General features: G+C 37.0%; 229 protein-coding genes, 1 tRNA gene, 1 pseudogene and 1 riboswitch (2 of these 232 running past the window's edge). Of the genes and pseudogenes, 139 read left to right on the top strand and 92 right to left on the bottom strand.

The window, feature by feature from the left end:
* The 5 genes from J4771_RS08335 to J4771_RS08315 form a co-directional block, all read left to right on the top strand.
* Positions 1-282 carry the 3' end of a heavy metal translocating P-type ATPase gene (locus tag J4771_RS08335; protein WP_224134510.1) on the top strand. The gene continues 1677 nt to the left of window position 1, outside the view, so 282 of the gene's 1959 nt are visible here — the last part of the coding sequence; its start codon lies beyond the left edge, outside the window; it ends in the stop codon at positions 280-282.
* Positions 283-1178: 896 nt separating this feature from the next.
* Complete coding sequence (locus J4771_RS08330) at positions 1179-1520, top strand: hypothetical protein (protein ID WP_123854600.1); 342 nt, start codon at positions 1179-1181, stop codon at positions 1518-1520.
* A 33-nt stretch (positions 1521-1553) separates the two neighbouring features.
* Positions 1554-2705, top strand: a complete 1152-nt coding sequence (locus J4771_RS08325; RefSeq protein WP_224134509.1) for a hypothetical protein — start codon at positions 1554-1556, stop codon at positions 2703-2705.
* A 149-nt stretch (positions 2706-2854) separates the two neighbouring features.
* Positions 2855-3466, top strand: coding sequence for a DUF6088 family protein (locus J4771_RS08320; protein ID WP_055042185.1), 612 nt, complete (start codon positions 2855-2857; stop codon positions 3464-3466).
* Positions 3456-4469, top strand: coding sequence for a nucleotidyl transferase AbiEii/AbiGii toxin family protein (locus J4771_RS08315; protein ID WP_224134508.1), 1014 nt, complete (start codon positions 3456-3458; stop codon positions 4467-4469). The genes J4771_RS08320 and J4771_RS08315 overlap by 11 nt, the downstream gene beginning before the upstream one ends.
* Positions 4470-4505: 36 nt before the next feature.
* On the opposite strand, the gene J4771_RS08310 is transcribed toward J4771_RS08315, so the two are convergent.
* Together J4771_RS08310 and pepT are read right to left on the bottom strand one after the other, a co-directional pair.
* A complete protein-coding gene (locus J4771_RS08310; RefSeq protein ID WP_224134507.1) occupies positions 4506-5717 on the bottom strand; it encodes a site-specific integrase in 1212 nt (403 codons plus the stop codon).
* A 363-nt stretch (positions 5718-6080) separates the two neighbouring features.
* The gene (gene pepT / locus J4771_RS08305; protein WP_224134506.1) at positions 6081-7340 is read right to left on the bottom strand and encodes a peptidase T; all 1260 of its coding nucleotides are present in this window, start codon (positions 7338-7340) and stop codon (positions 6081-6083) included.
* Between the two features lie 192 nt (positions 7341-7532).
* Here pepT and J4771_RS08300 point away from each other — a divergent pair, with 192 nt between their 5' ends.
* Positions 7533-8381, top strand: a complete 849-nt coding sequence (locus J4771_RS08300) for a hydroxymethylglutaryl-CoA lyase (RefSeq protein WP_224134505.1) — start codon at positions 7533-7535, stop codon at positions 8379-8381.
* A 235-nt stretch (positions 8382-8616) separates the two neighbouring features.
* The gene (locus tag J4771_RS08295; protein ID WP_224134504.1) at positions 8617-9021 is read left to right on the top strand and encodes an OsmC family protein; all 405 of its coding nucleotides are present in this window, start codon (positions 8617-8619) and stop codon (positions 9019-9021) included.
* A 45-nt stretch (positions 9022-9066) separates the two neighbouring features.
* On the opposite strand, the gene J4771_RS08290 is transcribed toward J4771_RS08295, so the two are convergent.
* From J4771_RS08290 to J4771_RS08275, 4 genes are all read right to left on the bottom strand, one after another.
* Positions 9067-9393: an SUF system Fe-S cluster assembly protein gene (locus J4771_RS08290; protein ID WP_224134503.1), complete on the bottom strand. Its 327-nt coding sequence runs from the start codon at positions 9391-9393 to the stop codon at positions 9067-9069.
* A gap of 73 nt (positions 9394-9466) precedes the next feature.
* Positions 9467-10165, bottom strand: a complete 699-nt coding sequence (locus tag J4771_RS08285) for a 3'-5' exonuclease (protein ID WP_224134502.1) — start codon at positions 10163-10165, stop codon at positions 9467-9469.
* Between the two features lie 330 nt (positions 10166-10495).
* Positions 10496-10840 carry a tRNA-binding protein gene (locus J4771_RS08280; RefSeq protein WP_224134501.1) on the bottom strand — a complete coding sequence of 115 codons (345 nt, stop codon included), beginning with the start codon at positions 10838-10840 and terminating at the stop codon, positions 10496-10498.
* Entirely contained in the window at positions 10841-11125 is a 285-nt protein-coding gene (locus J4771_RS08275) for a c-type cytochrome (protein ID WP_224134500.1), read from the bottom strand.
* A gap of 79 nt (positions 11126-11204) precedes the next feature.
* On the opposite strand from J4771_RS08275, the gene J4771_RS08270 reads away from it, so the two are divergent.
* The gene (locus J4771_RS08270; RefSeq protein ID WP_224134499.1) at positions 11205-12197 is read left to right on the top strand and encodes an enolase C-terminal domain-like protein; all 993 of its coding nucleotides are present in this window, start codon (positions 11205-11207) and stop codon (positions 12195-12197) included.
* A 19-nt stretch (positions 12198-12216) separates the two neighbouring features.
* The gene (gene meaB, locus J4771_RS08265; protein ID WP_224134498.1) at positions 12217-13200 is read left to right on the top strand and encodes a methylmalonyl Co-A mutase-associated GTPase MeaB; all 984 of its coding nucleotides are present in this window, start codon (positions 12217-12219) and stop codon (positions 13198-13200) included.
* A gap of 1 nt (position 13201) precedes the next feature.
* Here meaB and J4771_RS08260 read toward each other — a convergent pair whose 3' ends face one another.
* Positions 13202-13735, bottom strand: coding sequence for a DUF4251 domain-containing protein (locus J4771_RS08260; protein ID WP_224134497.1), 534 nt, complete (start codon positions 13733-13735; stop codon positions 13202-13204).
* A gap of 103 nt (positions 13736-13838) precedes the next feature.
* Between J4771_RS08260 and J4771_RS08255 the strand changes: the two genes are divergently transcribed.
* Together J4771_RS08255 and J4771_RS08250 are read left to right on the top strand one after the other, a co-directional pair.
* On the top strand, positions 13839-14648 hold the full coding sequence (locus J4771_RS08255; RefSeq protein WP_224134496.1) for a M48 family metallopeptidase: 810 nt from the start codon (positions 13839-13841) through the stop codon (positions 14646-14648).
* 74 nt (positions 14649-14722) lie between these two features.
* The gene (locus J4771_RS08250; RefSeq protein WP_224134495.1) at positions 14723-15049 is read left to right on the top strand and encodes a hypothetical protein; all 327 of its coding nucleotides are present in this window, start codon (positions 14723-14725) and stop codon (positions 15047-15049) included.
* Between the two features lie 32 nt (positions 15050-15081).
* Here the strand turns inward: J4771_RS08250 and J4771_RS08245 are convergent, their stop codons facing one another.
* From J4771_RS08245 to pgi, 7 genes are all read right to left on the bottom strand, one after another.
* Positions 15082-15699 (bottom strand): outer membrane beta-barrel protein, encoded by a 618-nt coding sequence (locus tag J4771_RS08245; protein ID WP_224134494.1) that lies wholly within the window; start codon positions 15697-15699, stop codon positions 15082-15084.
* Complete coding sequence (locus tag J4771_RS08240; protein ID WP_224134493.1) at positions 15683-16501, bottom strand: ABC transporter ATP-binding protein; 819 nt, start codon at positions 16499-16501, stop codon at positions 15683-15685. The genes J4771_RS08245 and J4771_RS08240 overlap by 17 nt, the downstream gene beginning before the upstream one ends.
* Entirely contained in the window at positions 16501-17253 is a 753-nt protein-coding gene (locus tag J4771_RS08235) for an MlaE family ABC transporter permease (protein WP_224134492.1), read from the bottom strand. Before J4771_RS08235 ends, J4771_RS08240 begins: the two co-directional genes overlap by 1 nt.
* A 37-nt stretch (positions 17254-17290) precedes the next feature.
* Entirely contained in the window at positions 17291-18667 is a 1377-nt protein-coding gene (locus J4771_RS08230) for an exopolysaccharide biosynthesis polyprenyl glycosylphosphotransferase (protein WP_224134491.1), read from the bottom strand.
* 36 nt (positions 18668-18703) lie between these two features.
* Positions 18704-19336 carry a 7-carboxy-7-deazaguanine synthase QueE gene (locus J4771_RS08225; protein WP_224134490.1) on the bottom strand — a complete coding sequence of 211 codons (633 nt, stop codon included), beginning with the start codon at positions 19334-19336 and terminating at the stop codon, positions 18704-18706.
* Positions 19337-19406: 70 nt separating this feature from the next.
* On the bottom strand, positions 19407-20291 hold the full coding sequence (locus J4771_RS08220; RefSeq protein WP_224134489.1) for a bifunctional 5,10-methylenetetrahydrofolate dehydrogenase/5,10-methenyltetrahydrofolate cyclohydrolase: 885 nt from the start codon (positions 20289-20291) through the stop codon (positions 19407-19409).
* A gap of 28 nt (positions 20292-20319) precedes the next feature.
* Entirely contained in the window at positions 20320-21960 is a 1641-nt protein-coding gene (pgi, locus tag J4771_RS08215; protein ID WP_224134488.1) for a glucose-6-phosphate isomerase, read from the bottom strand.
* A gap of 169 nt (positions 21961-22129) precedes the next feature.
* Between pgi and J4771_RS08210 the strand changes: the two genes are divergently transcribed.
* Complete coding sequence (locus tag J4771_RS08210; RefSeq protein ID WP_224134487.1) at positions 22130-23956, top strand: DUF3857 domain-containing protein; 1827 nt, start codon at positions 22130-22132, stop codon at positions 23954-23956.
* A gap of 90 nt (positions 23957-24046) precedes the next feature.
* Here J4771_RS08210 and J4771_RS08205 read toward each other — a convergent pair whose 3' ends face one another.
* Together J4771_RS08205 and lon are read right to left on the bottom strand one after the other, a co-directional pair.
* A complete protein-coding gene (locus J4771_RS08205) occupies positions 24047-24961 on the bottom strand; it encodes a DUF4349 domain-containing protein (RefSeq protein WP_224134486.1) in 915 nt (304 codons plus the stop codon).
* 265 nt (positions 24962-25226) lie between these two features.
* Entirely contained in the window at positions 25227-27632 is a 2406-nt protein-coding gene (lon, locus tag J4771_RS08200) for an endopeptidase La (protein WP_224134485.1), read from the bottom strand.
* 235 nt (positions 27633-27867) lie between these two features.
* Between lon and J4771_RS08195 the strand changes: the two genes are divergently transcribed.
* The 10 genes from J4771_RS08195 to serS all read left to right on the top strand — a co-directional run bounded on the left by J4771_RS08195 (position 27868) and on the right by serS (position 39969).
* Positions 27868-30018 (top strand): peptidylprolyl isomerase, encoded by a 2151-nt coding sequence (locus J4771_RS08195; RefSeq protein ID WP_224134484.1) that lies wholly within the window; start codon positions 27868-27870, stop codon positions 30016-30018.
* A 122-nt stretch (positions 30019-30140) separates the two neighbouring features.
* Complete coding sequence (locus J4771_RS08190; protein WP_224134483.1) at positions 30141-31091, top strand: MlaD family protein; 951 nt, start codon at positions 30141-30143, stop codon at positions 31089-31091.
* 19 nt (positions 31092-31110) lie between these two features.
* Positions 31111-32454: a 4Fe-4S dicluster domain-containing protein gene (locus J4771_RS08185; protein ID WP_224134482.1), complete on the top strand. Its 1344-nt coding sequence runs from the start codon at positions 31111-31113 to the stop codon at positions 32452-32454.
* Between the two features lie 68 nt (positions 32455-32522).
* Positions 32523-33308: a (Fe-S)-binding protein gene (locus J4771_RS08180; RefSeq protein WP_224134481.1), complete on the top strand. Its 786-nt coding sequence runs from the start codon at positions 32523-32525 to the stop codon at positions 33306-33308.
* 70 nt (positions 33309-33378) lie between these two features.
* Positions 33379-33870, top strand: coding sequence for a hypothetical protein (locus J4771_RS08175; RefSeq protein WP_224134480.1), 492 nt, complete (start codon positions 33379-33381; stop codon positions 33868-33870).
* Positions 33871-33972: 102 nt separating this feature from the next.
* On the top strand, positions 33973-35094 hold the full coding sequence (locus tag J4771_RS08170; protein WP_224134479.1) for a glycosyltransferase: 1122 nt from the start codon (positions 33973-33975) through the stop codon (positions 35092-35094).
* Between the two features lie 44 nt (positions 35095-35138).
* Positions 35139-36785 carry an asparagine synthase-related protein gene (locus tag J4771_RS08165; protein ID WP_224134478.1) on the top strand — a complete coding sequence of 549 codons (1647 nt, stop codon included), beginning with the start codon at positions 35139-35141 and terminating at the stop codon, positions 36783-36785.
* 1 nt (position 36786) lies between these two features.
* On the top strand, positions 36787-38034 hold the full coding sequence (locus J4771_RS08160; RefSeq protein ID WP_224134477.1) for an oligosaccharide flippase family protein: 1248 nt from the start codon (positions 36787-36789) through the stop codon (positions 38032-38034).
* Between the two features lie 15 nt (positions 38035-38049).
* The gene (locus tag J4771_RS08155; protein WP_224134476.1) at positions 38050-38544 is read left to right on the top strand and encodes a hypothetical protein; all 495 of its coding nucleotides are present in this window, start codon (positions 38050-38052) and stop codon (positions 38542-38544) included.
* 156 nt (positions 38545-38700) lie between these two features.
* Positions 38701-39969: a serine--tRNA ligase gene (serS, locus tag J4771_RS08150; protein ID WP_224134475.1), complete on the top strand. Its 1269-nt coding sequence runs from the start codon at positions 38701-38703 to the stop codon at positions 39967-39969.
* Between the two features lie 48 nt (positions 39970-40017).
* Here the strand turns inward: serS and J4771_RS08145 are convergent, their stop codons facing one another.
* The 9 genes from J4771_RS08145 to J4771_RS08105 form a co-directional block, all read right to left on the bottom strand.
* Positions 40018-40812, bottom strand: a complete 795-nt coding sequence (locus J4771_RS08145) for a hypothetical protein (RefSeq protein WP_224134474.1) — start codon at positions 40810-40812, stop codon at positions 40018-40020.
* Between the two features lie 107 nt (positions 40813-40919).
* Positions 40920-41663, bottom strand: coding sequence for a sulfite exporter TauE/SafE family protein (locus J4771_RS08140; protein ID WP_224134473.1), 744 nt, complete (start codon positions 41661-41663; stop codon positions 40920-40922).
* Positions 41654-42109 (bottom strand): FixH family protein, encoded by a 456-nt coding sequence (locus J4771_RS08135; protein WP_224134472.1) that lies wholly within the window; start codon positions 42107-42109, stop codon positions 41654-41656. The genes J4771_RS08140 and J4771_RS08135 overlap by 10 nt, the downstream gene beginning before the upstream one ends.
* Positions 42110-42118: 9 nt before the next feature.
* On the bottom strand, positions 42119-43582 hold the full coding sequence (ccoG, locus tag J4771_RS08130) for a cytochrome c oxidase accessory protein CcoG (RefSeq protein ID WP_224134471.1): 1464 nt from the start codon (positions 43580-43582) through the stop codon (positions 42119-42121).
* Between the two features lie 88 nt (positions 43583-43670).
* The gene (locus J4771_RS08125) at positions 43671-44549 is read right to left on the bottom strand and encodes a c-type cytochrome (RefSeq protein WP_224134470.1); all 879 of its coding nucleotides are present in this window, start codon (positions 44547-44549) and stop codon (positions 43671-43673) included.
* Between the two features lie 19 nt (positions 44550-44568).
* Positions 44569-44760 (bottom strand): cbb3-type cytochrome oxidase subunit 3, encoded by a 192-nt coding sequence (locus J4771_RS08120; RefSeq protein WP_224134469.1) that lies wholly within the window; start codon positions 44758-44760, stop codon positions 44569-44571.
* Positions 44761-44783: 23 nt separating this feature from the next.
* Positions 44784-47063, bottom strand: a complete 2280-nt coding sequence (gene ccoN / locus J4771_RS08115; RefSeq protein ID WP_224134468.1) for a cytochrome-c oxidase, cbb3-type subunit I — start codon at positions 47061-47063, stop codon at positions 44784-44786.
* Positions 47064-47085: 22 nt separating this feature from the next.
* The gene (gene ccoS, locus J4771_RS08110) at positions 47086-47280 is read right to left on the bottom strand and encodes a cbb3-type cytochrome oxidase assembly protein CcoS (RefSeq protein ID WP_224134467.1); all 195 of its coding nucleotides are present in this window, start codon (positions 47278-47280) and stop codon (positions 47086-47088) included.
* Between the two features lie 113 nt (positions 47281-47393).
* Positions 47394-49784 (bottom strand): heavy metal translocating P-type ATPase, encoded by a 2391-nt coding sequence (locus J4771_RS08105; RefSeq protein WP_224134466.1) that lies wholly within the window; start codon positions 49782-49784, stop codon positions 47394-47396.
* Positions 49785-49875: 91 nt separating this feature from the next.
* On the opposite strand from J4771_RS08105, the gene J4771_RS08100 reads away from it, so the two are divergent.
* From J4771_RS08100 to J4771_RS08085, 4 genes are all read left to right on the top strand, one after another.
* A complete protein-coding gene (locus tag J4771_RS08100; RefSeq protein WP_224134465.1) occupies positions 49876-50589 on the top strand; it encodes a Crp/Fnr family transcriptional regulator in 714 nt (237 codons plus the stop codon).
* Positions 50590-50692: 103 nt separating this feature from the next.
* Positions 50693-51508: a 3-methyl-2-oxobutanoate hydroxymethyltransferase gene (panB, locus tag J4771_RS08095; protein ID WP_224134464.1), complete on the top strand. Its 816-nt coding sequence runs from the start codon at positions 50693-50695 to the stop codon at positions 51506-51508.
* Positions 51509-51602: 94 nt separating this feature from the next.
* Positions 51603-51932, top strand: coding sequence for a hypothetical protein (locus J4771_RS08090; protein WP_224134463.1), 330 nt, complete (start codon positions 51603-51605; stop codon positions 51930-51932).
* A gap of 12 nt (positions 51933-51944) precedes the next feature.
* A complete protein-coding gene (locus J4771_RS08085; RefSeq protein WP_224134462.1) occupies positions 51945-52718 on the top strand; it encodes a sulfite exporter TauE/SafE family protein in 774 nt (257 codons plus the stop codon).
* Positions 52719-52761: 43 nt separating this feature from the next.
* Here J4771_RS08085 and J4771_RS08080 read toward each other — a convergent pair whose 3' ends face one another.
* The 3 genes from J4771_RS08080 to J4771_RS08070 form a co-directional block, all read right to left on the bottom strand.
* A complete protein-coding gene (locus tag J4771_RS08080; protein WP_224134461.1) occupies positions 52762-54600 on the bottom strand; it encodes an ABC transporter ATP-binding protein in 1839 nt (612 codons plus the stop codon).
* 134 nt (positions 54601-54734) lie between these two features.
* Entirely contained in the window at positions 54735-55661 is a 927-nt protein-coding gene (locus tag J4771_RS08075) for a M28 family metallopeptidase (RefSeq protein WP_224134460.1), read from the bottom strand.
* A 91-nt stretch (positions 55662-55752) separates the two neighbouring features.
* Positions 55753-56142, bottom strand: a complete 390-nt coding sequence (locus J4771_RS08070; RefSeq protein WP_224134459.1) for a DUF4293 family protein — start codon at positions 56140-56142, stop codon at positions 55753-55755.
* Between the two features lie 156 nt (positions 56143-56298).
* Here J4771_RS08070 and rho point away from each other — a divergent pair, with 156 nt between their 5' ends.
* Positions 56299-58116, top strand: a complete 1818-nt coding sequence (gene rho, locus J4771_RS08065) for a transcription termination factor Rho (protein ID WP_224134458.1) — start codon at positions 56299-56301, stop codon at positions 58114-58116.
* 311 nt (positions 58117-58427) lie between these two features.
* Complete coding sequence (locus J4771_RS08060) at positions 58428-59024, top strand: superoxide dismutase (protein WP_224134457.1); 597 nt, start codon at positions 58428-58430, stop codon at positions 59022-59024.
* Positions 59025-59082: 58 nt separating this feature from the next.
* Here the strand turns inward: J4771_RS08060 and J4771_RS08055 are convergent, their stop codons facing one another.
* Both J4771_RS08055 and J4771_RS08050 read right to left on the bottom strand, forming a co-directional pair.
* Positions 59083-59499 carry a DUF6146 family protein gene (locus J4771_RS08055; protein ID WP_224134456.1) on the bottom strand — a complete coding sequence of 139 codons (417 nt, stop codon included), beginning with the start codon at positions 59497-59499 and terminating at the stop codon, positions 59083-59085.
* 107 nt (positions 59500-59606) lie between these two features.
* Positions 59607-60806: an endonuclease/exonuclease/phosphatase family protein gene (locus J4771_RS08050; protein ID WP_224134455.1), complete on the bottom strand. Its 1200-nt coding sequence runs from the start codon at positions 60804-60806 to the stop codon at positions 59607-59609.
* A 208-nt stretch (positions 60807-61014) separates the two neighbouring features.
* Here J4771_RS08050 and J4771_RS08045 point away from each other — a divergent pair, with 208 nt between their 5' ends.
* Both J4771_RS08045 and J4771_RS08040 read left to right on the top strand, forming a co-directional pair.
* Complete coding sequence (locus tag J4771_RS08045; protein ID WP_224134454.1) at positions 61015-63891, top strand: carboxypeptidase-like regulatory domain-containing protein; 2877 nt, start codon at positions 61015-61017, stop codon at positions 63889-63891.
* Positions 63892-63922: 31 nt separating this feature from the next.
* Positions 63923-65329: a DUF5689 domain-containing protein gene (locus J4771_RS08040; protein ID WP_224134453.1), complete on the top strand. Its 1407-nt coding sequence runs from the start codon at positions 63923-63925 to the stop codon at positions 65327-65329.
* Positions 65330-65824: 495 nt separating this feature from the next.
* On the opposite strand, the gene J4771_RS08035 is transcribed toward J4771_RS08040, so the two are convergent.
* The 5 genes from J4771_RS08035 to J4771_RS08015 all read right to left on the bottom strand — a co-directional run bounded on the left by J4771_RS08035 (position 65825) and on the right by J4771_RS08015 (position 69471).
* Entirely contained in the window at positions 65825-66295 is a 471-nt protein-coding gene (locus tag J4771_RS08035; protein WP_224134452.1) for a DUF6702 family protein, read from the bottom strand.
* Between the two features lie 41 nt (positions 66296-66336).
* Positions 66337-67095, bottom strand: coding sequence for an LOG family protein (locus tag J4771_RS08030; RefSeq protein ID WP_224134451.1), 759 nt, complete (start codon positions 67093-67095; stop codon positions 66337-66339).
* Positions 67096-67809, bottom strand: a complete 714-nt coding sequence (locus J4771_RS08025; protein ID WP_224134450.1) for a nucleotidyltransferase family protein — start codon at positions 67807-67809, stop codon at positions 67096-67098.
* Between the two features lie 68 nt (positions 67810-67877).
* Positions 67878-68288: a RapZ C-terminal domain-containing protein gene (locus J4771_RS08020; protein WP_224134449.1), complete on the bottom strand. Its 411-nt coding sequence runs from the start codon at positions 68286-68288 to the stop codon at positions 67878-67880.
* A gap of 160 nt (positions 68289-68448) precedes the next feature.
* Complete coding sequence (locus J4771_RS08015; protein ID WP_224134448.1) at positions 68449-69471, bottom strand: aminoglycoside phosphotransferase family protein; 1023 nt, start codon at positions 69469-69471, stop codon at positions 68449-68451.
* A 52-nt stretch (positions 69472-69523) separates the two neighbouring features.
* Here J4771_RS08015 and xrtF point away from each other — a divergent pair, with 52 nt between their 5' ends.
* Both xrtF and J4771_RS08005 read left to right on the top strand, forming a co-directional pair.
* The gene (gene xrtF, locus J4771_RS08010) at positions 69524-70066 is read left to right on the top strand and encodes an exosortase family protein XrtF (RefSeq protein WP_224134447.1); all 543 of its coding nucleotides are present in this window, start codon (positions 69524-69526) and stop codon (positions 70064-70066) included.
* On the top strand, positions 70053-70484 hold the full coding sequence (locus J4771_RS08005; RefSeq protein ID WP_224134446.1) for an exosortase F system-associated membrane protein: 432 nt from the start codon (positions 70053-70055) through the stop codon (positions 70482-70484). Before xrtF ends, J4771_RS08005 begins: the two co-directional genes overlap by 14 nt.
* Here J4771_RS08005 and J4771_RS08000 read toward each other — a convergent pair.
* The 10 genes from J4771_RS08000 to dnaB all read right to left on the bottom strand — a co-directional run bounded on the left by J4771_RS08000 (position 70471) and on the right by dnaB (position 83086).
* Positions 70471-71487, bottom strand: a complete 1017-nt coding sequence (locus tag J4771_RS08000; protein ID WP_224134445.1) for a cation diffusion facilitator family transporter — start codon at positions 71485-71487, stop codon at positions 70471-70473. The genes J4771_RS08005 and J4771_RS08000 overlap by 14 nt on opposite strands.
* Before the next feature lie 74 nt (positions 71488-71561).
* Positions 71562-72554 carry an aspartate-semialdehyde dehydrogenase gene (locus tag J4771_RS07995; protein WP_224134444.1) on the bottom strand — a complete coding sequence of 331 codons (993 nt, stop codon included), beginning with the start codon at positions 72552-72554 and terminating at the stop codon, positions 71562-71564.
* A 30-nt stretch (positions 72555-72584) separates the two neighbouring features.
* On the bottom strand, positions 72585-73028 hold the full coding sequence (locus J4771_RS07990) for a hypothetical protein (protein ID WP_224134443.1): 444 nt from the start codon (positions 73026-73028) through the stop codon (positions 72585-72587).
* Positions 73029-73112: 84 nt separating this feature from the next.
* Positions 73113-76448, bottom strand: a complete 3336-nt coding sequence (locus J4771_RS07985) for a TonB-dependent receptor (RefSeq protein WP_224134442.1) — start codon at positions 76446-76448, stop codon at positions 73113-73115.
* A 217-nt stretch (positions 76449-76665) separates the two neighbouring features.
* Entirely contained in the window at positions 76666-77526 is an 861-nt protein-coding gene (gene nadC, locus J4771_RS07980) for a carboxylating nicotinate-nucleotide diphosphorylase (RefSeq protein WP_224134441.1), read from the bottom strand.
* Positions 77527-77536: 10 nt separating this feature from the next.
* On the bottom strand, positions 77537-78379 hold the full coding sequence (locus J4771_RS07975) for a sulfurtransferase (RefSeq protein WP_224134440.1): 843 nt from the start codon (positions 78377-78379) through the stop codon (positions 77537-77539).
* A 5-nt stretch (positions 78380-78384) separates the two neighbouring features.
* Positions 78385-79986, bottom strand: a complete 1602-nt coding sequence (nadB, locus tag J4771_RS07970; protein WP_224134439.1) for an L-aspartate oxidase — start codon at positions 79984-79986, stop codon at positions 78385-78387.
* Positions 79987-80093: 107 nt separating this feature from the next.
* Positions 80094-80723 (bottom strand): NAD(P)H-dependent oxidoreductase, encoded by a 630-nt coding sequence (locus J4771_RS07965; protein WP_224134438.1) that lies wholly within the window; start codon positions 80721-80723, stop codon positions 80094-80096.
* Between the two features lie 221 nt (positions 80724-80944).
* Complete coding sequence (gene rnhA / locus J4771_RS07960) at positions 80945-81421, bottom strand: ribonuclease HI (protein ID WP_224137797.1); 477 nt, start codon at positions 81419-81421, stop codon at positions 80945-80947.
* 75 nt (positions 81422-81496) lie between these two features.
* Entirely contained in the window at positions 81497-83086 is a 1590-nt protein-coding gene (dnaB, locus tag J4771_RS07955; protein ID WP_224134437.1) for a replicative DNA helicase, read from the bottom strand.
* Positions 83087-83284: 198 nt separating this feature from the next.
* Between dnaB and J4771_RS07950 the strand changes: the two genes are divergently transcribed.
* Positions 83285-84523, top strand: coding sequence for an MFS transporter (locus tag J4771_RS07950; RefSeq protein ID WP_224134436.1), 1239 nt, complete (start codon positions 83285-83287; stop codon positions 84521-84523).
* Between the two features lie 126 nt (positions 84524-84649).
* Complete coding sequence (locus J4771_RS07945; RefSeq protein ID WP_224134435.1) at positions 84650-84988, top strand: DMT family transporter; 339 nt, start codon at positions 84650-84652, stop codon at positions 84986-84988.
* Here J4771_RS07945 and J4771_RS07940 read toward each other — a convergent pair.
* The 5 genes from J4771_RS07940 to J4771_RS07920 all read right to left on the bottom strand — a co-directional run bounded on the left by J4771_RS07940 (position 84985) and on the right by J4771_RS07920 (position 88262).
* Positions 84985-85359: a hypothetical protein gene (locus J4771_RS07940; protein WP_224134434.1), complete on the bottom strand. Its 375-nt coding sequence runs from the start codon at positions 85357-85359 to the stop codon at positions 84985-84987. The genes J4771_RS07945 and J4771_RS07940 overlap by 4 nt on opposite strands.
* Positions 85360-85369: 10 nt before the next feature.
* The gene (locus J4771_RS07935) at positions 85370-86869 is read right to left on the bottom strand and encodes a GH3 auxin-responsive promoter family protein (RefSeq protein WP_224134433.1); all 1500 of its coding nucleotides are present in this window, start codon (positions 86867-86869) and stop codon (positions 85370-85372) included.
* Positions 86870-86928: 59 nt separating this feature from the next.
* Positions 86929-87546 (bottom strand): hypothetical protein, encoded by a 618-nt coding sequence (locus tag J4771_RS07930; RefSeq protein ID WP_224134432.1) that lies wholly within the window; start codon positions 87544-87546, stop codon positions 86929-86931.
* Positions 87543-87914, bottom strand: a complete 372-nt coding sequence (locus J4771_RS07925) for a hypothetical protein (RefSeq protein ID WP_224134431.1) — start codon at positions 87912-87914, stop codon at positions 87543-87545. Before J4771_RS07925 ends, J4771_RS07930 begins: the two co-directional genes overlap by 4 nt.
* A gap of 78 nt (positions 87915-87992) precedes the next feature.
* Positions 87993-88262, bottom strand: coding sequence for a hypothetical protein (locus J4771_RS07920; protein WP_224134430.1), 270 nt, complete (start codon positions 88260-88262; stop codon positions 87993-87995).
* Between the two features lie 263 nt (positions 88263-88525).
* Between J4771_RS07920 and mfd the strand changes: the two genes are divergently transcribed.
* The 3 genes from mfd to pth are packed head-to-tail and all read left to right on the top strand — an operon-like array spanning position 88526 to position 93400.
* Positions 88526-91903 carry a transcription-repair coupling factor gene (gene mfd / locus J4771_RS07915; protein WP_224134429.1) on the top strand — a complete coding sequence of 1126 codons (3378 nt, stop codon included), beginning with the start codon at positions 88526-88528 and terminating at the stop codon, positions 91901-91903.
* A gap of 53 nt (positions 91904-91956) precedes the next feature.
* Positions 91957-92835: a hypothetical protein gene (locus tag J4771_RS07910; RefSeq protein WP_224134428.1), complete on the top strand. Its 879-nt coding sequence runs from the start codon at positions 91957-91959 to the stop codon at positions 92833-92835.
* A gap of 1 nt (position 92836) precedes the next feature.
* Complete coding sequence (gene pth / locus J4771_RS07905) at positions 92837-93400, top strand: aminoacyl-tRNA hydrolase (protein ID WP_224134427.1); 564 nt, start codon at positions 92837-92839, stop codon at positions 93398-93400.
* 54 nt (positions 93401-93454) lie between these two features.
* Here pth and J4771_RS07900 read toward each other — a convergent pair whose 3' ends face one another.
* The 8 genes from J4771_RS07900 to J4771_RS07865 all read right to left on the bottom strand — a co-directional run bounded on the left by J4771_RS07900 (position 93455) and on the right by J4771_RS07865 (position 101091).
* Positions 93455-94090, bottom strand: a complete 636-nt coding sequence (locus tag J4771_RS07900) for a carbonic anhydrase (protein ID WP_224134426.1) — start codon at positions 94088-94090, stop codon at positions 93455-93457.
* Positions 94091-94257: 167 nt separating this feature from the next.
* Entirely contained in the window at positions 94258-95865 is a 1608-nt protein-coding gene (locus J4771_RS07895) for a SulP family inorganic anion transporter (RefSeq protein ID WP_224134425.1), read from the bottom strand.
* Between the two features lie 246 nt (positions 95866-96111).
* Positions 96112-96411, bottom strand: coding sequence for a hypothetical protein (locus J4771_RS07890; protein WP_224134424.1), 300 nt, complete (start codon positions 96409-96411; stop codon positions 96112-96114).
* Between the two features lie 108 nt (positions 96412-96519).
* Positions 96520-97200, bottom strand: coding sequence for a carbonic anhydrase (locus tag J4771_RS07885; protein ID WP_224134423.1), 681 nt, complete (start codon positions 97198-97200; stop codon positions 96520-96522).
* A gap of 158 nt (positions 97201-97358) precedes the next feature.
* Positions 97359-97913 (bottom strand): serine acetyltransferase, encoded by a 555-nt coding sequence (locus tag J4771_RS07880; protein WP_224134422.1) that lies wholly within the window; start codon positions 97911-97913, stop codon positions 97359-97361.
* 52 nt (positions 97914-97965) lie between these two features.
* On the bottom strand, positions 97966-99120 hold the full coding sequence (locus J4771_RS07875) for a glycosyltransferase (protein ID WP_394369787.1): 1155 nt from the start codon (positions 99118-99120) through the stop codon (positions 97966-97968).
* Positions 99116-99958, bottom strand: coding sequence for a glycosyltransferase family 2 protein (locus tag J4771_RS07870; protein ID WP_224134420.1), 843 nt, complete (start codon positions 99956-99958; stop codon positions 99116-99118). The genes J4771_RS07875 and J4771_RS07870 overlap by 5 nt, the downstream gene beginning before the upstream one ends.
* A complete protein-coding gene (locus tag J4771_RS07865) occupies positions 99958-101091 on the bottom strand; it encodes a glycosyltransferase (RefSeq protein WP_224134419.1) in 1134 nt (377 codons plus the stop codon). The genes J4771_RS07870 and J4771_RS07865 overlap by 1 nt, the downstream gene beginning before the upstream one ends.
* Before the next feature lie 186 nt (positions 101092-101277).
* Here J4771_RS07865 and J4771_RS07860 point away from each other — a divergent pair, with 186 nt between their 5' ends.
* The 4 genes from J4771_RS07860 to J4771_RS07845 are packed head-to-tail and all read left to right on the top strand — an operon-like array spanning position 101278 to position 104190.
* Positions 101278-101574, top strand: a complete 297-nt coding sequence (locus J4771_RS07860) for a hypothetical protein (protein ID WP_224134418.1) — start codon at positions 101278-101280, stop codon at positions 101572-101574.
* Positions 101561-102259 carry an SDR family NAD(P)-dependent oxidoreductase gene (locus J4771_RS07855; RefSeq protein WP_224134417.1) on the top strand — a complete coding sequence of 233 codons (699 nt, stop codon included), beginning with the start codon at positions 101561-101563 and terminating at the stop codon, positions 102257-102259. The genes J4771_RS07860 and J4771_RS07855 overlap by 14 nt, the downstream gene beginning before the upstream one ends.
* Complete coding sequence (locus tag J4771_RS07850; protein WP_224134416.1) at positions 102256-103593, top strand: ANL family adenylate-forming protein; 1338 nt, start codon at positions 102256-102258, stop codon at positions 103591-103593. The genes J4771_RS07855 and J4771_RS07850 overlap by 4 nt, the downstream gene beginning before the upstream one ends.
* 3 nt (positions 103594-103596) lie before the next feature.
* Positions 103597-104190, top strand: coding sequence for a DapH/DapD/GlmU-related protein (locus tag J4771_RS07845; protein WP_224134415.1), 594 nt, complete (start codon positions 103597-103599; stop codon positions 104188-104190).
* On the opposite strand, the gene J4771_RS07840 is transcribed toward J4771_RS07845, so the two are convergent.
* On the bottom strand, positions 104174-105334 hold the full coding sequence (locus J4771_RS07840) for a glycosyltransferase (RefSeq protein WP_224134414.1): 1161 nt from the start codon (positions 105332-105334) through the stop codon (positions 104174-104176). The genes J4771_RS07845 and J4771_RS07840 overlap by 17 nt on opposite strands.
* A 1-nt stretch (position 105335) precedes the next feature.
* The gene (locus tag J4771_RS07835) at positions 105336-106172 is read right to left on the bottom strand and encodes a glycosyltransferase family 2 protein (protein WP_224134413.1); all 837 of its coding nucleotides are present in this window, start codon (positions 106170-106172) and stop codon (positions 105336-105338) included.
* Between the two features lie 133 nt (positions 106173-106305).
* Between J4771_RS07835 and J4771_RS07830 the strand changes: the two genes are divergently transcribed.
* The 4 genes from J4771_RS07830 (at position 106306) to J4771_RS07815 (ending at position 110344) form a co-directional block, all read left to right on the top strand.
* Positions 106306-107127 carry a carbohydrate deacetylase gene (locus J4771_RS07830; protein ID WP_224134412.1) on the top strand — a complete coding sequence of 274 codons (822 nt, stop codon included), beginning with the start codon at positions 106306-106308 and terminating at the stop codon, positions 107125-107127.
* Positions 107128-107209: 82 nt separating this feature from the next.
* The gene (locus J4771_RS07825) at positions 107210-107986 is read left to right on the top strand and encodes a class I SAM-dependent methyltransferase (protein WP_224134411.1); all 777 of its coding nucleotides are present in this window, start codon (positions 107210-107212) and stop codon (positions 107984-107986) included.
* Positions 107987-107993: 7 nt separating this feature from the next.
* Positions 107994-109427: an MBOAT family O-acyltransferase gene (locus tag J4771_RS07820; RefSeq protein ID WP_224134410.1), complete on the top strand. Its 1434-nt coding sequence runs from the start codon at positions 107994-107996 to the stop codon at positions 109425-109427.
* 23 nt (positions 109428-109450) lie between these two features.
* On the top strand, positions 109451-110344 hold the full coding sequence (locus J4771_RS07815; RefSeq protein ID WP_224134409.1) for a hypothetical protein: 894 nt from the start codon (positions 109451-109453) through the stop codon (positions 110342-110344).
* A 1166-nt stretch (positions 110345-111510) separates the two neighbouring features.
* Here J4771_RS07815 and J4771_RS07810 read toward each other — a convergent pair.
* The 7 genes from J4771_RS07810 to J4771_RS07780 form a co-directional block, all read right to left on the bottom strand.
* The gene (locus J4771_RS07810; protein ID WP_224134408.1) at positions 111511-112452 is read right to left on the bottom strand and encodes a glycosyltransferase family 2 protein; all 942 of its coding nucleotides are present in this window, start codon (positions 112450-112452) and stop codon (positions 111511-111513) included.
* A 12-nt stretch (positions 112453-112464) separates the two neighbouring features.
* Positions 112465-113112 (bottom strand): lipoprotein signal peptidase, encoded by a 648-nt coding sequence (locus J4771_RS07805; RefSeq protein WP_224134407.1) that lies wholly within the window; start codon positions 113110-113112, stop codon positions 112465-112467.
* A 79-nt stretch (positions 113113-113191) separates the two neighbouring features.
* Positions 113192-113350, bottom strand: coding sequence for a DUF2683 family protein (locus tag J4771_RS07800; protein WP_224134406.1), 159 nt, complete (start codon positions 113348-113350; stop codon positions 113192-113194).
* Between the two features lie 65 nt (positions 113351-113415).
* Entirely contained in the window at positions 113416-113658 is a 243-nt protein-coding gene (locus J4771_RS07795; RefSeq protein ID WP_224134405.1) for a DUF6576 domain-containing protein, read from the bottom strand.
* 94 nt (positions 113659-113752) lie between these two features.
* On the bottom strand, positions 113753-114133 hold the full coding sequence (locus tag J4771_RS07790; protein WP_224134404.1) for a TraR/DksA family transcriptional regulator: 381 nt from the start codon (positions 114131-114133) through the stop codon (positions 113753-113755).
* A gap of 118 nt (positions 114134-114251) precedes the next feature.
* Positions 114252-117737, bottom strand: coding sequence for an isoleucine--tRNA ligase (ileS, locus tag J4771_RS07785; RefSeq protein ID WP_224134403.1), 3486 nt, complete (start codon positions 117735-117737; stop codon positions 114252-114254).
* A 114-nt stretch (positions 117738-117851) separates the two neighbouring features.
* On the bottom strand, positions 117852-118334 hold the full coding sequence (locus tag J4771_RS07780; RefSeq protein WP_224134402.1) for a DUF2062 domain-containing protein: 483 nt from the start codon (positions 118332-118334) through the stop codon (positions 117852-117854).
* Positions 118335-118599: 265 nt separating this feature from the next.
* On the opposite strand from J4771_RS07780, the gene topA reads away from it, so the two are divergent.
* The 19 genes from topA (at position 118600) to J4771_RS13305 (ending at position 139700) form a co-directional block, all read left to right on the top strand.
* The gene (gene topA / locus J4771_RS07775; protein WP_224134401.1) at positions 118600-121152 is read left to right on the top strand and encodes a type I DNA topoisomerase; all 2553 of its coding nucleotides are present in this window, start codon (positions 118600-118602) and stop codon (positions 121150-121152) included.
* Positions 121153-121294: 142 nt separating this feature from the next.
* Positions 121295-122371: a formimidoylglutamase gene (locus tag J4771_RS07770; protein WP_224134400.1), complete on the top strand. Its 1077-nt coding sequence runs from the start codon at positions 121295-121297 to the stop codon at positions 122369-122371.
* Positions 122372-122535: 164 nt separating this feature from the next.
* Positions 122536-124059, top strand: a complete 1524-nt coding sequence (locus J4771_RS07765; protein WP_224134399.1) for a hypothetical protein — start codon at positions 122536-122538, stop codon at positions 124057-124059.
* Positions 124059-125048, top strand: a complete 990-nt coding sequence (locus tag J4771_RS07760; protein WP_224134398.1) for a glycosyltransferase — start codon at positions 124059-124061, stop codon at positions 125046-125048. The genes J4771_RS07765 and J4771_RS07760 overlap by 1 nt, the downstream gene beginning before the upstream one ends.
* Before the next feature lie 88 nt (positions 125049-125136).
* On the top strand, positions 125137-126192 hold the full coding sequence (locus J4771_RS07755; RefSeq protein WP_224134397.1) for an EpsG family protein: 1056 nt from the start codon (positions 125137-125139) through the stop codon (positions 126190-126192).
* Positions 126193-127305 carry a glycosyltransferase family 4 protein gene (locus tag J4771_RS07750; RefSeq protein ID WP_224134396.1) on the top strand — a complete coding sequence of 371 codons (1113 nt, stop codon included), beginning with the start codon at positions 126193-126195 and terminating at the stop codon, positions 127303-127305.
* A gap of 39 nt (positions 127306-127344) precedes the next feature.
* Positions 127345-128208 (top strand): polysaccharide biosynthesis/export family protein, encoded by an 864-nt coding sequence (locus J4771_RS07745; protein WP_224134395.1) that lies wholly within the window; start codon positions 127345-127347, stop codon positions 128206-128208.
* A 1-nt stretch (position 128209) separates the two neighbouring features.
* The gene (locus J4771_RS07740) at positions 128210-130705 is read left to right on the top strand and encodes an exopolysaccharide transport family protein (RefSeq protein WP_224134394.1); all 2496 of its coding nucleotides are present in this window, start codon (positions 128210-128212) and stop codon (positions 130703-130705) included.
* A gap of 181 nt (positions 130706-130886) precedes the next feature.
* On the top strand, positions 130887-131783 hold the full coding sequence (porG, locus tag J4771_RS07735; RefSeq protein WP_224137796.1) for a type IX secretion system protein PorG: 897 nt from the start codon (positions 130887-130889) through the stop codon (positions 131781-131783).
* A gap of 1 nt (position 131784) precedes the next feature.
* Positions 131785-132528 (top strand): isoprenyl transferase, encoded by a 744-nt coding sequence (locus J4771_RS07730; protein WP_224134393.1) that lies wholly within the window; start codon positions 131785-131787, stop codon positions 132526-132528.
* A gap of 32 nt (positions 132529-132560) precedes the next feature.
* A complete protein-coding gene (locus J4771_RS07725; RefSeq protein WP_224134392.1) occupies positions 132561-135101 on the top strand; it encodes a BamA/OMP85 family outer membrane protein in 2541 nt (846 codons plus the stop codon).
* Positions 135102-135112: 11 nt separating this feature from the next.
* Positions 135113-135760: an OmpH family outer membrane protein gene (locus J4771_RS07720; RefSeq protein ID WP_224134391.1), complete on the top strand. Its 648-nt coding sequence runs from the start codon at positions 135113-135115 to the stop codon at positions 135758-135760.
* A gap of 33 nt (positions 135761-135793) precedes the next feature.
* The gene (locus J4771_RS07715) at positions 135794-136288 is read left to right on the top strand and encodes an OmpH family outer membrane protein (RefSeq protein WP_224134390.1); all 495 of its coding nucleotides are present in this window, start codon (positions 135794-135796) and stop codon (positions 136286-136288) included.
* A gap of 61 nt (positions 136289-136349) precedes the next feature.
* Positions 136350-136835, top strand: coding sequence for an acyl-CoA thioesterase (locus J4771_RS07710; RefSeq protein ID WP_224134389.1), 486 nt, complete (start codon positions 136350-136352; stop codon positions 136833-136835).
* 67 nt (positions 136836-136902) lie between these two features.
* Complete coding sequence (gene rfbD, locus J4771_RS07705) at positions 136903-137769, top strand: dTDP-4-dehydrorhamnose reductase (protein WP_224134388.1); 867 nt, start codon at positions 136903-136905, stop codon at positions 137767-137769.
* Between the two features lie 84 nt (positions 137770-137853).
* Positions 137854-138528 carry a hypothetical protein gene (locus J4771_RS07700; RefSeq protein ID WP_224134387.1) on the top strand — a complete coding sequence of 225 codons (675 nt, stop codon included), beginning with the start codon at positions 137854-137856 and terminating at the stop codon, positions 138526-138528.
* Between the two features lie 54 nt (positions 138529-138582).
* Entirely contained in the window at positions 138583-139302 is a 720-nt protein-coding gene (bshB1, locus tag J4771_RS07695; RefSeq protein ID WP_224134386.1) for a bacillithiol biosynthesis deacetylase BshB1, read from the top strand.
* A 34-nt stretch (positions 139303-139336) separates the two neighbouring features.
* Positions 139337-139412: transfer RNA gene (locus J4771_RS07690), tRNA-His, on the top strand.
* 147 nt (positions 139413-139559) lie between these two features.
* The gene (locus J4771_RS13305; RefSeq protein ID WP_224134385.1) at positions 139560-139700 is read left to right on the top strand and encodes a DUF4160 domain-containing protein; all 141 of its coding nucleotides are present in this window, start codon (positions 139560-139562) and stop codon (positions 139698-139700) included.
* A 140-nt stretch (positions 139701-139840) separates the two neighbouring features.
* Here the strand turns inward: J4771_RS13305 and J4771_RS07675 are convergent, their stop codons facing one another.
* Together J4771_RS07675 and J4771_RS07670 are read right to left on the bottom strand one after the other, a co-directional pair.
* On the bottom strand, positions 139841-140179 hold the full coding sequence (locus tag J4771_RS07675) for a DUF3276 family protein (RefSeq protein WP_224134384.1): 339 nt from the start codon (positions 140177-140179) through the stop codon (positions 139841-139843).
* Between the two features lie 115 nt (positions 140180-140294).
* On the bottom strand, positions 140295-141956 hold the full coding sequence (locus tag J4771_RS07670; protein ID WP_224134383.1) for an ABC transporter ATP-binding protein: 1662 nt from the start codon (positions 141954-141956) through the stop codon (positions 140295-140297).
* 318 nt (positions 141957-142274) lie between these two features.
* On the opposite strand from J4771_RS07670, the gene nusB reads away from it, so the two are divergent.
* The 3 genes from nusB to yajC all read left to right on the top strand — a co-directional run bounded on the left by nusB (position 142275) and on the right by yajC (position 144062).
* Entirely contained in the window at positions 142275-143180 is a 906-nt protein-coding gene (gene nusB, locus J4771_RS07665) for a transcription antitermination factor NusB (protein WP_224134382.1), read from the top strand.
* 1 nt (position 143181) lies between these two features.
* A complete protein-coding gene (locus J4771_RS07660) occupies positions 143182-143661 on the top strand; it encodes a DUF1573 domain-containing protein (protein WP_224134381.1) in 480 nt (159 codons plus the stop codon).
* Positions 143662-143735: 74 nt separating this feature from the next.
* Positions 143736-144062 (top strand): preprotein translocase subunit YajC, encoded by a 327-nt coding sequence (yajC, locus tag J4771_RS07655; RefSeq protein WP_224134380.1) that lies wholly within the window; start codon positions 143736-143738, stop codon positions 144060-144062.
* A 69-nt stretch (positions 144063-144131) separates the two neighbouring features.
* Here the strand turns inward: yajC and J4771_RS07650 are convergent, their stop codons facing one another.
* Entirely contained in the window at positions 144132-146741 is a 2610-nt protein-coding gene (locus J4771_RS07650) for an MGH1-like glycoside hydrolase domain-containing protein (protein WP_224137794.1), read from the bottom strand.
* A 111-nt stretch (positions 146742-146852) separates the two neighbouring features.
* Positions 146853-146957, top strand: a riboswitch (SAM riboswitch).
* Positions 146958-147011: 54 nt separating this feature from the next.
* On the opposite strand from J4771_RS07650, the gene J4771_RS07645 reads away from it, so the two are divergent.
* From J4771_RS07645 to metF, 6 genes are all read left to right on the top strand, one after another.
* Entirely contained in the window at positions 147012-147956 is a 945-nt protein-coding gene (locus tag J4771_RS07645) for an alpha/beta fold hydrolase (RefSeq protein WP_224134379.1), read from the top strand.
* A 2-nt stretch (positions 147957-147958) separates the two neighbouring features.
* The gene (locus tag J4771_RS07640) at positions 147959-149497 is read left to right on the top strand and encodes an ACT domain-containing protein (RefSeq protein WP_224134378.1); all 1539 of its coding nucleotides are present in this window, start codon (positions 147959-147961) and stop codon (positions 149495-149497) included.
* 72 nt (positions 149498-149569) lie between these two features.
* Positions 149570-150736: a trans-sulfuration enzyme family protein gene (locus J4771_RS07635; protein ID WP_224134377.1), complete on the top strand. Its 1167-nt coding sequence runs from the start codon at positions 149570-149572 to the stop codon at positions 150734-150736.
* Positions 150737-150798: 62 nt separating this feature from the next.
* A complete protein-coding gene (locus J4771_RS07630; RefSeq protein WP_224134376.1) occupies positions 150799-151821 on the top strand; it encodes a homocysteine S-methyltransferase family protein in 1023 nt (340 codons plus the stop codon).
* Between the two features lie 60 nt (positions 151822-151881).
* Positions 151882-154542 (top strand): methionine synthase, encoded by a 2661-nt coding sequence (metH, locus tag J4771_RS07625; protein ID WP_224134375.1) that lies wholly within the window; start codon positions 151882-151884, stop codon positions 154540-154542.
* A gap of 90 nt (positions 154543-154632) precedes the next feature.
* Entirely contained in the window at positions 154633-155589 is a 957-nt protein-coding gene (gene metF, locus J4771_RS07620) for a methylenetetrahydrofolate reductase [NAD(P)H] (protein WP_224134374.1), read from the top strand.
* Positions 155590-155650: 61 nt separating this feature from the next.
* On the opposite strand, the gene J4771_RS07615 is transcribed toward metF, so the two are convergent.
* From J4771_RS07615 to J4771_RS07590, 6 genes are all read right to left on the bottom strand, one after another.
* The gene (locus tag J4771_RS07615) at positions 155651-156325 is read right to left on the bottom strand and encodes a hypothetical protein (RefSeq protein WP_224134373.1); all 675 of its coding nucleotides are present in this window, start codon (positions 156323-156325) and stop codon (positions 155651-155653) included.
* Positions 156326-156407: 82 nt separating this feature from the next.
* Complete coding sequence (locus J4771_RS07610) at positions 156408-157214, bottom strand: SDR family oxidoreductase (protein WP_224134372.1); 807 nt, start codon at positions 157212-157214, stop codon at positions 156408-156410.
* The gene (locus J4771_RS07605) at positions 157211-158440 is read right to left on the bottom strand and encodes a 3-phosphoshikimate 1-carboxyvinyltransferase (protein ID WP_224134371.1); all 1230 of its coding nucleotides are present in this window, start codon (positions 158438-158440) and stop codon (positions 157211-157213) included. Before J4771_RS07605 ends, J4771_RS07610 begins: the two co-directional genes overlap by 4 nt.
* Positions 158441-158501: 61 nt before the next feature.
* Positions 158502-158828, bottom strand: coding sequence for a nucleotide pyrophosphohydrolase (locus J4771_RS07600; RefSeq protein ID WP_224134370.1), 327 nt, complete (start codon positions 158826-158828; stop codon positions 158502-158504).
* Between the two features lie 67 nt (positions 158829-158895).
* The gene (locus J4771_RS07595) at positions 158896-159714 is read right to left on the bottom strand and encodes an alpha/beta hydrolase (protein ID WP_224134369.1); all 819 of its coding nucleotides are present in this window, start codon (positions 159712-159714) and stop codon (positions 158896-158898) included.
* 28 nt (positions 159715-159742) lie between these two features.
* A complete protein-coding gene (locus J4771_RS07590) occupies positions 159743-161128 on the bottom strand; it encodes a hypothetical protein (RefSeq protein WP_224134368.1) in 1386 nt (461 codons plus the stop codon).
* 189 nt (positions 161129-161317) lie between these two features.
* Between J4771_RS07590 and J4771_RS07585 the strand changes: the two genes are divergently transcribed.
* From J4771_RS07585 to J4771_RS07570, 4 genes are all read left to right on the top strand, one after another.
* Complete coding sequence (locus J4771_RS07585) at positions 161318-161569, top strand: type B 50S ribosomal protein L31 (protein WP_048499968.1); 252 nt, start codon at positions 161318-161320, stop codon at positions 161567-161569.
* 139 nt (positions 161570-161708) lie between these two features.
* Entirely contained in the window at positions 161709-162869 is a 1161-nt protein-coding gene (locus J4771_RS07580) for a GlmU family protein (protein ID WP_224134367.1), read from the top strand.
* An 81-nt stretch (positions 162870-162950) separates the two neighbouring features.
* Positions 162951-164309, top strand: a complete 1359-nt coding sequence (gene trhO, locus J4771_RS07575) for an oxygen-dependent tRNA uridine(34) hydroxylase TrhO (protein ID WP_224134366.1) — start codon at positions 162951-162953, stop codon at positions 164307-164309.
* A 1-nt stretch (position 164310) separates the two neighbouring features.
* The gene (locus tag J4771_RS07570) at positions 164311-164898 is read left to right on the top strand and encodes a 5-formyltetrahydrofolate cyclo-ligase (RefSeq protein WP_224134365.1); all 588 of its coding nucleotides are present in this window, start codon (positions 164311-164313) and stop codon (positions 164896-164898) included.
* Here J4771_RS07570 and J4771_RS07565 read toward each other — a convergent pair.
* Entirely contained in the window at positions 164835-165338 is a 504-nt protein-coding gene (locus J4771_RS07565) for a hypothetical protein (protein ID WP_224134364.1), read from the bottom strand. The genes J4771_RS07570 and J4771_RS07565 overlap by 64 nt on opposite strands.
* 64 nt (positions 165339-165402) lie before the next feature.
* A complete protein-coding gene (locus tag J4771_RS07560) occupies positions 165403-166569 on the bottom strand; it encodes a hypothetical protein (RefSeq protein ID WP_224134363.1) in 1167 nt (388 codons plus the stop codon).
* Positions 166570-166750: 181 nt separating this feature from the next.
* Here J4771_RS07560 and J4771_RS07555 point away from each other — a divergent pair, with 181 nt between their 5' ends.
* A complete protein-coding gene (locus J4771_RS07555; RefSeq protein WP_224134362.1) occupies positions 166751-167089 on the top strand; it encodes a hypothetical protein in 339 nt (112 codons plus the stop codon).
* 50 nt (positions 167090-167139) lie between these two features.
* Here J4771_RS07555 and J4771_RS07550 read toward each other — a convergent pair whose 3' ends face one another.
* From J4771_RS07550 to J4771_RS07530, 5 genes are all read right to left on the bottom strand, one after another.
* A complete protein-coding gene (locus J4771_RS07550) occupies positions 167140-167907 on the bottom strand; it encodes a TrmH family RNA methyltransferase (protein ID WP_224137792.1) in 768 nt (255 codons plus the stop codon).
* Positions 167907-169418, bottom strand: coding sequence for a DNA recombination protein RmuC (rmuC, locus tag J4771_RS07545; protein ID WP_224134361.1), 1512 nt, complete (start codon positions 169416-169418; stop codon positions 167907-167909). Before rmuC ends, J4771_RS07550 begins: the two co-directional genes overlap by 1 nt.
* A gap of 52 nt (positions 169419-169470) precedes the next feature.
* Positions 169471-169947 carry a YciI family protein gene (locus tag J4771_RS07540; protein WP_224134360.1) on the bottom strand — a complete coding sequence of 159 codons (477 nt, stop codon included), beginning with the start codon at positions 169945-169947 and terminating at the stop codon, positions 169471-169473.
* A 216-nt stretch (positions 169948-170163) separates the two neighbouring features.
* The gene (gene pncB, locus J4771_RS07535; protein ID WP_224134359.1) at positions 170164-171342 is read right to left on the bottom strand and encodes a nicotinate phosphoribosyltransferase; all 1179 of its coding nucleotides are present in this window, start codon (positions 171340-171342) and stop codon (positions 170164-170166) included.
* 134 nt (positions 171343-171476) lie between these two features.
* Positions 171477-173117, bottom strand: a complete 1641-nt coding sequence (locus tag J4771_RS07530) for a leucine-rich repeat domain-containing protein (protein ID WP_224134358.1) — start codon at positions 173115-173117, stop codon at positions 171477-171479.
* A gap of 85 nt (positions 173118-173202) precedes the next feature.
* Here J4771_RS07530 and J4771_RS07525 point away from each other — a divergent pair, with 85 nt between their 5' ends.
* Positions 173203-174810 carry a glycosyltransferase family protein gene (locus tag J4771_RS07525; RefSeq protein WP_224134357.1) on the top strand — a complete coding sequence of 536 codons (1608 nt, stop codon included), beginning with the start codon at positions 173203-173205 and terminating at the stop codon, positions 174808-174810.
* On the opposite strand, the gene J4771_RS07520 is transcribed toward J4771_RS07525, so the two are convergent.
* Positions 174811-175677, bottom strand: coding sequence for a hypothetical protein (locus tag J4771_RS07520; protein WP_224134356.1), 867 nt, complete (start codon positions 175675-175677; stop codon positions 174811-174813).
* A 152-nt stretch (positions 175678-175829) separates the two neighbouring features.
* On the opposite strand from J4771_RS07520, the gene rpsL reads away from it, so the two are divergent.
* From rpsL to J4771_RS07490, 6 genes are all read left to right on the top strand, one after another.
* Entirely contained in the window at positions 175830-176243 is a 414-nt protein-coding gene (gene rpsL / locus J4771_RS07515; RefSeq protein WP_048499091.1) for a 30S ribosomal protein S12, read from the top strand.
* Positions 176244-176268: 25 nt separating this feature from the next.
* Entirely contained in the window at positions 176269-176745 is a 477-nt protein-coding gene (gene rpsG / locus J4771_RS07510; protein WP_224134355.1) for a 30S ribosomal protein S7, read from the top strand.
* A gap of 6 nt (positions 176746-176751) precedes the next feature.
* Positions 176752-178869 (top strand): elongation factor G, encoded by a 2118-nt coding sequence (fusA, locus tag J4771_RS07505; protein ID WP_224134354.1) that lies wholly within the window; start codon positions 176752-176754, stop codon positions 178867-178869.
* Between the two features lie 19 nt (positions 178870-178888).
* Positions 178889-179194: a 30S ribosomal protein S10 gene (rpsJ, locus tag J4771_RS07500; RefSeq protein WP_002661363.1), complete on the top strand. Its 306-nt coding sequence runs from the start codon at positions 178889-178891 to the stop codon at positions 179192-179194.
* A gap of 129 nt (positions 179195-179323) precedes the next feature.
* Positions 179324-179596: a DUF1294 domain-containing protein gene (locus tag J4771_RS07495; protein WP_224134353.1), complete on the top strand. Its 273-nt coding sequence runs from the start codon at positions 179324-179326 to the stop codon at positions 179594-179596.
* The gene (locus J4771_RS07490) at positions 179593-180426 is read left to right on the top strand and encodes a GLPGLI family protein (RefSeq protein ID WP_224134352.1); all 834 of its coding nucleotides are present in this window, start codon (positions 179593-179595) and stop codon (positions 180424-180426) included. The genes J4771_RS07495 and J4771_RS07490 overlap by 4 nt, the downstream gene beginning before the upstream one ends.
* A 13-nt stretch (positions 180427-180439) precedes the next feature.
* Here J4771_RS07490 and J4771_RS07485 read toward each other — a convergent pair whose 3' ends face one another.
* On the bottom strand, positions 180440-181252 hold the full coding sequence (locus J4771_RS07485; protein ID WP_224134351.1) for a hypothetical protein: 813 nt from the start codon (positions 181250-181252) through the stop codon (positions 180440-180442).
* Between the two features lie 63 nt (positions 181253-181315).
* Between J4771_RS07485 and J4771_RS07480 the strand changes: the two genes are divergently transcribed.
* The 29 genes from J4771_RS07480 (at position 181316) to rplQ (ending at position 196074) form a co-directional block, all read left to right on the top strand.
* Positions 181316-181867, top strand: a complete 552-nt coding sequence (locus J4771_RS07480; protein WP_224134350.1) for a low affinity iron permease family protein — start codon at positions 181316-181318, stop codon at positions 181865-181867.
* 294 nt (positions 181868-182161) lie between these two features.
* Positions 182162-182785, top strand: a complete 624-nt coding sequence (gene rplC / locus J4771_RS07475) for a 50S ribosomal protein L3 (protein WP_224134349.1) — start codon at positions 182162-182164, stop codon at positions 182783-182785.
* Positions 182776-183405: a 50S ribosomal protein L4 gene (gene rplD, locus J4771_RS07470; RefSeq protein ID WP_224134348.1), complete on the top strand. Its 630-nt coding sequence runs from the start codon at positions 182776-182778 to the stop codon at positions 183403-183405. The genes rplC and rplD overlap by 10 nt, the downstream gene beginning before the upstream one ends.
* A gap of 3 nt (positions 183406-183408) precedes the next feature.
* Positions 183409-183699 carry a 50S ribosomal protein L23 gene (gene rplW / locus J4771_RS07465; RefSeq protein ID WP_224134347.1) on the top strand — a complete coding sequence of 97 codons (291 nt, stop codon included), beginning with the start codon at positions 183409-183411 and terminating at the stop codon, positions 183697-183699.
* Positions 183700-183718: 19 nt separating this feature from the next.
* The gene (rplB, locus tag J4771_RS07460; RefSeq protein ID WP_224134346.1) at positions 183719-184540 is read left to right on the top strand and encodes a 50S ribosomal protein L2; all 822 of its coding nucleotides are present in this window, start codon (positions 183719-183721) and stop codon (positions 184538-184540) included.
* A 2-nt stretch (positions 184541-184542) separates the two neighbouring features.
* Positions 184543-184821: a 30S ribosomal protein S19 gene (gene rpsS / locus J4771_RS07455; RefSeq protein ID WP_028122169.1), complete on the top strand. Its 279-nt coding sequence runs from the start codon at positions 184543-184545 to the stop codon at positions 184819-184821.
* 2 nt (positions 184822-184823) lie between these two features.
* Positions 184824-185225, top strand: coding sequence for a 50S ribosomal protein L22 (gene rplV, locus J4771_RS07450; protein WP_224134345.1), 402 nt, complete (start codon positions 184824-184826; stop codon positions 185223-185225).
* Between the two features lie 8 nt (positions 185226-185233).
* Entirely contained in the window at positions 185234-185968 is a 735-nt protein-coding gene (gene rpsC, locus J4771_RS07445) for a 30S ribosomal protein S3 (RefSeq protein WP_224134344.1), read from the top strand.
* A 97-nt stretch (positions 185969-186065) separates the two neighbouring features.
* Positions 186066-186491, top strand: coding sequence for a 50S ribosomal protein L16 (rplP, locus tag J4771_RS07440; RefSeq protein WP_048499080.1), 426 nt, complete (start codon positions 186066-186068; stop codon positions 186489-186491).
* A 10-nt stretch (positions 186492-186501) separates the two neighbouring features.
* Positions 186502-186690, top strand: a complete 189-nt coding sequence (rpmC, locus tag J4771_RS07435) for a 50S ribosomal protein L29 (protein WP_224134343.1) — start codon at positions 186502-186504, stop codon at positions 186688-186690.
* Between the two features lie 7 nt (positions 186691-186697).
* Positions 186698-186955: a 30S ribosomal protein S17 gene (gene rpsQ, locus J4771_RS07430; RefSeq protein ID WP_224137791.1), complete on the top strand. Its 258-nt coding sequence runs from the start codon at positions 186698-186700 to the stop codon at positions 186953-186955.
* Entirely contained in the window at positions 186955-187323 is a 369-nt protein-coding gene (rplN, locus tag J4771_RS07425) for a 50S ribosomal protein L14 (RefSeq protein ID WP_031503404.1), read from the top strand. The genes rpsQ and rplN overlap by 1 nt, the downstream gene beginning before the upstream one ends.
* A 19-nt stretch (positions 187324-187342) precedes the next feature.
* On the top strand, positions 187343-187669 hold the full coding sequence (rplX, locus tag J4771_RS07420) for a 50S ribosomal protein L24 (protein ID WP_224134342.1): 327 nt from the start codon (positions 187343-187345) through the stop codon (positions 187667-187669).
* Between the two features lie 2 nt (positions 187670-187671).
* Positions 187672-188223, top strand: coding sequence for a 50S ribosomal protein L5 (rplE, locus tag J4771_RS07415; RefSeq protein ID WP_188320558.1), 552 nt, complete (start codon positions 187672-187674; stop codon positions 188221-188223).
* 3 nt (positions 188224-188226) lie between these two features.
* Positions 188227-188496 carry a 30S ribosomal protein S14 gene (gene rpsN / locus J4771_RS07410; RefSeq protein WP_031503409.1) on the top strand — a complete coding sequence of 90 codons (270 nt, stop codon included), beginning with the start codon at positions 188227-188229 and terminating at the stop codon, positions 188494-188496.
* A 148-nt stretch (positions 188497-188644) separates the two neighbouring features.
* Positions 188645-189043 carry a 30S ribosomal protein S8 gene (rpsH, locus tag J4771_RS07405; protein ID WP_224134341.1) on the top strand — a complete coding sequence of 133 codons (399 nt, stop codon included), beginning with the start codon at positions 188645-188647 and terminating at the stop codon, positions 189041-189043.
* A 17-nt stretch (positions 189044-189060) separates the two neighbouring features.
* Positions 189061-189606 carry a 50S ribosomal protein L6 gene (gene rplF / locus J4771_RS07400; protein WP_224134340.1) on the top strand — a complete coding sequence of 182 codons (546 nt, stop codon included), beginning with the start codon at positions 189061-189063 and terminating at the stop codon, positions 189604-189606.
* Between the two features lie 14 nt (positions 189607-189620).
* Positions 189621-189968, top strand: coding sequence for a 50S ribosomal protein L18 (rplR, locus tag J4771_RS07395; protein WP_224134339.1), 348 nt, complete (start codon positions 189621-189623; stop codon positions 189966-189968).
* A 19-nt stretch (positions 189969-189987) separates the two neighbouring features.
* Positions 189988-190509: a 30S ribosomal protein S5 gene (gene rpsE / locus J4771_RS07390; protein ID WP_224134338.1), complete on the top strand. Its 522-nt coding sequence runs from the start codon at positions 189988-189990 to the stop codon at positions 190507-190509.
* A 10-nt stretch (positions 190510-190519) separates the two neighbouring features.
* Complete coding sequence (rpmD, locus tag J4771_RS07385) at positions 190520-190696, top strand: 50S ribosomal protein L30 (RefSeq protein WP_048499073.1); 177 nt, start codon at positions 190520-190522, stop codon at positions 190694-190696.
* Positions 190697-190767: 71 nt separating this feature from the next.
* Entirely contained in the window at positions 190768-191214 is a 447-nt protein-coding gene (gene rplO / locus J4771_RS07380; RefSeq protein ID WP_224134337.1) for a 50S ribosomal protein L15, read from the top strand.
* Between the two features lie 8 nt (positions 191215-191222).
* Entirely contained in the window at positions 191223-192602 is a 1380-nt protein-coding gene (secY, locus tag J4771_RS07375) for a preprotein translocase subunit SecY (protein WP_224134336.1), read from the top strand.
* A 6-nt stretch (positions 192603-192608) separates the two neighbouring features.
* The gene (gene infA, locus J4771_RS07370) at positions 192609-192824 is read left to right on the top strand and encodes a translation initiation factor IF-1 (RefSeq protein WP_004917349.1); all 216 of its coding nucleotides are present in this window, start codon (positions 192609-192611) and stop codon (positions 192822-192824) included.
* Between the two features lie 89 nt (positions 192825-192913).
* Entirely contained in the window at positions 192914-193030 is a 117-nt protein-coding gene (gene rpmJ / locus J4771_RS07365) for a 50S ribosomal protein L36 (protein ID WP_007839480.1), read from the top strand.
* A gap of 9 nt (positions 193031-193039) precedes the next feature.
* Positions 193040-193417, top strand: a complete 378-nt coding sequence (gene rpsM, locus J4771_RS07360) for a 30S ribosomal protein S13 (RefSeq protein ID WP_224134335.1) — start codon at positions 193040-193042, stop codon at positions 193415-193417.
* A 15-nt stretch (positions 193418-193432) separates the two neighbouring features.
* Positions 193433-193822, top strand: coding sequence for a 30S ribosomal protein S11 (rpsK, locus tag J4771_RS07355; RefSeq protein ID WP_048499069.1), 390 nt, complete (start codon positions 193433-193435; stop codon positions 193820-193822).
* Positions 193823-193898: 76 nt separating this feature from the next.
* Entirely contained in the window at positions 193899-194507 is a 609-nt protein-coding gene (gene rpsD / locus J4771_RS07350; protein WP_224134334.1) for a 30S ribosomal protein S4, read from the top strand.
* 34 nt (positions 194508-194541) lie between these two features.
* Complete coding sequence (locus J4771_RS07345) at positions 194542-195537, top strand: DNA-directed RNA polymerase subunit alpha (protein ID WP_224134333.1); 996 nt, start codon at positions 194542-194544, stop codon at positions 195535-195537.
* 6 nt (positions 195538-195543) lie between these two features.
* Positions 195544-196074, top strand: coding sequence for a 50S ribosomal protein L17 (gene rplQ / locus J4771_RS07340; RefSeq protein WP_224134332.1), 531 nt, complete (start codon positions 195544-195546; stop codon positions 196072-196074).
* Between the two features lie 194 nt (positions 196075-196268).
* On the opposite strand, the gene J4771_RS07335 is transcribed toward rplQ, so the two are convergent.
* On the bottom strand, positions 196269-196706 hold the full coding sequence (locus tag J4771_RS07335) for a hypothetical protein (protein WP_224134331.1): 438 nt from the start codon (positions 196704-196706) through the stop codon (positions 196269-196271).
* A gap of 25 nt (positions 196707-196731) precedes the next feature.
* On the opposite strand from J4771_RS07335, the gene J4771_RS07330 reads away from it, so the two are divergent.
* The 9 genes from J4771_RS07330 to J4771_RS07290 all read left to right on the top strand — a co-directional run bounded on the left by J4771_RS07330 (position 196732) and on the right by J4771_RS07290 (position 207180).
* A complete protein-coding gene (locus tag J4771_RS07330) occupies positions 196732-197064 on the top strand; it encodes a hypothetical protein (RefSeq protein ID WP_224134330.1) in 333 nt (110 codons plus the stop codon).
* A 294-nt stretch (positions 197065-197358) separates the two neighbouring features.
* A complete protein-coding gene (gene eno, locus J4771_RS07325; RefSeq protein WP_224134329.1) occupies positions 197359-198651 on the top strand; it encodes a phosphopyruvate hydratase in 1293 nt (430 codons plus the stop codon).
* Positions 198652-198733: 82 nt separating this feature from the next.
* Positions 198734-200020 (top strand): citrate synthase, encoded by a 1287-nt coding sequence (locus tag J4771_RS07320; protein WP_224134328.1) that lies wholly within the window; start codon positions 198734-198736, stop codon positions 200018-200020.
* A 354-nt stretch (positions 200021-200374) separates the two neighbouring features.
* A complete protein-coding gene (locus J4771_RS07315) occupies positions 200375-201049 on the top strand; it encodes a DUF6624 domain-containing protein (protein WP_224134327.1) in 675 nt (224 codons plus the stop codon).
* Positions 201050-201365: 316 nt separating this feature from the next.
* Complete coding sequence (paaZ, locus tag J4771_RS07310) at positions 201366-203858, top strand: phenylacetic acid degradation bifunctional protein PaaZ (RefSeq protein WP_224134326.1); 2493 nt, start codon at positions 201366-201368, stop codon at positions 203856-203858.
* Positions 203859-204013: 155 nt separating this feature from the next.
* Positions 204014-204478, top strand: coding sequence for a transposase (locus J4771_RS07305; protein ID WP_224134325.1), 465 nt, complete (start codon positions 204014-204016; stop codon positions 204476-204478).
* A gap of 404 nt (positions 204479-204882) precedes the next feature.
* Positions 204883-205572 carry an SMUG2 DNA glycosylase family protein gene (locus J4771_RS07300; RefSeq protein ID WP_224134324.1) on the top strand — a complete coding sequence of 230 codons (690 nt, stop codon included), beginning with the start codon at positions 204883-204885 and terminating at the stop codon, positions 205570-205572.
* A gap of 93 nt (positions 205573-205665) precedes the next feature.
* The gene (locus tag J4771_RS07295; RefSeq protein WP_224134323.1) at positions 205666-206430 is read left to right on the top strand and encodes an enoyl-CoA hydratase/isomerase family protein; all 765 of its coding nucleotides are present in this window, start codon (positions 205666-205668) and stop codon (positions 206428-206430) included.
* A 21-nt stretch (positions 206431-206451) separates the two neighbouring features.
* Positions 206452-207180, top strand: a complete 729-nt coding sequence (locus J4771_RS07290) for an SDR family NAD(P)-dependent oxidoreductase (RefSeq protein ID WP_224134322.1) — start codon at positions 206452-206454, stop codon at positions 207178-207180.
* A gap of 176 nt (positions 207181-207356) precedes the next feature.
* On the opposite strand, the gene aspS is transcribed toward J4771_RS07290, so the two are convergent.
* Positions 207357-209111, bottom strand: a complete 1755-nt coding sequence (aspS, locus tag J4771_RS07285; RefSeq protein WP_224137790.1) for an aspartate--tRNA ligase — start codon at positions 209109-209111, stop codon at positions 207357-207359.
* A gap of 406 nt (positions 209112-209517) precedes the next feature.
* On the opposite strand from aspS, the gene J4771_RS13250 reads away from it, so the two are divergent.
* Positions 209518-209745, top strand: a complete 228-nt coding sequence (locus J4771_RS13250; RefSeq protein ID WP_317196329.1) for a 30S ribosomal protein THX — start codon at positions 209518-209520, stop codon at positions 209743-209745.
* Between the two features lie 31 nt (positions 209746-209776).
* Here J4771_RS13250 and J4771_RS07275 read toward each other — a convergent pair whose 3' ends face one another.
* From J4771_RS07275 to J4771_RS07265, 4 genes and pseudogenes are all read right to left on the bottom strand, one after another.
* Positions 209777-210439 (bottom strand): DUF937 domain-containing protein, encoded by a 663-nt coding sequence (locus J4771_RS07275; protein WP_224134321.1) that lies wholly within the window; start codon positions 210437-210439, stop codon positions 209777-209779.
* Positions 210440-210527: 88 nt separating this feature from the next.
* Positions 210528-211184: a hypothetical protein gene (locus tag J4771_RS13185; RefSeq protein WP_262900204.1), complete on the bottom strand. Its 657-nt coding sequence runs from the start codon at positions 211182-211184 to the stop codon at positions 210528-210530.
* Between the two features lie 108 nt (positions 211185-211292).
* Positions 211293-211604 (bottom strand): annotated as a pseudogene (locus J4771_RS13180) (protein O-mannosyl-transferase family); the annotation flags it as partial.
* A gap of 194 nt (positions 211605-211798) precedes the next feature.
* Positions 211799-212308: a DUF2480 family protein gene (locus tag J4771_RS07265; RefSeq protein WP_224134320.1), complete on the bottom strand. Its 510-nt coding sequence runs from the start codon at positions 212306-212308 to the stop codon at positions 211799-211801.
* Between the two features lie 83 nt (positions 212309-212391).
* On the opposite strand from J4771_RS07265, the gene lpxB reads away from it, so the two are divergent.
* The 7 genes from lpxB (at position 212392) to J4771_RS07230 (ending at position 222119) form a co-directional block, all read left to right on the top strand.
* Positions 212392-213498, top strand: a complete 1107-nt coding sequence (gene lpxB / locus J4771_RS07260; RefSeq protein ID WP_224134319.1) for a lipid-A-disaccharide synthase — start codon at positions 212392-212394, stop codon at positions 213496-213498.
* A gap of 14 nt (positions 213499-213512) precedes the next feature.
* Entirely contained in the window at positions 213513-215321 is a 1809-nt protein-coding gene (locus J4771_RS07255) for a ComEC/Rec2 family competence protein (protein ID WP_317196328.1), read from the top strand.
* A gap of 137 nt (positions 215322-215458) precedes the next feature.
* On the top strand, positions 215459-216127 hold the full coding sequence (locus tag J4771_RS07250) for a succinate dehydrogenase cytochrome b subunit (RefSeq protein WP_224134318.1): 669 nt from the start codon (positions 215459-215461) through the stop codon (positions 216125-216127).
* 12 nt (positions 216128-216139) lie between these two features.
* Positions 216140-218152, top strand: a complete 2013-nt coding sequence (locus J4771_RS07245; RefSeq protein ID WP_224134317.1) for a fumarate reductase/succinate dehydrogenase flavoprotein subunit — start codon at positions 216140-216142, stop codon at positions 218150-218152.
* A 21-nt stretch (positions 218153-218173) separates the two neighbouring features.
* Positions 218174-218941 (top strand): succinate dehydrogenase/fumarate reductase iron-sulfur subunit, encoded by a 768-nt coding sequence (locus J4771_RS07240; protein ID WP_224134316.1) that lies wholly within the window; start codon positions 218174-218176, stop codon positions 218939-218941.
* 139 nt (positions 218942-219080) lie between these two features.
* Positions 219081-220604, top strand: coding sequence for a TlpA family protein disulfide reductase (locus J4771_RS07235; protein ID WP_224134315.1), 1524 nt, complete (start codon positions 219081-219083; stop codon positions 220602-220604).
* Positions 220605-220868: 264 nt separating this feature from the next.
* Positions 220869-222119 carry a dicarboxylate/amino acid:cation symporter gene (locus J4771_RS07230; RefSeq protein ID WP_224134314.1) on the top strand — a complete coding sequence of 417 codons (1251 nt, stop codon included), beginning with the start codon at positions 220869-220871 and terminating at the stop codon, positions 222117-222119.
* 78 nt (positions 222120-222197) lie between these two features.
* On the opposite strand, the gene J4771_RS07225 is transcribed toward J4771_RS07230, so the two are convergent.
* Positions 222198-223712: a glycoside hydrolase family 28 protein gene (locus J4771_RS07225; RefSeq protein ID WP_224134313.1), complete on the bottom strand. Its 1515-nt coding sequence runs from the start codon at positions 223710-223712 to the stop codon at positions 222198-222200.
* Between the two features lie 381 nt (positions 223713-224093).
* Here J4771_RS07225 and kduI point away from each other — a divergent pair, with 381 nt between their 5' ends.
* The 8 genes from kduI to J4771_RS07185 all read left to right on the top strand — a co-directional run.
* Entirely contained in the window at positions 224094-224936 is an 843-nt protein-coding gene (gene kduI / locus J4771_RS07220; protein ID WP_224134312.1) for a 5-dehydro-4-deoxy-D-glucuronate isomerase, read from the top strand.
* The gene (locus J4771_RS07215) at positions 224936-225721 is read left to right on the top strand and encodes a gluconate 5-dehydrogenase (protein WP_224134311.1); all 786 of its coding nucleotides are present in this window, start codon (positions 224936-224938) and stop codon (positions 225719-225721) included. The genes kduI and J4771_RS07215 overlap by 1 nt, the downstream gene beginning before the upstream one ends.
* A gap of 12 nt (positions 225722-225733) precedes the next feature.
* Complete coding sequence (gene uxaC, locus J4771_RS07210; RefSeq protein WP_224134310.1) at positions 225734-227134, top strand: glucuronate isomerase; 1401 nt, start codon at positions 225734-225736, stop codon at positions 227132-227134.
* Between the two features lie 12 nt (positions 227135-227146).
* Entirely contained in the window at positions 227147-227473 is a 327-nt protein-coding gene (locus J4771_RS07205; protein WP_224134309.1) for a cupin domain-containing protein, read from the top strand.
* Positions 227474-228478 (top strand): sugar kinase, encoded by a 1005-nt coding sequence (locus tag J4771_RS07200; RefSeq protein WP_224134308.1) that lies wholly within the window; start codon positions 227474-227476, stop codon positions 228476-228478.
* Between the two features lie 31 nt (positions 228479-228509).
* Positions 228510-229550, top strand: a complete 1041-nt coding sequence (locus J4771_RS07195; RefSeq protein WP_224134307.1) for a sugar kinase — start codon at positions 228510-228512, stop codon at positions 229548-229550.
* 179 nt (positions 229551-229729) lie between these two features.
* Positions 229730-230179, top strand: a complete 450-nt coding sequence (locus tag J4771_RS07190) for a YhcH/YjgK/YiaL family protein (RefSeq protein ID WP_224134306.1) — start codon at positions 229730-229732, stop codon at positions 230177-230179.
* Positions 230180-230291: 112 nt separating this feature from the next.
* Positions 230292-230686, top strand: partial view of a bifunctional 4-hydroxy-2-oxoglutarate aldolase/2-dehydro-3-deoxy-phosphogluconate aldolase gene (locus tag J4771_RS07185; protein WP_224134305.1) — the 5' portion only. 271 nt of this gene lie beyond the right edge of the window; 395 of the gene's 666 nt are visible here — the first part of the coding sequence; it begins with the start codon at positions 230292-230294; the stop codon falls past the right edge of the window.

Below are 230686 nucleotides of genomic sequence, written 5' to 3'. Positions count from 1 at the left end.
GGCATAGCGATGGGTGGCCTTGGGAGTGATGCCACCATTGAAACCGCTGATGTGGTAATTCAGGACGACAAACCTTCAAAAATTCCAATGGCCATTAATATTGGCAAGCAAACCAAAAAAATTGTTTGGCAGAACATCGCGTTGGCCTTTGGAGTAAAAGCAGTGGTGTTGGTATTAGGAGCAGGGGGGTTAGCCACGATGTGGGAAGCAGTCTTTGCAGATGTGGGCGTAGCATTGCTTGCCATACTAAATGCGGTAAGGATTCAGAAAATGAAATTTTAAACAAAGCGGGCTTCGGTCCGTTTTTTTTCTTTCTGGGTAAAAAATTAAGTGTTGCGTATAGACGCAGAAAAATGGTGCAAAAATCTAATAGTTGATCACATAAATCGTCAAATAAAATACTGTTTCTCCGCTGAATGATATAGCAGCATTATTCACTTTCGCCACCGCGCACAGCAATATTCCTATGTGCCGACGCACATACCGCAATGACGACCGCGTACCAGATATTCTTCGATGGTCTGAATAAGTCACCATTAAATCGAGGTCGCTTTTATACTAAAATTACCCAAATTCAACTAGTGAATTTCAGATCTACTGCTCGTTGGTCACTTAGCTAAAAAATCAGCATCAATTTTTTCCGTATTTTCTAAACTGACATTTATAGAGGAAATTCCGCAGGCTGTTGGCAGTACGTTAATAATTAATGTTGTGTAGATTTTGATGCGGGTATTTTTAGTCCCTACTTCTAAAATCAGGGACTAAATCGGGGATTGTTTAATGGTTTATACGATGCCTTATGCGTTTATAAAATTATCTAACTTGCTTACTGTCAGTAAAATGATGACTTACATTGCTTTATTGGTTTAAATAAAAACTCCCTGTGGAACTACATGAGCATTTTGATGAAATTCACCCAAAAGTTTTAAATTTTTTAAATGACAATGAAGAGAAGATAATTGAGGGCTACGAAGAAAATGACGGGCACCCATTTCAGCATGTCTTTAATTCTTTTCTAAATTTATTTAAAGTAAGGTTTCCTCTTGTAACAAATTCAGAAGTTAACATTTTTAGATATTTTTTTGTTGAAAAGTTGCAAAGTCACTTCCGCAAAGAACTTCAGGACTCAATTGAAGTATGCAGTCAAACATATTTTGGAAAATTACTACATAACATTCGTGAAGATAAATCTCGATCCGAAAGATGTTTCTTCTGTTTATGCCGTTAAACCTAAACTTGACAACCCAAGGATTGCCAAGCAACATGGGGCATTCTTAATTTTTGGTATTAGTCCATCATTATTTACTGTTTTCGGGTTATATAAACCAATGGCTAAATTTAACAAAAAATGGATTGAAAGAGGAAGTGATTCAGATCAACGAATTATTATCGATAAAAAGTCTAAAACTCAAATATTACAACAACTGGAAAGCTTTGGTTTCAACCAAGCTACTTTATTTCCAGAAGTCGATATAGTTGCAAGTTTTGTAAAATTCAAATACTTAAAAAAACTGGATTAATAGATTTTGGATTTTAATAATAAATATGAAACATTGGATGATTTTATTTCTTCCCGCCTTAATGATGAAGAAGTGGGAATCTGGTTTTATGACAATGGTTTAGAGAAGTTTATTATTAAGTTGCCTAATCATATTATTAGAGCCATCAACCAAGGATGTAAATTAGAAATGTTAGTAGGGCAGTATTTTGTTTCAGAAAAAACATACCCTGTTATTAGATTATTCATTTATGACCATATTGATAATCCCTTGATTGTAACTCAATCCAGTAATTTTCTGCTTGAAATAGATGCACTTAAAATAATATTGAAAAGTGGGAATTCAATTTTAGTGGACTTTTATGATGAATTGGGGGTTCCCGTTTTATCAAGCAATGCTACCCTAAGTGAGAATACTGTTGAAATTCAATGGCAAAACATTGATACTGAATATAACAATGATAATTGGAAGAAAGTTTTAGATCAAATGAAATTGGATTTTGACGCCAAAAACTATCAAGATTTTCAAAGAATAGAAATAAATGTCTCCAATGGAGTTGCGATACAATCTGCTTTTATTACTGATCAAAATATTACCACTCATTATTTAGAGGAAAAAGAGGGAGATCAACTTGAAAAAAAAGTGTTCGTACCCTTAGAATCTATATTTAAAACCAATAATATTTTTCTCAATCCTTATTTTAATTCTTCAGGCAGAAAAAAGGAATTCACCGATATTTTTGCCCATTATGAATTGGGAACATTTTATATTGAATCCAAGGTTTTATCTTCTCAAAAGGCTTTTGATAAATCCATTTCCAAACAACAGGATAATATTAAAAAGCAAATATTAAAGGCGGTTAATCAACTTGCCGGAGCTTTGAGAAGTGTATCAAATGAAATATCGGTATTTGACTCTAAATCAAATCTGAAAATTGAGATTAACAAAGGATTAGTGCCACAATGTATTATTTTAGTTTCAGAATTACCCTCATTTGGGGAATGGGAAGATTTTAACATTTCAATTTTTAAATTAATTTCACAATATAACTGTTATCTCAATATAATGGAACTTTCTGACTTTATGAAGATTATTAAAGTAGCCAGCGCAAGCATCGAAAAATTGGATTATTATCTTATGAAAAGGGCAGAAGGTTTCGAAACAACAAAGACTTTCTTTTATAAAACCGAGGTTGTGTTTAATTAAGTGTTTTAATAATTTATTTTTTATTCCAGGTTCTAGAAAGACTATTTTCAATCTTTATTCGTCCGATTTCTCTAATTATTTGAGAAGCGAATCTTCTTTTTCGTCGCAAATATTTTCTAAATTTGCGACAAAATAACCGTAAATTGCATATGCAAAGCATTGATGATAAAATACTTGTAAAAATAAAAAAAGCGAAGAGGGGTACGCTGTTTTTTATTGAAGACTTTCTTGCTTTCGGCAATGCCAGAGCAGTTGCAAAAGCATTGGAAAGATTGGTCAATAACGGCGGTATTTCCCGTGTCGCGAGGGGGATTTACGCTGTTTTACAAACGGATCCAGTTTTGGGAAATATTCAGCCTTCTGCCGAACAGATTGCAGAGGTAATTCGCAAAAGAGACAAGGCGCGCATTATTCCAACGGGAATTCTGGCGCTCAATGCACTAGGACTCTCCACCCAGATTCCCCTCAATTTGGTGTATCTTACAGACGGTTCTGCACGAACAGTTGATCTCGGCAAAAGAAAAATAAAATTCAAAAGAACAAGCCCGAAAAACCTCGCTGCGATTGGTGAAATAAGCGGACTTGTAATCCAAGCTTTGAAAGAAATCGGGAAGGACAATGTCACTCAACAGGAAAAGGATTTAGTTATAGAAAAACTTAAAAAGGAAAATCCATACCGCTTGGAACACGACATTCGCCTTGCGCCAGAATGGATTAGGATAATAATGCGGAACGCCATAAATAAAAATAATGACAAATAAATTTTTAGCCCTTCCCCAATCAACGAGGGTCCTTGCTTTTACACAAGTTGCCGAAAAAAGAGGAATAACACCGTTTGCCGTGGAAAAAGACTGGTGGGTATCGCAAACTTTGAAAGCGGTTTTTGAATTGGATGTAGCCGAGCATTTGGTTTTCAAAGGTGGCACCTCGCTGAGCAAGGCGTGGCACCTCATAGAAAGGTTTTCCGAAGACATTGATTTGGCCATCGAAAGAGAGTTTCTTGGCTTCGAAGGAAGTTTGACTAAAAACAAGAAAACCAAATTAAGGAAGGCTTCCGGCCAATATATCAGCGAGGTTTTTTATTTAGAATTACAGGAAAAATTTAAAGAGAAAGGCTTGGAAAATGTCACTTTCTCGTTGGCCGAAACCCAGAATTCCGATCAGGATCCTCGTATTATCAATATTTTTTATCCAAATATAATTGAAGTTACGGAATATCTGAAGCCGAGAGTTCAAATAGAAGTCGGGTGCCGTTCATTGATTGAGCCATTTACGATGAAAAAAATTTCCGCGATGGTTGATGATGAATATCCAGAGCAGAGTTTTTCGGAGAAAAGCAAAGAAATACCATCCGTTAATCCGGAAAGGACTTTTTTAGAAAAAATTTTCCTTCTGCATGAAGAGTTTCAGAAAACCGCTGAGAAAATAAGGGTAGATCGGCTCAGCCGCCATTTGTACGATCTATATGCTCTTTCAAAAACAGAATATGCAGAAAGTGCCCTACAGAATAAGGAACTCTATGAAACCATTGTAAAGCACAGAATGGAGTTTGCCAAAATCTCCGGTATCGACTATAGCCTGCACAGGCCAGCCACAATAAACCCTATTCCACCAGAAAATATCATTGAATTATGGGGAAAAGATTATGCCAAAATGCGAGAAGAAATGGTTTATGGCGAAAACAGACCAACTTTTTCTGAAATAATTGAAACTCTTAAAAAACTGAAAGATAAAATCAACAGCCTCAATTGGGAAATGATTTAAGGGAAAAGGTTTTGCTAAAATATTAAACAAATACTCTTACTTCAAAACCTCGTCAATAATCTTATCCAATTTATTATCCGGAAGACTGTTTAAATAAGACATTGTAGATCTTATATCTTTTTGCCCAAGTGCTTCGCGAATAGTCTCAATTGAAATATTATTGAACTTCAAAACTGTGGCAAACGAGTGACGGGCGCAGTAATAAGAGATATTCTTCTTGATTTGCAGTTCTTTCATTATTTCTTTTAACTGCATATTCACATAATAGGTCAGCACTTTTTTGGATCTGTTTTTTAGGTAAATCTGCGTTGGCTTTTCGGTATTCATTATGTTGAAAATGAACTTTGAACTGTCTTCGGATTTGTATTTTTCCATGATATTCCGAGCGTAATCATTGATTTTAAAACTCACCGGAACGCCTGTTTTACTGCGGATATAATCAATACGATCAATATTCAAGAATTTTTTTTCCAACTTAATCAAATCCAAAAAGTTGATTCCTCTTGCATAATAACTGAACAAAAACATATCTTTTGCAAAAGAAAGTTTTTCGTCTTTTGGCTCATATTTCTTGAGTTTTTCTATTTCTTCTTCATTCAGATACTCCTTTTTCCCACTTTCCTTCAGTTTTGAAATTTTATAATGCCTAAAAGGATATTGTTTTTCCGTAATTACTTGGTTTCTAATGGCTTGATTAAAAACCGAACGCAAAGTCCGCATTCTAATCGCGATACTGGACTCCCTATTCCCGCGAGAAATGCAATAGGCTTCAAATTTTTTCAAGTTAGAATAATCCAATTCATTAAAGCTAATGTCTTTTTTGCCAAAGAACCGTTGCAGCGCATTCAGAGTATCTTTTTCCACTTTCGCTGTTCCGGTTTTATCCGATGCCAAAAGATTTCTAATCAAATCTTCGTGGAAACTCGTATAGGTTAAGGAAATGCTTTGTCCGCTGCTCGTCTTTAGTTTATTGATGAGATCAGGAAGCGTGAAGTAGATTCCATTTTTATCGAAATCGTCGATAATCTCGTCAATGATCTTAATTCTGCGCTCAATAAATTTGTTGAGGTTAGCGTGATTGGGATGCGAAGTTTTCAGACGACAAGCGTCAAAACTCCAGTCCTTCTCCTTGCAAGTTTTCCCGATTGAAAGACTTGTGTTTTTGCGGTCTTTTATAAATGAAATTATGATACTTCTCTCCCCTGTTTTATTCGCTTTTGGAGCAAGTGTAAAGGTGTAACTTACCATTTTGTGTCAATTTTTATCGTTTTTCACGAACATTTTTTTCAGATATTCCTGTTTATCGTGTTTTACAAAAATTTTTTCACGAACATTTCACGAACATTTGCCCTCCAAAAGTAAAATATTATAAAATACTGTACAAGAAAAATATTTGTAAACAATTGATAATCAAAGAAAATAAAGCATAATAAAGATTAAGCAAATTATAATAAAACACAATAAAACCGACTGTTAATCAGAGGGTCCTTGGTTCGAGCCCAAGAAGAGGAGCAAAAAGACTTACAGAAATGTGAGTCTTTTTTGTTTTTTAGTATAAAAAAAACCAGCAATAAATTTGCCGGTTTAACTTTTCATTTTCGGAAGGATAAATTATCTCTTCTTCACCGCTCTCGCTATATTTACAATCACTTTCACCGCTTTTTCCATTGATTCCAAAGCAACATATTCGTAAGGTCCGTGGAAATTAATTCCGCCCGCAAAAATATTCGGACAAGGTAATCCCATGTAGGAAAGTTGTGCACCGTCAGTTCCGCCGCGAATTGCTTTGATTTTAGGTTCTATGTTTGCGTCTTTCATCGCCTGTTCTGCAATGTCGACAATGTGCATTTTACCTTCAAATTGCTGCTTCATGTTGCGGTATTGTTCCTTAATTTCGATTTCCGCAGTTCCTTCGCCAAATTTTTTGTTGAATTCTTCTACTTTTTCGGTGATGAATTTTTTTCTTGCTTCAAACTTATCGTTGTCGTGATCACGAATAATATACTGAATTTTCGCTTCGGAAACATCAGATTTTAAATCCGTCAAATGATAAAAACCTTCAAAACCTTTTGTCGTGGCAGGCGTTTCGTTTTCGGGCAGCATTTTGATGAATTCTGCTGCCAACAAAGATGCGTTCACCATTTTCCCGAAGGCATAACCGGGATGAACACTCAATCCGTGGATTTTTACGACCGCTCCTGCAGCGTTGAAATTTTCGTATTCTAATTCACCAACTTCGCCGCCATCCATTGTATATGCCCATTCTGCACCGAATTTTTTTACGTCAAATTTATGAGCACCTCTTCCGATTTCTTCATCGGGAGTAAAGCCGATTGCAATTTTTCCGTGTTTAATGTCTGGATTGGCAAGAAGGAATTCTGCTGCGGTTACAATTTCCGCGATTCCTGCTTTGTCATCTGCACCGAGAAGTGTGGTTCCATCGGTGGTGATTAAAGTTTTTCCCACATAGTCTTTTAGACTTTCAAATTTTGATGGCGAAAGCGTAAATCCTGTTTCTTTATTTAAAACCAAATCCTGTCCGTTGTAATCGTCCCAAATTTGTGGTTTCACGTTTTCCCCATTAAAGTCAGGTGAAGTGTCATAATGCGAAATAAATCCTACAACTGGTTCGTCATCATTGTCAAGATTTGAAGGGACATAAGCGTAAATATATCCGTTCTCATCAAGGGAAACATCACTTAAACCTAAAGTTTTCAACTCTTCAAAAATATATTTGGCAATATCCCATTGTCTTTCGGTTGAGGGAGTTGTCTCACTTTCGGGATCACTTGTGGAAAAGATTTTCACATAGTTAATAAAGCGGTTTTGCAGTTTCAGTTTCCATTCGAGGTTAAAATCTATGGTGATCATACGTATATTATTTTTAACAAAGTTACTTCTTTTGGTTGGATGCTGGAAGATGGATGCAGGAAGAATTTTTAGTATTTCTTAAAGTTTATACAAAATTTTTTGCCCAGTATTGTAGTTCTGAAATGTCATCCAGCTCCCATCTTCCAACTTCCAGCAAAATTATTATCTTTACGAAAATCTTAAAAAGCAAAAATGTTTCTTACCGAATGTCCGCGCGATGCAATGCAAGGTTGGGGTGAATTTATCCCCACTCAAAAGAAAATTGATTACATCAATTCACTTATGGAAGTCGGTTTTGATGTTTTGGATTGCGGCAGCTTTGTTTCTCCGAAAGCGATTCCACAGATGGCGGATTCCGGAACGGTGGTTGATGAAATCGACAAAGGCATTTCCAACACCAAACTTTCTGTCATTGTTGCGAATTATCGCGGTGCAGAAAAAGCGTTGGAACATCAACAAGTGGATATTTTAGGTTTTCCGTTTTCAATTTCGGAAACTTTTCAGCACAGAAATACCAATAAAAGTCAGGAAGAAGCTTTTAACGATATTGTAAAAATTACTGAACTTTTGCAATCCGACGGAAGAGCTTTAAATATCTACTTTTCAATGGCTTTCGGAAATCCTTACGGCGAAATATGGAAATGGGAAGACGTTGATTTTTGGGCAGGCCGTTTTAATGAAATTGGAATCAAAAATATTTTGCTTTCCGACACCGCCGGAACAGGAACGACCGACCAGATTGAACTTTTGTTTGAAAAAATTCCCTCAAAATATCCTGAAATTGATTTTGGCGCTCATTTTCATAACCGATACGAAGATTCTTATAAAAAATTAAAAGCAGCGTATGACAAAGGCTGTAGAAGATTTGACTCTGCAATAAAAGGAATTGGCGGTTGTCCCATGGCGAAAGATGATTTGGTGGGAAATATGCCCACAGAACAGGTCATCAACTTTATGGCGAAAGAAAGAATCGAGCATTCCCTGAATTTGCTTAACTTCGAAAGTGCTTATAACAAGGCGAAAGATATTTTTCATTTTTAAGAAAACATCATTTCTGAAAATATTGATGAGATAAAATTTATCGAGGAAGCTGCCCTGAATTGTCCAGTTGCAATATCCTTAAATTCTGACTTGAACAAAACCGTTAATTTTCATGATAAAGATTAGCAAATGTTACGTAAAAATAGCATTTCGTTAAATTTTGATTAAAATAATAGGTGATTTTTTTATTAATTTGATAAGAATTTTTATCTTTAACCATAAATAAACTCACACTATGACCTCAACAATTACTTATTTAGGGGATTTTAAAATTGTCTCCGAGCATGAAAAATCCGGCTCAGAAATCGTTACCTGTGCGCCAATGCGTGAAGGCGGAACTTCTGAGTATTTCTCACCATCCGATATCTTTGGAATTTCTTACGGGCAATCGATGTTAATGGCGATTGCCGTTTTAGGAAAACCGCGAGGAATCGACATTACAGGCGCAACTTGCGAACTAAAGAAATCCACTTACCCAGAACCTAAAAGAATTGGAACCATTTTCTGTATCGTTAGATTTCCGATGAATTATTCCGATGAAGACAAGAAATTTATAGAAGATGCAGCGCTGAATTGTCCGGTGGCATTATCAATCCATCCAAATATTCAGACAACGGTTTTGTTTGAATATGCAAAGTAGAATTTCGCGAAAAATATAAATGCCGATTGTAGTCGGCATTTTCATTTAAAACATTCCCAGTTCAAACCGTGCTTCCTCGCTCATCATATCTTTATTCCAAGAGGGTTCGAAAGTGAGTTCTAAATCAACTTCTTTTACATTTTCTACCGTTCCTACTTTTTCACGAACTTCGGCGGGTAAGCTTTCCGCAACGGGGCAATTCGGCGTGGTTAAAGTCATAATAACTTTTACGGCTCCTTCGTCAGAAATCTGTACATCGTAGATTAAACCAAGTTCATAAATATCGACAGGAATTTCAGGGTCGTAGATGGTTTTTAAAGTCTTAATGATATTTTCGCCAATGTCGGCAATTTGGTCGTCGGTAAATTTCATAAGCAGATTTCGAGATTCGAGATTTGAGGTTAAATGCACTTACGCAATTTCAAATCTCAAAGATCAAATTGAATTATTGTTCAAGTTTTTCTAAAAGATTTTCCTGCCGCATTCGCCGGAAAACATTTGCCAAAGTTAAGACATCTTTTTCACAATATTGAACAATTCTAAATAAGTCTTTTTCTATCCAATACATTGATGCAACCATTGAACCATCGATATCGTCTTTTGGAGTGGGAATCCCGAAAACATTTGCCAACAATTCCAACGAGACATAAGATTTGTAGTCGCCAAACTTCCAAAGTTCCATGGTGTCTAAATGTGGAATTTCCCAAGGTTTTTTTCCGAAAAGTTGAAAAGGTTTCGGTGGCTCCATGCCATTAATCAGAAATCTTCTCGCAATCCATGGGAAATCGAATTCTTTTCCGTTGTGTGCGCATAAAATCACGTCACGAAGTTTGGGACGGTTGAAAATTTCACCAAATTCTTCCAACAGTTTTTTTTCGTCATCACCTGCGAAACTCTTAATCATGATTTTGTCGCTTTTATCAAGAATTCCTACAGAAATGCAGATAATTTTGCCAAATTCCGCCATAATTCCGCCGCGTTCTTTATAGAATTCTTCGGCCGTGAAATCGTCTTTTCTTTGATGAAGTGTTTTTTTGTCCCACAATTTTTGCAGGGATTCATCCATTTCGTCCCAATTTCCATATTGTGGAACAGTTTCGATATCGAGGAAAAGAACTTTTTCTAAAGGAATATTTTGCAGCATGATTGGTGTTTTTAAAATTTATTTTTTTAAACCACTAAGAAAGTTAAGATTATAATCATAATAAAAACGCTTAACTTTTATGGCAAAGTACATAACAAAAAATTTTACCACAAAAGGCACAAAAGAACTTATTTATCTGTAAAACAGGCGAATCACGAATCCAAAATTTTTGTGACTTTTGTGGTTTTTTTTATTTTCCAAATTTTGCAAGCTTTTAAGCTTTTAAATAAATTTAAAACTTAAGTACCTGCTAAAAATGAACGAAGTCAATCCTTAAAAATAATGCAGCAGTAGTTGTTACAACTTTAATATCCTTAATGGTTAAAAATTTTATCCAACCTGAAAACCATTTTTCACCGCAAGCGAAGGCGACAAAAGCGTAACCTCCTTATTTTCACCATAAACTCCCAAAACCAAACATTCGCTGAAAAAGTTGGCAATTTGCTTTTTTGGGAAGTTGACTATTGCAACAATCTGTTTACCAATGAGTTCCTTTTTAGAATACAAATCGGTAATTTGTGCGGAAGAACTCTTGATTCCCAACTCCCCAAAATCAATTTCTAAAATATAGGACGGATTTCTCGCTTTCGGAAAATCAGAAACGGAAACAATAGTTCCGCTCCTCATGTCTATTTTTTCGAAATCTGCCCAGGAAATTTCAGGTTTAATGTCCATTTATTTTTTTACGGAAACGATATAATCGTAAACCATTTGGTGCTGTTCGTCGTTCAGTTTTGCTTTCGGAGCCATCGAGTTCATGATTCCCACCCAATTTTGTGCAGAATGCGCAGTTGGATTTGGCAAATCGTGGCATTTCCCGCAAGAATTGTCAAAAATGGTTTTTCCTTGTGCAAGATATTCTGCGGTAATGGTTTTTGTTCCCACAACTGCAGGAGTTTTTGGTGTACAAGAAATCAGGAAGCCAGTTCCTAAAATCGCCGCAACAACTAACTTTTTCATAATCTTAAATATTTTGTTTGATTCAAAAATAAGCAATTTTCTTTTTACATTTGTTGGAAACCAAGAGTAATAATTCAGAATGAAACTTTCGTGGCAACCCAAAAAACTGTTGTTAAAAGAAACCTTTTCAATTTCTTACGGGAATTATGATTTTCGGGATGCGCTTTTGATTTCGCTTTCTTATAAAGACAAAATTGGTTTTGGAGAATGTGTCGCCATTAATTATTACGGAATTAATCTTGATGAATTTATTTTAAAGTTAAAAGAAATTCAAACAAAAATTGAAGCGAAAGAAATCGTTCATCCCAAAGAATTTTATCAGTTTTTGACGAGTTTAAATCTGCACTCATTTCTCTGTTCCGCATTAGATTGCGCGTATTGGGATTTGTACGGAAAATTGGAAAACAAATCTTTTTCTCAACTTAATTATTTGAATAGTAGTAATTTACCCGAATCGTCTTACACAATCAGCATTGCTCTCGTTGATGAACAAATCCAAAAAATTCAAAATTCTGATTGGCAAAAATTTAAAGTGAAGTGCAACGGTTTAGACCAAAATTATACTTTTAAACTGCTCGAAACGGGAAAACAAATCGCTTTAGATTCTAACACCAGTTTTTCCGATGATGATTGTAACTTTCTGCAAAACAATGAATTGACGAGGAATTTTCTGTATATCGAACAACCGCGACCAGTTGGCGAATTTCAAGTCTTAAATAAAAATCTCAATGCAGTTTGGATGGCGGATGAAGATTGCCAAAATAGTTCCTACCTCGAAAAATTGCAGCCGCATTATTCAGCAATCAACATAAAATTGATGAAATGTGGTGGAATTACGCCTGCTTTGCAACTTATTCGCGAAGCCAAAAAATTCGGATATAAAATCATGATTGGTTGTATGACGGAATCTTCCGTGGGAATTTCTGCGGGAATTGCAGTGGCTTCTTTATGTGATTTTGCTGATTTGGATGGAGCCAATTTAATTTCCAACGATTTTGCAAGAGGGAGTTTTGTGGAAAAAGGGAAATTGATTTTGTCGGAAAATGCGGGATTGGGAATTTCTTTGCTTTAGAATTTGTATTTTTGAGTTAATGAAATCACTTTCTAATTCAGAACTTATCGAAGGCATCAAATCCGGCGACAAACGCCTGCTCGGGAAAGCCATCACTTTAGTAGAAAGCAAAAAACCGGAACACCGAAAACAAGCAGAAGAATTGCTCAGAGAAATTTTACCGTTTACTGGGAAATCAATTAGAATTGGAATTACAGGAACTCCGGGTGCAGGAAAATCAACTTTTATTGAAAATTTTGGAAGATTGGCGATTTCCAAAGGTAAAAAAGTGGCAGTTTTAGCCATTGACCCGAGTTCTTCATTAAACAAAGGTTCTATTTTAGGAGACAAAACAAGGATGGAAGAATTGTCGAAGGAAGAAAACGCATTCATTCGTCCAAGTCCGAGTTCGGGATTTTTGGGGGGCGTTGCAAATACAACATTTGAAACCATGCTGATTTGCGAAGCAGCGGGTTACGACTATATTTTGATAGAAACGGTAGGAGTGGGACAGAGCGAGGTTTTGGTTTCCGATATCACGGATGTTTTTCTATTTTTAAAAATTATCGGCGGAGGCGATGAACTTCAGGGAATTAAGCGCGGAATTATGGAAATGGTGGATTTGATTTTCATTAATAAAGTGGATGATGAAAATTTAAACAAAGCAAAAAACACAAAGGTGGAATTGATGCGTGCTCTTCATTTTCTACCGTCAAAAGAAAAGGATTGGAAAGTTCCTGTTTTACTCGGTTCAGCGTTGAATAATAAAGGGTTGGATGAGGTTTTTTCAAAAATTGGTGATTTCATTCAATTAAAAATTAAGAATAATTCCTTTGAAGAAACCCGAAAAATACAATCAGAAAAACGTTTTGATTATTGGGTTCAAGAGTATATTCTACAAAAAACAAAAGAAGAAAAATCCACTGAAAATTTCTACGAAGCCCACAAAAAAAATGCTTCCCAACTGAAATCTAATCCAAGCACGGAAGCAAAAATTTTTGTTGAAAAATTACTGGGAAAATAGATTATTTCTTATCCGCCGAATTTTCCATAATATAGCCATCGTAGGAAATTGGTTGTCTGTCATTGGAATCAATGGATAAATAAGCTTTCCCGTTCTTGAAAACTTCCAGATACATTCTTCTAATGTTCTGTTGGTCGTTTAAAACAAACGAATAAGTAGTACTTCCTTTTTTCCCGGGACTTTGATTAATTTTAAAATCTTTTGAAGTAAATCGATAGCTATTTTTCGAGGTGTCGAAACTTGGGTTGTACATTCTTCCGAAATAGGGAAGCGTTGCAACAATTTCATTTTCAGTTATTTGTAAAGTGTAGCCGTAATCTAATTCTAAAATTCTGGAAGCGGAAGAGTTAGGAAATGAATTCAGCACGTTGATCACATCTCCTCCCATAGGATTAGCCTTTTGTGCCAAAAACGTAAAATTACCCGAAGACAGCAAAGAAGCAACCTTTTCCGTAGTAAGGCCGTTTTGGGAACCACAGGAGTTCAAAAGGAAAAATAATATTCCTAAAACTGTTATTTTAAATAAATTTTTCATGTTTTTTATTTAATTTTAAAGCAATAATTATGCGATAATTTAAAGTTAAAAAATTATTTGGAATAAAAATTGTTTTTAACTGTGCAATTGAAATTTTAGAGCTATGAAAAAAGTAAATAAATTATTCGCAGTCGGCGCACTTTCAGTGGCAATGATTGCCTGTACAACCAACCCAATTACGGGTAGAAAATCACTGCAACTGGCCAATAATCAGGAAATTGCGGCTATGGCTTTACAGCAATATAGGGAAACATTGTCTAAAGCAAAAGTAATAACTGGAACAACTGGTGCGAAAAGCGTGCAGAATGTAGGGTTAAGAATTAAGAATGCCGCAAATAATTACTATCGAGGAATTGGTAGAGAAGGTGATATTGCTGATTATCAATGGGAATTTAACCTTATTGATGACAAGCAAATCAACGCATGGTGTATGCCGGGTGGAAAAGTTGCAGTTTATTCGGGAATTTTGCCAATCACTCAAAGCGATGCAGGTTTAGCCGTAGTATTAGGTCACGAAATTTCTCATGCACTCGCGGGACATGGAAATGAAAGAATTTCACAGGCAATGGTTGCACAGGGTGTTGGCGGAATTGTAGGCGGCGTTTTAACCAGCGGACAGATGGCTCAAATTTTTCAGCAGGTTTATCCAATCGGAGCACAAGTTGCATTGTTGAAATACGGTAGAAATCAGGAATTGGAAGCTGATGAAATGGGACTTTATTTAATGTCGATGGCTGGTTACGATCCAAGACAGGCGCAACCTTTCTGGCAAAGAATGGAAGCTTCCTCTAATGGAAACAGACCGCCGGAATTTCTTTCAACCCACCCCAATCCAGATACAAGAAGGTCTGATTTAGAAAAACACATGCCAAAAGCGTTGGAATATTACAAGGCTTCTGGAGGTAAAATTTAAAAGAGAAAAATAATTAACATTAAAACCTTTCCGAAAAATTCTTAAATTTGGAAAGGTTTTTTAATTAATCGGCTATGAAAAATTTAACTTTTATTGGTGTTTTGCTTTTAGGTTTGGCATTTTTGCTTTATTATATGTTGCCGCAATTTTCTTTTGTGAAACTGTTTGAGCCGCTAAATTTAATGGGTATTCTTGCCGGAATCGGAATCGGTCTAATCATTGGTGGAATAGTAGGTTATGTTAGCAAAGGTTCCGCTTTGAGAGAGGAACAAAAGAGAAAGGAGCTTAAACAGCTGCGAAAGGAAAAGGAAGAGCTGGAAAAACAAGCCGCTGAACTTGCAAAACAACAGGCTTTACAAAATACACCTCCTGAAAATAAAAATCCGCAGAATTATTATTAATCTGCGGATTTTTCTATAAAAATAATTTTTTCTTAAAACTGATAACCTAAACCAACCATAAATAAACTTGGGCGGCTGTCGTAGCGTATGGTTTCGTTGGTGTTATTATTGATGAAGTCACGCTGATCTTTGGTAAAAGCTCCTTCATATCTTCCATTAATAATGAGCTTCTGTATTTGAACTTGTGCGCCAAATTGATAACCCAAAGTAAATTCTTTTGTTGCATTCTCTTTAAAATCATTAAACTGATTGTCTTTTGACAGATTATAGGATGCAACCGGACCAATAAACAATCCTAAATTATCGCCTAACACGTTATATCCCAAAAGCACCGGTAAATCTACGCGGTTACTTTTCACTTCTATATTGGTGTTGGTATTGGGAACTTCAAAATCTGTTTTGAAGGTGGTATAGTAAATTTCAGGCATCAAAAATAATGAGGCAGGTAAATTTACTTTCGCAGAAAGACCTACGTTGAATCCCACATTATTTTTCCCGGATTCGTTGTATGCGGTTACAGCAGAACCTTTAATACTTTCCCAAGTTGGCTTGTCCGTCTTGAAAAGAAGGTTGGTTTTTGCGGCTAATTTTACCTGTGCAAAACTTGAAAAAGAAGCGGCAAGTAAAACTATGCTAAAAATTTTTGTCATTCTTAGGGGGTTTAGTTATAATATTTTCAATAGATGTTTTGTTGGTTTCCAGGAAATATTCCCTTAACTCTTTAAACAACTCTGAAGAATAAACGAAATCAATCAGGTTTTTATTGCCTGCATTGATGAGGATATCTTTGTTGCCTTCCCATTCTTTGATGCCCAGTCGCAGATAGACGATCTTTTCACCGATGGTCATCACCGAATTCATGTCATGTGAATTGATAATTGTCGTGGTGTTGTATTCTTTGGTGATTTCTAAGAGTAAATCATCGATAATATTAGAAGTGTATGGATCCAGACCGGAGTTAGGCTCGTCGCAGAAAAGGTATTTTGGGTTGTTTACAATGGCACGCGCAATGGCAACCCGTTTCTGCATACCTCCCGATATTTCGGACGGATATTTTCTGTTTGCTTTGTCAAGATGTACTCTTCCAACCACATCAAAAACTCTTCTTTTTTTCTCCCGGTAAGTAAGGTTGGTAAACATATCAAGAGGAAACATAATGTTTTCTTCCACCGTCATAGAATCGAAAAGTGCACTTCCTTGGAATACGGTTCCAATTTCAGATCGTAAACTTTGTTTTTCTTCACGTCCCATTTTGTTGATGTCTCTGCCATCAAATAAAATTTCACCCGATGTTGGCTGGAAAACGTTGAGCAGGCTTTTCAGGAAAACGGTTTTACCAGAGCCACTTTGCCCAATGATGAGGTTAACTTTTCCAGTATCGAACGTGGTGGTAATTCCTTTAAGAACTTCAACACCGTCAAAACTTTTCTTTAAATCTTTTACTTCAATCATCAGCTTAAGAACATTTGAGTTAGTATTAAGTTCATGATAATAATGGCCACAATGGTCCACACCACCGCTTGTGTACTTGCTCTACCCACTTCCAGTGAGCCTCCTTTTACGTTATACCCAAAATAGGCTGGAATTGTTGCAATTAAAAAAGCGAAAACCGCGGTCTTAAAAAAGGCATACCAAATGAAATGTTGCGGCATATACATTTGAATCCCTGTAATATAGTCGGCTTTACTCCAGTTTCCTGTTGCGGTTCCGGCAAGATATCCTCCCCAAATTCCAAAAACGATACTTATCGCAATTAATAAAGGATTAAAAATAACACTCGCTAAGATTTTAGGTAAAATTAAAAAGTTAGGTGAATTTACTCCCATGATGTCCAAAGCATCAATCTGTTCGGTAACACGCATAGTACCGATGCTTGATGCAATGTAGGAGCCCACTTTTCCTGCAAGAATTACGGAAATGATGGTGGGCGCAAACTCCAGAATCAAGACTACTTTTGTTGCATAACCAATAAAAGCATTGGGAATCGGGAATGATGAGGCACTAAAGTTATTGAACATTTGAATCGCCACGACTGCTCCCACAAAAATTGATGTAAATAAAACCAATCCGAAGGAATTTACTCCTAAATCATAGATTTCCCTCATCAATAACTTCAGAAAAACCGACATTTTTTGTGGTTTCTTGATTGTTTTAGAGAGCAGGAGAAAATAGGCGCCAACTTGGCTCAACAGTTTTTTTAACATGCTGCTAAATTAGTGTTTTTATTTTTTGAAGCTTATTTTAATTGGCATTTTTATCGCCAAATATCACTAAAAACATTGTTTTGATAATGATGACGAAATCCAAGCTGATGCTCCAGTTTTTTACGTAGAACGCATCTGCCAAAATTCTTTTTTGCATTTCAATATTCATATCGTCTCCGGTATCACCGCGAAGTCCGTTAACTTGTGCAAGTCCGGTTACTCCAGGTTTTACTAGGCTTCTCACCGAATACCGCCCAATTTTCAATTTGTAGAAATCATCTACCAAAAGCATGTGTGGTCTTGGTCCAACGATAGACATTTCACCTTTAAGCACATTAATAAACTGCGGCATTTCATCTAAACTAGATTTTCGAAGAAAGCGGCCAACTTTGGTAATTCTTCTGTCGTTTTCTTCAGTAGTTCTGTGGGAGGAATCACCGTTTACATACATCGTTCTAAACTTGATACATTTGAAAACCCTATCGTGAAATCCGTATCTTTTCTGCAGGAAAAACACGGGACCTTTACTGTCAATCATAATTAAGACGGCAATGATAGGGAAGAGCCAGGTGCAAACTCCTACTAAAATAACGGTGGAGAACAGGATGTCGAATGTTCTTTTCAGAATAGTATTGGTAAGAAAATCCAGTGGAAATTTCGATCTAACCAAAATCGGCTGTGTTTCAATATATCCTAAATCATATTGAAAAAAATTATTTTTTATAATGCTGGGAATTAGCGAGATACGGACTTTGTGCAAATCAGCCAGTTTATAAATTTCTCGTTCGTTATTTTGATCAATTTGTTTTCCTTCCGAAGAAATATACATGGTGTGAATTCCGTTTTCCTTCCAAAAAGCAACCAGTTTGTCGTAATCAAAGCGGCTTTCCGTAGGGTAATCGAAAATTTTAAAACCATAATCTTTTCTTTCCGTGATGATGTTCCGCAAGATTTCAGTTGATGAATCTTCCGTTAAAAACATGACGTTTCTGTGATTAATACCCAAAGTTCTTAAATACTTTAAGCCAATAAAAACCAGAGATTTTATGATAAACAATAAAAAGAAGAGGAAGATGGCAATAAGAAACCGGTCCTGTTTTATGAAATCATTGTTGCTTACTTTCGCCAACAAAATAACCCCAAAAATAAAGATGAAAATATGGGTAACTAATCGTTCCAAATAAATAGTATACGTTAAATTTCTTGCAATAGAATAAAGACGTGTTCTACCGCTGAGCAAAATCCAGAACATGGTAAGAAGGATTAGAGACAATAAGTTCTGTTCCCAAACCTCTTTCTCATATTTTAATTCGTTATTTCTCAGAAAAAAAAACACAAACACTCCTGCAATAACCAAAACGTCAAGCAGGATGAAGATCACCTTAAAATACCGAGAATATCGAATTTTTTGCATAAAACCGTATTAACTGCGAAGTAAATTTAACATAATTTACGGAATATTCAAATATTTATGAGTCTGAACAGACGCTTGCCATTTTGGGTTTTCGAGAATGAAATCTGTAATCTTCGGATACATTTCGTTTCTTTTACTCCACTCGCTTTGCAGATAAAGTTTGCAGTTTTGGGAAACTTTTGCAGCTTGTTCCTCGGCAAATTTGAAATCATTATTGTTAAAAATAATCATTTTCAGTTCGTTCGCTTTGGAATAAATTTCTTCTTTTGGCAAACCTGTTTTCTTGGGCGAAAGGGTAATCCAGTCCAAAATTCCGCTCATTTCATAAGCTCCGGAAGTTTCGATGTGTATGTCACAGCCAAGTTCTTTTAATCTTTTGGTTAAGACTTCCAGATTCCACATCAAAGGCTCACCGCCTGTTAAAACGATTGTTTTGCAATGTTTTGCTGCAATTTCTGCGATCTCAATTGTATTCCTTAAGGGATGAAGATTGGGATCCCAACTTTCTTTGACATCGCACCAATGACAACCTACATCGCAACCACCAAGTCTGATGAAATAGGCCGCTTTTCCTGTATGAGCGCCCTCACCTTGTAAAGTATAAAAATGCTCCATTACAGGGAGCATTTTTCCTTCTTTTAATAAAATATTATCTTGTTCTTTATTCATTTTTCAGTTTTGAGCTTCGAGTTTCGGGATTCGAGGTAAAAAACTAGAAATCCGAATAACGTGCCTCAATTTAATCTTTATATATAGAATGTTTGTATGCCAAAATCGTGTTTTTCAGCAACATCGCTCTTGTCATTGGTCCAACTCCTCCCGGAACCGGAGTAATCCAACTTGCTTTTTGGGCGCAGCTTTCGAAATCCACATCGCCCTCCAAATGATAACCTTTTTTGGAATCGTCTTCAACTCTCGTTATTCCAACGTCCACAATTACCGCTCCTTCTTTAATCATGTCTGCTTTTAAAAATAATGGATCCCCCAAAGCTGTAATGACGATGTCGGCATTTTTTGTAAACTCCTCAATATGTGGAGTGTACGAATGTGTAACGGTTACTGTTGCATTTCCCGGGAAATCTTTTCTGCCCATCAAAATACTCATCGGTCGTCCCACAATTTTGCTTCTTCCGATGATGACGCAGTTTTTACCTTTTGTCTCAATATTGTATCTTTCCAAAAGTGTTAGAATTCCAAACGGAGTTGCAGGAAGAAAAGTGCTCATTTCCAAAGCCATTCTTCCGAAATTTTCAGGGTGAAAACCATCAACATCTTTGTGGGAATTAATTGCCATAATCACTTTTTCCTGGTCCATTTGCTTTGGAAGTGGAAGCTGTACGATAAATCCGTCAACTTCAGGATCAACATTCAGCTCCTGAATTTTTTCTATAAGTTCCGCCTCAGAAGCTGTTGCAGAAAATCTCACCAATGAAGACTTGAAACCAACTTCTGCACAATCACTAATTTTGCTGCGGACATAAGTTTCACTCGCCCCATTATTTCCAACTAAAATCGCCACCAAATGCGGTGCTCTTTTTCCTGATGCCAGAATTTTCTGAACATCGTTTTTGATTTCTTCTTTGATTTCCTTGGAAACTTTCAGTCCGTCGAGAATTTGTGCCATGTTTACTTTTTTAGATTTATTTTCATATTTACTTTTTCTCCTTAAAATAATTCATTAATCCGTTGGTGGAAGAGTCATGTGAAGTTACTTTTCCATCGGTTTGAAGTTCCGAAAGAATTTTTCCTGCTAAAATTTTTCCGAGCTCAACACCAAACTGGTCAAAGCTGAAAACATTCCAAATTACTCCTTGAACAAAAATTTTATGCTCATAAAGTGCAATTAATTGACCTAATGAAAACGGAGTTAATTCATTGATTAAAAGTGAATTAGTCGGCGTATTTCCGTGGAAGACCTTAAAGTTCACCAACTCTTTTACCTCCTCTTCAGATTTGCCTGATTTTACCAATTCTTCTCTTGCTTCCACTTCTGTTTTTCCAAAAGCTAAAGCTTCTGTTTGAGCGAAAAAATTCGCCAACAATTTTTCCTGATGGTCAGAAACTTGGTTCGGAGATTTCACATAAGCGATAAAATCCGATGGAATGAGTTCCGTTCCTTGGTGAAGCAATTGATAAAACGCGTGTTGACCGTTTGTTCCCGGTTCTCCCCAAATAATAGGTCCGGTTTCATATTCCACAAACTCGCCGTTTCTGTCGACACATTTACCGTTACTTTCCATATCCGCTTGTTGAAGATATGCCGGAAATCTCTCTAAATATTGTGAGTAAGGCAAAATCGCGTAAGTTCCCGCATCAAAGAAATTGCGGTACCAAATTCCCAAAAGTGCCATCAAAACAGGAACGTTTTCCTTGAAATCGGCAGTCTGGAAATGAACATCGGTTTCATTTGCTCCTTTCAATAAACTTTCAAAATTATCGTAACCCACCGCAAGTGAAATACTTAAACCGATTGCACTCCAAAGTGAATACCTTCCACCTACCCAATCCCAAAATTCAAAAATATTTTCTTCCGCAATACCGAACTCTTTAACTGACTGAATATTAGTAGATAAAGCCACAAAATGTTTTGCAACATCTTCCGGTTTTCCGCTCTTTAAAAACCATGATTTTGCAGATTCGGCATTCGTCATTGTTTCTTGTGTAGTGAACGTTTTTGAGGCAATAATAAACAAAGTCGTTTCGGGATTCAGGTTTTTTAAAGTTTCTGCGATGTGGTTTCCATCTACATTAGATACGAAATGTACATTTAATCTCGTCTTAAAATGTTTCAGAGCAGAAACCACCATCGCCGGTCCCAAATCTGAACCGCCGATTCCGATATTTACCACATCGGTGATTTCTCTTCCTGTGAAACCTTTATGTTCTCCAGAAATGACTTTCTCGGAAAAAGATTTCATTTGGTTTAAAACTTTCCGAATTTGTGGCTTAATATTTACACCGTCAACTAAAATGGGTTTGTCCGAAAAATCTCGCAATGCGGTGTGCAGAACGGCTCTTTCTTCCGTTTCGTTGATTTTGTCACCCGAAAACATTTTCTCAATCGCTGTTTTTAGTTCACATTCAACAGCTAAATTTTGAAGAAGCTCGAAAGTTCTTTCATCAATTAAATTCTTGGAAAAATCGAAAAGATAGTTATCTCTTTTTACTGAAAACTGGTTGAATCTTTCTGGATTATATTGAAAAAGAGAGCGAAGATCGAAGTCGTTTTGTGCGAAATGTGCGTTGAGTTCTTGCCAAGCTTTAGTTTGTGTAGGATTTATTTTTGGTAACATATGGTTACTGTTTATTGCTTCAATGATTAAATTACTATCTTTAAAAAGATAAAAATTACGATGTGCAAAATTACAAAAAATGAACGAGTAAAAATTGTAGCTACCCGATGAATATTTTTATTCAGCACTGTTTTTATTTATTAAATTTGAGTCTAAATTATTTACTGAGATGAAGTTTTTCCCACTATTCGCCGTTTTTCTTTTTTCTACTTGGGCGCATTCACAGCAATTTAAACTTGGGAAGTTGTCTCAGGAAGAGATTAGTTTAACGGAGGTTTCTTATGAACCAGGTTCAGATGCTGTAAAACTTGCCGAATTTGGCGACCTAAAAATTACCAACACAGGATACGAACTAATGGAATATGGAAGAACAAAAATTCTTACCACTTCCGGACTGGATTATGCGCAAAGGAAATGGAGTTTCCGACCGGAAAAAAAATTTGATAAGGTAGTGCTGAAGGAAGCGCAAACCATCAATGTAGTGGACGGAAAAACAGTGATTACTCCCGTGGAAAAAAAAGACATCATCGTCTCCCAAAACAATGGTTTAACAGAAATTGCAGTTGCGTTTCCAAATGTTAAGGTGGGTTCAGTCATTGAGTACAAAGTTCTGATTATGCGTCCGCATGATTTGTTTGCTACACCTTGGAGGTTTCAAAATAATATTCCCACTCTATCATCAAAATTGAATCTTACTTTGGCCACTGATTTTGAGTACAAAGTTATTCTTAATGGCGCAGAACTGACTAAAAAATACAGCGGAAAAAAGAATAATCGTGAGTGGGAACTTTCAAATATTCCCAGTGACAAAATATTCAAAAATGTTTATAATAAGGAAGATTACAGAGAAAAGCTCTCATTCCAATTCACAGCAGAACGTAACTTCCACGGAACTTTTTATGCGGAAAATACTTGGGATGGTTTTAAAAAATTAATTGCGGAAGAGATCGCTAAAAGCCTAAAAGGTGCAAATTATCAAGATATTGCTAATGATATTAAAACGGGAACCACAAAATTTGAAACGCTCAAAAATACTATTATTTACCTGCGAAAAAATTTCACTTGGAATCGTTACTGGGCGGTAACTACCAAAAATTTGCAAAGCGAATTCTTAAGAACTAAAAAAGGAAACGCTGCAGATTTCAATATCCTTCTCAATGAAGTTTTAAAGAAAAAGGGTATTTATTCTGAAATGGCGGTGAACAGTTTACGAAGTAATGGGCAGATCATATTAAATTTCCCAACTTATTCCAAAATGCAGACGTTCGTAAATATTGTAGAATCCGACGGTGGAGAAAAAATCATGGTCGATGCGGCAACTTCTGACCCTGAAAATTTAATATTCCCCAATCTCAATTATTTCAACAATATAGTTTTGGGATTAAACGGCGCAGGCGAAAATTTTTTATCCGTGACACCTAAAATTTCTGAATTTGTTTCTGTGCAAAAATTAAAAATTAATGAAAAAAATAACGAATTAACAATTGAGGATCGTGCCAAAGGTTATTTTGTATCGGAGGACGTTAAGAGGGAAAACTTTTATGTTTTTTCTGGCGCAAAGAACGAAACTCCTCAAAATTATACCGAGAAGGACTGGAACATGCAGAAGCAATTCGTGAATTTTGAAAATACAAGTACTTATTATCTGGTTGAAAGTCCTCTTACAAAAACAATGCGTGAATTGGAGGTGAGTAAAAATCGGAACTTCCCCATTGCGTTGAACTTTCCGTTCCTCATTACGGTTGAGCTAAAAACTAAACTCCCGGCAACATATCAGCTCCAAAGCGAAAACTTCAACAGAAAAATCACCTCTTTTAATGGAAATTTACAGTATATTCAGAATATAGAAAGGGTAGGAGAAGAAGATTTTTTCACGTGGTCATTACTCGTCAATAAAGTTTATTTCAACACAAATGAAATTGCTGAATACATGGAATTTATTGATTTGGTGAATGCTTCATTAGAAAAAGCTGCGGTTATAAAAAAGATCAAGTAGAGCGTATTGTGGTGGGTTTTGCATGAAAAAAGCTTCCGAAATTTTCGGAAGCTGAACTAATTGTAGGTTGATTATCAACGGAAACATTTATTACTCATCAACATGCTCTTTCTCAAAATTCAGCGGTTTTTTTCTTTTTCTCAAGAAGTAGAAAATCAGACTTGCAATCACTAAAATCGGCCAAATTGAAACCAACCCCACAATTAATCTTTGAATTAAATAAAACCCTTCAACAAAAGCATTTCTCACGTCGTAGAAAAAATTGAATTTGTATTTGTTGTCGATGTTTCCTGTATTTGTCACCGCGATTTCGGCAATTCGCAGTTTGGGTTCTTTGAGGAAAATGTCAACCGTGGAATATTTCAAATGATCGCTCATTTCGTAAGTGGAGATTTTTTGAAGGTTTCCTTCACTCAAATTATCGTCAATCATGCTCACTTTATCTTTGTTTGTCTTCAGCTTGTCGATATTTTCAGCTGTTTTGGCGTTTCGTTTTTCTTCCAGCTTTGCAAGTTTGATATTGGAAGTTACGTCTTCGGCAAGAATAACTCTTGAGTTCAGAAATACTTTTTTGTTATTGATGAGGTTCAAAAATTCTCCTAATTTTTCTGATGGAACTCTAACTTGCATCGTGTTTTCAGTTTGGAATTTTCTTACTAAAATCGCATTTTCATTCGAAGTATTGAAGGTTTCTTCGGATATCGTCTGCGAATTTAATCTGCTTGAGGTCACAAATCCACCCAAATCTTTCAGGGATTTTTCAATAGAGATGGTGGCGTCATAAACATCTTTTACTTCCATGTTTACATCGGCGGTTTTGATGAATTCTTTATCTTTTACTTTCATGGTTGCGACAGAAGAAATGCTGTCAGAAACTGAAGCGGTGTAATCTTCGGAAACATTTTTTTCGATCGTTGAATTTCCAACAGTTTCTTGCTTATTGCAAGAAAATATAGAAATGAGAATTGCGGAACCAAGAATTGTTTTTGAAACTAGATTTTTCATAACGGAGATTTTTTATGGGTTTATTCAACCAAATTTCCGCACGAAATTATTGTAAAGTTTGTAAATGGATTGTCTTTTTTTTGTAAAACACAATTTGCAATACAATTCATTGGTTTTTATCGTTTTGTAAATCGAATTAAAAAAACTAACACCCAAAAATTGATCACAGCGAAAGACGGTTAAAGACCAACCTGAATTTTAGCTCCCGATTTTGATATAAAAAATGCACAGAAAACTGTGCATTTTAAACATATTTTAAAGAATACTATTTTTCTATCGCCAAATCAATCACCTCGCTCATTCGTTTCACATAATTGATTTTCAGGCCTTTCAGGTAATCTTTTTTAATTTCTTCCACATCTTTTCGGTTGGCGTCGCAAAGGATGATTTCCTTAATTCCGGCTCTTGCTGCGGCGAGTAATTTTTCTTTAATTCCACCTACAGGAAGTACTTTTCCTCGAAGGGTAATTTCGCCGGTCATCGCCAAATGAGACTTAACCTTTTTGTTTTTAAAACTTGAAACAATCGAAGTCAGCATTGCGATTCCCGCAGAAGGGCCGTCTTTTGGAGTTGCTCCTTCGGGAACGTGAACGTGGATGTTTTTCTTCTGAATATCTTCCGAAGAAATTCCCAATTCCTGATGTTTTGCTTTGATATATTCTAAAGCAATTGTTGCAGATTCTTTCATGACGGTTCCCAAATTTCCGGTCATGGTGAGGTTTCCTTTTCCTTCGCTTAAAATACTTTCGATGAACAGAATATCTCCACCAACTTGCGTCCAAGCCAAACCGGTGACAACTCCGGGAACTCCCGTAATTTCCGACAAACTTTTCGGACGTGGAACACCTAAAATTTCATCAATTTTATCAATGGAAATTTTAGAATCATATTCTTTTCCCATTGCGGTTTGCAGAGCGACCCATCGTGCAACGGCGGCGATTTGTTTTTCCAATCCACGAACTCCGCTTTCTGAAGTATGCGCGTCGATAATATGTTTCAGCTCAGCATTTCCGAGTTTGAAAGATTTTGCATCCAAACCGTTTTCTTCCTGCTGTTTTTTGATTAAATGTCTTTTTGCAATTTCCACTTTTTCCTCTAGAGTATAACCTGCAATTTCAATGATTTCCATTCTGTCCAAAAGTGGTCTTTGAATGGTTGAAAGCGAATTCGCAGTTGCAATAAACATCACTTTCGACAAATCATAGCCTAATTCAAGAAAGTTGTCGTAGAAAGAGTTATTTTGTTCAGGATCAAGAACTTCCAATAAGGCAGAACTTGGGTCGCCATGAATTCCTTGTCCGATTTTATCGATTTCATCCAAAACAATTACAGGATTTGAAGTTCCCGTTTTTTTGATGGATTGCAGAATTCTTCCCGCCATTGCACCGATGTAGGTTTTCCGGTGTCCGCGAATTTCGGATTCGTCGTGAAGTCCGCCCAAAGAAACCCGCACATATTTTCTTCCTAAAGAATCGGCGACCGATTTTCCTAAAGAGGTTTTCCCAACTCCGGGAGGACCAACCAAACAGAGAATCGGCGATTTCATATTGTTTTTCAGCTTCAAAACCGCCATGTGTTCCAAAATTCTTTTCTTGATGTCTTCTAGTCCGAAATGTGCTTTATCCAAAACTCTTTCCGCTTTATTGATGTCGAAAATATCTTTAGAATAGGTTTCCCAAGGTAAATCGGTGAAGAAATCGAGGTAATTTCTTTGAACATTATAATCCGGCGAATTTGGATTTTGGCGCTGAAGTCGGTTGATTTCTTTTTTGAAATGATTTTCAACTTCGTCACTCCATTTCACTTTTTTGGCTTTTTGTAAAAGTTCGTCCACATCGGATTCCGGACCACCACCTAATTCTTCCTGAATGGTTCTCATTTGCTGATTCAGGAAATATTCGCGCTGATTTTTATCGAGTTCTTTGTTGGTTTTTAAATGGATTTGGTTGCGCAACTCCAATTTTCGGAAATCGTCGTGCATTAATTCGTAGCACTTTTCCGCTCGAGTCATCAAACTTTTTTCTTCCAAAAGTTTCTGTTTTGAAGCGTAAGGAAAATTGGCGTTGGTGCAGATGAAATTCAACAAATCCTCGTGGTCGCTCATATTCTTAATGGCAAAATTTGCTGCGTTCGGAATATTGGGGTCGAGTTCGATAATCTTTAAGGCTAAATCTTTGATGTTTTCTAAAAGCGCATTGTATTCTTCCGTTTTTTTGGTTGAAACTTCTTTCAATTTGGTGATTTCGGCTTTAAAATAAGGTTTTGCCGTGGTGAAATTTTTGATTTTAAACCGTTGAAAACCTCTTGTAATCGCAGTGGTGTTTCCATCGGGAAGTTTGATGATTTTAACAATTTTCGCCAATGTCCCGATTTGGTATAAATCTTTAAAAGTAGGTTGGTCAATGGTGGAATTGTTTTGGCTTAAAATCCCAATAAATTCATTGTTTCTCTGCGCTTCCTCCAAAAGTTTGATGGACATTTCTCTTCCAGCGGTAATTGGAATCACCACTTTCGGGAACATCACCATATTTCTTACCGGAAGAATCGGGAAGATTTTTTGTTCTTTGTTTTCTTCGGTTTCGTTGAAATCATTCAAGTTTATTTCTTCTGCCACGATACTGAAACCGTCGCTCATCATTTCATCAAAACTGATGTCTTCAAATTCTGTCATAATATCTGTGATGACAAATTGTCATTTTAATTAAATGGTTAAACCGCATTTTAATTGTTTTCATTAAAAATGCTTTAAATAAAAAAGGTGGCTTTAATTTCACAATCACTGTGCCACGCAAAATTTTAGACAAAATTACCATATTGCAAGTTTTGCTTTCAAATAAATATTTAAAATTTTTTCTAATCTCTTAAAAATGTGTATTTTCGCAGACTGATAAAATTATACAAAAAAGATGGCAGTTTTAGGAGAGATTAGAAACAGACCTTGGCTTTTGATGGGGATTATTGCGATTGCAATGTTGGCTTTCGTGGTAAATCCAGACAGTTTGGAAAAATTATTTGGAGCAAAACCAGGCGTTTTCGGAAAAGTAAATGGCGAAGAAATTACCAAAGAAGATTTTGACGACCAGTTGTTTATGCTTCAACAACAAGCGCAACAACAAGGTCAACCTGCAAAAGGTTTAGAGCAACAAGCTTGGAACATGGTAGTTCAATCTAAATTAATCAAGCAGCAGTTTGAAAAAATGGGATTGAAGTTGACCGACGAAATGTTTTGGAACCAATTGCAATTCGACCCAATGTTTGCTCAAAATCAGCAAAACTTTGACGAGAAAGGAAATTTCAAACTTCAGGAAATCAAAAAACAGGTTGAAGAAGCAAAAGGAACCAACGTTGAAATGTACAACAATTGGCTTAAAACTAGAAAAGCGATCGAGTACAGAATGATGGCGAGACAACTTTTTGCCAATCTTTCAGCTGGAATTACCGTTGGTAAAAAGGAAGCGGAGGAAATGATGAAACAAAGAGACCAACTTGCAGACATCGACTTTGTAAAAGTAGATTATGCAGCTTATGCACAGAAAAACCCTGTAAAAGTGACTACTCAAGATTTGGCGGATTATATTAAAAAACATCCGATCTTGTTCAAGAGAGAAGCGAGCAGAAACGTTGGTTTGGTATATTTCCCTGCGGCTCCAAGTGCAGCAGACGAGGCAGCAACTCAAAAAGAAATTAACAAATTATTTTCTGAAGGAAGCGAAATGAGTGGCGGTAAAGAAAATTTCCAAAACACGACAAACGACTCCATGTTCATAGCATTGAATTCTGACATGCCGTTTAACCCACAGTATTTTTCAGCAAATCAATTGCCTGCTTCGATTAAAGATAAAGTGGCTTCTGCAAGTATCGGTACAACTTTCGGACCTTACAAAGAGCAGAATTTCTATGTAGTTTCTAAATTATTAGATAAAAAACCATCTGATTCTACGCTTTCAAGACATATTCTTGTTTCGTACAAAGGAAATCAAGCAGGAGGAGATGTAAAGAGATCGAAAGAAGAAGCGAAAAAATTGGCAGATTCAATCGGTGCAGTAGTAAAAGCAGATCCTTCTAAATTTGCAGAGAATTTAAAATTCTCATCTGATCCAGGTTCGGCTGCTCAAGGCGGAAGTGTGGGTTGGACGACGCCTTCGACACCTTTTGTTCCAGAGTTTTTGAGTTTCCTTGCAAACAATCCAAAAGGTGCAACAGGAGTGGTTGAAACCCAGTTCGGATATCACATCATTAATATTGAAGATAAAAAATCCGGTTCAATGGGCTACAAAGTGGCAAACTTGGTGAAAGCCATTAAACCTTCTGACAAAACAGAAAACGAAGTTTACACGAAAGCTACAAAATTCATTCAGCAAGTTCAAGGCAAATCTTTCAACGATTTTGCGAATCTGGCTAAAAAGAACAACTACAACTTCAGCAACCCTAAAGAAATTGGCCGTTTCCAAGGACAACTTCCAGGATTGGGAACTGATAAAGACGAAGAAGTTATTGCATGGGCTTTCAACAAAAAGAGAAATAAAGGTGATACCGATATTTTCACTGTTGACGGAACCGGCGACAGAATCGTTGCATACTTAAACGGAATCCAAGACGCAGGAACCGCAGATCCAGAAGCAGTAAGAGAACAAATTGAGCCCATCATCAAAAATAAGATTTTGGCAAAACAGATTTCTGATAAAATCACAGCTGCAAAAGCGACAAGTTTAGATCAAATCGCTAAATTATTTGCTTCTACAAAACAATCTGCACAAGTTAATTTGTTGAGTCCGCAAGTTGCAGGGGCCATGGAACCGAGAGTTGCAGGAGCTGCATTCGGTGTGGCTAAAGGAAAACTTTCCAATCCTGTGGAAGGAATGACCGGAGTTTATGTTTTGGTGAAAAAATCTGAAACGGTGAACAAACAACCGGGAGACATCAAACAGGTGATTCAGGCACTTCAAGGACAAAATTCACAGCAATTCGGGCAGAATTTCTTGAAATCACTTCAAGATAATGCGAAAATTGAAGACTACAGAATTGAAGTTTACAATCAGGCATCACAACAAAATTAAGAATTAGAAATCATCATAAAAGCGACTTGTGAAAGTCGCTTTTTTTTGCGTCTTTACCGAAGTAATTGCTGATTGACTTTATTTAAAATGTATTATATTTGTTCATTAAAAATTACAAAAAAGTGAAATTCACAAAAGAAATAAAAGCAGGTCTCATTGCACTTTTAGCCATCATTGGATTTGTCTTTCTCTTTCAGTTTATGAAGGGGAAAAGTCTTTTTACTACAGACAATATTTTCTTTGCAAAATTTGATAATGTGGAAGGATTGGCTGCATCAAATCCCGTTTCCATCAACGGTTTGAAAGTTGGTCAGGTTGATAAAATCATACCAATCACCGAAAAAGACGGTAAAATACATTTCGTGGTTAAAGTAATGATTGATGACAACTACGAGTTTTCAAAAAAATCAACTTTAGAAATTTTTGAACCCGGATTGATGTCTGGAAAAGAAATGCGCATTAATCTAGCTTACGGACAGCCGATGGCAAAAGATGGCGATACTTTGGCAGGAGCTTTTCAACTTTCAATGATGAATAATATTTCGTCACAAGTTGGGCCTGTAAAAGATCAATTGCAAGTGGTTTTAAAAAGAGTAGATTCTTTAATGATTAATGCAAAATCGATCACCGATGCTGAAAATCAGGCCGCAATTCGATCTTTATTATTCAATTTAAACAGAACAGTTACTTCCCTTGAAGGAACGTCAAGAAGCGCAAATTCCTTAATGGCAAATAATGATCCACGTGTTCAAAAAATGTTGGATAATGCCAATCTTGCGACAATCAGTGCAAAAACCGCGATTGATAAATACGGAAAAGTTGCGGAAGAAGTGGATGTAAAAAAACTCAACAATACGATTGATAAATTGAGTTTGACGGCGGATAAATTAAACAGTGTTATTTCGGGCATACAAAATGGCGAAGGTTCGCTTGGTAAAATCACCAAAGATGAAGAACTTTACCGAAATCTCAACGAATCCTCGCAGAATTTGAACAAACTCATTCTTGATTTAAAAGAGAATCCGAAACGATATTTAAACTTCTCCGTTTTCGGAAAAAACAGTTCCAACTAAAATCTAAAAACCTTTCAATATGCAATATATTGACAATATTATTTTTTTCATTGCCCTTGTTGTGGGATTCGGACTTTTCTTTAAAAGTTTAAGGGAAATTTACCGCAACATCAAACTCGGCAAAAAAATCGACAGAACCGACCATCCTGCAGAACGTTGGAAAACCATGGCAAACGTGGCACTGGGACAAGGAAAAATGGGAAAAAGACCGATTGCGGGATTTCTCCACGTCTTGGTCTATGTAGGCTTTGTCATCATCAATATTGAGTTGATTGAAATCGTGATCGACGGAATTTTCGGGACACACCGATTTCTGTCCTCGATTTTTGGAGCAACTTTCTATGGAATTTTCACAGCAACCTTAGAAATATTGGCAATTTTAGTTGTCATTGCTGTAGTGTTATTTTTTATACGAAGAAATATTTTGCATATAAAAAGGGTAAGTTCCAACGCAAAAGACCTGAAAGGATGGGGAATAAAAGACGCCAATATTATTTTGATTATCGAGTTTGCTTTAATGATGGCGTTCTTCAAAATGAACGCGTCTGATTACATTCTTCAGCAGCGAGGCGTTTTTCATGAAATCGGTTCTTTCCCAATCAGCAAGATGATTTTCGCTCCAATTTTTGAATGGTTTTCTTTTAATGACGGATTCCTTATGTTTACAGAAAGAGCAGCGTGGTGGTTTCATTTCATCGGCATTCTGTTCTTCATGAATTATCTTTATTATTCGAAACATTTGCATATTATTCTGGCGTTTCCTAATACCTGGTTTGCGAATCTTCAACCCAAAGGAAAATTCAATAATTTGGATTCTGTAACCAAAGAAATCAAATTAATGATGGATCCAAACGCTGATCCTTATGCAGCACAACCTGCAGCAGATCCGAATGCAGCACCCGAAAAATTTGGAGCAAGCGATATTTTTGATTTGAATCAGGTTCAGCTTTTAAATGCCTATTCCTGCACAGAATGTGGTAGATGTACCGCCGTTTGTCCTGCAAATCTTACTGGGAAGAAACTTTCGCCAAGAAAAATCATGATGGATACACGTGATCGAATTGAGGAAGTCGGAAGAAACATCAACAAAAACGGAAAATTTGTGGACGACGGTAAAAAACTGTTGGACGATCATATTTCCCGTGAAGAAGTTTTAGCGTGCACAACATGTAATGCTTGTGTTGAAGCTTGTCCTGTGTTGATTGATCCACTTTCAATTATTGTAGAAATGCGCCGTTTTATGGTTATGGAAGAATCTTCAATGCCGCACGAATGGCAATTGATGATGAACAATATCGAGAACAATGCCGCACCATGGCAATACAATCAGCAAGATCGTATGAAATGGGCAACTGATAATTAATTTGAAAATTTGAAAATGAGCCAATTTGAAAATTGCGGATTGCTCATGACTAATTACTTATAGAAAACATGGATTTCACTATAAAAACAATGGCAGAATATGCTGCCGAAGGAAAAGCACCGGAAGTTTTATTTTTCGTGGGTTGCGCCGGAAGTTTTGATGACAGAGCAAAAAAAATAACCAAAGCTTTATGTAAAATTTTGCACAAAGTGGGCGTTGAATTTGCGGTTTTAGGACAAGAAGAAAGCTGCAACGGCGATCCTGCAAAACGCGCCGGAAACGAATTTATTTTCCAAATGATGGCTTTAACCAATATTGAAATCATGAACGGTTATGGCGTAAAAAAAATTGTCACCGCTTGTCCGCACTGTTTCAATATTTTGAAAAACGAATACCCTGGTTTAGGCGGAAATTATGAAGTAATGCATCACACCCAATTCCTAAGAAAATTAATGGAAGAAGGTCGCTTGAAAATTGAGGGGGGCAGTTTTAGTGGGAAAAAAATCACCTTCCACGATCCATGTTATTTAGGAAGAGGGAACGGAGAATATGAAGCACCAAGAGTTTTACTGGAAAAATTGGATTCCGAATTGGTGGAGATGAAACGCTGCAAATCAAACGGATTGTGTTGTGGAGCAGGTGGAGCACAAATGTTCAAAGAACCTGAAAAAGGAAATGTAGACATCAACGTTGAAAGAACCGAAGAAGCTTTGGAAGAAAAGCCAAACATCATCGCAACAGGTTGTCCGTTTTGTATGACGATGATGACCGATGGCGTGAAGCATTTCAATAAAAACGAGGAAGTTTCCGTTAAAGATATTGCAGAACTTTTGGCGGAAGCGGAAGATTTATAATTTAAGGTGGAAGTAGGATGTCCGATGCTTAATGACACCCAACATCCATCATCAAACACCCAGCAATTTTATGAAAATTGAAGAATCAACCATAGTAGAAACCAGCGATTACAGAGTGATTATTTACCCTGCATCGCGACCTTTTACGCCCAAAGAAAGCAGAGTCATCACCGAAAAATTATACGATTTTCTCGCAACTTGGGCTGCACACGGAAAACCGTTGGAATCATCTTTCAAAATCGAAAAAAATCAGTTCATTGTCATTTGTGTAGATGAGGAAAAAGAAGCCGCATCCGGTTGTTCCATCGATGCTTTGGGTGGAGTGATGAAAGAAATCGACCAAGAATTTCAGTTGGGATTATTTGACAGAATGAAGGCAAGTTTCGTTGAAAACGGCGAACTTAAAACCATGAAATTACAGGATTTTAGAAAAGGTTTGAAAGAAGGAGAAATCTCAAAAGACATTGAAGTTTTCGACTTTTCTAAAAATACTTACGTTGCTTTTTTAAGCGATTTCCTGCTCCCATTAAAGAGAAGTTGGGCGGGAATTTATGTGGATTAAAAAGTTTTAAAAAAATAAACCAAACCCTTTCAAAATTTTAGCTGCGAAAGGGTTTTTTGTTGATGGGATTTAAAACCTTATTTTTGTTTTTCAAAACTTCGGATGCGTTACAAAATTCTCTTTATTTCATCGTGGTTTCCCAGCAAAATTGAACCGACCAACGGAAATTTTGTGCAGCGACACGCGGAAGCAGTTGCAAAAATTCACGATTTGGAAATTCTCCACGCCATCGGAGATTCAAAGCAGAAAGGGATTTTTCATTTTGATGACCAAAAAATTAATGGAATCAGAACTCTGATTGTTTACTATAAAAACACAAAAAACCCGCTACTTAATTTTACTCGAAGATTTCAAGCCTACAAAAAAGGATTTGCAAAACTTCAAAAACCCGATTTGGTTCACGCGAACGTTCTTCAAAACTCCATGCTTTTTGCGGTTTATTTGAATAGAAAATTTAAAATTCCTTTTGTCGTCACGGAACATTGGTCGGGATTTTTGGATATAAACCGACACAAACTCTCGAAATCAGAATGGTTCATTGCCAAAAAAATTGCGGAAAATGCATCCTATATTTTGCCTGTAAGTCAGTATCTTGAAAATGATTTAAAGAAACTAGGCTTAAAAAATACTATGCAAGTCATTGAAAATGTTGTTGATACCAATTTGTTTTCTTTAAAAAATGAACAAAGCGAAAAGTTTGTTTTTCTGCATATCTCAAATTTAATCAAACTTAAAAATCCTCAAAAAATAATATCAGCGGCAATAAAATTATTCAAAGAATTCCCTGATTTTGAACTGCAAATTGGCGGTGATGGCGATGTGGAAACTTTAAACGAGCAAATTCAGGAAAATAAAGCGGAAAGTTTCATCAAAACTTTTCCCATGATTACTTCAAAGGAAGTTTCGGAGAAAATGAAAAACAGCGATTGCTTTATACTTTTTAGTGATTATGAAAATTTTCCGTGTGTGCTGCTCGAATCTTTATCTACGGGAACTCCCGCAATTGCTACAAAAGTGGGCGGAATTCCAGAAATTATTAACGATAGAAATGGCGTTCTCATCTCAACGAACGAAGATGAATTGTATGAAGCGATGAAGAAGATTCTATTAAAACAAACAGAATTTGACCATCCTGAAAAACTTCACCAATATGTTGAAGACCACTTCTCCATTAAAACAATTGGAGAAAAGTTCGACAAGATTTACAGAGAAATTCTAAACTAAATTTCCGTAATTTACATCTTCAAAAGTTTTTGGTTTTATTAAAAATGAAGAAAGGGTTTTCCATAAAAATTTCGGAACAGAATGTCGATGTAAAATCTTTTATTTCAGAAGATTACGATAACCTTTATCTTAAAACAGCATCTTTTGATTTTCTATTTGAGGGCGTTTTGCTTAATAGGAAAAAGCTGCTCAACGAATTTGCCTTAAAGGATTTTGAAACCTTGATTGGTGAACTGTATTTCCTCAAAAAAGAAAATATCATCAAGGAATTTGAAGGTGAATTCAGAGGATTTATTTTTGATAAAGTTCAACAGAAATTATTTGTTTTTACCAACGCAACTTCCACACAAAGAGTTTTTTACGGGAAATTTAATGATGAAATCTTTATCGATTCTAGTCTAGTTCGTTTTAATGAAACTTTAAAAAACTCAGGCATCAAGACGAAACCGAATTTGGAGTCGATTTATCAGTTTTTATGTTTCAGCAATTTACCTGAAAATAAAACGCCCGTTGAAGGAATTGCAAAAATTTTCGATGGTCATTATCTCGAAATTGATTGTAATAAATGGACCATCAGTGAAAAACAATATTTTGACCTGTCAAAAATTTCAACATTTTCTAGAACCAAAGATGCTGCAATAGACAAAATTCACGAGGTTTTCCGAGATTCCATTTTGCTTGAATATCAGAAAGATACAGAACTTGGGAAAAATCATCTTGCTCTTTTGAGTGGGGGTTTAGACAGTCGTGTTGCGATGATGTATGCAATTCAAGAAAATGTAAAACCCGAAAACGCTTTGTGTTTCTCCCAATCAGGTTATTTTGATCATACGATTTCTGAAAAAATCGCAGAAGATTTTGATGTTCATTACGAGTTTATTCCTCTCGACGGCGGAAAATTTCTGAAAAAAATTGATGAACTCACCGAACTTTCCGAAGGAATGGTTTTTTACACAGGCGGAATTCATGTGAGTCACGCAGTAGAACAAATGCAGTATGAAAATTTTGCACTATTTCACAGCGGACAAATTGGTGACGGTGTTTTGGGCGGATTCAACACGGTTCCTTATCGAAAAAAACCTTCTTATTTTAAGATTGCTGAAAACCAGAAATTTTTTCCGAAAGTTCAGTCTTCACTGGATGAAATTCTAAAAAAGTACGAAACGGAAGAACTTTTTCTTTTGAGAAATGTTGCCTACAACAGAACAGTTTTGGGCGCTCATGTTTTTCAGCAGAAAAGATATCAAACTTCTTCGTTTATGTCTAAAGATTTTTTGCAACTCGCCATTTCACTTCCAGAAGAATGGAAATACAACCACCGTTTCTATTTGGAATGGATCCAAAAACATTGCAAAGAAGCCACGAAATACCGATGGGAAAGAACCCTACTTAAACCCGATGCGAATTGGAAAACCAGTTTCGGCGATAAAATTGTAAAGCGCAGTTTCAAATTGTTGAACGAGAAAATTCTGAAAACTCCGCAAAATTCCAGCATGTATCCTTATCAATATTATTTTGACAATGATACTGAAATTCAGAATTATTATAAAAATTATTTTGAAGATAACATTCACCGAATTGAGGATTATAAAGAACTTGAAAGTGACGTGAAAGAACTTTTTCAATCTGAAAATTTTTATTCTAAATCGCAATCGGTCAATATTTTAGCCATATTCAAACTCTTTTTTTAAAGTGAAAAGTTTAAGCGAATTTCTACGCAACTTCTTTCAAAACAAAGGGCAACACGTTTTCCTTTCGTTACTGATTGCGAAAATTTGTGCTTTTCTTGGTTCGCTTTTCATCATCAGAATTTTACCGGAAAGTGATTTCGGAACGATGAGTATTGTGGCGTCGGTTTTTGCGATTTTCATACCTTTCAGCGGTTTCGGTAGTCATCAAAGTTTGCTGCGGTTTGGTTCGCTGAAGGACGATGTTTCTGAAAAAAGAAGTTTAGCCAATTTTTTAATGTTGAAAGGATTGGGTTATCAGATTTTTTTGAGCGTCCTATTTTTGTTGGTCAGCATTTTCTATGTTTCCAGGTATGAATATATTTTATACCTATTCATCTTCTTTGCCATTCGTCTAATTGGTTTTTATTTTTTCAATTACATTCAATCAGAACTGCGAATTTTTGGAAATAACCGTGAATTTGCGAGCGTTAACAATGTGGTCAATATTTGTGGAGTTTTACTTTTACTTATTCTATCTTATTTTTTTGGTTTGAAAGGTTACTTAATTGCCATTGCTTTCACGCCATTTATTTCTCTACTTTGGTTTAAAAAGGAAAATTTAAAACCCATCACCGAAAACTTTAGTTTTAACAAAAAAGAAATTTGGAATTACGGACTTCATTCTTCTGGAACGGCTTTGCTTTCGGACGCACTTTTTTCAGCCGACGTTTTATTGCTGAGTTTTTTGATGAATGAAACCGCTGTTGCCAATTATAAAGTCGCCATTTTAATCCCCGCAAACATCACTTTTTTAGCCTTAACTTTCATGCAGAGTGATTTCCCGATGTTGGCCAAAAATTATCAAGACCGAAATTTTTTGTGGAATTATATTAAGAATTACTACAAGATTTTTATTCCGATTTCCGCTTTAATTTTTTTGATTGGGGTTATTTTTAAAAGCGAAATTCTGCATTTGTTTTTCAGTGCTAAATATTCTGATAATTCTCTTCTTTTCAGCATTTTATTGGGTGGTTTTTGTTTAAATATGCTCTTTAGAAATCTTTATGGAAACTTACTTTCAGCTGTAGGAAAAATGAAAATTAACACCTTAATTTCAGCTTTAACGTTACTTTTGATATTTGGATTTTCGTTTCTCTTCGTTCCAAAATTTGGCATTGATGGAATGGGAATTAGTTTGAGTTTTACACTGCTTTTAAACGGTTTGCTGCTGATGATTTCGTTCCTTTATTACCTCAAAAACTTAAAATAAATTATCTTTGCTTCAATGAAAAATCTGTTTTTTGTCTTGATGGTGGCTTTTTTCGCATTTCTTTCTTGCAGAAGTGACGAAAGCGATGTGCAGCAGATTGACCAAATTATCAATCTCTACATCGATTCCGCAAATCAAGATATGTTGAATGTGAAGATTAAAGGTTCTTATACAAATATTAGGATGAACGATGTCTATGGAATTACCGACGCAGCTCCCGTAAATTTCACCATGAAGAAAACCACCGACACCATCAATTACATCGAATATATTGCAGGTGCGAAAAGAATTGGCATCGATTCTTCGGCATCTTCAAAAACCTATCAGTCGAAAATCGCCTTGATTATGACTAAAAAAGTGAACGATACCAATAGAATCGTTAATGACACGATGATTATTAATTACACGTCAACTCCCAATTTATTTCAGGTTTCAAAAGTTTGGTATAACGATGTTTTGAAATTTACTAAAGTCGAAGGACAGCCAAACATCGTAAAAATCTCCAAATAATCACTAAATTTGCAGTTCAAGTTACGGGATGCGAGATACGGCTTTCGAGTTACTAAAAGCCTGTTTTCAAACTCAAGTTTTTTTTAAGAAATAAGTAATTAGTGATATATGCGTGTTGCATTATCATTTATCAATTATTAATCATCATTTATCATTATGTTGCAGGTTAATTTTTTGCGCGAAAACAAAGAACGCGTTTTAGAAGGTTTAAATAAAAGGAATTTCAAGCAAATAAATTTGGTCGATGAAGCCATTTCAATGGACGACGAAAGAAAAAAATACCAGTTCGACCTTGACCAAAATTTGGCGGAAATGAATAAAATTTCCAAAGAAATTGGTATTTTAATGAAGGAAGGAAAAAAAGAGGAAGCCGAGAATGCAAAATCTAAAACTGCTGAATACAAAGAAAATTCCCAAGTTCTTCAACAAAAATTAAGAGATTCGGAGGCGAAACTTTTAGAAATTCTTTATCAAATTCCAAACATTCCATTTGAAAAAGTGGTTGCAGGAACTTCTGCGGATGACAACGAAATCGTGTATCAATCGCATGATGTTCAAGGTTTGGGAGAAGGCGCGATTCCACATTGGGAGTTGGCGAAAAAATATAATTTGATTGATTTCGAACTCGGCGTGAAAATCGCAGGTGCCGGTTTTCCTGTGTATTTAGGAAAAGGAGCGCGTTTGCAAAGAGCGCTGGTTCAATATTTTTTAGATAAAAATGTGGATGCAGGTTATTTGGAAGTCAATCCGCCGCATGTGGTGAACGAAGCTTCAGGTTACGGAACCGGACAACTTCCTGATAAAGAGGGCCAAATGTATTTTATTAATGAAGATAACTTGTACTTGATTCCAACTGCAGAAGTTCCGGTAACCAATATTTACCGCGATGTTTTGTTGGATGAAAAAGATTTACCGATAAAAAATACCGCATTTTCACAATGTTACAGAAGAGAAGCGGGAAGTTACGGAGCGCATGTTCGCGGCTTGAACCGCCTTCACCAATTTGAAAAAGTGGAAATTGTAAGGATTGAACATCCTGAAAATTCTTATGCCGCTTTAGAAGAAATGGTAGAACATGTGAAATCTATTTTGATTGATTTGGAGCTTCCTTTCAGAATTTTAAGGCTTTGCGGCGGTGATATGGGATTTACTTCTGCGATGACTTACGATTTCGAAGTTTGGAGTGCGGCTCAGGAAAAATGGTTGGAAGTTTCCTCCGTCTCTAATTTTGAAACTTTCCAGGCAAACCGTTTGAAATGCAGATTTAAAGGTGAAGGAAAAACTCAGTTGGTTCACACATTGAATGGTTCTGCAATGGCTTTACCAAGAATTATGGCAGCACTTTTAGAAAACAACCAAACAGAAGACGGAATCAAAATTCCTGCAAAAATTGCGGAATATGCGAGATTTGAATTGATTAATTAACACAATCAACAATCATAAAAAACCACCAAATTTTGGTGGTTTTTTTGTTTATTCTGTTGTGATAATAATCTTCTTGTCTTTATTCACAAGCGTTTTTCCGTTGTCCATCAAATCTTTGCTTCGTACGTTGATCTGGATGGTTTTATTGTCAATTTGTTTCACAAAATCGTGTTTTCCAACAATCGATTTAATGGGTTTTTGAAATTTCAAAGTGTTGCTGAAATTCATGTTGACCATTTTCATTAAACCCGCCATACTTTGTGCCATCTGTTTTCCGTAGGCTGCAATGGAATCACTTTTTGTTTTAGGTTTTGTGTCGGCTTCTTTATCCGTTGTGTTTTTCGATATTTCGCTAATAAAATCTGCAGAGTTGAATTTGTCGGTATCAATCGTCAAAGTATTTCCATTCCAAGTCGCCATGTCCTGAAGAGGAAGGCTTTTTAATTGCTTGCTTTGAGAAAGAAGACTTGCGATTTCCCCAGGAAGAAGTTTGTCGTATTTTAAGGAAAGTCCGTAAATTTCGTCTTTATTTTTGTTTAGCTTCAAAAACATTTTTTTCAGCACTTTTGCCGAATCTTGATTTAAGGTAATTGTACCGTTTTTCTGCAAGTCGAAAAGACTTTTCCAATCCGTAGTCAGATTTCCTAAATCTGTTGATTTTTTCAAAACATCGGTATTATTTCCCATCATATTCATCATTCCAAGCATGCTTTGATCTATCAGAATATGTGACTCCATGCTGGTTGCCGAATCTTTGTAATAGGTGGTTTCTGTACTTACATTACACGATTGCAAAATTGCCAGCGCAAAAACCGAAATCCAAAGTCCAAGTTTTTTAATCATTTTTGAATTTATTAAATGTGCTATTTAGATTCAAAAGCGATACCAAAGTTAATTTTGGATTTAATGAAAAGTGTTTTCGAATATTTAGAAGGATGTAAAATTCTGTCTTAATGACAAGTCGCGTGATTTCCTTCCTGATGTTCTGTAGAATTATTGTGGATTATTTTCAAGGCTTCTTTCTTCGGTGAAATATAAGGAATCCCGATTTCTAATCCACGAAGTATGAAAAGTCCGCCCAAAACAATCATTAAGACAGGGACGAATTTTAGGATTTTAATTCTGAAAGCGGTAGTCATTAAATTCCCTAAAAGAACAACGGCAAACATAAACGGCAAAGTTCCCAATCCGAAAAGTGCCATGAAACTTGCTCCCTGCCAAATTCCTCCTGCAGCCAAACTTGCGGTTAAAGCCATGTAAACCATTCCGCAAGGTAAAAATCCGTTGAGAATTCCTGTGGTAAATCGGGAACGGTAATCTGCTTTTTGCAAAAGTTTTCCCAAATTCATTTTTACCTGCAACAACAATTTAGAAAGAAATGGAATTTTTGATGCGAAATCATTTCCGCCAAAAGAAAAAATCGCCATTAGAATGAGTAAAATTCCAACCGCAATCGTTAAATATTGCTGAAATCCCGCCATTTCAAAACCTTGTCCCACAATTCCTAACAGTGTGCCCAGAAGCGAATAGGTAAAAATTCTACCGAATTGGTAAGTAAGATTTTGAAAATAATAATTCGTTGCCTGTTTTTTGGTTAAACCCATCGAAAGCGCAATCGGTCCGCACATTCCGATACAGTGAAAACCGGATGCGAAACCTAAACCAATCGCAGAAATGATGAGTGCTAATTCCATAATACGTCGTAATCAACTTGATACGGTTTTTTATTTTGAGACCATTTTACCTTTAAAGTGTAAGAACCCTTCTTGATCACTTTTTCAGGAATTAAAATAGAATTTTGGTTATCCAACTGCAGTTCTTTTTTCACATCAAGATTTGCATCATCTGTTCTAAAAAGTTCAAAATTCACCTTTTTATTATCTGCAACTAAATTAACGGGAAACTGAATTTTCATTCCTTCGGGAATTTGTTGGTATTGAGGTTTTTCAGCAAGTTGATCAGCATTGTTTTTGGCATCGATTACTTTTTGGTAAGTAAGTTCATCCTCATAATAACTTTGGGAAACCAATTCTGAATTCTTCTGGCCATTCGGAAAAACCAAAATCATAAATAGTATAAACGCGATGAACAAACCGAGAGCAAGTGCGACACCATGTCCCCAATTGAATTTTTTAAACATAATTATTTTTTAGAACTGAATTTTGAAAGGTCCCTCGAAATAAGTCTCAAAGGTATCCAATAATTTTCCTGACTGATCGTAAACACCAATTTTCACATTCTGTTTGGAAAGTTTTATCTCTTTTTCAGGGAAACTGATATTCACGGTACCTTTTGCCATCTGATCTTTTTTCAGCACAATTTTTTCATCTTCTCCCATGGAAATTGTTCCATGTTGAGGATCAATAATTTTGATGGTAACAATCTGATCCTTATTGGATTTATTAAGGAAGGTATAGTTGTAGCTATTTGTTATTTTTCCGTCGCGCACGAAGAAGGATGAACCTGCAGGTTTGATGAATTTGGCTTCCATTGTTCCACGGTTACTCAAAAGAAATCCTAAAAACCCAATTAAAAGAAGTAGAACCGCAGAGTAAGCTTTCATTCTTCCTGTGAACTTGAATTTCTGTTCTTTTTCAATTTCGTCTTCTGTTGCATATCGGATTAATCCTTTCGGTAAACCAACTTTCACCATTACTTCATCGCAGGCGTCGATACATGCGGTACAGTTGACACATTCTAATTGTTGACCATCTCTGATGTCGATTCCTGTAGGACAAACCACAACGCATTGGTTACAGTCGATACAGTCGCCTTTTCCTTCCGCTTTTCGGTCTTCGCCTTTTCTCCATTTTGCACGGTTTTCACCTCTTTTGAAATCGTAATAAACATTAATGGTTTGTTTGTCAATCAAAACGCCCTGCAGTCTTCCATAAGGACAAACGAGAGTACAAACCTGTTCTCTAAACCAAGCGAATGTGAAATAAAAGGCAGCGGTAAATAAAATCATCACCAGAAAATTGGTGAAATTCTCAAACGGACCTTCCTGCATGATTCTAAATACCTCTTGATATCCGACAATATACATGAACATCCAGTGTGTAATAATGAGGGAAATAATGATATAAATTCCCCATTTCAAGGAGCGTTTCCAAATTTTTTCGACGTTCCATTCTTGGCGGTCGAGCTTCATTTGCTTGTTTCGGTCGCCTTCGATGGCATACTCAATTTTGCGGAAAATCATTTCTAGGAAAATTGTTTGCGGACAAATCCATCCACAAAAAATTCTCCCAAAAACCACCGTAAATAAAATGATGAAAACAATAGAAGTAATCGCACCCAAAGCAAGAATAAAGAAATCCTGCGGGTAGAATGGCTGTCCAAAAATAAAGAATTGCCTGTCCAAAATATTAAGGAGCAGAACAGGGTTTCCGTTGATTTTAATAAAAGGCAAAGCAAAGAAAACAGCCAACAAAAGTATTGCGACCAAAGTTCGGTAGTTGGTATATCTTCCGCTTGGTTTCCGTGGAAAAACCCACTTACGTTTGCCGCTTTGATCCATGGTGTTTACGGAATCTCTGAAAGTTTCCGCTTCAATTACTTGTCCTTGTCCGCCTTTTAGTCCTTCTCTGAAAACATTCTGTTCGTCTGCCATTGCACTGTTTCATTAAAAAAGAAAACATAATCCTTATCTCTCATGCAAAAGATATCGGATTATGTTTTCAAAGTAGTTTGTTTTTTAGTTATTTTTCCCAATTTGCAGGAGTTCCTTGCGGAGCTGCACCTCCTTGAGCAGGAGTAATTGGTGGTTGTTCTTGGTTGATATGATAAACATAAGCCGCTACGTTTTGAATATCAAATCCTGTAAGAACTCCATTTTTTCCCCATGCCTGCATGGAAGGGTTGTTTGGCGAACCGTTCTCAACCATGTGGAAAACGTTTTTGAATAAAGTTTTTTCAGGTTGATTAATCCAAGTGTTATCGGTTAAGTTCGGACCGATTCCACCTTTTCCACCATCACCATGGCAAGAAACACAGTTTGTTTTGAAAACTTCTTCACCTGCTGCAATATTGTCAGCTGAATAAACTGCATTTTCAATAGTTGGCGGAGGTGTATTTTTCATGTATTCAGCAATATTTGCTGTTTGTGCCTTATATTCTGCGTCATATTCTGCACCTTGGTGCGCAAAATCAGTCAGCCAATAAGAAAGCAGATATACAACACAGTATGCAACACCAAACCAAAATAAACCAAGCCACCATTTTGGCAACTGATTATCCAACTCCATAATTCCATCGAAACCGTGGTCAATAAGGATGTCTTTTTCTTCTGTGTTTGATTGTTTTTTGAATGCACTGTCATAAAGTCCTTTGAAATAAGGAACTTTTTTAGCCTGTAAATATTCAGCCTGTTCAGCTTGACTTAATTTTTTGAATTTATCATTCTCGATTAAATCTCCAATTGCATGGTGAATCAGCGCAAGAATCGAACTGATTACTACCGTTCCCCAAAAATATGGTGAAGAAAGGAATGAGGAATTCTGTACAAACATATAATACACAATGAATAAAATCACAAGTATTATGGATATTGTCACGTAAACGGGTGTTCTTTGTTTCATAATAGTTTAATTTTTAGAATTAAAGATCTTTATCTTCAATATCATCATCTAAAGGGGCATTCGCTTCTTCGTCGTAATATTTTTTCGGACGGGAGAAAACCCAGTAAACAATCCCAAGAAAAAAGATAATAAAAATAATCATGGACAAGGTTTGGTAAAGACCAACGTTTTCGCCATTTGCTAAAATATCTTTTAAACTCTGTGGTATCATTCGAATGTCCCTTTAGCGATTATTTAGTTTGTACTTGCTGTTTTAATTTCAGTAGTTTTAATATCGGTTCCAAGTCTTTGCAGATATGCAATCAAAGCAACGATTTCTTTCTTTTCAAGCGGAGTGAAGTTTGCTCCTTCTTGCGCTTTTCTCTCGTCGTATGCTTTTTTCACATCCGCAGCTTCAGAATAAATCTGCTTCACAATGTGCGCTGCCTGATTATCTGCCCATTTATCAGCTGAATCAATTTCTGCGTTTGAATAAGGAACATCAAATACATTTTTCATCAACTTGATTTTATCAACCATTTTGCTTCTGTCCAAATCGTTAGCAATTAACCAAGGATAACGCGGCATAATAGAGCCAGCAGAAGTTACTCTTGGATTCAACATGTGTTTGTAATGCCAAGAACTTGGGTTTTTACCACCTTCTCTATGTAAATCCGGACCTGTTCTTTTTGAACCCCAAAGGAATGGTCTGTCGTAAATAAATTCTCCGGCTTTGGAATACTGCCCGTTTTTACCATTAAATCTTACGATTTCATCACGGAAAGGTCTGATTATCTGAGTGTGACAAGCGTTACATCCTTCTCTGATATATAAATCTCTACCTTCTAATTCCAATGGAGAATAAGGTTTCACCGCGGCAATTGTTGGTACATTGTCTTTTATTGTTAAAGTTGGTACAATTTCGATGAAACCACCGATTGCAACCGCAACGAAAGATAGAACTGTCATCAACATCGGCATTCTTTCTAACCATAAATGCCATCCTTCACCTTCTTTTCTAACATTACCAATATTTGCCAATGCAGGAGCTTCTGCAGGAACATTCTTTTGGAATGATCCGCTTCTTACTGTTGCAACAACGTTTACACACATCAAGATTGCTCCTGAAATATACAGTAAACCACCCACAAATCTCATCTGATAGTAAGGGATAATCGCCGTAACAGTATCTAACCAGTTTTTATAAACCAAAGTTCCGTCTGGATTAAATTGTTTCCACATCAAGCCTTGTGTAAATCCTGCGATATATAAAGGAACAGCATAGAAAATAATCCCTAAAGTTCCCAACCAGAAATGCCAGTTAGCCAATTTTACAGACCACAATTTGGTTCTCCACATAATTGGTAATAGATAATAAATCATACCAAATGCCATGAATCCATTCCAACCAAGTGCACCTACGTGAACGTGACCAATTACCCAGTCGGTAAAGTGCCCAATTTTGTTTAAAGTTTTTGTTGCCAAAAGCGGACCTTCAAAAGTTGCCATACCATAACAAGTTACCGCAACTACAAAGAATTTAAGTACAGGATTTTCACGAACTTTATCCCATGCTCCTCTTAAGGTCAGAAGTCCGTTCAACATTCCTCCCCAAGATGGTGCAATCAACATAATGGAGAAACCTGTTCCCAAAGCTTGCGCCCAACCAGGAATTGCAGTGTACTGCAAATGGTGAGGACCTGCCCAGATATAAACGAAGATCAGGGACCAGAAGTGAATAATGGATAATTTATAAGAAAATACTGGTCGGTCTGCAGCTTTCGGCAAGAAGTAATACATCAAACCTAGCACTGGAGTTGTTAAAACAAACGCTACTGCATTATGTCCGTACCACCACTGAACTAAAGCATCTTTAACTCCTGAATAAGCAGAATAAGATTTCCAACCTGCGAAAGACAACGGAACTTCTAAGTTATTGAAAATGTGAAGCATCGCAATCGCAACCCATGTTCCCAAATAGAACCAAATTGCAACGTACAGGTGACGCACTCTTCTTCTTGCAATGGTACCGAACATATTGATACCGAAGATCACCCAAATAATGGTAATCAGAATATCGATCGGCCATTCGTGCTCTGCATATTCTTTAGAGGTGTTGATCCCCATTAAGAAAGTGATAACTACTGCAACAATCATCAGTTGCCATCCCCAGAAATGAATCCAGGAAAGGGTGTCACTCCACATTCTTGTTTTCAGCAAACGCTGCATGGAATAATACGCTCCGGCAAAAAATCCGTTACATACAAATGCGAAAATTACTGCACTGGTATGCAGCATTCTGATTCGGCCAAAACCAAACGCACCATGCGTGTTGATTAATCCCTGAAGATTACCGCTTTGTAAACTCGCGATGGTTGCATCGTCTGTTCCGAAGAGATACTCAGGAAGTTCCGGATAGAAAAGCATTAATGCCGCAGTAAGCCCCAATAAAAATCCAACGTGTCCGAAAACTACCGTTGCATAAAGAAACGCTCGCACAATGCTGTTGTCATAACTAAACTTTTGTGTTTCCATATTAACTAATCACTTTTTTCTTCTATATTTTTTTAATGTCTTCTTCCTTCTTATCCTCGTTTTCTGGTTCTTTTATGATTTCCGAGTCAAGTAAAATCCTTACTGCGGGTGATTCATCATCTTCAAACTGCCCTTTTTTTGCATTCACTATAAAAATGATTAAAAAAATTACAGCTAATGTCACGCTGCACAGAATCATTAAATAGAGTATATCCATACTTTTGCAAATTTAAAAATAAACTTCTTCAAAAATAGGTAAAAATTATGATTTTCGTCACAGAGTGTTAATTAATGTTAATTTAAAACTTTTCTAAATAAAGAACATAACTATTACTGATTGATTTTGAAATATTTAGTGCTCCTAAACCAAGTTGCAGCCGAAGTAAACGCCACTACACTAATCGAACTTATCGGCATAATAATCGCGGCAAAAAGTGGCGACATGTGTCCTGTAACCGCAAAACTCAGCCCGATAATGTTGTAAAAAAAGCTGATTGCAAAGGTCATTTTTACAATCTTCATCGCGTCTTTTGAAAAATCAAAATATTTATCTAAATCCGTCAGTTTTTCTCCCGACATAATCACATCCGAAGAAGGCGTAAAAGAATTCGTATCATCCGCAACCGCGATTCCCACGTTACTTTGCTTCAAAGCTCCTGCATCGTTTAATCCGTCTCCCAACATCGCAACTTTCTGATGTTGGTCTTGAAGATTTTTAATATAATTCAATTTATCTTCGGGACTTTGGTTGAAAGCCATTCCATCTGCATTCGGAATAATGGTTTTCAAGACTTTTTCTTCCGAGGCGTTATCTCCACTTAAAATATGGATTTTATAATCATAGAGTCTTTTAAATAAAGAATTTAAATTTTCACGGTATTCATTTTTAAAGATAAATTTTCCAATGAATTCATCATTTTTGCTGACGTAAACAGCGGTTTCCAGATTTTTCGATTCTTGACGAACCAAACTTGCGGAGCCAATCTTGTAAAGATTTCCTCGAACTTGCGCCTCATAACCTTTTCCTGCAAGTTCCTTAAAGTTTTCAATCGGGTAATACTCATCCTCAATTTCTAAAAATTCATATACTCCTTTCGATAATGGATGGTTTGAATTTTTAACCAAACTCTTGATGTTTTTTAAGTCAAATTCTTGAATTTCAGTTCCTTCAAAAGTGACATCTGATTTTTTCTGATGCGTGATTGTTCCCGTTTTATCGAAAACAACAGTTCCGATTTTAGAAATTTTTTCAATTGTCAAAGTGTCTTTAACGTAGAACTTATTTCTTCCCAAAATCCGCATGACGTGACCAAAAGTAAACGGTGCAGACAACGCCAAAGCACATGGACACGCAATAATCAAAATCGCAGCAACCACCTGAAACATTTTTTCAAAATCGATTCTTGCCCAATAAATCCCTGCAATCATTGTGATTCCTAAAATAATGAAAGTGAAATATTTTGAAATTTCGTTCGTCAAAGTATCGAGTCCTGTTTCGTGTTTTTTGAAGGCTTCCTTGTTCCAAAGTTGCGTCAAATAGCTTTGATTCACGGTTTTTATCACTTCCAATTCCAGGGCAGAACCGATTTGTTTTCCGCCCGCAAAAATTTTGTCGCCCGCTTTTTTAGGAATAGAAGCGCTTTCTCCCGTGATAAAACTGTTGTCAATATTTCCTTCGCCATTAATCAAAACCGCATCCACAGGAATAATTTCCTGATTACGAACCATGATTCGGTCGCCAATTTTCAATTCAGAAAGTAAAATGTTGTCCTGTTTACCGTTAAAATCAACTTTAGTTACCGCAATCGGATAGAAAGATTTATAGTCGCGGTCGTAGGAAAGTGCGCTGTACGTTCGCTTCTGAAAGAGTTTTCCCATCAACATGAAAAAAAGCAAACCGCACAAAGTGTCGAAATATCCTGCTCCATAATCAGTAAGAACTTCATAAATACTTCTTCCGTAAAGCATGATGATTCCCAACACAATCGGAACATCGATATTCACAACCTTATTTTTCAAGCCATACCAAGCGGATTTAAAATAATCGGATGCCGAATAAAAAACCACGGGAGTTGCCAACAAAAACATGATGAATCGGAATAAATCCTTGTATTTTTCGAACCAAAAATCACTCGTTCCCATCAATTCTGCAGCGTATTCAGGATACGAAAAGAACATCCCGTTTCCGAAAGCAAATCCTGCAATCGCCCATTTTATCAGCAAAGTTTTGTCGAGTTTTTCTTCAGTTTTCTCGGCGGTTTCTAAATTGATGACAGGTTTGTAGCCAAGATTCGTCAAAAATTTTGCAAGTTCGCTTAACTTTAATTGATTGTGATTAAAAGAAATCTGAACATTTTTTCGAGTAAAGTTGACTTGAGAATAATTGATGTTTTTATTCAGATTCTGAAGACTTTCCAAAAGCCAAATGCAGGATGAGCAATGAATCACAGGAATTTTGAAAGTCACCAAACTCGTATTGCCTTCTGAAAAATCGGTGACTCTGTCGAAAATTTCGGAAGTGTCGAGATAATCGAACTGTGAAGTATTTTCGTCATTCGGACGAATTCCCGAACGCTTATTGAGTTCATAAAAATTACCTAAATCATTGATGTTCAGGATTTCATAAACCGATTTGCAACCATTGCAACAAAAAATCTTCTCATCGAACGGAATTCGTTCTCTGTCAATCTCTTGTCCGCAATGAAAACAGTTTTCTGCCACTTCCTTTAAAATTTAACACGCAAAATTATAACAAATAAATTTGTGCTTCGGTTTTAATTGTCCTATTTTTGCTGATAAATGTCATAAAATTATGTCGCTAGAAAAACAAACGCTGATTGAGGAGAATTTACAAAAAACCTTTAATGAAGAGTCTTTCAGAGAAACACTTTCTGCTAAAGATTTTGAAAAATATGTTTCCGCAAAACAAACCCTAAAATTTCATAAAGGCGAAACCATTTTTGAGGATGGTGAAAATGCAAAAGGAGTTTATTTCATCACGAAAGGAACTGCAAAACTCTCCAAACAAGGCGTTTATGGAAAAGAACAAATTTTAAGGTTTATCAAAACAGGAGATTTAATCGGTTATCGTTCCCTTCTTTGCGGCGAAGATTTTCAGGCAAAAGCTGAAGCAATGACCGAACTTGAAGCGACATTTTTACCTTCAGATATTTTCCTGCATTTATTGGAAGTGGATTCCAAACTTGCTTTTGTGATGTTGCAGAAAATTGCTTTTGAATTGGGCGAATCTTCCAATACCGTAACTTTTCTTGCACAAAAAACCGTGCGTGAAAGATTGGCGGAAATTTTACTTTTACTTGAACAAAAATTAGGAACCGATCCTGAAGGTTTCATCAAAATTTCTTTGACGAGGGAAGAAATCGCAAACATCATCGGAACCGCTACAGAAAGCGCAATCCGTTTAATCTCCGAATTTAAACAGGACGGACTTATCGAAGTTGAAGGTAGAAATATAAAAATCTTGAATCACGAGAAGTTGATAAAACTGGGTCACGTCATTATATAGGCTAGATGATGGAAGATGGATGCTGGAAGTTTACAAATTCAGATAAAATTTTTCATCCGCTTTGAAGCACCCGACATCCAACACCAAACACCCAACAAATTTTATGTCTGTACATTCCGAAATCAAAAAAATTACCACCGAAACTTTGCGAAAAATGAAATTCGACAAAGAAAAAATCACCATGCTTACTGCATACGATTTCACGACTGCAAAAATGGTGGATGCAGGTGGAATTGACGCCATTTTGGTGGGAGATTCCGCATCGAACGTAATGGCGGGTTACGAAACGACTTTGCCGATTACGCTTGACCAAATGATTTATCATGCTCAATGTGTGATTCGTGGAGTTAACCGCGCTTTGGTGGTGGTAGATTTACCTTTCGGAAGTTATCAGTCAAATCCGGAAAAAGCTTTGGAATCTGCCGTGAGAATCATGAAGGAATCCGAAGCTCACGCGATAAAACTGGAGGGCGGAAAAGAAGTGGAGAAATCCATCAAAAAAATTGTGAATGCAGGAATTCCTGTGATGGGGCATTTGGGTTTAACTCCGCAATCAATTTATCAATTCGGAACCTATAAAGTTCGTGCAAAAGAAGAAGAGGAAGCAGAAAAATTAATGAGCGACGCCAAACTTTTGGAAGAATTGGGTTGTTTCGCATTGGTTTTGGAAAAAATTCCTGCCGCTTTAGCGAAAAAAGTTTCCGAAAGCATTTCCATTCCTACGATTGGAATTGGAGCGGGACCCGACTGCGACGGACAAGTTTTGGTTTATCACGATATGGTGGGAATGAACAAAGATTTTTCGCCGAAATTTTTAAGAAGATACCTCGATTTATACACCGAAATTACGGGTGCGGTTTCGCAATACGTGAAAGATGTGAAAAGTTCGGATTTTCCTAATCAGAATGAGAGTTATTAAACTTCTTTACAAAGATCAATAGGAACGGGCTTTAGCCCGTTTGCTAAAATACCTATTTCAATTTGGCTTTAGCCAAAATTTATTTTTTAAATTCATGAACACCAATACCACAACCATACAGGGAATTCTTTCAATCGGCGCACTGATTTGTCTTGCCGTAGGATTTTTCAACCTGCTTTCACCTGAGTTGAACAACCTGCTTTACAACAAAATTTTCTACATTTTAATTGGAGCGAGTTTCTTTCTGCAGGCACCGACTTTGACCAACAAAAATTTCCTTTATCCAATGTATGTTGCGGCGGGACTTTGCATTATCGGTGCATTTCTTCCGACCGATTCGCAATATTCCTACATCAAAACGATTGGTCTTTTTGCGGGAGTAATCCTTTCGATTTTTAGCAGACCGAGACAGACTCGCCAATAACTTCCTAAAGTCATGCAGGAAATTATCATCATAATCACGGCGTTTCTTGCATCGGGACTCACTTTCTTTTCGGGATTCGGATTAGGAACGATTCTTCTTCCTGTTTTTGCGATTTTCTTTCCTGTCGAAATTGCGGTGGCTTTAACGGCGATTGTGCATTTCCTCAACAACGTTTTCAAATTTTTTCTTGTTGGAAAAAGCATTGATAAATCCATCCTGTGGCAATTCGGAATTCCTGCAATAATCTCAGCTTTTGTCGGAGCTTTTGTCCTGAATTATCTTTCAGACTTGAAACCGTTTCACGAATATCAACTTTTGGGAAAGACCTTCCAAATGACTTTAATTAAAATTATCATTGCGGCTTTGCTGATATTTTTTGCACTTTTCGACTTAATTCCGAAACTTAAAAATTTAGAATTCAACAAAAAATATTTGCCAATCGGTGGATTCATCAGCGGATTTTTTGGCGGACTTTCAGGACATCAAGGAGCATTGAGGTCGGCTTTTCTAATTCGTTCAGGCTTATCGAAAGAAAGTTTTATTGCGACAGGAATTGCGATTGCCTGTTTGATTGATGTGACGCGACTTGCCGTTTATGCAGAAAATATTGTGAAAAATCACGAAACGTTAAATTGGAATCTGGTTTTGATTGCGACGCTTTCTGCTTTTGCAGGAGCTTTTCTTGGAAATAAAATGTTGAAGAAAATGACCATTTCTGCACTTCAAAGTTTTGTTGCGGTGGCGTTGATTGTGTTTTCTGTCTTTCTTGGATTGGGAATTATTTAAACAGAAGGATATTTAGCGAACCGCTTCTCGAAATTTTACAGCCTTAACCGAAGTTTTGCAATTCTACCAATTTCCGGTATACCCCGTTTTTATCGAAGAGTTCGTGGTGAGTTCCCTGTTCCACGATTTCGCCGCGTTCCATAACCACAATCCAGTCTGCTTTTTGAATAGTTGAAAGTCGGTGAGCGATGACCAAAGAAGTGCGGTTTTCCATCATTTTTTCTAACGCGTCCTGAACAAATCTCTCTGATTCTGTGTCTAATGCGGAAGTTGCTTCATCCAAGATCATAATTGGCGGGTTCTTCAAAACGGCTCTTGCAATGGAAACCCTTTGTTTTTGTCCACCCGAAAGCTTGTTTCCGTCGTCGCCGATGTTGGTAAAATATTTGTCGGGCAGATTTTCAATAAATTGATGTGCGTTTGCAATTTTCGCGGCGGATATCACTTCAGCTTCGGTTGCATTGGGTTTTCCCATCAAAATATTGTTGAAAACAGAATCATTAAATAAAACCGATTCCTGCGTTACCATACCCAAAAGATGACGGTAATCTTTTACGCTTAAATCTTTGATATTTACGCCGTCAACTAAAATTTCGCCTTCGGAAACGTCGTAAAATCGTGCAAGCAAATTGGCGATCGTTGTTTTACCCGAACCTGATTGCCCAACCAAAGCAATCGTTTTTCCTTTCGGAATCGTAAGGTTGAAGTTCTTCAGAATCACATTATCTTTATCGTAAAAGAAGCCAATGTTTTTAAATTCAATTTTATCTTTTAAAGTAGAAATCGGAACTGGATTTTCTGCTTCATCAATTTTTAAATCATAATCTAAAACTTCTGAAACTCTGTCCAAACTCGCCATTCCGCCTTGAATGGCGGAAAACGCATTGGATAATTTTTTCGCAGGATCCAAAATTTGGAAGAAAACTCCTATGAAAGCCAAGAAAGTTACAGGATCCTTATTCACGCCGTTAATGATTTGAACCCCTGCAAACCAAGTGATAATCAACATGGTAACAGAACCCAAAAATTCGCTCATTGGTGAAGCGAGTTCTCGTCTTCTGCTCATTCCAATCGCGTATTTTTGCCAATTGTCGGTTGTTTTGTTGAAGCGGTTTTTGAGGATTTTATCGGCATTAAAAATCTTGATGACTTTAGAGGATTTCAAAGTTTCATCCACCAAAGAGAAAAGGTTTCCCAATTCTTCCTGTGCGGAAGTTGCGTGTTTTTTTAAACTTTTTCCCACCCAGGAAATCAGCCAACCCATGATCGGAAATACCAAAAGTGAGAAAAGTGTTAAAGTCGGTGATAAAATAAATAAGGTAATTAATGACGAAATAATCATAAACGGCGAGTTCAGCAAATCGACCAAACTTCCCATAATTCCGCCTTCAACCGCACCAATGTCGTTGGAAATTCGCGACATCATATCGCCTTTTCTTTGTTCTGTAAAAAACGAAACGGGCAATTTCAAAAATTTGTCATACATCGCAGTTCGCAAATCTTTGGTAATTCCGACACGATAATTCACGAGCAAATAGGAACCTAAATATCTGAACAAATTTCGTAACAAAAAGGCAACTCCCGTAATTCCACAAAGTACCGCCAAAACTTGAATAGCGCCGTATTCATTGATGTTCATCTGAATTTTGTAATACGCCATATCTTTCAGGTAACCGAAATAATCCGCAAATTTTCCGCTGTAAACAGGAACTACCGAAGTATCGACTTCTTTGTCGAGTTTAAAGAGAATTCGCAGAATTGGAAGCATCGTGACGATGGAAAAAATCTGCAGTAATGAATAGAGCAGATTAAAAAAGATGCTTCCGAAAAGGTATTTTTGGTGCGGTTTTGCGAAAGAAAGGATTCGGTGAAGTGGCTTCATCTGCTGATTTCTATTGTTTTTTTGTCAGATGGAACATCCAATAAATTTCGATTTACTAAACTTTGAAATATTGATCTGTGGATGTTTCATTAAATGAATTAATTCGCAAAATTACGGAATTTCAAGCAGATGTTTTACTTATTAAAATTTACATTCTCACTATATTTCGGAGCAAAGTTTTCAGGCTTCAATTTCTCAATAGTTTTACTTAAATTGTTGATGATTTGAGTAACATTTCCAAAATCAACCACGCTTAATTCGTCATTCAACTGGTGATAATGGGTCGCTGTATTCATATTCACGGTGGAAAAAGAATGTGCAATTATTTTCTTTCGAACAAACATCACGTTATCTGAACGGTAAAAAAGTTGTTGGCCTTTGTAAGGATCAGGAAAAATTTTTAATCTATTTTCTGCATTGGTATTGAAAAGTTCATCAAGATTAGAAAATTCGTCACCCGTCATGAAAAGCGCATTCGGACCAAATTGGGAAACCGTCGCCACCATTTCAAAATTTAATAATGCATTGATATTTTGATATTCCGAGTGCAAAGCGGGATTTTCAGCAATTGCTTTGGAACCTTTCATTCCTTTTTCCTCTCCATTAAAAGCGATGAACATCATTGAAAAATTGGGTTTTTTTTCTTTGAAATAATCAGCAATTCCAACAACCGTTGTCACGCCACTTGCATTGTCATCTGCGCCGTTGTACACGTTGTCACCTTTTTTATTGGTAAAACCGATGTGGTCGAAATGTGCGGTAAATGCTAAAGTTTTATCCGATTTTCCTTTCTTAATTCCACAAACATTGTAGGCGACTTTTCCCTTGTATTCAAAAGGAACGAGATAAGAATCACCGGTACAGAAATCGAGATTGTTTTCCTTAAAAAGTTTGGCAATATAAACTGCGGCGGAATCATTTTCGGGAGTGCCGATTTCTCTGCCCTTCATTTCATCGGAAGCAAGTGTTGAAAGAACTTTTGTAACACGTTCTTGCGAAACTTCTTGAGCGTAATTTAAATTGAAAAGAAATAAGATGAAGAAAGGAAGAAGTTTTTTCATTGATAATTTTCGATAAAGATATAGCTTTTTATAAATGAAAAAAAACAGCTCCAAAAAGGAACTGTTTCACTCAAAAAAAATCGTTGTAAGTTTAGCGGAGCCGGTCCACAGATTTTACGAGCCGTTCGTCTTTCCGGATATAAACATTTGCAATGAGCAAACATATTATTGATAAAAACGGAAAAACAGGCTCAATACCCTTCTCAGGAAAATCAATTCCTCCGGATAAAGTGAGTAGCCAATACGCCAATAAACCGAGCAACAAAGCGTTTATGAAAATGCTGATATTGTTCAGCGTAATCTGTCTTTTTCTATCCTTGTAACTTAGAATGCTGATGAATCCAAATAAAACCAAAGCAACACAAGCAATTGAAATGAATGGAGTTGGCCCGAAAAGCGAAAAATCCTGCCCGGTAACGAACAGAAAAACGGCTCCCAAAATCGCCAAAAATATCCATACAGTCTGTATTCTTTGTAGCATCTTATCTGAAAGTGTGTTGCAAAAATAGCAATATTTTTTTGCATAATTAAATTTTTAGTGTAGATTTGCACTATTATTGCTCTAAATAAGAAAAGTCGCCCGACTTAACTTTCTTACTTACACACACTTATATAATACAATTTTTACGTAACATTTATGTTCAACATCGAAACGTTAAGGTCGAAATCCGATGCGGACTTGACTAAAATCACGAAAGATTTAGGCGTTAAACTTGCTAAAAACAGCACCGATAATGATAAAATCTTTGCCATCCTTGACTTTCAGGCTTCGAATACGAAAGTAGCAAAAGATTATTACAACGCCACCGAAACCCCTATGAATACAGAAGAAACAACAACTCCTGCAGCCAAAAAACCTGCGGCAAAGAAACCCGCAACCAAAAAGAAAACCGAGAAACCTACAGAAGTTTCCGCTGAAATACCATTTGAAAATGCTGAAACCCCAGTAGAATCAATACAGGAAACAGTTGCAGAAAATTCATTGCAGGAAAAAACATCTACTTCAACTGAAAACAACAGAAATCAGCAGAAGAAAAAAAGACAGCGAATTTCAGTTCCAAAAGAGGAAGCTCCTGTTGAAGATGCCGTAATAGAAGCTGTTGCCGAGAAAGCACCGATACAGGAACAGCCAAGAAGTCAACCGAATTCTGAAAACCAAAACCAAAACCGTCATCAGAACGGAAACGGAAATTCCAACCAAAACGGAAATCCTAATCAGAACCAAAACCACAACAAACAGCAAAACCAAAATAAAAATCAGAACAAGAACCAAAATCCTAATCAAAACAAAAATCAGAACGCTGAAAACCAAGAAGAAAACTCTAAAAAGGAATTCAATTTTGATGGTTTGGTAACAATTGAAGGTGTTCTTGAAATTTTACCGGATAATTACGGATTCCTGCGTTCATCGGATTTCTCCTACATTTCCTCTCCCGATGATGTGTATGTTTCAACCAATCAGATTAGAAATTATGGTTTGAAAACGGGAGATACCGTAAAAGGAATTGTTCGTTTGCCAAAAGAAGGCGAGAAATATTTCTCCTTATTAAAGCCGACAGAAGTTAATGGAAGAGATCTGGAATTCATCAAAGATCGTGTTGCTTTTGAGTTTTTGACGCCTCTTTTTCCTGATGAAAAATTTAATTTAACAGGAAAAAACTCAACACTTTCCACAAGAATCGTGGATTTGTTCACGCCAATCGGCAAAGGACAAAGAGCAATGATTGTGGCGCAACCGAAAACCGGTAAAACCATGCTGTTGAAAGATATCGCAAACTCCATTTCAGCCAACCATCCGGAAGCATACATGATGATTTTGCTCATCGACGAAAGACCGGAAGAAGTGACCGATATGGAAAGAAGTGTAAATGCGGAAGTCATTGCCTCAACTTTTGACGAACCTGCAGAAAAGCATGTGAAAGTAGCGAATCTCGTTCTTTCAAAAGCGCAAAGAATGGTGGAATGTGGTCATGATGTGGTGATTTTGTTGGATTCCATTACACGTTTGGCGAGAGCATACAATACGGTAACTCCGGCTTCAGGGAAAATTCTTTCGGGTGGTGTTGATGCAAATGCCCTTCACAAACCAAAGAGATTCTTCGGAGCAGCGAGAAATATTGAAGGCGGCGGTTCTTTGACCATCATTGCAACTGCATTAATCGATACCGGCTCAAAAATGGACGAAGTGATTTTCGAGGAATTTAAAGGAACCGGTAACATGGAACTTCAACTCGACCGAAAAATTGCTAACAAACGAATTTATCCTGCAATTGATTTGGTGGCTTCAAGTACGAGAAGAGACGATTTGTTGCTTGATGACGTTACCCAACAAAGAATGTGGATTCTAAGAAAATATCTTGCCGACATGAATCCTGTTGAAGCAATGGAATTTGTGAACAAAAGCATCAAAGGAACTTTGAATAATGAGGAGTTCTTGATGTCGATGAACAGATAAAAAAGCGCAAGAAATCGAGCCAAGAGTCAAGTTGGTAAAACTTCTCAAAGAAATAGAACGCTAAATTAAATTAAGACCGTTCAAGAATTTGGGCGGTTTTTGTTTTTTAGGAAAGGTAGTGAAAAAGTCGCGGCATGTTGTTAGAAATTATTAACAAAAAAAGGGTTGCGAAGAACTGAAACGTTGGTAAACGCTGCAAATCTGTCTTTCGTTTTCATCAATGTTAAAGATTTATTAAAGTGATGCTGCTATTTTGGAATTGGTCTAAATAATGATTAAATTTGAATCATAACATTTAAACAGAAAAAATTATGGCATTCGAATTACCGAAAATGGGGTATGCTTATGACGCATTAGAACCAACAATCGACGCAAAAACGATGGAAATCCACTACACAAAACACCATCAAGCGTACGTTGATAATTTAAACAAAGCAATTGCTGGAACAGATTTAGAACGTAAAACCATCGAAGAAATCTGCAAAACAGGAACCGACAAACCTGCTGTTAGAAATAATGGAGGAGGACACTACAATCACACACTTTGGTGGGAAATTTTAACTCCAGGTGGAAGCAAAGAACCTGTCGGAAATGTAAAAGCAGCAATCGAAGCTTACGGCGGATTTGAAAAATTTAAGACAGATTTTTCTGAAGCAGCTAAAACAAGATTCGGTTCAGGTTGGGCTTGGTTGTGCAAAAAAGAAGACGGTTCAGTTTCTGTTTGCTCTACGCCAAATCAGGACAATCCGTTAATGCCTGTTTCTGATTGTCAAGGAACACCACTTTTGGGACTTGATGTTTGGGAACATGCTTATTACCTGCATTATCAAAACAGAAGACCAGATTATGTTTCCGCATTCTTTGAGGTGATTAACTGGGATGTTGTTGAAGAGAAATTCAATAAATAGGATTTACAGTAATTGTACAAAAAGGTTCAGAAATTTCTGAACCTTTTTTTGTTTGAATCTATCGAACCTCTGTCATGCTTAGGCCATTGAGTTTCAGTCCGTATTTCCATTGAACGTAGGCAAAAACCTGATAAAGCTTGTACTCAAAATTCAATCCGTAATTCTCCTGCGGGTTGTATTCAATTGAAGATTCTATAATATTTCTGTATCTCCCTGAAAAATAATAGGAATTCCACTCGGATACCAACATGGCATTTCTGCTTCTAAGCTGATTTTCTGAATACATGCTGATTGGTTTAGCTACAGCATTAAGAAAATAACTCCATTGTGAATCCAAAACTTCCAAATCCCACTCCCCATCGTCATTTTTTTCGGGCTTCATGGTGACTTTATTGTCGTCATTAGATATTTTATTAGGTGAAGAGCAACTCATGCTCAGCAATAAAATACTGATTATAAAAATAATTCTTTTCATTTTTCTTTATTTAATAAACAATCAAATTTACATTTTAATTTCATTTGATAAACATCAAATCAGAAGCCAAAAAAAAGCCGCTTCAAATGGGAAACGGCTATGAATGTTTATTTTGGTTCTGCTTCGCGCTGTATGACGACGAAGGCAGGGAAGTGGTCGCTATAACCTGCAGTAAATTTATCGCCATTCCAAGATCGGAAAGGATATCCTTTGAAATTTCCTTCTTTTGTGATTAAATAAGGCGGTGCAAAAATTTCCGCCTTGTAGAGTGAATAATCTTTGCCTACTTTATCGGAAATAACGTTTCCTGAAACAATAATCTGATCAAATAAGTTTGGCGCATCCTGGTAAGCCAAAGAAGCTACGCCCTTTTTATAAAGCGGATACATTAAATTCAAGTACGGTGTATCTTGGTTTACATCTTTAGGAGTCCATGCCGCTTTCAGATAATTTTTCAAACTTGCGCTCACCGGATCATCGTTGAAATCGCCCATCGCAAAAAGTTTTGTGGATGGATCCAAAGCTCTCACACTGTCCATCTGTTGCTTCAAAACTACTGCGGCTGCATTTCTTCTTGGTAAAGATCTCGCTTCCCCACCACTTCTTGAAGGCCAGTGATTCATAAATACTGCGATTTTTTCATTATCAAGGAAACCTGTAACTACCAAAATATCGCGGGTATAGCTTCTTTTACCTTCATCAAAAATTTTAATTTCCTTTTTTAAAGAATTCGTTGGAGTGAATCTCCTTTTCTGATAAATAACCGCTACATCAATTCCTCGTGCATCGTATGAGTTATAATGAATAATCCCATAATCATACTTCGCAAGAGTTGGATGTTTTACCAAATCCTCGACAACTTGACGGTTTTCAACCTCAATCAAACCAACGATAGCGGGAGCAGTTTTGGTATATTGCGCGCCCATTTCAGAAATTACTTTCGCCTCGTTGTCCAGCTTTTGTCGGTATTTTTTGGTGTCCCAATTTTTGCCGCTTTTAGGGGTAAAGTCATCCGCAAGAATTTGGTGGCGGATTACTTTTTTACCCTTCAGCAATTGGTCATTCCATTCGCCTCTGTAATCCTCGGTGGTTTCAAGATGTTTTAGTGAGTCGATCGGTACGCTTCTGTGAAAAGCAGGATTGCTAATGTCTTTTGTCCCGTCGATATAATCTGCAGACGCAATGGTATCCCACAAGTTTTCAACGTTTAAGAAACCAATCGTCGCCACTCTGCGAAGTTGACCTTTTTGTTGACCGAATGAATAGCAAAAGATGGTTATTAGTACTAAACTTACAATTTTTTTCATTTTTAATACAGAATAGTTTTGAATTGCAAATCTAACAATAAATTGCCATTGAAAATCGTAATATTTATCAGCTTTAAAAATTTAATGAAATATTAAAGTAATTTTTGTTAAAAAGTTTTATGATACTGATTTTTAGACGTAAATTTGCCTTCCTTAATTTAATGAACTGATTGTTAGATTATAAAAAGCAAAAAAATAAATTTTAAACATGATTAAAAAGCTATCTTTAATCTCTTTATTTACGCTGCTTCCCGCTTCTTTTTACTTTGCACAAACTACCGTTTTTGCATATTTAAAAGATGCCGACGGAAAGCCGGTGGAAAGTGCGGAGGTTGATTTGAAAGGTTCTGGTAATGATGTGAAAGCAGATAAAATTGGATATTTCCAGTTTGTTGATCTGAAGTCTGGCCATTATCAAATTGTAATTACCAAACCGAGTTACGAAACCAAAGTAATGGAGTTTGACGTAAAAGACGAAAAAAGAAAAGATTTGGGTGTAATTACCCTTTATTCTTCACTTTCGGGAGCTGATCAGGGTCTTACCATTATTGAGAATAGTGGCGAGGAAGAAAACACCAGCCAAAGTACAACCGTAGGTTTATTGCAGTCTTCACAGGACGTTTTCAGCAGAATTGCTGCTTTTGATTTAGGCGCATACTGGTTCAGACCAAGAGGAATTGATGGCAGATCTGGTGAAACAATGATGAACGGAGTAACGATGGTGAAATCGGACAACGGAAATGTTGATTTCGGAAATTGGGGTGGACTCAATGAGATTACTAGATATCCGGAAGTTGCCGCAAATCACGCTCCTTCAGAATACGCTTTCGGTGGTGCAAGTTCCGTTGTTTATAAAAACACCAATGCGAGCGAATATCGTAAAGGTTTCCAGGCTACTTACTCTTTAACCAACAGAAATTACAGAAACAGAGCCTCTTTACGCTACACTTCCGGAATGAGCAAAAACGGATGGGCTTTCACAGCAATGGGAGCCAGAAGATGGGCACAAGAAGGTATTAATGAAGGAACTTTTTATGATGCTTACGGAGCATACTTAGGAATTGAGAAAAAATTCAGTGATTCTCATACGATGACACTAAATGCTTTTGCAGCACCATACAGAAGATCAACTTCAAGCCCAAGTACACAAGAAGTTTATAATTATCAAGGGGTTCACTACAATTCTTATTGGGGATGGCAAGATGGAAAGAAAAGAAGCGAGAGGGTTCGCGCAGGCTTCCAACCGATTATCCAATTGCAGGATTTCTGGAAGATCAACAAAAAATCAAGTTTGGCAACAGCGATTTCTTACCAGTTCGGAAAAGATAAAAGTGCGCGTTTAGATTGGCAAAATGTACCTAATCCGTCGCCAACTTATTATAGAAACCTTCCAAGTTATTACGATTCATTAGATCCAAATGCTTCTGTTTGGCCAGACCCGAACAATCCGAACTCTCCGGTGCCTACAACCGCTCAAGAGGCTTATAAAGCAGCGATGGAAGGTTGGCAAAATGGCGATCCTTTGTTTACGCAAATTAATTGGGATGCGCTCTACAGAAGAAATGTGAATCAGCCTGCACAAACCTATTATGGTTTTACAGGGAAAAGAGCATTATATTATCAGGTAAACGATGTGAGTGATGATAAGATTTTCAACGCTGCAACGCATTACGTTTATAACTTTACAGATACCACTAAATTTTTATTAAATCTATCTTACCAAAACTATAATTCAGAACTTTACCGAGAAGTGAAGGATTTATTGGGAGCTGATTTTGTTTTGAACCGCGATCCTTTCGCTGCAACAAATAATCCGGGAAAATCCGGCTTATATGATGAAGGTGAAGCTGATGTTACCAAAAGAGTTGGTGATAAATTGGGATACAATTACATTTTCAGAAGACAGGAAGCCAAGGTAAATCCTGGACTTAAATTTCAATCCGGTAGATTTGATGTTTTTGTTTCGGCTTTGGCAGGATATTCAACATCGTCAAGAGAAGGTTTAATGCGCCATTACCTTTACCAAGACTCATTTGGAGATAGTGGGAATTATAATTTCTGGGATTTCGGTTTGAAAGGACAGGCTGTTTACAAAATAGATGGTAGAAATTTCCTAGTTTATAATGGAGCCTATTTTTCGCAGGCACCGTTCCTAGAAGATTTATTCATAAACCCGAGAGTAAACGCTGCAACTTCTCCAAACATTAAAAATACCGTAATCAACGCAAATGATTTGAGTTACATTATGAATACTCCTTTCATTAAAATGCGTTTAACCGGTTATTTGGTTGATACACAAAACGATACCAACCTTCAGAGATTTTTTGCAGATGGAATTTCTTTAGTAAAACAAGGTCAGGACGGTGAAACTTCGAATGTACAAAGTGCTTTCGTAACTGAAATCATGTCTAACGTTGAAAAACGAAACATGGGCGCCGAACTTGGCATTGATGTTAAAGTAACCCCTACACTATCTTTACAAGGTTTAGCGAGTTATGGTGATTTTACTTTTAGAAATGATCCTCAAGTGTATTTTGCTTCCGATGCAACGGGAACTTTCAGCAACGGTAAATCTTACGCTGATTTTGGAAAAGCATACTTAAAAGGTTACAAACAAGGTGGAACTCCGCAACAAGGTTACTCTTTAGGATTCCGTTACAATTCACCAAAATACTGGTGGTTTGGTGCAAACTGGAATTACTTAGATGATAATTACCTGAATCCTTCTGCACTTATGAGAACTGAATCTTTTGTACAGAATCCAGTTTCTGGGACACCATATTCCGGAGTGACCGAAGAAAGATTACGCGAGCTTCTCGCACCCACAAGACTTCCTTCTGCCTTTTTCATCAATGCAAACGTTGGTAAATCTTGGAGATTTGGAAGTTATTACGTGCTGCTTACTGCTTCAGTTAATAATATTCTCGACAATACAAAGTACATCACTGGTGGTTTTGAACAGGTGAGAAACGTGAAGTTTGATACCTTCTCCCAAGAAAAAGATCGTGAATATCCTTTATTCGGACCAAAATATTGGTACACGCAGGGAAGATCATATTTTGTTAACTTACAAGTTAGATTCTAATCATTAATCACAAAAAATAAAAAACAATAAAATGGATATCAGAAAATATTTAAAATCAGCTTTTGTTATTGCGCTATCCGCAATTACTTTAAGCTCTTGTGTTGATAAAGACGAGTGGGAAACTCCGCCGATTAATTGCACCAATAAATTTGATGCTCCTACGATTTCAATGGCAGATTTCGTGGCAAAAACTCCTGCATCTGGATATATCTTAATTCCTAGCGGCGCAAATGATCCAGTTGTAATATTTGATGCTTACGTAGTCTCTTCAGATGAAAATGGTAATTTCTACAAAACAATTTCTTTCCAGGATAAACCTGAAAATCCAACGGTTGGATTACAAATGGAAGTTGACAGAGCAAGTAACTATGCTGATTTCCCTGTAGGAAGCCACATTAGAATCCGTGCAAACGGTCTTCGTTTAGGATTGGACAGAGGTGTTAAAAAAATTGGTTCTGTAGACCCAACTTACGCGATCGGTAGAATTCCTGCCTCATTGTTCCCAAGATATATTTCAGGGGTTTGCAACGGTAGTAAAATGGATGTCGTAACGATTAAACCAACAGCTTTGGCTGATTTGAATACCGCAGCTCAAGATAAATACATCAACACGTTGGTTACCGTGCCAAATGTTCAGTTTAATATCTCAGAAATTTATCCGGTGAACAAATCGTACATCGATTATGTTGCAGGAGCAGGTGTTGATACAGACCGCAAAATTGAAGATGCTTTTGGTGGCGCAACAGTACTTAGAAGTTCTGGATTCTCGACTTACGGTGCATCACTTTTACCTAAAGGAGCAGGCGCTTTAACTTTTGTAGTAAGCAAATACAACACGAACTTCCAAATGATTATCAGAAGTTTGGATGATGTGAAAATACCTCCAACAGGAACAAGATTTGATCCAACTCCACCAAAAGGAGGTTCTGCAGTAACATTTTTAGATACTTTCACAGAAAATTTCGAAAGTTATACCACGACGAACCAAGAAGATTTCCCTAAATATATTAACGATCCTATTTTGGGTAACAGATATTGGCAGTTGAAGACGTTCTCTGGAAATAAGTATATTCAATTGTCTGCAAACGCTGGGACAGGTCCTTTTGAAACATTCTTTATTGTTCCGGTGAAATTCGTGCCAGGAAAAAAATTGAGCTTCAACGTAAATGTTGGGTTTTACAACGGTGATGCTTTAAAAGTTTATACCTCCACCAACTACACTCCACTTGGGGATGCAACTTCTGCAACATTAACGGATATTACCTCTAACTTTACCGTTCCTAAAACCCCGACCAACGGTTATGGTACATTGGCGCCGGCTGGAACTTACCAGTTCCCTGCAAATCTTTCAGGAGACGGTTTCGTAATGTTTAAATATGTTGGAAATGGATCCGGAATTACGACAACAATTCAGTTGGATAATATTGCAGTTCAGTAATATATATCATCTGTAAATAAGATAAAGCCGTCTCACAACTCGTGAAAGACGGCTTTTTTTTGCGTTTCACCGAAGAACCATTATGATAAATGTAATTTTCTATGAATTTTTTATCAAAACCAGGTGGTTTCGGTCTTTTAGACCTGCGTTTCTTTAATGAACGTCTATTTTTAGGTTGTTGAACGTATTAATTTGGGGTTGATAGCCAATCATTTTCTGTTTGTCCCCTAAAATTTTCGCTCGTTTAAAGGTGGGAATAGGTTTTCTTCTTATTCAATCATATCTTTTTAATCCTTAAAACATCGGCTCGGTTCTGCTTCGGTTTTTCAACATCACCATGTTTTTTCCGCCCCGTCTGATTTATCTGCGGAGAATAATTGTAATGGTACTCATTAAAATAACAATACATCGGGCCATTTTGCTTTAATTCTTTACCTTAAAACAAAAAAAATCCGCTTCATTCGTGAAACGGAGTGTATTGTTATTAACTTATTTCTAAAAACTTACCTCATTAACTTCTTTTCCTCGCTGGAAATTCATTGTTTTTTGATTCCCTTTATAAGCGATGTTTACTAGATTAAACTGCTTCGGAAAAGCTCCCAGTAAAATCGTGTTCTTGATTTTTAAAGTACTGATGTCGGTGACACCACCTGCTTCAAAATAAACCCAAACCGATTCACCGTTTACCTGGCTTCCTGTGAAAGTGAGTACTTTGGCGTTTCCGTTTACGTATAAATCGAAATTACTATTAACGTATTTCTTTACTTCTGCTTCAAATCCTGCCGTATTGGGGTTAATTTTTATAGCGTCAGAAATGTGAGACGTGTTCATTTTGGTTGTAAACTTAAGCGTTTTGCTCCCTTCCACATAATCTACTTTTGTCATTGATGAATAAAAATCTGCAACTCCGAAACTCATTATCGCCATCAACGCAAAAACTCCTAAAATATGTAAAAACTTTTTCATCTTTTCTTTATGTGTTGTGTTAAACTCAAATATAATGCCAATTAAAAGTTTACGTTCACGGTGTATTTATCGTAAAATGCCTTAATGTGTGCAACGGCGTCTTCAGCGGTATCAACTACTCGATAGAGATTCAAATCCTCCTCGGAAATCATTCCGTTTTCTAGAAGAGTATCTTTAAACCAATCTAAAAGTCCGCTCCAAAATTTTGAACCTACCAAAACAATTGGAAATCTACCGATTTTATTGGTTTGAATTAAGGTAATTGCTTCCGAAAGTTCATCCAAAGTCCCAAATCCTCCCGGCATTACAATAAATCCCTGAGAATATTTGATGAACATCACTTTCCTCACAAAAAAATAATCAAAATCCATGGAATAACCTTTGTCGATATACGGATTAAAATGCTGCTCGAAAGGCAGTTCTATATTCAAACCGATGGATTTTCCACCGCCTTTTCTGGCACCTTTATTTCCTGCCTCCATAATTCCGGGACCGCCTCCTGTGATGACGCCAAAACCGATTTCAGTAATTTTCTCCGCAATATCTACAGCAACTTGATAATATTTATCCTGCTCCTTCAACCTTGCGGAACCGAAAATAGAAACACATGGACCAATTCTCGCCAATCTTTCATACCCATCCACAAACTCCGCCATAATTTTGAAAACCATCCAGCTGTCTTTGGTAATGGTTTCGTCCCAAGTTTTTTCTTTAAAGGAACTCTGAACTTTTTGGTCGATTTCTAGTAAATCACCGGTGACGGCTTTTGTGGTGCCTTTTCCGCGTTTTATTTTTCCCATTTACTTAAAAATTTTTTCGGCTTCTGCAATCGAATCGGGCTTGCCTACATCAATCAAATCAGCAGAATGTTCATATCCGTGAATTCGTTCCAAGCTCATCAAATCGAGGTATTCTTCCATGATGGAGAATTTTCCGGTTCTTTTAATCTTATTAAAGATTTCGGGATTCACACAATGAATTCCACTGAAAGCCAATGGTTTAAATCCTTTGTTGAATTCTGCAAGTCGCTGTTCGCCAGTTTGTACATTCAGCCAACCTTTCAAAATCATTTCCGGATTGAACAGCAATTTTCTCGAGCTTTTTCTGTCGGATACTGCTAAAGTAGCAAAATCTTTCTTTTCCTGATGAAATTTTACAAAATAATTGAGGTCCAAATTGGTCAAGATATCTGCATTCATAATCAGGAAATCCTCGCCGAAGTCCAGAAACCTTCTTGCAAACATCAAGCCGCCTCCTGTTTCCAGAAGTTCATCATGCTCATCAGAAATGTCAATCTTTGCCCCGAAATTGTCGTTCTTCTTCAAAAACTCCACAATCTGTTCCCCAAAATGAAACACATTAATCACGAAATCATTAATGCCGAAACTCTGCAAATATTTGATGTTTCTTTCCAATAAAGGAATTCCGTTCACCAAAGCCAGGGCTTTAGGATGATGATCGGTAAATGGTTTTAGCCGGGTTCCTTTTCCTGCCGCAAAAATTAATGCCTTCATAAAATATAAGTGATGAGTAATGGGTAATAAGCAATATTTTGAGTTGATTACTCATTGCTTATTACTCATTACTTATAATTAAGTTGTGGTTGCTCGTCGTGATTTAATTTCACGGTAACTTGTGGATATTTTTCTCTGATAAACTGCGCCATTTTTTCGGCTGAATAAACAGAACGGTGTTGACCACCCGTACAACCGAAATTGATTTGCAGATGCTCGAAATCACGCGCCAAGTAATTATCAATGTTGATGGAAACAAGATTTTTTATCAGATCCAAAAATTTGGGCATTACCGTGTTTTCTTCCAAATATTCTTGAACACCGATATCGCAACCGGTTTGTTGTTTGTATTCATCGATTCTTCCTGGGTTTAGAATTCCGCGGCAATCGAAAGTAAATCCGCCGCCATTTCCGGAATCGTCTTTTGGGATTCCTCCTTTTTTATAGGAAAAACTGTGTATTTCTACTGTTAAACTCATATTTATACTATAATATCATTTTTTCAAAACTATACATTAAACCATAAAGATAATTAAGACTTTAAGGAATTTTCCCCTTCATATTATTAAGCTATTCTGATCAATCAGAATTTTTTAAGTTGAGAACTAAGGGTTTCATTCAATAAATGTGTTATTTTCCTTAATGGTTAATAATCAAAGAATTAATTTTAGTTTTCATTACATCCGATTTCAGTTCTTTAATCACTCTTTTGAGTTCAGGGAAATGTTTCATTTCTTCCCAAGACTCTGAAAAATTATAGAGGTTTTCAATTCCCTGATCAATACTTGAAATGAAATGCGGTTTTCTCTGAATTAGTCCCCGAAAACCGTAAGCTCCCAAAACCTGCATAAAACGAATGAGCTGAATAGGCTTTACCGAACTCTTTAGTTGAGAGATTTTCACTTCATCTTTCCACAAAGAGTAATAGTATTCCAACATATCGTCTTTAAAACCGCTTGGGAAATTTGCTTTCGCCTGAAACAGAAATGAAACCACATCATACATCAAAGGTCCGTTCATCGCGGATTGATAATCGATAGAAAATACCTCATCATTTTCATTCACCATGATATTTCTCGCCTGAAAATCGCGAATCATCAAACCCTTCGGTTCAAGATGCTCTAATATTTGCGTGAGTGTTTTGAACTCTTTCAGCAAATTTCCTTTGTGGTAAGGGATTTCCAAAACATCCACCATAAAACTTTTAAAATAAAAAAGGTCGCTCGTTATCGGGAATTCATCATAAGCTTCGTATTCGAAAGATTTTGACCAGTCGATTTTATTTTCTGTTTTGTTTTGCAGTTCGTAAAGGTTCTCCAAAACCTGCTTCACTAAAAGTTCAGTTCGATCGTAAAGTCCTTCATTTTCAATGATTTCCGATAAAGTATTTCCACCCAAATATTCCTGAACATACAATGTTCGATCATCAGAAATCTTAAAAATCTGCGGCGTATTTAAATTTAACTCAGAAAAAATGTTTGAAAAATAGAAGAAACTTTCGTTTTCGGCGAGATTTTCATTAAAAGTAATGATGTATTTTTTATCTGAACTTCTACCAACATAATTCTTTCTTGAAGAACCGCTTTGTGGTAAGGCAAAGAATTCATCGGCTGTTTTATGTAAAAAATCTTCAAAAAAAAGTTGGTCTTTTTCCATGGTCATTCTTTTACAAATATAGGGAAAATAGAATTTTTTAAAACATTATATTTGCAGCATGTTCAACGATTTCAAGCCGGTTCTGAAAATTTTATTGCGGTTCATTATCATTTATTTGGTTTTGCTAGTAGGTTATCAGTTTTATCTGAACAAATTCAAGAATGCAGGTCTGGATCCGATTTCAGAATGGGTTGCTGAACAAACCGCATTTTGCCAAAGAAATCTGGGCTTCGCTACCAAACTTGTTGAAGGAAAACCGCAAGACGAAACCACCTTTTTCCTTGTCAATGGAGAATATGTTTCCCGGATGGTTGAAGGTTGCAACGCTATTTCAGTGATAATTTTATTTCTGGCGTTCGTTTTTGCCTTTTATAAAGGTTTCCAGACTTTTTTTTTTGCTGGAGCAGGAATTTTGTTCCTTCACATCATGAATGTCCTGCGAATTGCGGGATTAAATATTATATTGAGAGTACATCCTGAATACGGGAAAATATTTCACGACTATTTTTTTCCTGCAATCATCTATGGAAGCGTCGTTTTGCTGTGGCTGGTTTGGATTAAGTATTTTGCACTAAAAGCACCGGAACATGAAAATTCTTAACTGGTTACTTGTAATTCTAGGAATTTTAGGGTTAATCGGAGTCCGGATGATAGAAGACAAAGTTTTTTACGATCCGTTTCTCAACTATTTTCATGAAGCCAACAAAAATGCATATTTTCCGCATTTTGAATGGGGTAAATTGATTCTCCATCATCTTTTCAGATTTCTATTGAACTTGTTTTTTTCAGCTTTAGTCGTGCATTTTATCTTTAAGAACAAACGGTGGACTTTTCAGGCGGTGATTTTAATGGTGATCGTTTTTGTGATTACTTTCCCGATTTATCTTTACTGTATTCACACCAAATTTGAAATTGGTTACCTGTTCTCTTTCTATATGAGAAGATTTGTGATTCAGCCCCTGATTTTGTTGTTGATTATTCCGATGTTTTATTACCGAAAACATATTAATTCTTTGTAGAAGTCGCTTCTAAAGAATGTTTCTGCACTTGTGAAATATTCTTCTCGTTCCATTCAATTTTTTTAACGAAAGGTTTTTGGCGAACCGGACACTCTGAAAGTTGGCAAATCTCGCACGAAAAAGTTTTGCAGTCATCCAAATGGAAGTTGAATTCTACGCTTCGATCAGTATTTTCGCCAATCAACTTATAGGCTTTTTCCATTTCCTCGTGCGCTTTTCGAAGCTCAAAATACCATGGTAAAGTTAAGTGTGCGTCAATGTGAAGCCCGCTTCCATGTTGTTGAATGCGCATGTTGTGAATGTCGATCCACTCCGGTTTTCTGTTCTCGTTTAGAAATTTTGCGAGGCGTGAAAGCATCTCTAAATCTGCCTCATCCATAATTCCACTTAAAGCTTTTCGGATGATTTTATAACCGACAAACATGATGTAACCACCAAAAATCAGAGCAACAGCAGCGTCAATCCAATAAATTTTAGTGAAATAAATCAAAACCAAACTGATGACAACGCCCAAAGTGGTAAACGTGTCGCTTTGAAGATGTTTGCCTGAGCTTTGAAGAACGAGCGAGTTTTGCTTAATTCCTTTTTTAACAGAAATGTGTCCCATCAGATAATTGATTGCCGCCGTTAAAGCCACAATCAAAATTCCCCAATCGAGTTTTTTTGGAACATTCCCGTGAAGCAAAGAATCTACGGATTGCACAATGATGATGACCCCGGCAAAAATAATCAGCGCACCTTCAATTCCGGAAGTCACAAATTCTACTTTTCCGTGTCCGTAAGGATGATCCAGATCTTTTGGTTTCGCGGCAAGATAAAGCGAATACAGTCCCATGAAAGCGGCGATAATGTTCACAATGCTTTCCATTGCATCGGAAAAAACCGCATCGGAATTGGTCAAATGCCACGCAATTAATTTTCCGACAAAAAGTAGGATTCCCACGATTGCCACATTTCTTTGAAAGGCAAAATTGGTTTTGGAGGTATTTTGAGTTTCGGACATTGAAGTTTCAGTATTTTTAGTAAAAATGTTTGATGAATCTAATCATAAAAAAACCCGCTATTTGCGGGATGATCTTAAACTAGATTATTTGTAACGAGATATTCGGCAATTTGTACTGCATTTGTCGCGGCACCTTTTCGGAGATTATCTGCGACAATCCACATATTTAAAGTTTTTGGCTGTGATAAATCTCTTCGGATTCTTCCCACGAAAACTTCGTCTTTTCCTTCGGAATAAAGCGGCATCGGATAGATTTTGTTTTTCACGTCATCCATTACCACAACTCCTGGAGTTTGCGACAGAATCTTTCTTACTTCATCCAAATCGAATTCGTTTTCAAATTCAATGTTCACACTTTCTGAATGACCGCCTTGAACAGGAACTCGAACTGCAGTTGCCGTTAAATTAAAGGTATCATCACCTAAAATTTTCTTCGGTTCTTTCATCAGTTTGATTTCCTCTTTCGTATAATCATCATCGGCAAAAACATCACATTGCGGAAGTGCATTTTTGAAAATTTCGTAGGGGTAAACTTTTGCAACCTCATCATTACCAATAATTTCGGCATTTAGTTGATCCACTGCATTTTTACCCGTTCCTGTAACCGATTGATAAGTGGAAACGATCACTCTTTTCAAATCATATTTTTGATTTAAAGGATGAAGAACCATCACCAACTGAATTGTTGAACAGTTTGGGTTGGCAATGATTTTATCTTCCCTTGTTAAAATATTTGCGTTGATTTCCGGAACGACCAATCTCTTGTCGGGTTCCATTCTCCATGCGGACGAATTGTCGATAACTGTTGTACCTGCGTCTGCGAATTTTGGAGCAAATTCTTTTGAAGTGTCGCCACCTGCTGAAAAAAGTGCGATTTCAGGTTTCATATCAATTGCGGTTTGCATCGATACAATTTCTAATTCATTTCCTTTAAATATTACTTTTTTACCGACAGATTTTTCGGAGGCTACAGGAATAAGTTCTGAAACGGGGAAGTTTCTTTCCTCTAAAACTTTCAACATAATTTGGCCCACCATTCCGGTTGCGCCAACAACTGCGATTTTCATTATAATTGATGATTGATAAATGATAATTGATTATGCAGCACCGCCAAAAAGCCTGTGCCACTGAAACGCCCACAACATTAAAGCCAATGCGATTACCGCCAGAATTACCCAAGACATTTGGATTTTGTCACTGGTTTTGAATTTTTTATTTAAAATGGTCAACAAAACTGCTGCGATAACCATTGCGGTTGGATGTTCCACGTAAGTATTTCTTGAAACAGCATCTTTCATTAATGTTCCTGCTTCTTTTGCCGCTTTAAATCCGGGAGAAAAGAAAAACAACATTATCAAACCAATCAGTGCCTGAGTATGAAAAAATATCATCGTGAACAATGTAGATTTTCTCAATAATTTGGTAATTCTTCCTGAATATCCGAACATCGTCATGAGTAAGGCAATAATAAATATTGCGGAAGAAAGCAAAATCAAATAAGCAAAACCACGGTGTGCATTGAGCATTAAACTAAAATCCATTTTTATTTTTTTTTATGATTAACTGCAAAGATAAAAAATCCCGACGAAAGGTCGGGATTTTGAGAGTTTATAAATTTCCTTCTATTAGAAAGAGTATTTGAAACCAAGCATTGCGCTCCAGGTTGTAGCAGTAGAACTTCCTGGCCTGTAAGGTGCTTTAATTAACTCTGCACCATCACGAAGCATCGTGAAAGATGGATCTGGAGAAAGCGCTCCTGCTCTTGAAAGAATTGCAGCTCCGTAAGAACTTACAGAATAGTCACGAACTCCCCAACTTGAATTGAGCAAGTTACCAAAGTTTACCACATCAAGTGTAATTTGAACTTTATCGCCTTTTGAAACCATGTCCGAGAATAAGTTCTGTGCTAATCTTACATCGAAACGGTTCAACCAAGGAAGCAAGAATTCATTACGTGGAAGAATTTGTCCTCTGTATTTTTCTAAACCATTGTCTGCAATAAACTTATTGAAAGCATCTCTTTGCTGCTGAGCTGTGAAAACAACAGTAGTATTTGTTCCGCTTCCTGTTGTGATGTCAACAAACTTCATGTTGTTTACATCGTTTGGAATGTACATCAAGTCATTCGCAATTCCGTCACCATTCACGTCATTTGAATAGTAATATGAATATCTTCCTTGATGTGCACCGTTGTAATAAACACCTAAAGTAGTTCCTGTTTTTTTAAGTTCATAGGTCAAGTTTGCCACAACTCTGTGTGGAATAGCATAATCAGAAATGCTTAAGAATTGTTGGTTTGGCGAATCAACGGTTGGTGAACCACCCCATGCTGAAGTTGCGCTAGATCCTGCATTTGCAGAAACCTCTTTCGCATCCGAATAGGTGTAGAATACTGATCCTGAAAGTCCGTTCCAAGGTCTTAGAGACGCTCCGAAAGTTGCAGAAAATGCATGTCCTTTCGTATCGGTGTTGGTAAGAACTGTTGCATTGTTTGCTCCGATCGCAGTGTTGTATTGGTAAGACGCAGCATTTGGATAATATACTCTATCAACACCTGTCATTTTCTGGGTAGATTCCTTTCTGTTTGCTCCGTATTGGAAAACAGCGTTCACATCTTTAGTATATAAAATGTCTGTAGTCAAAGTAATTGGACTTTGTGGGATTCTGAAGTCAACCCCAAAGCTTGATCTCCAAACTGACGGCATTTTGAAAGTGTCATCAACCAATGCAAATGAAGACGGTACACCTCCTGAAGGAGAACTGATAAATGGAGTTACCTGTTGACCGTTCTGGGTATAATACACCGGGTTTTCTACGTAATAATAAATATTTTCAGGATGGAATCTGATTTGCCCAATCCATGGTGCAACTGCTGCATAGTTACCTGGTTCAATCGTATTTTGAAGTACGCCTGAATTGGTCGGCATATTCGTTAACCAAACAAACGGTACACGTCCTGTAAAAATTCCTGTTCCTCCTCTAAGAGTTAATGAACGGTCGCCCATTACGTCATAGTTAAATCCAAATCTTGGTGACAACATCACTTTTGAATTTGGCCATTCTCCAGATTTGTAATTTTTTGGATTTCCGTTTACATCCAATAATGTCAAATTATCGATAGATGGGTTCGGAGTTAGATCATTCATATAAATTGGAAGTTCTGCGCGAAGTCCCAAAGTGAAATTCAATCTGTCGGTTACTGCAAATCGGTCTTGTAAATAAGCTGAACCTAAGCCAAACTTAATTCTAGAGTAAGTATCTTGACCTGCGTACGGGTAAGTTAAACCAAACATGATTGGGGCAACTTCGGCTGCGGTTCCTGTTTTAAGGAAATCTGCAACAGAAGCATATCTGTAATAGCCAGTTCCCATTCTCGTATAAGAGTTCCCAAACTTCTGAACCTCAAATGCTGCACCACCTGTGATGGTGTGTCTCCCCGCATTATAGGTAAGGTTGTTGATGAAGGAGAAATTATCGTTGATTACATCATTTAAATAAGAGAATAATTCTGTACCAAAACTGATATAATTACCACCATTAGCAGAACCATCCCAAATATCCACAAATGGGAATAATTTGTCTGATGGAGTTGTTCTGGTATCCTGAATTTTTGAATAAGTGAATAAGAATTTGTTTGAAAGATTAGAAGTAAACGATGAGTTTAATTCCGCAGTAATCGACTGAACTTTATTGTTGAATCCGTAGTTTCCGTTTTCAAAAGTCATTGCTCTATCACTTACTCGGTTCCATGATGATCGTGGAGAAGGACCTGAGTTTCCGTTAGCTACTGCATCAGAATTTGCATTCAACATATTATATCTTAATGCAAATTTATGTTTATCACTAATGTTCCAGTCGATTCTTGCCAAAATTTTGTCACCGGTTTGCAATGCTTCATTTGCGTAACCTTGGTATCTTCCCGGATCGTAACCCCAAACATTTCTGAGGTGATTTTGAACGGCGATCAAATCGGATTCCTTTACTCTCGAAATGTTATTTGCAGCGTCTGAAACTCCATTTTGTGACGCTTTCCAAAGATTTGCTCCGGAAGCATTTGCCCCGGTGGAAATCTCACGTTCGCCACTTACAAAGAAGAATAATTTATTTTTAATGATTGGGCCACCTACGGTTAAACCATTGGTTATTTTAGCCCCCGAAACTCTTTCCAGATCATTTCCGTTGATTTTCCAACCATTCAAATCTTTTCCGTTGTAGTAACCATAAAGTGAACCGTGGAAACTGTTGGTCCCTGATTTAGTAACTGCATTAATCCCTGCACCTGTGAATCCAGACTGGGTTACGTCAAATGGCGCAATGTTTACAGAAATCTCCTGAATCGCATCCAATGAAATAGGTTGCGCAGTTCCTCCCGGAAGAGGGTTGCTGCTTAAACCGAAACCATTATTAAAGTTAGCTCCGTCAATCTGCAAATTGTTATAACGTGCATCTCTACCTGCGAATGAGTTACCATTTGATTGCGGAGTAAGTCTTGTAAATTCTGTGATACTTCGGTTAGTTTGTGGTAAATCCTGAATCTGCTTCAAGCCAACGTTGGTTGCAGCTCCGGTTTTATTAACATTTCTTCCTGTAGCTCCGGTAATTACAACCTCCTGAATATCAGTTGTTTTTTCTTGAAGAACAGGATTCAAAACAAATGGTTGACCAAGTTCTAAATAAATGTCCTCATACACTACTGGTTTTTCACCTGTTTGTGCAATTTCCACACGGTAAGGTCCTCCAACACGCATGTTCGCTAAGTTGAAGTTTCCAGAAGCATTAGCTTTCGCCGTGTAAACAGTTCCCGATGGAATGTGAGTGGCAGTTACGGTTGCTCCGGAAGTTGCTTTTCCGTCAGCTTTTGTCACAATACCGGTCATGTTACTGGTCGTTACCTGAGCATAAACAGTTCCATAACCTGCAAAGAACAAAGCACCAATGAGAATGGTTTTTCTTAGATTCATTTTATTATAGCTTAAATTAATATAAATTCCAAGCGACAAATTTAATATTAAAAAACAAAGAATTCATTAAGAAATTGTTAAATTTAAAAAAAATGTTAATTTTATCGTTAAAAAACTGATTTACATTGCGTTATAATTTATTTGATTCCTGATAAAAAGTTTTGTTCTTTACATAATAATTAAAAACTAATTATAATAATTGTTGCATCTGCAATTTTTATTTCACTGCTTTTAGGCTCAAATCAATATTATCCGCCGAATGAGTAAGTGCACCTGCAGAAATAAAATCTACTCCAGTCGAAGCCACATCTTTCAGCATTTCTCTCGTTATTCCACCGGAAGCTTCGCTTTCTGCTTTTCCTTTAATGAGTTGTACTGCCTTTTTCATGGTCGGAATATCCATATTGTCGAGCATAATTCGGTCTGCACCTGATTTGATGGCTTCTTCAACTTCTTCTAAATTTCGGGTTTCAACTTCAATTTTTAAAGGTTTCTTCAGCTTTTTCACATAATCTTTCGCCATTTTCACCGCATTAGTGATGCTTCCGTTGTAATCGATGTGGTTGTCTTTCAACATGATCATGTCGTACAGTCCGTAACGATGGTTGGTTCCGCCTCCAATTGCAACCGCCCATTTTTCGCAAATTCTAAAATTTGGAGTGGTTTTTCTCGTATCTAAAAGTTTGGTTTTGGTTCCTAAAAGTCGCGAATCCCAATCGTGGGTTAATGTGGCAATTCCGCTCATTCTTTGCATGCAGTTTAAAACCAATCTTTCCGTTGAAAGTATAGAGCGAGCGCTTCCTTCTACATAGAAAGCAATGTCGCCGACTTTTGCAGATTCTCCGTCTTTAATAAGGACTTCAATTTTTAAATTTTTATCGAACTGCTTGAAGATAATTTCTGCCAATTCAACTCCCGCTAAAATGCAGTCTTCTTTTACTAAAAGTTTGGCTTTCTGCTGCAAATCTTTCGGAATCGTGGAAAGTGTAGAATGGTCCCCGTCCTGAATGTCTTCTTCAAGGGCGTTTTTAATAAAAGTTTTTAAAGCCTCTTTGGTAACGTATGGTGGTTTTTTCATGTTTTAAAATTTAAGTATTCTTTGCAATAAATTTATTATTTCTTGACCATTCACTCCAGGAACCTATATAGAGGTTCGGAATTTCAAAGCCTGCATAATCCAAAGCTAACAAGGTGTGGCAAGCTGTAACACCAGAACCGCAATGAATCGCAATGTTTTCACTGGAGAAATTTTCAAAAAATTCTTTATACATTTTCTTTAAATCTTCGGGAGATTTGAAAGTTCCATCTTCGTTGAGGTTTTCTTTAAAGGGAAAATTTTTTGCTCCGGGAATGTGTCCCGCAATTTCGTCAATTGGTTCTATTTTGCCGTCGTAGCGGTCTTTTTCACGGACATCAATCACCAAAAAACCAGGTTTTTCAGATTTTTTTTCAATGAAATTAATATCAACCAAAGGAAGTTTCCATTCATTTAAACTGAGTTTTTCTACTGGTCTTGTTTTGGGAATTTTGGTTTGAGTGGGAAATCCAATCCTTTCCGCTGTTTGTAGTCCACCATCTAAAACTTGCACTTTTTTAATCCCCACAGATTTCAGCATCCACCAAAATCTTGCAGCTGCATTAGAACCATTTTTATCATCGTAAATCACGACTTGCGAATCATAATTAATCCCCAACTTTTGCAAAACCTCTGCAAATTTTTCTAAACTTGGCAAAGGATGTCTTCCTCCGTTTTTGGCATTTACTGGAATTTCGGCCAAATCTGTGTTTAAATCTACGTAAAGAGCACCTTCCAAATGTTTTTGGAGATAATTTTCGTAAGCTGGTTTTCCACTTCCTGCATCTACGATTACCAAGTTTCCTTTAGGTAAATCAAGTAATTCTTCAGTTTGTATGATGGGTGAAATCTTCATTAAATTTAATTTTCAGAAATCGTCAAAGGTTTCTTCGCCAAATCCTTATTATAAAAACTTCCTTTATTTTCCTTCATTGCAATCGACTGTTTAATAATCAGATACGAAACATTTACCAAATTTCTCAATTCGGAAAGTTGTGGCGAAAGAATAGAGTAGTTGTACAATTCAGTCACCGCATCGAAAATCTCCCGCTGTTTTTTCTTTGCGAGTTCCAAACGTTCATTGCTTCGGACAATCGCCACCAAATCGCTCATCATTTCCTGTAATTGACGGCGTAAATAAGAGACCATCACCATTTCATCCATCATTTTCATGCCTTCTTCATTCCATTCGGGAATGGCTTTTAAATCATCAAAATTAAAGTCGTTGATTCGCAGTAATTCCACTGTTTTCATCGCCGCATTGTGTCCGAAAACCAAACCTTCCAACAATGAATTTGACGCCAATCGATTTGCGCCGTGAAGTCCTGAATTCGTGCATTCACCCACTGCGAAAAGATTTTTAATGGAACTTTGTCCGTTCATATCGGTTTCAATTCCGCCCATTAAATAATGACACGCCGGAACAACCGGAATCATCTGCTTGAAAGGATCAATTCCTTCATCCATACATTTTTGGTAAATATTAGGAAAGTGTTCCTTGAATTTTTCGTGGTCCATTTCACGGCAATCCAAACCGACATATTCGTCGCCGGAAATTTTCAGTTCGTTGTCAATCGCTCTTGCTACGATGTCTCTTGAAGCCAATTCTTCCCGTTCATCGTATTTCTGCATGAATTTTTCACCATTTTTCAAACGAAGTTTTGCTCCATCTCCACGAACCGCTTCGGAAATCAAAAACAACATTCCATCTCTTTTAGAATAAAGTGCAGTCGGGTGAAATTGATAATACTGCATGTTGGAAACTTTTCCGCGTGCTCTGTGAACGAAAGCAATTCCGTCTCCTGTTGCGATGATTGGATTGGTCGTGTTTTTGTAAACGTGACCGGCTCCTCCTGTGGCAACCAAAGTAATTTTGGCGGTGATTTTCTTGATTTTCTTATTCTTTTCGTCAAGAATATACGCTCCGTAACAGTCGATTTTTTCTTTGTCGAAAATCTTTCCCGGAACGTGGTGCTGTGTAATTAAATCGATGACGTAATGATGATCCAACATTTCAATATTCGGGGATTTTTTGACGGTTTCCAAAAGCGCTCTTTCAATTTCGGCTCCTGTAATATCTTTATGGTGAACGATTCTGTTTTCGGTGTGACCGCCTTCTCTTCCCAATTTGAAATCGCCGTCTTTTTCAAGATCAAACCGAGTTCCCCATTCCACCAATTCGCGAAATCTTGCAGGACCTTCCTCGATGACCATTTTCACGACTTCCAAATTATTTTCGCCATCGCCGGCTCTCATCGTGTCGTCGATGTGTTTTTGGAAATTATCCTTATCGAAATCGGTCACTACAGCGAGTCCACCTTGTGCATATTTGGTGTTGCTTTCATCTTCATCGGCTTTGGTGACGATGATGATTTTGGCATCGGGCATTTTTTCAGAAATTTTTATGGCGTAAGAAAGTCCGGAAATTCCGGAACCAATTACAAGGACGTCCGCTTTTATCATCGGTAAATTTAAAATTTGGGCGCAGGCAATTGAATATCTAATTTGCGGTTTTTTACCTGCACAATTTGTCTTATCGCATTCATTTTTAGAATTTTATTGATTCAAATTTACAGAAATTTAAATAGTTTTTCATTCGGCTTCCTCACTTTTTTCATTTTCTGAAAAGCATCGTCTTCCGCCCGATAACCAAGTGCTAAAGTCACCGTCACCTTTTCAATTTCTGAATCTATTTCAAGAATCTTTGAAATTTCATCCATTTTAAAACCTTCCATAGGACACGTATCCACTTTTTCCAAAGCGGCGGCAAACATCAAGTTTCCAAGTAGAAGATAGCCTTGCTTTTCATTCCAATGCAGCATTTCCTCGTTGGAGTTGAGATTCATGAAAGAATCGATACTTTTCTTGAATGGCTGCAGATTTTCAACCGGGATCTCCCGTGTTTGTGAAATGTGGTTGAAATAATTACCGATGTAATTTTCATCAATTTTCTTTCTCGTGACAATCACAATCAAATGCGAACACGTTGAAATTTGCGAGGGGTTAAAGAATGCGGGAACGAGTTTTTGTTTCATCTCATCACTTTCCACCACCAAAATTCGGTAAGGTTGAAGTCCGAGCGAACTCGCGGAAAGTTTTCCGGCATCCAAAATATTCTGTAAAATTTCAGGAGAAAGTTTTTTTGCAGGATCAAATTTTTTCACTGAATATCTTTGCTGTAATGATTCCAGGTAATTCATTGAACAAAGATAATGAAAAAGTGAATTTTCTTCGGAGTGAATTTCCTTCGGAGTGAATTTCCTTCGGAGTGAATTTCCTTCGGAGTGAATTTCCTTCGGAGTGAATTTCCTTCGGAGTGAATTTCAAATTCATTAAATGTCTTTGAACCACTAAAAATTCACTATTCACTGCGAAGCAAATTCACCATTGACAGCGAAGCGAATTCACTATAAGAAATTCACTAAAAAAGCCCTGCATCTTTCTGCTGCTCAAAAAACTCGTCAACCAACAAATTTTCAGACTGTGAAGCTTTCACGGCGAGTTGGTCGCAGATTTCGTTTTCGGGATGTCCGGCGTGACCTTTTACCCAATGGAAAGTGGTTTTGTGGGTTTTCAGTAGAGGAATGATACGTCGCCACAAATCGGGGTTTTTTACATTTTTGAAACCTTTGCGGATCCAACCATAAATCCAATTTTGATTAATTGCATCGGAAACATATTTGCTGTCGGTAAAAATATGGATGTCGTTTTCGGTGGATTTCAATTTCTCCAAAGCCACGATGACGGCGAGAAGTTCCATACGATTATTGGTCGTCAAACGATAACCTTGTGAAAATTGTTTTTCGTAATTTTTTTCGGGAACTTTCATCACGATTCCGTAACCGCCTTTTCCGGGGTTTCCGCTGCAAGCTCCGTCGGTGAAGATTTCGATTCTCATCATTTTGCTTTCGGCATTCTGCAATCATCGTTCAGCAAAACTATTGCTCATTACTAATTGCTCATTTCTCATGATTTAATATAAAAAATCGTCATCATCATCCAAATCATTCATCGATGAGCCGGAAAGATTTTGGTTGGAAGGTAAATCGAACGCTGCACCCGGATCAATCGTGGTTTTAATACGGTCGAAACCGCTTGGTTCTTCCTGTTGACCGAAATTTGAAGCTTGATAACCGTAACCGCTTCCAAACAAATCGAGGTCGGCAAATTTTGCAATATTTTTGTAGAAAGACATCCTCACATCTGCAGTTGCACCATTTCTGTGTTTTGCGATGATGAGTTCTGCCTGATTTTCGGTGGAAGTTTCTGCGCCGTCTTCATCGTTGTCCCAAGTTGTAATCTTGTAATATTCCGGGCGGAAAATAAATGACACAATATCTGCGTCCTGTTCAATAGCTCCGGATTCACGAAGGTCGGAAAGTTGAGGTCTTTTTCCGGGACGCGTTTCAACACTTCTCGACAACTGCGAAAGTGCGATTACAGGAACATTCAGTTCTTTTGCGATGGCTTTTAACGAACGGGAAATCATGGCAATTTCCTGCTCACGGTTTCCTGCGCCGCCTTTTCCGGAATTTGCCGTCATCAACTGTAAATAATCGACCATGATGATTTTCACGCCGTGCTGCATTACTAATCTTCTACATTTTGCACGGAAATCAAAAACAGAAAGTGACGGAGTTTCATCAATGAATAAAGGTGCGTTTTCCAATTCAGAAACGTTGGAGAATAGTCTTTGCCATTCTTCATCGGACATTTGCCCCTTCCTTAATTTTTCGGATGAAATTCCGGTTTCAGAAGCGATCATTCTCGTAATCAACTGAACTGAAGCCATTTCCAAAGAAAATAAAGCCAAAGGAATTTTATGTTGAACGGCAATATTTCTCGCCATCGAAAGTAGAAACGCCGTTTTTCCCATCGCAGGACGCGCCGCAATAATAATTAAATCTGAATTTTGCCAACCACCGGTTTCCTTGTCAATATCTCTAAAACCCGACGGAACTCCGGAAAGCCCTTCTTTGTCTTTTAAAGATTTGATGGTATCAATTGCCTGTTTTACCAAAGTATTTGCAGTGTCGAAACCTTTCTTGATGGTTCCGTTGGTGATTTCGAAGAAGCTTTGTTCGGCTTTGTCGAGAAGTTCGAAAACGTCCGTGGATTCTTTGTAGGAACTGTCGATGACGTTTGCGGAAACATTAATCAAACTTCTTAAAATAAATTTTTCCAAAATCACACGAACGTGATATTCAATGTGCGCGCTCGAAGAAACGCCCATGGTCAAATCGATGATGTAATGATCGCCACCTGCAAAACCAAGTCTTTCCGTTCTTTTCAATTCCTGAATCACGGTCATTAAATCCACAGGATGATTTCCTTCAAACAATTTTAAAATCGCACGAAAAATCTCCTGATGTCGAGGATCGTAAAAAACTTCGGGCGTTAATAAATCGATAGAGTAATCAAGTCCTTTCTTGTCAATCAAAAAAGTTCCGATCACCAGTTTCTCGAAATCTACTGCATTGGGCGGCATTTTACCATCGGAAATTGAAAGTTCCTTCGCAAAATTACCGTGTATAAGCGACGATAATGTTTCCTTCTGAGTCATAACGCAAAGGTAGAAAATTTATCAGTTTTTAAATTTTGAGTAATCAACAAAACGAACGAATCCTTGTTAATTTGTTGATTGTCAGTTATGGTATTGTTGGTAAGTCATCCATTTTAACAAAAAAGATTATTTGGTCAAATAATTTTATTTTCAAATTCTCAGATTAAATCATTTTCAAATTTACCCTATTTTTGCAAAATGTTTTCATTAAAACCGATTCAAACCCTAAAAATCCCCGAATTTCGAAACTTGATGACGGGAAGATTCTTCCTCGTTTTATCGTTCCGAATGTTGGCAACTTTGATGGGATGGTGGATTTATCAGTTGACGAAAGATCCTTTTGCAATCGGTTTGATTGGTTTGTCGGAAGTAATTCCTGCAGTTTCAACCGCACTTTACGCAGGTCATGTCATTGATAATTCCGAGAAGAAAAAACTGTTGTTGATTTGTAATTACGCCTATGTTTTTTTGATTGCACTTTTGGCGGTTCCTGCTTTTTTCGGAGACCAATTTTTGCATTTGGACAACAAACATATTTCGTATTTTATTTATGTCATTATTTTCTTCACGGGATTTTGTCGAGCTTTTTTAGGACCGATTATTCCTTCCATGATTCCGAGAATTGTTCCGCGTGAAACACTTCCCAATGCGATAACTCTAAATCAAGGAACTTTTCTTACCGCTTCGGTTGCAGGTCACGCTTTAGGCGGATTTATGATTCATTGGATTGATATTTCGGGGACGATTTTGGTGGTCGTTGGTTTGATGATTTTTTCTTCCTTTTTCTTCTGGATGCTCAACAAACACCATTCTGAAAACACGAATAAAGAAGTAAATGTGATGGAAAGTATGCGCGAAGGAATTGCCTACATTTACAAAACCAAAGAAATTTTGGGCGCACTTTGTCTCGATATGTTTGCGGTGCTTTTTGGTGGTGCAGTGGCGATGATTCCAGTTTATGCGACGGATATTTTGAAGGTTGGTTCTGAAGGTTTCGGTTTATTGAATGCCGCTTCAGATATTGGTTCGATGTGTATTATTGCCTTTTTGGCTTTTGTTCCGTTAAAGAAAAATCAGGGAAAAATATTATTGGTTGCAGTTGCCGGATTTGGTTTGTGCATTATTGGTTTCGGATTATCAAAATTGTATTGGCTTTCGTTCGGATTCTTGATGTTGAGCGGAATGTTGGATGGAATTTCTGTCGTAATCCGTGGAACAATCGTACAATTGAAAACACCGGAATATATTCGTGGACGAGTTTTAAGCGTAAATTCTATCTTCATCATGTCGAGTAACGAAATGGGACAGTTTGAAAGCGGTGTCGCTGCAAAACTTTTGGGCGTTGTTCGAAGTGTCGTTTTCGGTGGAACAATGACGGTTTTGATTGCATTAATTGTGGGAACGAGCGTACCGAAACTGAGAAGGATGAATTATTAAAAAGTGAATTCCACTTTGTCGGTGAAATCGCTGCGCTGTGAAATTTGACTTTGTCAGTGAATAATTAATTTTAAACTTGGAACTTGAAACCTCAAACCTCAAATTTTAAACTTTAAAAATTTTGCCGTGAATTGGATCATCTTAATCATCGCCGGATTGTTTGAAACCGGATTTGCAACCTGCCTCGGAAAAGCGCAGGAAACTTCGGGAAAAGAAAGTCTGTTTTGGTGGGCAGGATTCGTTGTCGCCTTATTTATCAGTATGTTTTTGATGTATAAATCGATTTCTTGGGGAAACAATCCGATTCCGATTGGGACCGCTTACGCGGTTTGGACGGGAATTGGCGCAGTTGGCGGTGTTTTGGTGGGAATTTTTATTTTCAACGAACCGGCCACTTTTTGGAAGATGTTTTTTGTGATAACGTTAATTTCTTCTGTTGTGGGGTTGAAAATGGTTTCTAACTAACGATTTCCTCCCAAAGCAGCACCAGTAACTTTACCAATATCTTTCATTACATTTACCATTATCCATGTGAAACCGATTACTGCAACGCCCCCTGCAACAAGAGCGATTGTTGCACCGTTCCTGTTTTTCTTTATTTCTTTGATGTCGTTTTTCGCTATTTTAAACTCCTCTTTTTTCTTTAAGCCTTTAATGCTGTCCTTTTCAACCGAGGTCACCTGCACAAAAAATTTTCGGTCGTTTTTGTCATAAAAGGTGTATTTGGTTCCGGCTTTAATATCATCAAAATTATATTTACTTTCAGTTATATTATATTTTGTAGTAGAGCAACAAGCAATAAGAGATAATGCTAATAAAAAGGCAATCTTTTTCATTACTTAAATTTTATAGTTTAATTTTCCCCAAAAAATCCCCAATCTTCCTGTCATTCGCCAATCTTGGGATTTTATTTTGTCCACCCAATTTCCCTTCTGATTTTGCATAATCTTGAAAAGCATTTTTCCTCAATTTAGTTATAATTAAAGGCTGTAAAATATTTCCGGAAATCAAATCATCGTAATAGGTGTTCCTTTTCCGCATTTCGTCATCGAGATTTTTCCTGAACGCTTCCATATTTTCCGGTTCTTTTTCAAACTCGATGAACCATTCGTGGTACGGAAGTCCATTTTTCGGGTTAACTTGTGGAGCGAGGTGAAATTCGGTGATTTGGGCAGGAAATTTTTCTACCGTCGTTTTCATCGCTTCTTCCACTTCAAAAGCAATCACATGTTCACCAAATGCGGAGGTGAAATGTTTTGTCCTTCCGGAAACCAAAATTCGATGCGGATTTTTAGAAATAAATCGCACCACATCGCCAATCGAATACGCCCAAAGTCCCGAATTGGTCGTCAAAATCAACGCATAATCTTTGTTGAGTTCGACGTCTTTCAAAGTAAGTCGTCTTGCATTTGGCTTTCCGTATTGTTCAAGTGGAACAAATTCATAGAAAATTCCGTGATTGGTTAAAAGAAGTAATCCTTCTTTTTGGTAATCATCCTGAAACGCAAAAAATCCTTCACTCGCCGGAAAAGTTTGAATGGTATCAACTGGCTTTCCAAGAAGTTCGTTCATCTTTTCGCGATAAGGTTCGAAATTGACGCCGCCTGTAATAATAAGTTGAAGATTTGGAAAAAGTTCCGTGATTTTTTTTCCGTTTCTCGCGATGAGTTTTTCAAAATACATGATCAGCCACGGCGGAATCCCCGAAATTAAGGTCATGTTTTCCTTTTCAGTTTCTTTTACAATTTCATCCACTTTGGTTTCCCAATCTTCGATGAGGTTGGTTTTCAAACTCGGCAAACGGTTCTTCTGCAAATAATTTGGGATGTGATGCGCTACAATTCCCGAAAGTCGGCCGGTTTTGATTCCGCAAATTTCTTCCAATTCTGGACTTCCCTGCAAGAAAATCATTTTCCCGGAAACAAAATCCGAATTGTTTTTTTGATTAATATAATGAAAAATAGCACTTTGAGCCGCCGCAATCTGAAAAGGCATTCCTTCCTTGGAAATCGGGATGTATTTTGAACCAGAAGTCGTACCAGAAGTTTTCGCAAAATATTCTGGTGTTTCTGTCCAAAGAATGTTCCGCTGCCCCTTTTTTACTCTTTCAATATAGGTTTTTAAGGCTTCATAATCAGCAATTTGTACGGCAGATTGAAAGTCTTGAATGTTTTTAATCTTTTCAAAATTTCTCTCTCTTCCAAACAAAGTTTTCTCGGCGGTTTTTATTAAAGAAAGTAGAAGCTTTTCCTGATCTTCAACTGCATTTCGTTTGAAGTTTTCAGTTTCTTTTACATGTTTTTTCGCCCAAATCAAAGCGATTTTTTTCTTGATGAATCCAATCATAAAGCAAATTTAAACAAAATAAACGGTGAAAATTTTTCTGCTGCCTTATTAAAACGAATTTAAAAATTGTATCGATAGCCTAAACCAAGACTTAAGAAAACGGAGCGGTCGTAATATTTTTGAATCTCTTTGTTTTCATTAAAAACATTGGTATAGTAAAAGTTAATCTTTCCTGCCAAAAATACCTGTTGATAACCTTCCATATCAAGATTGTAGATAATTCTGCCTCCTAAATTCAATCCGTTCCCGGTATTTTTGTACTTCTGATTTTTTTGGTAATTGAAAAGATTGGTGTGGCTGTAAAAAGAAAAACCGATCATTTCCTCAACTTGAAAATCTTCGGAAAGCTTGTCGCGGTGCGAAATAAATAAATCTGCAATGGTCAAAACCGGTGAACCAATACTTCCTGCCATATTTTCATTCCCATATTTTACATTCGAGAAAAGGACGTTATAATCGAGTCCAATCCCAAAATTAATCGGAGTCATCAGATTTCCTCCAAAACCAAATCCGAAAAAAGTTGAATAGTCTTTGGAAAGATGATTGTTCCCAACAGGCTTCAACAGAATTATTTTTGCATCTGCGTTCGATACCACATCGTCAAAATATTTCTTCTTTTTCTGTGCTGTAGCCAACACAGAGCATAAACACGCCAACAATACCAAAATTCTCATCATTCTAAAACAATTTCGTTAAAAATCACATACGTTGTTCCGGCTGGAATTTGTATGCTTTTAGAGTCCGAATTCAAAATGCAGCCGGGTTTTGATGCCGAAAAAGATTTGATTTTTTTGTTAATTTGCAGCTCACAATTTCCACTCGAAACCAAAGGTCCCGATAATTTGAAACCATAATCTGAAGCGAGTTTGGTTTCAGAAATTATTAAGCCTTCATTCACAATTTTCACCTCTATCGCATCAGGAGCAATCAAATTTCCAGACATTTTACCTTCAATGTAAATTCGTGAATTGCTTTCGGAGGTTCGGCTGCAGCCTGCCAAACAAAATAAGATGGATGCAAGAAAAAAAGTATATAAAATTTTCATTTTTTTTAAAGGATAAAGATAAATAAAAAACCTTCCATAAAAAACTGGAAGGTCTAACCAAATTAAAATATGAAACACTTACCTGTTCCCCTTGTATCTTTTGTCCGGCGTACCGTCTTTTTTCAGATGCTGGTTTGCTTTGTATCTTTTATCGGGAGTTCCATCTTTTTTCATTTTCATCCCATAATTTTCCACGGCTGCAGGAGCGGTCTTGGTTTCTTTCGTCACAACGGCTTTTCTTGTTTTTGCAGGAGGAGCCTGTTTAGCTGCAGCAGCAGGTGCAACTTGCTGTGCACTTGCCAATCCTAGACCTAGAACCACTGAAAGTGCTGTTAAGAATTTTTTCATTTTATTAAAATTTTTGATTTGTTATATGATTGTGTTTTATAGAAGCAAAAGTAACCAATTAAACAGTATAATTAATTGTCGTTTAAAACTTTAACCAAACTTTATTTGTTATTAAAAAAAGATTAATTGAACAGTGTTTTGCATAGAAATCGCTTTCAAAAGTTTTTCTTTAAATTTGCAACTTCATTCACGATTTCGGAGCAGTCCCGAAATCGCTTTTGTCGTTTGAATTTTTTTGGGCGACTTTTAAAATTGTACGATTAATGGCTTTAAAAAAAATCAACGAAAACTTTCTTCCGAACCTTCTTCAGAACGAATTTGGGAAAGAACTATTCAGTCAAATCGAGGATAGCAAACATTTTTCCGTAAAAGGTTTTGCAGGTTCTTCACCATCGGTTTTTGCTGCCGAACTTTTTCTGATTAAAAAGAAATCGCTTCTTTTTTTGACCGATGATAAGGAAGAAGCGCTTTACATTACCGACGAACTCGAAGATTTGCTGGGAAAAGAAAACGTACTTTATTTTCCACCGACGCATTTGGAGCCGTATCAAATCGAGAAAACGCAGAATGCGAATTTGGTTTTAAGGACGGAAGTTCTGAACCGAATTCACAACGACAAAAAACCAAGGGTGATGGTCGCTCCTTTCGCTTCTTTGGCGGAAAAAGTAATGAAGAAAGAAGATTTCAAGGCGATTTCTCACACCATAAAAGTGGGCGAAAAGCTCGATTTCGATTTTACGGAAGAATTGCTGCATCAGTTTAATTTCAACGTAACGGATTTTGTTTCAGAACCTGGAGAATTTTCTGTTCGTGGCGGAATTGTGGATGTTTTTTCTTACTCGAATGAAGAACCGTACCGAATCACTTTTTTCGGAAATGAGGTGGAAAGTATCAAAACTTTCGATATTGAAACTCAATTGTCAAAGGAGAAAATTAAGGAATTCCAATTGGTGTCCAACATGAATTTTTCGGTGGTTGGCTCTAAAGTTTCTTTGTTGGATTTGGCTCCCAAAGATTTGATTGTTTTAACTAAAAACGCTTTTCTCGGATTTAATTTCATTAAAAATTTTTATGAAAAGGCGGAAGAAAAATTTGAAACTTTAAGTAAAGAAATCAAGCATCAAAAACCTGAGGAACTTTTTGTTTCCGAGGAACAGTTCAGAGATAATTTGGAAAAATTTCAATGGATTGATTTCACATCTCAATCGCTCAACAGTTCAAATACACAATTACATTTAAACCAAACTCCACAACCCACTTTTAACAAGAATTTCGAGTTGCTGATCGATGATTTGGAAAACAAACTTGCAGACAATTTCGACATTTGGATTTCCTTTTCCACCGAAAAACAGAAGGAAAGATTGGAATCTATTTTTGAAGAATTAGGACGCTTCGACTCCGCTCAGCGTGACATTCCTTTTAAATCCTTTAAATCTGAGCTTCACGAAGGTTTTGTGGATTTGGACCATAAAATTTCAGTGTACACCGATCACCAAATTTTCGACCGTTATCAAAGATTTAAGGCCAAAAATACGTTTGCAAAATCCGAGCAACTTACTTTGAAGGATTTGATGCAGATGAAAGTTGGCGATTATATTGCACACATCGATCACGGAATCGGGAAATTCATGGGTTTGGTGAAAGTGAACAACAACGGAAAAGTTCAGGAATGTTTCAAATTGGTTTATAAAAACAATGATCTGCTTTACGTTTCGATTCATTCACTCCACAAAATATCGAAATACAATGGTCCAGACGGAAGAGAAATTGTGCTTTCAAAACTCGGTTCTCCGGCGTGGAAATCTTTAAAACAAAAAACTAAAGCGAAGGTAAAACAGATTGCTTTCGACTTGATAAAATTGTACGCACAGAGAAAAACCGCGAAAGGATTTGCGTTTACTCCCGATTCTTATCTGCAAAACGAACTGGAGGCAAGTTTTATTTACGAAGATACTCCCGATCAGGAAAAAGCGACTTTCGATGTTAAAAAAGACATGGAAAATGACACCGTGATGGATCGTTTGATTTGCGGTGACGTGGGTTTCGGGAAAACGGAAGTGGCAATTCGTGCGGCGTTCAAAGCGGCAACCGACGGAAAACAAGTCGCGGTTTTGGTTCCGACCACGATTCTGGCTTTTCAACATTACCGAAGTTTCAAGGAACGATTGAAAGATTTTCCGGTGAATATTTCCTACCTGAACCGTTTCAGAACTGCAAAACAAAAATCTGAAACTTTAGAAGGTTTGAAAAATGGAAAAATCGACATCGTCATAGGAACCCATCAATTGGTTGGAAACAGTGTGAAATTTAAGGATTTAGGACTTTTAATTATTGATGAAGAACATAAATTCGGAGTCTCGGTAAAAGACAAATTGAAAACTTTAAAAAATAATATCGACACGTTGACTTTAACGGCGACTCCAATTCCCAGAACTTTGCAGTTTTCTTTAATGGCGGCGAGAGATTTATCGGTGATTAAAACGCCACCTCCGAACAGGCAACCTGTTGAAACACAAATTATTGGTTTTAATGAAGAAATCATTCGTGATGCAATTGCGTACGAAATTCAAAGAGACGGACAAGTGTATTTCATCAACAACCGAATTGAAAACCTGAAAGATATTGCGGGATTGATTCAGCGATTGGTTCCCGATGCGAAAGTGATTACAGGTCACGGACAAATGGATGGAAAGCAATTGGAGCAAAATGTTTTGGATTTTATGGAAGGAAAATATGACGTTTTAGTTTCCACAACCATCGTCGAAAGTGGAGTAGATGTTCCGAATGCGAACACGATTTTCATCAACGATGCACAACGTTTCGGGATGGCAGATTTGCACCAAATGCGTGGAAGAGTGGGACGAAGCAACCGAAAAGCGTTTTGTTATCTGATAACGCCGCCATTCGATATGATGACGACTGACGCGAGGAAACGTTTGGAAGCGATTGAGCAATTTTCGGATTTGGGAAGTGGTTTCCAGATTGCGATGAAAGATTTGGAAATTCGTGGAGCGGGAGATTTGTTGGGCGGTGAACAAAGTGGTTTCATTAATGAAATGGGATTCGATACGTACCAAAAAATTATGCAGGAAGCGTTGGAAGAATTGCAGAACGATGAGGAATTCGAGGATTTGTTTGATAATGAGGAAGACCGTAAAAAATTATTTAAATCGGTGAAAGAAGTCAATATCGACACGGATTTGGAATTGATGCTTCCTGATTCGTATGTTTCGAGCGTGGAGGAACGACTTTCGCTTTACCAAAAATTGGCAGAAATTCAGAGCAAAGAAGAACTTCAAAAGTTTGAGAATGAATTGATTGACCGTTTCGGAAATTTACCAAAAGAAGCCAAAAATTTGTTAAAATCTGTTGAATTAAAATGGATTGCCGCAGAAATCGGTTTCGATAAAATCGTGGTGAAAAACGGAATTTTCTTGGGCTATTTTCCACCGAATCCGCAAGATAAGTTTTATCAAAGCGATAAGTTTAGACATATTATTTCTTATTTAAACCAAAATCCAAAAGAAGCAACTTTAAAGGAAAAACATTCTGCGGAAGGAAATCAGTTGATGATGAGGAAGGAAAATGTTCAGCATGTGGATGAGGTGAATGCGGTTTTGGAGAGGATTTTAAGAAATTAAATCTGTGGTTTTCAAGTTTCTGAAAAAAGGTTACTTTTGTTAAAAATAAAAAAATGAATAAATTTTTCAAGATATTAACACTGTTTTTCAGCATCTTCATTCTCTTTTCCTGCGAACCGGGAAGAGCTGAAAATGGCGATTTGCTTTTCGGCGTGAATGGTTCCGAAACTGGCGGCAATGGCGGAAATCCAACCGTTTCAAAAAAATTAAAGTCCGTTACTGTAGATGACGGAACCGACGTAATAACTTATTCCTATACTTATAATTCTGATGGAAAGTTGACGAAGTTGAAGTCAAGCGATAATTCTGGCAATTATGAGCTGTTTTATGATGCCAACAAAAGCATTGATAAAATAACTGTAACTCAATCAGATGGTTCGCTTATAACCACCACCAATTTCAGCATCACCTACGAAAACGGAAAATTTAAGGAGGCAAAAGGAACTGGTTCAGAAAGTGACGGATCAAAGTTCACCAATAATTTTACGGCAGTTTACACCAATAACAAGGTTTCGAAAATTACCTCGAAAATGGTCGGAATAGATTCAGCAGATCCAACCGTTACTTATGATTTGTACACAATGACCAGTGATTTAACGTACAGCGGAAGCAATCTTTCCAACTGGAAATATAAGATTTTAATGCCGCTGGTTCCGCTTCCAACAGTTGAAATAAACGCCACTATGTCGAATTACGACACGCATGTAAATCCTTTTGGCCTTTTACCGGAAGTATTTAATATCATTGCCGCTCATTTCGAGACTGATACTTATGCTGTCATGGGATTCTCTGCCAATAATTACAGGAAAATCAATGTCGTATCCAATGCGGATAATCAAAATGCAAATTACGTTTACACCTATGATGCAGACGGATATCCAACCAAGGCCGTTGCTGCAAATTTAGGCACCTTAACTTTTCAGTACCAATAACATGAAATACCTCATCGTAGGACTCGGAAACAAAGGTGAAGAATACGCTGAAACACGCCACAACATAGGTTTTAAAATTGCCGAAAAAATCGCCACAGAAATCGATGCGCCTTTCAAATCCGCAAACTTCGGTTTAATGGCGGAAGGAAAATATAAAGGCAGAAAGGTTTTTATCCTAAAACCCGATACTTACATGAATCTTTCGGGAAACGCTGTTCTTTTTTGGCTTCAAAAAGAAAATATTCCTTTGGAAAATCTGATGATAGTTACCGATGATTTGGCCTTGCCTTTCGGAACTTTACGGATGAAAATGAAAGGTTCTGATGCAGGTCACAACGGTTTGAAAAGCATTCAGGAGCAGTTGAAAACCCAAAATTATCCACGTTTGCGTTTCGGGATTTCTGCCGAATTCAAAGAGGGGCAGCAAGTCGATTACGTCCTCGGAAAATGGAACGAAGAAGAACGGGAAAAACTCCCAGAAAGAATCGAAAAATTTTCAAAAGCCTGTCTCTCATTCGTTTTTTCGGGAATTCAAAATACAATGACGGCTTTTAACGGAAAGTAAAAACGTCTGCAGAATTTTCTGCAGACGCTTTTCAATAAAGAAAAAAGCAATTTTTTATAACCAAGTCACTACACCGCTTTCAACACAGTAATTGGCTCCTACGATTTTTATTTTTCCTTCTTTTTCCATCGTTCGCAACGTAGAACTTTGGTGGCGAATGTCGCTTATTGTTTTCTTGATGTTGCAAACGTTCAGCCGCTCCAACAAATCTTCATTTTTCGAGGAACGTTCTTCACCGTCTTTAATAATATCGTTGATACAATCGTCGAAATGATAAATTAAGTGGTTCAAATTATCCATTCCCAAATCTTCGATTTTCGCGGCATCAAGTCCGCCCTTCAACGCACCACATTTGGAATGTCCGAGAACTACAATCAACTTTGAACCTGCAACATTACAGGCAAATTCCATAGAGCCTAAAATATCTTGGTTGGCAAAATTTCCGGCAATTCTGATGCTGAAAATATCACCCAAACCTTGGTCGAAAATCAACTCAGCAGAAGTTCGGCTGTCGATACAACTTAAAATTGTTGCAAAAGGCCATTGTCCTTCCGTCGTGTCGTTCACCTGCTCCAAAAGGTTTCGGTTTACTTTCAGGTTGTTTACAAATCTTTGGTTTCCTTCCTGCAAAAATGTGAGTGCTTTTTCAGGATTTATCGTGCTTTGGGTTTCTAAAGTGTGTGCTTTCATATTTTTTAAATTTTAAATGTCAAATTTCAGACATCAGATTTTTTTTTAATTTTTGATTATTTTAAAAGACCCTTACCGGATTTGGGTTTGAAAAAATTTAATTTGATATGAAGTAAATATTGATGAAGGTGTTTCATATCTCCGATAAGGCTGAAAAGAGTTCCAAATTACATTGCTCTTCGATGGTTAATCGTAATATGCGAATGTTGGTCGCGTTCGTAATCCTGGTAATTCGTTCGGAAACCAATCAATTGAACCTGAATATCTTCCTCTTTTGCCCGAATATTGGCAAAATCCTGAATCATTTCCAACACGTCGGAAGTAATGTAGGAAGTACCTTTCGCATCAATCGTTACTTTGGAATAGGGCTGAATGTTTTTCAACGTTTTTTTGATGGCGACTTTGTTTAGGAAGGAAACTTCTTCTGCCAATTTCAGCGTAACTTCATCGGCTTCCTCCAATTCTTCTTTGCTGAAATAATAGGCACGTTTCATATTTCCCTGAAGGATAAAGAAAATCGCAATCGCCAGTCCAATTCCTACTCCCGTTAACAAATCGGTAAAAACTACTGCGAGAACCGTCGCCAAAAATGGGATGTACTGAAACAAACCTTTCTTTAAAAAATGCTTGATTTTTTCAGGACTCGCCAATTTGTAGCCTACCAATAAAAGTACGGCAGCCAAAGTTGCGAGCGGAATTAAATTCAATACAAACGGAATCGACAAAACACAAATCAACAATAAAATACCGTGAATAATGGTTGAAATTTTTGAAGTTGCACCTGCATTTGCGTTTGCGGAACTTCTCACAGCTACTGATGTAATAGGCAATCCACCAATAATGGAACTTACCATATTTCCAATTCCCTGTGCTCTTAATTCGAGATTGGTGTCGGTAATTCTGCGCTGATTATCAAGCCTGTCCGATGCTTCGATACATAAAAGTGTTTCGATGGATGCGACGATGGCGATGGTTGCACCAATGACCCAAACTCTCGGATTCAAAAATCCTGCAAAATCGGGAAGCGTTACCAAAGCCGCAAAATCTTCAGCGTTTTGAGGAACCGGAAGCGTTACAAGATGTTGGGAAGTGATGGCTAAAGAAGAACCTGTAATTTTGAAAATTTCATTCATCAAAATCCCTGTCGCAACGGCAACCAACGCTCCGGGAAGCAATTTTAATTTCTTTAAAGTAGGAACTTTATCCCAAGCCAAAAGAATTCCAAGAGAAATCAATGTTATAACAACCGCTCCCGGATGAATTGCGGATAAAACGCCTCCGATATAATTTGAAATATTTTCTAAAGTATAGCCATTTTGGAAAACAACCTCGCTGCTGAAAGAGTCTTTATCATACCCTAATGCGTGAGGAATTTGCTTTAAAATAATGATGACCCCAATTCCCGCCAACATTCCTTCAATAACGGAATTCGGGAAATAATTGGAAATACTTCCCGCTTTCACGAACCCTAAAACCAACTGAATAATTCCGGCAATTAAACCTGCCGTTAAAAACAGTTCGAACGAACCCAATTCGGTGATGGAAGCCAAAACAATCGCCGCCAAACCTGCTGCCGGACCAGAAACTGATATATTTGAATTTGATACCGTACCGATGACAATTCCTCCCACAATTCCGGCAATAATTCCTGATAATGGTGGTGCTCCGGAAGCCAATGCGATACCTAAACATAAAGGGAGTGCCACTAAAAATACGACCATTCCCGATGGGAAATTTTCTTTAATTCCGCCAAATAAATTTTTTGCTTTTTTCATTTTTTGAACAGTTTGAGGCAACTTTTTTTGAAATCAGGCAGATTTGATGCGTTTGCACAGCTTTTTTCAGATTTTGTATGAAAAGCAGTCGTGCGAATGGGGGAACTCCGAAGGAGTCCAACGTTAATCTTAAATGATTTTTCTAAAAAAAATGTTGCTTTTTTTGAAATTAATTTTTAAAAATACATGAATAACTATCTGATTATCATATAATCAGAATAAATTATCGTTACAAAATTTTAAAAATTATGCTTCAGGAGGCGGCGAAAAAATGGAAAGATAAGGCGTAAGATGAATGGAATCATCTGCAAGGAGAAACGCCTCTTTTTTGTGAGAGGTTTCAAAAAATTTGATAAAATCGTGGACATTCAAAGTTTTCGGAATGGTTTTCTCGAAAACCACAAATGAACTTGAAGAATGATTTTCTTCTTCTGAAATAATCATATTGCTTTGCGGTAAATCAATATCCAGCAATGTAGCGATACTCGGTAAAGCCATAAAGTTGATAAAGATGGTGAGAACCAATATGTTCCAGAATTTTTTCACTGATTTCAAATATTTTGAGGCGCAAATATAAAAATCAACTTTCAAAAATCAAAGCCGATTATAGATTTCATCTAAAGTTTAACAAAATTTAATATTTAAAATCTATAATCATTTGAAATTCTTATTGTTTTTTCTGCTCATCACCCAATCGGATTTGGTGAGGTTGTAAATTTTCTGAATGTCTTTCAGAATATTTTCGAAATCAATCTCCAAATCAACAATTTTACCGGTACGCATATCGAAAACCCAACCGTGAACAACGGGATATTCATCCACCAAATATTGTTCCTGTACCACCGCCATTTTGATCACGTTGATGCACTGTTCCTGAACGTTCAATTCTACTAACCGGTCATATCTTTTCTGTTCATCTGCAATCGCGTCAAGCTCAACCTGGTGAAGACGATAAACATCACGAATCGTTCGCAACCAAGGATTCAAAAGCCCTAAATCTTGGGGAGTCATTGCTGCTTTTACGCCCCCACAACCGTAATGTCCGCAAACGATGATGTGTTTCACCTTCAAATGTTCCACCGCGTATTGGATTACTGCGGTAGAACTCATGTCCAAGGTGTTTACCACATTTGCAATATTTCGTGTTACAAAAACTTCGCCTGGTTTCATGCCCATCAATTCTTCGGCAGAAACGCGGCTGTCTGAACATCCAATATAGAGGAAATCAGGAGTTTGTGTTTCAGAGAGGGTTTTAAAGAAATCTTTGTTTTCGGCAAGTTTGGATTCTACCCATTTCTTGTTGTTTTCGAAGATCTTTTCGTAGGATTGTTTCATTTTCTTTTATTTTGGTGCAAGGTACAGTAATTGCAGGTTGCAAGTTGAGCAGATTTAGAACCGAAAGTTCTTTTTATTAAATTTCGTAAATTTTTCTAAAAACTTATACATAGTCAAAAACAATTTGCAACAACTGCATCTTGCAACAAAATTCACTATCAAATTTTATTGTTAATATATCCTTCCGTTGCATTTTCTTTCGGTGTGATTTGTCCAGGATTTCCGATGACGACCGAGTTTGAAGGCACATCGAAACTCACGTAAGCATTTGGTGCAATCAAAACATTGTTGCCAATTTTTATTTTCCCCACAATCACTGCATTTGGACCAATCCATACTTCATCGCCGATTTCGGGAACTCCCTCATTTCTGCCACGATTGGCTTGAGCAATGGTTACACCTTGAGCAATATTGCAGTTTTTGCCAATTTTAGTTTTGGGATTAATGACCAAAGTTCCCCAATGTCCCAGGTAAAAACCTGCGCCGATTTTAGTTTCGGGATAAATTTGGAAACCATATTTGATTTGATGATGTCTTAAAACAAAACGCCAAAAAATTCCTTTCACAGATTTTTTGGAGCTTTCCTGGCATTTTCTCAAAAGATAAATATAGTGCAGATTTGGATTAATGCATTTTGCCCAAATTTCTGCGGTTGAAAGCCATTCTCCGCTTTCTCTGTAAAAATCTTTTTGAATGATTGTTTTTTCTGACATTGGAACAAAGATAATATACAATGACAAAAGAGAAAAGAAAAAGAAAAAAGATTTACAGTTCATCAATGATTTTCATCATTGCATTCACGGAATTTTCTAGATTGAAAGGCATTTCGTAACCCATCAATTTTTCAGAAAATCCATCAAAGCTTTCAGGATTTTTAAGGGCTTTTTTCATACCATGATAAATTCCTTCTTCAGAATTATCTACAATTAATCCGAGTTTACCATCGATCAACATTTCGCGAACGCCCGAAACATCGGTTGCAATTATTTTCTTTTTTAAGGTAATGGCTTCAAACAAAACCGTCGGAAAACCTTCGTAACGAGAACTTAGGACATAAAAATCAGCTTCTTTAAAATAAGGATACGGATTGTCCGTAAAACCAATCATCTTTGCCGTTTCATCAACTCCGAGTTCTGTTTTTAATTTTTTGATGTTTTCAAAATCATAACCATCACCTACAATGATCACTTTATGTTTGAAACCTTCCTCCAACAATTTTTTGTGGACTTTCAATAATCGGTCGAAGCCTTTTTGTGGGAAAACGGTTCCAACCGAAACAAATGTTGGCATATTGCTGATTGCTGATTGCTGATTGCTGATTGCCGATTTTTGAATTATTTCATTGGTGTCCAACGGATTGTAAATCCTCACAATTCTGTTTTTCTCATCATCATCTTTCGCCAAATTTTCAAAATCTTTTTGAATGTGTTCCGAAATGACCATGATTTTATCAAATCCAAAAAACTTCCTAATTTCATCATCTGTATAGTTATGAAACTGCGTTTTCCTTAAATCGTTATGAATCCAAACTATTTTTTTTGATGACTTTAAAGGAGAATTTAAAATTTCATCCCGAAAACCGTGAATGGCGGCAAATTCCAAATCGTATTTTTTCCCTTTTAAAATTTTAGAGTAAAGAATATTCGGAAAAAACTTTAAGATGTTTTGATAAATAACACGATATGCTTTTTGTGGGATATCTTGAGGTCGGTTCGTGGTAATCATTTCACCTTTGTTCAGATATAGAACATTGATCCAGTGCGGAATTTCAGGCAAATATTTTCCGGTGTAAAGATTTAATAATAAGTCGATTTCATATTTGTCTTCTGGTAGATTTTTCAGAAAAGTCACCAGCACTTTTTCTGCGCCGCCGTGACGCAGAGAACCTATTCTGATGAGGATTTTCTTTTTCAATTTAATCAATGACAATGTCGTTTTTAAAAACTTTCATTTTAAGTAAAATCTTATAAATAAAAGGCAAATACAAGATCAAAAATAGTTTGAAAAACTGTAATTTATGTTCTTTAAAACTATTCAAAACATATTCATTTACAGATTTTAAAGTGATTTCCTGGTGAGCGTTGAACTGTTTTTTTCCAGTTTCCAACACTTGGTTTCGAATGGTTCTGCTGCTGTCTTTTTGCGACAAACTTTTTCCGTCGTTGATTCTCCTCCACAGAAAAAGCGGTTCTTTCATGTAGTGAAACTTAAATCCCGCTGCGGAAACTCTCGCCCAAAAATCCCAATCTTCCGAAACTTTAAAATTCTCATTAAAATTTTGAACTTTTTCTAAAACAGATCTTCTGAATACGGAAGTCGTGTGAGGCTGAATTTCAAGATAAATATGCCTGAAACTTGAAAATTTTCCAGGTTGGTATTGGTAATCCATATCGCCGAAAATCTTCCAATCTCCGTACGCAACCGAATAATCCGAATGTTCTTTTAAGAATTTTATATAGCCGTTAATTGAGGGCAACAAAATATCGTCCGCATCTAAACAAAGAATGAAATCTCCAACAGCATTCTTCAAACCTAAATTTCTTGCTGAAGATGCGCCGCCATTTTCCTTATGAAGAATTTTTGCATTTTTTAAATCGATCTGATGCAAAAACTGAAGGGTATTTTCATCAGTTGAACCGTCATTAATGAAAATCAATTCATAAGAATATCTAATTTTTGAATCGTCAATACTTTTCAAGCATTCCTCCAAATATTTTTGGGGAGTGTTGTAAACGGGAATGACGATTGATAAATCCATTACAGCAGCTTTTTCCATTCTTTTTGAGTAAATTCTTTTCGCCAGTTTTGCGCATCCTCGAAAGAAGATTTCATGAGGTTTTCCAACACTTCGGGATTTTGAGTTAGAAGTTCCAGCTTTTCCTGAAACATTTTTTTATCATGTAGCGGAATCAAAAATCCGTTTTTTTCGTTAACGATATCCGACGGTCCGTAATTGCAGTCATAAGCGATAATTGCGTTGCTGGAAAACATCGCTTCCAACAAAACCATTCCGAAAGCTTCGACGGTGGAGGTGAGACAGGAAATTTTAGAACGCGCCATCATTCGGTAAACATCGTCGCTGCTTCCGATTCCCATCAATCTTATTCGTTCGGAAAGATTGTTTTCATCAATAAATTTTTGAAGCTTTTCTTTTTCCCTGCCTTGTCCCATGATTTCAACTTTCCAATTTTCGGGGATTTTGCTTGCTTTGAAAATTTGCAGAAATTCCATTACGTTTTTTTCGGGATCAAGCCGACAAATCATCGAAATGAGGTTTTCTTTTTCTGAAGCTGTAATCAATTTTTTTCTTTCCAACGCATCATCGATCGGGTTAAAAATAAGGTGGGTATTTGGATTAAGGTTTTTGTAATGTTGAAGTCCGCCTTCGTTAATGCAAACGATTCCCTTCAGATTTTTGTAATATTTCCTTAAAGTTTTATACCACAGAAGCCCTCCTGTTTTATAACTGATGTGTTCCCACGCAATTGTTTTTTTGTTGATTTCATCTTTCAGCGAAAGCATCGTGGCAAGTTTGTACCAACACGCAACGATTGTTTTATAATGATGGTGATTTTCTGTAATCCACTCATTCAAAACCTGATAAGAAGCTAAATCATACAGATAGGAATACACATTGTGTGATTTTGGAATCTTTTTGTATTTCTTGGCAATAGTGGAGCCTAATCTCGCATATTGATTCCCAAACGAATTGATGTAATGTTTTTTTATCTTTGGATGAATCGGGTAAAAATCATCGTGGGGTGCCATCAAAAAAAGAATCTCGATGTCAAAACCTTGCTCTGCAAGTTCCCACGTGAGACTGCTCAAAACTTTGGAAACGCCGTTCGGCTTTATGTTTTGGTAATAAACAAATAGAATTTTTTTCGACATTCGATGTGTTTTTCCTCTTAGAAAGAATTCCCCAAAAAATAAAGAATCATTCTTACGATTATTTTACAAACTTAAGAATTTTTTGGCGGCATCCATTACCGTTACCTAGATTTGAATTTAATTTTCGAGTTTCTTTATTGAGAAGGATTAAAGGATTAATTGCTATTTTTGCACAAAATATAAGTTTTGGAAAAAGATACAGTAAAGAAAATTGTTTTAGAAACCATTGCAGAGTTTTGCGACAACAACGGAATCGAAGTTGAAGACGAGATTACTTCTGAAAGTCGATTGATTGGTAAGAGCGGACTTTTTGATTCCATGGATTTGGTCAATTTTTTAGTTGATTTAGAGGAAGTTCTGGAAGATACTTTCGACAAAGGTTTTACGCTTTCCGATGAAAGAGCAATGTCCAGAAGTCACAGTCCGTTCATGAATGCCGAGGAATTAACCAAGTTTATTCTGGAACTCGATGGAGAAGAATAAAACCATTTTCATTACGGGAAACCGAAAAGGAATCGGGCTTCACCTCACGAAATATTATCTTGAAAAAGGTTTTAATGTTCTAGGTTGCAGCCGCGGAAATTCCGAAATTCAGCATCCAAATTACGAACATTTCATTTGCGACGTGACCGATGAAAATTCGGTAAAAGAAACCGTTCGACAGGCGAAGAAAAGATTCGGAACAATTGATATTCTGATTAATAACGCGGGAATTGCTTCTTTAAATCATTCTATTTTAACTCCAGGTTCAACCGTAAAAAAAGTTTTTGAGACTAATTTTTTCGGCAGTTTTTTCTTTGCCCGGGAATGTGCGAAAGTGATGAAAAACCACGGCGGAAGAATCGTGAATTTTTCCACTGTTGCCGTTCCGATGAACTTGGATGGCGAGATGATTTACGCTTCATCTAAATCTGCGGTGGAGAAAATGACGAAAATTATGGCGAAAGAATTGGCTTCCTTCAATATTACGGTAAATGCAGTTGGTCCGTCGCCGATTTATACGGATTTAATTAAAGTCGTTCCCAAAGATAAAATTCAGGAATTGCTGGATAAACAGGCGATTCATCGATTGGGAACTTTCGAGGATTTGGAAAATGTGATTGATTTCTTTATTTCAGATAAAAGCGATTTTATTACGGGACAGATAATTTATTTGGGAGGATTATGACCATCAGTCAGTTAAAAGCTTACGAAGGAAATTGCATTATCGAAAAAGGTGAGCAATTTTCGTATGCGGATTTGGTTCAAAAAATTGAAGATTATCAAAACAAACTTTCTTCTGAAATTGAAAAAGGTGATGTAATTTGCATTAAATCCGATTACAGCTTCAAAAGTATTGCAAGTTTTTTGGCTTTAATGGAACTTCCGTGCATCATCGTTCCGATTGTTCCGACAACCGATTCCGAAATGAAAAGCAAATTGAAAGCGTCTTTGGTAAATAAAATCATCAGTTTCAATAACGAAGAAATCCAGATTGAAACGATTACCGAAACGTTAGAACTCCCTAAAAACTATTCTGAAATTACCGACAAAAATCAATCGGGATTGGTTCTTTTTTCCAGCGGAACAACAGGCGAACCGAAAGTAATGGTTCATAATTTAACAGAACTCGCCGAAAGTTTCGCACAACCAAAGAAAACAAGAAACCTAAATTTTTTGTTGTTTTTAATGTTCGACCATATTGGCGGAATCAATACACTTTTGAACTGTTTGAACAACGGTTCTGCAATTACGCTCCCCGAGAATCGAAATCCAGAATATATTTTAGATTTAATTCAAACTCAGAAAGTTCAGATTCTTCCCACGAGTCCCACGTTTTTGAATTTAATGTTGATGAATGAAAACTTTGCGGATTATGATTTATCATCCTTAAAAATGATTACCTACGGAACAGAAAGAATGCCGCAAACGCTTTTGAACAAGCTGAAAGAAAGAATTCCTTCCGTGAAATTTCTTCAAACTTTCGGAACCAGCGAAACGGGAATTTTAAGGACTGAAAGCAAATCTTCGACAAGTTTATTCTTCAAAATTGTGGATCCCGATTATCAGTTTAAAATTGAAGACGGACAACTTTTTTTAAAATCGAAAACCCAGGTTAAAGGATATTTGAACCATAAAAGCGACCAATTTACAGATGAAGGTTGGTTTGCAACAGGCGATTTGGTGGAAACCGATGAAGATGGCTACATGAAAATCATCGGCAGAATGAACAAAGTCATCAATGTGGGCGGACAAAAAGTGTTGCCGAAAGAAGTGGAAGATGTCATCAATGAAATCCCCGATGTTTTGGATTCCACAGTTTTTGCGAGAGACAATGCAATTACGGGTCAAATGGTGGTTGCAGAAGTGGTGATTTCCGAGGAAAGTGATGAGAAGGGAATCAAAAAACTGGTTCTCGCAAAATGCCGTTTGGAACTCGATAAATACAAAGTTCCGAGCAAAATTATACTGACCAATAAATTAGAATCCACGAACCGATTCAAAAAAGGAAACAAAATTTAAGCTATGTATTTTTTCTACCGACTTGCACTCGCTTTTTTTACGCTTTGGGAAAAACTCTATATGAAGGTGTACATCAAAGTTTGCGAACTTCAGGGAATGAAGCTGGGAAAAGGCGTGAAGATTTTCGAACGTGTTTATTTTGGTTCAGAACCGTTTCTCATCGAAATTGGCGACCAAACCCAAATTGCGGGCGGAACCCGTTTTGTGAATCACGGTGGAACAACCATGACTTTGCGCCGAATTCCAGGATTTGAAGATGTGCGAATTTTTGGGAGAATTAAAGTAGGAAAAAACTGTACGATCGGTTCCAATTGCGTCATTCAGCAAGATGTGGAAATTGGCGACAACTGCATTTTGGGATCGAGTTCGGTTCTTACGCATTCAATGCCCGATAATTCTGTGTTTTCTGGAAATCCTGCGCGCTTCGTTTGTTCAGTGGAACAATATGCGGAATCACTTTTAGACCAAAACACAATGTATCCTCGAGAATTAGAAAAAGATAAAACCGCTCTAAATCAATGGTTGAAAGAAAATCTTCCTCACGAATATAAAAAGACGAAGGTTTATAAAAGCAAGCGAACTACTTCAGAAGATTGACGAAAATCTCTTCCACTTCATCAAAAATTTTCTTGTTATCAAACTGTTTTTCAATAGCTATTAGGTTTTCGCGGAGGTCTGAAACCAATTTTTCGTTGGTTAGAAACTCTTTCATTGCAACGTAAATTTCATTGGTGTCGTAATCAATTAAATAGCCAGTTTTTCGGTCTTCTATCATCGATTCTACATCGCCTACTTTTGTCGCAATAATTGGTTTTTGCAAAATTAAAGCTTCTGCAATAACTAAAGGCCATGCTTCAGATTCCGAGGGCATGATGAAGAAATCTGCATTCTTGATGAAAGGATACGGATTCATCTGATTTCCAGCAAAGACAAATGATTTTTCAACGCCCAAATTCTTTTGCTGTTCCAAAAGATTCGGCAATTCTTCGCCGTCACCGATGATGATGACCGTATGTTGAAAACCTTCGTTCAGCAATTTTTTGTGCGCGTCCATCAATTTGTGGTAACCTTTTCTGGTGTGAAGTCGGCCAACGGAAACGAAAATTTTGCTTTCAGCATTCGGCAATAGGAAATCAGCATTGGCTTTTTGTTTGATTTCCTCAATGGGAATCGCGTTGATGATCACGCTTTCTGTGGGATAATTTAGATTCGGGTAATGTTCGTGCATTAAATTTTTGATTTTTTCCGAACAGTAAATCATGTAGTGAAACTGTGGAAAATGCTCCAAAATTTTTGGAACCAAAGGTTGCAATTTCGGCACTTGAATTTCCGAGTGAAACCAGCCCACTTTCTTTGAATTTCTATTTGATGAATTCAGAACGGGTTCAAAATCGTTGTAGGTCATTCCGATTTCGATGTCGTAGTTTTCCTTCAAATATTCTCTGTCAACGATTTCAGGATTTTTCCGAAGTTTTTCTAATTTCTGCCGTCTCTGGAACAGTTGAATTTTTTGGATGATTTTATTTTTGGAAAAATCCTCTTTCCCATCGGTCAAATAAACTTTTCTCACATGCGAAGGAAATTCGTCTCGAAGTTCGCCCTGATTTAAGTTTAGACAAACCGTCATCTCGAATTTTTCCCGGTCGAGGTTATTCATCAAGCTCAGCATCACTTTTTCCACGCCGCCCATTTCCATGGAGCGGTGGCGGAAAAGGATTTTTATTTTTTTCTCTTCAGACATCTTAAAAAACTTGTTGAAAAATAACCTTCAGCTTCTTTAAAACCCGATGTGGAAATGAATTTTGATATTCAAGTAAATCAAATATTTCCCGCGAATTTTTATACGTTTCCGGAACTTTCTTTCCTTTGATCGTCTTTAAATTTCTCCGCTTCATTGCAAGAAAAATGGCTTTAGAAAAATATTCATAGGATTTCTGCTTGTTGTCGTTTTGTGAAATTCCACCTGCATGCGCCCGATAAAGATAATCGGTTTGATCAATAAAATATACGTTGCCTTTTTCGTACATTTTAAAGTACAAATCTTGATCTTCCGCAATTTTCAAATCTGGATTCATCTTTTCACAGGTCTCATAAACCGCTTTTTTGAAACCTACGAAAGGCGCAATTTGAACGGGACAGTTAAACCAGTTCATATTACCATTAGGAACCTGCATTGCAGCTTTAAATTCTGAAATTGGCTTCAAGTTTACATCACATTTCGCCAAGCGAGAATAGGTGAGAACTGCGTCCTTTTTTTTCTGAAAAACTTGGATGGATGCGCTCACTGCATTGGGCAGAATGGCATCATCTGGATCCAGATATCCGCAAATTTCGCCTTCTGCAAGTTCAATTAACTTTCCTTTTGTAAAACCAACACCTTCATTTTTTTCATTTTCATACCAACGAAAACGGGAATCATTTTGGATTATATTTTTGATCACTTCAACAGAATTATCAGTTGAGGCATCATCCAAAATCACGACCTCCCAATTTTGATAGGTTTGTTGCAAGATGCTTTTATAGCAGTCCTGAAAAAACTTACCGTTGTTGTAATTCGCAATGAGGATGGAGAATTTCATTAAATGGTCTTATTTGCTAAATTTGCACAAATATAACCGCTTTTTTAAAAATAGATTTTATGGGTTAATTTTGGGCCCGTTTTAGGGTTTCTTACCGAATAGATTTCTGAAATTAGCTTAGCCTGACTTTTTCATGGAAAAAAAAATAATTATTAATGCCGATGATTTGGGGTTTTCTTTAGGAGTAAACCAGGCAATCCTCAAAGCGAATACTGATGGATATTTAACGCATGCAAGTTTGATGGCGAATACCGAATATTTTGAGGACGCAATTCAACTCGTCCCAAAGTTCAAAGATTTAAAAATTGGGGTGCACGTTACCTTAACCTGCGGAAAAGCGATTTTTAAAGAAAACGTTCTCGCCAAAAACGGAAAACTTGATTGGACTTTCGTAAAATTACTTTTTTTAAAAAAAACTCCAAAAGTGCTTAAGTCTTTAGAAGAAGAGATCGAACACCAAATCCTGAAAATCAAAGAAAGCGGAATTAAAATATCACATATTGATGGGCATGAGCACGTACACATAATTCCCTCCATCAATAAAATCGTTCGTAAACTCGCAGAAAAACATAAGATAGAACGGGTTCGGGAAATTAATGAAAATCTTTTTGAAAGTATTAAATTCAACGGTTCTACAACCAATTTAAGCAATGTGGTGAAATTGTTACTTTTGAAAACGCTTTCTCTTTTCAATCAGGACGATAAAAATGTAGGTTTTTACTGCATGTTAAATACTTGCGACATTAGAACAGGTAACCTGTTCAAGTTTTTGAAAGAAAGCAAAAGTTATGATGTTGTTGAAATTATGCTCCATCCAAGTATAAGAAATATCGACAGTGAATCGTATTTAAAAACATTGGATCCCAGATTTGTATCTTTTTTTAATGATGATTCGCGTACCACCGAGTTTGAATTATGTTTTGACAAGCAATTTGAAGATTATCAAAGATTGTAAAACTGTCAATTATTCAATATAAACAGTAAAATTCTAGCTTTAAATCAAAAGACTTTGTTATTTTTGCGACAAATAAAACACAGTGAGCGAATTTTTAAGGGTTGCCAAAACTTTTACAGCCTATCTTCGAAGACCGGATCTTTATCCCGAATTAGGCAGAAAAATCATCAAGAATATTTTTAACAGAAAAAGCGCATTCAAGGGAAAGGAAAAAACATTGAGCTGGGCTTCCTCAAAAGCGGTTTCGCAATCAGAAGCGATTTACAAACTTTTTGGGATGAATGCGAAATCGTTTGAAGAATTATTTCCAACTGAATTAAAAACCGCACAACAGAAAGAAAGGGAATGTCCCATTAAAATGGGTGGAGCGGGAGCTTTGGAACTTATTTATTATTCCTGTGAATTTACCAACGCACAGAATGTTTTGGAAACTGGTGTCGCTTATGGTTGGTCTTCGTTTGCAGCACTGCTTTCGTTGCATCAAAGAAACGGGAATTTATACAGTTCCGACATGCCGTATTTAGGTCAGGATGGTGATGAGTTTGTAGGTTATATCGTTCCAAATAATATAAAAATGAATTGGAAGCTTTTCCGGTTTGCTGATCGGGAATCACTGCCGAAGATTTTCAAGGAGAATGAAATTTTTGATGTGGTGCACTATGATTCAGACAAAGCCTATGAAGGAATGAGTTGGGCATATCATCAACTTTTCTCCCATTTAAGAAATGGCGGTGTTTTTATCAGCGACGATATTAACGATAATTCCGCATTTCAAGATTTTTGCGAAAAAATGAAGATCGATCCTACGATTGTAGATTTCGAGGGTAAATTTGTGGGGATTTTCATCAAGAACCAGTAGAAAATTTATGCTTTTTAACTCGATCAGTTTTGCCATTTTTTTACCGATAGTTTTTTTTCTGTACTGGTTTGTTTTCCGAAACAAATTCCGTTTGCAGAATATCATGCTTTTGGCTGCGAGCTTTTTCTTCTATGCTTGTTGGGATTGGCGGTTTCTGTTCCTGCTCATGTTTTCCATAGTCCTGGATTACGTTTCTGGATTGAAAATTGAAAAAAGCAGCACGAAATCTTCAGCCAAATTCTGGCTTACTTTAAGCATCGGTATTAATCTTGGATTTCTCGGGTTTTTCAAATACTACAATTTTTTCGCTGAAAGTTTTGCGGAATTATTGGCGGGGTTTGGCTTTAAGGTAAGCGTTTGGACTTTGCAGATTATTTTACCGGTGGGAATTTCATTCTATACATTTCACGGACTTTCCTATATTATTGATGTGTACAAGAAAAGAATCGCAGCGGAGAAGTCTTTTTTTGAATACGCTCTCTTTGTCAGCTATTTTCCTCTTTTGGTTGCAGGTCCTATCGAAAGAGCAACGCACTTATTACCACAAGTGAAGACGCCCCGGTTTTTTAAATACGAAGATGCAGCCGATGGAATGCGACAGATTTTGTGGGGACTGTTTAAGAAGATGGTCATCGCAGACAATTGTGCGCCCATCGTCAATGAAATATTTTCAAATTACGAGCATGAACCTGCAAGTCGCCTTGTAATGGGCGCAGTACTTTTTGCGTTCCAGATTTATGGGGATTTTTCGGGATATTCTGATATTGCTTTGGGAACTTCGAGACTATTTGGAATTCGGTTACTACGAAATTTTGCATATCCCTATTTCTCAAGAGATATTGCCGAATTTTGGAGAAGGTGGCATATTTCGCTGTCATCTTGGTTTCGTGATTACCTCTATATTCCTCTCGGCGGAAGTAAGGGTGGAATGTGGATGAAAATTAGAAACACTTTCATCATTTTTCTAGTGAGTGGGTTTTGGCATGGTGCAAACTGGACGTTTATTGTCTGGGGCGGACTAAACGCCTTGTTTTTTCTGCCGCTGCTGATCCGCGAAAAAAACCGGCACCATTTGGAAACCGTGGCAATGGGAAAACTCATTCCAACTTTTAGAGATGCCTTTAGCATACTACTTACATTTGCTTTAACCTGTTTCGCGTGGATTTTTTTCCGTGCCGAAAATATGACTTCAGCTTTAGCTTACATCAGAAATATTTTCAGCGAAAGTTTATTTACCATTCCGAAATCTTTGCCGTTTAAAGAATTTTTCTTGATTGGGGTAATGCTGATTTTGGAGTGGTTCAACCGAACACAGGAGCACGGTTTGGAAGTTGAACGATATCATGTTTGGCTTCGAAGATTTATTTATGCGGCAGTGATTTATCTCATCATCAGATATGCCAATTTTGGCAGTAACGAATTTATTTATTTTCAATTTTAAATAATGAAAAAGTTTTGTTGAAAATGCTCGTTTGGCTAGTCCCTGTTATTGCCCTTCATTTATTTCTGGGAAGTTTTGCGGGTGGAAACACCGATACTTTCTATCGAAGATTTACATCCCCCAAGCAGAGCAACCTCATTTTAGGAAATTCGCGCGCGGCACAAGGAGTTCAACCAACATACCTAAAGTCGCTGAATGGTGAAAACTTCTACAATTTTTCTTTTACAATTTTTGATTCACCGTATGGCGAAACTTATTTGAAAGCAGTTCAGGAAAAAATAAAGCCCGACACAAAAGCCGGAAATTTCATCATTACCGTTGATCCATGGAGTGTTTCTAATCACAAGAACGACCTGCATTCAGAACCTGAAAAAAAAGGGATGCTTGGTAAATTACATTTCTTCAATCTTAACCCGAATTATGACTATCTGCTTACAAATTATCATAAAAGCTGGTTTAATATTTATTCAACGAGAGATTCTAAATACAAAGGTAAAATGTATTTGAACAATGACGGTTGGCTGGAACTGAACATCACCTTTAATTCGGAAAAAGAGTATCAAAAAAATGTGGAGGAAAAGCTGTCTTCGTACCGTTCCTACGCAAAAGAATATGGCGTTTCACAAAATCGGATTTCACGCCTTAATGAAATGATTGCTTTCTTGAAAGATCACGGTAAAGTAATTTTAGTTCGTTTGCCCCAAAGCACTGCAATGCATCAGATTGAAGAACGTTATTCACCGGAGTTTAATGGTTTGATGAAGCAAATTGCTACTTTAAATGGTGTAAAATTTATTGATTTTAGTGATTCGGGAGATGCCTTTAATTATCTTGATGGGAATCATCTTCAAAAAGATTCGGGCAGGGAATTTACCAAAATGTTGAACGATAGTTTACAGACTTATTTTAAACCTTAAATAAACTCTTTTCACATAAAATTGCAACATTTTATGCTGCATATTGGTTCACTTTTACCAAATCTACATTTCAGAACACTATATTAAGCGAATATTTTCGCTAGGTTTAATAAGTTGATGATTATCGAACTCAATGCAATGTAAAACAGGTAAGTGTTAATTTTATTAAAATTCCCTTTGATAAAAACAATCGTTACATAATACAGAAATACAAATGGCAGTAGAAGCCTTGCTCCCAAATCATCAATATTCGTAGTGAAATAGGAAATGATAGTGAACGTTAAAAAAGATAATGAGCAAGTTATTAGTAGCCAGCTGATTGACTTAATCTTTAATTTTTTCTTTTCAAAGAAGATCCAAATTGCGAGATGCAAAGCTGCGGTAATCAAAAACAAAGCAAAATAATTCACTTTTAGCCCAAGGAAACTTCTGGTGTGAATAATTGGATTTGTGGAGTAAAAAACATTAAAAATAGAATAGGTGATATTTTTTTTGCCAAAATCTGGAGCTCCTCGTGGACCGGTGAAATACCCCGTTTGAAAATAATTAAAAAATAAATATAAGAGAACTAGAATGCAAATGATTATAGCAGAAATCAGCATTCTAGTTCCAATTTGTCGATTTTGTAACCATTGAAGGATTGAGAAGACTGTATATCCAAATACAACAAAAAGAGCTGAATATTTCGTCAGGAAAAGTAAAAACAGAACTAAGGTGTTGATTATAACGTAGCTGGATTCTTTTTTTTCTTCCAGAAATCGATGGTTAAAATACACAAACAGTAGCAGAAGCACCAAAAAAACAGTTTCCGACCAAGACCAAAAGTAGCAGAATACCAAACTGGGCAATGAAAATATGAACCAAAATTCCTTCCAGAAGAAATTCTTCTTCCACGTAAATAGATAAATAAAAACAATAGAAATGAAAGGTACAACTTTAGAAGTAATCAAAAAGTCATCAAACACGAGGTTGAATACCTTCAGAATCAATGGATAGAAGATTGGAAAAGTGCTCTCGCTAATCTTGGGTAAGTTTTCTGCAATTTTGAAATAATACCGACTGTCTGTACTGACTCCAAAACTGGGGTTAAACCAAATTCCTAGAAATGAACTGATAATGACCAAAAAAGGAATTAAGAGCCAATGTAAATCTTTACGAGCCATTCCTTATCTAAAGTCTTTCCTAAAGTTAACATTGTACAATCCCGACCGAATACTCTGAAAATCCGTGATCAGATACTTCAAAATCATTCCCCATTTTTTAACAGAAGAAGCATTTGCAATTTCAAAACTCCGATGCATTCTTTGGATGTGAAGTTTGATGTCACTCGGAATTGCAGGTTCGTTTTCTGCCCATTTTTCAATTTCTTTCCAAAGCAAAACCTTTGTGGTAGAAGGTTTTATTTTCTTAGAATCCACTTTGGTAATTCGGTTTTCTTCATGCACGCCGCGAACAGCAACCGGCTTCTCCAAAATTCCCGGGTAAAGTTTCAAGTAATAGGAAAGACGGAATAAAAATTCCGTGTCTTGATGCAAACGTAAATTGGTTTTGAAAAAAGGCGATAATTTTTGATCCAAAGCCGATTTCCGAATGGTCAAACAATCAATACTGAACAAGCCGAAACTTCCGAGCATTCCCAATTGCCCGCGAAAAACATTTTCCGGAGGATGGATTTTATACACGGTTGTTAACCGATCTCCAAAAATTGGATAATTCTGCTCTTTCGCTTTTTCCGAGTAATAATGAACTCCTAAAGCTCCATAAACTCCTTCTACTTCCGGATTTTTGAAGAGCTCTTTTTCGGCGTCGAAACGATTTGGCAAGTAATAATCATCTGCATCCAAAAATGCGATGAAGTCGCCTGTTGCTTTTTCCAGGCCTAAATTTCTTGTGGGTCCAGCTCCGTGATTGCCTTTGTCTGCATGTTGGAAAAGTTGAACGCGATCGTATTTTTCCGCCAACTTTTTACAAACTTCCAAAGCGTTATCCGGCGATTTATCTTCTACCAAAATCACTTCCGAAACTTCGTCAAATTGTAAGGCAGATTCTACGGCTTGAGCGACATATTTTTCGGCATTATAAACGGGTATGATGACGGATACCTTCAAAATAATGATACTTTAAAAATCCAATCCGTTCGGGAAAGCCTTCTTTCTGAAAATTAGCAATAAAGCCGCTCCAACTGTAATCGCAGAATCTGCCACGTTGAAAATGTATTTGAAAAACTCAATGTGTTTTCCCCCGATAATGGGGAAGCTTTCGGGAACATTCCAATCCACCAACGGAAAATGAAGCATGTCAACTACGCAACCTTTCATAAAATGCGAATAACCTTCACCAAAAGAAACCACTTTCGAAACACCGCCATATTCAATCCAACGATTGATGCCTTCGTCGTAAACAGTTCCGCTGTCGAAAATGAGTCCGTAAAACATTCCGTCGATTAAATTTCCGATGGCTCCGGCAAAAATCATCGCCATTGGAATGAGCAGATAATTGGTTGTTCTTCCTTCTTTCAGCCATTTATTAAAAATGTAAACCATTCCTCCAATCAGAAATATTCGCACGATAACGAGGAAATATTTCCCAATCAATCCGCCGAAATGAAAACCATAAGCCATTCCCGGATTTTCCACGAAAGTCAGTCGAAACCAATCCTGTCCGAAAACGGGAACGCTTTCTCCCAATTGGAAATGTGTTTTGATATAAAATTTTGAAACTTGGTCGATTAAAAGTATGATGAAGGTGATGAGTGCGATTTTTTTCATAGTATAGATGTCAGATGTCAGATGTCAGATATCAGACGAAAAGGTCTGATTTATGATGTCTGAAATCTCGTTTCTGAAATTATTTTTTAGGTTTGTTTTCTTTTTTCACAACTGGTTTCGTCTCGGTTTTGGCGTTTCTGGTGTGAAATTTTTCAAATTTTATTCCCATTTCCTTCAATGTGCTTTTCAGCGCATTCAGTTCCATTTGGTTTTTTGGGTGAACGATGAGTGATTCCATTTTTTTGATTTTTATGACGAGTTGCATTCGTCTTTTTTCTTTACTCTTTTTTCTAAAAGTCTAAACTACATTTTCGACAATTCATCCAATCTTTTTCTGTCCTTTTCCGACAAATCATCCAAACCGTTTTTTCCGATTTTGCTTAAAAGTTGGTCGATTTCTTTTTGTCGGGAAACTTTATCAGCATTGAATTTATCGTCAATCGTGTAATTTTTCTCCTTATTGGGAGCCACTTTTTCTTTGATTTCTCTTCTGAAAAAGTAAGCGAAAATCACCAGGATTGCAAGTAGAATAAGAATGGTGTTCATTGATTTTTCTGTATAAAGTAAAATGTACAAAGTACAATGCATTTTCTGAAAACACATTATACATTGTACATTTTACATCGTACGTAGTACAAATTTAGCGTTGCATATTCTTCGCCTCAATACTCAAAGTTGCATGCGGAACAGCCATCAATCTTTCTTTTGGAATCAATTTCCCTGTAACGCGGCAAATTCCGTACGTTTTATTTTCGATACGGATTAATGCGTTGCGCAAATCACGGAGGAATTTTTCCTGACGTCCCGCCAAAATTGCGTTTTGTTCCTTACTCAATGTTTCTGCGCCTTCTTCAAACGCCTTGAAAGTCGGGGAAGTATCGTCGGTTCCGTTATTTTGGTCGTTCAGGAAACTTTCGTTGATGAGCATCAAATCTTTTTCTGCCTTCGCAATTTTTTCCTGAATCACTTTCTTAAATTCCTGCAAATCAGCATCGCTGTAACGTTGTCTATCTTCTGCCATAATTTTTAATTTTTATTATCCTCTCCCCCAACCCCTCTCCAAAGGAGAGGGGAGTTGCAAGCGTTCCAAAATTGCGAAAATTATTAACGCTTTTCCCCCTTTGGGGGACAGGGGGATTCTAAACCTTGTTTACTAATACTTTAAATTTCACTTCATCAATTTCTATGTCGTCAAAAATTGGAAGTGAATTTACAAATTCTATCTGATTGCACAATACTTCCTCGGAAATATATGCGTTATTGTTGATAAGTTCTGTTTTAAACGGAGAATCTTCTTCTAAACGGATTGAAATTCTGTCAGTTAAGTCAAAATCTTTTTCTTTTCTTAAATTCTGAATTCTGTTAATGAATTCCCTTGCAATTCCTTCCGATTTCAGTTCATCAGTGATGGTCAAATCTAATGCTACTGTAGTTTTGCCTTCACTTGCGACAGTCCAACCCGGAATATCTTTGGTGGAAATTTCAACATCTTCCAAACCGATTTCGTAACCTGCAATCATCATTTTTCCGTCTTTTTCAAGCGCTGAAATTTGTTCTGAGTTCATATTTTGAATTTCAGAACCGACTGCTTTCATATCTTTTCCAAGTCTTGAACCTAAAGTTTTGAAATTGGGTTTGATTTGTTTTACAATCAAATGTGATGCTTCTTCTGCGTTGATTAACTGTAATTCTTTCACATTCACCTCTTGCTTAATCAGTTCCGAAACTGCCAAAATTTGTTCTTCGGTTTTCTTGTCCAAAACAGGAATCATCACTTTTTGAAGCGGTTGACGAACTTTGATAGTTTCTTTCTTTCTCAAGGAAAATACCATTGAAGTAATCGTTTGCGCCAAATGTGTTTTTTCAACCAAATTTAAATCAATTAATCGTTCATCCACTTTCGGGAAGTCCGTTAAATGAACACTTTCTGCGGAATCTTTTCCTGTCACTGAGTTTAAATCCTGATACAATCGGTCCATAAAAAATGGTGCAATAGGAGCCGAAATTTTTGCAACCGTTTCAAGACAAGTGTATAAAGTTTGGTAAGCCGAAATTTTGTCTTCGGTGTAATCGCCTTTCCAAAAACGGCGTCTGCAAAGTCTTACATACCAATTACTTAAGTTGTCATTCACAAAAGTATTGATGGCTCTCGCCACTTTCGTGGGTTCATAATCCTGGTAATATTCCGTAACTTCTTTTACCAAAATATTGAGTTCAGACAAAATCCAACGGTCAATTTCAGGACGATTTTCAACGTCTTTTTCTGAATAACTAAAACCGTCAACATTTGCATACAAACTGAAAAACGAATAGGTGTTGTAAAGTGTTCCGAAGAATTTTCGACGCACCTCATCAATTCCCTCCACATCAAATTTCAGGTTTTCCCACGGATTTGCATTGGCAATCATATACCAACGAGTCGCGTCGGGACCGTATTTTTTCAAAGTTTCGAAAGGATCCACTGCATTTCCGAGACGCTTGGACATTTTTTGTCCGTTTTTGTCCAAAACCAATCCGTTTGAAACCACATTTTTATAGGCAACAGAGTCAAAAACTGTCGTCGCAATCGCGTGAAGCGTGTAAAACCAACCACGGGTTTGGTCAACCCCTTCTGCGATAAAATCGGCAGGAAAAGCTTTGTTTTCGTCGATAAGTTGCTTGTTTTCAAAAGGATAATGCAATTGCGCATAAGGCATAGAACCGCTGTCGAACCAAACATCAATTAAATCAGATTCGCGTTTCATCGGTTTTCCTGAATCGGAAACCAATGTAATTGCATCGACAATATTTTTATGTAAATCAATTTGTGCGTAATTTTCCTGGGACATATTTCCAATTTCAAAATTTTTGAAAGGATTTTCGGACATCAAACCTGCAGCAACCGATTTTTCAATTTCGTTGTACAATTGCTCAACAGAACCAATGATTTTTTCCTCCTTCAAATCGTCTGTACGCCAAATCGGAAGCGGAATTCCCCAATATCTTGAACGCGATAAATTCCAGTCATTCACGTTTTCCAACCAATTGGCAAAACGACCTTCACCTGTAGATTTTGGTTTCCAATTGATGGTTTCGTTCAGTTCTACCAATCGTTGACGCTTTTCAGTCATTTTCACAAACCAGGAGTCCAAAGGATAATACAAGACAGGTTTGTCCGTTCTCCAACAATGAGGATAACTATGGACATACTTTTCTACTTTAAATGCCTTGTTTTCAGTTTTTAAGAGGATCGCCAATTCTACATCCCAAGATTTTTCGGGAGCAGTTGAATCGTCGTAATATTCGTTTTTGATGTATTTTCCGCTGAATAGTTCAGGAACATTTTCGCCTTGCAAAAATTTTCCTGTCAAATCCACCAACGGAACCAAATTATCATTAGAATCTTTTACCAACATCGGCGGAATTCCATTTTCTTTGGCAACTCGTGCATCATCCGCACCGAAAGTTGGCGCAATGTGAACGATTCCTGTGCCGTCATCCGTCGTTACGAAATCACCAACAATCACTCGGAAAGCTTTTTCAGGATTTTCCGCAGGTAAAAACCACGGAATCAACTGCTCGTATTTTGTTCCAGCCAAATCTTCACCAGTAAATTCTGCTAGAATTAGGTAAGGAATATTTTTGTTTTCGGAAGTATAATTCGCAAAATCTTCATCAGTTCCTTCAAAATATTTTTTACCGAAATTTTTCTCTAAAAGAACTCTCGCCAAAATAATATTAATCGGCTCAAAAGTATATTGGTTAAAAGTTTTTACCAAAACATATTCTATATCGCGACCAACAGCAAGCGCTGTGTTGGAAGGCAAAGTCCAGGGAGTGGTCGTCCAAGCCAAAATTGAGATTGGAGACGAAGCGATTGGAGATTGGAGATTTTTATCAAATTCTTCCCAATGTAAAGCTCCACCACAAGAATTTTGTGCTGCCTCTGACAAATTAATTTGATTTGAGATTTTTGCAGCAAATCTCTCAAAAAGTTTTTTAACCTTGAACTGCGCAACAACCGTTGTATCCGAAACATCGCGATACGTTCCCGGCTGATTTAATTCGTGAGAGGAAAGTCCGGTTCCTGCTTTTGGAGAATATGGCTGAATTGTATATCCTTTGTACAACAAATTTTTGCCGTAAAGTTGCTTCAACAACCACCAAACGGTTTCCATATATTTTGGTTCGTAGGTCACATAAGGATGCTCCAAATCTACCCAATAACCAATTTTTTCGGTCAGGTCGTTCCAAACATCGGTATAACGCATTACTGCTTCACGACAAGCTTTGTTGTAATCTTCAACAGAAATTTTAGTCCCGATATCTTCTTTAGTAATGCCTAATTCTTTCTCTACACCCAGTTCAATTGGCAAACCGTGCGTGTCCCAACCTGCTTTTCTAAAAACTTTTTTACCATTTTGTGTTTGAAAACGGCAGAAAATATCCTTAATTGCTCTCGCCATTACGTGGTGAATTCCGGGCATTCCGTTTGCAGAAGGCGGACCTTCGTAAAATACAAATTCAGGTGCACCTTCGCGGATTTCTACGGATTTTTTAAACGTATCGTGCGCGTTCCAAAATTGGGTGACATTTTCGGCAACAGCAGTCAAATCAAGGTTTTTATATTCGTTAAACTTCTTCATTGAGTTCAGTTTCTACTTTAAAATTTAAGTGTGCGAATATACGAAATTTTGCAGAAAATTCAGCGCGTTTTTTGGTGGAAATGTTGGTTTTAAGCAAGTTAGAATGTTGCGGAATTATTTCTTTTTGGGATTAAATTTTTCCATCAAAAAATAAGAAATCAAACCAAAGAATGAGGCAGAAACTGTTGCCAAAATCAAACTTCCGACAATGTATAAAACCAGATTGTTTTTCACAAAATCCATATCGAAAGTGATGTTTTCAAAAGAAGTTTCAATTCCTAAAACCTTTGCTCCAATCATTACTGACAAGAAAATGATGAAGGGAATGAGCGGCGGAATCGTGATTTGTGAGGACATAAACGTGAGAAGTTTATTCAATTTAAAATAAACCGAAAGTGTAATTGCCAAAAAAGAATGAAATCCCCAAAACGGTGAAACGCCGATAAAAATCCCCAATGCAATGGATTTTGCTTTCGTTTCATTGCTGCCTTCACTTTCCAAAATATTTTCTTTCAAAAAACGGCGCCATCCTTTTCTACGGAAATATCGGTAGAAAACCATTTGGCTTTGGATGGTATTTTTGATGAAGTTTTGCAAATCAGAATCTGTAAAGCAAAATTAACACCTTAATATATATAGGATGTTAAATGCTATTTAAAATTTTCTAAACACAATGATAAAGAAAGTTTTCTTAGAACTTCTTTTTTTATGAAAAACAAAGATTCATCGAAGAAGAATTCCAACGCTATCCTAAAATAAATCTGTTCAAATGTGTGAAATCCGTTATAAATTCCGAGGTGTATAAAAATCAAAAAATTTGCACTTAAAAAAAATCTTCTACTTTTGCAGAAATTTTCAAAGGATGTCAAAAAATTTAGTGATTGTAGAATCTCCTGCCAAAGCGAAGACCATTCAGAAATATCTTGGGAAAGATTTCGAGGTGAAATCGAGTTTCGGACATATCCGAGATTTGCCAAAGAAGGGAATGGGAATCGACCTTGCGACGTTCACGCCCGATTATGAAGTTTCTGCTGATAAAAAGAAAATTGTCGCCGAACTGAAAACCGCCGTTAAAAAAGCAGAAATGGTTTGGCTCGCTTCCGATGAAGACCGCGAAGGTGAGGCCATTGCGTGGCATTTGGCGCAGGAACTAAAACTGAATGACGAAAATTCCCAAAGAATTGTTTTCCACGAAATCACGAAAAATGCGATTTTAAAAGCCGTTGAAAATCCAAGAAAAATTGATCAAAATTTGGTCAATGCGCAACAGGCGAGAAGAATTTTGGATAGAATTGTAGGTTTTGAAATGTCGCCCGTTCTTTGGAAAAAAGTAAAAACGGGACTTTCGGCAGGTCGTGTTCAATCTGTTGCTGTTCGATTGATAGTGGAGCGAGAACACGAAATCAGAGATTTTCAACCGAAATCATCTTATAAAGTAGAAGGAATTTTTCAAAATGCCGAAAAACAGGATATTTCTGCGAAACTGAAAAAAGATTTTGCCAAAGAAAATGAAGCGGAAGATTTCTTAAATCAAGCAAAAAACACCGAATTCAAAGTTCTGAATGTTGAAAAAAAGCCTGCAACTCGTTCTGCTTCTGCACCTTTCACAACTTCTACGTTGCAGCAGGAAGCGAGCAATCGTCTCGGTTATGGCGTAACTTCCACAATGCGCGTTGCACAGCGACTTTACGAGGAAGGTTACATTACGTATATGAGAACCGATTCCGTGAATTTGTCGCAGGAAGCGATTAATGGAGCAAAAGCCCAAATTATTTCTGAATTTGGCGAAAAGTATTCAAAACCAAGAAATTATACTACGAAATCGGCATCTGCACAGGAAGCGCACGAAGCGATTCGTCCGACCGATTTTTCTGTGAAATCAATTGGTGATGCACAGTTAAACAAACTCTATCAACTCATTTATAAAAGAACTTTGGCGTCGCAAATGGCGAATGCTGAAATCGAAAAAACCGTTATCGAAATCGGAAATCCAAATCTTCCGCAGCATTTTGAAGCTCAAGGTGAAGTGATTGTTTTCGACGGATTTTTAAAAGCCTACGGAATCGTAAAAAATGAGGATGACGACGAAGAAAACAACGAAAAATTACTTCCAAAAGTTAAAATCGGAGAAATTTTAGACTATAAAAAGATTGAGGCTACCGAAAAGTTCACGAAACCTTCCGCAAGATATACAGAAGCGGGTTTGGTGAAAAAATTGGAGGAATTGGGAATTGGTCGTCCTTCAACTTATGCGCCGACGATTCAGACGATTCAAAATCGTGAATATGTGGATAAACGTGAGATTCTCCCGCAAGAAAGAGAAATCGTGAAAATGACTTTGGGAAAAACAACGTTGAAGAAAGAGGTTTTAACCGAAAAATTTGGCGGTGATAAAAATAAATTCGTTCCAACCGATATTGGAGAAGTTGTGAATGAATTTTTGACCAACAATTTTGCGGAAATTCTCGATTATGGATTTACGGCAAAAGTGGAGCAGGATTTCGACCATATTGCAAACGGTGGCGAAAAATGGAAAGATGTTTTGGGAAGTTTTTACAAAGAATTTCATCCAAAAATTGAGCACGTTGAAGAAAACGCCGACCGCGCAACCGGAGAACGCTTGCTCGGAAAAGACCCGAAAACAGGTAAAAATGTTTACGCAAGAATGGGACGTTACGGCGCGATGATTCAAATTGGAGAAGCCGACGATGAGCAGAAAACTTTTGCTTCCATCATGCAAAACCAAAATATTGCAACGATTACTTTGGAAGAAGCATTGGAATTGTTCAAATTACCTTTTGATTTAAAAGAAGTGGATGGAAAAGCGGTTTCTGTAGGCGTTGGAAGATTTGGACCTTATGTGAAATGGGGCGAAACTTTTATTTCGATTCCAAAAGGTGAAGATCCTCTTTCTGTGAATCAGCAACGTGCGGAAGAAATTATCAACGGAAGAAAAATTGCAGATGCACCGATTGCGACTTACAAAGGCGAACCTGTAACGAAAGGAACGGGAAGATTTGGTCCGTTCATCAAATATCAGTCAATTTTTGTGAATGTTCCTAAGAAATATGATTTCGAAAATCTTTCCCAAAGCGACATCAACGAGCTGATTGACGCGAAATTGGAAAAAGAAGCCAACCGCTACATTCAGCAATGGGAAAAAGAAAAAATCTCTATTGAAAACGGAAGATGGGGACCTTTCATCAAATTCGGAAAAGGAATGTTTAAAATTCCTAAAAACAAAAAAGACGAAAAGTATACTGCTGAAGAATTAGCCCAAGTTTCTTTGGATGAGGTGAAAAAATGGATTACGGCGCAGGATAAAACGGCGTTCGCTGAGAAGAAAAAACCTGCTGTGAAAAAGGTTGCAGCGAAAAAACCTGCTGCAAAGAAAAGTCCCGCGAAAAAGAAATAGGGAGTGTTGTTATCGCTCCAAGCGCTAACAAAGCTTATTGTAAGCCTTCAGAACATTCTATTTTCTGGAGGTTTTTTATTAAATGCTTTTTCCTACTTTTGTTTTAAAGGTTTTTGCAGACCTACAACTCAATCAAACAACAATGAACCTCGAAGATATCCTCATTCCACCAAAAGAAATTAAAACAGAAAAATGGCAGCTTGGAAAACTAATTTCCAACGAAATTCAGGAAAACGGAATTGTACTCGTTTTCTGTTCCGATTATCGCGGTGTGAAAAACGGCGATGCGGAAATTTTGGATTTTAGAAACGTTCGAACGGAGCTGTATCGTCTTTCAAAACTCGATTTCGAGATTCCGATTTGTGATTTGGGGGATTTGATTTCAGGGAAATCGCATCAAGATTCGCATTATATTTTGCAGGAAGTGCTTTCGATGTGCCATTACAAGAATGCTATTCCGGTGATTATTGGCGGAAGCAATGATTTGGCTTTTTCGCTTTTTTCGACTTTAAATTTTCATCAAAAAAACATCAATTATACCCAGATTTCCAATATAATTTCCCTGGCGAATGATGGTGAAGAAATTACCGAGAAAAACTTTCTTTCCAAAATTTTGAGTGCCAAAAATTTCAGCATTAAAAATTACCATCATCTTGGTTATCAGAAACATCTGAACGAGATTGATTCCGTGAAACTGATGAAGGACGTTGAGTTTGAAATCATCCGTTTAGCGGAAATGATGAACTCCACCGAGAAAACCGAACCGTTTTTCCGACGGGCAGATCTGGTAACCGTTAACTGCGATGCCGTGGAAAGTTTGGGCGACGGTTTCTCTGTCAATCCACAAGTTAACGGCTTAAACAGGCGCGAAATCTGCGCTTATATGAAAGAAATCGGGTTGAGTGAAAATTTGAAATCTGTTGGGATTTTTAATTTTAATGGAAATTCCGACTATTTCCTTAACCACCAACTTTTGGCGCAAATGATTTGGTATTTAATTGAAGGGATCAACATTCAGAAATCACATCCGAAAGAAAGACATTTCGAGACATTTTGGGTTTTGATTGATGACGAGCAATATGCTTTTAAACGAGATAATTTCAGTGGTTTATTTTATTTTGGTGATGATGAAAAAGTTGAAAACCTCATCCCTTGTTCTCGTATGGAATATGATGAGGCCAAGAAGGGAAATCTCGACCGGCGGTTTCTGAAAAACTAAAAACCTTTAGTTTTCGGCAATTTAGAAAAAATACAATATTTTTGCGCGATAAAATACGCCAATGATGAAAATTGACCAGTACATAAAAACCCGTTGGAATCTAGAGAAAATTCGTTATATAAATTCGCGGAATTCTGCTTTGTCTTGCATAAAAATTTAAGATGATGAGTAAATTTTTTTCCAAAGTTTTCTCAAATTCATTTTGGCTGGTTCTTCTTAGCTTATTGATTAAGATTCCGATTTTTTTTACCAAACATCTTCAGGAGGATTCTTTTATCACATGGCGCGTCGCAAAAAATTTGCTGAATTACGGGGTTATTGGTTTCAATGGAGATGAAAGAATTTCTGCTTCTACTACGCACCTGTATGTTTTGGTTTCGGCATTTTTTCAAATGATTTTTGGTGAGCAGTTCATTTATCCGGTACTGATTTTTAGTTGCATTTTGTTTGCAGTCGGCTCCATTTGGTTGGGGAAAATTTTGTTTCCGCACGATGTTCTGAAGCGTGGTTTTTTTGTGCTTTTGCTCAATATGAGTCCGCCTGCTGTGGCTGCGTCATGTCTCGGGATGGAATACGGAATTCTGTTTTTTCTATACAGCGGCCTGATTTATTTCGGAATTTTTAGAGTCAAAAAATGGGCGTATTTTCTGTTTCCGATATTGCTTCTTTGGACGAGAATCGATACCTCGATTTTTCTCGGAGTTTTCTTTTTGGCGGATCTGTTCATCAAGAGAAAAATAAATATTCCCTTTATTTTAGGTGGAATTGCGGGCGTAATAAGTGTTGTAGGATTTAATTATCTGTATTTTGGCGAGTTGGTCAACCATACGATTACCGCGAAAAAAATTGCCTATAAAAATCTCACCCCGAACAATAATCTAGATTATTTGCTTTATCAATGGGCATATTATGGAGGTTTGATTAAAATGCATTCCCTTTCGACTTTTCTGATTTTTATTGGCTTTCTGGGCTTTTTGGGATTTGCCGCTTTCAAAATTGTAAAGGAAAGATCCAAAACACCTTTCAGAACGAAGGTGATTTTGATCGCCATTCTTATATTTGCTTTAACCAAGATCACACTGTTTTCATTTATGAAGGCTTATTTCGACTGGTATTACTGGTTGCCGCGCGTTTTTCTTTTTGCCGTGATTCTTTATTATTTATTGAATTTTGTTCCGTTAAGGAAAAGGCTCTTAATTCCGTCGATTTTTGTATTTTTTCTTGGTTTGTATTTTTTTCAGTTGCTTCAGTCTTACACGATTGGTTATATGGAAGAGACGCAGCGAGTGCAAATTGCAAAGGATATTCAGCGAGAAAACACAAGCATCCATCAATCAATTTTACTGGAGCCTGCCGGAAAAATTCCTTTTTTCACTGGGCTTTATACTTATGATGAGGTCGGCTTGGTGAATAAAAGAATTAATGATGAAATGTTAAAGGATGAAAGTTATTGGTGGATGAACTCTGTGCGGGATTTCGAACCGGATTTCGTTTTGACCATCGTAACGAAACCGGGTGGAAGTTATTATCAGATGAAGCCGCAAGATCATCGGTATTTCGACGACCATTATAAATTTGTAAAAAGTTACCCGATTGCGGAGATCCATCAGAATGCGCCGAAAGTTTTGAGATGGATTTACGGGATCCGCCCGATTGGGAAAGATTATTATCTCTACAAAAAACGATAATGAAAAAAGTTTCTGTAATAGTTCCTGTTTACAACGTGGAAAGTTATTTGGAAAAATGCCTGAATTCATTGGTGAATCAAACTTTGGCAGAAATTGAAATTATCGTGGTAAACGACGGAAGTGAAGATAATTCCAAAAAAATTATTGATAATTTTCAGCAAAAATATTCGCTAATAATAAGATCTTTCTCTAAAGAAAACGGCGGTTTAAGCGATGCCAGAAATTTTGGTCTGGATAAAGCAACGGGAGAATTTGTAGGATTTGTGGATAGTGATGATTATGTGTCGGAGACGATGTTTGAGGAAATGTACCAACTCGCAAAAAAACATTCCGCAGAAATGGTAATCTGTAATTTGCAGAAAGTAGATGAAGATGGAAATGTTACACAAAAACTCACCCAAATTCCGAACATGCCGGAAAAAATTGAGTTGGCGAATAATCTTTCTGTTTTTTCGGATATCAGTTATTTCGCGTGCAACAAGATTTTCAAACGTGAGCTTTTTCACAACAAGTATTTTAAAAAGGGGGTTCACTTTGAAGACATTCAGCTTATTCCACAACTGCTTCTGGAATGTACCATTGTAGCACAAACTCAAAATAATCATTACCAATATTTGGAACGAAGCAATTCGATCACCAAAACGCATACAGAGAAAGGTCTTGATATTCTGAAAGCGGTTGAAGATGTGGAAGTTGCCTTTAATATTTCGAAGTATGCAGATCAGAAGGCAGCGCTGAAAAATTTTCAGATTTTGGAAGGGGTTTACACGTTTTTGGCATATTTGGCATTCGTGAAGGATGATATAACATACAGAAAAATGTCTGGCCAATTAAAAAAATTCATCTCCGAAAAACAAATTTCTGTTTCAGAAATATTGATGTATAAACGTTTTGGAAGGAATTATCTGCTATATTTGCCGTTAAGAAAAAAAATTTATTACCTGCTCTATTTATTTGGTCAGGAAAAACTGCTTCGTAAACTCGTATAAAACACAATTATTGATGCATATTTTACATCCGATATTTATTGTTATATTCATCTTTCTCTCATTTGCGAGTTACTACGAGATTTTTCGGTTGGAACGTAAACAGAGCGTCTTTGTTTGGATTGCAGGAATTTTGGTGGTCATTGCAGTAGGATTTCGAATTAATGTTGGGGCAGATTATCCAGTTTACAAAATGCTCTTCCGGGATTTTTCTATTTACGTAAATTATGGGGATGTTTGGGATAAGGCTGTTTTTCGTCCCAATACCGTAGAGATTGAGTGGATCTTCGTCCTCCTAAACAAAATAATTTTCGATTTCGGTTTGCCGTTTTACATGGTCACTTTCGTGATGGCGGTGATTGCGGTAAGTCTAAAATTTACAGCCATTTACAAAAATGTTGCTTTTCCAACTTTAGCGTTGCTTTTTTACTTCATGCCCATTATGTTCTTTGAAGATTCGGGGCAGATGCGACAGGGAATCGGAATTGCAATCTGTGTGGCCTCCTTCAAATATATCAAGGAAAGAAACCTGTTAATGTTTCTGCTTTGCATGTATATCGCTTTGGGATTCCATAAAACGGCAATCATATTTTTGCCGGCGTACTGGATCGTAAAGATACCGATGAATAAAACGCGCATTTTTTGGGTGCTTATTCTGTCCCTTCTTGCATCTCCTTTTGAATTATATCGACTGGGTGGCAATCTTTTCAGTTCGATGACTCCTGCCGATATTTCGGGCGCCTATACAGGATATCTCGATGACCGATACTACGGAACCCAAGTGGAGACCGGTTTGAACGATATTGTAAAATTAATTTTTATCGCCATCTTAATTCGATATGATAAAGATGGTTGCGAAGAAGTTTGGTGGTACGAATATATGCGTAATTTAGCTGTTTTCGGGATGGCTTTGTTTTATCTTTTCCGTTCCAATGAGATTTTTGCGGTGCGTCTTCCCGGTGCCTACATGTTTTTTGTGACGATGTTTTGTATGCCAAATTTGGTTTATGCAGTACGCGACCGTACAAAACAAATTTTATATGTTGGATTTATGAGTTATTTTGTGGCGATGTTTTTCTATTTTAGTAAAGGAAATGGCTATCGCGGAGGATTTACGTCGGACAGATACAATAATGCACTTTGGTAAATGGATTTAATTAAAGAATTTTTGGAACATATTGGGCTCCCTCTTTTTTGGGTTAAGTTGACTTTGGGAATGGTTTTTTCATTCCTGCTGACTTTTTTTTCTATCCCCACCATCGTGAAAATTTCTCGGAGAAAAAATCTGATGGACGAGCCGGGAACAAGAAGCTCACATTTGAGGAAAATCCCCAATCTGGGCGGCATTGCAATTTTTTATTCTTTGGCAGTATGCGCATCTGTTTTCGCTTTCGAGCTATTTGAAATTTACAAATTTTTATTCGCGTCACTCGTGATACTGCTTTATATCGGTGTTATGGACGATATCGTGGTAATGCGTGCCTACAAGAAACTTTTCGCACAAATTGTGGTTTCAGCTTTAATGGTAATCGGTTCGGATGTGAGGATCAGAAGTTTTTTTGGTTTGTTCGGTATTTACGAACTCAACTATTTTTTTAGTGTTGCCATAAGCATTTTTACCTTTATTATTTTGATCAATGCATTTAATCTGATTGATGGGATTGATGGTTTGGCGGGAGGTTACTCCATCATCTGCAGTGCGCTGTTCGGAATAAGTTATTTTAGGCTCGGCGAATATAATTATCCGTTGGTTGTGCTTTCGGCGGTTATTATTGGCTCGGTTACGGGATTTCTGTATTATAACCTTTCTAATTCCAGAAGCAGCAAAATTTTCATGGGAGATACCGGCTCGATGATTTTGGGATTTTTATTGGCTTTTACCGCAATTTGCTTCATCGACATCTTTATCGACAAAAAATTACCGGGCGTTCCCCGTTACTATCTGCAAGCGGCGCCCTCTATTGCAATGGCCATACTCATATTACCAATTGTGGACACGCTGAACGTAATACTTGTACGTCTTTTCAACGGTAGCTCGCCTTTTACCGCGGATAAAAACCATATACACCATTCATTATTAGACTTGGGTTTGTCGCACCGTAGATCCACAGTTTATATAATTATGTACTACCTTTTTATTGTTGCAGTAGCTTATTTTTTCAGGCATATCAATGTGAATCTTCTACTTCTGATCATTATCGTACTAGGTTTTATAGGAGCCTACATCCCAAAATTCCTACTAAAGCTCAGAGAAAGCTAATTTATTATTTATTATTTTTGCAAACCTACATACATACTGATGAAAAAACTTAAACCCATTTTATTTCTTCTAATATCTATACTGTTTACTTCGTGCATCACCACAAAAGATGTACGCTACATGCAGCCTAATGAAAGTTTGGTTATTAATGATGAAGGTTTAATTCCCTATAATATTCCCATTTATAGAGTTACAAAAAACGACATGCTTACTTTAAACATTGTTACTACGCCAAAAGGAGATGCAGCACAGTTCTATTCAGCCTTAAATTCACAGGCTGGAACAGGTTCTACAGGTGTAGGAGTGGGTTTGGGAGGAGCAATAAGCACTACTGGTGGATTAGGACAAGGTGGTAATGTAAACATCTACTTTAATGGTTTAAAAGTTGATTCGAAGGGGGAAATAAACATTTTTGGGATTGGGTATATCAAAGCTGAAGGTAGAACGATAGAAGATATTACGCAAGACATCCAACAGAGAGTCAACGAAAATTTTGTTGAAGGAAAATCAGAAGTGCGCCTTAATACTGATGGTATTACTTACTACATCATCGGTGATGTTGAAACTGTGGGAATTAGTGGCGAAAAAGTGGCTCATAAAAACACACTGAATCTAAGTGAGGTTATTGCGATTAATGGCGGACTCAACAGAACCATCGACAGGAAGAATGTAGTTATTCACCGCAAATTACCGGAAGGTATCAAGATAGCAAAAGTTGATTTAACCCGAGAAGATGTAATGAATTCCCCCTATTATTGGGTGCAGAATGGTGATGAAATATATCTGAATACAAGAGCTAAAAACTTGAATGGTTTCGGAAAAGATCCAATCAGTACGCTTACTACGGGAGTTTCGTTGCTCACTACGGCAATGTCTATTTACTTAATTTTAACAAGATTTTAAGATGATTCCGGGAAAAGAAACTTCAGGAAAAACCACGGCGGTTCAACCGGAAAAAATTGGCTCCTTTGCTTTTTTTGATTTTGAGCATTTCATCCGAAGAGTGATCAGAAACTGGTATTGGTTTGTTTTGATGGCTGCATTGGGATACAGAATCTCCTATGTCTACAGTAAGTATTATGCACAAAGAATTTATGCGTCCAATCTATCATTAAGTATCTCCAATAATACGGCAAGTTATTTCACGCCAAATCAGTCAATCAATTTCATTTGGGGACAAAACGGTAATCAGGATGGGGTATATCTGAAAAAAATGTTGCTTTCACGCTCCCATAACGAATATTTGGTAAAAGCTCTTGATCTTTATGTGAACTATTCCACAAAAGGGCTCATCAAGGAAACTTATTTGGATAAGTATGATTCTCCGGTTTTTGTAGAAATCGATAAATCCTATCCGCAACAGGTAAATTATCCCATAACTTTGATTCCAAAAGGTGGAGATCGTTATGAGGTAAGCTTGCCTGAAAAAGGAGAATCATCGTCGGTCTACTCATACGAAAAGGAAGGATTTTCCACAATCCCACATTTCAACCGTCCGGTTAACAGAATTGTTTCCATTAACCAATGGTACGTTTCTCCTAATTTAAAGTTCAGAATTATTAAAAATGAACAGCCAAGTTCCATAAAATTTGACAATATTATTGTGAAGCTTGTAACGGTGAACGACATGGTAAACTCGTTGGTAAGTACAATTAATGTGGAGTTCGACAAGGAGATTAATTCCATCATGATCATCAATAAAAAAGGGTACAACCTCAATGGAACGGTAAATTTCCTAAACACCTCCGTAGATGAACTTCAGAAAAAAAGGCTTGTTGACCGCAACACCGTTGATAAAAATACCGAAAAGTATTTGCTGGAGAACTTGGCGAAAATTAGAAAAAAATTAGATTCCAGTGCTACGATCCTAAATCAAATGAAAGTTTCCGAAGGATTGTACGACATCAAAGATCGTGATGAAAAAGCCATTACAAGAATCAAAGATCTTGAAGCAAGAAAAGCTGAACTTATAACAAGAATCAACTCACTCAACAATATCCGAAATACCCTTGCTTCACAAAATTTGGACCGGCTCATCAGTACCAATGCGGCAGGAATCGAAGATGGAATGTTTACCGCCACAATTTCAGAACTTAAGGCGCTGTATGCGAAAAGACGAGAAATGGCTCTCATTTACACGCCCAATTCCGAACCGATGCGGGAAATCAACCGGCTGATAAATGAAGCCCGAGGAAACTCAAACGGCTCCATGCGAAATTATTACAGCACCTACCTTAACCAATTGGCGCAGATCGAAAGAGATATCGCAGGAGCCAATGTAGATTTAGTGACTTTTCCGGAAAAAGAACGGCGATATTTGGATGCAGAAAGAGGCTATAGCATGATTGAAGCTACGTATAACAGCTTGCTAACCAAACAGAACGAAACTCAGATACGTGTAGCGACCAATAAATCAGACATCACCGTAATCGATCCCGCCAAAAATTTAGGACAAGGCCCAATTGCTCCCGATGTTGAAGCAACAAAATATTCTATCATTGGAGGACTATTGTTGTTGCCATTACTATTTTTAGGGGTTACTGAAGCCATGGACAACAGAATACGTAACATCAAAGAATTGCTTCAAGCCACGCGAATCCCACTTTTGGGAGTGATCGGTAAGAATTCCCACGACAACAATCTAACTGTTCTGGAACAGCCAAGATCTTCAATTTCGGAGGCGTTTAGAGGAATTAGAGCCAATTTAAGATTCCTTCATAAAGAAGATCAAAAATCTAAAGTGATTTTGCTTACCTCTTCAGTGGGCGGTGAAGGTAAAACTTATGTCTCTATCAATATCGCTTCAGTTTTAGGATTAAGTGGAAAAAAAACGATCCTGTTGGGAATGGATTTAAGGAAACCTAAAATTTTTGGAGATTTCAAGATTGATAACAAGTTCGGCATCTCCAATTACCTTACAGGCGAGGTAGAGATGGAAAAAATCATCAACCAGACCAAAATCCCAAATTTACATGTTGCTACTTCTGGGCCAATTCCCCCAAACCCATCTGAACTTTTGATGAGCGACCGTAACATCAAGTTTATCGAAGATTTAAAAAACTATTACGATTTCATCATCATTGATTCACCACCGGTTGGATTGGTTGCAGATCCCTTTGAACTGATGAAGTATGCGGATGCAAGTATTTATGTTGTGCGACATGAATATACTGAGAAGTACATGCTTAAAATGATTACAGAGAAATACCACAATCAGGAAATAAAAAATCTTGGACTGGTTTACAATGATTATCAGGTGAAGCAGGGTTACGGCTACGGTTACGGTTATGGTTACGGCTACGGTTATGGTTACGGCTATTTTGATGAGGACAAAAATTATCAGGAGCCGACCCTAATCAAGATCCGAAACAAAATCCGTAAAATCTTTGGAAGGAAATAAAACAAAACCCTCTCAACGGAGGGTTTTTGATTTAGTAATATCATAAAAGGAATTTTTTGGCGTTTTTAATTCAAAAAATTATGTCTTTTTGAGGTTATTTAACTAAAAATTAAGAATTTCCTTAAGCTAAAAAAGTTTTATATTTGCAAAATTGTTTATGAAAATTGATGTGCATTCTCTAATGCTAAAAAAACTGGTTTACAGCTGCTTCATCGTGATTTTAATATCCGCGTCTCTCAAAGGGCAACGGCATGAGATTGGTGTTCAGTTGGGAACTAGTAACTTGGTGGGAGATATTGGAAGAACCAATTATATTTTTCAGAAGCCAGTTCTCAGTAATTTGGCCGATTATGGGATTCCTATTTATGGGGCGGTATTGTACCGAATGAATTTTAATCCTTATCAAACCGTTAGGTTAAATATTGGTTACAGCAACATTCAGTTTATTGATGCTTTGGCCAAAGAAAAATACAGAAGGGACCGAAAACTATGGGGAACCAATTCTGTAATTGAGGCCGATTTGATTTTTGAATACAATTTCTTTCCGGTGAATGATGAACAGAAGAGTTTGCTCAGTCCTTATGTATTCGGAGGTTTCGGCGGCTTACTGGTGAATACGCCGCAAATGACTATTGAAAACGATTTTCGCAGAGACGCAGGAGGAAACGCGATCGCTCCAAACAATTCTTCAGACTTTACAACAACGGCCTCATATACTTCATCGGGAAAAAAACTTACGATGGCTATTCCGTTTGGGATAGGGTTGAAATATAAATTTAATTATAACTGGGCGCTATTTGGCGAATTCATGTTCAGGCCTACTTTCTCAGATTCTATAGATTACAGTGTTATTGATACGAAGAACGTGAAGGAAACCTTTAATAAAGATATCGTTGTATCAGGAACCACAAAATCTTTGCTCCAAGAGAGTCCATACAAAGAAATTGCAGAAGCCAGAGCAGCCGAAATCCTAAAAAACCGCCAAATCGGCAACATCAATTCAAAAGATTGGGTCAATACCGTTTCTTTGGGATTAAGTTACTCATTCGGAAGACCACCTTGTTATTGTGAACAGTAAAATGCAGTCGTATAAAGAAAAAATAAGCCGGGAAAATTTGCCGAAACATGTCGCCATTATTATGGATGGTAACGGAAGGTGGGCAAAATCCCGAGGCGAAACAAGAACTTTCGGGCACAAACACGCCATTCAAGCAGTACGAAATGCGGTTAATGCCTGCAACGAAATCCACATCCCCTATTTAACGCTCTACACTTTTTCTTCGGAAAACTGGAACCGTCCACAGGATGAGGTAACTACTTTGATGACGCTTATTTCCGAAACAATGTTATTGGAGGCGGAAGAAATTTTTACCAAAGGTTTGCGCATGCACGTAATAGGCGATCTGGATAAGCTTCCTGAATTGGTGCGTGATCAAATGCTGCATCTGGTGGATATTACCAAAAACAACAAAAGAGGAAATTTAATACTTGCTTTAAGTTATGGTTCGCAAAACGAAATTCTTAATGCGGTAAAGAAAATAAGTTCAGAAGTAAAAAACGGCGAACTGGAAATCGAGGATATTGATGAAAAAGTTTTCGAAAATCATCTTTATACCAAAGATATTCCTCCAGTAGATTTATTGGTGCGAACAAGTGGAGAAGTAAGAATCAGCAATTTCTTGTTGTGGCAGATCGCTTATGCAGAGCTACAGTTCCTAGACATCTTGTGGCCAGATTTCGGTAAAGAAGATTTTTTCCGTTGCATTTACGATTATCAGAACAAAGAAAGGAGATTCGGTAAAACCAGCGAACAGCTGGACTAAAAAATATAAAAGAAAAGTTAGCAAGATAAAAAATGAAGTTTAAATTCTTACCCATCATCATGTTTGTGGCTTCGGCACATTTCTATGGTCAAATCACCCCGGAGCAAAAAAATCAGGACAATAACCCTGTTTATGCACAAAACGAAACAGGAACCTATATCCTGAAAGATATTGTGGTAGATGGCGTAAAAAAATATACCCCTGCACAAATCTTAAGATTTACTGGGCTTTCCAAGAATGAAAGTGTAGAAATTCCGGGACAAAAAATCAGTAACGCGATTAAGAAACTTTGGGAAACACAATCTTTTTCAGAAGTTGAGGTTTATGTTCAAAGCATCGAAGGAGATCAAATTGTGCTGAGATTTAATCTGCAGGATTTAAAAGATTTAGGCGAAGTTAAGTTCACCGGGAAAGGCATTGGCAAATCAAAAAGCGAGAAACTCGCAAAAGACAATAAGCTTAAACCCGGAACCAAAATTACCCAAAATCTTGTCTCCACTCTAAAGACCAACATTCCAAAAGAATACGTAAAAAAAGGCTTTGCGGATGCCAAAATTACTATTCAGGATAAAGTAAACGCGCAGGATCCAAACCTTGTAGATTGGACAATTAACGTAGACAGGGGCAAAAGGATAAAAATCAGCCATATCGAATTTGAAGGAAATGATAATGTGTCCGATAGAAAATTGAGGAAAAAAGGTTTCAAGGATACCAAACAACGAAGACTGATCGGAGTTGGCGCAATTATGAAGCCTTCCAAATTCATCCAGGAAAAATATGATGAGGATAAAAATAACTTAATTAGCTACTACCGCTCTTTGGGTTTCCGTGATGCCAAAATTGTTTCAGATTCAGTTTGGAGAAATCCTAAAAATGACTATGAAATTAATGTAAAGCTTTCTGAAGGAAAAAAATACTACATCGGAGATATCAATTTCCTTGGAAACACTGCTTTTTCGACGGATTATTTGCAAAAAATTTTAGGCTACAAAACAGGAGATATTTATGATGCGGTAGGATTCAATAAAAAAGTGGGTGAAGATGGAGGCAAGGAAGACGATTCCGATATCAAGTCCATCTACATGAACAACGGATACCTTTTCTCGAATGTTACGCCGATTGAAAAATCGGTTGTGGGTGACTCCATTAATCTTGAAATCAGAATCAGCGAAGGTGAAAAGGCAACCTGGAACCGCGTAACTTGGAGTGGAAATACCACAACGCATGACCACGTAATTCTCCGTTCACTCCGTACAAAACCGGGAAGTTTATTTGCAAAAAGCGACATCAAGAGAACCTATTTCGATTTGGCAGGTATGCAGTTTTTTGATCCACAACAAGTTGGGCAACAGGTAACCCCTAATCCACAAGACAACACAGTAGATATTCACTGGACGCTCGTTGAGAAAGGCTCATCACAAGTTCAGTTGCAGGCTGGTTACGGTGGTGGTTCATTTATCGGGACACTTGGTTTAACCTTTAATAATTTCTCCTTAAAAAACTTCTTGAAGTTTAAAGATTTCAAGCCGGTACCACAAGGAGACGGGCAAACACTTTCCATTCAGGCGCAAGCTGGACAGTATTTTCAAAATTATGGAATCTCATTTACTGAGCCATGGTTATTCGGAACAAGACCCACTGCGCTTTCAGTTGGGGTAAATCAATCGTTGGTACGTTATGATGACCAATACGGAACAAAACAGAAATTAAACATTTTCTCAGCAAGTGTAGGATTAAACAGATTATTGAGATGGCCGGATGATTATTTTTCGCTTTACACCGGTATTCAATATCAAAGTTATGATTTCCAAAACTATCCGTTCCAATTTGGAAATACAACAGAATACAATGGTTCAGCGAAAAACTTCAGCTTTAATATTGGCTTAAGCAGGAATTCAGCAGGTCTTGATCCTATATTCCCGACACAGGGGTCCAATATTGAGGCATCTGTAAAATTTACACCACCTTATTCACTTTTCAGCGACAAAAATTACAGCACGATGACTGCGGTTGAAAAGTATAAATGGCTTGAATTTTATAAAGTAAAATTAAAAGGCGATATTTACAACACCGTAGTGGGAAAAATGGTTTTAAGAACTTCTGCAGAAATGGGTTTCCTCAACGGATATAACAAAGAATTGGGAGCGCCACCTTTTGAGAGATTTTACGTGGGCGGAACCGGATTAATGGGTGGAAGATATGATGGTCGCGAATTGGTACCTCTAAGAGGTTATGAAAACGCTTCCTCAACCGGTGGAGATTTGAATGATGTTACTCCTTATGGAGGTGCAACCATCTACAACCGTTTTGCTGCTGAGTTACGATACCCGATTTCATTAAACCAAACCGCAAAAATATTTGCGCTCACCTTCCTGGAAGGTGGTAATGCTTGGAATTCTTTCGGCAAGTATAATCCATTCCAATTGAAACGTTCAGCAGGATTTGGCGTAAGAGTTTACATGGGTGCCTTTGGTTTAATTGGATTCGATTTTGCTTATGGATTCGATAAAACGTTAATGGGAACTGAACCATCAGGTTGGAAAACACACTTCCTCATGAACCAGTCGTTATAAAATGAATTGAAATGAAAAACATTAGATTATTTTCAGTAATACTCCTCATTTTTGCGGGATTATTGAATGCCCAAAAAATAGGGGTAGTCGATACCGACTATATTTTAAGCAAACTTCCACAATACAAGGAAGCCGAAGCAAGGCTCAATTCGCAGATTACCAGTTGGCAAACAGAAATTCAAACCCTCCAAACTGAGTTTGATAAAAAGAAAGCGGCTCTTGAAAACGAGCGTGTCCTTTTGGTTGGTGACCAGCTGAAGCAGCGTGAGAAAGAAGTGGATGATTTGGATAAAAAAATTAAATCCATGATTAATAACCGCTTCGGTATGATGGGCGAAATCAATAATGCAAGGTCCAACCTCACCAAACCTTTCCAGGATCAGATCTGGAATGCCATTAAAACGGTATCAGAAAAAAATGCTTTGGGCATAGTTCTTGATAAAAGCAACAACATTAGTGTAATTTTTCTTGAAAAAAGGTATGATTACACAGATAAAGTGTTAGATTTGCTGTTGAAAAATTCCGGCGCAAAAAGATTAGAATCAGGGCAAAAAAGCAATGTCGGAAGTCCGGTACGAAACGACGATGAAGAAAAAGTTAGATTGATGCAGGGAACCGATAAAAGAGCGGAAGAAATGCAGCAAAAAAAGAAAAATTAAAAAACAACCAATAAATTTTATTTAACCTCAATTATGAAAAAATTAAGTGTATTATTTGCAGCAGTGATGATGTTGATGACCGTTGGAGTTGCAAAAGCTCAGAAAGTGGCATCTATGGATTACGAAGCAGTTTTAGCTGCAATGCCAGAAACAAAAAAAATGACTACAGATTTAGATACGTTCAGCAAAACAAAAGGTGACGAACTAAACAAACAGGCAGAAGCTTTCCAGAAAGAAGTTCAAGCTTACCAGGCAGAAGGTGCTAAAATGACAGAAGCACAAAGAACAGCCAAAGAAAGCGAATTGCAGAAAAAACAACAAAATTTGCAACAGCTTCAGCAAACTGCTCAACAAGATTTGGCTTCGAGAAGAGATACAGCGGTTAAACCAATCATCGAAAAATTGAACAACGCAGTGAATAAAGTTGCTAAAGCAAACGGTTTCGATTTTATTATTGACGCGACTGCATTGATTTACAAAGGAGGTCCAGATGCGACTCCGCTTGTTAAAAAAGAGTTAGGTCTGTAAGAACTTATTTTAAAATCCTAAACCATCCCGAATTTCAGGATGGTTTTTTTAATTTTGCAAAATGGAGAAAGAACTTTCAACCACCGTAAAAGTACGTTTCAGCGACTGCGATCCGATCGGACATTTGAATAATGTGAAATACCTCGAATACATGCTGAATGCGAGAGAAGATCATGTGGAAAGCGGCTACGGTTTTACTTACGAAGAATACACAAAAAAAACAGGCTGTACCTGGGTGACCGTTCAAAACGAAATTGCTTATTTGAAAGAAGTCCGCTACAATTCTAAAGTCCAAATTTCAAGCAAAACCATTGAAATTGGTGACCGACTTTCAAAAGTGGAAATCCTGATGAAGAGCGAAGACGGCAAAACTATTCACAGTATTTTATGGCTCACCGTGATTTACTTTGACATGAAAACACGAAAGGCTGCAACTCATCCTGAAGAAACAAAAGCACTTTTCCGGAAATTCCTGGTTAAATTGGAGGAAACCGATTTTCAAAGCAGAGTGGCAACTTTTAGAAAACATAATAAAACAGCAAAATAAGAACAAAAATTAGATATCTTTTAGAAATCTGCGTCATCTGCAAAATCTGCGAGAAACAAAATATAAAATGAAAAAAATCCTCATCATCGGCGGAAAAGGACAACTGGGAAACTGCTTCCAAAAAATTGCACCCAATTTTGAAGACCGATACGAATTCAACTTCACTGATTCCCATACTTTAGACATCACCGATTCTGAACAGGTTTCTGATTATTTTTACGATTATAAACCTGATTTCTGTATCAATGCATCTGCGTACACCGCAGTAGATTTGGCTGAAACAGAAAGTGAAAAAGCATTTGCAGTAAATGCAGACGGAGTCGCCAATTTAGCCGAAGCTTGTACAGAAAATAACTGCACCCTAATTCACATTTCAACCGATTATGTTTTTGATGGCGAAACCAATATTTCCTATTCCGAAGACGATTTTACCAATCCGCAAGGAGTTTACGGCGCATCCAAGAGAAAAGGTGAGGAACTTGCTTTAGACCTAAATCCTAAAACAGTGGTTATCAGAACTTCGTGGTTATATTCAGAATTCAACAAAAATTTTGTGAAAACGATGTTGAATTTGTTCTCCATCAAAGATGAATTGGGAATTGTCTCCGACCAGTTTGGGCAACCAACCAATGCGAATGATTTAGCAGAAGCGGTGATGAAAATAATTGAAACAGAACCAAAAACTTACGGAATTTTCCACTTTTCCAATTATCCGGAAACTTCGTGGTTTGGATTTGCCTCAAAAATTGCCGAACTTTCAAATTCAAAAATTAAGTTGAACGCAATCACCACGGAACAGTTTCCAACACCTGCCAAAAGACCGAAAAGAAGCACCATGTCTTTAGACAAAATCGAAAAAGAGTATGGAATCGAACCAAAACATTGGGAAAATTCCTTGGAAGAATGTATAGAAATTTTAAAGCAGGATAAATAAACGTATCAATAGGAATGGGCTTTAGTCCATTTTATTAAATATAACTTCCATCGGCTTTAGCCAAAATTTAGTGTTGATTAAAAAATGAAAAAAAGCATCCTTTTATTCTTAGTGATTCTTTCGCAACTCGTTTTTGCGCAGAACGTCATTTTAAATAAAGTCGAAAAAACCCATTCCAACTCGGACAAGTTTTTCTATAAAATAAATTCAGAAACCGTTTCCGCAGAATACCTCGGCGAACTTGAAGTTCAAGGATTTTCCGATGACGACGTGAATGTGTTCGGAATGGTTTACAAAAAAGCCAAAGAAATCGGCGCAAATGCCTTCTCATGGAAACCTTTTGAAAGCATCGATGGAACTACTCAAACTTTCGACCCAATTCATTACAAACTGAATTTATATTATCTTCCACAAACCGATTTTCGAAAAGAAGATAACGTGATTTACCTGATTTCGTCACCTTATAAAAAACAGACAATTTCAATCGACAATAAAAATACAGTTTTTGAACCGAGAACTTTTAGAAAATTAAAACTAGAAAACGGCGTAACTACCATTTCTACAAGAAAACTTTTGGGTTCTTCTATTAAAATTTCAGCACAGGAAAATCAGCCCGTTCAATATTTTCAATTGTCTGCATTTTCTGTGAACAACAATCCTTATGGTAACGCTGGAATCAATTTGAAATCAGGCGATATCACGAAGTTAGAGCAATCGTACGGACAGTTTTTGACGATGATATACGAGTTTAAAGAGTAACGAACTATATCAAACCACTTCAAACCATTTCAAACCACATCAAACCCAAATCGTATGAAAGTTGATATTCTTGCAATCGGTGCACATCCAGACGACGTTGAACTCGGTTGTGGCGGAACAGTCGCCAAATTAATTTCCGAAGGAAAAACCGTTGCAATCGTGGATTTAACCCAAGGCGAACTCGGAACACGTGGAACGAATTTCACAAGAGCAGAAGAAGCAGCAAACTCAGCCAAAATTTTGGGGATTTCTTCTCGTGAAAATTTGAAGATGAAAGATGGCTTTCTTACAAATAGTGAAGAACACCAAATGCAGATTGTAAAAATCATTCGTAAATACCAACCAGAAATTGTTTTGGCAAATGCAATCGACGACCGACATCCGGATCACGCAAAAGCTGCGAAATTGGTTTCAGATGCTTGTTTTCTTTCGGGTTTGGTAAAGATCGAAACCGTTTCTGAAGGTGAAAACCAAAAACCGTGGCGACCGAAACAGATTTTTCACTACATCCAGTGGAAAAATATCGCGCCGGATTTTGTGATTGATATTACCAATTTTATGGAGAAAAAGATTGAAGCTTGTCTTGCTTTTAAAACGCAATTTTATGACCCAAATTCCACAGAACCAATGACTCCGATTGCGACAAAAGATTTCTTGGAAAGTTTGACTTACAGAGCGCAGGATTTGGGCAGGCTTTCAGGAGTTGAATTCGCAGAAGGCTTTACAACAGAAAAACTTTTGGCCTTCAAAAATTTCGACGGAATAATTTTGTAATATTTGCAAAAGTCTTATATTTGCAAACTCAAACGGTGATTGTAGCTCAGTTGGTTAGAGCGTCGGATTGTGGTTCCGAAGGTCGTGGGTTCGAGACCCATCATTCACCCAAAACAAAACGCACTGATTTTCAGTGCGTTTTTTATTGTCAGTGAATCAATATTTTCTTTCTTTTCACAATTTGAATTTCAATTTCATTATATTTATAAACAAGAGGAAATGCCTGTAATTCGCTATGTTATGGCATTGCTGCTTTAATGTATTGTTATGACACAAAGCATCACAACATCCCACATATTCATGTTCAATATGCGGAAGACGAAGCGGTAATTTCAATTCCCGATGGGGCGTTTTCAAAGAACTTAAAGATACCGAACTTTTCAAAAATGCACATTTAATTTTGGGAACGGTATCGTGGAATGACGAAATTGATTTCTCTCCCGACACGCTTTATCTCGACAGTAAAAAACTTATACCAAAATAAATCTCCCGAAATTTCGGGAGATTTGTTTTACTTAATCATTGAAGTATTCTAAAATTATTCAATTTCCTCGTCCGATTCAATCGTAAACGAGCGTGACTTGAAGTCTTTGTCGTGTTTCTCGGAAATCACATCCTCACCTTTTTGTGAGATTATAAAATCGGTTGATTCTTTAAACATGTCCTCAAAACTCTTGAAATCTTCCTTGTAAAGATAGATTTTATGTTTCTCGAAAGTCGCTTCACCATTCTCCCCAAAGTTCTTTTTGCTTTCGGTAATTGTAAGATAATAATCTCCCGCTTTCGTTTCGCGCACATCAAAGAAATATGTTCTTCTGCCTGCTTTCAACACCTTGGTGAAAATTTCGTTTTCGTGGCGTTCCTTGTAGTCACTCATTTGTAGATATTTTTTGAAATCTTATTGTAACAAATATAAAAGATTTCTTTTAATTGCAAAATTTATTTTTAACTTTTTGTTAAGAAAATTGAATTATCGATAAAGATTCTGCATTTTAAGCCGACGCTGTGTTTTCTACTTCCGTGAGATTCAATATTTTATCTGCTTTGTTCGCAGTTGATTCTCTGTGAGTGATGATGATGGAAGTCGTGCTTTGAAGTTCGTTTTCAATGTTTTGAAGGATGTTTTCTTCCGTTTCCGTATCTAAAGCCGAAAGCGAATCGTCAAAAATGAGGATTTTAGGTTCTTTAATTAAAGCTCTCGCAATCGCGATTCGCTGTTTTTGCCCGCCTGAAAGCATCACGCCGCGTTCACCGACCATTGTTTTGTACTGGTCTTTGAACTCGATAATGTTTTTGTCGACATCCGCTTTTTTTGCGTATTCTTCAACCAATTTCAAGTTGGGTTTGTCAATGGCGAAACCGATATTATTTTCAATCGTGTCAGAAAAAAGAAAACTTTCCTGCGGAATATAACCAATAAATTTTCGATAATTTTCAAGATTATGGTCTTTCAAATTTTTGCCATCAACAAGAATTTCACCTTCAGTTGGATCAATCAAACGTGCAAGAAGAAGTGCGATGGTGGATTTTCCGCTTCCCGTTTTCCCCATTATTGCTAAAGATTTTCCGGCTTCGATTTTAAAACTTAAATTTTCCAGGGCTTTAATTCCCGTATTCGGATAAGTGTAGGAAACGTTTCGGAATTCGATGTCGCCTTTAATCGGATAAACTTCATGATTGGTATTAATGATTTCGGATTTCATATCCAAAAATTCATTAATTCTCGCCATGGAAGCTTCTGCACGTTGATTCACTGAAGTTACCCAACCCACCATTGAAAACGGCCAAATCAAAATATTGATGTAAAGGAAAAAGTCTGCGATTTTACCCACGGAAAGTTCATTCGCCAAATATTTTTGTCCACCGATAAAAAGAATGACTACATTCAACAAACCGATGACAAATAAAATGATGGTAAAAAAATACGCTTCTGTTTTTGCCAAATCCAGGGCTTTGTCTTGATAGTCTTTAACTTTAATTCCGTAATTTTTCTCGATGTATTTTTCTTTCGCAAAGAACTTAATCACCCGAATTCCCGAAAAACTGTCCTGAACAAAAGTCGAAACCGCAGATTGACTTTTCTGCATAATTTTCGATTTTCTGTTGATGATGGAACTTACTTTATAAATCACAAACGATAAAATCGGCAACGGAAGAAGCGACCATAAAGTCATCGGAACACTCGTGTTGAGCATGTAAATACTTGTGATAATCAGCAAAATCAGCAAATTTACCACGTACATTACACCGGGACCGAGATACATTCTTACCGCGACAACATCTTCGCTTAAACGGTTCATCAAATCCCCAATCGTGGTTTTTTTGAAATCTGTTAAAGACAATTCCTGATAATGTTCGTAGATTTTATTTTTAAGTTCGTATTCAATTCTTCGCGATGCAACAATAATTGTTTGACGCATCATAAAGGTAAAAAAACCTGTAAGCAAAGAAGAGCCAACGATAATGGCAACGTAAATCAAAACCTGCTTATTAAAACCAAGCGTCTCGGTGTGAGAAATTGCGTCAACCGATTTTCCTACGAATTGAACTTTATAAATATTAAAGAAATTACTTGCGATAATGAACAGAAATCCCCAAAACAAAAGGATTCGGTGCTTCCAAAAATAAGGATTTAGGGTTTTTAGTGCGTTCATAAATGGGTTTCTGCTTTCCGCAATATGCGTTCAGCGTTTTGAACTGCAAAAGTAAGAAAATGAAATTTGATTTAATTCTTATCTAAATATAAAAACTTAAACGGAAAGACGCAAAAATTATTAAAACTGTAGAATGCAATTTAAGGGCGCAAAGGCGTTTCACTTAGCTAAGCGAAGCGGCTTTGAGTTCTTGAGACAGATTATTTGCGTCTTTGCTTTTAAAAAACAGCTCCCAAAAGATTGCAACCCTTTCTTCCTGCCTCCATCTTCCATCTTCCAACTTTTTCCTATCTTTGCACCCATAAAAAGTTCTTTGAAATGTTAGGAAGAAGACAAATCCGCGAAAAAGTTGTAGAATCGCTGTATTCTTATCACCAAAATCCCATCAAGTTTGATGTTTTAGAAAAAAATATGTTTTCCGAAATCGAGAAAATCTATCACCTCTACATTTATCAGCTGAATTTTTTGGTCGCGCTAAAAAACTTGGCGGAAAGACAAATCGAAATCGGTAAAAACAAATACCTGAAAACCGAAAGCGAAATCAATCCCAACCAAAAATTCATCAACAACCAAATTCTCAATAAAATTGAGGAAAATGAGGAGAGACTTTCCTTCACCTCAAAACATCAGGAATTGAAATGGGACCAACACGATGACTTATTGGTAAAGACTTTTCAGCGAATGACCGCCGGAAAACGTTATCAGGATTTCATGAAGGAAGATGGGTATTCTTTTGAAGAAGACCAAAAATTTATCGGCAAACTTTTCTTGAGATATATTGCCGAAAACGAGGATTTCCACGAACATTTGGAAGAAAAGGAAATGAGTTGGGCAGATGATTTTCACATCTCGAACTCCATGATTCAGAAGACGATCGGCTATTTTAAGGAAGATGAACCAAGTCACACTTTAATTAGGATGATTAAAGATGATGAAGACCGCGAATTTGCAGCAAAACTTCTGAGACAGACCCTCAATCATTGGGAAGAAAGCGAAAAGAAACTCGAAGACAAACTTGAAAATTGGGACATGGACCGAATTTCTTTGATGGATAAAATCATCCTCATCGCAGCAATTTCTGAAATTGACTATTTCCCATTAACTCCGGGAAGAGTGATCATCAATGAATACATCGAGATTTCAAAGGTTTTTTCTACCGACCGTTCCAACATTTTCATCAACGGAATTTTAGACAAATACACGAAAGAAATAAACAGAAATTAAAATGAAAAATTTAATTAAAGTATTACCACTTATTGCAGTACTAAGTTTAACGAGCTGCAAAAAAGACCAAAAAGCTGACCAATTAATTGTTGAGGAACAACAAGCGGTTGAAGCTCCTGTTGTGCAAACGCAAGATGAATTAGTAAAAGAAGCACAATCTAAACCATTGACAACTCTGGCTTTATCGGAAGCAAACTTCGATTTTGGAAAATTGAAAAAAGGAGACCACGTTGAACATATTTACGAAGTAACCAACACGGGAACAAATCCTTTAATTATTTCCCAGGTAAAACCGGGATGTGGTTGTACGGTTCCTGATTATACAAAAGATCCGATTCTTCCGGGACAAAAAGGAAAAATCACCTTGAAATTTGACTCTACCAATTTTGATGGCTTGGTGAACAAACAGGCAGAAGTTTATGCAAACGTGGAAAAAGCTCCGATTGTGTTGACTTTTTCTGCCGATATTCAACCAAACTAGTAATTTTAAACCGAATTTTTTTCCCTTCCGTAAAGGGAGAAAAATTCTCTGATAATAAATAAAATAAGTTAAAAATGATTACAATATTTTTACAGGCAGCTCCTGCAGGAGATTCCATGTTGCCGACAATGTTAATGATGGGTGCAATGTTCGTGGGATTTTATTTCCTGATGATCCGTCCACAAATGAAGAAAGCGAAGCAGGAAAAAAACTTCCAGGAATCACTTAAAGTTGGAGCAAGAGTGGTGACCACTTCGGGAATGCACGGAAGAATCGCACAAATCCAAGACGATGGAGTAGTGATTGAAACCCTTTCCGGAAAATTGAAATTTGAAAAGGCGGCAATTTCTCGAGAATTCACGCAGCAAAGATTCCCTGATTCCGCGGATGACAAGAAATAATTTCCTTTAAAATACTTTTAAAAAGCAATCGGTTTCGGTTGCTTTTTTTTGTTTCATTTTTTTAATTTATCACATTCTCGGCTGGATCAGTTTTGCGACCGTTGCGGTCCATCCACATTGATGCGATGCACCGATTCCCATTCCTGTATCGCCGTTGAAATATTCGTAAAACATGATGTAGTTTTTAAAAAATTCATCATGGTTCAACAGTTCATTTCCCCCATTAAAAGGCATGTTTCCATCTTTGTCCTTCATGAAAATCGAACGTAATCGGTAACTCAAATCATCTGCAACAAATTCGAGATTTCTTATTTCGCCACTTCCTGTCGGATAATCTATTTGCAGACTTTCACCATAATAATAATGGAAACGTTGCAGACTTTCAACAATAAGGAAATTAATCGGGAACCAAATCGGTCCGCGCCAATTGCTGTTTCCGCCAAACATTCGGCTGTCACTTTCGGCAGGGGTGTATTTTACGGTAAAATCTTGCCCGTCAACAGAAAATTTGAAAGGTTTGTCTTCGTAAACTTTAGACATAGAGCGAATTCCATAATCGGAAAGAAATTCATTCGGATCACTCATTCTCTTTAAAATCCTTGTAAGACGAGTTTTTCTTAGAACGCTCATCAAATGTTTTCCGCCTTTTCCTTCCACTTCCCAATGCGAAACAAGATTGGCGAGTTCAGGTTTATTTTTCAGAATCCATTCCATTCTAGCGGTGAAATTCGGAAGTTTTTCCAACATCTCGTGTTCCACAATTTCCACAGCAAACATGGGGATTAAACCAACGATACTTCTTAACTTTAAGGAAATAGAATCACCATTGTTTAACTGTAGCAAATCATAAAAAAAACCGTCTTCCTCGTTCCATAAACCGTTTTTAGTTTCCCCAATATTTTCCATGGCTTCTGCAATATACAGATAATGCTCGAAAAATTTAATCGCCATATCTTCGTAAACAGGATTGTAAAGCGCCAATTCCATCGAAATCCGCATCATGTTTAAAGCAAACATTGCCATCCAACTGGTTCCATCGGCTTGTTCCAAATGGTCGCCGTTTTTGAACTGCATATTTCGGTCAAAAGCACCTATGTTATCCAATCCTAAAAATCCGCCACCGAAAACGTTGTTGCCGTTTTTATCTTTTCTATTTACCCACCAAGTAAAATTGAGTAATAGTTTTTGAAAAACGCTTTCTAAAAAAGGAATATCAGGTTTTCCGTTAATTTTTTCATCAATTTTAAAAACTCGGAAAGTTGACCATGCATGAACAGGCGGATTCACGTCGCTGAAATCCCATTCATACGCAGGAAGTTGTCCGTTCGGATGGATATACCACTCTTTTGTCAACAATTTCAATTGATGTTTTGCAAATTCCGAATCAATCAGTGCAAAAGGAACACAATGAAAAGCTAAATCCCAAGTTGCAAACCACGGATATTCCCATTTGTCGGGCATAGAAATAATGTCCTTGTTCTGCATGTGTTCCCACTCGGAATTTCGAACGTAATGGTCGAAATTTCGTGGAGCGACAAATTTTGGGTCGCCTTTCAACCATTTTGAAACATTATAGTGGTAGAATTGCTTATTCCATAAAAGTCCTGCAAATGCCTGTCTTTGAATGTTTTTTTCTTCATCATCTTGGATTTCGCATTGAATTTCTGAATAGAATTCGTCGGATTCTTTTTGTCTTAAACTGAAGATTTCGTCGAAGTCAAAAAACGCATCTTGCATTTCGTGTGGACTTAACCTAAAATCAAAAATTTGACTTTCACCCGCCTCTATTTCCGCATCAATATAAAAACTTGCTTTTGTTCCGAATTTTTCAGGATTAATGGCGTCTTCATCATCTTTAACCAAGAAATTATTGATGCCGTCTTTATAATATTCTGCATCTGTTTCAATATTCGGAATCACTTGAGGATTCGTTTCATTATTGCAGAATAGGGCGGTAGTATTTTGATTTCTTGCGTACAATTTTTTCATGGGAATGGAATCATGTTCAATATCAATAATTCCGTTCACCGAAGATTTTAGTTTTGGAATGTACGTTCCATAACCCCATCTCCAATTATTTCTAAACCAAAGCGTTGGAAGAATCACCAAAGACGCTTTTTTACTACTTCTGTTGAATGCAGTTACCCGAATTAGAAAATCATCGTGGTTGATTTTTGCGTATTCGATGAAGATGTCAAAGTAATTATTGTTGTTAAAAATTCCCGTATCTACAATCTCAAATTCGGGTTCTGATTTGCTTCTTTCAGTATTTTTCTGAATAATTTCATCATAAGGAAACGCTTCAATCGGATATTTGTAAACCATCTTCATATAAGAATGCGACGGCGTATTATCAAGATAATAAAAGATTTCCTTCACATCTTCACCATGATTTCCCTGATAATTGCTCAATCCGAAAAATCGTTCCTTAATCATTTTGTCCTTCTTATTCCAAAATGAAAAGGCAAAACAAAGTCGCTGTTTACTGTCGCAAATTCCTGCAATTCCGTCCTCACTCCATCGATATGCTCTGCTCATTGCCTCGTCATAAGTGGTGTAACCCCATGCATTTCCGTTGTGGCTGTAGTCTTCTCGCACCGTTCCCCATTGTCTGTTGCTCACATAAGGACCCCATTTTTTCCAATTTTCATCGTGCAGTCTTTCCTTTTCCGACATCATATTTTTTGATTTTCTCATACGAAAGTATGAAATATTATTTTTTTCAAAATATTGGGAAATTCGAAATTTGTTCTATATTTGCAGTCAGATTTGTTCATTTACATATTGAAAATGTTATCAAGAAAGGTGGAGAGACTAGACTCTGTGAAACCTTGGCAACCCTTCGGAAACGAAGAAGGTGCTACATTCTATTCGCTTTGGCGAAGAAGATAACAGGAACTATTTTTACCACTTTTAGGTAGCATTTTCAATTTTTATTTTTAAAGGAAATTGAAAACTTCGCTACAACATATCACCCTTTATAATTTTGAACTGATTTCAGGCAAAACGCTTGACATTCACTTGTCGTATCAAGTTTTCGGACAGGATTTATTTTCTGCGCCGATTGTTTTGGTGAATCACGCTTTAACAGGAAACTCCAATGTTTCAGGCGAAAATGGATGGTGGAAAACCTTGCTTGGCGAAAACAAAACCATTGATACCAACAAATTCACAGTCATCTGTTTCAATATTCCGGGAAATGGTTTTGATGGAAATTTGCTTGAAAACTATGAGGATTTCAAGTCTAAAGATATTGCGAAAATTTTCTTGGAAGGGTTAAAGTTATTAAAAATTGAAAAACTTCATACCATTATCGGCGGTTCTTTAGGAGGCGCAATTGGTTGGGAAATGTTGGCAGTTCAAAGTGATTTGACGGAAAACTTCATTCCAATTGCTTGCGATTACAAGACTTCGGATTGGCTTCATTCCCAATGTTTAGTTCAAAAATTTTTGCTGACTCAAAAGGAAGAACCAGTTCAAAAAGCCCGAATTCATGCGATGCTTTGTTACAGAACACCCGAATCGTTAAATCTTCGTTTCAAGAATGAAATTGATGAAGAAAGAGAAATTTTAAAATCACACGATTGGCTCAATTTTCATGGGAAATCTTTAAACGAAAGATTTAGTTTAAGTGCTTATCATTTGATGAATCATTTGTTGATAAACATTGATGCACCTCAAGAAGAACTAAAAAATATTAATGCAAACATCCATTTAGTTGCAGTTGATTCTGATTTGTTTTTCCCCGCTTTTGAAATAAAAAAGTGCCATGAAAATTTAATAAAAAACAAATCAAATGCTTTCTACCATGAAATCTATTCCATTCATGGGCACGATGCTTTTTTAATGGAATATGAACAATTAAATGAAATTTTAGGTAAAATAATAACGTAAAAATGAAAAATAGAAACGAAATAAAATTATTGAAAAACAAAGCCATCATCAAATTCGAAGGCAAGGATTTTCTTGGCGAAGTGGGAATTGACGGCAGAATTTTCAAGGCGCTCACATTTGCTAGAATCAGCGTAGGTGTCATTTCTCAGCAGGCGATTGAAAATGGATTGTCAGTTTTGGTGAATGAAACTGATGCGGAAAATGCGGTTAATTGTCTGATTAACGAGTTTGAGAAGGAAAGAAAATCAGGGAAGGTAAGTCAGATTTACAGTATTAATAATGTTTCTGTTCTTGGCTTTGTGGCGAAAGATTTCAATAAGATTTTATCTGAACTCGCCAGAAACAATGTTTTTCCATTAATTCTGAATCAAGTTGCAAGCGAAAACCGAGTAAATATCGTGGTGACTTCTTCACAGGATGAAAAAGCAAGAAACATCATCGAAGCAGAAATATTTGCAAAACCCAAAACGGTCCATTTGGCGATTATCGGACACGGAAATGTTGGAAAAACTTTGATAGAGCAGGTTTTGGAAAGTTCGGAAGAAATCAGAAACCGCAAAAAATTAGATTTAAAAATTGTCGCTGTCGCCAATTCCAAAAAAATTGCGTTGAACAAAGCGGGTTTTACCAAAAATTGGAATGACGAAGTTCTCACCGCAGAAAGACCTTCAAATATTGAAGAACTGATAAATTTCTCCCAACAGAATCAACTCGAAAATATGATTGTTGTTGATAATACTGCCAGTAAAGATTTTGTGAAAAATTATTCTGTTTTGGCAGAAAACGGTTTCGATTTGGTTTCATCCAACAAGATTTTCAACACTTTACCCATTTCTGAATACCGTAATTTTCGACATGTTTTAAATAAGAAAAACAAGAAATATCTTTATGAAACCAATGTTGGAGCAGGTTTGCCGTTAATCGACACTATCAAGCTTTTACATTTATCTGGTGAAAATATTACGAGAATTAAAGGTGTTTTTTCAGGTTCATTGAGTTATATATTCAATAATTTTTCGGTTCGAAGCGATAAGTTCTCAACCATTTTAAAAGAAGCGATGGAAAAAGGTTTCACCGAACCTGATCCGCGCGAAGATTTATCGGGAAATGATGTCGCAAGAAAATTGTTGATTTTAGCAAGAGAACTCGATTTAATCAATGAATTTGAGGATATTGATGTTCAAAATTTAGTTCCTGAAAGCTTACAAGATGTTGAAAAAACTGAATTTATTTCAAGATTAAATGAATTGGATGAAGTTTTTGAAAAGCTAAAAAAAGAGCAACCTGAAAATCACGTTCTTCGTTTTGTGGGAGACCTTCACGGAGATTTACACCAAGAAAAAGGTGAACTCGATGTGAAATTGATTTCCGTTCCCGCAAGTTCCGCACTTGGTCAACTGAAAGGTTCCGATTCCATTTTTGAAATTTACACGGAAAGCTATGGCGAAAATCCAATCGTGATTATGGGAGCAGGAGCAGGCGCAAAAGTGACGGCGAGAGGAGTTTTTGGTGATATTTTGAGATTGTCGGAGAATAAGTAATATCAATAGGAACGGACTTTAGTCCGTTTAATAAATTCAAAAATCAATTGGCTTTAGCCAAAATTTAAAAAAATGAACGAAAATTTAGAAACTTTATCGATAAGAACTCAAACTGAAAGAAGTCAGTTTGACGAACATTCAACACCTTTATACTTAACTTCAAGTTTTGTGTTTGAAGATGCGGAAGATATGCGCGCAAGTTTTGCCGAAGAAAAAGAGAAAAATTTGTACAGCCGTTTTTCCAATCCGAATGTTACGGAATTTATCGACAAGATCGTGAAAATGGAAGGTGCAGAAAGCGGTTACGCCTTTGCTACGGGAATGGCGGCGATTTATTCCACCTTTTCAGCGTTGCTCAATTCTGGCGACCATATCGTGAGTTGTCAGTCGGTTTTTGGTTCCACGCACACGCTTTTCACCAAATATTTTCCAAAATGGAATATTGATTATACTTATTTTAAAGCCGAAAATTCCGCTGATGTTGAAAGTTTAATTCAGCCCAACACCAAAATTCTCTATCTCGAAACGCCAACCAATCCTGCGATTGAAATTTTAGATCTAGAGTTTTACAGAAATTTGGCCAAGAAACATAACTTGATTTTCATCGTCGATAATTGCTTTGCTACACCGTATTTGCAGCAGCCAATAAAATATGGAGCCGATGTTGTGGTGCATTCCGCGACAAAATTAATTGATGGTCAAGGTCGAGTTTTGGGTGGAGTTGCAGTTGGTAGAAAAGATTTAATTCAGGAAATTTATTCGTTTTCCCGTTTAACCGGACCTTCGCTTTCGCCTTTCAATGCGTGGATTTTGAGTAAAAGTTTGGAAACTTTGGCAATTCGTGTAGAAAAACATTGTGAAAACGCTCTTAAAGTAGCCGAGTTTTTAGAAAATCATCCCAATGTAGAATTGGTAAAATATCCGTTTTTGAAATCTCATCCAAGTTACGAAATCGCCAAAAAACAAATGAAATTGGGCGGAAATATCGTCGCTTTCGAAGTAAAAGGTGGTATTGAAGGAGGCAGAAATTTTTTAAATAAAATAAAAATGTGTTCACTTTCCGCCAATCTTGGAGACACGAGGACGATTGTGACTCATCCTGCATCAACAACACATTCCAAACTTTCCGATGAAGAAAGAAATGAAGTCGGTATTACCGCAGGATTGGTGCGGTGTTCCGTTGGTTTAGAAAATGTGGAAGATATTATTGCAGATTTAAAGCAAGCGCTTGATAATTAATCTTTTATAAAATTAGAAAATGGGCTGAAAATTTAGTGATTTTGCAACCCGAAATTTCAACTATGACAAACAGCGAAAAACTATACAAAGCCCTCAACGAAAGAATTCTCGTTTTAGACGGAGCGATGGGAACAATGCTTCAACGCTACAATTTTCAGGAAGAAGATTATCGAGGCGAACGATTTAAAGATTGGGAACATCCTTTGAAAGGCAACAACGATCTGCTTTCTCTCACTCAACCACAAGCGATTGCCGAAGTTCATTCCAAATATTTGGAAGCAGGAGCAGACATCATCGAAACCAATACATTTTCGGGAACCACCATTGCAATGGCGGATTATCATATGGAAGATTTGGTGTACGAACTGAACTTTGAGTCTGCAAAGATTGCCAGAAAAGTCTGCGATGAATTCACCGGCAAAAATCCTGAAGTACAAAGATTTGTCGCAGGTTCAATTGGTCCGACAAACAAAACTGCCTCTCTTTCTCCCGATGTAAATGACCCGGGTTTCCGAGCGATTACTTTTGATGAATTGAGAATTGCCTACAAACAACAAGCAGAAGCACTTTTAGACGGCGGTTCCGATATTTTATTGGTTGAAACTGTTTTTGATACTTTGAATGCAAAAGCCGCACTGTTCGCGATTGATGAAATTCAGGAAGAAAGAAAAATTCAGATTCCGATTATGGTTTCGGGTACCATTACCGATGCTTCCGGAAGAACTTTGAGCGGACAAACAGCAGGTGCATTTTTGATTTCCATTTCGCATTTGAATTTGTTGAGTGTCGGGTTTAATTGCGCTTTAGGAGCCAAACAACTGACACCTTATTTAGAAGAAGTTGCCAATAATTCTGATTTCTATATTTCCGCTTATCCAAATGCTGGATTACCAAATGCTTTTGGTCAATACGACGAATCACCAGAATTTATGGCAGAACAAATTCGTGAATATGCCGAAAAAGGTTTAATCAACATTGTTGGTGGTTGTTGCGGAACAACACCGCCGCATATTAAAGCAATTGCGGAATTGGTGAAGGGATATAACCCGAGGAAAATTAATCAACATAACAATGTATCAATCTAACAATTTACCAATCAATGAGATTGGTACATTGGTACATTTTCAAATTGTTACATTAAAAATATGAAATATTTAAAACTTTCAGGTCTTGAACCTTTAATTATAACTCCCGAATCCAACTTCATCAACGTCGGGGAACGAACTAATGTTGCGGGTTCCAAAAAATTTCTTCGCCTCATTAAAGAAGAAAAATTTTCGGAAGCATTAGAGATTGCGCGACATCAGGTTGATGGAGGAGCACAAATTTTAGATGTAAACTTTGATGACGGACTGTTGGACGGAAAATCAGCGATGGTTAAGTTCCTTAATTTAATCGCCTCAGAACCTGATATTGCACGAATTCCGATTATGATTGACTCTTCAAAATGGGAAATTTTGGAGGCAGGATTGCAGGTTGTTCAGGGAAAATGTGTGGTCAATTCCATCAGTTTGAAGGAAGGTGAAGAAGAATTTATCGACCACGCCAAGAAAATAAAAAGATATGGTGCAGCCGTAATTGTAATGGCTTTTGATGAAGAAGGACAAGCCGATAATTACGACCGCAGAATAGAAATTTGCAAGCGTTCCTATGATATTTTGGTGAATAAAGTGGGCTTTCCATCAGAAGATATCATTTTTGATTTGAATATTTTTCCCGTTGCGACAGGAATGGAGGAGCACCGCAGAAATGCATTAGATTTCATTGAAGCCACAAAATGGGTTCGCGAAAATCTTCCGAATGTTTCGGTTTCGGGCGGTGTTTCCAATGTTTCGTTTTCGTTCCGTGGGAATGACAGCGTTCGCGAGGCGATGCATTCCGTTTTCCTTTATCATGCCATAAAAGCGGGGATGAATATGGGTATTGTAAACCCAACAATGTTGGAAGTTTACGACGAAATTCCAAAAGATTTATTGGAGTTGGTGGAAGATGTAATGTTGGATAGAAGAGATGACGCCACAGAAAGGCTTTTAGAATATTCCGAAAGAGTAAAATCCACCAAAAAAGAAGTGGTTGAAGATTTGGCTTGGAGAAGACAACCTTTGCAAGACCGAATTACGGACGCTTTGGTAAAAGGCATTGACCGCTTCATTATTGAAGATGTAGAAGAAGCCAGAACACAAACTTCCAGACCTTTAGATGTGATTGAAGGCAATTTGATGACAGGAATGGGCGTTGTTGGTGATCTTTTCGGAAGTGGAAAAATGTTCCTTCCGCAGGTGGTAAAATCGGCTAGAGTGATGAAAAAAGCGGTGGCTTATTTGCAACCCTTCATTGAAGCCGAAAAAGACCAAACCCAAAAAGCCAATGGGAAAGTGTTGATGGCGACCGTAAAAGGTGATGTTCACGATATTGGTAAAAATATTGTGGCGGTAGTTTTAGGCTGCAACAATTATGAAATCGTGGATTTGGGAGTGATGGTTCCTGCAGAAAAAATTATTCAGACCGCGATTGATGAAAAGGTGGATGCGATTGGTTTGAGTGGATTAATTACACCGAGTCTGGATGAAATGGTTCACGTTGCGGCGGAATTGGAAAGAAAAAATTTAAAATTTCCTTTGTTAATCGGCGGTGCAACAACTTCCAAAGCGCATACTGCTGTGAAGATTTCGCCAAAATATTCCCATACGGTTGTTCATATTAATGACGCTTCTCGTGCTGTAGGTGTGGTTTCGCAGTTGTTGGACAGAAATTCTGAACAGTATCAAATTGATTTAAAATTAGAATACGACGATTTCCGTGAGAAATTTTTGAGCAGACAAGTGGAAAAAGAATATGTCCCGATTGAGGAAGCGAGAGCCCAAAAATTCAATATTAATTGGGAAAAAGAAGACATTTTCAGGCCAAAAAAATTAGGAATTCAAATTATTGAAAACCAGGATTTAAGAGAATTATTGCCTTTTATGGATTGGTCGCCGTTTTTCAGAAGTTGGGAATTACACGGAAAATTTCCTGATATTTTGACCGACGAAATCGTTGGAGAACAGGCAACAGAAGTCTATAATGACGCCAAAAAGATGCTCAATAAAATTTTAGACGAAAAATTATTGACTGGAAAAGCCATTTTCGGAATTTTTCCTGCAAATGCTACAAACCAAGATGATATCGAAGTTTATGATGAAAATGGAAATGTGATTTCAACGTTTCATACCCTTCGTCAACAGTTGAAAAGATCGGCTGGAAAGGATTATCTCGCATTGTCGGATTTTATTGCACCAAAAGAAAGCGGAAAACAAGATTATATCGGTTGTTTCGCAGTAACGACAGGTTTTGGAACCGATGAGATGGTGAGTACATTCAAAGAAGATCACGATGATTACAACGGAATTCTTGCAAAAGCCCTTTCTGATAGATTGGCAGAAGCATTTGCAGAATATCTACACCATAAAGTTCGTACAGAATTTTGGGGTTATGCCGAAGATGAAATTTTAGACAATGAAGCCTTAATCGCTGAAAAATATTTAGGAATTCGCCCTGCTCCAGGTTATCCTGCGTGTCCCGATCATTTGGAAAAATTATCGATTTGGGATTTGTTAAAAGTGAAGGAAAATATTGGTCTAGAGCTTACCGAAAGTTTGGCAATGTTCCCAACAGCAGCAGTTTCCGGATATTACTTTGGAAATCCCAAAGCAAAATATTTCGGTGTTGGAAAAATATCGGAAGATCAATTGAAAGATTATGCTGAAAGAAAGGGAGTTGACGAGGATTTCGCAAGAAAATGGTTGGCGCCGAATTTGGCGGATTAACCACAGAGACACATAGAATACACAGAGAAATTTAAAAAACTCAGTGAACACAGTGCGCTACTCAATGTCACCGTGTTTAAAGATAATAAAATGAAAATCACAGAACACATAAAAAACTCAAACGGAAAAACTTTGTTTTCAATTGAAGTAATTCCGCCGACAAAAGGGACAGGAATTGAAGATTTATACAAAAATATTGACCCTTTGATGGAATTCAAACCACCATTTATTGACGTGACGACCTCTCGCGAAGAATACGTCTATATCGAAAAGGGAAATGGTTTGATGGAGCGCAAAATCACAAGAATGCGTCCAGGAACTTTGGGAATTTGTGCTTCAATTCAGCATAAATATGATGTGGATACGGTTCCGCACGTTTTGTGTGGCGGTTTTACGAAGGAGGAAACCGAATATCTTTTGGTGGATTGTCTTTATTTGGGAATTGATAATATAGTTGCTCTTCGTGGCGATGCTATGAAAGGCGAAAATCATTTTGTTCCAACGGAAGGCGGACATAAATATGCTGTTGATTTGGTGAAACACATCAACGATTTGGGACGAGGAAAATATTTAAGCGGAGATATCAATTGTGCGGATGACAATCGTTTTTGTATTGGTGTTGCAGGTTATCCTGAAAAACATATTGAAGCACCATCTATGAAATACGATTTGCAAAAATTGAAGGAAAAAGTAGATGCAGGTGCAGATTATGTGGTGACTCAAATGTTTTTTGACAATAAAAAATACATTGAATTTGTGAAACAGGCACGAGAAATTGGCATTAATGTTCCAATTATTCCGGGAATTAAGCCTATTGCGACGAAGGGACATCTTTCAATGCTTCCGAAAACCTTTAAAATTGATTTACCGGAAGACTTAATTTCTGAAATTACAAAAGCGAAAGACAACACCGCAGTGAAACAAATCGGTATTGAATGGGCGATTGCGCAATGCAGGGAACTTTTGGATTTCGGCGTTCCGGTGCTGCATTTTTATTCGATGGGGAAGAGCGATAATATCAAAAAAGTAGCGAGGGAATTGTTTTAAGTAAATTCTTAAAAAAAAACACATTCTGTTGGTGAATGTGCTTTTTCTGTGTTACGTGGAATTATTGGTTTAACAAAACGCCGAGTTTTAATAAATCTTCTTCCGAATTAAGTTTGATTTTGTTGGATTTAAGAAAATTATTCAATTCATCCTTCTTTTCTGGGAACAAGGCAGGTAACTCTTTGACGTTTTTTGGAACTCTTACCATTCCGTTTTCCGTTTTAATAAAATAAATGGGTCTCTCCATCTCAAACCTTGCAGGAGTGCCTGAAATTAATGAATTTGGTGCAGGAACCGCGTCATAAAATTTTGTAATTACCTTCCTCAAAATTCTATATTTACCATCAGAAAGCTCAAAGAAATAACCCGCATATTGATCACCTGTATTCAGCAAAACTAACTTCTCATTGGTCTTTTCAAGCGTGAATTTCGGATATGATTGTTCTTTTGGGATTTCGTAAACTTCCAGTTTATCAAGAATTTCTATGGTATCCAAAAAAGAATTGTAACGGATTGGAACCCAACTTGAAGTATCACCAACTCTTGCGTTTACAAAACCTTTGGTGTAGTACGGAATACCCTGAATATCTGAATAACTTATTTTTTGTTTACCATTATTGATTTCGTTTATGGTCTTGTTGAACTTAATATTTCTTGCGACATCGCTCACGCTAATTTGCTGTGCCTCTGCGAAAAGCATAACGGATAAAAAAGCTAAACTAAATATTGATTTCATACCTGATTTTTTTCTATTAATACAAATATACATTTAATTTCTGTTGGGTAAGATTACAAAATCCCTTAGAAGTTAAAGTATATCAATCGATTTTACTGTATTTCCTCATCAAATTTTCATAAAAATTCTGCGGCAAAATCCATTTTAAAGGAACGCCGATTTTCTGCCCGAATTTCCCGAAATAGTAATGGGCTTTCCAAGATTTTTTGGTTAAAAGTTTCTCTATGTAATTGGCAACTTCCGAAGGTTCCGTTCCGTCATCAACATGGGAATTCATAACGGAATAAATTTTTTCGAAAGTTTTTTGATAAGGTGCCGAAACTTTGGTTTGAACCCTGTTTTCGGCAATTTTAGTTTTAATGTCGCCTAAATGTAAAGCGCAAACATCAATTTTCCAAGGGGAAACCTCGTAACGGATTGCTTCTGTAACTTTATCTAAAGCCGATTTCGAGGCGGAATAAAACCCACGAAACGGAAGTCCCATTTCCGAACCGATACTCGAAATATTGATGATTTTTCCCGATTTCTGTTCACGCATTTTTGGCAAAACAGCGCTCATCATTTGCACGGAACCCACCAAATTCAAATTGAACAGTCTTAAAATCTCTTCCTGCGACGAATCTTCCACCGAACCAACCATTCCCATTCCGGCGTTGTTGATGAGGATATCGATTCTTTTTTCGGTTTCTAAAATTTTAGAAATCGCATTTTGCACTTGGGCATTATCAGTGATATCGGTTGGAATGGTCGTAAAAAATTTGGAATCCACATTTTTTCTGCTCAATCCGAAAACTTTGTGCCCTTTTTCTCCAAAAAATTCAGCTAAAGTAAAGCCAATTCCTGTGGAAGTTCCCGTGATGATGATGATTTTTTTTGTCTCAGAATTCATTCTTCAATTGCTATTTTTTTTAAATCTTCCCAGAATTCAGGATAGGATTTTTCTACAACTCCTTCATTTTCAATATTTAATTCTTTAACCAAGCAAAATGGAGCAAAACTCATCGCCATTCGGTGGTCGTTATAAGTTTCAATGGAAATGTTTTCGTTAGGCGCAAAAAACTTTACCGACTTTATTGAATCATCGGTAATTTCCGCAATACAGCCAATTTTGAAAAGTTCATTTTTTAAAGCCAAAAGCCGATCGGTTTCCTTTACTTTTAAAGTTTGCAGACCAGTAATCGTAAACGGAATGTTTAGTGCAGTTGCCGTCACACAAAGCGTTTGCGCAATATCCGGACAGTCATTCATATCCAAAGAAATTTTTTCTGGAAAATCGAAATACGGTTCAGGTAACAGGGAAATTTTGTTTTCGGCAGCCTCCGAAATCGTATTCACGCCGAAGAAATTCCAATAAATTTCTTTTAGGACAGAATCTCCCTGCAGCGAATATTGCCGAAAGCTCTTCAAATTTATGTATTCACGACCAATTGCAGCCAAGGAATAGAAATAAGAAGCCGAACTCCAATCACTTTCAACCACAAATTTGGTGAGTTGTGAAGATTTTTCGGATTGAATGTCGGGTAAAATTTGAATTATATTTCCTTCCCAATTGGTTGAAATTCCTACATTTCTTAAGATTTTCAGCGTCATTTCCAAATAGGGACGTGAGGTTATTTCTCCTTCAAGATTGATTTTCAAACCGTTTGCCAATTTTCCGCCAATCAACATTAAGGATGATATAAACTGACTTGAAATATTGGCAGGAATAGTTAGTGAAGATTTTTCGAGCTTTTTTCCTGTGATTTTCAAAGGCGGAAAACCTTCATCTTCAAGGTAAGAAATTTCTGATCCCAACTCTTTCAAAGCATCTACCAAAAACTTTATCGGTCTTTGCTTCATTCTTTCTGAACCTGTTAATACAACAGTTTTTCCTTCCTGAATGGCAAAATAGGAGGTCAGAAAACGCATCGCAGTTCCAGCGTGATGAATATCGATAATCTCCGAATCGCTGTTTAAAGCTTTCTCCAGAAGTTCTGTATCCTGCGAGTTGGAAAGGTTTTCAATCAGGATCTTGTCAAAAAGATGATTCAAAATCAGCAAACGATTCGAAATACTTTTCGAACCGCAAATTTTTATGGTTTGGTTGGATTTTAAAGTAGATTTTTTTAGTAACATTCGCGGGGTGATGGAAGTTGGATGCTGGAAGATGGATGCTGGAAGTTTACAAAATATCTTATTACTTTAGCTTTTGATTGTTTTGGTGGCGTTCTTTATCCCGTTCCGTTTTCATTTTCATTTTTTTGTCGAAAGCGCGCTGTAAATCCGTTCCAGTTTGATTCGCTAAACACAAAGTTACAAAGAGAACATCTGCTAATTCCTCACCTAAATCTTTGGATTTATCGCTTTCTTTCTCACTTTGTTCGCCATATCTTCTTGCGATGATTCTTGCAACTTCTCCCACTTCTTCGGTCAACATCGCCATATTGGTCAATTCGTTGAAATATCGTACTCCAACAGTTTTAATCCATTCATCAACTTCGTTTTGTAGTTTGGTGATTTCCATGTCATTGCGAGCATAGCGAAGCAATCCGTCTAAATTTGCTCTGAAATTTTATTAAAAATATCTGTTATTACTCATTACTTATGCTGTAAGTCCAAATCAAGGCTTTTTCCTTTGTTGCTCTAAAAATGGTGTTGTGTTTTTCTTTCTTTTCGTCGGAATATTTCCATTTCAGATGAGGAGGATTTAATGACTTTAAAATTCCATCAAGTTCGCGCGTGTGTTTGAAAATATCTTTTGCGCTGGAACCTGCAAACCATAATTTTTTGTCAGTTTCAGGAAATTTTGACAAAGATTCTTTCGCGGTTCTTACCAAATAATGATTGTTCCACCAAAGTGAAGGATCCATCGCAACATAATCATCAAATAAGTATGGCGTGGTGAAAAAAGTTTCCATTACGAAAAGTCCCGAAAGCGATTCGCCGATAATTCCTTTTCTTTTGGAAGTTCGGTAATGTTTATTGATATGTGGAATTAACTCGTCTTTGATAAATTTTCTGAAATTTTCAGAACCGCCAACAATGGGAGCTACTTTTTTGTCTTCTTCTATTTCGGTAAATGGCGTTAAATCTCTTCTTCTAACCGTGTTTTCAATTCCGACTAAAATGATTGGCTGAATTTTTTTTGCTTTTACCAATTCTGCAATCGTGTTTGCGATGTGCGGGAAATCTTCTTGAATTCCGCCATCTGCCATGTATAAAACGGCGAGAGAATCTTTGCTTTGTGCATATTCAGGCGGAGTCCAAACATTGATGATTCTTTTTTCGCCCACCTGTTTTGAAAAAAGAGGAAACGTTTCGTGAAGGGGTATTTCATCCTTTATTTGTGCTGAATTAGTGTAACCTATGGAAACAAAAATCAGCAGCAGCCAAAAATGGATTTTTTTCATGTTGAGATTTTTAGAAACTATTCATCAACTATTGATAAGCTCCGATCGTAGGAGAAGCTGTTCTTGAAACTCCAACAATATCCGTTGGAACGGAAGCTGCAACAGTAACATTCCCTTTTCCTTTTGCAGGCGAATCGTCTTTAACCCTCAAATTCATTTTATGAGTGAAATAATTTTGAAATTTTGGGTCTTGGTTTTTAATAGAGCCTGCATCAATTGCGTAGCTTGAACCAGTTCCGTATTTCAACAAACAATTTTGGAAAGTTGCATTGAAAGTCTGCCCAGAAGTTGGTTTAAAAACAATCGAATTTTCCTTGTCACCGTAAATTATTGAATTTTTAATACTCAAACTTAAAGCTCCTTGTTCCGTTGTAGTCCCGTTTTGATATTCGTTGGCTGCATAAATTCCCAATCCGGGAAGTGCGGCATTAAAATTCCAGTAATTCGCAAAAGTAGAGTGGATGATGTTGTAAGTTCCACCTTTGAAAATTCCAAAATCAGCTTCACCACAATTGTTCATTACCAAATTTTTTGCCGTTACAATTGAATTTACCGCATAAATTCCAAATTCCTGATGAGTATGAAAAATGGAATTATTGATGGTTGCATTGGCTTTTTTGAGTTCCAAACCTCTGGTTCCGCCAAAAATTTTGGTATAATCTAAATTAACGATGGCGTTTTCGTCGGCAGAAATCCCGTTCCAGTTTTTTGGGATGGTGTCGTATCTAGTGTCGTTTCTGTCCCCACGGAAAATAACCTCGTTGTTTAAACTTCCGGTTGCGGTTAAAGTCGAATTTTTAGAAATTTTCAAGCCGCTGTTTTTATGGAAATATACTTTCGTTCCAGGTTGAATAGTTAAACTTTTCCCTTCTGCCACAGTCAAATTCCCGAAAATGATTTTCGCTTTACTGTTTTCCCAAGAAGTATTGTTGGCTAAAATATTAGGATTGGTTTTGGTTTCAATAAAAAATTCTGCGTCCTGAACAACCGAAAATAAAGTTACGTGCTGCTTTCCTGCAGGTGTTTCTACATTCACTCGATCTTCTGCAATCGCTTCAGGTGCATTGGCAATCGGCGCAATTTCCACGAAAATATAAAGACTGTCCTTTTTTCTCAATGGAATATTGTTGAAGTCGGTTCCAGCTTTTCCATCGACATTAATTCTATAAAGAGAAGCAGCTCCTTTTTCCAGAGAAATTTTGGGAATCATCACATCTTTATCTTCATCATTGTAAATTTTAACGGCATAAGTTTCCGAACGAACTTGGTTATAAACGGTGTCGCAAAAAACGGTATCCGAAGAAAATCTCAACAGTTGCGAAGGCATTTCAAAGTTAATTTCATCCCTGTTACACGCAACCGCCGTTAACAAAAACCAAAAAGAAAAGCCGAGTATAAGTTTAAATTTATTCATTTGATATAGAAATATATAGAGATTCCAAATTTAATTAAAATTGTCGAACGATAAAATTTTCAAATTATTGGTTTTCCATTTGTAGTTTTAAAAAATATTTGTACTTTTGCAACCTAAAATTCAGCAGAGAAAAATCCATTACTCATTTCGAAGCGAATTTTGTATAAAATATTTAAATAAGATTTAGTTATGAAAAACGGAATTCACCCAGAAAATTATAGATTAGTCGTATTCAAAGATATGAGTAACGACGAGATGTTTCTTTGCAAATCTACCGCAGAAACTAAAGACACCATCGAATTCGAAGGAGCAACTTACCCATTGATCAAAATGGAAATCTCTTCAACGTCTCACCCTTTCTACACAGGAAAAGTGAAATTGGTTGACACTGCAGGTAGAGTTGACAAATTCATGAACAAGTACAAAAAATTCGCAAAATAATTGACGAATTTTAACGATAATTAAAGTCTTTCGGGTTTCTGAAAGACTTTTTTTATTGTAAATTTGGTCGAAATTTTCCTCCCTTGAGGGAAGTGGAAAAGAAAATTTCGAAACTCAACCCTAACCTCAACCTTTTGCTATGCAACTCGTTTTTTCCGATGCCCAATTCTGGGAAGATTTTTTACCGCTTACTTTCACAAGACCCGTTGCAGAAATGCGTTGCGGAATTCTCACTTTTTCCGAAAGATGGCAGAAACTTCTGGAAACTTCAGAAATCTCATATCTCACCGAAGATTTTTTGCAGGAAAAATTCCCAAAACCTGAAAAAAAAGAAAGCCTTTTCATTGTTCCGAATTTTTTACCGAATGAAAACGTTCTAAATCAAATTAAAGATCTAAAATTGGGTGAAGCATTGGTTTTTGAAAACGAATTACTCGCGGCAAAAGTCGATATGGATAATTTTTCTCTGAACCAAATTGAGAAAATGACGGACATTCATGAGGAACTTCTGCTGTTCAAACAACCTACAGATTTATTTTCCTTTAACGAAAAAGCAATTGATTTTGATTTTGAACTTTTAACGAAAGGAAGAGCTTCTCAAGAACTTTCAGCAACCAACGGATTTTTAGGGAATAGGGAAGATTTATTTATCGAAGAAGGTGCAACTATTGAATTTTCGACTTTAAATACAAAAACAGGAAAAATCTACATCGGCAAAAATGCGGAATTAATGGAAGGATGCAATCTTCGAGGTCCGATCGCACTTTGTGAAGATTCGAAATTTAATTTAGGGGCAAAAATTTATGGAGCAACGACAATTGGTCCACATTGCAAAGTTGGCGGAGAAGTGAATAATATTGTGATTTTTGGATATTCCAATAAAGGTCACGATGGATTTGTAGGAAATTCCGTGATTGGAGAATGGTGTAATCTCGGTGCAGATACCAATTCCTCGAACTTGAAAAACAATTACGCCTCCGTAAAATTGTGGAATTACCGAACCAAAAGATTCGCAAATACAGGTTTGCAATTTGCGGGGTTAATTATGGGCGATCATTCTAAAACAGCGATTAATACTCAGTTCAATACAGGAACGGTTGTAGGAGTTGCCGCCAATATTTTCAAAAGCGGTTTCCCGCCAAATCTCATCGAGAATTTTTCCTGGGGCGGAATGAAAGGCGACGAAAAATTCAAACTTGAAAAAGCCTACGAAGTCGCTGAACTGGCGATGGCGAGACGGAAAGTTCCGTTTACAGAAGTTGATAGGAATATTTTGAAGTATATTTATTCGGAGTACTGATATTACTCATTGCTCATTACTAATTACTCATCGAGAAATCATTATCTTTGCAAAAATTTTCTCACTTAAAACGTTTATAGCATGCAACTGTACAACACCTTAAGCGCAGAAGAGAGAGCTCGACTCATCGATGAGGCCGGAAAAGAACGGCTTACTTTATCTTTCTATGCGTACGCCAAAATTCAAGATCCCAAACAATTTCGCGACGAACTTTTTATAGCCTGGAACGCACTCGATGCACTCGGTCGTATCTACGTTGCACACGAAGGAATTAACGCTCAAATGAGTGTTCCTGCGGATAATTTCGAGGCTTTTCGCGATACGTTGGAAAAGTATGATTTCATGAAGGGGATTCGTTTGAATGTTGCTGTAGAACAAGACAACCATTCGTTTTTAAAGTTAACCATTAAAGTTCGAAATAAAATTGTTGCCGATGGTTTGAATGACGAAACATTCGATGTTACCAATAAAGGAATTCACCTAAAAGCGAAGGAATTTAATAATCTGTTGGAAGATCCGAATACGATTGTAGTAGATTTTAGAAATCATTACGAAAGTGAAGTCGGTCATTTTGAAGGAGCGATTACTCCCGACGTTGAAAATTTTCGTGAAAGTTTGCCAATTATCAATGAACAATTGCAAAACCATAAAGAAGATAAAAATCTTTTGATGTATTGCACAGGTGGAATTCGTTGTGAAAAAGCGAGTGCTTATTTTAAACATCAAGGATTTAAAAACGTCTATCAATTGGAAGGTGGAATTATTGAATATACCCGACAAATCAAGGAAGAAGGCATTGAAAGCAAATTTATCGGAAAGAATTTCGTGTTCGATCACCGTTTAGGAGAAAGAATTACCGACGATATTATTTCGCAATGTCACCAATGCGGAAAACCTTGCGACAATCACACGAATTGCGCAAACGACGCTTGTCATTTACTGTTCATTCAATGTGATGACTGTAAAGCGGCAATGGAAAACTGTTGTTCAAACGAATGTCAAGAAATTATTCATTTGCCTGTAGAAGAGCAAGTTAAGTTAAGAAAAGGTTTGCAGGTTGGAAATAAGATTTTCAGAAAAGGAAAATCCGATGCACTGAAATTTAAACATTCAGGAGATTCAATTCCTAATAAAGCTTTAGCAAAAGCAGACACCAAAGATATCCGTCAGAAAATTAAAATTAAAAAAGAATTGATTGGAAAAGCGGAACATTATTTTACAAGATCAAAAATCGCCCAATTTTTAATTGAAAAAAATGGACTTTCTTTAGGTGATAAAGTTTTGATTTCAGGACCAACAACAGGGAATCAGGAAATTTTGATTACAGAAATTTTTGCAAACGGAAATCAAACTGAAACTGCAAAAGTCGGTGACCAAATTACATTGCCACTTCCATTCAGAGTTCGTTTGTCGGATAAATTGTACAAAGTAATTTCATAAAATGAAGAAGGTCGAATTAAGAAAAAAATACCTACAAAAACGTGAAACCTTGTCGCAAGATGAGGTTTTGTCTTTTTCCCAAAAAATTTTCGAAAAATTTATTTTACAATTTAAACCAGTTGAAAATCAAAAAGTTCATTGCTTTTTGTCTGTTTCCGAAATGAGCGAAGTGGATACGAATTTGTTCATTAATTATTTTTTTGAGCATCATATCAGAGTTTTTGTTCCAAAGATTTATCAGAAAAAATTGATTTCGGTTGAAATCACGAAAGATACTCCATTAATTAAAAGTTCGTGGGGAATTGAAGAACCCAAAAGTAATGAAGACTCAGGCGAAAAAAACTACGATTTTGTGGTTACGCCTTTGTTATATTGTGATAATCAAGGGAATAGAGTTGGTTACGGAAAAGGTTATTACGATGGTTTCTTTTCAAATATCAATTCTAATTCGCTGCGAATTGGAATAGGATTTTTTACACCCAACGAAGATATAGATGACGTTTGGGAAGGAGATATTCCTCTGGATTATTTGGTAACTCCCACCGAAGTACTGTCTTTTGGAGGCATCACGTCGAAATCCACAAAATAAAATTTAAATTCTTTCTTGAATTTTACAGGAGAAAGTTTCAACATATATTGCGCATTTTTCTCAAAAACACCAATCGATTTATCTTTTCGGTCAAAATATTCCACGCTGAATTTTGCAAAATCTAAAGTGTCGTTTCCTTTGATTTCCTTTGTAACTGCGATATTTCCAACTTTTGCGGTTTTTACTTTAAAGCTGTCAAGCTGTTTTAAAATGGGTGCTAATTTTTCAGAATCTTTCTCTATAAAATAACTTTTCATTTGCGCATAAATCACGGAATCTATTTCGGTGTCGCGATTTCCTGAAGTGTAAAGCGTTGACAGGTCCAAAAGCTCCTGAATTTTCTGTTTCGTGATAAACGAAATTGCTTGAGCGCTATCCATTTTGGTGACTGGATACGATTTTTTGTTATTATTGTTTCTAACTTTCTGAAGGTCAGACATTTCGATTGTTTCTTTTTTGCATGAGGCAAGAATCAGGAGAAATGAAAACAATATTAAGAGGAGGCTATTTTTTTTCATTGGTCGTGATTTTAAATTTAATCATATTTATTTTGCCTGATAAATCGTTTTTGGTTTCAATTACTTCTAAGTTTTCAAGAGAGGTTGAAGGCAAAGTGACAAGATTGATGTACCGCTGTTTATCCATGGTTTCAACACCGTAAGTTTCGTTGTCATAGACCTGATAAATTAAGGCGTTGTCGCTGATTAAGTAATTCAAACTTTCCCGTTTTTTCTTCAAATCTTTTATGGATTTGGAATAATAGAAAAGCATAATCGCATAATCATTCGGTTTAAGTTCAATGTTTTCAGCTTCGGGAGCGGTTTCTAAATTTCTTTGAATGGTGTCGGTTCTATAATAAGGAGACGAAACCACCATGGTCAAATTCTTAGATTTTGTCGTATAAACAAATGGTTCGTTTGGTTTCGCCACGTATAAAATAGGAGATTCATTTTCCTTTAGAATCTGAACCTGTAGTTCAGCATTGATTTTTGAATTACGATCCGCATCAATAAAACTGTAGTAGAATTTTTTGCTGAACAATTCATCCTTAAAACCTAAAAGTCCAACAATTACTGCCAAAACGCCCGAAATTCCCAACCAAAGGTATTTTTTTACAATAGAAAAAGTTGATTTTTGTTCAGAAGTATCGTAGGTTGATAAATTTCCGTTACTTTGCTTAATAGTTTGATTATCAGTAGCTGAAATTTGTAAATCAGAATTTACCGTTGTTGTTTCGAATGCTTTTTCTTCTGTTTTTGGTGAAATTTCCGATGTTGGAATTTTAGCTTCTTCTACAGGAGAATTTTCAGCAGTTTTTTCTAATTCCTCCACTTCATTTTCATCTAAATCATCACCTTCCTTTAAGATTTCGTCTGCAAAAAGATGGTTCTTTTTAAAGTCGTACCAAGACACGTAACCTGCATAAACACTCAAAATGTTCAGCATATCAATTCGTGGAAGTTTGGTAACGGGTGAGTTTTTAAAATAAGTGTAAAACGATTTTTCAGAAATGTTGCCTTTGGCAATTTTCCTTAAATCTTCCTGGAAATAAATGATATCGATTCCCTTCCATCTTGAAATATCATCATGAGAAGGGGTGTGGTTTTCTAAATATTGGGTCTGAACCTCATTTTTTAGCTGTTCGAAGTGTAATAAATCTAAATCGCTCAATTGCTAAATTTTGTGTAATTTATTGATTTTCAATAATCATTATTTGTAAAATAATTTTACAAATATATTACAATTAATTTTCCGAAACAAATTTTTTTCTCGCTATACCTTTGTCCCGTTCAAATGAATGAACAGAACAATCGAAATTTTAAAATAACAAAACAATTAAATTTAATTTATTATGAAAAAGTCATTCTTCGTAGCTGCTATCGCTGCTGTAGCTCTTGTAGCTTGTAAAAAAACTGAAACTGTTGAAACTGCAAACGCTGCTGATTCTGCTGCTGTTGCTGCTACTGATTCTGCTGCTGTTGTAGCTGATTCTGCTGCTGCTGTTGTTGATTCTGCTGCTGCTGTAACTGTTGACGCTGCTAAAGATGCTGCTGCTGCTACTACTGCTGCTGCTGGTGAAGTTGCAAAAGACGCTGCTAAAGGAGCTGCTGATGCTGCTAAAGGAGCTGCTGATGCTGCTAACGATGCTGCTAAAGATGCTAAAGATGCAGTAAAAGAAGCTACTAAATAATTAGTAACAACTTTGAAAAAACAACCGTTTCTCTATGAGAAGCGGTTTTTTTATGTCATCTTTTGACGTAAAATTTCGTAACAACTAATGGCAACCGCATTGCTTAAATTCAAAGAATCAATCGTTCCCGCCATTGGAATTAAAATATTCTTAGATTTTTCTAACCAAAAATCACTGATTCCCGAATGTTCGGTTCCGAAAATGACGGCGGATTTTACTTTAAAGTCTTTCTTAAATAGATCTTCTGCGCTTTCATCCATAAAGGTGGAATAAATGTTGAAATTATTTTCACTTAAAAATTGAAATGTTTCTTCATTCGTAGCTGCAAAGATATTCATTCCAAACAAACAGCCAACGCTCGAACGAATGACGTTGGGATTATAGAAATCTACTTTTGCATCAGTTACAATCAACGCATCAATTCCAAACGCTTCAGAACTTCTTAGAATTGCACCCAAATTTCCGGGTTTTTCTACGCCTTCAACGATGATGAGCGAAGAGTTTTCTTTTGGTTTGAATTTATTGAGATTGGAATCCTTCGCCTTAAAAATCCCTATAATTCCTTCAGAAGTTCCACGATACGCAATTTTTTCGTAAATCTTTTCTGAAACCAAATTGATTTTTCCTTTCGGGAAATCATCATTAAAAATACTTTCGCAAATAAAAGATTCAACCAATTCAAAACCGAATTGGGTTGCTCTCTCATTTTCCTGTTTACCTTCCACGACGAAAACACCTGATTTTTTTCTGAAACGGTTGTCCGTAATTAATCGGGTTAAATATTTTATTTTATCGTTTTGTGTGCTTTCGATGATCATCATTCGTTTTCGGTGTTTTGGTTTTCATCGTCAAACAAACTGATTTCCGATTGGTCATTTGCTCTTTCAAGTAATGTTTCAGGAAGATTTTTCTTTGTTGAAGCTCCCAATTGTTTGATTCTCTGCACGCTTCCAACGAGATTTCCTCTTCCTGTGGAAAGTTTTTTCATGGCATTTTCGTAATCGCCTTTTGCATCGTCCATTTTCTTACCGATTTTTATTAAATCAGAAACAAATCCTTCGAATTTATCAAACAAAGCTCCGGCTTGTCTTGCGATTTCTTCCGCATTTCGGTTTTGGTCTGCCCTTTTCCAAACGTCTGAAATCAATTTTAAATAGGCAATCAAATTGGTCGGACTTAAAAGAATGATATGCTTTTGATAGGCATAATTCCAAAGATTTTGGTCATATTGAACCGCAGTTAAAAAAGCAGGTTCCACGGGAATAAACATAATCGTGAAATCCAATGCGTCCTTCAAGTTATCGTATCTTTTTTGTGCAAGAGTGTCGATGTGTTTTTTTACTGCCGCGATGTGAAGTTGAAGATTCATTTTTCGATCTTCTTCGTTTTCAGCGGAAACCATTCTTTCATAAGCATTCAAAGAAACTTTAGAATCAATGATAACCAATTGATTTCCTGGGAGTTTTAATACAAAATCGGGACGTTGGTTTTCACCATTTTCATTTTTAATGTTGAATTGGGTGAAATATTCCCGGTCTTTTGTTAAGCCAGAATCTTCAAGAATCCGTTCCAAAATCATTTCTCCCCAATCTCCCTGCGTTTTGGTTTGTCCTTTCAAAGCGGTCGCCAAATTATTCGCCTCCTGACTCACTTTGCTGGTTTGCTCCATCATCAATTTAATGGTGGAATTCAAGGAATGTCTTTCGCGGGCTTCGTTATCATACACTTCATTCACTCTTTTCTTGAAGCTTTCAAGATTTTCGCCAAGTGGTTTTAAAAGCAAATCGAGGTTTTCTTTATTGGTCTCGGTGAATTTTTTGGTTTTTTCCTCTAAAATTTCATTGGCTAAAATTTTAAATTCATTCTTTGCAGCTTCCTGAAGTTTGATGATTTCTTCTTTCTGTTCATCAAATCTTTCCTGCAAACTTTTGTTTTGTGCTGAAAGTTGAGCTTTCAAGGCAATTAAACTTTGCTTCTCTTCCTGAAGATTTTTGATTTCTGAAGTTTGGTTGAAGTTGATTTCCTGCTGTTCTGAAATCTTTTGGTTTTGAGAAGTATTTTCCGCAGAAATTTTCGCAATCTCAGTCTTTAATTGATTTAAAATCTCCGTCTGCTGAAAATTAATATCTTTTTCTTTTTGAACAGAATCGTTCAACTCGCTGATTCTCAAATTAGAATTTTGTAAATCAGAATTTACTTTGATATAGCTTTGATTGAGTTCATCGAAATCTTTTCGAGGGACATTTCCCGATTTTAAAATAAAATATAAAAGAAGAGCACCGAGAACGACGCCGATGATTATACCGATGATTAAAGTGGTGATTTCCATTCCTCAAAAATACAAAAAGAAAATACGAAAAATGAAGTTGTGGAAAAGTTGCTTACGGATTCTCCTTCGAAATCTTTTCATGATATTTCAAAAACATCGGCAAAGCTGCAGAACCATACCACGGATAAATTTCAAAATCAAAAACACCAGCAATTACGGCAGGATCGGTTTTTAAAAGGTTTTCGGCTTCCTCCTTTGTCTTTACATTAAAGATGAAAATTCCGCGATAATCTCTCTCGTTTTTCGTGGAGAAAGGTCCTGCTAAAGCAAGTTTTCCCTCCTTTGCCAAACGCTGAATATTTTCCATGTGTCCTCGGAAATGATTATTCAGCAAGTCTTTGTCGGTAAGGTTTGCTTTTTCCGTTTTTAAAATCACAAGGATATACTGTTTCATCCCATATTTGTCGGCGCCGAGAGAGTCTGCGAGTTTTTGGTCGAATTCGTTAGGAGATTTTTGGTTGGAATTTTTTTGTGCGGAACATGAAATCGGCAACAAAGAGAAAATTAGAATGTAAATAAGGTATTTCATTGATGGTTTTTCTGATGTCGCCACTTCGTGGCTCTTGTTACTTTTGATATTTTATTTTCAAAGGGCTTCACCCTTTGCTATTGATTTCGCCACTTCGTGGCTTCATATATGATTTCAATTTAAGATTTGTTATTTTGATTCATATCACTCATCTGTCAAAACGCGCAATTCAAACCTCGAAACACGAATCTCGTTCCCCGAAACACTTATTCCGAGTTATTCTTTGATTCTTAAAAATTCTTTCGCCAACTCAATCATTTTGGGATCGCCTGTATATTTTCCTTTTTCGTCGGAAAGTTTTACGGTCGGAATCCAATCGCCGTTGATGGATTGTGCGGCGATCAATTTCATGACGATATTCATTGGTTTTAAACCTACATCATTCGTTAGATTGGTTCCGATTCCGAAAGAAATTCCGATTCGGTCTTTACAAGCTTTGGTGATTTCTTCTACTTTTTCAAGATTTAATCCGTCTGAAAAGATGATGTATTTGAATAATGGATTGATTCCGTTTTCCTTGTAATGTTTGATGGTTTTGTTGGCAAACTCAATCGGATCTCCGCTGTCGTGGCGAACACCGTCAAACAACTTCGCAAATTTTTTATCGAACTGTTGAAAAAAAACGTCGGTGGTGTAAGTATCGGAAAGTGCAACTCCCAAATCACCGCGGTAAACATCCACCCAATGCTCGAGAGAAAGTGCGTTTGCCATTTTGAAACCATATTCCGCGGCGTGGAACATGAACCATTCGTGAGCGTGAGTTCCGATGGGTTTTACGCCGTACTTCATGGCGAAATGTACGTTCGAACTACCGATAAATTTTGAAGTTTTATTTTGAACCAAAGCTTCCACCACCAAATCCTGAACTTTGTAGGAATGTCTTCTTCGGGTACCAAATTCCGCAAAAGTAACTCCAAGCTTGTTGAGCTGATTCGCTTTCTCCAAAGTTTTTCCAATCACCATTTCGTTGGAATCTCTTTCCAGATGGTTCATCTCGTAATGAAGTTCAGAAATCAACGCCAAAAGCGGAACTTCCCACAAAATTGTTCTGTACCATTCTCCTTCAATAGTAACTTGCAAATCATTTTCTGTTTGCACGATTTTAACTTCTGAAGGGTCGTAATGATAACCGCCAAGAAAATCGAGATACGGAAGTTCTAAATAAGGACAAGTTTCCTTTAAAAACTGCTTCTCATCTTTCGTTAATTTCAGTTCTGCCATTGCATTTACGGATTTTCGTAATTCTTCTGCAAAACCTTCCGGGAAATGATGTTTTCCGCGGTTGATGAATTGATATTTTACTTTCTCATTCGGAAAAAGTTTTACCACCGCGTTCTGCATCGTGATTTTGTAGAAATCGTTGTCGAGTATGGATTTTAAGCGAACTTCATTCATGAAAATAATGTTTAAAACAAATTTAGCAATTCAAAACAGAAAATCGACTTAGTGATAAGCCGATTTTGCATTATTTTAAACTAATATTGATGATACAAATAAAATACGAACCAAAAATAAGGCGGTTTAAACTCTTAATGTTTGATGAATTTGAATGATTTCACGCCTTCAGGAGTTTTTATGGAAATCACGTAAGTTGCGGCAGGTAAGTTTTTTACGTTTATTTTTCTGCTGTTTTCCGTCATGATTAACTTACCGCTCAAATCGAAAATAAACACCTTTTCAATATCGAGTTTATGGGTTTTGATATTTAGAAAATCGGTAGTTGGATTTGGATAAACAACCAGTCCATAGTTAGCTTCTGAAGTTGCCAATCCTTTGGAAAGCGTCACAGGTTCTCTGAAAAAAGAAATTTCAACCAGTTCTGTGGGCAGCTTCTCGAAGTAATAAGCTTCGCAAGTATAATCGGTATAATCTTCCTCTTGAACGGTATTTATAGAGTAACTTTCAGTAGTTGAGGTAGTTTTGTCGCCTAAATTTTTAAACCAGGTAAACTGATACTCATCGCCCATTAAAGACTGTGGCAATGTTGCAGATGTTCCAAGAGCTGCGAACACCGTTTTTTTCTCATCATATCTCTGTGGTGAATAGGTAAAATCTGACATTTTTTTATCCAGTACGATGAAATTTTTGATGTCAGTTTTCGTGTAGCGATTATTGTCTAAAAACGTGAGGGCAGGAATGTTTTCGGGAATATCTCCAGAAAGTTGATTTCCCGTTAACGAAAGCATTTGCAACATTTTCAGCTGAAGCAAAGATGAAGGAAATGCACCTGAAATTAAGTTCTTATCCAAATAGATTTGTTCAAGCTTCGTTAAGGGCAACAATGTTTCAAAACCTCCGGAAATTTGATTCTCGGCAAAATTCAAATGAACCAGATTTTTAAGCTGAACCAATTCTGCAGGAAAAGCCGTTATCAAATTATTTTGAAGAGAAAGCCATTCCAAATTTTTCAAGTTTGAAAGTGCAGCAGCGTAATTTGTGCTAAAAGAATTGTTGCTCAAATTCAGCGTCGTTAAAGAAACTAAACTTGAAAGTTCGGTGGGAATTTTTGTGAGCTGATTTCCAGAAAGGTTTAATTCGCTCAATTTGATTAAAGTCGATAGATTGCTGAAGTTTTGGCTTAGATTGTTGTTGCTCAGATTTAAAGACTCCAGATTGGTAAGCGTTGAGATTTTCTGCGGAACAGAAACCAGTGCGATATGCGACAAATCCAGGATTTTCAGGGCAGGAAAGTTTTGCAGAAAAGTATCTAGGTCGGCAAATGTAAACTGGTTGTTTCCAACCGAGATTTCTGTAAGATTAGCAAGAGGCAAAATGGCAGCAGTTGGATCGCCTGTTAATCGGTTGTTGCTGACATCCAAACGAACTAAATTGGTAAGCGAAGATAACGACGGTGACAAATCTCCGGTCAACTGGTTGGAGCTTAAGTCGAGTTTTTGTAATTTATTTAACGCGGAAAGTGTTGCAGGGAAATTGCCTTTCAGCGCATTTCCGCGGAGGTTTAATTCCACCACTCTTCCATTGACGATTTTTACGCCGTACCAATATTTTGGGTCTTTCTCGAAATCCCATTTTTGGCTCCAAGTTTCTCCCGAAGTGGAATTGAAAAAGCTGATTAAGGCATTTCTTTCCGCAAACGAAATGCTGTATTGTTGAGAAAAATACAGCGGGGATAATGATAAAAAGAGCAAAAAGAGTAAAAATTTTTTCACCAGATTTTCAGTTTTTTTTGAGATACAAATATATATTAAAAGTTGACATGAGAAATAAAATTTTTAAATTTCGCATCTTTGCGGCATGAAGAAATATTTATACGCTTTATTGCTGGTTTTCACGGCGGTTACCGGATTTTATTTTTTTTACAGTTGGTCGCTTCTTCCACCCGGAGAGCGATTCATTTATCAGATTGATGATCCCTACATTCACATGGCAATTGCCAAGAATTTTGCTTTGAACGGCGTTTGGTCGATAAATTCAGGTGGTTTTGATAGTGCATCCTCTTCTATATTATACACGCTTTTGCTCACATCCCTAATTAAATTGTTTGGAATCTGGGAGTTTTATCCTTTAGTAATCAATGTTATTTGTGGCTACTTGGCAATTTATACAGTTTATCGATATTTTAAAGATTTTTACGGAGCGGCAGAATTGAAGTGGGCGATTGCGCTTTTGCTTCCCTTCTCCTTATTATATGCAATGGTTTTAATCAGCATGGAGCATACCGTTCACATGTTTCTAATGGTTTTGGCGATCTATTTTATTCACAAAAACGTTGAATCAAATTTTCAAACGAAAGACTTTATCAAGCTTTTAACGGTCGTGTTTTTTGTGTCGATTGTGCGTTTTGAAAGTATGTTTTTCACGGCAAGTTTGGCGTTTGCGATGTTCTTGAGGAAAGATTTTGCAAAGGGAATTTTAGTAATGGTTGCTGGATTTTCAGCGATTGTGATTTTTGGAATAATTTCTGAAATTCACGGTGGATATTTCTTCCCGAATTCGGTGATGATTAAAGGAAGTCTTCCATCGGGAAATAATATTGTGGAAAATGTGGTGACTTTAGTTAAGAAAGGAATTTTTCTGAACACAAGTTTTTATAAATGTCTGTTTTTCCCTTTTGTGATATTGATTGTTTATTTAACCGGAAAATACAGGTCTAAAAAAATCAATCTGTTTTTTAAAAATGAAACATTGATGATTACAATTGTTTCGATGTCGATCATCCATAGTTTATTTGCCTTCTTGAAGTACCGTTACGAAAATTATGTGATGATTTCGGTATTGATGGTCGTTATTCCTGTCATTTCAGCGTTCTTCAAGAGATTTAATGAGGAGAAAAGAAAACTCAATATTGCAAATGTGGTGATGCTTTTTAGTTTGGTAATGATGACTGTTTTCTCTCTTTACCGATTTCAGTTCATGCATAAACCCTCGATGGTGAGTTCTAAAAACATTTATGAGCAGCAAGTGGAGATGTCGCGCTTTCTTGGGAAATATTATCGTGGCCAAAAAGTTGCTGCAAACGATATTGGGGCGATCTCTTATTACAGTGGTGTTCAACTTTTTGATATTGTTGGACTTGGATCAACTCAAGTCGCCAAGTTTAAGATGGAGAATAAGAAGTTGCCAAGAAAAGTTTTTGATGAAAAATATAGAAATTTTCTTATTAATTATACCGCTAAAAATAACTTTGTAATCGCTGTAATTTATCCAGAATGGTTTCCTGGAAAAACTCCCGCAAGTTGGCTTCCAGTTGCGTCGTGGAAAATACAAGACAACAAAGCCGCTGCAATTGACCGTGTAGTTTTTTACGCCTTAGAAACAGAACAGGTAAAACCGCTCCAGCAAAACCTGATGAAATTTGATTTGAACAAAAATGTGGAGCAGTGGTTCTATGTTTTAAAATAGTTATTTGATTTTCATCACCGCTTCCCTTACCTGCAGATTGTTGGGTTGCTGGTTTTCACATTTCTGCACATCCTCTGCGGATTTATCTTTGATGAAATCATTGTAATCAGTGCAATTTTTAAAGATGTTGAACTCTTGGTTTTTGAAATCCCAAACAATTCCTTTTCCGGTATTCAAAGTTGAAGCTACCGCACCTCCTGCGGCTCCTGCGCTATAGGCAAGACCTTTGGCCCAAACATTTGCAAGGTCCGCCTCGGTATAAAGGTAGTTTTCGCCTCCAAAAATTACTTTTGTATAACTATTTGGGAAGTCGGAAGTTTGTGCTCTGTCGTTTTTGTTTCGGTTTACTAAAATTGCCGCGATGTTGAAATAAAGATATCCATTGTGAACAACTGCGAATACGTTTTTCAATTTAGAATCAGAAGTATCGTAGAAAAAGCAGTAATTTTCATCATCTCCAACTAATGGTTTCTCGAAGCCGATTAATCCTCTTTTTGAAATTTGTGGATTCGAACTTGGTGTCTTGCTGATGAAATCCTCCTTTGTTTTGTAAACACCTGTAGGATACCCGAAACTGGAACTGGTGATTTTTTTCTCTTCATTTTTCGTCGGAACATTTGCCAAAGGAGCAGCAGTAGTGATCTCCTTTTCTTCTATTGTTTTAATGGAAGCATCGAACAATTCTTCCGCTTGATTGTTGTTTGCATTAATATAGAAAGCCTTGTCGTTTTTCCAAGTCAAATCTTTAAAAAGGATTTTGTCATTATTAACCAGAGTCATTTCACCAGATGTCATATTTTTCTTTTCAATCTGCGAAAAGGCCATTTGTGCCATTAGCAGACAAACTAAAAATGTAATAATTCTCATATTTAAGGATTTTCTTTTCTGGCAAATATATCAAAAATCAATAATCGAAAGGGGATGATTGCTAATGATTTAATTCAGAAATAAATTTAAAAAGCAGTTTGTCAATTAAAATTTTATTCCTACTTTTGCACCCTAAAATAAAAAGCAATTAAATGCCTACTATTCAACAACTAGTAAGAAAAGGAAGAGCCACACTTGCCAAGAAGAGCAAATCGGCTGCCCTTGAATCTTGTCCACAAAGACGAGGGGTATGTACAAGAGTATATACTACCACACCGAAGAAACCTAACTCTGCACTTAGAAAAGTAGCAAGGGTAAGACTTTCTAACGGTAAAGAAGTCAACGCTTATATCCCGGGCGAAGGACACAATCTTCAAGAGCACTCGATAGTATTGGTAAGAGGCGGAAGGGTGAAAGACCTACCGGGAGTACGTTATCACATTGTTCGTGGAGCTTTGGATACCGCAGGAGTTAACGGAAGAACTCAGAGAAGATCGAAGTATGGAGCTAAGAGACCAAAACCAGGTCAAGCTGCAGCAGCACCTGCAAAAGGTAAGAAAAAGTAATCATTAATTTTTAAGAAACGAAACAATGAGAAAGACAAAAGCGAAAAAAAGACCGTTGTTACCGGATCCGAAATTTAATGATCAATTGGTAACAAGATTCGTAAACAATTTGATGCTTGACGGTAAGAAGTCAATCGCATTCAAAATTTTCTATGATGCTTTAGACATCGTAGAGGCTAAAAAAGGAGAAAACGAAAAAACTTCTTTGGAAATCTGGAAAGATGCTTTAACCAACGTAATGCCGCACGTAGAAGTACGTTCAAGAAGAATCGGTGGTGCAAACTTCCAAATTCCTATGCCAATCAGAGCCGATAGAAAAATTTCTATGGCGATGAAGTGGTTAATCAAATATTCTAAGGCAAGAAACGATAAATCGATGGCTCAAAAATTAGCGTCAGAAGTTATCGCGGCTGCTAAAGAAGAAGGTGCTGCGTACAAAAAGAAAACAGACACTCACAGAATGGCTGAAGCTAACAAAGCATTTTCACACTTTAAATTCTAATCTGAAATGGCAAGAGACCTTAGATACACAAGAAACATTGGTATTGCTGCTCACATTGACGCAGGGAAAACCACCACTACAGAAAGAATTTTGTTCTACACAGGGAAAACCCACAAAATTGGTGAAGTTCACGAAGGTGCTTCTACAATGGACTGGATGGAGCAGGAAGCAGAGAGAGGGATTACCATTACTTCTGCAGCTACAACCTGTAAGTGGAACTTCCCAACTACACAGGGTAAACTTTTACCAGAATCTAAAGAATATCATTTCAACATCATCGATACACCGGGACACGTTGATTTTACCGTAGAGGTAAACCGTTCTTTGAGAGTATTGGATGGATTGGTATTCCTTTTCTCTGCGGTTGACGGAGTTGAGCCTCAATCTGAAACCAATTGGAGATTGGCAGACAACTACAAAGTGGCGAGAATGGGATTCGTAAACAAAATGGACAGACAAGGTGCTGATTTCTTGAACGTTGTAAAACAAGTAAAAGAAATGTTAGGTTCCAATGCAGTTCCTATCGTTCTACCAATCGGTGCTGAAGAAGATTTCAAAGGCGTAGTTGACTTAATTAAAAACAGAGCAATCGTTTGGGACGAGGCAGGACAGGGAGCAACTTATGAAGTAGTTCCAATTCCTGATAACATGAAGGACGAAGTGATGGAATACCGCGAAAAGTTGGTAGAAGCTGTTGCTGATTATGACGATACTTTGATGGAGAAATTCTTCGAAGACCCAGATTCAATCACAGAAGAAGAAATCAACGAAGCGTTGAGAAAAGCAACCATCGATTTATCAATTATCCCGATGACTTGTGGTTCTTCTTTTAAGAACAAAGGTGTTCAGTTTATGTTGGATGCAGTTTGTAAATATTTGCCTTCACCAATGGATAAAGACAATATTAAAGGAACTGACCCAAGAACTGACGAAGAGATCGAAAGAAAACCTTCAGTTACAGAACCATTCTCTGCATTGGCTTTCAAAATTGCAACAGATCCATTCGTAGGAAGATTGGCATTCTTTAGAGCTTATTCAGGGAAATTGGATGCAGGTTCTTATGTTTTGAACACAAGATCTGGTAACAAAGAAAGAATTTCTAGAATTTACCAAATGCACGCAAACAAGCAAAATCCTGTTGAAATGATTGAAGCAGGAGATATCGGTGCAGCGGTAGGATTTAAAGATATTAAAACAGGTGATACTTTATCTGACGAGAAAAACCCAATCGTTCTAGAATCGATGATTTTCCCAGATCCGGTAATTGGTATCGCAGTTGAGCCTAAAACTAAAGCAGACCAGGATAAAATGGGTAACGCTCTTGCTAAATTGGCAGAAGAAGATCCTACTTTCCAGGTAAAAACTGACGAAGCTTCTGGACAAACGATTATTTCCGGAATGGGTGAACTTCACTTGGACATCATCGTTGACCGTATGAGAAGAGAATTCAAGGTAGAAGTTAACCAAGGTCAACCGCAGGTAGAGTACAAAGAAAACCTTACTACAACTACAAACCACAGAGAAGTTTACAAAAAGCAATCAGGTGGTCGTGGTAAATTCGCAGATATCGTTTTCGAACTTGGACCAACTGATGACGGAAAACCAGGATTGGAATTCATCAACGAAATTAAAGGTGGTAACATTCCTAAAGAATTTATCCCTTCAGTGGAGAAAGGATTCAAAGAATCCATGAAGAACGGTCCATTGGCAGGTTTCGAAATCGAAGGTATCAAAGTTACCCTTAAAGACGGATCTTTCCACGCAGTTGACTCTGATCAGTTATCTTTCGAATTGGCAGCTAAAATGGGATTCCGTGAAGCTGGTAAGAAAGCGAAGCCGGTAATCATGGAACCAATTATGAAACTGGAAGTAGTAACTCCGGAAGAATACATGGGAGATATCGTGGGCGACCTTAACAGAAGAAGAGGAACCGTAAACGGTATGGACGATAGAAATAACGCCAAAGTAATCAAAGCTTTCGTGCCACTTTCTGAAATGTTCGGATATGTAACATCGTTGAGAACTTTATCTTCAGGTAGAGCAACCTCTTCAATGGAATTCGAAAGATATGAAGCAGCACCTACAAACGTTGCCGAAGAAGTAATCGCAAAAGCTAAAGGTTAATTTTAAAAATTAGATTAAAATGTCACAAAGAATCAGAATAAAATTAAAATCTTACGATTACAATTTGGTGGACAAATCTGCTGAGAAAATCGTAAAAACGGTAAAAGCGACTGGAGCTGTTGTAAACGGACCAATCCCATTGCCAACAAACAAGAGAATCTTCACCGTGTTGAGATCTCCGCACGTAAACAAAAAAGCAAGAGAACAGTTCCAACTTTCTGCACACAAAAGATTGATGGACATCTATTCTTCTTCTTCTAAAACTGTAGATGCTCTTATGAAATTGGAGCTTCCTTCAGGAGTTGACGTAGAAATTAAAGTGTGATTTTGTAGAGACGCGATTTATCGCGTGTCAACAGCACTTTGCTATGATAACAAATCCGTTCTCGAAAGAGGGCGGATTTTTTTTCTTGTCAAAAACCTACATAATATTATCTTTGATAAAATTCTGCAAATGTCATTCGTAGTAATATACTTGCTTTTCATTTCGGTTACCAGTTTTGCAGTATTCGGAACGGATAAATTTTTAGCTAAAAATAGCCGCGCAAGAATTTCAGAAGCCACTCTACTCGTTACCACATTTTTCGGTGGAACCATAGGTTCAGTTTTAGCGATGTTTATTTTCAACCATAAGATCGCGAAGAGAAGCTTCTTAATGAAATTTTTTATATTGGTTTCCGTTCAGCTTTTATTGATATATTTGGTCTATAGATATGGAATTAAATGAAAAAGTTCATCCTCATCTTGTTTCCTCTATTGTTTTCCGCGCAAACCCACCGTTTTATTTTTGAGTTTAAATTTAAGAGTGATTCGCTCTCCAAAGAATTTCGGACTGAAAACATGGTATTGGATATTAATCCCGATGAATTCAAATTTTATCCTTACGCTTACGCAGAAAACGATTCTTTGGGGAAAGTTCGCAATTACAAAAACATCATGTGGGATGACCAACTTCCTGCTTTGAAGCGCAACAAAAATTCATATACCAATATTTCCTATATTTTATTGAACGATTTTTTCAGCTTTCAGACCGAAGACAAAATCAGTTGGAATCTTTCAAACGAAACCAAAAAATCCGCTCAATATACTTTGCAAAAAGCAACCACCAATTTCGGTGGAAGAAAATGGACGGCTTGGTTTTCCAAAGAAGTGAATTTAAGTGAAGGACCTTACAAATTCAGAGGATTGCCGGGTTTAATTTTTGAAATTCAAGATGATCAACAGAATTTTATTTTCAGTTTGGTCAAAAGTCAGAAATTTAAAAATACTTATGACACGTCCGAGTTTTTGGAATCTTTCGGTGGTAAAAAACCCATCCCGATTAATGAGAAGGTTCTATTGAAAAAGAGAATGGAACTTTTTAACGATCCTTTAAGAGACTTCAAAGAAGATTTTAAAAAGAGTAATGGCGCCGGAAAATTTTCTGTTTTGGGGATTGAAGTTAAAAGCATTGAGCAGTTCAAAGAGCTTACGGAACGATTTCAGGAAATGATGCGCAAAGAAAACAATCCGATTGAAATCGATAAGGCTTTAAAATATCCTACTAAAAAACGCTGATTAGGCAACGAAATTAAAAACCAAAATTTCCAAAATTGCTGTTCAAATGATAATAAACGATATTGTAGCTGTTTAATTTTTGGTCCAAGTATTTTCGCACTTCAAGCAGCTGTATGTCGGAAATATCACCTGATTTTGTCCGAAATCCCTTTACTGGAAGTACAATGTCTATATCAACGGGATAACGGTGAACGTAGGCCAAATATTTTTTCAACGTCTTGAGCTCAAGAATTGAATTTTTATCTGAATCTTCCAATGGAGAAGAAGTGGAGTAGCACATCAAATAAACCTTTTCCACCGGCGGAACTCCGGAAAGTGCCCGGTGATGAATTTGATGAAGGCGCAAAGTGCAGGTGATTTCTTTTTCCGAAATTTCCTTCAGCTGTTTTAAAAATTCGAAATACTCTTTGTTAGTTCCTGCTGTCCAATCGCAATCGATTTGGATTTCTTTGGAGATTTTAAAACCAAATTCGTTCTGTTTTTTCTTTATCAAAGAATACACATTTTTTGCGAGGAAGGCAATTTCATCTAATTTAATATCATAAAACACGTCATTTTTAATAAAAACCACCGGAACGATTTCTTTGTCGGTTTCAAAAGATTTGTCCTTGTTAATTATCGCAACCGGTTGAAATTTACCATCCACTTTTTCGATGTCGAAAAACCGTGCATATAGATAAGGTATAGTTGCTTTTTTTAGTTCCTGTTTTTCTGTTTGGTTTAAAGAGAGGTTTGTGCGCCAATAATAGAATGTATAGGGATGGTTTTCCTGATTTTGGCAGGCGAGGAAGATGGTTAAAATTAAGAACTGTGAAAATTTCTGCATGTTCAAATTTATAAATTCTTTTCAACGTACTTTAAAATTCTTTGAAGTTGTGCTTTAACACAAATGTTTTTTAAATTTGATTATGAAAAATCCGTGTTAAATTACTGGGTCAAAATTTTAAATAAAAAGAAGGTGAAAACAATAAGCAACGACAAAAAGGTTAGTTTTTTCGATAGGTTTGCTAACTGGGCAACAAACTTTACAGGAAGTCCCGGAGCATTTCTTGGAGCAATGGTATTAGTTATTGTATGGGCAGCTACCGGTCCCTTTTTTCAATATTCAGAAACCTGGCAAATGATCATCAATACTGGTACTACAATTATTACGTTTTTGATGGTTTTTTTAATTCAAAAGGCGCAAAACAAAGATTCCAAAGCGATCCAAATTAAATTAAATGAATTGATTGCCGCCAGTGAAAAGGCCAGCAATAGAATTGTGGATATTGAGGATTTGACGGAAAAGGAGCTGGATAACTTGCATAAGTTTTACGAGGAATTATCAGATTTGGCGGAAAGCGATAATGATTTGCATCAGTCTCATTCTATCGATGCTGCCAAAAATAACCATGAATTCAAAAAAAGGGGCAGAGACTTGAACGGCGCATTTGAAGATTAATGTGATTTGCTTATTTCATCATATACCACAAGATGCGGAGATATTGTTGATTTCGCAGCACTTTTCCTTCTCCATGACTTATATTTTTTATTTCAATGATGTATTAATCCACAATGGGAGCAATTTTAAGTTTTTTGAGTTTTTATTAATATTTTTTTAACTCACTCATTGTCAATTCAAAAAATCTTCTTACATTTGCACACTCAATTTGGGGAAGAAGTGTGCCTATTTCATACGTAGAAATCACTGCAATCTCTGATTGATAATGAAGAACTTAATAGATATATATAAATAATGTCAGGTATTATTGGTAAAAAAATCGGGATGACTTCCCTGTTTAACGAAGAAGGAAAAAATATTCCTTGTACCGTTATTCAAGCAGGTCCATGCTCGGTTTTACAGGTCAGAACCAAAGAAACTGATGGCTATGTTGGCTTTCAGTTGGGTTTCGATGACAAGAGTGAGAAGAACGTTGGTAAAGCGTTAACCGGCCATTTCAAAAAGGCAGGTTCAACTCCTAAAGCTAAATTGGTAGAATTCCACCACGGGTTCGACCACTTGAAAGTAGGAGACGAAGTGAAAGTAAACCTATTCGCAGAAGGTGAATATGTGGACGTTACAGGAACTTCAAAAGGTAAAGGTTTCCAGGGTGTTGTTAAAAGACACAACTTCGGTGGTGTAATGCAGGCAACTCACGGACAGCACAACAGATTAAGAGCTCCAGGTTCTATCGGTGCAGGTTCCGATCCGTCAAGAGTTTTCAAAGGAATGAGAATGGCGGGAAGAATGGGCGGTAAACAAGTAACCGTACAAAACCTTGAAGTGTTAAGAGTAGATGAAGAGCAAAATCTTTTAGTAGTAAAAGGTGCTGTTCCGGGAGCGAAAAATTCATACGTAATTATCAGAAGATGGAGTTAGTAGTTTATAATACATCAGGAAAAGAAACCGGAAGAAAAGTAACTTTGGACGAAACCATCTTCGGAATCGAGCCAAATCAGCACGCGGTTTACTTAGAAGTGAAACAATACCTTGCTGCACAAAGACAAGGAACACATAAATCAAAAGAAAGAAGCGAAATCACTGCTTCTACTAGAAAGCTTAAAAAGCAAAAAGGTTCAGGATCTGCGAGATACGGTGACATCAAGTCGCCAACTTTCAAAGGTGGAGGTAGAGTTTTTGGTCCAAAACCAAGAGACTACAGATTCAAATTGAACAAAGCTTTGAAAAGATTGGCTAAAAAATCTGTGCTTTCTCAAAAATTGAGAGATAATTCTATCAAAGTTTTGGAAGCATTCACTTTCGACGCTCCTAAAACTAAAGAATTTATCAACTTGAACAACGCATTAGGTTTCGAAGGGAAAAAGTCTTTGTACATTTTGCCTGAAGCAAACAAGAACGTATATCTTTCATCAAGAAATTTACCGAAAACTAAAGTATTGACTTATAACGAGATCAGTTCTTACGACTTGGTACATGCAGGTGAGATTGTATTCTTAGAAGGTGCTATCGAAAAATTCCAGGAAAATTTAAGAAAATAAATCATGTCAGTAATTATTAAACCAGTTATTTCAGAAAAAGCAAATTACCTTACTGATTTAAGAGGGACTTATTCTTTTTTAGTGGATACTAAAGCGAATAAAATCCAGATTAAAAAAGCGGTAGAAGATGCTTACGGTGTGAAAGTAGCGGAAGTAAACACCATGATTTACGCTCCTAAAGTTTCATCAAAATACACCAAAAAAGGATTACAGGTTGGGAAAACCAACAAATTGAAAAAAGCGGTAGTGAAGCTTGTTGAAGGTGAAGTTATCGATATTTTTGCAACGAATTAATTAAATATAAACAATAGTAATGTCTGTTAGAAAATTAAAACCTATCACCCCGGGACAGAGATTCAGAGTTGTAAACAACTTTGAGGAAATTACTACCAACAAACCAGAGAAATCTCTAACAGTTGGTATTAAAAAGTCAGGTGGACGTAACCAAACTGGTAAAATGACCATGCGTTACACCGGAGGTGGACACAAAAAGAAATACAGAATTATCGACTTCAAGAGAAATAAATTCAACGTTGAAGCTACGGTAAAAACTGTAGAGTACGATCCAAACAGAACTGCTTTCATCGCGCTACTTGAGTACGCGGATGGAGAGAAGAGATACATCATCGCTCCAAACGGAATCAAAGTAGACCAGAAAGTAATCTCTGCAGAAACTGCTGAACCAGAAGTTGGTAACGCAATGAAACTGAAAAACATTCCTTTGGGAACTGTAATCTCTTGTATCGAATTGAAACCTGGACAAGGTGCAATTATGGCAAGATCTGCAGGTTCTTCAGCGCAATTGACTTCAAGAGACGGGAAATATGCAATCGTGAAATTGCCTTCAGGAGAATCCAGAATGATCCTTACTGAATGTATGGCAATGATTGGTTCAGTTTCAAACTCTGACCACCAGTTGACCGTTTCAGGAAAAGCTGGTAGAAGCAGATGGTTGGGTAGAAGACCAAGAACAAGACCAGTAGCAATGAACCCTGTAGATCACCCGATGGGAGGTGGTGAAGGACGTTCTTCTGGAGGTCACCCAAGATCAAGAAACGGTAAACCGGCTAAAGGTTACAAAACAAGAAAGAAAAATAAAGCGTCTAACCGATTCATCGTATCTAAAAGAAAATAATTATGGCAAGATCACTTAAGAAAGGACCTTTCATTCATCATACTTTAGATAAGAAGGTTCAGGCAAATATAGAGTCTAATAAAAAGACAGTTATCAAGACTTGGTCCAGAGCATCTATGATCTCTCCGGACTTCGTAGGACAGACTATTGCGGTACACAACGGGAAATCTTTTATCCCAGTTTATGTAACCGAAAACATGGTTGGTCACAAGTTAGGCGAATTTTCTCCGACAAGATCTTTCAGAGGTCACGGTGGTAACAAAAATAAAGGAGGTAGATAATCATGGGATCAAGAAAAAGAGAAAGTGCATTGGCACGTAAAATAGCAAACCAGGATGTGGCAAAAGCCTTACATAACGACTGCCCTTCTTCTCCAAGAAAAATGAGATTGGTTGCAGACATCATCAGAGGAGTTGAGGTTGACAAAGCATTGGCAATCCTTAAATTTTCAAAGAAAGAAGCATCCAACAAATTAGAGAAAGTTTTACTTTCTGCAATGGCAAACTGGCAGTTGAAAAACGAAGGTGCAGACATTGAAGAAGCAGGACTTATCGTGAAGGAAATTCATGTGGACAGTGCAAGACAATTGAAGAGACTAAGACCGGCTCCACAAGGAAGAGGTTACAGAATCAGAAAGAGAAGCAACCACATCACATTAATCTTAGGTACTAAAGATAACAAATAATTCAAGGTATGGGACAGAAGACAAATCCAATTGGTAACAGATTAGGAATCATCAGAGGATGGGATTCTAACTGGTTTGGCGGAAACGATTATGGAGACAGAATCGCGGAAGACTACAAAATCAGAAGATACCTTGAAGCGAGATTATCTAAAGGTGGTATTTCAAAAATCTTTATTGAAAGAACCCTGAAATTAGTAACAGTAACAATCACTACAGCTAGACCGGGATTGATCATCGGTAAAGGAGGGCAGGAAGTTGATAAATTGAAAGAAGAATTGAAAAAGATTACCGACAAGGATATCCAAATCAACATCTTCGAAATTAAAAGACCTGAACTTGACGCAGTATTGGTTGCAGACAGCATTGCTAAACAAATCGAAAACCGTATCTCTTACAGAAGAGCAGTTAAGATGGCAATGGCTTCCACAATGAGAATGGGTGCAGAAGGAATCAAAGTTCAGATTTCTGGAAGATTGAACGGAGCGGAAATGGCAAGAAGCGAGTCTTTCAAAGAAGGAAGAATCCCATTGTCAACTTTCCGTGCAGATATCGATTACCACATCGGTGAAGCACTTACTCAGTACGGAAAGCTTGGAGTGAAAGTTTGGATCATGAAAGGTGAGGTTTACGGTAAAAGAGAACTTAGCCCATTAGTAGGACAACAGAAAAAAGCACCTGCAGGTAGAGGAGAGAGAAGCGAGAGAGGTGACAGAGGAGACAGAAGACCAAGAGATAGAAAATAATTAAATTTTAGATTGATAGACCAAGTTTTAAATTACCGTTACTTTTTAAATCTGAAATCTGAAATCTGAAATCTGAAATCTAAAATTTAGAAAAATCATGTTACAACCAAGAAGAACTAAATTCCGTAAAGTTCACAAAATGAAGATGAAGGGGATTGCTCAAAGAGGTAATCAACTCGCTTACGGAACTTTCGGTATCAAAGCAACTGAAGGAGCTTGGATCACTGCAAGACAAATTGAAGCTGCGCGTATCGCCGCTACAAGATATATGAAAAGAGAAGGTCAGCTATGGATCAAAATCTTCCCGGATAAGCCAATTACCAAAAAACCTGCGGAAGTACGTATGGGTAAAGGTAAAGGTGCCGTGGAATATTGGGTAGCTGTAGTAAAGCCTGGTAAAATTATGTTCGAAGTAGGAGGTGTTCCTTACGAAGTAGCGAAAGAAGCACTTAGACTTGCCGCACAAAAATTACCGGTAGTTACCAAATTTGTAGTCGCTAACGATTTTGTTCAACCTCAATAATTTTAAAGAAATGAAGAAAGCTGACATCAAAAATCTAAGCGCAGGAGACATCCAAAACAAATTAGCTGAGGCAAAAGCAGATTTCACCAAATTGAAATTGGCCCACAGAATCAGCCCGATTGAAAACCCAATCCAAATCAGAGATTTGAGAAAAACAATCGCAAGATTAGAAACTGAATTAACACTTAAACAACAATAAGGATTTCATCATGGATAGAAATTTAAGAAAAGAAAGAATCGGAATCGTTTCTAGCAATAAGATGGAGAAAACCATTGTTGTAAGTGAAACGATGAGAATGAAGCACCCGATGTACGGTAAATTCGTTTTGAAAACGAAAAAATATACCGCTCACGACGAGAACAACGAGTGCAACGAAGGCGATACAGTATTAATCACTGAAACAAGACCTTTGAGCAAAAGTAAGAGATGGAGATTAGTAAGAATCATTGAAAAAGCTAAGTAATGTTACAAACAGAATCAAGATTAAAAGTTGCTGATAACACAGGTGCAAAAGAAGTACTTGTAATCAGAGTTCTAGGTGGAACTAGAAGAAGATATGCTTCAGTTGGTGATAAAATCGTAGTTACTATCAAAGATTCTACACCACAGGGAAACGCAAAAAAAGGTACCGTTTCTAAAGCAGTAGTAGTAAGAACTAAAAAAGCAGTTCGTAGAAAAGATGGTTCATACATTAAGTTCGACGACAACGCTTGTGTTCTTTTGAACGCTGCAGGCGAAATGAGAGGAACCCGTGTTTTCGGACCGGTTGCTCGTGAACTGAGAGATAAAGAATATATGAAAGTCATTTCATTAGCTCCTGAAGTACTTTAATTTTAAAATTTACAAGAAAATGACAAAGTTAAAAATCAAAAGAGGAGATAACGTAATCATCACTACCGGAAGAAAAGAAATCAAAGGTAAAAAAGGTGAAGTTATTGAAGTGATTCGTAAAGAAGGCAAAGACGCAAGAGTAATCGTAGCAGGTTTGAACATAGTGAAAAAACACACCAAACCATCTGCAGGAAATCCTCAAGGCGGAATTGTAGAGAAAGAAGCATCCATCCATATTTCAAACGTAGCATTGCTTGATGCAAACGGAAAAGCAACCAAAGTGGGTTACAAAGTGGACGGAGATAAAAAAGTAAGAATTGCTAAAACAACCGGTAAGGAAATTTAATTATGGAATACGTAGCAAGACCAAAAAAAGCATATAAAGAGAAAATTGTTCCTGCAATGATGGAAGAATTTGGGTACAAATCTGTAATGCAGGTTCCTAAATTAGAGAAAATCGTTGTATCACAAGGTTTGGGAGCTGCAACAGCTGACAAGAAAATTGTTGACTATGCAGTAGAAGAACTTACAGCAATTACCGGCCAAAAAGCAGTTGGAACACTCTCTAAAAAAGACGAGGCAGCGTTCAAACTAAGAAAAGGAATGCCTGTAGGAGCAAGAGTGACTCTAAGAGCAAACCAAATGTATGAGTTTTTAGACAGATTAACTTCTTCAGCTTTACCGCGAATCAGAGATTTCAACGGTATCAAAGCTGATGGTTTCGACGGAAGAGGAAATTACAACTTAGGGATTACCGAGCAAATCATCTTCCCTGAAATCGTAATCGACAAAGTGAAAAAAATCCAAGGGATGGACATCACTTTCGTAACTTCTGCGAAGACAGACAAAGAAGCAAAAGCATTATTAACTCACTTCGGTTTACCATTCAAAAAGAACTAAAAGATGGCTAAAGAATCAATGAAAGCGCGTGAGCGCAAAAGAGAAGCTACAGTAGCAAAATATGCCGAGAAAAGAAAAGCTTTGAAAGAAGCCGGAGATTACGAAGCATTACAAAAATTGCCGAAAGACGCTTCACCAGTAAGATTACACAACAGATGTAAATTAACAGGAAGACCAAGAGGTTACATGAGAACCTTCGGTATTTCTAGAGTAACTTTCCGTGAAATGGCAAACGCAGGTTTGATCCCGGGAGTGAAAAAAGCAAGTTGGTAACAATTTAGAACAATCGAGATAGTAAAGTTGATTGTTAGAATCAAGAGCCAAGAAGCAAGAGCCTGGATGTAAGTCTTGAATCTTGTGTCTAGGTTCTTGAATCTCAATCAAAACTAACTATCATAAACCAATAATTTAAAACAGAAAAATGGTAACAGATCCAATTTCAGATTTCCTGACCAGAGTAAGGAACGCACAAAGCGCAGGCCACAAAGTGGTGGAAATTCCTGCATCGAAAATCAAAAAGGAGATTACGAAAATTTTGTTTGACCAGGGTTATATCTTGAACTATAAGTTCGAGGACAACGCTGTGCAAGGAAATATCAAAATCGCTTTAAAGTATGACAAACAAACCAACAAACCAGCAATCAAGAGCATTCAGAGAGCTTCAAGACCAGGTTTGAGACAGTACAAAGGTTCAGAAGAACTTCCAAGAGTACTAAACGGTTTGGGAGTGGCTATCATCTCAACTTCTAAAGGAGTAATGACTGATAAGAAAGCCAGACAAGAAAAAGTTGGTGGAGAAGTAATCTGCTATGTTTATTAATTTTTAATCCAAGGAAAATGTCAAGAATTGGTAAAGCAATTATAGAAATTCCAGCAGGAGTTACCATTACTGAAAAGGATGGTTTGGTAACTGTGAAAGGTCCGAAAGGAGAACTTACACAGCAACTTAATGAGGGAATCACTCTAAAGCAAGAAGACGGAGTTCTTACTCTAGATAGAGCTTCAGAATCAAAACAGCACAAAGCATTACACGGTCTTTACAGAGCGTTAATCAATAACATGGTTCAAGGTACAGCTACAGGTTGGACTAAGCAACTTGAACTTGTTGGGGTAGGATACAGAGCATCAAATACCGGTAACAAACTGGAACTGGCTTTGGGATTCTCTCACGGTATCGTATTGGATCTTCCAAAAGAAGTGACCGTAGAAACACTTTCTGAAAAAGGTAAAAACCCAATCATCACGTTGACGTCTTATGACAAGCAACTTTTGGGAATGGTTGCCGCTAAAATCAGATCATTCAGAAAACCTGAACCTTACAAAGGAAAAGGAGTTCGTTTCGTAGGAGAAATTGTTAGACGTAAAGCTGGTAAATCTGCTTAATAAAATTTAAGAAAATGGCACTGAATAAAGTACAAAAAAGAGACAGAATCAAAAGAAGAGTTCGTGGAAAAATCTCCGGCTCTGCTGAATTGCCAAGATTATCCGTTTACAAAAGTAACAAGGAAATTTACGCGCAATTGATCGACGATAAAGAAGGTAAAACCTTAGCTTCAGCTTCTTCAAGAGCTATGAACGCTAAAGGTACAAAAGTAGAAATCTCTGCAGAAGTAGGTAAAGCAATCGCTGAAAAAGCTAAAGCTGCAGGTATTGAAAATATTGTGTTCGACAGAAACGGTTTCGTTTACCACGGTAGAGTGAAAGCTCTTGCTGATGGAGCGAGAGAAGGCGGACTAAAATTCTAATCATTAAATTTCGGAAAATATGTTAGGACTAGATAATATAGAAAAAGTAAAACCGGGCGGATTAGAACTTAAAGATCGTCTCGTAGCTGTAAACAGAGTAACCAAAGTAACCAAAGGTGGACGTGCATTCGGATTTTCTGCAATCGTGGTTGTAGGAGACGAAGCCGGAACTGTAGGTTATGGTTTAGGAAAATCAAAAGAAGTTGCTTCCGCTATTGCAAAAGCAGTAGAAGATGCAAAGAAAAATTTGGTAAAAGTTCCTGTAGTAAACCACACCATTCCTCACCAAACTTCCGCTAGATACGGTGGCGCAGATATCTTCTTGAGACCTGCAACTCACGGTACCGGTGTAATTGCGGGTGGAACAGTGCGTATGGTGGTAGAAGCAGCAGGAATTAAAGATATTCTTTCAAAATCTAAAGGATCTTCAAACCCGCACAACGTGGTGAAAGCTACTTTCAAAGCATTGTTGGATATCAGAAGACCTGAAGAAATTGCAAAATTGAGAGGTGTTTCATTAGAAAAAGTGTTTAACGGTTAATATTAAAACAATGGCAAAAATTCAGGTAAAACAAGTAAGAAGCGCTATTGGTAGAACAAAAACCCAAAAGAGAACGCTTGAAGCATTAGGATTGAAAAAACTTCACCAAGTTGTAGAACATGAGGCAACTCCTGCAATCCTTGGAATGGTAGCTGCGGTTAGTCATTTAGTAGAAGTTCAAAAATAATTTTTAGGATAAGGATTAGGTTGAGTTAATGCTCAACCTCTGCCTTAACCTTAACCTTTAATTTTAAAATAATGAATTTAAATAACATAAAACCGGCAGCAGGTTCCACTCACAGCCAGAAAAGAATTGGTAGAGGACAAGGAAGCGGATATGGCGGTACTTCAACAAAAGGTCACAAAGGTCAGAAATCCAGAGCTGGTTATTCACAGAAAATCGGTTTCGAAGGTGGACAGATGCCTTTACAGAGAAGATTGCCTAAATTCGGTTTCAACAATGTAAACAGAAAAGAGTACAGAGCAATTAATCTTGATACTATTCAGGCTTTAGCGGATGCGAAAAATATCACAGACGTCACCAAAGATGTTTTGGTAGAAAACGGATTGGCTAAAAAATCTGAAATCGTGAAAATTATGGGTAGAGGTGAATTGAAATCAGGTGTTTCAATCTCTGCGAACAAATTCACAAAATCTGCTGAAGAGGCAATCTCTAAAGCGGGAGGTAAAGCAATTACTCTATAATTTTACTCATGAAAGAATTTATACAAACACTAAAAAACATTTGGAGTCTTAAGGAACTTAGGGAAAAAATTCTTTTCACTCTTGGGATTATCCTAGTGTATAGATTCGCATCTTATATTTCCCTACCTGCGATCAATATGGCAGAAGTAGGGAATCTTTTGGAACATTACAAAAACCAGGGCGGCAACAAGCAGGGAGCAGGACTTCTTGGGTTGCTTTCTTCGTTTACAGGTGGTGCATTCTCTCGAGCGTCGATTATGGCACTCGGAATTATGCCCTACATTTCTGCTTCCATTATCGTACAGTTAATGGGAATGGCCATTCCTTATCTTCAGAAACTTCAGAAGGATGGGGAAAGCGGCAGAAATACTTTGAACCAAATTACAAGATGGTTAACAATCGCAGTTTGTTTGGTACAGGCTCCTTCTTATCTTACTTCAATTACTCAGATGTTCTTGCCGCATGCACAGTTTGCATCGGCTTATTACGTTCATCCACAGTCAGTTATGTTTTGGCTTCCGAGTATTGTAATTTTGGTGGCAGGTTCTGTATTTGCAATGTGGTTGGGAGAAAAAATTACAGATAAAGGTATTGGTAACGGTATTTCTATCTTGATTATGGTGGGGATTCTTGCGGATCTTCCGGGAGCTTTCATTCAGGAAGTGGCAACACAAACTGGAAAAGGAGGTTTAGGAACCATCATGATTTTAATTGAAGTATTGTTCTGGATGTTGGTAGTTCTTCTTGCCATTATCTTATCGGTTGCGGTAAGAAAAATCCCAATTCAATATGTAAGCCGCGCTCAAGCGAGAGGTGGAGTAAACAGAAACTTGATGCAGGGAGCAAGACAATGGATTCCATTGAAAGTGAATGCAGCGGGAGTTATGCCGATCATCTTTGCACAGGCATTAATGTTCGTTCCGGGATTATTGACAAAAGTTGATGAAACCAACACGTTCCTTGCAGGCTTCAAAAATGTATTCAGTTGGCAGTATAATTTGTTGTACGCGTTGTTGATTATCATTTTCTCATTCTTTTATACCGCGATTACAATTCCGGTAAATCAAATGGCAGATGATTTGAAACGTAACGGCGGATTAATTCCTAAAGTAAGACCAGGGAAGGAAACGGCTGATTATCTGGATGATATTTTATCAAAAATTACTTTGCCAGGTTCCATATTTTTGGCTATCTTTGCAGTCCTTCCGGCATTTTTGCACGGAACGTTTGTACAGACGGATAGATTTGCCCTGTTTTTCGGGGGTACATCGCTGTTAATCATGGTTGGAGTAATCCTAGATACTGTTCAGCAAATTAATACTTATTTGTTGAATCATCATTATGATGGCTTAATGCAGTCAAAATTATCCAGAAATACAAACCAGTAATCATTTATGGCAAAACAAAAACATATCGAACAAGATGGCGTGATCGTGGAAGCACTTTCTAACGCCATGTTTCGTGTTGAGCTTGAAAATGGGCATGTCCTCATCGCCCACATTTCAGGTAAAATGAGAATGCATTACATCAAACTTTTACCTGGAGACAAGGTGAAATTAGAACTTTCTCCCTATGATTTATCGAAAGGGAGAATTACTTTCAGATACTAATCTGAAATAAATAGAAGAATACTTTTAAACATAAAATGCGAAAAGCCGAAAGCCGAAAGCCGAAAGCGGATTGCTAAAAGCAAAATCAAATGAAAGTTAGAGCATCTATCAAAAAAAGAAGTGCTGATTGCAAAATCGTTCGCCGTAAAGGTGTTCTGTTTGTGATCAACAAGAAGAATCCAAAATTTAAACAAAGACAAGGCTAAAATTAAATTATGGCGAGAATTTCAGGTATTGATTTACCAAAAAACAAAAGAGGAGTAATCGGACTTACTTACATCTACGGAATCGGAAGAAGTACGGCTGCTGAAATTTTGAAGAACGCTGGAATCAGCGAAGACAAGAAAGTCTACGAATGGAATGACGATGAATTGGCATTGATCAGAAACTACATCACAGACAACGTAAAAGTTGAAGGTGAATTGCGTTCTGAAGTACAGTTGAACATCAAGCGATTGATGGACATCGGTTGCCAACGAGGAATACGTCACAGACTGGGATTACCTTTAAGAGGCCAAAGAACTAAAAACAATTCTAGAACCCGAAAAGGAAGAAGAAAAACTGTTGCTAACAAGAAAAAAGCAAGTAAATAATCTTTAGAATTAATTATGGCAAAACAGACAAAAGTTGTTAAAAAAAGAAAAGTAAAAGTTGAGGCGATCGGTGAAGCACACATCCAGGCATCATTCAACAACATTATTATTTCTTTAACGAATAAAAACGGAGAAGTAATCTCTTGGGCATCTGCCGGAAAAATGGGATTCAGAGGTTCTAAAAAGAATACTCCATTCGCAGCGCAAATGGCTGCAGAAAATTGCTCGCAAGTTGCTCACGAAGCAGGTCTTAGAAGAGTAAAGGTGTTTGTGAAAGGTCCAGGTGCAGGTAGAGAATCTGCCATCAGAACCATCCACAATTCAGGAATTGAAGTAAGTGAAATCGTTGACGTGACTCCAATGCCACACAACGGATGCAGACCACCAAAAAGAAGAAGAGTATAATAATTCAAAATTCAAAATTTAATATTCAACATAAAAATCTTGAATCTTGAATCTTGAATCTTAAATCTAAAATTTTATGGCAAGATATATTGGACCTAAAACTAAGATTGCAAGAAAATTTGGTGCTGCAATCTACGGAGACGACAAAAACTTCGAGAAAAGAAAAAACCAACCACCGGGACAACACGGCCCGAATAAAAGAAGAGGAGCAAAAAAATCAGAATACGCAGTTCAGTTAACTGAAAAGCAAAAAGCAAAATACACTTACGGTATTTTGGAAAGACAATTTGCTAACCTATACGAAAAAGCGCAAAGAGCAAAAGGCGTTACAGGTGAAGTTCTTTTACAGTTGTGTGAGTCGAGATTAGACAACGTGGTGTACAGACTTGGTTTCGCAAAAACCAGAGCTGCTGCACGTCAGTTGGTGTCTCACAGACACGTAACAGTAAACGGAGAATTGGTAAACATTCCATCTTATTTGTTGAAAGCGGGTGATGTAGTGGCAATCAGAGAGAAATCAAAATCTCTTGGAGTGATCGCTGATTCATTGGCTTCAAAAGCAAACTATGAGTGGTTACAATTCAACGACGAGAAAAAAGAAGGTACTTTCATTTCTGCACCGGAAAGAATCCAAATTCCGGAAGATATCAAAGAACAATTGATCGTCGAACTTTACTCTAAATAATAATTTTTTCAAATTTTTGCTCAACCCAAATTATATGGCAATTTTAACATTTATTAAACCCGATAAAGTAATCCTTCTTAATTCTGATGACTTCAAAGGACAATTTGAATTCAGACCATTAGAACCGGGATTTGGACTTACTATCGGTAATGCTTTGAGAAGAGTTTTGCTTTCTTCTCTAGAAGGATATGCTATCTCATCTATCAAAATAGAAGGCGTAGAGCACGAATTTTCAACTATTCCTGGAGTAATTGAAGACGTTACAGAAATTATTCTGAACTTAAAGCAATTAAGACTTAAAGCTAAATCTGAAAATGCAACCGCAGAACAGGTTACCGCTAAAGTTTCCGGGCAAACTACTGTTACAGCAGGAGATTTAGGAAAATCAATTTCAGGTTTTGAAGTTTTGAACCCTGATTTGGTGATCTGTACGCTGAATAAAGACGTGAAGTTTGAATTGACTTTCAGCATCGAAAAAGGAAGAGGTTACGTTCCATCGGAACAAAACAAGTCAAACAATGCTCCTATCGGAACCATTGCGATTGACTCTATCTTCACACCGATCAAGAAAGTGCAGTACAGTATTGAAAATTATCGTGTAGAGCAAAAAACAGACTACGAAAAACTCGTTTTGGATATTGAAACTGATGGTTCAATCAGTCCTCAAAACGCTTTGACGGAAGCTTCGAAGATATTAATCTATCATTTCATGTTGTTCTCTGATGAGAGAATCACCTTGGAAACTGAAGCAGTAAAAGCATCCATCCAATACGACGAAGAAACACTTCACACAAGACAATTGCTTAAATCTAAATTGACCGACATGGATCTTTCAGTAAGAGCATTGAACTGTTTGAAAGCTGCCGAAGTGGAAACTTTGGGCGAGTTGGTTTCTTACACCAAGTCTGATTTGATGAAATTCAGAAATTTCGGTAAAAAATCTTTAACAGAATTAGAAGAATTAGTGCATGCAAAAGGTCTTAACTTCGGTTTCGACGTTGCTAAATATAAATTAGACGCTGATAAATAAAAAACAATGAGACACGGTAAAAAATTCAATCACTTAGGAAGAACTGCTTCACACAGAAGCGCATTGCTTTCTAATATGGCTTGTTCTCTTATTGAGCATAAAAGAATCAACACAACTGTTGCCAAAGCGAAAGCTTTGAGAGTTTATGTTGAACCAATCCTTACAAAAGCGAAAGAAGATACAACTCATAACAGAAGAACGGTTTTCTCTTACCTGCAAAGCAAAGAGGCAGTTACTGAATTATTCAGAACTGTAGCTCCGAAAATTGCTGAGAGAAACGGTGGTTACACCAGAATCATCAAAACCGGATTCAGACCGGGAGACGCTGCAGATACTGCAATGATCGAACTTGTAGATTTCAACGAACTTTACAACCCGAATGCTGAAGAGAAAAAAGCAACAAGAAGAAGCAGAAGAGCTACAACCAAAAAAACGGAAGCTGTTGCTGAAGTAAAGGCAGCTCCTGCAAAAGAAGAAGCGAAAACTGAAGAAACAAAAGCAGAAGCTGCTGATTCTACAGAAGAAACTGCGGAATAATTTTCCAAAGTTCCATATACTTAAAAAGCCGTTCAGAAATGTCTGAACGGCTTTTTTTATTTGGTTTGAAGTTGTTTGAAATGGTTTGTTGTGATTTGATTGACTTTGAAAATTCACCATTCACTTGCGTAGCAAAATTCGCAGAGAAGCAAGTTCACCATTTTCAAAACTTGGTTCTTTTACTTGGCTCTTGTTTACTGACCTCTCGCTTTTTTCAAACTAATTACCGCGTTTCCTTGCGTAATCGTGATATTGTCGCCTTCAGATTTCACTTCGATACTTCCATCCGAATAAATCGCGCCTTTTGCCCAGGCTTCTTTTTGTGGTAAGGTGATGGTTTTGTTGTTGCTTTTGATGCTGATGGTATTTTCTTTATCGGAATTTTTAAAGGTTACCAAAGCCGAACTTCCATCATCTGCAACGTAACGATAAGTGTATTCCTGAACTTGACTGTCACCATTTTTTACCGTTTTCTCCGCGGCATAAGTGCTGTCAACTTTTCCATTATTGTTGGAAACGTTTTCTGTAACGTTTTCTTCTACGATGACGTTTTTATTTCCATCCGTGGTTTTCTTGCAACTGAAAATGGCTAAAAATGCAATGGAGGAAATAATTAAAACTGATTTTTTCATTTTTCTTAAATTTATTTTCAAATTTATGATTTTTATCCGCATTTTAGACCCACTTGTTTTCGTAAATTTGGTTAAATATCTCCTTAAAACGTCAGAAACTTTACAAACCATTCTGCTTCACACGATGATTCCATTGGTAACGTTTGTTGCAGGAGGAATTATCGAAACCTACAAAAAACCAGGAAAAGCTTTAGAAGCATCACCTGCATTTTGCCGCAGGTGTGATTATTGGATGGAGTTGGTTTTATCGTTTGGTTTATCGGCATTATTGTATTTGGTTACCGAAGAACTTTTAGTCGAAGCACATTCCGAAGAGGACAAACCCATGTACCAGGAACATTTTTCCTTGGTTTCTTAATTTTCTTGATTTTGTGAATGGTGGTTTAATGAAAACTAAATGTTTTCATGAAAAACCTTCAAATATTTTCGAAGAGTTGACGATTCTTTTCCGAAACCTTAAAAATGATTTACAATTAACTAAAATTTAACGCAAACCTTACTAAAATCATTAAAAGTAGCCTTAAAAATAATTCAATTTTAACTAAATTTGTACTTCAAAAAATAAAGTCAATTTTTGCAGAAATTTTGTTGCACCCTGCATCACGTATCCTGCACCTAACAAATTAAACCGTAAACTTTTAAACATAACATAATGAGTTACATTTCTTACATCGAGGCAAGACAAATTTTGGATTCACGCGGAAATCCTACCATTGAAGTGGATGTATTCACGGAAAGCGGCGCAATGGGACGTGCTGCAGTTCCTTCAGGAGCATCTACAGGAGAACATGAAGCAGTTGAACTTCGCGACGGCGGACCTGATTATTTAGGAAAAGGAGTTTTGAAAGCCGTAGAAAATGTAAGAGAAGTAATCGCTCCCGAATTGGTTGGACTTCCTGTTTACGACCAAAACTTCATCGATCAAATTATGATTGATTTGGACGGGACTAAAAATAAAGGAAATCTTGGCGCAAACGCCATTCTTGGAGTTTCACTTGCTGCTGCAAAAGCCGCTGCAACGGAATTGAGAATGCCGCTTTACAAATATGTGGGTGGTGTAAATGCAAATACACTTCCTGTTCCAATGATGAACGTGATCAACGGTGGGTCGCACTCCGATGCGCCGATTGCGTTTCAGGAATTCATGGTGATGCCCGTAAAAGCAGATTCTTTCTCGCACGCTTTGAGAAAAGGAACCGAGATTTTCCACAACCTAAAATCAATTCTTCATTCAAGAGGACTTTCAACTGCGGTGGGAGACGAAGGCGGATTCGCACCAACTTTCACAGGAACTGAAGACGCTTTAGATACTTTGCTTCAAGCAATTGAAAAAGCAGGTTACAAACCGGGAGACGATGTGATGATTGCTTTAGATTGTGCCGCATCAGAATTTTACAAAGATGGTGTATACGATTACAGAAAATTCCAAACTCCAGACTCAGCGCAATATAACAGAAGCGAGCAAGTAAATTATTTGGCAGAATTGGCTGCGAAATATCCAATCATTTCCATTGAAGACGGAATGCACGAAGACGATTGGGAAGGATGGAAAATGTTAACCGAAAAAATCGGTGACCGAGTTCAATTGGTGGGTGACGATTTATTTGTAACCAATGTAGAAAGATTGGCGAGAGGAATCAAAGAAGATATCGCAAACTCAATTTTGGTTAAAGTAAACCAAATCGGTTCTTTATCTGAAACTATGGCGGCTGTTCAAATGGCGCAACACAATAAATACACTTCCGTAATGTCCCACAGATCGGGTGAAACGGAAGATGCAACCATCGCAGATTTAGCCGTTGCAATGAATTGTGGACAAATCAAGACAGGTTCGGCTTCACGTTCAGACAGAATGGCGAAATACAACCAACTTTTAAGAATCGAGGAAGCTCTTGGTGAAACCGCAATTTTCCCGGGAATGGATGCGTTTAAAGTAAAAAGATAATAGAAAAAATTTATCGGGATTCGTGAATTTCGTTTGCTATTCTCTATCAATAATCATAAATTAGTAAAAAAATAAATTTAAAATGTCAGATAATAAAGTTGTATTGAACTATGACGGCAATTCCTACGAATATCCGATTGTAGACAGCACTCTCGGCGACAGAGGAATCGATATTTCCAAACTGAGAGATCAAACAGGATTGATTACTTTAGACTTGGGTTACAAAAACACCGGAGCAACCATCAGCGAAATTACCTACCTCGATGGTGACAACGGAGAACTTTACTACAGAGGTTATCCGATTGAGCAAATTGCTGAAGACTCCAACTTCACAGAAGTAATGTATCTTTTGCTTCATGGTGAATTGCCAAATCAGGAACAGTTCAATAAATTCGACAAAGGAATTAAAAATTACAACTACGTTGCGGACGAAATGAAGCGTTTGATAGATGTTTTCCCACGTTCGGCGCATCCAATGGGAGTTCTTTCATCTTTGACCTCTGCATTGACTGCCTTTAATCCAAAAGCAGTGAACGTCAATTCAAAAGAAGATTTAGATCACGCCGCAGAAATGTTAATTGCGAAGTTCTCACATCTTTGCGCATGGACTTACCGCAAAAAAATGGGATTCCCAATCAATCACGGAGACAACAGCTTAAATTATGTGGAGAATTTCTACAAAATGTGTTTCCGTCGTCCAAACGAAGAATTCGAGATGAATCCTGTTGTTGTTGACGCTCTAGACAAATTATTAATGCTTCACGCAGATCATGAGCAAAACTGTTCTACTTCTACCGTAAGAATGGTTGGTTCTGCACACACAGGTTTGTTCGCTTCAGTTTCAGCGGGGATTTCTGCACTTTGGGGTCCACTTCACGGTGGTGCAAATCAGGCAGTAATAGAAATGCTCGAAATGATCGAACAAGATGGCGGCGACGTTGCAAAATATGTAGAAAAAGCAAAAAATAAGGACGACAATTTCCGTTTGATGGGATTCGGACACCGAGTGTACAAAAACTTCGATCCAAGAGCAAAAATCATCAAAAAAGCAGCAGACGATATTTTGGATGCACTTGGAATTGAAGATAAAGCTTTAGACATCGCAATGCAGTTGGAAAGAGTAGCGTTGGAAGACGATTATTTCGTAAGCAGAAAACTCTATCCAAACGTAGATTTCTATTCAGGAATTATTTACCGGGCATTAGGAATTCCAACCGAAATGTTCACCGTAATGTTCGCATTGGGAAGACTTCCGGGATGGATTTCACAATGGAAAGAAATGCGTCTCCACAACGACCCAATCGGAAGACCAAGACAGGTTTACCAAGGAGCACAAAAAAGAGAATACGTTCCAATGAGCGCAAGATAAATTTTTATCATACATTTCAAATTCCCTTTCAATTGATTTTGAAAGGGATTTTTTTTGGCGCACATTTCACTGCGTCGAATGATTATTAACTTTATTTTATACGGCGCACATTTCCGGCTGTCACTACTCGCTTTTTTTCGGCGGCGGCGAAGCCGCCGCCGCCGAAAAAAGAGCTCAAACATGCCGTTCCATCCGGGGCGCAGTTACCGCCCCGAAAATCTATTTTAGCAAAACTTAAAATTTCAGTATCTTAACACTCTAGAAAATTTTAAATTTTATCAACTACGCAGAATCAAACCAAAACTTTGTTATCCTGAGTTTCTAGAAGGATAAAAAAAACTTAGCCAAAAAACAATGCATAAATTTTCTGCAATCGCATTTTTATTTTTAATTCTATTTTCCTGCAAAAAGGTAGAAAAAACTTCAATTAATCTTGAACTAAAAAAAGAGCTTTCAGAAATTGAATTCCGCGATCAGGCATTACGCTTTATTACAGACCAAACACCAAAGGACAGCCTTGATCTGATTGCAAAAAGGATTAAGGTAGATCCAACTTATTTCAAAAACAATTATAAATCAGTTTCGGTTACTTTAGATGGTGAAAATATTAAAAGAGTAGAAGAAATAATTGCGAAATATGGTTATCCCGGAAAAGCTCTTGTTGGAACTCCGGAAAACCGTGCAGCTTGGATTGTAATTCAACATTCTTCACCCCAAGTTATTCAAAAATATTTACCAATGCTTCGTGAAGCAGTTAAAAATGGCGATCTTGATAGACAATCACTGGCTCTAACGGAAGACAGAAACCTAATGTATCAGGGAAAAAAGCAAATTTATGGTTCTCAGTTTTTTGAAGTAAATGGGAAACCCGCTTTTTGGCCAATTGAAAATTCCGAAAAAGTAAATGAATTAAGAAAAGAAGCTGGTTTTGTTCAAACAATTGAAGAATATTCCAAAGATTTATACGGAAAAGATTTTCAATATAAAATTTATACATTAGAAGAGGTGAGGAAATTACAAGCACAGTAAATAGCATCAATAGGAACGGGCTTTAGCCCATTTTCAAAAAATCAAAAAATCAATTGGCTTTAGCCAAAATTTATAAAATGAAATTTTCAAAGAAAACGGGTTTTATTTCTTTCATAGTATTTATTTTTATAAATGTTATTGTGTTTTATATTATAATTAAAGCTCTTGAAAATAAACAACTTTGTATTGAAATTTTCACTTCAATTTTTTTAATCATTGAGATTGCCGTCATACTTTTTATAATATTTTTGATAACAAAATATATTTTCAAATTTTTGAAAACATCCATCACGCAACATCAAACACCCAACATAAAATGAAACTAAAAAACTATATCGCCGGCCAATGGATTGAAGGCACCGGAGAGGGAATTGAACTAAGGAACGCTGTAAACGGTGAACTGGTTGTCATTTCCGACACCGAAGGAATTAATTTTGAAGAAGCACTCCAGTACGGAAGAACAGTCGGCTACGAAAACTTGTCATCAATGACATTTTACGACCGTGGCGAAATGCTAAAAAAAGTCGCACTTTACCTCCTCGAAAGAAAGAAAAAATACTATGAACTTTCCTACAAAACCGGAGCCACGCACGCAGATTCCTGGGTGGATATTGAAGGCGGTTTCGGAACTTTTTTCACCTACTCCGGTTTGGCAAAAAGAATGCTGCCAAACACTCCATTTTGGGTTGATGGTGATGTTCAGAAAATTTCAGCCAGCGGAACACACCTCGGAACACATATTTTAACGCCAAGTGAAGGTGTTTCTGTTCAAATAAATGCGTATAATTTTCCGGTTTGGGGAATGCTGGAAAAATTGTCAACTTCTTTGTTGGCAGGAGTTCCAAGCATTGTAAAACCTTCGCCATATGGTTCTTATCTTACCAACGCCGTTTTTCAGGATATGATTGAAAGTGGTTTACTTCCGGAAGGCGCCATACAGTTGGTTTGCGGCGAACCCGGAAATATTTTGGATTTCGTTCAGGATGGTGACAGCGTTTTGTTTACCGGTTCTGCAACTACGGGACGAAAATTAAAATCACTTCCTTCCGTTGCCAAAAATGCGGTGCGTTTCAATATGGAAGCCGATTCTTTGAACTGTTCTATTCTCGGTTTGGATGCAAAACCCGGAACTCCCGAATTTGATTTGTTCATCAAAGAAGTTCGCAATGAAATGACGACAAAAGCCGGACAAAAATGTACGGCAATCCGCCGAATTATCGTTCCTGAAAATTTAATAGGTGATGTTCAAAATGCTTTGTCAAAGGCTTTAGACCAAACGAAAATCGGAAATCCTCTCAACCGGGAAACGAGAATGGGTTCTTTGGTCGGAAAAATCCAGTATGAGGAAGTTCAAAGAAAAATCGATTTATTGAAAGCCGAAACTGAACTCATCTACGACGGAAAACACGATTTAGTTGATGCCGATTACGAAAACGGCGCATTTATGTCCCCAAAACTATTCTTGAACGACAAACCTTTTGATAAAGATATTTCGCACGAAGTAGAAGCATTCGGTCCGGTTTCCACCTTGATGCCTTACAAAGATGCGGAAGAAGCCGCCGCTTTGGCAAAACGCGGAAAAGGAAGTTTGGTTGGTTCCATCGTTTCTCACGACGAAAAATTTGTCGCCGAAACTTCTTGGAAAATGGCATCCACACACGGAAGAATTTTTGTACTGAACCGTGATAACGCCAAAGAAAGTACAGGTCACGGTTCTCCGTTGCCTACTTTAATGCACGGCGGTCCCGGAAGAGCAGGAGGTGGCGAAGAAATGGGCGGATTGAACGGACTTCACTTCTTTTTGCAGAAAACCGCAATTCAAGGTTCTCCGGATATTTTGACGGCGATTACCAAAATTTATACGCAAGGCGCCGAAAAAAAATACAGCGACAAACATCCGTTCCAAAAATATTTTGAAGAAGTGGAAGTTGGTGACAGTTTAGAAACCGCCGGAAGAACCGTTACACAAGCCGATATCGTGAATTTTTCCAATGTTTCTTGGGATCATTTTTACGCTCACACCGATGCGACGAGTTTAACCGGAACTATTTTCGATGAGGTGGTTGCACACGGATATTTCATTCTTTCTGCGGCGGCTGGTTTGTTTGTTTCAGGAAAAAAAGGCCCTGTTATCGCGAATTACGGATTGGAAAATGCGGCATTTTTCAAACCGGTTTACGCAGGAGACACGATTACGGTTTATCTGACGGCGAAAGAAAAAATCAACCGTGGTGTTAAAGGAAGGAATATCCCTTCCGGAGTTGTAAAATGGTTGGTCGAGGTGGTTAATCAGCGTGAAGAAGTGGTTTGCGTTGCCACGATTTTGACTTTGGTTGCTAAAAAATCGCCATTTATTGAACTGAAAAAAGACAAAATTCAAAAATTGTTGAATGGTTTGACGCAAAATTCAGAAAGAAAATTTGGAGAAATGACGCCACAAATGATGGTTGAACACTTGCAAGATGTAATGCAAAACAGCATTAGAAAACTAAATCCTGCAGATTTTCCAGAAATTCCTGAGGAGCACCTGGAAAAGTTGCAAGATTGGCTTTACACGAATAAAAAAATCCTTCCCGGAGCGAAATATCCATTATTAAAAGAAGGCGAAACGCCAATTTTGAGATATAAGAATCTCGATAGTGCAAAGGAAGAACTTCTCAATACTTTATCAGAATATTTGATATTTTTCAAAGAACATCCAAAATCACAGAATTTCCATCCGAGATTTGGACTCTTGAATAAAGAAATGATGGAACTTTTTCAAAGAAAGCATTTCACGCATCATTTTGAGCAGTTTAATCTAATATAACAATGTGGAAATGTAACAATTTATCAATTTACTGTATAAAGAGAAGGCGTTTGGAACATTCCGTAGGAATGTTATCCGTGTAGAAATATAATTAGCGCAGGATAAGGGCGTTCCGTAGGAACGCTATCTTCAATATTTTTTTAGAAAATTTAAATATGCCAAACACATACACACAAATTTATTTGCAAATCATCTTCGCTACAAAAGGAAGGGATATAAAAATATCTTCCAACGTTCGTGACGAAATCGAAAAATATATATGTGGAATTTTCAACAATAAAAAACAGAAAGTTTTAGCAATCTATGCAAATCCAGACCATTTGCATATCTTTTTCAGTTATAAAAATTTGCAGATTACCATTCCGGAATTAGTGAAAACTGCAAAAATAGAATCTTCAAACTTCATTAATGATAACAGACTTTGTTTAGGAAAATTTAATTGGCAGGAAGGTTATGGAGCATTTTCATATTCTAAAAGTCAAAAAGATAAAGTGGTGAATTATGTTTTAAATCAGGAAGAACATCACAAGAAGAAAAGTTTTAAAGAAGAATATTTAGCATTGTTGAAGGCGTTTGAAATTGAATTTAAGGATGAATATTTATTTGAATTTTATGATTGACTTTTAACTATTTTTGAAAAAGATAGCACTCCTACGGAGTGCCCTAAATCGCAATCCAATGTTATTCCTACACAGATAAGATTCCTACGGAATCCACCAACGCACTTAAAATTAAAAGAAAATGATACTAATTAGTGGTAAATTTAGAATAAAAATATAGAAGAAAAGTTCATTCCGCAGGAATGTAATCTGTTTAGAAATATCTGAAGATCGATTGAAGGCATTCCCGTAGGAATGCAACCTCCGTAGGAAAAAATTAACGATAAACGGAGCATTCCATAGGAATGCAATCTCTGTAGAAAAAAGATAAAGCAGAAAGAAGCATTCCGTAGGAATGTAATCTGTGTAAAAATAAAGTTTAAAGTTTGTAAATGCGTTCCGTAGGAACGCTATCTAAATAATAGATGAATAAAACCTTCGGCCAAAAAGTCATCTCCTTCAATAAAAACCTGAAATATTCAGGGAAATTGCCAAAAGATTTTTCGGTGATGAACCCTTTTTTGGAAAATCCTGAAACTTTGGTGGTGATGAAGGAGTTTTATGAAAAGTTTTACAACGATAACCGAAAAAGAAAATTCATTATCGGCATCAATCCAAGTCGTCACGGAGCGGGTGTTACAGGAGTTCCGTTTACCGATACCAAAAACTTGGAAAAATATTGCGGCATCAAAATGACTTCTGCACGAACGCACGAAATTTCCTCCGTTTTTATGTATGATATGATTGAGGAATTTGGTGGCGTTGAAAAATTTTACAGTCAGTATTATATCAATTCGCCCTTTCCATTGGCGATTACGAGAAAAAATAAAAATGGACAATCGTTGAACGCCAATTATTATGATGACAAAGAACTTTTCAAATGCGTTGAAAATTTTATGATTGAAAGTGTCAAAAAACACATCATTTTAGGTTTGGATACGTCGGAAGTGTTTATTTTAGGAAAGAAAAACGCTGAATTCATCAAGAAAATCAACGATAAAGAAAATTTTTTTGAAAAAATGACTGTTTTGGAACATCCGAGATACATTCAACAATATAAATCAAAGGAAAAACAGTTGTATATTGACAAGTACATTTTAGCGCTAAATCATTAAACAATTAAGTAATCAGGAGATTAAGAAATTATTTAAGTAAGAAATTGTATTTAAAATTGCGAGGAGAAGCGCTTCTTTGCGTGTAAAAAAATTATGGAAGCATTTGTAACATCAGAAATCAAAAACAGCATTGCCGAAATCACTTTCGGAACCCCGAAAAGCAATTCTTTACCGGGGCATATTTTAGAAAAACTGGCCCAAACTATTTTGGATGAAGGCGCGAAAACTGAAGTAAAAGCAATTTTACTGAAATCCGAAGGCGAAAAAGCATTTTGCGGAGGAGCAAGTTTTGATGAACTTTTAGAAATTCAAGATTTAGAAACCTCAAAAAAGTTTTTTGGAGGATTTGCCAAAGTGTTAAATGCCATGCGAACTTGTGGAAAAATCGTAGTAGTTCGTGTTCAGGGAAAAACGACGGGAGGTGGAGTAGGAATTGCTTGTGGAGCAGATTATTGTTTTGCCACAGAGAATGCAAGTTTGGCGCTTACGGAAATCAATTTGGGAATTGGACCGTTCGTGATTGGACCTTATGTTGAGCGAAAAATTGGGAAATCACAATTCGCAGCTATGGCGATTGATGCGGACTTCAGGAGTTCAGATTGGGCTAAAACCCACAATATTTATCATTCTGTTTCACATACGATTGAGCAAATGGATGAAGAAATTTTTAGTTTTTTACAGAAATTATCCTCCAGAAGTTCAGATGCATTGGCGTTAATTAAAAAAGTGTCTTGGGAAGGAACGGAACATTTTTCAGAATTGATGCCGGAAAGAATTCATATGAGTGCTTCTTTGATTCTAGAAGATTCTGCCAAACAAAATATTGAAAAAATTAAGGAAAGATTGAGGGCGAAATAGAAATTCTATTTTAGATTGCAAATGAATTCAGAAAAAAATGTTTTGATTTTAGGAGCCAATTCCGATGTGGCGAAAGAATGTGCGAAATTATACTTGAATAAAAGTTTCAAAGTAATCATGGCTTCTCGAAATTTAGACGAAATGAAAAATTTCATCAATGAAAACCATTTGAATTCCGATAAAATTGAATTGAAATATTTTGACGCAGTGGATTTTACTTCCCATCAAAAATTTTATGATGAACTTCATTCAAAACCAAATATCGTATTGTATTCCGCAGGATTCTTAGTTCAAAATTACGAGGCTTTTCAAGATTTTGAAAAAACCTTGACGATGATGCACACCAATTATTGCTGTGCAGTTTCTGTTTTGAATATTATTGCGATGGACAAATCCAACAAAAATTTAGAAAGAATTATCGGCTTGTCCTCACTTTCTGGAGTTCGTGGACGGAAAAGTAATTTCGTTTATGGAAGCACTAAATCGGCTTTTACGCAATATTTAGCCGGACTTCGACAAGAATTATCTTCACGAAAAATTCAAGTGAATGTTTTTGTTTTGGGATATATCCGAAGTAAAATTAATGAAGGTTTGCAACTGAATCAATCTTTGATAATGGAGCCGGATTATGTTGCAGAAAAAATCGTGAACGTTGGAAATTCATTTATAAATGTTCCGAATTTCAAATGGAAGTTGATTTACCAACTTCTGAAAAATATGCCGGAAAGTTTAGTGGCGAGGTTGCCGTAGAATTAACCACAAAAGTCACAAAAGCATTTGTATAAACAGAAGTTTTTTTAAAAGTTTAAAAAAGAAAAAATCAAAGATTTTTAAATGTAAATCTTTGATTTTCTATCTTTTGTGTGGTTCTTTGCGTGTTAAATTTCCACTAAAAATCTTTTGTGAATTTTGTGGTTTAAAAATTTTTATTCTTTCGTTTCCACTTTCAACGAAAGTTCTTCCAACTGCAAATCCGCAATCGGACTTGGTGCATCAATCATCACATCACGTCCGGAATTATTTTTCGGGAAAGCGATATAATCTCTAATGACTTCGTTTCCATCCAAAATCGCAACCAAACGGTCAAAACCAAACGCCAAACCTGCGTGCGGAGGAGCTCCATATTTGAAGGCGTTCATCAGAAATCCGAATTGTGCTTCTGCTTCTTCTTTGGAAAAGCCTAACAAATCGAACATTTTGCTCTGCAAATCTCTATCAAAAATTCTTACAGAACCGCCGCCAATTTCGTTTCCGTTAAGAACCATATCGTAGGCGTTGGCTCTTGCTTTTCCCGGCTCGCTTTCCAATAAATGAACATCTTCCGGTTTTGGCGAAGTAAAAGGATGGTGCATTGCATGATATCTTCCTGATTCTTCATCCCATTCCAAAAGTGGGAAATCTATCACCCAAAGTGGAGCGAATTCGTCGCCTTTTCTTAACCCAAGACGATTTCCAAGTTCCATTCGGAGCGCCGAAAGTTGGGTTCTCACTTTATTGGCATCTCCGCTCATCAAGAAAATTAAATCTCCTGCTTTTGCATTGAATTTTTCTGCGATTTTCTTTAAGTCATCTTCAGAATAAAATTTATTTACGGAGGAAGTTAAAACGCCATCATTTTGGAATTTAATCCAAACCATTCCTGAAGCACCAATTTGGGGGCGTTTTACCCAATCTATGAGTTCGTCAATTTGTTTTCTAGTATAATCTGCACAACCTTCAACGTTGATTCCAACTACCAATTCTGCGTCATCAAAAATTTTAAAATCTTTCCCTTTTACCAAATCATTAACTTCCACGAATTTCATTCCAAAACGGATGTCCGGCTTGTCGTTTCCGTATGTTTTCATCGCTTCCTCGAAAGTCATTCTTGGGAATTTTCCAAAATCTTTTCCAGTGATGTCTTTCAGCAAACTTGCGGTTAATCCTTCAAAAGTTTCCAACACATCTTCCTGCTCTACAAACGCCATTTCACAATCGATTTGGGTAAATTCCGGTTGTCGGTCTGCTCTTAAATCTTCATCACGGAAACATTTTACGATTTGAAAATATCGGTCCATTCCACCAACCATCAACAATTGTTTGAAAGTTTGTGGTGATTGCGGAAGTGCATAAAACTGTCCTGCATTCATTCTGCTCGGAACCACAAAATCTCTCGCACCTTCCGGAGTGGATTTGATGAGAACTGGCGTTTCGACTTCGATAAATCCTGCATCGGAAAGGTAATTTCTTACTTTCTGCGCCATTTTGTGACGGAAAATCAGTTTGTCTTTCACTGGATTTCTGCGGATGTCCAAATATCTGTATTTCATACGAAGTTCTTCGCCACCATCGGTTTCATCTTCAATGGTGAAAGGTGGAAGTTGTGCTTCGTTTAAAATGTTTAAGTTTTCAACTAAAATTTCAATTTCTCCGGTTGGAATTTTTGGATTTTTAGAACTTCTTTCAATCACTTTTCCTTCCACTTGAATGACAAATTCGCGTCCCAATTTTTTGGCTTTTTCTAAAATTTCTGCGGAAGTTCTGTCTGCATCAAAAACCAACTGCGTAATTCCATAACGGTCGCGTAAATCAATCCAAATCATAAAACCTTTGTCGCGGATGGTTTGTACCCAACCGGAAAGAGTTACTTTTTCATCAAGATTTTTCAGCGATAATTCGCCGTTGGTATGCGTTCTGAACATAGAAGTTTTGTTTGAAGTCGTTTGAAATTGTTTGAAATCATTTGAAGTGGTTACATCAAAAATTTCGTTTGCAAAGATAAGGTTTTTGGGTGATTCTAACTTCGACAAAGCTCCGAACTTTTGCGAAGTTTTTTAACTGATGCTAGTATTTTAAAGAAGGTGGGACTTTGGGTCAGAGATTGTAAGGGTGCGAATGAACGGAGTAGTGCGCAGCGAAGCGAAGCACCGAAACGAATTCGAGCCCTGAAAAGCCCGACTCCAGTTGTGGGGAAACCTCATGGGTTTCCGAAACCTATGAGGTTTAAGCGTAGGGTAGGACACACCAAAATTTTATGAATTTTTAAGATTTAAAATGTTAGTTTTTTAATTAACTTTGTGAAAATCAATTAACAAAATTCATTTAATTATGGGAAAAGGAGATCAAAAATCCAGAAGAGGAAAAATCACGGCAGGAAGTTATGGTAAGAAAAGACCGAGAAAGTCATCAAAACCTGCACCCGCTGTAGTTGAGAAAGTTGAAAAACCAATGAAGGAGGCAAAACCGAAAGCTGCACCGAAAGCAAAAGCTGAAAAAACTGAAGAGCCAAAAGAAGCAAAACCAAAAGCAACAAAAGCAAAAAAAACCGAAGAATAATCTTCGGTTTTTTTATTGTTATTTGGGGAAATTATCTTCCGCCAAGAATTGAACCTAAAAGTCCTCCAAGTCCACCTTGCTGTTGCTGTTGTTGACCACCGCCAAGAACTTGACCAAGAATGTCGTTCAAAGGATTTCCTGAGGATTGCTGTTGTTGACCGCCGCCAAGAACTTGTCCTAAAATATCGTTCAAAGGATTTGATGGTTGAGCCTGAGCTTGGTTTTGAGCGCCGCCCAAAATTCCGCCCAACAAATCGCCTAAACCGCCACCAGAATTTACATTGTTTGCTTGTTTTTCTTTTCCGATGTAACCCATAATTAATGGAGCCAACATTGCTAAAATAGGTCCAATTTTATCCATTGAGATTCCCGTATTTTGAGAAAGTTGGTTTTCAACAGTAGCTTTTTGTCCGCCGAAAATGTGGTCAAGAATAGAACCTCCTTCTTGTTGTCTTGCTGCGGCTTGTGAAGGGTCATTCAGGATGCTTCCGTCGTGATCTCTGTCAAGTGCGTTATTCAAAGCATTTGCTTCGTCCGGACTTTCTTGCGATTTTTTTCTTAAATAAGAAATTACCAAAGGTGCAGCCACTGCTAAAAGTGCAATTACCTGATTTTTACTGATTCCGAATTTGTTTTCAGCATCGGAAGCGACTTGATTTCCGGCATTTCCTGTGATGAGGTCTATTAAACTCATAGTTTGTTTATTTTAAATTGTTTAAAAACTGAGAATCAAAGTTACCAAAAATTATTCCCCTTGCTACCGTTTAAAATATAAAATATTGTTAAAGTTTTTTGATTTCTTCCAATGTATAACCTTGGGATTTTTTCAATTCAATAAATTCTATTGCGCTTGCGGTCATCCAGTTTATTGGTTCGGGTGCATGCCTTTTTTCAATAGTGAATTCTAAAATGCCGACATTGTTGCTCATCCATGGTAGAAGATAGTAGCTCAACCCGCCTTTATAAGATTTTTTTTCCTGGAAGGAAACACTTTGAGGAATATTTGAAACAAAATAGAATGTTAAACAATAAAAAAGAGGGATGAATAGTGATAAAATAACCAGTCTCCTTATAGAAACAGAGTTTTTAAATCTTTTTAATCCAAGCCCGATTCCAATAGCAAAAATGAGATAGGCAGGGATAAAGAAGACATAATTATCGGAAACCGCGTAAAATGTTGCGAAGCCAAAATTCAAAGTACCTGCAATAAATAAAAGGTAAAATATTTTCTTGTTATACCGGTAAAGTTCACCCACCCCAATAATTCCGAAAAAAGTGAAGATATTAAAATTGTACAGTAAATATAGAATGGAAACGCCCACGTCTTTGGTGTAGGTTTTCAGGTCTTTTTCCAAAGAATCCTGCACCCAGCTAACTCCTTGGTCGGAAGTGAAAGGCGATAATAATGCAAGTCCGCTTATTTGATTTACAACAAACATTAAGGAAAAAAGCAATATGAATAGGAATAACGAGATAAAAATGCTTTTTCGCTGTGTCCTGAAGTAATATAAAAAAAGTAAAAAAGAAGGTATAAAAAAAATGTTCTGAATGTGAGACCATAGGCTCAAACCAAGAAAAAAACCGCTTAAACTTATATAATAAGAAGAATTTTTTTGTTGGAAGCTTAAGACCATAGAATAAAGGAAAAGCGCAATCAAAAAGGTGTTAAATGTATAAACTTCCACAATTTCAGCATTTCGCCAAAACGTAAAACTCAACCCGAAAACAATAGAGGTGGTAATGGACACCCATGGTTTAACAGAAAACAACTGTGTAATCTTATAGAGAATAAAAACGGTGAATGCAGCTGAAACAATGATCAAAAAACGGTGTGACAGTACAGCGTCAAAACCCAACATTTTTTTGATGATGATGGTGGAATTGATGTACAAGAGGTGAGAAGTAGAAGTAAAGGCATTAACAAACTTTTCTGTTTCTGTGGTATAAATGTACCCCACACAATCACCGAAGGGAATCCTGCTAAAACTTCCGATCGCGTACAAAAAAATAAAAATAAAAAATATGGTGTACGGAAAATACTTTGAACTCATATCTAATTCTTAAAAATCGGTACATTCGAACACGCTTCGCCGAACATCAGGGATTTCACGATGGGTTTCAGTTGTTCCACCAATTCGATGTAGGCGTTTTCGGGAATCGATTCATCGGAACAGCCTTTAACCAAAACTCTTTTCTGCATCAAATCCGTATAATCATAAGTTTGGATTGCGTTGTGCATTAACAAAACTTCCAAATCCTCACGATTTCCGTAAACAATTTTTTTGGCGGAGTCTGTTAATTTTGCAGTAATCAGAAAGTAAGCCCAAAGTGGAACAATCACATCAGCAGAATTGTAGATGTAAACATAGGAATCTGCATAATCTTCTGTATTCAAAGAAGCCACTTTTTCTCGGAAGTCCTTTTCCCTTAAAATCAACCCTTCAAAAAGAAAATCCTTCAGGTCAATCCCGATTCTTTTCCCTTTCGGAACTAGTTTGGAAAGGTCGAAATTCACCAAACCGCTTTCTGCCACCTTATTTTTTATTTCGAAATCTTCTGCCATTTTTATTTTATCTTTGAAACAAAATTAAGTTAAATATTTGATTTGTTTTTTTAAAATCTCAAATCTCAAATCTCAAATCTACATTGAAATACTACATCATCGCAGGAGAAGCATCAGGAGATTTGCATGCCTCCAATCTAATGAAGTCGATTCTGAAAAAAGATTCCAACGCAGAGTTTAGATTTTGGGGCGGAGATTTAATGCAGAAAGTTGCCGGAATTTCTCCCGTGAAACATTACAAAGATTTAGCATTCATGGGTTTTTTAGAAGTTGCGAAAAATCTGAATACCATACTTAAAAACATTAAATTCTGTAAAGAAGATATTCAGAAATATAAACCCGATGTTTTGGTTTTGGTAGATTATCCCGGCTTTAATTTAAGGATTGCGGAATTTGCAAAAAGTCTTGGAATCAAAATCGTCTATTACATTTCACCACAGCTTTGGGCCTGGAAAGAAGGCCGCGTCGAGAAAATCAAAAAGTTCGTCGATGAGATGCTCGTAATTCTTCCCTTCGAGAAGGATTTCTATAAAAAACATCAAGTTGAAGCCCATTTCGTGGGACATCCTTTGCTTGATGCGATTTCTGATTTGCCAACATTGGACTTACAAAAATTCAAATCAGAAAATAATCTAAACGAAAAAGAAATTATTGCGCTTCTTCCGGGTTCGAGGGAGCAAGAAGTTGAAAAGATGTTACAAATCATGCTTTCGGTTCGTCCTTATTTCCCGAAACATCAATTTGTAATTGCGGGTGCGCCAAGTTTACCCAAAAGTTTCTACCAAAAATTTGTGGATGAAAATGTACATTTCGTTTCCAATAAAACGTACGATTTATTGAGGAGTTCAAAAGCGGCTTTGGTGACTTCGGGAACGGCAACCTTGGAAACAGCACTTTTAAATATCCCAGAAGTGGTTTGCTACAGAAGTTCCAAAATTTCTTATGAAATTGGAAAACGAGTGGTGAAAAACATCAAATACATTTCGTTAGTCAACTTAATTATGGATGAAGAAATTGTGACGGAACTTATTCAAAATGAACTGAACACCAATAATTTGGTAAAAGAATTAACTAAAATTTTTGAAGGAGAAAACCGCACAAAAATGCTTAAAAACTATGAAGCACTTCGTGAAAAATTAGGCGGAAAAGGAGCAAGTGATCACGCTGCAGAAATTATTGTAAATGGGTGATTTCACGGTAGATTTTGTCAGAGCAATTTGGTAATTTTACCTTAAAACACCAATTGAACAAACAACCTCTACTCATTCTCTGCGTTTCGTTTATTCTAGGAATTTTCTTGCAGGATGAATATTATTTGGCTGAAAAAACAATTTATATTTTTCTGGTTTTCAGTTTTTTAACGCTTTTTTCTTTTTTTATTAAAAACTTCTACTTTCATAAATTTCGGTATACCTCACTGCTTTTGCTTTTCTTTTCATTAGGAATTTTCGCACATTTCCTAAAGATGCAAAAACCAAAAATTCCAGACCTTCAAGGAAAGGAATTCATCTATTTTAAAATTACTAAAAAATTGAATTCCAACGAGAAAAATAAACGTTATGAAGTGGCTGCATGGAGCAACAAAGAGTTTTTTCAAAGCGTTCTTTCCATGCCGAAAGAGGAAAAAGACCTCGATTTTCAGCATTATTACAAAGGTGAAGTGTACATCAATAAAATCCAAAAACCGTACAGCGATTTCCAGTTTGATTATGGGAAATATTTGGCGAGAAGAGATATTTATTTTCAATGCTATCTTCCGAATTCCTATCAAAGTGCAAAAAGAAACGACCTTACCTTAGCTGAAAAAATTCGACAAAAACGCTTGGAAACTTTAAAAAAAATCGATCAATCGGCTTTAAGCAAAAGAACCCGTGAATTCACCAAGGGAATCATCCTCGCCGACCGAACTGAAATGGACAAAGAAACCGTGCAGGATTTTCAGAAATCAGGTTTGATGCACATTTTGGCGATTTCTGGTTCTCACATGGCGGTGATTTTCTGGCTGATTTTGATTCTTTTAAAACCAGTGTTTCCAGTAAAACTTAGAAATATAAAGATTGTTGTCGCGCTGCTTTTAATTTGGACGTTTGCAATTTTCATAGATTATGGAAGTTCGGTTGTTCGGAGTTGTATGATGATTTCGTGTTACTACATTTATGTGTTGCTGCAACGGAAAGCCGATTTGCTACATTCGATGGCGGTGGCAGCGTTTGCGATACTAATTGCAGATACCAACCAACTTTTTGATGTAGGGTTTCAACTGAGTTTTTTAGCGGTTCTGGGAATTTTTTGGTTAAATAAGCCGATTTTAAAATATCTGCCAAAACCTAAAAACAAATTCCAAAATACATTAATCAACATTATTTCTGTGAGCTTTGCGGCACAGATTGCGACGCTTCCATTGGTGATTTATTATTTTCATCAGTGGTCTTTTATTTCGATTTTGGCCAATTTGGTGGTGATTACTTTTGCGGAAATTTTGATAGTTTTTGCTTTGTTGATGACGGTTTTAATCACATTTTCGCTTCAATTTTCCTGGATTAATGTACTGTATGATTTCAGCGTGACTTGGATTTTGAAGCTGATTCACTTTTTCGCTGACATTGATTTCGCGTTTCACAAAATGATTCCAATCACGCTTTTGGAGGTTTTGGCTGCATTCATCATCATTTATTATTTAAGATTTGCCATTCAAAAATTCAATATCAACAATGTTTCGAAAGTGGCTTATTATCTCGCGGTTTTTATTGCTTTAAGGTTTTTTCTGAATTTTAGGGCCAATCAAATTAATGAAGTTTTAGTTCATCAATATTTCAAAGAACAAATTGTTTCAATTAAAAATAAGGATAAAGTCCAATTCCTAATTTCTGAAAAATCAAATTTGGAAAAGATAAAAACTTATCTGATTGAACCCTATCTAACTTCAAGAAGAACAAATAATTTTGAAATAAGAGTTATTCCAAAAGAAACTGAAAAAATAAGGATTAATGGAGTGGAGTATCGTATGAAATAAATTTCAAAAACCTTGCAAACCCGAATCCTCGCACCTCTTATTTAGAAACATTACAAACTGTAAAATTCTGACGAATCTCACTTTTAGTTACCTTAACAATTCTTTAACTTTGTGAAAATTCAAAATAATCAAATTTTATGGCAGGTTTAACGAGTTCTACCATCGGTAGAAAGTATGCAATGGCATTGTCCGCAATGTTTTTGCTGATTTTTCTTGTGATGCACCTTTCGGTTAATATGCTCTCGGTTTTCAGCGAAGATGCGTTCAACAGTGCGTCCTATTTTATGGGTTACAATCCCGCGGTTCAGTTTCTGATGCAGCCTATTTTAGTTTTTGCGGTGTTCTTTCACTTCATCATGGGCTTCGTTTTAGAAATGAAAAACAACAAAGCAAGACCTGTAAAATACGCAGTAAACGGTTCTGCAGCAAATTCAACGTGGATGTCGAGAAATATGATTATTTCCGGAGCCGTGATTTTGGCGTTTCTTGCACTTCACATGTATGATTTCTGGGCACATGAAATGACTTACAAATATGTTCCAGGAGAAGGAGATCCAAATGATATGACAAGATTTTGGGGTGAACTTCACGCAAAATTTGGAGAGATTTGGAGAGTGGTACTTTATGTAATTTCTTTTGTTTTGCTTGGTTTACATTTGGCGCACGGTTTCCAATCGTCGTTCCAGTCCATCGGAGCAAGACATCCAAAATATACACCGGTGATTAAGGCTTTAGGAAATTGGTATTCCATCCTGATTCCTGCAGGTTTTATCTTCATCGCAATTTTTCATTACGTAACTCAATAATTTTCAATTAAAATGGGAGTATTAGATTCAAAAATTCCGGCAGGTCCTTTAGCGGACAAATGGAAAAATCATAAAGACCACATGAACTTGGTTGCACCAAACAACCGCGATAAAATTGATATTATTGTGGTGGGAACCGGACTTGCAGGTGGTTCTGCAGCCGCAACTTTGGCGGAGCAAGGCTATAATGTAAAAGCATTTTGCTACCAGGATTCACCAAGAAGAGCGCACTCTATCGCGGCTCAAGGAGGGATCAACGCAGCAAAAAATTATCAAAACGATGGTGACTCTATCTACAGATTATTTTACGACACGATAAAAGGTGGCGATTACCGCGCAAGAGAAGCAAACGTATATCGTTTAGCAGAAGTTTCCGGAAATATCATCGACCAGTGTGTTGCGCAAGGTGTTCCTTTCGGTAGAGAATACGGCGGACAATTGGATAACCGTTCCTTCGGTGGTGTTCAGGTGAAAAGAACTTTCTACGCAAAAGGTCAAACCGGGCAGCAATTATTGTTGGGAGCATATTCCGCAATGAGCCGACAAATCGGAAAAGGAAAAATAAAAATGTACAACCGTCACGAAATGCTTGAATTGGTAGTTGTTGACGGAAAAGCGAGAGGAATTATCGCAAGAAATTTAGTAACCGGAGAAATCGAAAGACATTCTGCACACGCAGTCGTTATCGCTTCCGGAGGTTACGGAAATGTCTATTTCCTTTCTACCAACGCGATGGGTTCCAACGTTTCAGCCTCTTGGAAAATTCATAAAAAAGGAGCGTATTTCGCAAATCCTTGTTATGTGCAGATTCACCCGACTTGTATTCCGGTTCACGGAACGCAGCAATCGAAATTAACTTTAATGTCGGAATCTTTAAGAAACTCAGGACGAATTTGGGTTCCAAAAAACATTGAAGATGCTGTAGCGATTCGCGAAGGAAGATTAAGACCGGAAAATATTAAAGAAGAAGACCGTGATTATTACTTGGAAAGAAGATATCCGGCTTTCGGAAACTTGGTTCCTCGTGATGTGGCTTCCAGAGCAGCAAAAGAAAGATGTGATGCAGGTTACGGAATTGAAAATAATGATACGAAAGAAGGCGTTTTCCTAGATTTCTCTACGGAAATTATGAAAAAAGGAAAAGAAGCCGCTTTGGAAAAAAATATTCACAACCCGTCTCAACAGCAGATTTACGATTTAGGAAAAGCGTGGGTGGAAGAAAAATACGGAAACCTTTTCGTAATGTACGAAAAAATTACGGCAGACAATCCTTATGTAACGCCGATGAAGATTTATCCTGCAGTTCACTACACAATGGGCGGAGTTTGGGTTGATTATAACTTGCAGTCCACAATTCCAGGATGTTTCGTGATTGGCGAGGCGAATTTCTCCGACCACGGTGCAAACAGATTGGGTGCTTCTGCATTGATGCAAGGTTTAGCAGACGGTTATTTCGTGCTTCCTTACACGATTGCGGATTATCTTTCTGCGGACATCAGAACAGGAGCAATTCCAACAAATACAGCAGATTTTGACGCTGCTGAAAAAGAAGTGAAAGACAAAATCCATTTCTTCCTTAATAATAAAGGAAAACATTCGGTTGATTACTTCCACAAAAAATTGGGCCACATCATGTGGAACAAAGTAGGAATGGGAAGAACTCCGGAAGGTTTGAGTGAAGCGATTTCTGAAATCGAAGAAGTAAGAAAAGAATTTTGGAAAGACGTTAGAGTTCCAGGTTCCAACGACGAAATGAATCCTGAATTGGAAAAAGCATTCCGTGTTGCAGACTTCTTGGAATTGGGTCAACTGATGGCGAAAGATGCTTTAACAAGAGAAGAATCTTGCGGTGGACATTTCCGTTGGGATCACGCAACACCAGAAGGAGAAGCTGAAAGAGATGATGCAAATTTCAAATTTGTTTCGTGTTGGGAATATAATGGAGAAGATATTAATGCTGAAATCCTTCACAAAGAAGATTTGGTTTACGAAAATATCGAAGTGAAAACAAGAAGTTATAAATAATCTCCAAAAACAGTAAAGAAAATGAGTACAAAAAAAGGCTTAAATCTGACTCTGAAAATTTGGAGACAGAAAAACAATAAATCAAAAGGACAGTTTGAAACCTACAAACTTTCTGACGTTTCTACCGATTCATCATTCCTCGAAATGTTGGATATGCTCAACGAGCAACTGGTGAACAACGGAAGCGAACCTGTAGCTTTCGACCACGACTGTCGCGAAGGAATCTGCGGAATGTGTTCCCTTTACATCAACGGTCGTCCTCACGGTCCGGATACTGGAATTACGACTTGTCAGTTACACATGAGAATGTTCAAAGACGGTGAAACCATCACCATTGAACCTTGGAGAAGTGCGGCGTTCCCAATCATTAAAGATTTGGTGGTGGACAGAAGTGCATTCGATAGAGTAATGGCTGCAGGTGGATTTATTTCGGTAAACACTTCCGGAAGAACAACCGATGCCAATAATATTTTAGTTCCAAAACCTGAAGCAGATAAGGCGATGGACGCTGCAGCTTGTATCGGTTGTGGAGCGTGTGTTGCGACTTGTAAAAATGGTTCAGCGATGCTGTTTGTTGGAGCAAAAGTTTCCCAATATGCATTGCTTCCACAAGGTCAGGTTGAGGCGAAAAGAAGAGTTTTATCGATGGTTGCCGCAATGGATGAAGAAGGATTCGGAAACTGTTCCAACACCGGAGCTTGCGAAGTAGAATGTCCGAAAGGAATTTCTTTGGAGGTAATTGCAAGAATGAACCGCGAGTTTATGGGAGCAATGGTGGATAAAGGTTAAAATTTCTTTTTTAATAGTTAAAATCGCTTTCAATGTTTATTGGGAGCGATTTTTCGTTGTTAAATCTTTCACAAATAATCAATAATATTTTCTTTAAAGGATTGAAAAAGTTATTTTTGCGAAAATTTAAATTTAAATAATGAAGACGTATTTTTTAGTATTACTTTTCTCGATTTTAGCAGTTTCATGTTCCAAAAAAGTGGAGGTTAAAGGTAATTTTGCTGGCGGTTCACCTCTTGAAAGAATCGAGTTTATCGAAGCTTCTGGTGTTGCAACGCTTCCGTTAACCAATATTGGGGTAGATTCTAAAGGAAGTTTTACAGGAAGTTTCGAAGCTCCAAAAAATGGAATGTATATCATGACCTACGCGGGAAAACAGGCGATGGTTTATTTGAAAGGCGGCCAAACCCTAAATATTTCAGGTCAGGCACAAAATTTTCCACAACAGTTTACCGTTACTGGTGACGCTAAAAATAATAACGATTTACTGAAAGAATTCCAGAAATTTTTTGAGGGTTATGCAGCTAAAGTAAATGTCGGCGAAATGGTAGCTCAAGATGAAGCAACTTTCCTTAAAACAATTGACAGAATCAAAAACGATATCGAAAAAGGAATTGACGCAGCCGCAAAAAAGACTTCAGCAGACAGTGAGGTCGCAGATTTCAAAAAAGACGAACTGCATGCAAGCCTACTTGGGTTGATGAACCAATACGAAATGAATCATGGTTTGGCTTCGCAAAATCCATCTTTCAAAGTTTCTAAAAATTTCAGGGATGTTGAGAAAAAATTGGAAGGAGATACTGATAAAATGCTCAGAAGTCAGCCCATTTTCAGAAATTATCTCTTAGGCAAATTAAGCCAGGATTTCCAGACATTTGCTACCGATAATAATAAGGATGGTAAAGCATTAACCTCTGAACTTTTTGCAAAATTTATCAACACCAAAAAGGATCTGTCTCAACTCGCGAAAGATTATCTTTTAGGATTCGTGCTTTCAAGCACTGATATTCAACAGGGAATGCCTGCTGAAAATATTGCGAAACTTGATAAAGTAATCAAGGATAATGTTAAAGATGCTGAAATCAAAAAAGATTTGGAAAAAGTTTTATTTGTGATTTCAGGACCTAAAGTTGGCGAAGCAGCTCCTGCCTCAAAATTAATCAAGCAGGACGGAAGTTCCGATAAACTTTTCGACGGTAAAGGAAAACCTACTTTGGTGATGTTTTACGCTTCCTGGAACCCCTATATTTCTGAAGCCACGGTGCCTGTGTTAAAAGAAGTTGTTAATTTCTACAAATCGAAAATGAATTTCACTTTTGTGAATGTAGATGATACCAAAGAACAGTTCGTAAAAACGAGTAACGCCATGCTGAAAGGAATTCCGGGCACAAACCTTTATGGTGAGGGCGGATTGAATTCACAAGTCGCCAAAGATTTCGGTATTTATGGTTTCAAATTGCCTTCATTTATCGTTCTTGATAAAGACGGTAAAATTGCAAGCCGTTTCTTCTACAATCTGGGTGATCCAGAAATAGTGACCGTTCTTGATAAAGTAACAGGGTTAAAAGCACCAATGGTTCAGCCAGAAGCTCATCTGCAGAATGATTTGCTCGCACCGCAAAATCAAGCACCTCAAGAACAAAAAGCACCGGCTACAAAATAATTTTTAAGATAAATGATGTGGTTCCTGACAGATTTCTGTCAGGAATTTTTTTATATTTACGAAAATTAAAAAATGAACTCAAAATTACTCATCCCCAAAAATGTGTTTTTCCAATTGTATTCTTCGTTTTCATCCTTTGCCTGATGAATCGGGACAGGATTTTGTGGTTGAACTGATTTACTAACATTTTTCTTGACTCAGTAACCTACTTTTCCAAACGCAAAAAACTATATTTAAAGCTATCTGAAAAAAATATAAACTCCTATGAAAGGCCAAAACAAACTCTTCATCGCCATTGTGGTTGCATTAATTTTAGGTGTAATTCTCGGCGGAATCGTTCACACACAATATCCTGAAAGTTCAGAATCTTTCTCAAAAAACATCAAACTTCTCGGAACCATTTTCATCAGGCTCGTTCAGATGATTATCGCTCCTTTGGTTTTCACCACGTTAGTTGTGGGAATCGCCAAGATGAGCGACATGAAAATGATTGGAAGAGTGGGAACGAAAGCGATGCTTTGGTTTATTTCCGCATCTTTAGTTTCTTTGATGATTGGTTTGGTTTTGGTGAATTGGTTGGAACCGGGACACGTTACCAAACTTCCGATTCACGATGCCGCTTCTGCCGACGAACTTTTGAAAACTAGCAAAGGTTTTTCCATGGAAGATTTTGTAAAACATATTTTCCCGAAGAGCGTCTTTGAAGCATTTGCTACGAATGAAGTTTTGCAGATTGTGGTTTTCTCCATCATGTTTGGAATTGCTTTGGCAAATATGGGCGAAGAATATACAAAACCTTTAATCAAAGCTTTTGAAATTTGCGCTCATGCAATTCTAAAAATGGTAGGTTACATCATGTGGTTTGCACCTTTTGGAGTTTTGGGTGCAATTGCTGCGGTCGTCGCAACCAACGGATTTGAGATTTTCAAAGTTTATGCGATTTATCTCCGTGATTTCTTTTTTGCATTGGGAATTTTGTGGTTGGTTTTATGTATTGTTGGATATTTAATTTTAGGAAACCGACTTTTCGAATTATTAAGAAGAATTAAAGAACCTTTACTCATCGCATTTTCCACTACAAGTTCCGAAGCAGTTTTCCCAAAATTAGTGGAAGAACTCGAAAGATTTGGCTGCAACAACAGAATCGTATCCTTTATTTTGCCTTTAGGATATTCCTTCAATCTCGACGGTAGTATGATGTACATGACTTTCGCTTCCATTTTCATCGCACAGATTTACGGAATTGAAATGTCCATCGGACAGCAAATCACCATGCTTTTGGTGCTTATGTTGACTTCCAAAGGAATTGCAGGAGTTCCACGTGCAAGTTTGGTGATCATTGTCGCAACCTGTACCATGTTCGGAATTCCCCCGGAAGGAATTGCGCTAATCTTGCCAATCGACCATTTCTGTGATATGGGAAGAAGTATGACGAATGTTCTTGGAAATGCTTTAGCAACTTCTGCCGTTTCAAAATGGGAAGGACAGTTGGATAGTCACGGCGGAGATTTGTAAGTTGATTAAATTACTGAAATAAAAATCCGTTGCGAGAAATTTAGCAACGGATTTTTTTATCGCTATTTCATCAATAAATTATCTCACCACCTTTCCATCTAACAAAACATTTGTCGCATTTTTCAATTTGAAAGGATTTCCTTCGCACAAAATTTTCGTATTCTTCATAAAAACATGCTCCACATTCTCCGCCACAAAACCATTGTTTGCTTTAATCATCACATTTTCAAAATACAAATCATGAATAGGAGAATTTTCTAATCCATTAAGGTTTACCGCAGTTTCAGCCCCTTCGCACGTAATATTTTTGAAATAAAAATTAAAATATTCAGGAATTTTTTCGCCTTTTACATTGTTGTCGGGAGTTTTTCCAACTTGCCTGTTTTCATAAACAGAGGACATATTAATGGCTTCTTCAACGATGTTTTTCATTACAATATTCTCAATATAAATATTCGAAACGTTTCCGCCGATTCCTTCATTGCTTTTCACGCGAACTCCAATATCTGTTCCGATAAAGTTGCAGTCTGTTACAAAAATATTGTTCATTCCACCGTCTGTATTTGAACCAATTGAAAATCCGCCATGTGCGTTGAAAACGGTGTTTTTTGCAATAATGATGTTTTCAAGTTGGGTGGAAGTATCGTCTTTTTTGCTCGAACTTTTCATGCAAATTCCATCGTCGCCAACATCGACTGTGCAATTGTAAACGAGAACGTTTTTAGAACCACTGATGTCGATTCCGTCTGTGTTTTGTCCCCATTTTGGATTGAGAACTTTCAGATTGTTTAGAATAACTCCATCCGATTGAGAAACATAAACCGTCAGTTTCGGCGAATTCTGAATCGTAATTCCGTGAATCTGTAGGTTTTTACAGTTGATGAGGTTCATTAAATAAGGACGCAGAAAATCTCTCGCAGGTAGAAAATCTTTTTCGGTCAAATCTGTTTTCTTTTTTAGACTGTTTAAAATATTGTCGCCATTCATCGCGTCAGAACTTGGCCACCAAACTTTTTTGTCGTCGCTTAAAACACCTGTTCTGATGAGGTTTTCCCAAAAATCTGCGGTCACTTTTCCTTTTTTTACAGGTCTCCAACTGTCGCCACCTCCGTCGATAGTTCCTTCCCCCGTAATGATAACATTCGCCACGTTTCTTGCGTAAATCGGCGACATCACAAAATATTCGGTTCCTTTTGAATTTTTTGCAAGCATCGGAAATTTGGTGCGGTCTTTCGTAAACTGCATTACTGCTCCTTTTTCTAAATGAATGGTAATATTGCTTTTCAGTTCAATGGGACTTAAAAGCCAATTTCCCGCAGGAACTTTAATAATGGTATTTCCATCCTTTGAACTTTGGTCGATTGCTTTTTGAAATGCTTCCGTAGTCAAAGTTTTGGCATCAGGAATTGCACCGAAATCCTTTACAGAGATTATTTTTTTGCCTGAATTTATATTCGCATTTGTAGGAAGTTTAACTTTAAATGGTGCTTTATCCACATAAGATTGCCAATCTGTAGTTTGTGAATTAATCGATTGCAGGCAAAATGAAAAGCAGAGAGTGATTATGATTTTTTTAGAAATAATGTAATTCATAAGAACTTGTTTTTAAACTGAATGATAATTTAAAACACTTGAATAAAGAAGTTTATAATCTATGGCAAAAGTAGATTTTTTTTAAAAACGCAATATAAAAATCTTTATAAATTTCAAATTAAATTTAAGTTGAATTTGAATAAATTACACAAAATTGCACAATCAATTTAAATTTAAGACGAAATTATTTTTAATGAAAGAATGTTTTTGAATAAAACGGATACCATATTTCAAGAATGCAACTTTTTTGTAACTGCATGAAAGTATTGATAATCAATTAATAAATATTTTAAAATCAAAACTTTCCATTTTTATCTCAATTTTTTTCTTGCAATTTGAAAATATTATATATCTTTGTGTAATCGATTACAAATCTTTATTATGAAGACGAATTACAGTTTCAGGTACGCGGCGAATCCCGCTGATGTGAAATCTTATGACACGGAAAAATTAAGAAACGAGTTCTTAATTGAAAATCTTTTTACGGAGAATGAAATCAACCTGGTTTATTCGATGTACGACCGATTCATTGTCGGTGGTGCAATGCCTGTAAATGAAAGACTCAATTTGGAAACCATTGATTATTTAAAATCAGAAAATTTCCTCGATAGAAGAGAACTCGGAATTGTAAACGTGGGCGGAAAAGGTGAAGTTTACGTAGATGGAGAAGTTTTTGAGCTCGACAAAAAAGAAGCGCTTTACGTTGGAAAAGGAAAGAAGGAGATCCTTTTCGTAAGTAAAGATGCTGAAAATCCTGCTTTATTTTATCTGAATTCTGCACCTGCTCACGAAGCATATCCAACCAAAAAAATTGGCAAAGAAGAAGCGGTGGTCATCAATTTAGGAGACCAAGAGAACTGCAACAAAAGGGTTCTCAACAAACTGATCGTAAACGAATTGGTTCAAACCAACCAACTTCAAATGGGTTTGACCGAACTTTTACCGGGAAATATTTGGAACACGATGCCTGCACACACGCACTCTAGAAGAATGGAAGCATATTTCTATTTCGATTTGACGGAAGGACAGACGATTTCACATTTTATGGGACAAACGCACGAAACGCGACATATTTTTATGCAAAATAATCAGGCGGTTCTTTCTCCCGAATGGTCGATTCACAGTGGAGCGGGAACTTCCAACTATTCTTTTATTTGGGGAATGGCAGGAGAAAATCTTGATTATGGCGATATGGATATTTGTCCACCAAATGAATTAAAATAATGGATTTATTCAGTTTAAAAAATAAAAACGCACTCATTACCGGCGGAACTCACGGTCTTGGGATGGCGATGGCGGAAGCACTTGCAAAGGCAGGCGCAAAACTCATCATCACCGGAACCACGCCTTCAAAAATGGAAGAAGCACTTTCGTATTATCACTCAAAAGGTTATGATTCGAAAGGTTATCTTTTCGATGTGACCAATGAAAATGACGCGGCAAAATATGTGGAACTCATCACCAAAGAAGTAGGAGATATCCATATTTTGGTGAATAATGCAGGAATTATCAAACGAGAATTAGCGATTTCGATGCCTGTTTCCGATTTCCGAAAAGTGATTGATGTGGATTTGGTAGGACCTTTTATTATGTCTCAATTGGTTGCAAAACAGATGATTGAACGAAAAGAAGGAAAAATTATCAACATCTGTTCGATGATGAGCGAATTGGGAAGAAACAGTGTTTCCGCCTATGCCGCCGCAAAAGGTGGTTTGAAAATGCTTACCCAAAATTTGGCGACAGAATGGGCAAAATTCAATATTCAAGTCAATGGAATTGGACCAGGATATTTCGCAACTTCACAAACCGAACCCATTCGTGTGGACGGAAATCCTTTCAATGAATTCATCATCAGCAGAACTCCTGCAGGAAGATGGGGAAATCCCGAAGATTTGGGTGGTGCCGCAGTTTTCCTTGCATCAAAAGCGAGCGATTTCGTGAACGGACAAGTGATTTATGTGGATGGCGGAATTCTCGCGACCATCGGAAAACCTTCAAACGAAGAATAATATAATTTAAGAATGGCAAGTCAATTTATACACGACAATTTTCTTTTAGAGAACAAATTTGCAGAAGAGTTATACCACAACTATTCTAAAAATCAGCCGATTATCGATTATCACAATCACCTTTCACCTTCGTTGATTGCTGAAAATCACATTTTCGAAAACCTGACCGATGTTTGGATTAAAGGCGACCATTACAAATGGCGTGCAATGCGGACTTTAGGCATCAATGAAAATTTCATCACAGGAAACGCTTCCGATAAAGACAAGTTTCTTCAGTGGGGAAAAACCGTTCCTTACACGTTGAGAAACCCGCTCTATCATTGGACGCATCTTGAATTGGCAAGGTATTTTGATATTGATGAACTGCTTAATGAAAAAACCGCAGAGAAAATCTACGACGAAGCATCCGCAAAAATTAATTCCGCTGAATACAGCACGCAAAATCTTTTGAAAAAAGTGAATGCAGAATTGGTTTGCACCACGGAAGATCCAACCGATAATTTGGAATACCACAAAAAGTTGGCGTCGAGTGATTTCCATATTAAAGTGAGCACCGCATTCCGTCCCGACAAAGTGATTTTGATTGAAAACGAATCTTACAACGATTATCTGAACACTTTGGCAAATGTTGCGGAAACTGAAATCAATACGTATCAGGATTTACAGGATGTTTTGACGAAAAGACTTCAGTTCTTTCACCATAATGGTTGCCGACTGTCTGACCACGGTTTGGATCAAATTTATTTTGAGAATTTTACCGAAAACGAAATCGCACAAATCTTTAAGAAAAGAAGAAGCGGACAACCTGTTTCCAAAGAAGAAGCACTGAAATTCCAAAGTGCAGTCTTGATTTTATTGGCAGAATCTTACCACAAATTAGGTTGGGTTCAGCAATTCCACTTGGGAGCGTTGCGAAATAACAATACGAGAATGCACCGAATTTTAGGTCCCGACACAGGTTGGGATTCTATCGGCGATTTTTCTCAAGCGGAGAAACTTTCCAAATTTTTAAATAGACTTGATGCCAACGATAAATTGACGAAAACCATTATCTACAACTTAAATCCTGCAGATAACGAAGTTTTTGCCACGATGATTGGAAATTTTAACGACGGAAGTGTAAAAGGAAAAGTGCAATTTGGTTCCGGATGGTGGTTTCTTGACCAAAAAGACGGAATGACGAAACAGTTGAACGCCCTTTCAAATATGGGATTATTGAGTTGTTTCATCGGAATGTTGACGGATTCTAGAAGTTTCCTTTCGTTCCCAAGACACGAATATTTCAGACGGCTTTTGTGTAATATTTTGGGTGATGAAATGCAGCGTGGCGAAATTCCACAAGACATGGATTTGGTGGGGAAAATGGTTTCCGACATCAGTTATTTCAACGCGAAGGAATATTTTAATTTTTAAAAATATTTAAAGATGTTTCTTGAACAAAACCAAATGCAATGGGAAAAAATCGACGAAAATCTTGAAAGAGCGATTGTTGGTTTTGATGATTCATTGATGCAAACCATCGTGAAATTCAAAGAAGGTGGAATTGGTTATTTGCACCATCACATTCATTCTCAAGCGGCATATATTGCCAAAGGAAAATTTGAAGTGCAGATTGAAAACGAGAAAAAGATTTTAAAAAGCGGAGATGTATTCTTCATCAACTCTCAATTAATGCACGGTGTAGTTTGTTTGGAAGAAGGAGTTTTGGTAGAATGTTTCAGCCCAAAAAGAGAAGATTTTTTAGAAAAATAAATGAGTAAAGTCGTAACATTTGGAGAGATTTTACTTCGGTTATCGCCACCAAGTCATTTAAGGTTATCGCAAACAGCATCTTTCGACTTGTATTATGGTTGCGCCGAAGCCAATGTTGCTGCCTCACTCGCAAAATTTGGAATTCCCGTGAAATTCATCACCGCAGTTCCGAATAATGATTTGGGAGAATCTTCATTAAGTATGTTGCGTGCTTTCGGAGTTGAACCGCTTGCTTTTGTTCAGGGAAAAAGATTGGGAATCTATTATTTCGAACACGGCGCTTCCGAAAGACCGGGAAAAGTTGTTTACGACAGGGAAGATTCCTCATTCTCAACCCTAAAAAAGGGAATGATTGATTGGGAAAATATTTTTGCGAATGCCACTTGGTTTCATTGGTCGGGAATTACGCCATCGCTTTCTTTGGAACTTGCAGAAATTTGCGAACAAGGTTTGAAAGTCGCTTCAGAAAAAGGATTGACGATTTCTGTAGATTTGAATTACAGACCAACGCTTTGGAACTACGGCAAAAGAGCCAACGAAATAATGCCGAATTTGGTTCAGTATTGTGACCTTTTATTAGGAGGAACTGCAGAATCAGAAAGTGTTTTAGGAATTAAAACCGAGGAAAATGATACGGCGGAAATGATTTTTTCAAAATGGATGCAAACTTTTCCTAAAATTAAAAATATTGTTTCCACCAAAAGACTGAATGCAAATGCTTCCTCGAACAGTGTAAGCGCAGTTTTTTACAATGGAACGGAGTTTTTGAAATCGAAACAATATCACGTTTCGCACATTATCGACAGGATTGGAGCAGGCGACGCATTTATGGCAGGAATTATTTATGGTTTGATGGAGTGGCCTGAAAATCACCAAAATGCATTGGAATTTGCGGCTGCGGCGACTTGTTTGAAACATTCCATTTCAGGCGACATCAATTTAGCAAAAGTCGAAGAAATCAACGCTTTGGTTAATGGAATTGGAGGCGGAAGAGTGGCGAGATAAAATTTAAAACATTAAAAAATATAGTAAACAAATGAGCAGAGTAGTAACTTTTGGAGAAATTATGTTGAGACTTGCACCAAGCGGTTTTTTAAGATTTTCACAGGCAGATAATTTTGATGTGGTTTACGGTGGCGGCGAATCCAACGTGGCCGTTTCCTTGGCGAATTACGGAATTCCCGTAGATTTTGTAACGCGTTTGCCGAAAAACGACATCGGTCAGTGCGCAATGATGGAGATGAGAAAAAGAGGAGTTGGCGTTGACAAAATTGTTTGGGGCGGCGACAGATTGGGAATTTATTTCCTTGAAACGGGCGCTGTTTCCCGCGGAAGTAAGGTAGTTTACGACAGAGCGCATTCTGCAATGGCAGAAATACAACCGGGAATGGTGAATTGGGAAGAAGTTTTCCAAGGAGCGGAATGGTTCCATTGGACAGGAATTACCCCTGCAATTTCTCAAAGTTCCGCAGATGTTTGTCTGGAAGCGGTAAAAGCAGCCAGCAAATTAGGTTTAAAAATCTCTACAGATTTAAATTACCGCGCAAAATTGTGGAAATACGGCGGTGACAGAGAAAAAATTATGACGGAATTGACTTCTTATTGCGACGTGATTTTAGGAAACGAAGAAGATGCGGAAATGCATTTCGGAATCAAACCTGAAGGTTTGGACGTTACCAAACACGGACACGATGTGAAAGCAGAGGCATTCCTTTCCGTTTGTCAGCAAATGATGAAAAAATTCCCTCGTGCGAAAAAAGTAATCACCACTTTGAGAGGTTCTATTTCCGCTTCGCACAACACTTGGGCCGGAGTTTTATGGGATGGCGAAAAAATGTTCGAAACCCGTCAATACCAAATAACCGATATCGTAGATAGAGTTGGAGGTGGCGACAGTTTTATGGGCGGATTGATTTACGGACTTTTAACTTGGGGTGATGACGACCAAAAAGCCCTTGATTTCGCAGTGGCAGCATCTTGCTTGAAACACACGATTAAAGGTGATGCAAACCTGGTTACTGTTGATGAAGTAATGAAATTAATGGGAGGCGACGCTTCAGGAAGAGTGGCGAGATAAAGTTTCACACATATTGCGAAGATTTTCGCGGATTGAAAAATAATAATCTGCGTCATCTGCGAAATCAGCGAGAGAGAATTTTGCGGTCTTTGCAATTCATCTTTGATGAATCTTTGTGAACTTAAAAGCAAAAAATTTTAAAAAAAATCTTTGCGCACTGTGCGTTAAAAACAACAAAAATGATTATTGATTCTTTAGAAAACGCCTATCAATACTATTGTTTGCATCCTCTTTTCAAAAATGCATTCAAGTTTTTGGAAGGAAAAAATCTTGAAAATTTTCAGGACGGAAGTTTCGAATTGGAAGACGGACTCAAAATGATTGTGAGCAATAAATTCGGGAAAACAAGAGAAGAAAGTCTGCAGAAATTCGAGTGTCACAATAGAAATATCGACATTCAGATCTGTGTAAAAGGAAACGAACGAATTGAGTGGAAATCCCGTAAAGACTGCAAAAATTTCAACGGAAATTTTAACGAGGAAAAAGATGTTCAGTTTTTCAGTGACGAACCCGACACCTATTTCAAGCTGAAAGACGGTCAGTTTGCGATCTTTTTTCCCGAAGATGTTCACGCACCGATGATTGGTGATGGCGAAATTAAAAAATTAGTTTTTAAAGTTAAAATATAGCACACAAGAAAAAAGAAGAAAGAATAAAGATAAAAGACAAAAGAAACATTTTTTAACGAATCTTTGGATGTCTTTATTCTTTGTCCTTTTCTCTAAAAAAAATCTAAAAAATATGAGCAATATTCAAAAAGTTTCCGACGCAATTGTAAAGCAGGGAATTCTTCCATTATACTTCAACGCCGATGAAAATGTAACCATTGAAATTCTTCGTTCTATTTACAAAGCGGGAATTCGTGCGGTAGAATACACCAACCGTGGTGAAGCGGCTTTAAGAAACTTCAAAAAAATGGTTGAAGTTCGTAATGTGGAAATGTCCGACTTACTTTTAGGAATCGGAACCATCAAAAATATGGCTGCAGCAAAAGATTTCGTTGATGCAGGTGCAGATTTCTTCATCTCTCCGGGATTCGTTCCCGAAGTTGCGGATTTTCTTATCAAACAGGATAAATTTTACAGTCCGGGTTGTATGACTCCGACTGAAATTATTGCTGCTGAAAATGCAGGAGT

The organism is Candidatus Kaistella beijingensis (genome assembly GCF_020084865.1).
In the GTDB taxonomy this organism is placed as follows: Bacteria; Bacteroidota; Bacteroidia; order Flavobacteriales; family Weeksellaceae; genus Kaistella; species Kaistella beijingensis.
The sequence above is the reverse complement of the archived record's forward strand: the minus strand, read 5'-3'. Positions and strand labels throughout refer to the sequence as shown.

Coding starts and splice junctions, on each gene's coding strand:
- J4771_RS07335 (WP_224134331.1), bottom strand. CDS start 196,706: ATGAAAAAATCAGTTTTAATTATTTCCTCCATTGCATTTTTAGCCATT.
- infA (WP_004917349.1), top strand. CDS start 192,609: ATGGCAAAACAAAAACATATCGAACAAGATGGCGTGATCGTGGAAGCA.
- J4771_RS07870 (WP_224134420.1), bottom strand. CDS start 99,958: ATGGATTTATCAATCGTCATTCCCGTTTACAACACTCCCCAAAAATAT.
- J4771_RS08180 (WP_224134481.1), top strand. CDS start 32,523: ATGGATTTCACTATAAAAACAATGGCAGAATATGCTGCCGAAGGAAAA.
- yajC (WP_224134380.1), top strand. CDS start 143,736: ATGATTACAATATTTTTACAGGCAGCTCCTGCAGGAGATTCCATGTTG.
- J4771_RS07305 (WP_224134325.1), top strand. CDS start 204,014: ATGCCAAACACATACACACAAATTTATTTGCAAATCATCTTCGCTACA.
- rpsG (WP_224134355.1), top strand. CDS start 176,269: ATGAGAAAGACAAAAGCGAAAAAAAGACCGTTGTTACCGGATCCGAAA.
- J4771_RS07630 (WP_224134376.1), top strand. CDS start 150,799: ATGACAAACAGCGAAAAACTATACAAAGCCCTCAACGAAAGAATTCTC.
- J4771_RS07555 (WP_224134362.1), top strand. CDS start 166,751: ATGAAAAAGTCATTCTTCGTAGCTGCTATCGCTGCTGTAGCTCTTGTA.
- meaB (WP_224134498.1), top strand. CDS start 12,217: ATGAAATCACTTTCTAATTCAGAACTTATCGAAGGCATCAAATCCGGC.
- rpmC (WP_224134343.1), top strand. CDS start 186,502: ATGAAGAAAGCTGACATCAAAAATCTAAGCGCAGGAGACATCCAAAAC.
- J4771_RS08195 (WP_224134484.1), top strand. CDS start 27,868: ATGGCAGTTTTAGGAGAGATTAGAAACAGACCTTGGCTTTTGATGGGG.
- fusA (WP_224134354.1), top strand. CDS start 176,752: ATGGCAAGAGACCTTAGATACACAAGAAACATTGGTATTGCTGCTCAC.
- rfbD (WP_224134388.1), top strand. CDS start 136,903: ATGAAAAAAATCCTCATCATCGGCGGAAAAGGACAACTGGGAAACTGC.
- ccoG (WP_224134471.1), bottom strand. CDS start 43,582: ATGGCAGACGAACAGAATGTTTTCAGAGAAGGACTAAAAGGCGGACAA.
- ccoS (WP_224134467.1), bottom strand. CDS start 47,280: ATGGATATACTCTATTTAATGATTCTGTGCAGCGTGACATTAGCTGTA.
- topA (WP_224134401.1), top strand. CDS start 118,600: ATGTCAAAAAATTTAGTGATTGTAGAATCTCCTGCCAAAGCGAAGACC.
- J4771_RS07835 (WP_224134413.1), bottom strand. CDS start 106,172: ATGAAATTCTCCATCCTCATTGCGAATTACAACAACGGTAAGTTTTTT.
- rplO (WP_224134337.1), top strand. CDS start 190,768: ATGAATTTAAATAACATAAAACCGGCAGCAGGTTCCACTCACAGCCAG.
- J4771_RS07585 (WP_048499968.1), top strand. CDS start 161,318: ATGAAAAACGGAATTCACCCAGAAAATTATAGATTAGTCGTATTCAAA.
- metF (WP_224134374.1), top strand. CDS start 154,633: ATGAAAATCACAGAACACATAAAAAACTCAAACGGAAAAACTTTGTTT.
- pepT (WP_224134506.1), bottom strand. CDS start 7,340: ATGATCACCATAGATTTTAACCTCGAATGGAAACTGAAACTGCAAAAC.
- J4771_RS07790 (WP_224134404.1), bottom strand. CDS start 114,133: ATGGCAGAAGATAGACAACGTTACAGCGATGCTGATTTGCAGGAATTT.
- J4771_RS08280 (WP_224134501.1), bottom strand. CDS start 10,840: ATGGACATTAAACCTGAAATTTCCTGGGCAGATTTCGAAAAAATAGAC.
- J4771_RS07190 (WP_224134306.1), top strand. CDS start 229,730: ATGATTATTGATTCTTTAGAAAACGCCTATCAATACTATTGTTTGCAT.
- J4771_RS07660 (WP_224134381.1), top strand. CDS start 143,182: ATGAAAAATTTAATTAAAGTATTACCACTTATTGCAGTACTAAGTTTA.
- J4771_RS07820 (WP_224134410.1), top strand. CDS start 107,994: ATGCTTTTTAACTCGATCAGTTTTGCCATTTTTTTACCGATAGTTTTT.
- J4771_RS07650 (WP_224137794.1), bottom strand. CDS start 146,741: ATGATGTCGGAAAAGGAAAGACTGCACGATGAAAATTGGAAAAAATGG.
- J4771_RS07995 (WP_224134444.1), bottom strand. CDS start 72,554: ATGAAAATCGCAGTTGTTGGCGCAACCGGAATGGTGGGCCAAATTATG.
- J4771_RS08310 (WP_224134507.1), bottom strand. CDS start 5,717: ATGGTAAGTTACACCTTTACACTTGCTCCAAAAGCGAATAAAACAGGG.
- J4771_RS07975 (WP_224134440.1), bottom strand. CDS start 78,379: ATGAAGATTTCACCCATCATACAAACTGAAGAATTACTTGATTTACCT.
- J4771_RS08000 (WP_224134445.1), bottom strand. CDS start 71,487: ATGTCCGAAACTCAAAATACCTCCAAAACCAATTTTGCCTTTCAAAGA.
- J4771_RS08050 (WP_224134455.1), bottom strand. CDS start 60,806: ATGAAAAAAATTGTAAGTTTAGTACTAATAACCATCTTTTGCTATTCA.
- J4771_RS07850 (WP_224134416.1), top strand. CDS start 102,256: ATGACCATCAGTCAGTTAAAAGCTTACGAAGGAAATTGCATTATCGAA.
- J4771_RS07965 (WP_224134438.1), bottom strand. CDS start 80,723: ATGAATTACCTGGAATCATTACAGCAAAGATATTCAGTGAAAAAATTT.
- J4771_RS07295 (WP_224134323.1), top strand. CDS start 205,666: ATGGAAGCATTTGTAACATCAGAAATCAAAAACAGCATTGCCGAAATC.
- rpmD (WP_048499073.1), top strand. CDS start 190,520: ATGGCAAAAATTCAGGTAAAACAAGTAAGAAGCGCTATTGGTAGAACA.
- J4771_RS07320 (WP_224134328.1), top strand. CDS start 198,734: ATGTCAGATAATAAAGTTGTATTGAACTATGACGGCAATTCCTACGAA.
- trhO (WP_224134366.1), top strand. CDS start 162,951: ATGCAACTGTACAACACCTTAAGCGCAGAAGAGAGAGCTCGACTCATC.
- J4771_RS07230 (WP_224134314.1), top strand. CDS start 220,869: ATGAAAGGCCAAAACAAACTCTTCATCGCCATTGTGGTTGCATTAATT.
- J4771_RS13305 (WP_224134385.1), top strand. CDS start 139,560: ATGTATTGTTATGACACAAAGCATCACAACATCCCACATATTCATGTT.
- rplB (WP_224134346.1), top strand. CDS start 183,719: ATGTCTGTTAGAAAATTAAAACCTATCACCCCGGGACAGAGATTCAGA.
- J4771_RS08320 (WP_055042185.1), top strand. CDS start 2,855: ATGCAAAGCATTGATGATAAAATACTTGTAAAAATAAAAAAAGCGAAG.
- J4771_RS08225 (WP_224134490.1), bottom strand. CDS start 19,336: ATGAATAAAGAACAAGATAATATTTTATTAAAAGAAGGAAAAATGCTC.
- J4771_RS07540 (WP_224134360.1), bottom strand. CDS start 169,947: ATGAAATACCTTATTTACATTCTAATTTTCTCTTTGTTGCCGATTTCA.
- J4771_RS08125 (WP_224134470.1), bottom strand. CDS start 44,549: ATGAAACAAAGAACACCCGTTTACGTGACAATATCCATAATACTTGTG.
- J4771_RS08175 (WP_224134480.1), top strand. CDS start 33,379: ATGAAAATTGAAGAATCAACCATAGTAGAAACCAGCGATTACAGAGTG.
- J4771_RS08135 (WP_224134472.1), bottom strand. CDS start 42,109: ATGTTTAAAAAATTCAATTGGGGACATGGTGTCGCACTTGCTCTCGGT.
- J4771_RS08275 (WP_224134500.1), bottom strand. CDS start 11,125: ATGAAAAAGTTAGTTGTTGCGGCGATTTTAGGAACTGGCTTCCTGATT.
- J4771_RS08100 (WP_224134465.1), top strand. CDS start 49,876: ATGTCGCTAGAAAAACAAACGCTGATTGAGGAGAATTTACAAAAAACC.
- dnaB (WP_224134437.1), bottom strand. CDS start 83,086: ATGACTCAGAAGGAAACATTATCGTCGCTTATACACGGTAATTTTGCG.
- nusB (WP_224134382.1), top strand. CDS start 142,275: ATGTTAGGAAGAAGACAAATCCGCGAAAAAGTTGTAGAATCGCTGTAT.
- J4771_RS08140 (WP_224134473.1), bottom strand. CDS start 41,663: ATGGAATTAGCACTCATCATTTCTGCGATTGGTTTAGGTTTCGCATCC.
- rpmJ (WP_007839480.1), top strand. CDS start 192,914: ATGAAAGTTAGAGCATCTATCAAAAAAAGAAGTGCTGATTGCAAAATC.
- bshB1 (WP_224134386.1), top strand. CDS start 138,583: ATGAAAGTTGATATTCTTGCAATCGGTGCACATCCAGACGACGTTGAA.
- J4771_RS07300 (WP_224134324.1), top strand. CDS start 204,883: ATGAATAAAACCTTCGGCCAAAAAGTCATCTCCTTCAATAAAAACCTG.
- rplF (WP_224134340.1), top strand. CDS start 189,061: ATGTCAAGAATTGGTAAAGCAATTATAGAAATTCCAGCAGGAGTTACC.
- J4771_RS07745 (WP_224134395.1), top strand. CDS start 127,345: ATGAAAAAACTTAAACCCATTTTATTTCTTCTAATATCTATACTGTTT.
- rplQ (WP_224134332.1), top strand. CDS start 195,544: ATGAGACACGGTAAAAAATTCAATCACTTAGGAAGAACTGCTTCACAC.
- J4771_RS07250 (WP_224134318.1), top strand. CDS start 215,459: ATGGCAGGTTTAACGAGTTCTACCATCGGTAGAAAGTATGCAATGGCA.
- rplW (WP_224134347.1), top strand. CDS start 183,409: ATGTCAGTAATTATTAAACCAGTTATTTCAGAAAAAGCAAATTACCTT.
- serS (WP_224134475.1), top strand. CDS start 38,701: ATGTTGCAGGTTAATTTTTTGCGCGAAAACAAAGAACGCGTTTTAGAA.
- ileS (WP_224134403.1), bottom strand. CDS start 117,737: ATGAAGAAGTTTAACGAATATAAAAACCTTGATTTGACTGCTGTTGCC.
- J4771_RS07715 (WP_224134390.1), top strand. CDS start 135,794: ATGAAAAAATTAAGTGTATTATTTGCAGCAGTGATGATGTTGATGACC.
- rpsN (WP_031503409.1), top strand. CDS start 188,227: ATGGCTAAAGAATCAATGAAAGCGCGTGAGCGCAAAAGAGAAGCTACA.
- J4771_RS08220 (WP_224134489.1), bottom strand. CDS start 20,291: ATGGCACAAATTCTCGACGGACTGAAAGTTTCCAAGGAAATCAAAGAA.
- panB (WP_224134464.1), top strand. CDS start 50,693: ATGTCTGTACATTCCGAAATCAAAAAAATTACCACCGAAACTTTGCGA.
- J4771_RS08290 (WP_224134503.1), bottom strand. CDS start 9,393: ATGAAATTTACCGACGACCAAATTGCCGACATTGGCGAAAATATCATT.
- J4771_RS08120 (WP_224134469.1), bottom strand. CDS start 44,760: ATGATACCACAGAGTTTAAAAGATATTTTAGCAAATGGCGAAAACGTT.
- J4771_RS08250 (WP_224134495.1), top strand. CDS start 14,723: ATGAAAAATTTAACTTTTATTGGTGTTTTGCTTTTAGGTTTGGCATTT.
- J4771_RS07265 (WP_224134320.1), bottom strand. CDS start 212,308: ATGGCAGAAGATTTCGAAATAAAAAATAAGGTGGCAGAAAGCGGTTTG.
- J4771_RS07670 (WP_224134383.1), bottom strand. CDS start 141,956: ATGAACGCACTAAAAACCCTAAATCCTTATTTTTGGAAGCACCGAATC.
- J4771_RS08165 (WP_224134478.1), top strand. CDS start 35,139: ATGAAGAAAGGGTTTTCCATAAAAATTTCGGAACAGAATGTCGATGTA.
- rpsD (WP_224134334.1), top strand. CDS start 193,899: ATGGCAAGATATATTGGACCTAAAACTAAGATTGCAAGAAAATTTGGT.
- rmuC (WP_224134361.1), bottom strand. CDS start 169,418: ATGGAAATCACCACTTTAATCATCGGTATAATCATCGGCGTCGTTCTC.
- J4771_RS07330 (WP_224134330.1), top strand. CDS start 196,732: ATGATTTTTATCCGCATTTTAGACCCACTTGTTTTCGTAAATTTGGTT.
- J4771_RS07215 (WP_224134311.1), top strand. CDS start 224,936: ATGGATTTATTCAGTTTAAAAAATAAAAACGCACTCATTACCGGCGGA.
- J4771_RS13185 (WP_262900204.1), bottom strand. CDS start 211,184: ATGTTTGTTGTAAATCAAATAAGCGGACTTGCATTATTATCGCCTTTC.
- J4771_RS07550 (WP_224137792.1), bottom strand. CDS start 167,907: ATGATCATCGAAAGCACACAAAACGATAAAATAAAATATTTAACCCGA.
- J4771_RS07750 (WP_224134396.1), top strand. CDS start 126,193: ATGGATTTAATTAAAGAATTTTTGGAACATATTGGGCTCCCTCTTTTT.
- J4771_RS07480 (WP_224134350.1), top strand. CDS start 181,316: ATGTTTTTTAAATTTGATTATGAAAAATCCGTGTTAAATTACTGGGTC.
- J4771_RS07730 (WP_224134393.1), top strand. CDS start 131,785: ATGCAGTCGTATAAAGAAAAAATAAGCCGGGAAAATTTGCCGAAACAT.
- J4771_RS07675 (WP_224134384.1), bottom strand. CDS start 140,179: ATGAGTGACTACAAGGAACGCCACGAAAACGAAATTTTCACCAAGGTG.
- rplP (WP_048499080.1), top strand. CDS start 186,066: ATGTTACAACCAAGAAGAACTAAATTCCGTAAAGTTCACAAAATGAAG.
- xrtF (WP_224134447.1), top strand. CDS start 69,524: ATGTTCAACGATTTCAAGCCGGTTCTGAAAATTTTATTGCGGTTCATT.
- J4771_RS07725 (WP_224134392.1), top strand. CDS start 132,561: ATGAAGTTTAAATTCTTACCCATCATCATGTTTGTGGCTTCGGCACAT.
- rpsL (WP_048499091.1), top strand. CDS start 175,830: ATGCCTACTATTCAACAACTAGTAAGAAAAGGAAGAGCCACACTTGCC.
- paaZ (WP_224134326.1), top strand. CDS start 201,366: ATGAAACTAAAAAACTATATCGCCGGCCAATGGATTGAAGGCACCGGA.
- rpsH (WP_224134341.1), top strand. CDS start 188,645: ATGGTAACAGATCCAATTTCAGATTTCCTGACCAGAGTAAGGAACGCA.
- J4771_RS08155 (WP_224134476.1), top strand. CDS start 38,050: ATGAAAAATCTGTTTTTTGTCTTGATGGTGGCTTTTTTCGCATTTCTT.
- eno (WP_224134329.1), top strand. CDS start 197,359: ATGAGTTACATTTCTTACATCGAGGCAAGACAAATTTTGGATTCACGC.
- J4771_RS07770 (WP_224134400.1), top strand. CDS start 121,295: ATGAACCTCGAAGATATCCTCATTCCACCAAAAGAAATTAAAACAGAA.
- J4771_RS07520 (WP_224134356.1), bottom strand. CDS start 175,677: ATGAGAATTATTACATTTTTAGTTTGTCTGCTAATGGCACAAATGGCC.
- J4771_RS07700 (WP_224134387.1), top strand. CDS start 137,854: ATGAAAAAAAGCATCCTTTTATTCTTAGTGATTCTTTCGCAACTCGTT.
- J4771_RS07800 (WP_224134406.1), bottom strand. CDS start 113,350: ATGGAATCACTCATCGTTCACCCAAAAAACCAAATGGAACTGAATGCG.
- nadC (WP_224134441.1), bottom strand. CDS start 77,526: ATGAAAAAACCACCATACGTTACCAAAGAGGCTTTAAAAACTTTTATT.
- kduI (WP_224134312.1), top strand. CDS start 224,094: ATGAAGACGAATTACAGTTTCAGGTACGCGGCGAATCCCGCTGATGTG.
- J4771_RS07485 (WP_224134351.1), bottom strand. CDS start 181,252: ATGCAGAAATTTTCACAGTTCTTAATTTTAACCATCTTCCTCGCCTGC.
- J4771_RS13250 (WP_317196329.1), top strand. CDS start 209,518: ATGGGAAAAGGAGATCAAAAATCCAGAAGAGGAAAAATCACGGCAGGA.
- J4771_RS08075 (WP_224134460.1), bottom strand. CDS start 55,661: ATGAAAAAACTTCTTCCTTTCTTCATCTTATTTCTTTTCAATTTAAAT.
- rplV (WP_224134345.1), top strand. CDS start 184,824: ATGGGATCAAGAAAAAGAGAAAGTGCATTGGCACGTAAAATAGCAAAC.
- J4771_RS07900 (WP_224134426.1), bottom strand. CDS start 94,090: ATGAAAGCACACACTTTAGAAACCCAAAGCACGATAAATCCTGAAAAA.
- J4771_RS07225 (WP_224134313.1), bottom strand. CDS start 223,712: ATGAATTACATTATTTCTAAAAAAATCATAATCACTCTCTGCTTTTCA.
- J4771_RS07815 (WP_224134409.1), top strand. CDS start 109,451: ATGCTCGTTTGGCTAGTCCCTGTTATTGCCCTTCATTTATTTCTGGGA.
- J4771_RS07990 (WP_224134443.1), bottom strand. CDS start 73,028: ATGGATTTTAGTTTAATGCTCAATGCACACCGTGGTTTTGCTTATTTG.
- J4771_RS08315 (WP_224134508.1), top strand. CDS start 3,456: ATGACAAATAAATTTTTAGCCCTTCCCCAATCAACGAGGGTCCTTGCT.
- J4771_RS07205 (WP_224134309.1), top strand. CDS start 227,147: ATGTTTCTTGAACAAAACCAAATGCAATGGGAAAAAATCGACGAAAAT.
- J4771_RS08070 (WP_224134459.1), bottom strand. CDS start 56,142: ATGCTACAAAGAATACAGACTGTATGGATATTTTTGGCGATTTTGGGA.
- rpsK (WP_048499069.1), top strand. CDS start 193,433: ATGGCAAAACAGACAAAAGTTGTTAAAAAAAGAAAAGTAAAAGTTGAG.
- J4771_RS08090 (WP_224134463.1), top strand. CDS start 51,603: ATGAACACCAATACCACAACCATACAGGGAATTCTTTCAATCGGCGCA.
- J4771_RS07635 (WP_224134377.1), top strand. CDS start 149,570: ATGAACGAAAATTTAGAAACTTTATCGATAAGAACTCAAACTGAAAGA.
- J4771_RS07950 (WP_224134436.1), top strand. CDS start 83,285: ATGTTTTCATTAAAACCGATTCAAACCCTAAAAATCCCCGAATTTCGA.
- J4771_RS07940 (WP_224134434.1), bottom strand. CDS start 85,359: ATGAAAAAGATTGCCTTTTTATTAGCATTATCTCTTATTGCTTGTTGC.
- J4771_RS07830 (WP_224134412.1), top strand. CDS start 106,306: ATGGAAAAAAAAATAATTATTAATGCCGATGATTTGGGGTTTTCTTTA.
- lon (WP_224134485.1), bottom strand. CDS start 27,632: ATGACAGAATTTGAAGACATCAGTTTTGATGAAATGATGAGCGACGGT.
- J4771_RS07935 (WP_224134433.1), bottom strand. CDS start 86,869: ATGATTGGATTCATCAAGAAAAAAATCGCTTTGATTTGGGCGAAAAAA.
- J4771_RS07565 (WP_224134364.1), bottom strand. CDS start 165,338: ATGTCTGACCTTCAGAAAGTTAGAAACAATAATAACAAAAAATCGTAT.
- J4771_RS07895 (WP_224134425.1), bottom strand. CDS start 95,865: ATGAAAAAAGCAAAAAATTTATTTGGCGGAATTAAAGAAAATTTCCCA.
- J4771_RS08285 (WP_224134502.1), bottom strand. CDS start 10,165: ATGCTGCAAAATATTCCTTTAGAAAAAGTTCTTTTCCTCGATATCGAA.
- J4771_RS07840 (WP_224134414.1), bottom strand. CDS start 105,334: ATGTCTGAAGAGAAAAAAATAAAAATCCTTTTCCGCCACCGCTCCATG.
- ccoN (WP_224134468.1), bottom strand. CDS start 47,063: ATGGAAACACAAAAGTTTAGTTATGACAACAGCATTGTGCGAGCGTTT.
- J4771_RS07290 (WP_224134322.1), top strand. CDS start 206,452: ATGAATTCAGAAAAAAATGTTTTGATTTTAGGAGCCAATTCCGATGTG.
- J4771_RS08030 (WP_224134451.1), bottom strand. CDS start 67,095: ATGGGAAAAATAAAACGCGGAAAAGGCACCACAAAAGCCGTCACCGGT.
- J4771_RS07490 (WP_224134352.1), top strand. CDS start 179,593: ATGAAAAAGTTCATCCTCATCTTGTTTCCTCTATTGTTTTCCGCGCAA.
- rplE (WP_188320558.1), top strand. CDS start 187,672: ATGGAATACGTAGCAAGACCAAAAAAAGCATATAAAGAGAAAATTGTT.
- J4771_RS07345 (WP_224134333.1), top strand. CDS start 194,542: ATGGCAATTTTAACATTTATTAAACCCGATAAAGTAATCCTTCTTAAT.
- J4771_RS07610 (WP_224134372.1), bottom strand. CDS start 157,214: ATGAATTCTGAGACAAAAAAAATCATCATCATCACGGGAACTTCCACA.
- nadB (WP_224134439.1), bottom strand. CDS start 79,986: ATGATAAAAGCGGACGTCCTTGTAATTGGTTCCGGAATTTCCGGACTT.
- J4771_RS07605 (WP_224134371.1), bottom strand. CDS start 158,440: ATGTTACTAAAAAAATCTACTTTAAAATCCAACCAAACCATAAAAATT.
- secY (WP_224134336.1), top strand. CDS start 191,223: ATGAAAGAATTTATACAAACACTAAAAAACATTTGGAGTCTTAAGGAA.
- uxaC (WP_224134310.1), top strand. CDS start 225,734: ATGGCAAGTCAATTTATACACGACAATTTTCTTTTAGAGAACAAATTT.
- J4771_RS07855 (WP_224134417.1), top strand. CDS start 101,561: ATGGAGAAGAATAAAACCATTTTCATTACGGGAAACCGAAAAGGAATC.
- J4771_RS08235 (WP_224134492.1), bottom strand. CDS start 17,253: ATGTTAAAAAAACTGTTGAGCCAAGTTGGCGCCTATTTTCTCCTGCTC.
- J4771_RS08020 (WP_224134449.1), bottom strand. CDS start 68,288: ATGAGTTTAACAGTAGAAATACACAGTTTTTCCTATAAAAAAGGAGGA.
- rpsC (WP_224134344.1), top strand. CDS start 185,234: ATGGGACAGAAGACAAATCCAATTGGTAACAGATTAGGAATCATCAGA.
- J4771_RS07865 (WP_224134419.1), bottom strand. CDS start 101,091: ATGTCGAAAAAAATTCTATTTGTTTATTACCAAAACATAAAGCCGAAC.
- J4771_RS07590 (WP_224134368.1), bottom strand. CDS start 161,128: ATGAATAAATTTAAACTTATACTCGGCTTTTCTTTTTGGTTTTTGTTA.
- J4771_RS07720 (WP_224134391.1), top strand. CDS start 135,113: ATGAAAAACATTAGATTATTTTCAGTAATACTCCTCATTTTTGCGGGA.
- J4771_RS08255 (WP_224134496.1), top strand. CDS start 13,839: ATGAAAAAAGTAAATAAATTATTCGCAGTCGGCGCACTTTCAGTGGCA.
- rplD (WP_224134348.1), top strand. CDS start 182,776: ATGGAGTTAGTAGTTTATAATACATCAGGAAAAGAAACCGGAAGAAAA.
- J4771_RS07595 (WP_224134369.1), bottom strand. CDS start 159,714: ATGAAAAAAATCCATTTTTGGCTGCTGCTGATTTTTGTTTCCATAGGT.
- J4771_RS07885 (WP_224134423.1), bottom strand. CDS start 97,200: ATGAAACAATCCTACGAAAAGATCTTCGAAAACAACAAGAAATGGGTA.
- J4771_RS07930 (WP_224134432.1), bottom strand. CDS start 87,546: ATGATGAGAATTTTGGTATTGTTGGCGTGTTTATGCTCTGTGTTGGCT.
- J4771_RS08270 (WP_224134499.1), top strand. CDS start 11,205: ATGAAACTTTCGTGGCAACCCAAAAAACTGTTGTTAAAAGAAACCTTT.
- J4771_RS08240 (WP_224134493.1), bottom strand. CDS start 16,501: ATGATTGAAGTAAAAGATTTAAAGAAAAGTTTTGACGGTGTTGAAGTT.
- J4771_RS07570 (WP_224134365.1), top strand. CDS start 164,311: ATGAAGAAGGTCGAATTAAGAAAAAAATACCTACAAAAACGTGAAACC.
- J4771_RS07880 (WP_224134422.1), bottom strand. CDS start 97,913: ATGTCAGAAAAAACAATCATTCAAAAAGATTTTTACAGAGAAAGCGGA.
- aspS (WP_224137790.1), bottom strand. CDS start 209,111: ATGTTCAGAACGCATACCAACGGCGAATTATCGCTGAAAAATCTTGAT.
- metH (WP_224134375.1), top strand. CDS start 151,882: ATGAAATATTTAAAACTTTCAGGTCTTGAACCTTTAATTATAACTCCC.
- rplC (WP_224134349.1), top strand. CDS start 182,162: ATGTCAGGTATTATTGGTAAAAAAATCGGGATGACTTCCCTGTTTAAC.
- J4771_RS08170 (WP_224134479.1), top strand. CDS start 33,973: ATGCGTTACAAAATTCTCTTTATTTCATCGTGGTTTCCCAGCAAAATT.
- rplX (WP_224134342.1), top strand. CDS start 187,343: ATGACAAAGTTAAAAATCAAAAGAGGAGATAACGTAATCATCACTACC.
- J4771_RS07275 (WP_224134321.1), bottom strand. CDS start 210,439: ATGAGTTTAATAGACCTCATCACAGGAAATGCCGGAAATCAAGTCGCT.
- J4771_RS07920 (WP_224134430.1), bottom strand. CDS start 88,262: ATGAAAAAATTCTTAACAGCACTTTCAGTGGTTCTAGGTCTAGGATTG.
- J4771_RS08055 (WP_224134456.1), bottom strand. CDS start 59,499: ATGAAAAGAATTATTTTTATAATCAGTATTTTATTGCTGAGCATGAGT.
- J4771_RS08060 (WP_224134457.1), top strand. CDS start 58,428: ATGGCATTCGAATTACCGAAAATGGGGTATGCTTATGACGCATTAGAA.
- J4771_RS08185 (WP_224134482.1), top strand. CDS start 31,111: ATGCAATATATTGACAATATTATTTTTTTCATTGCCCTTGTTGTGGGA.
- porG (WP_224137796.1), top strand. CDS start 130,887: ATGCTAAAAAAACTGGTTTACAGCTGCTTCATCGTGATTTTAATATCC.
- J4771_RS08300 (WP_224134505.1), top strand. CDS start 7,533: ATGTTTCTTACCGAATGTCCGCGCGATGCAATGCAAGGTTGGGGTGAA.
- pgi (WP_224134488.1), bottom strand. CDS start 21,960: ATGTTACCAAAAATAAATCCTACACAAACTAAAGCTTGGCAAGAACTC.
- J4771_RS08035 (WP_224134452.1), bottom strand. CDS start 66,295: ATGAAAAAGTTTTTACATATTTTAGGAGTTTTTGCGTTGATGGCGATA.
- rpsM (WP_224134335.1), top strand. CDS start 193,040: ATGGCGAGAATTTCAGGTATTGATTTACCAAAAAACAAAAGAGGAGTA.
- J4771_RS07235 (WP_224134315.1), top strand. CDS start 219,081: ATGAAGACGTATTTTTTAGTATTACTTTTCTCGATTTTAGCAGTTTCA.
- J4771_RS07195 (WP_224134307.1), top strand. CDS start 228,510: ATGAGCAGAGTAGTAACTTTTGGAGAAATTATGTTGAGACTTGCACCA.
- J4771_RS07925 (WP_224134431.1), bottom strand. CDS start 87,914: ATGAAAATTTTATATACTTTTTTTCTTGCATCCATCTTATTTTGTTTG.
- J4771_RS08205 (WP_224134486.1), bottom strand. CDS start 24,961: ATGAAAAATCTAGTTTCAAAAACAATTCTTGGTTCCGCAATTCTCATT.
- J4771_RS07740 (WP_224134394.1), top strand. CDS start 128,210: ATGATTCCGGGAAAAGAAACTTCAGGAAAAACCACGGCGGTTCAACCG.
- J4771_RS08145 (WP_224134474.1), bottom strand. CDS start 40,812: ATGATTAAAAAACTTGGACTTTGGATTTCGGTTTTTGCGCTGGCAATT.
- J4771_RS07710 (WP_224134389.1), top strand. CDS start 136,350: ATGGAGAAAGAACTTTCAACCACCGTAAAAGTACGTTTCAGCGACTGC.
- J4771_RS07525 (WP_224134357.1), top strand. CDS start 173,203: ATGAAGAAATATTTATACGCTTTATTGCTGGTTTTCACGGCGGTTACC.
- J4771_RS07910 (WP_224134428.1), top strand. CDS start 91,957: ATGAATAAATTTTTCAAGATATTAACACTGTTTTTCAGCATCTTCATT.
- J4771_RS08295 (WP_224134504.1), top strand. CDS start 8,617: ATGACCTCAACAATTACTTATTTAGGGGATTTTAAAATTGTCTCCGAG.
- J4771_RS07600 (WP_224134370.1), bottom strand. CDS start 158,828: ATGGAAATCACCAAACTACAAAACGAAGTTGATGAATGGATTAAAACT.
- rnhA (WP_224137797.1), bottom strand. CDS start 81,421: ATGAGAATCGAAATCTTCACCGACGGAGCTTGCAGCGGAAACCCCGGA.
- J4771_RS07315 (WP_224134327.1), top strand. CDS start 200,375: ATGCATAAATTTTCTGCAATCGCATTTTTATTTTTAATTCTATTTTCC.
- J4771_RS08025 (WP_224134450.1), bottom strand. CDS start 67,809: ATGAAGGCATTAATTTTTGCGGCAGGAAAAGGAACCCGGCTAAAACCA.
- J4771_RS07765 (WP_224134399.1), top strand. CDS start 122,536: ATGAGTAAATTTTTTTCCAAAGTTTTCTCAAATTCATTTTGGCTGGTT.
- rpsS (WP_028122169.1), top strand. CDS start 184,543: ATGGCAAGATCACTTAAGAAAGGACCTTTCATTCATCATACTTTAGAT.
- J4771_RS07200 (WP_224134308.1), top strand. CDS start 227,474: ATGAGTAAAGTCGTAACATTTGGAGAGATTTTACTTCGGTTATCGCCA.
- J4771_RS08085 (WP_224134462.1), top strand. CDS start 51,945: ATGCAGGAAATTATCATCATAATCACGGCGTTTCTTGCATCGGGACTC.
- rplR (WP_224134339.1), top strand. CDS start 189,621: ATGGCACTGAATAAAGTACAAAAAAGAGACAGAATCAAAAGAAGAGTT.
- J4771_RS08015 (WP_224134448.1), bottom strand. CDS start 69,471: ATGACCATGGAAAAAGACCAACTTTTTTTTGAAGATTTTTTACATAAA.
- J4771_RS08260 (WP_224134497.1), bottom strand. CDS start 13,735: ATGAAAAATTTATTTAAAATAACAGTTTTAGGAATATTATTTTTCCTT.
- J4771_RS07245 (WP_224134317.1), top strand. CDS start 216,140: ATGGGAGTATTAGATTCAAAAATTCCGGCAGGTCCTTTAGCGGACAAA.
- pth (WP_224134427.1), top strand. CDS start 92,837: ATGAAATACCTCATCGTAGGACTCGGAAACAAAGGTGAAGAATACGCT.
- J4771_RS07985 (WP_224134442.1), bottom strand. CDS start 76,448: ATGAATCTAAGAAAAACCATTCTCATTGGTGCTTTGTTCTTTGCAGGT.
- J4771_RS08005 (WP_224134446.1), top strand. CDS start 70,053: ATGAAAATTCTTAACTGGTTACTTGTAATTCTAGGAATTTTAGGGTTA.
- J4771_RS07495 (WP_224134353.1), top strand. CDS start 179,324: ATGTCATTCGTAGTAATATACTTGCTTTTCATTTCGGTTACCAGTTTT.
- J4771_RS07580 (WP_224134367.1), top strand. CDS start 161,709: ATGCAACTCGTTTTTTCCGATGCCCAATTCTGGGAAGATTTTTTACCG.
- J4771_RS07795 (WP_224134405.1), bottom strand. CDS start 113,658: ATGAACACCATTCTTATTCTACTTGCAATCCTGGTGATTTTCGCTTAC.
- mfd (WP_224134429.1), top strand. CDS start 88,526: ATGGCTTTAAAAAAAATCAACGAAAACTTTCTTCCGAACCTTCTTCAG.
- J4771_RS07845 (WP_224134415.1), top strand. CDS start 103,597: ATGTATTTTTTCTACCGACTTGCACTCGCTTTTTTTACGCTTTGGGAA.
- J4771_RS07760 (WP_224134398.1), top strand. CDS start 124,059: ATGAAAAAAGTTTCTGTAATAGTTCCTGTTTACAACGTGGAAAGTTAT.
- J4771_RS08040 (WP_224134453.1), top strand. CDS start 63,923: ATGGATATCAGAAAATATTTAAAATCAGCTTTTGTTATTGCGCTATCC.
- J4771_RS08045 (WP_224134454.1), top strand. CDS start 61,015: ATGATTAAAAAGCTATCTTTAATCTCTTTATTTACGCTGCTTCCCGCT.
- J4771_RS07805 (WP_224134407.1), bottom strand. CDS start 113,112: ATGAAAAAAATCGCACTCATCACCTTCATCATACTTTTAATCGACCAA.
- pncB (WP_224134359.1), bottom strand. CDS start 171,342: ATGAATGAAGTTCGCTTAAAATCCATACTCGACAACGATTTCTACAAA.
- rho (WP_224134458.1), top strand. CDS start 56,299: ATGTTCAACATCGAAACGTTAAGGTCGAAATCCGATGCGGACTTGACT.
- J4771_RS08210 (WP_224134487.1), top strand. CDS start 22,130: ATGAAGTTTTTCCCACTATTCGCCGTTTTTCTTTTTTCTACTTGGGCG.
- J4771_RS08245 (WP_224134494.1), bottom strand. CDS start 15,699: ATGACAAAAATTTTTAGCATAGTTTTACTTGCCGCTTCTTTTTCAAGT.
- rplN (WP_031503404.1), top strand. CDS start 186,955: ATGTTACAAACAGAATCAAGATTAAAAGTTGCTGATAACACAGGTGCA.
- J4771_RS07615 (WP_224134373.1), bottom strand. CDS start 156,325: ATGAAATCAATATTTAGTTTAGCTTTTTTATCCGTTATGCTTTTCGCA.
- J4771_RS08080 (WP_224134461.1), bottom strand. CDS start 54,600: ATGAAGCCACTTCACCGAATCCTTTCTTTCGCAAAACCGCACCAAAAA.
- rpsE (WP_224134338.1), top strand. CDS start 189,988: ATGTTAGGACTAGATAATATAGAAAAAGTAAAACCGGGCGGATTAGAA.
- rpsJ (WP_002661363.1), top strand. CDS start 178,889: ATGTCACAAAGAATCAGAATAAAATTAAAATCTTACGATTACAATTTG.
- J4771_RS07640 (WP_224134378.1), top strand. CDS start 147,959: ATGAAAAATAGAAACGAAATAAAATTATTGAAAAACAAAGCCATCATC.
- J4771_RS07240 (WP_224134316.1), top strand. CDS start 218,174: ATGAGTACAAAAAAAGGCTTAAATCTGACTCTGAAAATTTGGAGACAG.
- J4771_RS08230 (WP_224134491.1), bottom strand. CDS start 18,667: ATGCAAAAAATTCGATATTCTCGGTATTTTAAGGTGATCTTCATCCTG.